The sequence below is a fragment of the Cognatundibacterium curvum genome, from assembly GCF_014284235.1.
Taxonomy (GTDB): Bacteria; Pseudomonadota; Gammaproteobacteria; order Burkholderiales; family Burkholderiaceae_D; genus Undibacterium; species Undibacterium curvum.
In genome coordinates this window covers 115,344-346,029 of the sequence record NZ_JACOGD010000003.1, presented here as the reverse complement: position 1 = coordinate 346,029, position 230,686 = coordinate 115,344, and the positions used below count along the sequence as shown (strand labels likewise).

The 230,686-nt window shown below is 51.7% G+C and carries 200 protein-coding genes, 10 tRNA genes and 3 riboswitches (2 of these 213 only partly in view); of the genes, 74 read left to right on the top strand and 136 right to left on the bottom strand.

The genetic code is table 11. From position 1 onward, the window contains the following. A protein-coding gene (locus H8K43_RS07700; RefSeq protein WP_186903281.1) for a PAS domain S-box protein crosses the window boundary here: on the bottom strand, window positions 1–133 show its 5' portion. Its footprint begins 2,129 nt before the window's first position; the window shows 133 of its 2,262 coding nt (coding positions 1–133); it begins with the start codon at window positions 131–133; its stop codon lies beyond the left edge, outside the window. A 507-nt stretch (window positions 134–640) separates the two neighbouring features. Between H8K43_RS07700 and H8K43_RS07695 the strand changes: the two genes are divergently transcribed. Beyond that, window positions 641–1,279 (top strand): response regulator, encoded by a 639-nt coding sequence (locus H8K43_RS07695; protein ID WP_186903280.1) that lies wholly within the window; start codon window positions 641–643, stop codon window positions 1,277–1,279. An 82-nt stretch (window positions 1,280–1,361) separates the two neighbouring features. Here H8K43_RS07695 and maiA read toward each other — a convergent pair whose 3' ends face one another. Then, window positions 1,362–2,021 (bottom strand): maleylacetoacetate isomerase, encoded by a 660-nt coding sequence (gene maiA / locus H8K43_RS07690; RefSeq protein ID WP_186903279.1) that lies wholly within the window; start codon window positions 2,019–2,021, stop codon window positions 1,362–1,364. Window positions 2,022–2,175: 154 nt separating this feature from the next. Between maiA and H8K43_RS07685 the strand changes: the two genes are divergently transcribed. Further along, window positions 2,176–3,513, top strand: coding sequence for a TRZ/ATZ family hydrolase (locus H8K43_RS07685; protein ID WP_222610984.1), 1,338 nt, complete (start codon window positions 2,176–2,178; stop codon window positions 3,511–3,513). 124 nt (window positions 3,514–3,637) lie between these two features. Next, window positions 3,638–5,401 (top strand): M14 family metallopeptidase, encoded by a 1,764-nt coding sequence (locus H8K43_RS07680; protein WP_186903278.1) that lies wholly within the window; start codon window positions 3,638–3,640, stop codon window positions 5,399–5,401. A gap of 47 nt (window positions 5,402–5,448) precedes the next feature. Here H8K43_RS07680 and H8K43_RS07675 read toward each other — a convergent pair whose 3' ends face one another. Together H8K43_RS07675 and H8K43_RS07670 are read right to left on the bottom strand one after the other, a co-directional pair. Next, window positions 5,449–6,687, bottom strand: a complete 1,239-nt coding sequence (locus H8K43_RS07675) for a nucleoside recognition domain-containing protein (protein WP_186903381.1) — start codon at window positions 6,685–6,687, stop codon at window positions 5,449–5,451. An 84-nt stretch (window positions 6,688–6,771) separates the two neighbouring features. Beyond that, complete coding sequence (locus H8K43_RS07670; RefSeq protein ID WP_230403740.1) at window positions 6,772–7,329, bottom strand: DUF1345 domain-containing protein; 558 nt, start codon at window positions 7,327–7,329, stop codon at window positions 6,772–6,774. Between the two features lie 293 nt (window positions 7,330–7,622). Here H8K43_RS07670 and H8K43_RS07665 point away from each other — a divergent pair, with 293 nt between their 5' ends. The 3 genes from H8K43_RS07665 to H8K43_RS07655 are packed head-to-tail and all read left to right on the top strand — an operon-like array spanning window position 7,623 to window position 9,798. Next, window positions 7,623–7,943, top strand: coding sequence for a hypothetical protein (locus H8K43_RS07665; RefSeq protein ID WP_186903276.1), 321 nt, complete (start codon window positions 7,623–7,625; stop codon window positions 7,941–7,943). Beyond that, window positions 7,940–8,788: an HDOD domain-containing protein gene (locus tag H8K43_RS07660; protein WP_186903275.1), complete on the top strand. Its 849-nt coding sequence runs from the start codon at window positions 7,940–7,942 to the stop codon at window positions 8,786–8,788. Before H8K43_RS07665 ends, H8K43_RS07660 begins: the two co-directional genes overlap by 4 nt. Window positions 8,789–8,811: 23 nt before the next feature. After that, entirely contained in the window at window positions 8,812–9,798 is a 987-nt protein-coding gene (locus H8K43_RS07655) for a GGDEF domain-containing protein (RefSeq protein ID WP_329604489.1), read from the top strand. A 120-nt stretch (window positions 9,799–9,918) separates the two neighbouring features. On the opposite strand, the gene H8K43_RS07650 is transcribed toward H8K43_RS07655, so the two are convergent. From H8K43_RS07650 to H8K43_RS07625, 6 genes are all read right to left on the bottom strand, one after another. Next, entirely contained in the window at window positions 9,919–10,593 is a 675-nt protein-coding gene (locus H8K43_RS07650) for an OmpW/AlkL family protein (RefSeq protein ID WP_186903274.1), read from the bottom strand. A gap of 17 nt (window positions 10,594–10,610) precedes the next feature. After that, a complete protein-coding gene (locus H8K43_RS07645; RefSeq protein WP_186903273.1) occupies window positions 10,611–12,134 on the bottom strand; it encodes an alpha/beta hydrolase family protein in 1,524 nt (507 codons plus the stop codon). Between the two features lie 256 nt (window positions 12,135–12,390). Beyond that, window positions 12,391–12,861, bottom strand: coding sequence for a DoxX family protein (locus H8K43_RS07640; protein WP_186903272.1), 471 nt, complete (start codon window positions 12,859–12,861; stop codon window positions 12,391–12,393). Between the two features lie 129 nt (window positions 12,862–12,990). Next, entirely contained in the window at window positions 12,991–13,794 is an 804-nt protein-coding gene (locus tag H8K43_RS07635; RefSeq protein WP_186903271.1) for an HvfC/BufC N-terminal domain-containing protein, read from the bottom strand. Beyond that, on the bottom strand, window positions 13,791–14,657 hold the full coding sequence (bufB, locus tag H8K43_RS07630) for an MNIO family bufferin maturase (protein WP_186903270.1): 867 nt from the start codon (window positions 14,655–14,657) through the stop codon (window positions 13,791–13,793). The genes H8K43_RS07635 and bufB overlap by 4 nt, the downstream gene beginning before the upstream one ends. Before the next feature lie 54 nt (window positions 14,658–14,711). Then, window positions 14,712–14,978, bottom strand: a complete 267-nt coding sequence (locus H8K43_RS07625) for a BufA1 family periplasmic bufferin-type metallophore (protein ID WP_186903269.1) — start codon at window positions 14,976–14,978, stop codon at window positions 14,712–14,714. Between the two features lie 257 nt (window positions 14,979–15,235). On the opposite strand from H8K43_RS07625, the gene H8K43_RS07620 reads away from it, so the two are divergent. After that, on the top strand, window positions 15,236–15,454 hold the full coding sequence (locus H8K43_RS07620) for an RNA-binding S4 domain-containing protein (protein ID WP_186880183.1): 219 nt from the start codon (window positions 15,236–15,238) through the stop codon (window positions 15,452–15,454). A 110-nt stretch (window positions 15,455–15,564) separates the two neighbouring features. On the opposite strand, the gene H8K43_RS07615 is transcribed toward H8K43_RS07620, so the two are convergent. Beyond that, complete coding sequence (locus tag H8K43_RS07615) at window positions 15,565–15,981, bottom strand: hemerythrin domain-containing protein (RefSeq protein ID WP_186903268.1); 417 nt, start codon at window positions 15,979–15,981, stop codon at window positions 15,565–15,567. 151 nt (window positions 15,982–16,132) lie between these two features. Continuing rightward, the gene (locus H8K43_RS07610) at window positions 16,133–16,333 is read right to left on the bottom strand and encodes a YjfB family protein (RefSeq protein ID WP_186903267.1); all 201 of its coding nucleotides are present in this window, start codon (window positions 16,331–16,333) and stop codon (window positions 16,133–16,135) included. A gap of 201 nt (window positions 16,334–16,534) precedes the next feature. On the opposite strand from H8K43_RS07610, the gene H8K43_RS07605 reads away from it, so the two are divergent. Together H8K43_RS07605 and H8K43_RS07600 are read left to right on the top strand one after the other, a co-directional pair. Continuing rightward, the gene (locus tag H8K43_RS07605) at window positions 16,535–17,659 is read left to right on the top strand and encodes an ABC transporter substrate-binding protein (protein ID WP_186903266.1); all 1,125 of its coding nucleotides are present in this window, start codon (window positions 16,535–16,537) and stop codon (window positions 17,657–17,659) included. A 254-nt stretch (window positions 17,660–17,913) separates the two neighbouring features. Further along, window positions 17,914–18,486 carry an outer membrane beta-barrel protein gene (locus tag H8K43_RS07600; RefSeq protein ID WP_186903265.1) on the top strand — a complete coding sequence of 191 codons (573 nt, stop codon included), beginning with the start codon at window positions 17,914–17,916 and terminating at the stop codon, window positions 18,484–18,486. A gap of 125 nt (window positions 18,487–18,611) precedes the next feature. Here the strand turns inward: H8K43_RS07600 and ppc are convergent, their stop codons facing one another. The 4 genes from ppc to edd all read right to left on the bottom strand — a co-directional run bounded on the left by ppc (window position 18,612) and on the right by edd (window position 25,978). Next, complete coding sequence (gene ppc / locus H8K43_RS07595; protein ID WP_222610983.1) at window positions 18,612–21,398, bottom strand: phosphoenolpyruvate carboxylase; 2,787 nt, start codon at window positions 21,396–21,398, stop codon at window positions 18,612–18,614. A gap of 206 nt (window positions 21,399–21,604) precedes the next feature. After that, window positions 21,605–23,236 (bottom strand): glucose-6-phosphate isomerase, encoded by a 1,632-nt coding sequence (gene pgi / locus H8K43_RS07590; RefSeq protein ID WP_162020202.1) that lies wholly within the window; start codon window positions 23,234–23,236, stop codon window positions 21,605–21,607. A gap of 165 nt (window positions 23,237–23,401) precedes the next feature. Next, on the bottom strand, window positions 23,402–24,064 hold the full coding sequence (gene eda / locus H8K43_RS07585) for a bifunctional 4-hydroxy-2-oxoglutarate aldolase/2-dehydro-3-deoxy-phosphogluconate aldolase (protein WP_186903264.1): 663 nt from the start codon (window positions 24,062–24,064) through the stop codon (window positions 23,402–23,404). Between the two features lie 75 nt (window positions 24,065–24,139). Continuing rightward, window positions 24,140–25,978: a phosphogluconate dehydratase gene (gene edd, locus H8K43_RS07580; protein WP_222610982.1), complete on the bottom strand. Its 1,839-nt coding sequence runs from the start codon at window positions 25,976–25,978 to the stop codon at window positions 24,140–24,142. A 568-nt stretch (window positions 25,979–26,546) separates the two neighbouring features. Between edd and zwf the strand changes: the two genes are divergently transcribed. The 5 genes from zwf to H8K43_RS07555 all read left to right on the top strand — a co-directional run bounded on the left by zwf (window position 26,547) and on the right by H8K43_RS07555 (window position 31,135). Continuing rightward, complete coding sequence (gene zwf / locus H8K43_RS07575; protein WP_186903263.1) at window positions 26,547–28,007, top strand: glucose-6-phosphate dehydrogenase; 1,461 nt, start codon at window positions 26,547–26,549, stop codon at window positions 28,005–28,007. Window positions 28,008–28,010: 3 nt separating this feature from the next. Next, window positions 28,011–28,694 carry a 6-phosphogluconolactonase gene (gene pgl, locus H8K43_RS07570; RefSeq protein ID WP_186903262.1) on the top strand — a complete coding sequence of 228 codons (684 nt, stop codon included), beginning with the start codon at window positions 28,011–28,013 and terminating at the stop codon, window positions 28,692–28,694. Window positions 28,695–28,748: 54 nt separating this feature from the next. Beyond that, window positions 28,749–29,642, top strand: a complete 894-nt coding sequence (locus tag H8K43_RS07565; protein ID WP_186903261.1) for an SIS domain-containing protein — start codon at window positions 28,749–28,751, stop codon at window positions 29,640–29,642. A gap of 155 nt (window positions 29,643–29,797) precedes the next feature. After that, window positions 29,798–30,640, top strand: a complete 843-nt coding sequence (locus tag H8K43_RS07560; protein WP_186903260.1) for an HDOD domain-containing protein — start codon at window positions 29,798–29,800, stop codon at window positions 30,638–30,640. Window positions 30,641–30,649: 9 nt separating this feature from the next. Next, window positions 30,650–31,135, top strand: a complete 486-nt coding sequence (locus H8K43_RS07555) for a YciI family protein (RefSeq protein WP_186903259.1) — start codon at window positions 30,650–30,652, stop codon at window positions 31,133–31,135. A 25-nt stretch (window positions 31,136–31,160) separates the two neighbouring features. Here the strand turns inward: H8K43_RS07555 and ribA are convergent, their stop codons facing one another. The 4 genes from ribA to H8K43_RS07535 form a co-directional block, all read right to left on the bottom strand. Then, on the bottom strand, window positions 31,161–31,799 hold the full coding sequence (gene ribA / locus H8K43_RS07550) for a GTP cyclohydrolase II (protein ID WP_186903258.1): 639 nt from the start codon (window positions 31,797–31,799) through the stop codon (window positions 31,161–31,163). Window positions 31,800–32,071: 272 nt separating this feature from the next. Further along, window positions 32,072–33,955, bottom strand: a complete 1,884-nt coding sequence (gene ilvD / locus H8K43_RS07545; protein ID WP_186903257.1) for a dihydroxy-acid dehydratase — start codon at window positions 33,953–33,955, stop codon at window positions 32,072–32,074. A 154-nt stretch (window positions 33,956–34,109) separates the two neighbouring features. After that, window positions 34,110–34,841 carry a sterol desaturase family protein gene (locus H8K43_RS07540; RefSeq protein ID WP_186903256.1) on the bottom strand — a complete coding sequence of 244 codons (732 nt, stop codon included), beginning with the start codon at window positions 34,839–34,841 and terminating at the stop codon, window positions 34,110–34,112. Between the two features lie 152 nt (window positions 34,842–34,993). Beyond that, window positions 34,994–36,331, bottom strand: a complete 1,338-nt coding sequence (locus H8K43_RS07535; protein WP_186903255.1) for a putative bifunctional diguanylate cyclase/phosphodiesterase — start codon at window positions 36,329–36,331, stop codon at window positions 34,994–34,996. 366 nt (window positions 36,332–36,697) lie between these two features. On the opposite strand from H8K43_RS07535, the gene H8K43_RS07530 reads away from it, so the two are divergent. Continuing rightward, entirely contained in the window at window positions 36,698–37,381 is a 684-nt protein-coding gene (locus H8K43_RS07530) for a DsbA family protein (RefSeq protein WP_222610981.1), read from the top strand. 141 nt (window positions 37,382–37,522) lie between these two features. Here H8K43_RS07530 and H8K43_RS07525 read toward each other — a convergent pair whose 3' ends face one another. The 7 genes from H8K43_RS07525 to H8K43_RS07495 form a co-directional block, all read right to left on the bottom strand. Continuing rightward, window positions 37,523–39,175 (bottom strand): methyl-accepting chemotaxis protein, encoded by a 1,653-nt coding sequence (locus tag H8K43_RS07525; RefSeq protein WP_186903254.1) that lies wholly within the window; start codon window positions 39,173–39,175, stop codon window positions 37,523–37,525. Window positions 39,176–39,504: 329 nt separating this feature from the next. After that, window positions 39,505–43,755, bottom strand: a complete 4,251-nt coding sequence (locus H8K43_RS07520) for a translocation/assembly module TamB domain-containing protein (protein ID WP_186903253.1) — start codon at window positions 43,753–43,755, stop codon at window positions 39,505–39,507. 1 nt (window position 43,756) lies between these two features. Beyond that, window positions 43,757–45,613 (bottom strand): autotransporter assembly complex protein TamA, encoded by a 1,857-nt coding sequence (locus tag H8K43_RS07515; RefSeq protein ID WP_186903252.1) that lies wholly within the window; start codon window positions 45,611–45,613, stop codon window positions 43,757–43,759. Between the two features lie 3 nt (window positions 45,614–45,616). After that, window positions 45,617–46,060, bottom strand: coding sequence for an ExbD/TolR family protein (locus tag H8K43_RS07510; RefSeq protein WP_186903251.1), 444 nt, complete (start codon window positions 46,058–46,060; stop codon window positions 45,617–45,619). Between the two features lie 13 nt (window positions 46,061–46,073). Further along, on the bottom strand, window positions 46,074–46,769 hold the full coding sequence (gene tolQ / locus H8K43_RS07505; RefSeq protein WP_186903250.1) for a protein TolQ: 696 nt from the start codon (window positions 46,767–46,769) through the stop codon (window positions 46,074–46,076). Between the two features lie 45 nt (window positions 46,770–46,814). Next, complete coding sequence (gene ybgC, locus H8K43_RS07500) at window positions 46,815–47,216, bottom strand: tol-pal system-associated acyl-CoA thioesterase (protein ID WP_230403739.1); 402 nt, start codon at window positions 47,214–47,216, stop codon at window positions 46,815–46,817. A 133-nt stretch (window positions 47,217–47,349) separates the two neighbouring features. Continuing rightward, window positions 47,350–48,102 (bottom strand): SDR family NAD(P)-dependent oxidoreductase, encoded by a 753-nt coding sequence (locus tag H8K43_RS07495; protein WP_186903248.1) that lies wholly within the window; start codon window positions 48,100–48,102, stop codon window positions 47,350–47,352. Between the two features lie 334 nt (window positions 48,103–48,436). After that, window positions 48,437–48,587: riboswitch (ZMP/ZTP riboswitch) on the top strand. Window positions 48,588–48,691: 104 nt separating this feature from the next. On the opposite strand from H8K43_RS07495, the gene glyA reads away from it, so the two are divergent. The 6 genes from glyA (at window position 48,692) to H8K43_RS07465 (ending at window position 57,584) form a co-directional block, all read left to right on the top strand. Next, on the top strand, window positions 48,692–49,942 hold the full coding sequence (gene glyA, locus H8K43_RS07490) for a serine hydroxymethyltransferase (protein ID WP_186903247.1): 1,251 nt from the start codon (window positions 48,692–48,694) through the stop codon (window positions 49,940–49,942). A gap of 258 nt (window positions 49,943–50,200) precedes the next feature. Next, window positions 50,201–50,677 (top strand): transcriptional regulator NrdR, encoded by a 477-nt coding sequence (gene nrdR, locus H8K43_RS07485; protein ID WP_186903246.1) that lies wholly within the window; start codon window positions 50,201–50,203, stop codon window positions 50,675–50,677. A gap of 347 nt (window positions 50,678–51,024) precedes the next feature. Then, complete coding sequence (locus H8K43_RS07480) at window positions 51,025–52,890, top strand: IucA/IucC family protein (RefSeq protein WP_222610980.1); 1,866 nt, start codon at window positions 51,025–51,027, stop codon at window positions 52,888–52,890. A gap of 3 nt (window positions 52,891–52,893) precedes the next feature. Beyond that, window positions 52,894–54,129, top strand: a complete 1,236-nt coding sequence (locus H8K43_RS07475; protein ID WP_186903244.1) for an MFS transporter — start codon at window positions 52,894–52,896, stop codon at window positions 54,127–54,129. A gap of 37 nt (window positions 54,130–54,166) precedes the next feature. Then, on the top strand, window positions 54,167–56,272 hold the full coding sequence (locus tag H8K43_RS07470; protein WP_186903243.1) for a TonB-dependent receptor: 2,106 nt from the start codon (window positions 54,167–54,169) through the stop codon (window positions 56,270–56,272). 157 nt (window positions 56,273–56,429) lie between these two features. Beyond that, window positions 56,430–57,584 carry a PepSY-associated TM helix domain-containing protein gene (locus H8K43_RS07465; protein WP_268970619.1) on the top strand — a complete coding sequence of 385 codons (1,155 nt, stop codon included), beginning with the start codon at window positions 56,430–56,432 and terminating at the stop codon, window positions 57,582–57,584. Between the two features lie 21 nt (window positions 57,585–57,605). Here the strand turns inward: H8K43_RS07465 and H8K43_RS07460 are convergent, their stop codons facing one another. The 29 genes from H8K43_RS07460 to H8K43_RS07320 form a co-directional block, all read right to left on the bottom strand. Further along, window positions 57,606–58,058: an RrF2 family transcriptional regulator gene (locus H8K43_RS07460; RefSeq protein WP_186903241.1), complete on the bottom strand. Its 453-nt coding sequence runs from the start codon at window positions 58,056–58,058 to the stop codon at window positions 57,606–57,608. A 227-nt stretch (window positions 58,059–58,285) separates the two neighbouring features. Next, window positions 58,286–59,056 carry a subclass B2 metallo-beta-lactamase gene (gene bla, locus H8K43_RS07455; RefSeq protein WP_186903240.1) on the bottom strand — a complete coding sequence of 257 codons (771 nt, stop codon included), beginning with the start codon at window positions 59,054–59,056 and terminating at the stop codon, window positions 58,286–58,288. Between the two features lie 469 nt (window positions 59,057–59,525). Continuing rightward, complete coding sequence (locus H8K43_RS07450; RefSeq protein ID WP_186903239.1) at window positions 59,526–60,233, bottom strand: hypothetical protein; 708 nt, start codon at window positions 60,231–60,233, stop codon at window positions 59,526–59,528. After that, the gene (locus H8K43_RS07445) at window positions 60,226–60,627 is read right to left on the bottom strand and encodes a hypothetical protein (RefSeq protein WP_186903238.1); all 402 of its coding nucleotides are present in this window, start codon (window positions 60,625–60,627) and stop codon (window positions 60,226–60,228) included. The genes H8K43_RS07450 and H8K43_RS07445 overlap by 8 nt, the downstream gene beginning before the upstream one ends. After that, the gene (locus H8K43_RS07440; protein ID WP_186903237.1) at window positions 60,628–61,746 is read right to left on the bottom strand and encodes a hypothetical protein; all 1,119 of its coding nucleotides are present in this window, start codon (window positions 61,744–61,746) and stop codon (window positions 60,628–60,630) included. A gap of 453 nt (window positions 61,747–62,199) precedes the next feature. Beyond that, window positions 62,200–62,275, bottom strand: a tRNA-His gene (locus H8K43_RS07435). A gap of 161 nt (window positions 62,276–62,436) precedes the next feature. Next, window positions 62,437–62,985: a hypothetical protein gene (locus H8K43_RS07430; RefSeq protein ID WP_186903236.1), complete on the bottom strand. Its 549-nt coding sequence runs from the start codon at window positions 62,983–62,985 to the stop codon at window positions 62,437–62,439. Window positions 62,986–63,182: 197 nt separating this feature from the next. After that, on the bottom strand, window positions 63,183–63,626 hold the full coding sequence (locus H8K43_RS07425; RefSeq protein ID WP_186903235.1) for a copper chaperone PCu(A)C: 444 nt from the start codon (window positions 63,624–63,626) through the stop codon (window positions 63,183–63,185). A gap of 21 nt (window positions 63,627–63,647) precedes the next feature. Next, window positions 63,648–64,646 carry a tRNA dihydrouridine(20/20a) synthase DusA gene (gene dusA, locus H8K43_RS07420; RefSeq protein ID WP_186903234.1) on the bottom strand — a complete coding sequence of 333 codons (999 nt, stop codon included), beginning with the start codon at window positions 64,644–64,646 and terminating at the stop codon, window positions 63,648–63,650. A gap of 321 nt (window positions 64,647–64,967) precedes the next feature. Next, on the bottom strand, window positions 64,968–65,651 hold the full coding sequence (locus tag H8K43_RS07415) for an amino acid ABC transporter permease (RefSeq protein WP_186903233.1): 684 nt from the start codon (window positions 65,649–65,651) through the stop codon (window positions 64,968–64,970). Between the two features lie 58 nt (window positions 65,652–65,709). Continuing rightward, a complete protein-coding gene (locus tag H8K43_RS07410) occupies window positions 65,710–66,453 on the bottom strand; it encodes an amino acid ABC transporter permease (protein ID WP_186903232.1) in 744 nt (247 codons plus the stop codon). Then, complete coding sequence (locus H8K43_RS07405) at window positions 66,450–67,223, bottom strand: amino acid ABC transporter ATP-binding protein (protein WP_186903231.1); 774 nt, start codon at window positions 67,221–67,223, stop codon at window positions 66,450–66,452. The genes H8K43_RS07410 and H8K43_RS07405 overlap by 4 nt, the downstream gene beginning before the upstream one ends. A gap of 27 nt (window positions 67,224–67,250) precedes the next feature. Next, complete coding sequence (locus H8K43_RS07400) at window positions 67,251–68,078, bottom strand: ABC transporter substrate-binding protein (RefSeq protein ID WP_186903230.1); 828 nt, start codon at window positions 68,076–68,078, stop codon at window positions 67,251–67,253. A gap of 205 nt (window positions 68,079–68,283) precedes the next feature. After that, complete coding sequence (locus H8K43_RS07395; protein WP_186903229.1) at window positions 68,284–72,375, bottom strand: DEAD/DEAH box helicase; 4,092 nt, start codon at window positions 72,373–72,375, stop codon at window positions 68,284–68,286. A gap of 45 nt (window positions 72,376–72,420) precedes the next feature. After that, window positions 72,421–72,750, bottom strand: a complete 330-nt coding sequence (locus H8K43_RS07390) for a DMT family transporter (protein WP_186903228.1) — start codon at window positions 72,748–72,750, stop codon at window positions 72,421–72,423. A 135-nt stretch (window positions 72,751–72,885) separates the two neighbouring features. Continuing rightward, a complete protein-coding gene (locus H8K43_RS07385) occupies window positions 72,886–73,158 on the bottom strand; it encodes a DUF1294 domain-containing protein (RefSeq protein ID WP_186903227.1) in 273 nt (90 codons plus the stop codon). 139 nt (window positions 73,159–73,297) lie between these two features. Next, the gene (locus H8K43_RS07380; protein ID WP_186903226.1) at window positions 73,298–75,751 is read right to left on the bottom strand and encodes a PKD domain-containing protein; all 2,454 of its coding nucleotides are present in this window, start codon (window positions 75,749–75,751) and stop codon (window positions 73,298–73,300) included. A 68-nt stretch (window positions 75,752–75,819) separates the two neighbouring features. Beyond that, window positions 75,820–77,184, bottom strand: coding sequence for a prephenate-dependent tRNA uridine(34) hydroxylase TrhP (gene trhP / locus H8K43_RS07375; RefSeq protein ID WP_186903225.1), 1,365 nt, complete (start codon window positions 77,182–77,184; stop codon window positions 75,820–75,822). A 66-nt stretch (window positions 77,185–77,250) separates the two neighbouring features. Continuing rightward, window positions 77,251–78,144 carry a DMT family transporter gene (locus tag H8K43_RS07370; RefSeq protein WP_222610979.1) on the bottom strand — a complete coding sequence of 298 codons (894 nt, stop codon included), beginning with the start codon at window positions 78,142–78,144 and terminating at the stop codon, window positions 77,251–77,253. Window positions 78,145–78,498: 354 nt separating this feature from the next. Continuing rightward, on the bottom strand, window positions 78,499–80,298 hold the full coding sequence (locus tag H8K43_RS07365) for a DUF4153 domain-containing protein (protein ID WP_186903224.1): 1,800 nt from the start codon (window positions 80,296–80,298) through the stop codon (window positions 78,499–78,501). A gap of 376 nt (window positions 80,299–80,674) precedes the next feature. Beyond that, entirely contained in the window at window positions 80,675–82,510 is a 1,836-nt protein-coding gene (gene typA, locus H8K43_RS07360) for a translational GTPase TypA (RefSeq protein WP_186903223.1), read from the bottom strand. A 167-nt stretch (window positions 82,511–82,677) separates the two neighbouring features. Then, entirely contained in the window at window positions 82,678–83,613 is a 936-nt protein-coding gene (gene truB, locus H8K43_RS07355) for a tRNA pseudouridine(55) synthase TruB (RefSeq protein ID WP_186903222.1), read from the bottom strand. Between the two features lie 27 nt (window positions 83,614–83,640). Continuing rightward, window positions 83,641–84,027, bottom strand: coding sequence for a 30S ribosome-binding factor RbfA (gene rbfA / locus H8K43_RS07350; RefSeq protein WP_186903221.1), 387 nt, complete (start codon window positions 84,025–84,027; stop codon window positions 83,641–83,643). Window positions 84,028–84,084: 57 nt separating this feature from the next. Continuing rightward, the gene (gene infB, locus H8K43_RS07345) at window positions 84,085–86,937 is read right to left on the bottom strand and encodes a translation initiation factor IF-2 (protein ID WP_186903220.1); all 2,853 of its coding nucleotides are present in this window, start codon (window positions 86,935–86,937) and stop codon (window positions 84,085–84,087) included. Window positions 86,938–86,984: 47 nt separating this feature from the next. Next, window positions 86,985–88,544 carry a transcription termination factor NusA gene (nusA, locus tag H8K43_RS07340; protein WP_162020156.1) on the bottom strand — a complete coding sequence of 520 codons (1,560 nt, stop codon included), beginning with the start codon at window positions 88,542–88,544 and terminating at the stop codon, window positions 86,985–86,987. Beyond that, a complete protein-coding gene (gene rimP / locus H8K43_RS07335; RefSeq protein WP_162020155.1) occupies window positions 88,541–89,026 on the bottom strand; it encodes a ribosome maturation factor RimP in 486 nt (161 codons plus the stop codon). Before rimP ends, nusA begins: the two co-directional genes overlap by 4 nt. A 218-nt stretch (window positions 89,027–89,244) precedes the next feature. After that, window positions 89,245–90,780 carry a pseudouridine synthase gene (locus tag H8K43_RS07330; protein ID WP_186903219.1) on the bottom strand — a complete coding sequence of 512 codons (1,536 nt, stop codon included), beginning with the start codon at window positions 90,778–90,780 and terminating at the stop codon, window positions 89,245–89,247. Beyond that, window positions 90,770–91,660 carry an SMC-Scp complex subunit ScpB gene (gene scpB, locus H8K43_RS07325; RefSeq protein WP_186903218.1) on the bottom strand — a complete coding sequence of 297 codons (891 nt, stop codon included), beginning with the start codon at window positions 91,658–91,660 and terminating at the stop codon, window positions 90,770–90,772. Before scpB ends, H8K43_RS07330 begins: the two co-directional genes overlap by 11 nt. A gap of 272 nt (window positions 91,661–91,932) precedes the next feature. Beyond that, window positions 91,933–92,009: transfer RNA gene (locus H8K43_RS07320), tRNA-Met, on the bottom strand. A gap of 204 nt (window positions 92,010–92,213) precedes the next feature. On the opposite strand from H8K43_RS07320, the gene H8K43_RS07315 reads away from it, so the two are divergent. The 7 genes from H8K43_RS07315 to H8K43_RS07285 all read left to right on the top strand — a co-directional run bounded on the left by H8K43_RS07315 (window position 92,214) and on the right by H8K43_RS07285 (window position 101,544). Further along, complete coding sequence (locus H8K43_RS07315) at window positions 92,214–92,786, top strand: NUDIX hydrolase (protein ID WP_186903217.1); 573 nt, start codon at window positions 92,214–92,216, stop codon at window positions 92,784–92,786. After that, window positions 92,783–93,499, top strand: a complete 717-nt coding sequence (gene aat / locus H8K43_RS07310; RefSeq protein ID WP_186903216.1) for a leucyl/phenylalanyl-tRNA--protein transferase — start codon at window positions 92,783–92,785, stop codon at window positions 93,497–93,499. Before H8K43_RS07315 ends, aat begins: the two co-directional genes overlap by 4 nt. Continuing rightward, on the top strand, window positions 93,496–94,224 hold the full coding sequence (locus H8K43_RS07305) for an arginyltransferase (RefSeq protein WP_186903215.1): 729 nt from the start codon (window positions 93,496–93,498) through the stop codon (window positions 94,222–94,224). Before aat ends, H8K43_RS07305 begins: the two co-directional genes overlap by 4 nt. A 98-nt stretch (window positions 94,225–94,322) precedes the next feature. Continuing rightward, on the top strand, window positions 94,323–95,366 hold the full coding sequence (locus H8K43_RS07300; protein WP_186903214.1) for a quinone-dependent dihydroorotate dehydrogenase: 1,044 nt from the start codon (window positions 94,323–94,325) through the stop codon (window positions 95,364–95,366). 893 nt (window positions 95,367–96,259) lie between these two features. Beyond that, complete coding sequence (locus tag H8K43_RS07295; RefSeq protein ID WP_186903213.1) at window positions 96,260–98,149, top strand: serine hydrolase domain-containing protein; 1,890 nt, start codon at window positions 96,260–96,262, stop codon at window positions 98,147–98,149. A gap of 265 nt (window positions 98,150–98,414) precedes the next feature. Further along, complete coding sequence (locus H8K43_RS07290) at window positions 98,415–100,685, top strand: catecholate siderophore receptor Fiu (protein ID WP_186903212.1); 2,271 nt, start codon at window positions 98,415–98,417, stop codon at window positions 100,683–100,685. A gap of 178 nt (window positions 100,686–100,863) precedes the next feature. Next, window positions 100,864–101,544, top strand: coding sequence for a Fe2+-dependent dioxygenase (locus H8K43_RS07285; protein WP_186903211.1), 681 nt, complete (start codon window positions 100,864–100,866; stop codon window positions 101,542–101,544). 54 nt (window positions 101,545–101,598) lie between these two features. Here H8K43_RS07285 and H8K43_RS07280 read toward each other — a convergent pair whose 3' ends face one another. Further along, a complete protein-coding gene (locus H8K43_RS07280; protein WP_186903210.1) occupies window positions 101,599–102,027 on the bottom strand; it encodes a GNAT family N-acetyltransferase in 429 nt (142 codons plus the stop codon). A gap of 56 nt (window positions 102,028–102,083) precedes the next feature. After that, on the bottom strand, window positions 102,084–102,500 hold the full coding sequence (locus H8K43_RS07275; RefSeq protein ID WP_186903209.1) for a hypothetical protein: 417 nt from the start codon (window positions 102,498–102,500) through the stop codon (window positions 102,084–102,086). A 516-nt stretch (window positions 102,501–103,016) separates the two neighbouring features. Between H8K43_RS07275 and H8K43_RS07270 the strand changes: the two genes are divergently transcribed. Then, window positions 103,017–103,805, top strand: a complete 789-nt coding sequence (locus tag H8K43_RS07270; protein WP_186903208.1) for a hypothetical protein — start codon at window positions 103,017–103,019, stop codon at window positions 103,803–103,805. A gap of 68 nt (window positions 103,806–103,873) precedes the next feature. Here the strand turns inward: H8K43_RS07270 and leuE are convergent, their stop codons facing one another. Both leuE and H8K43_RS07260 read right to left on the bottom strand, forming a co-directional pair. Further along, complete coding sequence (gene leuE, locus H8K43_RS07265; protein WP_186903207.1) at window positions 103,874–104,539, bottom strand: leucine efflux protein LeuE; 666 nt, start codon at window positions 104,537–104,539, stop codon at window positions 103,874–103,876. A 118-nt stretch (window positions 104,540–104,657) separates the two neighbouring features. Continuing rightward, a complete protein-coding gene (locus tag H8K43_RS07260) occupies window positions 104,658–105,569 on the bottom strand; it encodes a peptidylprolyl isomerase (RefSeq protein WP_186903206.1) in 912 nt (303 codons plus the stop codon). 234 nt (window positions 105,570–105,803) lie between these two features. Between H8K43_RS07260 and yiaA the strand changes: the two genes are divergently transcribed. Then, on the top strand, window positions 105,804–106,250 hold the full coding sequence (gene yiaA / locus H8K43_RS07255) for an inner membrane protein YiaA (RefSeq protein ID WP_162020141.1): 447 nt from the start codon (window positions 105,804–105,806) through the stop codon (window positions 106,248–106,250). 69 nt (window positions 106,251–106,319) lie between these two features. Here yiaA and H8K43_RS07250 read toward each other — a convergent pair whose 3' ends face one another. From H8K43_RS07250 to ribB, 3 genes are all read right to left on the bottom strand, one after another. After that, a complete protein-coding gene (locus H8K43_RS07250) occupies window positions 106,320–107,252 on the bottom strand; it encodes a methyltransferase domain-containing protein (RefSeq protein ID WP_186903375.1) in 933 nt (310 codons plus the stop codon). A 310-nt stretch (window positions 107,253–107,562) separates the two neighbouring features. Then, window positions 107,563–107,778 (bottom strand): hypothetical protein, encoded by a 216-nt coding sequence (locus H8K43_RS07245; protein WP_230403738.1) that lies wholly within the window; start codon window positions 107,776–107,778, stop codon window positions 107,563–107,565. 108 nt (window positions 107,779–107,886) lie between these two features. Next, a complete protein-coding gene (gene ribB, locus H8K43_RS07240; RefSeq protein ID WP_186903205.1) occupies window positions 107,887–108,603 on the bottom strand; it encodes a 3,4-dihydroxy-2-butanone-4-phosphate synthase in 717 nt (238 codons plus the stop codon). 122 nt (window positions 108,604–108,725) lie between these two features. Then, a riboswitch (FMN riboswitch) is annotated at window positions 108,726–108,883 on the bottom strand. A gap of 275 nt (window positions 108,884–109,158) precedes the next feature. Here ribB and H8K43_RS07235 point away from each other — a divergent pair. From H8K43_RS07235 to cobA, 7 genes are all read left to right on the top strand, one after another. Then, entirely contained in the window at window positions 109,159–109,932 is a 774-nt protein-coding gene (locus tag H8K43_RS07235) for a sulfite exporter TauE/SafE family protein (protein ID WP_186903204.1), read from the top strand. Between the two features lie 76 nt (window positions 109,933–110,008). Continuing rightward, complete coding sequence (locus H8K43_RS07230; protein ID WP_186903203.1) at window positions 110,009–111,715, top strand: nitrite/sulfite reductase; 1,707 nt, start codon at window positions 110,009–110,011, stop codon at window positions 111,713–111,715. Window positions 111,716–111,729: 14 nt separating this feature from the next. Next, entirely contained in the window at window positions 111,730–112,263 is a 534-nt protein-coding gene (locus tag H8K43_RS07225; RefSeq protein ID WP_186903202.1) for a DUF934 domain-containing protein, read from the top strand. Continuing rightward, complete coding sequence (locus H8K43_RS07220; protein ID WP_186903201.1) at window positions 112,260–112,985, top strand: phosphoadenylyl-sulfate reductase; 726 nt, start codon at window positions 112,260–112,262, stop codon at window positions 112,983–112,985. Before H8K43_RS07225 ends, H8K43_RS07220 begins: the two co-directional genes overlap by 4 nt. Window positions 112,986–113,016: 31 nt before the next feature. Next, complete coding sequence (gene cysD, locus H8K43_RS07215; protein ID WP_162020134.1) at window positions 113,017–113,952, top strand: sulfate adenylyltransferase subunit CysD; 936 nt, start codon at window positions 113,017–113,019, stop codon at window positions 113,950–113,952. After that, a complete protein-coding gene (locus H8K43_RS07210) occupies window positions 113,952–115,286 on the top strand; it encodes a sulfate adenylyltransferase subunit 1 (protein WP_186903200.1) in 1,335 nt (444 codons plus the stop codon). The genes cysD and H8K43_RS07210 overlap by 1 nt, the downstream gene beginning before the upstream one ends. Next, the gene (cobA, locus tag H8K43_RS07205; RefSeq protein WP_230403737.1) at window positions 115,283–116,002 is read left to right on the top strand and encodes a uroporphyrinogen-III C-methyltransferase; all 720 of its coding nucleotides are present in this window, start codon (window positions 115,283–115,285) and stop codon (window positions 116,000–116,002) included. Before H8K43_RS07210 ends, cobA begins: the two co-directional genes overlap by 4 nt. 4 nt (window positions 116,003–116,006) lie before the next feature. Here the strand turns inward: cobA and H8K43_RS07200 are convergent, their stop codons facing one another. From H8K43_RS07200 to lptF, 4 genes are all read right to left on the bottom strand, one after another. After that, window positions 116,007–116,747, bottom strand: a complete 741-nt coding sequence (locus tag H8K43_RS07200) for a substrate-binding periplasmic protein (protein WP_186903199.1) — start codon at window positions 116,745–116,747, stop codon at window positions 116,007–116,009. Window positions 116,748–116,997: 250 nt separating this feature from the next. Beyond that, on the bottom strand, window positions 116,998–117,360 hold the full coding sequence (locus H8K43_RS07195; protein ID WP_186903198.1) for a sirohydrochlorin chelatase: 363 nt from the start codon (window positions 117,358–117,360) through the stop codon (window positions 116,998–117,000). After that, on the bottom strand, window positions 117,360–118,490 hold the full coding sequence (gene lptG, locus H8K43_RS07190) for an LPS export ABC transporter permease LptG (protein ID WP_186903197.1): 1,131 nt from the start codon (window positions 118,488–118,490) through the stop codon (window positions 117,360–117,362). Before lptG ends, H8K43_RS07195 begins: the two co-directional genes overlap by 1 nt. Further along, entirely contained in the window at window positions 118,487–119,617 is a 1,131-nt protein-coding gene (gene lptF, locus H8K43_RS07185; protein WP_186903196.1) for an LPS export ABC transporter permease LptF, read from the bottom strand. The genes lptG and lptF overlap by 4 nt, the downstream gene beginning before the upstream one ends. 50 nt (window positions 119,618–119,667) lie before the next feature. On the opposite strand from lptF, the gene H8K43_RS07180 reads away from it, so the two are divergent. Both H8K43_RS07180 and xth read left to right on the top strand, forming a co-directional pair. Further along, window positions 119,668–121,176: a leucyl aminopeptidase gene (locus H8K43_RS07180; protein WP_186903195.1), complete on the top strand. Its 1,509-nt coding sequence runs from the start codon at window positions 119,668–119,670 to the stop codon at window positions 121,174–121,176. Between the two features lie 108 nt (window positions 121,177–121,284). Further along, window positions 121,285–122,049: an exodeoxyribonuclease III gene (xth, locus tag H8K43_RS07175; protein WP_186903194.1), complete on the top strand. Its 765-nt coding sequence runs from the start codon at window positions 121,285–121,287 to the stop codon at window positions 122,047–122,049. A gap of 17 nt (window positions 122,050–122,066) precedes the next feature. Here the strand turns inward: xth and H8K43_RS19160 are convergent, their stop codons facing one another. Continuing rightward, window positions 122,067–123,944: a methyl-accepting chemotaxis protein gene (locus tag H8K43_RS19160; RefSeq protein ID WP_186903193.1), complete on the bottom strand. Its 1,878-nt coding sequence runs from the start codon at window positions 123,942–123,944 to the stop codon at window positions 122,067–122,069. A gap of 173 nt (window positions 123,945–124,117) precedes the next feature. Here H8K43_RS19160 and H8K43_RS07165 point away from each other — a divergent pair, with 173 nt between their 5' ends. Beyond that, the gene (locus H8K43_RS07165) at window positions 124,118–124,729 is read left to right on the top strand and encodes a GNAT family N-acetyltransferase (protein WP_186903192.1); all 612 of its coding nucleotides are present in this window, start codon (window positions 124,118–124,120) and stop codon (window positions 124,727–124,729) included. 11 nt (window positions 124,730–124,740) lie between these two features. Here H8K43_RS07165 and H8K43_RS07160 read toward each other — a convergent pair whose 3' ends face one another. Continuing rightward, on the bottom strand, window positions 124,741–125,211 hold the full coding sequence (locus H8K43_RS07160; protein ID WP_186903191.1) for a cyanophycin metabolism-associated DUF1854 family protein: 471 nt from the start codon (window positions 125,209–125,211) through the stop codon (window positions 124,741–124,743). Between the two features lies 1 nt (window position 125,212). After that, window positions 125,213–127,471 carry a cyanophycin metabolism-associated ABC transporter gene (locus H8K43_RS07155; protein ID WP_186903190.1) on the bottom strand — a complete coding sequence of 753 codons (2,259 nt, stop codon included), beginning with the start codon at window positions 127,469–127,471 and terminating at the stop codon, window positions 125,213–125,215. Between the two features lie 385 nt (window positions 127,472–127,856). On the opposite strand from H8K43_RS07155, the gene H8K43_RS07150 reads away from it, so the two are divergent. Together H8K43_RS07150 and cphA are read left to right on the top strand one after the other, a co-directional pair. Then, window positions 127,857–130,034, top strand: coding sequence for a cyanophycin synthetase (locus H8K43_RS07150; RefSeq protein WP_186903372.1), 2,178 nt, complete (start codon window positions 127,857–127,859; stop codon window positions 130,032–130,034). A gap of 160 nt (window positions 130,035–130,194) precedes the next feature. Continuing rightward, window positions 130,195–132,765: a cyanophycin synthetase gene (gene cphA, locus H8K43_RS07145; protein ID WP_186903189.1), complete on the top strand. Its 2,571-nt coding sequence runs from the start codon at window positions 130,195–130,197 to the stop codon at window positions 132,763–132,765. 110 nt (window positions 132,766–132,875) lie between these two features. Here cphA and H8K43_RS07140 read toward each other — a convergent pair whose 3' ends face one another. From H8K43_RS07140 to H8K43_RS07130, 3 genes are all read right to left on the bottom strand, one after another. Continuing rightward, window positions 132,876–133,289 (bottom strand): hypothetical protein, encoded by a 414-nt coding sequence (locus H8K43_RS07140; RefSeq protein ID WP_186903188.1) that lies wholly within the window; start codon window positions 133,287–133,289, stop codon window positions 132,876–132,878. Between the two features lie 61 nt (window positions 133,290–133,350). After that, the gene (gene rnhA / locus H8K43_RS07135; protein ID WP_186903187.1) at window positions 133,351–133,794 is read right to left on the bottom strand and encodes a ribonuclease HI; all 444 of its coding nucleotides are present in this window, start codon (window positions 133,792–133,794) and stop codon (window positions 133,351–133,353) included. 3 nt (window positions 133,795–133,797) lie between these two features. Beyond that, entirely contained in the window at window positions 133,798–134,559 is a 762-nt protein-coding gene (locus tag H8K43_RS07130; protein ID WP_186903186.1) for a class I SAM-dependent methyltransferase, read from the bottom strand. 8 nt (window positions 134,560–134,567) lie between these two features. Here H8K43_RS07130 and gloB point away from each other — a divergent pair, with 8 nt between their 5' ends. The 3 genes from gloB (at window position 134,568) to H8K43_RS07115 (ending at window position 137,325) form a co-directional block, all read left to right on the top strand. After that, complete coding sequence (gene gloB / locus H8K43_RS07125; RefSeq protein ID WP_186903185.1) at window positions 134,568–135,353, top strand: hydroxyacylglutathione hydrolase; 786 nt, start codon at window positions 134,568–134,570, stop codon at window positions 135,351–135,353. Window positions 135,354–135,450: 97 nt separating this feature from the next. Continuing rightward, complete coding sequence (gene earP / locus H8K43_RS07120) at window positions 135,451–136,629, top strand: elongation factor P maturation arginine rhamnosyltransferase EarP (protein WP_186903184.1); 1,179 nt, start codon at window positions 135,451–135,453, stop codon at window positions 136,627–136,629. Between the two features lie 120 nt (window positions 136,630–136,749). After that, window positions 136,750–137,325, top strand: coding sequence for an elongation factor P (locus tag H8K43_RS07115; protein ID WP_186903183.1), 576 nt, complete (start codon window positions 136,750–136,752; stop codon window positions 137,323–137,325). 277 nt (window positions 137,326–137,602) lie between these two features. On the opposite strand, the gene H8K43_RS07110 is transcribed toward H8K43_RS07115, so the two are convergent. From H8K43_RS07110 to H8K43_RS07095, 4 genes are all read right to left on the bottom strand, one after another. Further along, window positions 137,603–138,331 (bottom strand): MetQ/NlpA family ABC transporter substrate-binding protein, encoded by a 729-nt coding sequence (locus tag H8K43_RS07110; RefSeq protein ID WP_408058499.1) that lies wholly within the window; start codon window positions 138,329–138,331, stop codon window positions 137,603–137,605. Between the two features lie 103 nt (window positions 138,332–138,434). Next, window positions 138,435–139,094, bottom strand: a complete 660-nt coding sequence (locus H8K43_RS07105) for a methionine ABC transporter permease (RefSeq protein WP_186903181.1) — start codon at window positions 139,092–139,094, stop codon at window positions 138,435–138,437. 2 nt (window positions 139,095–139,096) lie between these two features. Further along, the gene (locus tag H8K43_RS07100; protein WP_186903180.1) at window positions 139,097–140,137 is read right to left on the bottom strand and encodes a methionine ABC transporter ATP-binding protein; all 1,041 of its coding nucleotides are present in this window, start codon (window positions 140,135–140,137) and stop codon (window positions 139,097–139,099) included. A 185-nt stretch (window positions 140,138–140,322) separates the two neighbouring features. Continuing rightward, window positions 140,323–141,891: a thioredoxin family protein gene (locus H8K43_RS07095; RefSeq protein WP_186903179.1), complete on the bottom strand. Its 1,569-nt coding sequence runs from the start codon at window positions 141,889–141,891 to the stop codon at window positions 140,323–140,325. Window positions 141,892–142,154: 263 nt separating this feature from the next. Here H8K43_RS07095 and H8K43_RS07090 point away from each other — a divergent pair, with 263 nt between their 5' ends. Beyond that, the gene (locus tag H8K43_RS07090; protein WP_186903178.1) at window positions 142,155–143,189 is read left to right on the top strand and encodes a sulfate ABC transporter substrate-binding protein; all 1,035 of its coding nucleotides are present in this window, start codon (window positions 142,155–142,157) and stop codon (window positions 143,187–143,189) included. Window positions 143,190–143,198: 9 nt separating this feature from the next. On the opposite strand, the gene H8K43_RS07085 is transcribed toward H8K43_RS07090, so the two are convergent. Continuing rightward, window positions 143,199–143,738, bottom strand: a complete 540-nt coding sequence (locus H8K43_RS07085; RefSeq protein ID WP_186903177.1) for a cysteine hydrolase family protein — start codon at window positions 143,736–143,738, stop codon at window positions 143,199–143,201. Window positions 143,739–144,121: 383 nt separating this feature from the next. Here H8K43_RS07085 and H8K43_RS07080 point away from each other — a divergent pair, with 383 nt between their 5' ends. Together H8K43_RS07080 and H8K43_RS07075 are read left to right on the top strand one after the other, a co-directional pair. After that, window positions 144,122–145,393 (top strand): GGDEF domain-containing protein, encoded by a 1,272-nt coding sequence (locus tag H8K43_RS07080; RefSeq protein WP_230403736.1) that lies wholly within the window; start codon window positions 144,122–144,124, stop codon window positions 145,391–145,393. A 232-nt stretch (window positions 145,394–145,625) separates the two neighbouring features. Then, on the top strand, window positions 145,626–148,049 hold the full coding sequence (locus H8K43_RS07075) for an alpha/beta hydrolase family protein (RefSeq protein WP_186903175.1): 2,424 nt from the start codon (window positions 145,626–145,628) through the stop codon (window positions 148,047–148,049). Between the two features lie 146 nt (window positions 148,050–148,195). On the opposite strand, the gene uvrB is transcribed toward H8K43_RS07075, so the two are convergent. Further along, entirely contained in the window at window positions 148,196–150,301 is a 2,106-nt protein-coding gene (gene uvrB, locus H8K43_RS07070) for an excinuclease ABC subunit UvrB (RefSeq protein WP_186903174.1), read from the bottom strand. A 258-nt stretch (window positions 150,302–150,559) separates the two neighbouring features. Here uvrB and H8K43_RS07065 point away from each other — a divergent pair, with 258 nt between their 5' ends. The 5 genes from H8K43_RS07065 to H8K43_RS07045 all read left to right on the top strand — a co-directional run bounded on the left by H8K43_RS07065 (window position 150,560) and on the right by H8K43_RS07045 (window position 154,772). Next, window positions 150,560–151,774 carry an amino acid aminotransferase gene (locus H8K43_RS07065; protein WP_186903173.1) on the top strand — a complete coding sequence of 405 codons (1,215 nt, stop codon included), beginning with the start codon at window positions 150,560–150,562 and terminating at the stop codon, window positions 151,772–151,774. A 56-nt stretch (window positions 151,775–151,830) separates the two neighbouring features. Next, window positions 151,831–151,906: transfer RNA gene (locus H8K43_RS07060), tRNA-Asn, on the top strand. Window positions 151,907–151,980: 74 nt separating this feature from the next. Beyond that, a tRNA-Asn gene (locus tag H8K43_RS07055) sits at window positions 151,981–152,056 on the top strand. 150 nt (window positions 152,057–152,206) lie between these two features. Continuing rightward, window positions 152,207–152,282 (top strand) — tRNA-Asn (locus H8K43_RS07050). A 528-nt stretch (window positions 152,283–152,810) separates the two neighbouring features. Beyond that, window positions 152,811–154,772 carry a methyl-accepting chemotaxis protein gene (locus H8K43_RS07045; RefSeq protein ID WP_186903172.1) on the top strand — a complete coding sequence of 654 codons (1,962 nt, stop codon included), beginning with the start codon at window positions 152,811–152,813 and terminating at the stop codon, window positions 154,770–154,772. 80 nt (window positions 154,773–154,852) lie between these two features. Here H8K43_RS07045 and H8K43_RS07040 read toward each other — a convergent pair whose 3' ends face one another. From H8K43_RS07040 to H8K43_RS06985, 12 genes are all read right to left on the bottom strand, one after another. Further along, on the bottom strand, window positions 154,853–155,227 hold the full coding sequence (locus H8K43_RS07040) for a MerR family transcriptional regulator (protein WP_186903171.1): 375 nt from the start codon (window positions 155,225–155,227) through the stop codon (window positions 154,853–154,855). Window positions 155,228–155,236: 9 nt separating this feature from the next. After that, entirely contained in the window at window positions 155,237–155,650 is a 414-nt protein-coding gene (locus tag H8K43_RS07035; RefSeq protein WP_162020102.1) for an integration host factor subunit alpha, read from the bottom strand. A 41-nt stretch (window positions 155,651–155,691) separates the two neighbouring features. Then, entirely contained in the window at window positions 155,692–158,118 is a 2,427-nt protein-coding gene (gene pheT, locus H8K43_RS07030) for a phenylalanine--tRNA ligase subunit beta (RefSeq protein ID WP_186903170.1), read from the bottom strand. 165 nt (window positions 158,119–158,283) lie between these two features. Beyond that, complete coding sequence (gene pheS / locus H8K43_RS07025; RefSeq protein ID WP_186903169.1) at window positions 158,284–159,300, bottom strand: phenylalanine--tRNA ligase subunit alpha; 1,017 nt, start codon at window positions 159,298–159,300, stop codon at window positions 158,284–158,286. 126 nt (window positions 159,301–159,426) lie between these two features. After that, window positions 159,427–159,786, bottom strand: coding sequence for a 50S ribosomal protein L20 (rplT, locus tag H8K43_RS07020; protein ID WP_162020099.1), 360 nt, complete (start codon window positions 159,784–159,786; stop codon window positions 159,427–159,429). Window positions 159,787–159,814: 28 nt separating this feature from the next. After that, window positions 159,815–160,012: a 50S ribosomal protein L35 gene (gene rpmI, locus H8K43_RS07015; protein WP_162020098.1), complete on the bottom strand. Its 198-nt coding sequence runs from the start codon at window positions 160,010–160,012 to the stop codon at window positions 159,815–159,817. Window positions 160,013–160,190: 178 nt separating this feature from the next. Then, window positions 160,191–160,733 (bottom strand): translation initiation factor IF-3, encoded by a 543-nt coding sequence (infC, locus tag H8K43_RS07010; protein ID WP_329604493.1) that lies wholly within the window; start codon window positions 160,731–160,733, stop codon window positions 160,191–160,193. Between the two features lie 50 nt (window positions 160,734–160,783). Continuing rightward, window positions 160,784–162,694: a threonine--tRNA ligase gene (gene thrS / locus H8K43_RS07005; protein WP_186903168.1), complete on the bottom strand. Its 1,911-nt coding sequence runs from the start codon at window positions 162,692–162,694 to the stop codon at window positions 160,784–160,786. Between the two features lie 222 nt (window positions 162,695–162,916). Continuing rightward, window positions 162,917–162,993: transfer RNA gene (locus tag H8K43_RS07000), tRNA-Val, on the bottom strand. A 117-nt stretch (window positions 162,994–163,110) separates the two neighbouring features. Beyond that, window positions 163,111–165,351 (bottom strand): RelA/SpoT family protein, encoded by a 2,241-nt coding sequence (locus tag H8K43_RS06995; RefSeq protein ID WP_186903167.1) that lies wholly within the window; start codon window positions 165,349–165,351, stop codon window positions 163,111–163,113. Window positions 165,352–165,369: 18 nt separating this feature from the next. Continuing rightward, window positions 165,370–165,720 carry a RidA family protein gene (locus H8K43_RS06990; protein WP_186903166.1) on the bottom strand — a complete coding sequence of 117 codons (351 nt, stop codon included), beginning with the start codon at window positions 165,718–165,720 and terminating at the stop codon, window positions 165,370–165,372. A 3-nt stretch (window positions 165,721–165,723) separates the two neighbouring features. Continuing rightward, complete coding sequence (locus H8K43_RS06985) at window positions 165,724–166,596, bottom strand: alpha/beta fold hydrolase (RefSeq protein WP_230403734.1); 873 nt, start codon at window positions 166,594–166,596, stop codon at window positions 165,724–165,726. A gap of 183 nt (window positions 166,597–166,779) precedes the next feature. Between H8K43_RS06985 and H8K43_RS06980 the strand changes: the two genes are divergently transcribed. Further along, window positions 166,780–167,574: a 3-hydroxybutyrate dehydrogenase gene (locus H8K43_RS06980; RefSeq protein ID WP_186903165.1), complete on the top strand. Its 795-nt coding sequence runs from the start codon at window positions 166,780–166,782 to the stop codon at window positions 167,572–167,574. A gap of 73 nt (window positions 167,575–167,647) precedes the next feature. Here the strand turns inward: H8K43_RS06980 and H8K43_RS06975 are convergent, their stop codons facing one another. Together H8K43_RS06975 and H8K43_RS06970 are read right to left on the bottom strand one after the other, a co-directional pair. After that, a complete protein-coding gene (locus H8K43_RS06975; protein WP_186903164.1) occupies window positions 167,648–168,289 on the bottom strand; it encodes a CoA transferase subunit B in 642 nt (213 codons plus the stop codon). A 14-nt stretch (window positions 168,290–168,303) separates the two neighbouring features. Next, window positions 168,304–169,005, bottom strand: coding sequence for a CoA transferase subunit A (locus H8K43_RS06970; protein WP_186903163.1), 702 nt, complete (start codon window positions 169,003–169,005; stop codon window positions 168,304–168,306). 219 nt (window positions 169,006–169,224) lie between these two features. Here H8K43_RS06970 and H8K43_RS06965 point away from each other — a divergent pair, with 219 nt between their 5' ends. After that, the gene (locus H8K43_RS06965) at window positions 169,225–169,776 is read left to right on the top strand and encodes a LuxR C-terminal-related transcriptional regulator (protein WP_186903162.1); all 552 of its coding nucleotides are present in this window, start codon (window positions 169,225–169,227) and stop codon (window positions 169,774–169,776) included. 26 nt (window positions 169,777–169,802) lie between these two features. Here H8K43_RS06965 and H8K43_RS06960 read toward each other — a convergent pair whose 3' ends face one another. Together H8K43_RS06960 and H8K43_RS06955 are read right to left on the bottom strand one after the other, a co-directional pair. Beyond that, window positions 169,803–170,267, bottom strand: coding sequence for an acyl-CoA thioesterase (locus tag H8K43_RS06960; RefSeq protein ID WP_186880069.1), 465 nt, complete (start codon window positions 170,265–170,267; stop codon window positions 169,803–169,805). After that, window positions 170,264–171,040, bottom strand: coding sequence for an SDR family oxidoreductase (locus H8K43_RS06955; RefSeq protein ID WP_186903161.1), 777 nt, complete (start codon window positions 171,038–171,040; stop codon window positions 170,264–170,266). Before H8K43_RS06955 ends, H8K43_RS06960 begins: the two co-directional genes overlap by 4 nt. A 486-nt stretch (window positions 171,041–171,526) precedes the next feature. On the opposite strand from H8K43_RS06955, the gene H8K43_RS06950 reads away from it, so the two are divergent. Next, on the top strand, window positions 171,527–173,155 hold the full coding sequence (locus H8K43_RS06950) for an electron transfer flavoprotein-ubiquinone oxidoreductase (protein WP_162020318.1): 1,629 nt from the start codon (window positions 171,527–171,529) through the stop codon (window positions 173,153–173,155). Window positions 173,156–173,272: 117 nt separating this feature from the next. Here H8K43_RS06950 and H8K43_RS06945 read toward each other — a convergent pair whose 3' ends face one another. The 28 genes from H8K43_RS06945 to H8K43_RS06810 form a co-directional block, all read right to left on the bottom strand. Beyond that, a complete protein-coding gene (locus H8K43_RS06945; protein ID WP_186903160.1) occupies window positions 173,273–173,824 on the bottom strand; it encodes an NUDIX domain-containing protein in 552 nt (183 codons plus the stop codon). Next, on the bottom strand, window positions 173,817–174,140 hold the full coding sequence (locus tag H8K43_RS06940) for a DUF2818 family protein (protein ID WP_186903159.1): 324 nt from the start codon (window positions 174,138–174,140) through the stop codon (window positions 173,817–173,819). Before H8K43_RS06940 ends, H8K43_RS06945 begins: the two co-directional genes overlap by 8 nt. 9 nt (window positions 174,141–174,149) lie before the next feature. Then, window positions 174,150–175,625 carry an NADH-quinone oxidoreductase subunit NuoN gene (nuoN, locus tag H8K43_RS06935; protein ID WP_186903158.1) on the bottom strand — a complete coding sequence of 492 codons (1,476 nt, stop codon included), beginning with the start codon at window positions 175,623–175,625 and terminating at the stop codon, window positions 174,150–174,152. A gap of 77 nt (window positions 175,626–175,702) precedes the next feature. Further along, a complete protein-coding gene (locus H8K43_RS06930; RefSeq protein ID WP_162020085.1) occupies window positions 175,703–177,196 on the bottom strand; it encodes an NADH-quinone oxidoreductase subunit M in 1,494 nt (497 codons plus the stop codon). A gap of 26 nt (window positions 177,197–177,222) precedes the next feature. Continuing rightward, on the bottom strand, window positions 177,223–179,274 hold the full coding sequence (nuoL, locus tag H8K43_RS06925; protein WP_186903157.1) for an NADH-quinone oxidoreductase subunit L: 2,052 nt from the start codon (window positions 179,272–179,274) through the stop codon (window positions 177,223–177,225). A 78-nt stretch (window positions 179,275–179,352) separates the two neighbouring features. Beyond that, window positions 179,353–179,661, bottom strand: a complete 309-nt coding sequence (gene nuoK / locus H8K43_RS06920; RefSeq protein ID WP_162020083.1) for an NADH-quinone oxidoreductase subunit NuoK — start codon at window positions 179,659–179,661, stop codon at window positions 179,353–179,355. A 2-nt stretch (window positions 179,662–179,663) separates the two neighbouring features. Next, window positions 179,664–180,296 carry an NADH-quinone oxidoreductase subunit J gene (locus H8K43_RS06915; protein ID WP_186903156.1) on the bottom strand — a complete coding sequence of 211 codons (633 nt, stop codon included), beginning with the start codon at window positions 180,294–180,296 and terminating at the stop codon, window positions 179,664–179,666. A 16-nt stretch (window positions 180,297–180,312) separates the two neighbouring features. After that, complete coding sequence (gene nuoI, locus H8K43_RS06910) at window positions 180,313–180,801, bottom strand: NADH-quinone oxidoreductase subunit NuoI (RefSeq protein ID WP_162020081.1); 489 nt, start codon at window positions 180,799–180,801, stop codon at window positions 180,313–180,315. 12 nt (window positions 180,802–180,813) lie between these two features. Next, the gene (nuoH, locus tag H8K43_RS06905; RefSeq protein WP_186903155.1) at window positions 180,814–181,878 is read right to left on the bottom strand and encodes an NADH-quinone oxidoreductase subunit NuoH; all 1,065 of its coding nucleotides are present in this window, start codon (window positions 181,876–181,878) and stop codon (window positions 180,814–180,816) included. After that, on the bottom strand, window positions 181,878–184,193 hold the full coding sequence (gene nuoG, locus H8K43_RS06900) for an NADH-quinone oxidoreductase subunit NuoG (RefSeq protein ID WP_186903154.1): 2,316 nt from the start codon (window positions 184,191–184,193) through the stop codon (window positions 181,878–181,880). The genes nuoH and nuoG overlap by 1 nt, the downstream gene beginning before the upstream one ends. Window positions 184,194–184,225: 32 nt before the next feature. Further along, window positions 184,226–185,521, bottom strand: coding sequence for an NADH-quinone oxidoreductase subunit NuoF (nuoF, locus tag H8K43_RS06895; protein WP_162020078.1), 1,296 nt, complete (start codon window positions 185,519–185,521; stop codon window positions 184,226–184,228). After that, the gene (nuoE, locus tag H8K43_RS06890) at window positions 185,521–186,009 is read right to left on the bottom strand and encodes an NADH-quinone oxidoreductase subunit NuoE (RefSeq protein WP_162020077.1); all 489 of its coding nucleotides are present in this window, start codon (window positions 186,007–186,009) and stop codon (window positions 185,521–185,523) included. The genes nuoF and nuoE overlap by 1 nt, the downstream gene beginning before the upstream one ends. A 34-nt stretch (window positions 186,010–186,043) precedes the next feature. Continuing rightward, on the bottom strand, window positions 186,044–187,297 hold the full coding sequence (locus tag H8K43_RS06885; protein ID WP_186903153.1) for an NADH-quinone oxidoreductase subunit D: 1,254 nt from the start codon (window positions 187,295–187,297) through the stop codon (window positions 186,044–186,046). Continuing rightward, window positions 187,297–187,893, bottom strand: coding sequence for an NADH-quinone oxidoreductase subunit C (locus tag H8K43_RS06880; RefSeq protein ID WP_186903152.1), 597 nt, complete (start codon window positions 187,891–187,893; stop codon window positions 187,297–187,299). The genes H8K43_RS06885 and H8K43_RS06880 overlap by 1 nt, the downstream gene beginning before the upstream one ends. A gap of 29 nt (window positions 187,894–187,922) precedes the next feature. Next, on the bottom strand, window positions 187,923–188,399 hold the full coding sequence (locus H8K43_RS06875) for a NuoB/complex I 20 kDa subunit family protein (RefSeq protein ID WP_162020074.1): 477 nt from the start codon (window positions 188,397–188,399) through the stop codon (window positions 187,923–187,925). Between the two features lie 6 nt (window positions 188,400–188,405). Next, window positions 188,406–188,765 carry an NADH-quinone oxidoreductase subunit A gene (locus H8K43_RS06870; RefSeq protein ID WP_162020073.1) on the bottom strand — a complete coding sequence of 120 codons (360 nt, stop codon included), beginning with the start codon at window positions 188,763–188,765 and terminating at the stop codon, window positions 188,406–188,408. Window positions 188,766–188,877: 112 nt separating this feature from the next. Further along, window positions 188,878–188,962: transfer RNA gene (locus tag H8K43_RS06865), tRNA-Leu, on the bottom strand. A gap of 191 nt (window positions 188,963–189,153) precedes the next feature. After that, a complete protein-coding gene (gene secG / locus H8K43_RS06860) occupies window positions 189,154–189,513 on the bottom strand; it encodes a preprotein translocase subunit SecG (RefSeq protein ID WP_186903151.1) in 360 nt (119 codons plus the stop codon). A gap of 39 nt (window positions 189,514–189,552) precedes the next feature. Then, window positions 189,553–190,305 carry a triose-phosphate isomerase gene (gene tpiA / locus H8K43_RS06855; protein WP_186903150.1) on the bottom strand — a complete coding sequence of 251 codons (753 nt, stop codon included), beginning with the start codon at window positions 190,303–190,305 and terminating at the stop codon, window positions 189,553–189,555. Window positions 190,306–190,423: 118 nt separating this feature from the next. Further along, window positions 190,424–191,404, bottom strand: a complete 981-nt coding sequence (locus H8K43_RS06850; RefSeq protein ID WP_186903370.1) for an NAD(P)H-quinone oxidoreductase — start codon at window positions 191,402–191,404, stop codon at window positions 190,424–190,426. Between the two features lie 189 nt (window positions 191,405–191,593). Next, a complete protein-coding gene (gene pnp / locus H8K43_RS06845; RefSeq protein ID WP_186903149.1) occupies window positions 191,594–193,732 on the bottom strand; it encodes a polyribonucleotide nucleotidyltransferase in 2,139 nt (712 codons plus the stop codon). Between the two features lie 246 nt (window positions 193,733–193,978). Further along, window positions 193,979–194,248 carry a 30S ribosomal protein S15 gene (gene rpsO, locus H8K43_RS06840; protein WP_186880054.1) on the bottom strand — a complete coding sequence of 90 codons (270 nt, stop codon included), beginning with the start codon at window positions 194,246–194,248 and terminating at the stop codon, window positions 193,979–193,981. Between the two features lie 127 nt (window positions 194,249–194,375). Continuing rightward, the gene (locus tag H8K43_RS06835) at window positions 194,376–195,914 is read right to left on the bottom strand and encodes a 2-isopropylmalate synthase (RefSeq protein ID WP_186903148.1); all 1,539 of its coding nucleotides are present in this window, start codon (window positions 195,912–195,914) and stop codon (window positions 194,376–194,378) included. Between the two features lie 351 nt (window positions 195,915–196,265). Beyond that, a complete protein-coding gene (gene pssA / locus H8K43_RS06830; RefSeq protein WP_186903147.1) occupies window positions 196,266–197,123 on the bottom strand; it encodes a CDP-diacylglycerol--serine O-phosphatidyltransferase in 858 nt (285 codons plus the stop codon). 161 nt (window positions 197,124–197,284) lie between these two features. Beyond that, on the bottom strand, window positions 197,285–198,019 hold the full coding sequence (locus H8K43_RS06825; RefSeq protein ID WP_186903146.1) for an SIMPL domain-containing protein: 735 nt from the start codon (window positions 198,017–198,019) through the stop codon (window positions 197,285–197,287). Between the two features lie 201 nt (window positions 198,020–198,220). Continuing rightward, window positions 198,221–199,237, bottom strand: a complete 1,017-nt coding sequence (gene ilvC / locus H8K43_RS06820) for a ketol-acid reductoisomerase (protein WP_162020065.1) — start codon at window positions 199,235–199,237, stop codon at window positions 198,221–198,223. A 123-nt stretch (window positions 199,238–199,360) separates the two neighbouring features. Next, complete coding sequence (gene ilvN, locus H8K43_RS06815; protein ID WP_162020064.1) at window positions 199,361–199,852, bottom strand: acetolactate synthase small subunit; 492 nt, start codon at window positions 199,850–199,852, stop codon at window positions 199,361–199,363. Further along, a complete protein-coding gene (locus H8K43_RS06810; protein ID WP_186903145.1) occupies window positions 199,852–201,567 on the bottom strand; it encodes an acetolactate synthase 3 catalytic subunit in 1,716 nt (571 codons plus the stop codon). Before H8K43_RS06810 ends, ilvN begins: the two co-directional genes overlap by 1 nt. 538 nt (window positions 201,568–202,105) lie before the next feature. Here H8K43_RS06810 and H8K43_RS06805 point away from each other — a divergent pair. The 11 genes from H8K43_RS06805 to rarD all read left to right on the top strand — a co-directional run bounded on the left by H8K43_RS06805 (window position 202,106) and on the right by rarD (window position 209,679). Then, the gene (locus tag H8K43_RS06805; protein WP_186880047.1) at window positions 202,106–202,678 is read left to right on the top strand and encodes an RNA polymerase sigma factor; all 573 of its coding nucleotides are present in this window, start codon (window positions 202,106–202,108) and stop codon (window positions 202,676–202,678) included. After that, window positions 202,675–203,109, top strand: a complete 435-nt coding sequence (locus H8K43_RS06800) for a DUF3619 family protein (protein ID WP_186903144.1) — start codon at window positions 202,675–202,677, stop codon at window positions 203,107–203,109. Before H8K43_RS06805 ends, H8K43_RS06800 begins: the two co-directional genes overlap by 4 nt. 2 nt (window positions 203,110–203,111) lie before the next feature. Further along, window positions 203,112–203,792 carry a DUF3106 domain-containing protein gene (locus H8K43_RS06795; RefSeq protein ID WP_186903143.1) on the top strand — a complete coding sequence of 227 codons (681 nt, stop codon included), beginning with the start codon at window positions 203,112–203,114 and terminating at the stop codon, window positions 203,790–203,792. Between the two features lies 1 nt (window position 203,793). Further along, complete coding sequence (locus H8K43_RS06790; RefSeq protein ID WP_186903142.1) at window positions 203,794–204,312, top strand: RDD family protein; 519 nt, start codon at window positions 203,794–203,796, stop codon at window positions 204,310–204,312. Window positions 204,313–204,372: 60 nt separating this feature from the next. Further along, complete coding sequence (locus tag H8K43_RS06785) at window positions 204,373–205,044, top strand: TetR/AcrR family transcriptional regulator (RefSeq protein WP_162020058.1); 672 nt, start codon at window positions 204,373–204,375, stop codon at window positions 205,042–205,044. Next, window positions 205,041–205,622, top strand: a complete 582-nt coding sequence (locus H8K43_RS06780; protein ID WP_186903141.1) for an LOG family protein — start codon at window positions 205,041–205,043, stop codon at window positions 205,620–205,622. Before H8K43_RS06785 ends, H8K43_RS06780 begins: the two co-directional genes overlap by 4 nt. A gap of 139 nt (window positions 205,623–205,761) precedes the next feature. Further along, a complete protein-coding gene (locus H8K43_RS06775) occupies window positions 205,762–205,971 on the top strand; it encodes a DUF3460 family protein (RefSeq protein WP_186903140.1) in 210 nt (69 codons plus the stop codon). A gap of 63 nt (window positions 205,972–206,034) precedes the next feature. Then, a complete protein-coding gene (locus H8K43_RS06770) occupies window positions 206,035–206,889 on the top strand; it encodes a segregation and condensation protein A (RefSeq protein WP_329604487.1) in 855 nt (284 codons plus the stop codon). 39 nt (window positions 206,890–206,928) lie between these two features. After that, a complete protein-coding gene (gene panC / locus H8K43_RS06765) occupies window positions 206,929–207,768 on the top strand; it encodes a pantoate--beta-alanine ligase (protein ID WP_162020055.1) in 840 nt (279 codons plus the stop codon). After that, window positions 207,768–208,664, top strand: coding sequence for a cobalamin-binding protein (locus H8K43_RS06760; RefSeq protein ID WP_230403729.1), 897 nt, complete (start codon window positions 207,768–207,770; stop codon window positions 208,662–208,664). Before panC ends, H8K43_RS06760 begins: the two co-directional genes overlap by 1 nt. Before the next feature lie 124 nt (window positions 208,665–208,788). Next, complete coding sequence (gene rarD / locus H8K43_RS06755) at window positions 208,789–209,679, top strand: EamA family transporter RarD (protein WP_186903139.1); 891 nt, start codon at window positions 208,789–208,791, stop codon at window positions 209,677–209,679. 132 nt (window positions 209,680–209,811) lie between these two features. Here rarD and H8K43_RS06750 read toward each other — a convergent pair whose 3' ends face one another. After that, a complete protein-coding gene (locus H8K43_RS06750) occupies window positions 209,812–210,513 on the bottom strand; it encodes a DUF3471 domain-containing protein (RefSeq protein WP_186903138.1) in 702 nt (233 codons plus the stop codon). Between the two features lie 190 nt (window positions 210,514–210,703). After that, window positions 210,704–210,795: riboswitch (TPP riboswitch) on the top strand. A gap of 68 nt (window positions 210,796–210,863) precedes the next feature. Between H8K43_RS06750 and H8K43_RS06745 the strand changes: the two genes are divergently transcribed. Next, window positions 210,864–213,008 carry a TonB-dependent siderophore receptor gene (locus tag H8K43_RS06745; RefSeq protein WP_186903137.1) on the top strand — a complete coding sequence of 715 codons (2,145 nt, stop codon included), beginning with the start codon at window positions 210,864–210,866 and terminating at the stop codon, window positions 213,006–213,008. 156 nt (window positions 213,009–213,164) lie between these two features. Next, window positions 213,165–213,503 carry a hypothetical protein gene (locus H8K43_RS06740; RefSeq protein ID WP_186903136.1) on the top strand — a complete coding sequence of 113 codons (339 nt, stop codon included), beginning with the start codon at window positions 213,165–213,167 and terminating at the stop codon, window positions 213,501–213,503. A 174-nt stretch (window positions 213,504–213,677) separates the two neighbouring features. On the opposite strand, the gene H8K43_RS06735 is transcribed toward H8K43_RS06740, so the two are convergent. The 9 genes from H8K43_RS06735 to tolA all read right to left on the bottom strand — a co-directional run bounded on the left by H8K43_RS06735 (window position 213,678) and on the right by tolA (window position 220,595). After that, window positions 213,678–215,135, bottom strand: coding sequence for a Ppx/GppA phosphatase family protein (locus tag H8K43_RS06735; RefSeq protein ID WP_186903135.1), 1,458 nt, complete (start codon window positions 215,133–215,135; stop codon window positions 213,678–213,680). Window positions 215,136–215,304: 169 nt separating this feature from the next. Then, window positions 215,305–216,216, bottom strand: coding sequence for a class I SAM-dependent methyltransferase (locus H8K43_RS06730; RefSeq protein ID WP_186903134.1), 912 nt, complete (start codon window positions 216,214–216,216; stop codon window positions 215,305–215,307). A 154-nt stretch (window positions 216,217–216,370) separates the two neighbouring features. Then, a tRNA-Lys gene (locus tag H8K43_RS06725) sits at window positions 216,371–216,446 on the bottom strand. Window positions 216,447–216,499: 53 nt separating this feature from the next. Next, window positions 216,500–216,575, bottom strand: a tRNA-Lys gene (locus tag H8K43_RS06720). An 81-nt stretch (window positions 216,576–216,656) separates the two neighbouring features. Further along, window positions 216,657–216,732, bottom strand: a tRNA-Lys gene (locus tag H8K43_RS06715). Window positions 216,733–216,818: 86 nt separating this feature from the next. Further along, window positions 216,819–217,580: a tol-pal system protein YbgF gene (gene ybgF / locus H8K43_RS06710; protein ID WP_186903133.1), complete on the bottom strand. Its 762-nt coding sequence runs from the start codon at window positions 217,578–217,580 to the stop codon at window positions 216,819–216,821. Window positions 217,581–217,663: 83 nt separating this feature from the next. Then, on the bottom strand, window positions 217,664–218,203 hold the full coding sequence (pal, locus tag H8K43_RS06705) for a peptidoglycan-associated lipoprotein Pal (protein WP_186903132.1): 540 nt from the start codon (window positions 218,201–218,203) through the stop codon (window positions 217,664–217,666). A gap of 127 nt (window positions 218,204–218,330) precedes the next feature. Further along, the gene (gene tolB / locus H8K43_RS06700) at window positions 218,331–219,638 is read right to left on the bottom strand and encodes a Tol-Pal system beta propeller repeat protein TolB (protein ID WP_230403727.1); all 1,308 of its coding nucleotides are present in this window, start codon (window positions 219,636–219,638) and stop codon (window positions 218,331–218,333) included. Between the two features lie 3 nt (window positions 219,639–219,641). Next, window positions 219,642–220,595, bottom strand: a complete 954-nt coding sequence (tolA, locus tag H8K43_RS06695) for a cell envelope integrity protein TolA (RefSeq protein WP_186903131.1) — start codon at window positions 220,593–220,595, stop codon at window positions 219,642–219,644. A gap of 498 nt (window positions 220,596–221,093) precedes the next feature. On the opposite strand from tolA, the gene H8K43_RS06690 reads away from it, so the two are divergent. The 5 genes from H8K43_RS06690 to H8K43_RS06670 all read left to right on the top strand — a co-directional run bounded on the left by H8K43_RS06690 (window position 221,094) and on the right by H8K43_RS06670 (window position 228,121). Then, complete coding sequence (locus H8K43_RS06690) at window positions 221,094–222,167, top strand: coiled-coil domain-containing protein (RefSeq protein ID WP_186903130.1); 1,074 nt, start codon at window positions 221,094–221,096, stop codon at window positions 222,165–222,167. Beyond that, complete coding sequence (locus tag H8K43_RS06685; protein ID WP_186903129.1) at window positions 222,164–224,002, top strand: AAA family ATPase; 1,839 nt, start codon at window positions 222,164–222,166, stop codon at window positions 224,000–224,002. Before H8K43_RS06690 ends, H8K43_RS06685 begins: the two co-directional genes overlap by 4 nt. Continuing rightward, complete coding sequence (locus tag H8K43_RS06680) at window positions 223,999–224,655, top strand: 4Fe-4S single cluster domain-containing protein (protein ID WP_186903128.1); 657 nt, start codon at window positions 223,999–224,001, stop codon at window positions 224,653–224,655. The genes H8K43_RS06685 and H8K43_RS06680 overlap by 4 nt, the downstream gene beginning before the upstream one ends. Window positions 224,656–224,705: 50 nt before the next feature. After that, window positions 224,706–227,111, top strand: a complete 2,406-nt coding sequence (locus H8K43_RS06675; RefSeq protein ID WP_186903127.1) for a protein kinase domain-containing protein — start codon at window positions 224,706–224,708, stop codon at window positions 227,109–227,111. 248 nt (window positions 227,112–227,359) lie between these two features. Next, complete coding sequence (locus H8K43_RS06670) at window positions 227,360–228,121, top strand: MipA/OmpV family protein (RefSeq protein ID WP_186903126.1); 762 nt, start codon at window positions 227,360–227,362, stop codon at window positions 228,119–228,121. 170 nt (window positions 228,122–228,291) lie between these two features. Here H8K43_RS06670 and H8K43_RS06665 read toward each other — a convergent pair whose 3' ends face one another. From H8K43_RS06665 to pepN, 3 genes are all read right to left on the bottom strand, one after another. After that, window positions 228,292–228,981, bottom strand: coding sequence for a hypothetical protein (locus H8K43_RS06665; protein WP_186903125.1), 690 nt, complete (start codon window positions 228,979–228,981; stop codon window positions 228,292–228,294). Window positions 228,982–229,224: 243 nt separating this feature from the next. Beyond that, on the bottom strand, window positions 229,225–230,226 hold the full coding sequence (locus H8K43_RS06660) for a class 1 fructose-bisphosphatase (RefSeq protein WP_162020037.1): 1,002 nt from the start codon (window positions 230,224–230,226) through the stop codon (window positions 229,225–229,227). A gap of 67 nt (window positions 230,227–230,293) precedes the next feature. Next, window positions 230,294–230,686: the final stretch of an aminopeptidase N gene (gene pepN, locus H8K43_RS06655; RefSeq protein WP_186903124.1), read on the bottom strand. It continues 2,286 nt past the right edge of the window; 393 of the gene's 2,679 nt are visible here — the last part of the coding sequence; its start codon lies off the right edge, out of view; it ends in the stop codon at window positions 230,294–230,296.

The following is a 230,686-nucleotide window of genomic DNA, read 5'->3' as shown; positions in this document are numbered from 1 at the left end:
CACGCAATATCAGCGCAGGACATAACCAGGAGCCGGGGGCATGCGACAAAATAAGGGGTAAGCAAATCAGGTCGCCAGCGATACCTACCCACACATAGCGACGAATTGCATCAGTAAAATTTCTTTGAAGCAAAAAAAATGAAAATGCCAACGACATCCCACTAAAAAGCAGCGGCAAGTGATCAGGTAACTGGACTGATGCAAACAAGAGACAGGCGCTGACAATCACTGCAGAAGCGAGCAGTGAAAAACCACTCCAGCGTAGCGAAGCCGGCGTCAGACAATGATTTGGATTGAAGTGTTTCTTGGGAAAAATACTCAGCATGCATATAAGTATCATGCTATGAAGCAAAAGAATAAGGACTAGAAATTGCGCTGACACCAACACCCCTCCCACCTTTGAATGTTTACCCTAATTTTCAATCTGAAATAAGTCGTTCACTTCATTCCTGATTCAATTGGAACATACATATGAAAGTTCATAGTACACCAGAGCAAGTTGGAAATCGGAAAAATGAAAAGCAAGTTTTCATTTACATGTAAAATCTTTCAGGATTTTCCGTGTCTAGTCTTGATAAACAAGTTTGCTTCACATAAGATTAGACATGACTTAAAAATCCAAGCACCAGGGAGAACACTGATGAAGCAGTTGCACAGTAAATTGCCCGGCTTGATTAAACGCGATCAGTTGATCGCCATGGGCGTCAGTACACAGTTGAGTTCAATCTTTGCAGACTTTTATTCTGCATCCCCTGCCTATTATTTGGATGAGAATACGTCCAATTGTGAATCTGATGATGACGTGATTCATTTTCTGGATGAAGATCATCAAGACCTTGCTCAAAAAACCGAAGTTCATCCTTGGAAAATTTTGATTACGGACGATGATGTCAACGTCCACGAAACCACGCTGCTTGCACTGACTGGTGTCCGCATTCATGGACGTCCGCTACATTTTCTGCACGCCTACTCAGCAAAAGAAGCACGGCAGATTCTGGAAACAGAACATGATATTGCACTGTTGTTACTTGACGTTGTAATGGAAACTGTAGATGCAGGTTTGAAGCTGGTGGAAGCTATCCGCGGCGAACTAAACCGTACCAGCCTGAAAATTGTATTGCGTACCGGTCAGCCAGGAAATGCTCCTGAGCAAACTGTACATCATCAATTTGCAATCGACGGTTACACCACAAAGTCCAAACTCACACGCTCATTACTGATCTCTGTGCTCAATGAAGCGCTCAATACGGACAATGAACCTTCGGGACGACTGAATTAAAGGCGGAGTATCTGCTATACCCCGCCTTACTCAATCTTGAACCCGACCTTCTGCGTTATGCACTGATTGCGTTACAGATTCATCACGCATCTGCATCAGGCTGATTTCCCGGATGTGCCTTGATAAATGCTGGATGTTCCAGGCAGTTTTGATTGATACGCATCAATTCAGGTACCTGAGATAAATCACACTGAAAACGTTGCGCATTAAAAATTTGCGGCACCAGTAAGCAATCTGCGTAACCTGGCTTATCGCCGTAACAAAATGCGTGTCTGACGCCATCCCGCGACAATTTTTGCTCCAAGGCAATCAAACCCGTTTCACACCAATGCCGATACCAGGCATTTTTCTGCTCATCTGTCACGCCCAAAGTCTGACTCAGATATTTCAAAATACGCAGATTATTGACCGGGTGTATCTCACACGCAATAGACAGCGCGAATGATCTGACTTGAGCGCGTAAGCCCAAATCCGCAGGCAGCAATGGGTATTGGGGATATTTTTCATCCAGATACTCCAAAATGGCCAATGACTGGCTCAATTCCAGTTCAACACCGTCATGAGTATCTGTCAGCGCAGGCACTAATGCTTCCGGGTTGATCGCGCGGAATGCGTCGGATAAATGCTCACCACCATTTTTTACCAGATGCACGCCTACATGCTCGTAGTCCAGGCCTTTGAGGTTTAATGCAATACGTACCCGGTAAGAAGCCGAGCTTCTGAAGTAACCATACAGTCTCATCTTTCCCCCTGAAAAACAATAAACATAAATTTTCTGAATTCAGGCTGCATTTTACATGCGCAGATAGCAATCCCACTGTTTTACAAGCGAATCAAGTTCGGGAAACAGCTGCCCTCAAGAAACTTCTATTCCCGATATAATCAGGCAAACAAACGTGAAAGTATTCGCCATGACCATTACCTGCCTCCATCCACACTATCTGATCCCTGTCGAACCAGCAGGTGTCGTGCTGCAACAGCATGCGCTCGTTATCGAAGGAACGAAAATCCGTGAAATCGTACCCAGCAATGAAGTGCGACTGCGCTATCCGGATGCAGAACATGTAGAACTCAGCAAACACTGCATCATGCCTGGTATGGTAAATTTACATGCGCATTCAGCCATGAGTCTGCTGCGTGGACTGGCCGATGATCTGGCACTGATGGACTGGTTGAATCACCATATCTGGCCAGCAGAAAAAAAACATGTCTCTGACCAGTTCGTATTCGACGGCACTAGCTTTGCGATCGCAGAAATGCTCAGAGGCGGCACTACCACCGTCAATGATATGTATTTCCACCATGACGCCGTAGCACGTGCCGGGTTGGCCAGCGGCATGCGCACTGTGGTTGGTTGCAGCATCCTGGAATTCCCTACTGGCTATGGTAACAATGCCGATGACTATCTGGAAAAAGCGTTGGCGGCCCATCAGCAGTTTGCCGGACAAGACGGCGTGGATTTCCGGTTGGCTCCGCATGCCCCCTACACCGTGGCCGACAGCACCTTCAGCAAAATTATCGCACTGGCTGAACAACATGGCATGGGCATCCATTGCCACATCCATGAAACCCAGGACGAGATTCAGGGCAGTCTGGAACAACACGGCAAACGCCCACTGGCACGTCTGCATCAGCTTGGCCTGCTGTCAGGCAATCTGATCGCTGCGCACATGGTGCATACCACTGAAGATGAAATCGCATTATTAGCGCGTCAGGGTGTGCATATCGCCCATAACCCTGCCAGCAATCTGAAACTGGTCTCCGGCTTTGCCAGTATCCACGCCATGCAACAACAGGGCGTGAATGTGGGGATAGGCACGGATGGGGCTGCCAGCAATAACAAGCTGGATCTGCTCGGCGACCTGCGTCTTGCCGCGCTGCTGGCGAAAGCACAATCCGGTGACCCAACCGCACTGCATGCGCACAAAGCACTGGAAATGGCGACTTTAGCGGGTGCACGGGCACTGGGTCTGGACAGTCAGATCGGCAGTCTGCTGGCTGGCAAACGCGCAGATCTGATCGCGATAGATCTCGACACGATAGAAACTCAGCCTATGTTCGATCCTGCATCGCAAATTGTGTATGCGGCCGGACGTGAACAGGTGACCCACACCTGGGTCAATGGGCGCTGCCTGATGCGCGAACGCGTATTGACCAGCCTCGACACTCAGCAATTGCTGGACAAAGCAAAGTGGTGGCAACAAAAAATCGTAGAAAACATCGCATCCGTCTAAACCGGGAACCAAGCGGGGTGTGCAGGGTCTGAGCCTGCTGTAAGATTGCGGATCGTCAACAATTGACGCTTCAATGCGAGCGTCGGTTCGCCGATCTATGTTCTCATCATTACCAGGCTCAGCCATGAAATTACTGTCCTTCCTGATTGCCAGTCTCCTGACCGGCGGCACTGCAATCGCCGCCGAAAACATCACCACACTCGCGGAAAAGTCGCAATTTCAAAAAACCGGTCGCTACGATGAAGTAGAAAATCTGTGCCGGAATTTTCAAAAGAATTATCCTAAATTTGTACGCTGCCAGGAATTTGGCCGCAGCCCTGAAGGCCGCCCCTTGCTGGCGATGCTGGTGACCAAAACCGGCGCATTGACACCGCTGGCTGTCAAAGAAAAACAAATCCCGGTCACACTGATACAGGCAGGCATACACGCAGGTGAAATCGATGGCAAAGATGCGGGCTTCTTAGTTCTCAAAGAATTACTGGCGCAAAATCAGGGCAGCGATTTGCTCGACAAGCAGGTCTTGTTATTCGTACCGGTGTTCAATGTTGATGGACACGAGCGCTTCGGCAAATGGAATCGCCCAAATCAACGCGGACCAGAAGAAATGGGATGGCGCACCACTGCGCAAAACTTCAACCTGAACCGCGATTACATCAAAGCAGATGCGCCTGAAATGCAGGCCATGCTCAGGCTGATCAATCTGTGGGACCCGCTGGTGACCGCTGATTTGCATGTGACCGATGGTGCGAAATTCGAACACGATATTTCAATTCAGGTCGAACCTGTGAATGCGGGCGATACGGAATTACGGCGCACTGGTAAAGCCTTACGCGACAGTATCATCACTGAGCTGGAGAAAAGTGGCTCTTTACCACAACCGTTTTATATGTCGTTTGCGGAGGAAGATGATCCGCAATCCGGCTTCATCGATGGCGTCCCCGGCGCGCGCTTTTCAAATGGCTATTTCCTGCTCAGAAATCGCTTTGGCATTTTGGTGGAAACCCATTCCTGGAAAGAGTATGCAACCCGGGTAAAAATCACAAAAAACAGTATTTACGCCATCCTGAATCAGGTGGCGCGTCATGGCAACGAATGGAAAAAACTCGCTGAGCAGGCTGATATGCGTGCCGTCAATGCAGCAGGTAACAAGCTGCCAGTCACTTACAAAACGACTGAGAACTACAAACAAATCAATTTCCGTGGCTATGCTTATACACGTACCATGTCTGAGATATCAGGCGCGCTGATGACGCGCTATGACGAAAGCAAACCACAGCTATGGAAAGTAAAACTGCGCGACGAGATTCTACCTGATGCACAGATACAATTACCCTCAGGTGGCTATCTGGTACCTGCAGCCTATGCCAAACCGGTGCTGGAGAAACTCAGGCTGCATGGCATACAGTTTCAGTCTCTGAGCACGCCACTCAGTGATGTGGCGGTAGAACGCTTTCAAACCAGCCAGGCGAAATTTGCCAGCCACTCCTTTGAGTCACATCAGCAATTGAAGCTACAAGGCGAATGGAAAACAGCGACTGCTAATTTTGGCAAAGCCTCATTATTCATTCCGTCGGCACAGCCAAAGTCAGCTTTGGTTGCCACATTATTTGAACCTGCCTCGGCAGACGCATTGGTCAACTGGGGCATGTTCAATAACGCGTTTGAACAAAAAGAATACATGGAAGCCTATGTGGCGGAAGACGTCGCCAGAGAACAACTGGCGGCAGATCCGGAACTGAAAAAAGAGTTTGCGCAAAAATTGAAGTCTGATCCGGCCTTTGCCAAAAATCCGGCCGCGCGGCTGGAGTTTTTCGCAAAACGTCACAGTTCCTGGGATCAGAATTACCAGCAATATCCGGTCTACAAAACCAGCATCATTCCCAAATAAACCCTTAGCGAGCAGCCATCACTATGATGGCTGCTTCGTTGATCAGCTCAATGAAAAAACAGGTAAGCGACAAAAATCGCAGCGATCACGCCAGCAAAATCTGCGATCAAACCAACTGAAATCGCATAGCGGGTCTTACGTATCCCTACCGATCCAAAATACAATGCGACGATGTAAAAAGTCGTGTCGGCTGAACCCTGAAATATACAAGTCAGCCTGCCGACAAAGGAATCGACACCATAGGTTTTCATTGCATCCACCATCAATGCACGTGAACCACTGCTGCTGAACGGCTTCATTAAAGCGGTCGGCAAAGCAGAAGTGAAATCGGTATTCACACCCAACTGCGAAAACAGCCAGGTAACCCCGGATACCACCGTACCCAGCACGCCGGCATTGCGTAACACGCCGATAGCCACCAGCATGCCAACCAGATAGGGAATGATAGTCAGCGAGGTTTGTATACCGCCCTTTGCGCCCTCTATGAATGCTTCGTACACATTCACTTTTTTTCGCATAGCCCCAAGTATGAAGACAACGATGATGGAGAACAGCAGCAGATTGCTGCTGACTTTAGAGAATACTTCGATCTCAGTCCGGCTCATGAAATGACTCATATACCAGACCAAACTGATAATGGCAGCACTGATACCACCTAACCATCCCAGCACTACCCGGTTCAGCAGATTGATGCGCTGACAAATGGCGACGGCAATCAAACCGACTATCGTAGCGACATAGGTGGCGATCAGGCAAGGAATGAAAATATCCGATGGATTCTGCGCCCCCAGGATGGCACGTTGCGCCATAATTGAAAGTGGAATCAGGGTCAGGCCAGAAGTATGTAATACCAGGAACATAATCTGCGCATCGGTCGCCTCGTCCTTATTCGGATTCAAGGTCTGCAGACTCTCCATCGCTTTCAGCCCAAACGGCGTAGCGGCATTATCCAGCCCCAGCAAGTTTGCCGAAAAGTTCATTACCATATGTCCGTTGGCCGGATGATCGGCAGGCACGCCAGGAAAAATCCGCGAAAAAAACGGACCTATGATGCGCGCAAAAAACTGGATGGCACCGGCTTTTTCTCCGACATTCATTATGCCCAGCCACAGCGTCATCACCCCAGCCAGTGGCAATGCGATGTCCATCACACCCATACGGGCAGATTCAAACGTGCCATCCATAATGCGTTTAAAAACGTCGACATCGCCGAAAACAAGGAATTGCACCAGAGCGGCAAAAAAGCTGATCAGAAAAAAACTGATCCAGATATAGTTAAGTAGCATGCGTTCACTTGAGAAAAAATATCCATTGATGTCATTGAACATCAGGAAAGACACAGGCATAGCACCTGCGCAATAGCGGTTGCTTCAAGAGCTGACCAGACTGGCGGCGATATTAATCGAAAAACCAAGTATCGCGACATTGAAGAAGAAACTCAGCACAGATTGAAATAAAACTGTTTTACGCGCACTTCCACACATCACACTGACATCGGAAGTTTGCGCAGCGACTGCAATGGTAAAAGAAAAATATAAAAAATCCCAAAAATCAGGAATACATTCCTGATCCGGGAATTTCAATGCACGCTGCTGCTCCGGGGAGGCATAAAACAATAAAGCGTAATGAAAGCTAAAGACCACTGCGACCAAGGCCCACGCACCTATCACGGTTAGCCCGGTCAGCACGTAATGAAATATTTTCACTTCGGCTGGCGCGCCCTGAATACCAGCCAGTTCAATCACAATCGCGGCCAGACTGATGCTGGCACAAACCGAAATCAGGGTCAGGATTGCGACAGCGCTTTCATCCTCTTTCTCAGCCATCTCCATCACTTGTTCTGGCCTGGCACGTGACATCATCCACCCCATCAGCGCCAGATAAGTCCATGCGGTAATATCCCAGCTCAGCAAGACGCGCGTCGACATGCGCCAGCTCTCAGGCCATAAGATACTGCTTAACATACCCAAAAATATGGCAAGTACTAAGCGCGGCCGTCTGACCGACCGCAACGATGTCCAGATACGCATTATTTCCCCTGCTTTGAATTAGCAGCAGATCATAACAAATTGCACATAATTGGGGCTAGGCATTGCGAAGATTGTCATATATGCTGACATTAATGGTTTGCAATAATAAGTAGCCAAGCTAACCACTTCGCAATCTGAACCCTAACGGGTCGCCTGGCAGCAGCGCAGCCAGGAAAGACGGAGGCAAAACAATGAGCAAGCATAGTCGTTATCTCCCATTGAATAAGCTTGAGGCAGGCATGGTACTGGCGCACGACCTGCTCGATAAGATGGGGCACGTATTACTACCAGCTGGTGTCAACCTGACGGATGCCACGATCAAGGCCATTGCACACCATGATGTCCATTTACTTAGCATAGTCTCTGATGCAGGAGAACAAATCATCGATGCAGAGGAATTGCAACGCCAGCTGCAACGCATTGATTATCTGTTCCGGCATGCCAGTGATGAGGGTGCAATGCAAACACTCAGACAATTCGTCGTGCATTATCGAGAAGGACTCGCATCATGAGCGATACCGAATCAACAACCATGAGTGAAATCATTCGTCATATCCGGGATCTGCCAACTTTGCCCGAGGTCGCTCAGGAATTACTCGCGGATCTAAGCAACGATGAAACCAGCATGGATAGCATGAACGAAAAAATCGCTATGGATCAAGCCATCACAGCGAAAATTCTGCGTCTGGCTAACTCTTCTCATTTTGGCACCAATTCCAGAGTCGTCACTATACAACAAGCAACTGCCTTACTGGGGGTCAGAAATATCAAGAATGTGATCCGCACTTCTGTCATGTCACGTCAATTCCCGGCAGTGAACTGTCCAGGGTTTGATTTCCGTTCTTTCTGGCGCCATAGCACTGCCACAGCGGTGTGCGCCGAGCTGATTTCCCGCGCACTCCATATGAAGCATGATTTTGCATTCACAGCCGGCTTGCTGCATGACATAGGCCGACTGGTGCTGGTGACACATAATCCGTCTGCGTATGCCGAAGTCATTCAAACCAGGGTCACACTGGATTGCGCACTGATCGATGCGGAAAACAGCATTTTACAAACTAATCATGTCGAAGCCGGGCTGGCACTGGCACAACACTGGCACTTCGCTGAAGCGGTGCAAGATGCGATACGCGGTCATCACCAGCCAGACCTGGAAGACATACATCCCCTTGCTTCGGTCATCCATGTTGCTAACAGCATGGTGCATGCGCTGGATCTGAATGACCAGGAAAATGATGCTGTCCCCTTGCTGTCGCAGCAAGCTTGGGATACGCTAGCTCTGGACGAGAAAGAATGCCTGAGCATCTTCCGGGAAACTGAAATGCGATGCGAAGCACTGAATCAAATTTTTTTGTGAGCACTATGTATCTGGATAAATCAATGTTGGAACAGTTAATGGTTTTTGGTCAAACGCATTATCGGGTCGAAGATATACAGTTATTCCGTGATATTTCTGAACAAAACTTACCACTGATCCGCCACATTCTGAGTCACTGCGCGGTAGTCAGTGCCAGAACCGGACAGATCGTCCTCGACGCCAACAGCTCGGGGTCTCGACTGTATGTGGTATTGCAAGGCGCACTCGGCATCAGCAAGCTCAACGACGATAATAATCACATCGAAAATACGATTACTCAATACCTGCCCGGAGAATGCGTGGGTGAGTTATCGGTGCTGGATGAAGAAACCCACTCTGCCACCGTCACTGCGATACAGGATAGTGAACTGCTGGTGATAGAAGCAGAAACGATGTGGCGTCTGATTGAAGAATCTAATGGCGTCGCGAGAAATTTGCTGCAATTACTCTCATTCCGTATTCGGGCGGCCAATGCGCAAATACGCAGTCGCCAGAAAGTGGGAGAATTCTATCGCCAGTTATCCATGGTTGATGGGCTGACCGGATTACATAATCGCGCCTGGCTCAACAATCAATTGCCCGCACTGGTGCAACAGGCACAGGCGAATACCACTGCGCTCAGCATCATACTGGTCGACCTCGATCACTTTAAACGTTTCAATGACACATATGGACATGTATTGGGTGACGACGCGCTGCAAACTGCAGCCAAAGTATTGAATGCAGGGCTCAGGCCAACTGACTTTGCAGCCCGCTACGGTGGAGAGGAAATGATGGTAATCCTGCCAGGAACGGCGCAAAAACAAGCTTATACAGTCGCGCAACGCCTGTGTAACCGACTGGCTAAGGCCAGGGTTTTTCATGAGCACAATAAAGCGTTGCCGCACATCACAGGCTCATTTGGTGTTGCGACCCTTAGTGAAGAGCAAGACTTTAGCGCCTTAATTGAGGCTGCTGACCAGGCCCTGTACCGAGCAAAAGAAGCGGGACGCAATCAGGTAGCCTTGTAAGATTGCGACCAGCCAACTGTCAACGCATAAGGCCTGAGTAAGACGACGAACAATAACAAAAAGACCCGGATACGACTAATGCGTATCCGGGTCTTTTACTTTTACGTCTCAGGACTGGTATTACCAGAAGCTATAACCAACACCGACCGCAACCACAACAGGCTTGAAGTCAACTGTCGTTTTACGTTCGATACTGCCTGTAACCGCGGTCAGATCGGTTTTCACTTTGGCTGTTGCTAAGGAAGCCGTCACAGACCAGCGTTCATTCAACTGATAAGTCGCACCAACCTGAGCAGCCAAACCAAAGGAACTTTTCAGGTTCAGCTTAGTGGGGCCGCCCACAGCGATATCATTTAATGGCGTGGTATTAGCATCAAAGAATTGTGTGTAATTGACACCCAGGCCAACAAAAGGACGGAAGTCTGCATTTGGCGCGCGGAATTTGTAGTTCACAAATACCGTCGGTGCACGCTGCTTAACACGTGCAATCACACCGTAGGGTGCCAACACGCCACGACCATAGACCTCATGCTCTGGCGGCAAGCCAGCAACGAAATCCAGTTCAAAGTTATCGCTGAGTTTTTTAGTCAGACCAAACAACAGCGTTTTCGCGTTGCCGACTGTCAGACCCGCAGGCTGAGGGGTCAGAAATGCAGGTCCATTGCTGGTGAAGTCAGGCGATTCTGAGTGAATATTGATGCCAATCACACCACCGCGTACCGTATAGTCGTAGGCAAACGCAGAGCTGGAAGCGAGGGCAAACAAAGCGGCCGCAGCCAATTTAGTTTTCATCATTTGAGATATCTCCACGCTTATTTAGCCAAAACTTGTTGGAAGAAGCCACGTGCTGCAGCATTGCAGAATGGTGGAACTAAAGTACCGTGGTAAGCACTGGCAACGGCCTGAGTCGGATCTACCTTTGCAGCGATAGCAGCATCGATCGCCGCTTTTTTGGTTTGCGCAAAGCCAACTTTAGCAGCAGCAAAAGGATCAGTTGCGCCAGTTGGATTGGAGTCTACGTCCAATACAGTTAATGCAGCAGATGGCAAACCTTTTGCGAGGAAATAGCCAGCTGTCGCCTGTGTACTTGCAAAGAAGACTGTTGGATCCGCATTGCCACCGCACAGCATAGTTGGCACTTGTGGTACGTAGTTACGCAAGTCGTTCTTAACTCCAGCTTTACGCAATGCGTTAGCAGGAGCGCAATTCAATGGATCAGCAGGGTTTGCGCCGCAAGGATTTTGCACCAGGTCAGCAACATAGGCATTGCGATAGCTGGTTTTGACCAGATTACCCGCGCCAAAGAATGCACCGAATCCAGGCTTCGCGGCTGGCAGTGAGTCCGCCGCAAACATCGCCAGTTGTGGCAACTTACCTGTAGTGAACAACTCATTGAAGCTCAGGCTGCCCGGCAATAAGGACTCAATACCTGTTGCATACTTATCTTCGTAGATATCGCTTGGAGAGTTGTAAATACCGCCATAAGACTTCTGGAAACTTGTTGTCAACAGTGGAGTAAATACTGTACCGCCCGCATTAGGTGCGCCGCCAAACACTGCATCACCTAACATAGCCAGCGCATACGGGCCAGACATACCGGCCAAAGCACTCACTTTAAACTCTGACGCATAGGTAGTCTGCATTGCACGCTGAGTAGCCATCGCTACGTGACCGCCTTGCGAATAGCCAGTCAGTACCAGCTTACCGGAATCCTGTGCGCCGATCACTGGGAAAGCCTTACGTGCTGCACGCAGGGAATCGACCATATCATTGGCTTGCTGTTCTGCGTTCAGATAAGGATGGTAGCTTAGCGAAGAAACGTCGTAACCGGCAAAGTTAGACGCAACAACAATAAAGCCCTGGGCTGCATACATAGCAGCAACCATCGTAGCTTCCTGATTGTCACGCAGATTGGACATATTAAAGCCTTTGTCGACCGTAGTTCCATGTGCGTACAGCAGAACCGGACGTGGACCGGTACAGGCTGGATCACTGCCGGATGGAACCATAATCGCGCCAGTCGCGTTGGTAGGCTCATTCGCACCGCCAACTGTGATGTATTTCATGTAATAAGTCGTAATTTCACACTTAGGGACGCCAGTCACCTGTGTGAAGCCAGGCTTGGCTGCCTCCAGCATACCTTTAAAGACGACCGGATCCAATTTAGTCACAGCTGTACCATTCGCCTGAGGAATCGGTACCAAAATAGGGGGATTTGCAACCAGAGTACCACGTGCCATCGAATTGTCGACGGCTGGACCTGGGGTGCCACTGCCACCGCAAGCAGATAAAACTGCAGCGGATATCAGTGTCAGCATTGCGGAATGTTGACGCATTGTTGTCTCCTGTAAGAATTATGTTTGTAAGTCACAAGAAGCGCACGCCTGTTTATTGCCATGTAATGGCACGAGCGTTCTAAAAACTCACATGAAGTATCGCATCAGGTCAAATAGCTGAATAGATTTAAATACAAATCTAGAGTAAACACTCTTAAATTATTTTTTGCCCGCATTCGGCATTGACCTTTGGTAAGGGATGCGCATTATAGACCTGCGCACAAAAAAATCAATGCCAGTACAACTGTAGCCAAATCTAAACAGATTTAGAGGTTGCGGTTTTACCGACTCCATCCAGACTCAGCCGGCCTGCCCCCGTTACCATCAGCAGCATTAACATACCACCCCAATAAAAATGGTCGCGAATTGCGGCAGGACACTCCAAAGTCCACAGTAGCGGATAGGAGATCACCGCCATCAGATTTACCATCCACAATCCAAATGCTGCAGGACGGGAAAACAAGCCGGCAATCAAAAACAGAGGTAGTACTAACTCTCCTCCACTACCCAATAAAGCTGCCAGCTCTGGCGGCAGTAAAGGCACCTGATACTCTTCGCGAAATAAGGACAGGGTCAGCTCCCAGTCCTGCACCTTCAACAGTCCCGCCTTAAGGAATTGCCAGGCGACAAAGCAGCGTATTGCCAGCAAAGCCAGGGGCTGCAGCCATCGCTGCATGCGGTTTGCGATTTCATTTTCCAGTCCGGCGGCTAATTTAAATATGTTCATGATGTATTCCGATTTTAATTTTATGTAGTTAGGGCTGCTCTGCTTATTTTGACAACAAATAGCGCCCCTGCTGCATAGCAGCAAATCACAAAAAAACAGCGTCATCGAATGATGAAAAGTTGATTAGTTTTATTGAGGCATGACGTCAGCAAAACAGCCCCAGTCCAGCCATTGCCGCAAGCCTTGCGCCACATCGAAATCAGCCTTGGCCTGTAAAGCGACTTCAAATGCCTGCTCGAGGCTTGCCCCGGCATGGATCTGCTCCAATGCCAGCCAAGCCGGCTCTTCGATGCGATGCACCTGGACCTTCCAGTTGACGCGGCTCAGCACGCCTAAATTCCGCTCCAAATTTAATGGCAACAACAGTTCATGTTGATCTGGGTCACCTTTTCCGCTTATCTCTTGGTGCGCAAGCCAGACATCGACTGCGCCTGACTCCGAGCGGAACAACTGACATGCCGGATGAAGCACAGGTCTGACAGCAGTCAGCTCCTGCCCCATTTCACCAGCTTTGCCAATCAGATCAGTCAGTGACAAGGCAGGCGCATTTGTCGCGAAATAAGCCCTATGCACTTGCCACTCCAGGCGTGCCACATCCACAAAATACGCATATTTCGGATCCAGTTCAGCCTCAGCCAAAAAGTGCGCTAAAGCAACACCAAAGCGATGCATATCACCGGATTCAGACGGGTATTGCAGCGCAAACGCCTTGGCCATTTGCGCAAAAAACTCGTCGCCAACCAGGCATCTGAGCACTGGATACGCAGACTCTAATGCGCGCAGCATCAGCGCAGTATAATTGCCGCGATAGATGGCTAACCTGTCTCGCAACTCTGCATGAGGCCGCAATCCAGATAGCAGTGCAGGCACCTGCCCGACATCTTGAATTGCCTTGGCAAAGCTTTGTTGCAACTCAAACAGTTCTGGCTTCATGAACTCACCTCAGCCAGCTGCTTAGCAGACAGTTGCCTTGCCTTAGCCGCCTCTTCAAGCAATACATGCAAGTCAGGAATTTCCGTATCCCATTCAATCAGAACTGGAACCGGATAAGAAAGTTGCTGGCAAGCCAATTCATATAATTTCCATACCTCAGCATGGACCCGGCTACCATGATGATCAATCAGACAAGTCCCTGCATCCAAATGGCCAGCCAGATGGATTTCACCTACTGTCAAAGCAGGCAAGTCTGCGTAAATCCGTAACGCATCAATGGCACTCTCACCGTGATTGATCTGATTGACATATAAGTTATTTATATCCAACAAAACACCACAGCCTGTTTTGCGACTCAGTTCTGCCAGAAATGCTGCCTCACTCATCTGATCGGCAGCAAAACGTACGTAGGTGGACACATTTTCGATCAGCACCCGGCACTGCAGCACATCCTGCATGCGATCTACGCGCTCACACATTAATTGCAAGGCGGCATTATTTAAGGGCAAAGGAAGCAAGTCATTCAGAAAATGGCTTTGCACAGCATTCCAGCATAAATGCTCGGACACCAGGCCAGGCTCGACCCTGTCTATCAATCGTTTCAGACCTTGCAGGTGCTGCTCCTGCCCTGCATCGGTGGCAGATGCCGAGCCTAATCCCATGCCTACACCGTGCAGACTGATGGGGTAATCCTTGCGTAACACTTCTAACACATGCAAATCATATCCGCCGTCTCCCATATAGTTTTCAGTATGGACTTCCAGCCAGTCTGTCGTCTGTGGAGTGTTTAAAAAATCCCGGTAGTGACAGGTTCTGAGGCCTACACCGAAGCCTGCGATGGCAGTTGCGGATGATGATTGCATGTGAGCTTGTTTAAAAACGGACAAATGAAAAGTCAGCGTGTGATGGCTGAAGTATCAGCTTTTTGGCGCTTCTGTTTTACCGCCCATTTTTTCGCAAGAACCGGCAGGTACTTTTTTCCATTCGTTAGGATCATTGTCTTTCTTTGCCTGTCCAGCGCAGGAATGGCTACCGGTTTTGGTTGCACAGTCATTCTGACCAGCTTTTGCAACACCATAACATTTTTCAGTTTTTGCCGGTGCTTTCGCGTCATCCGCAGCCACTGCGACTGCCGAAGTGACCAAACCAGCCAATGCCATTGCGATCAAAGCTTTGTTACTCATCGTTATCTCCTAAGTTAAAAAAGGGAACCTGCAAGCCTTAGTCTCCAGGCTCACCGGATTACTTACACAGAAAATCAAAAAAATTTCTATGCTTAGAAAACATCCTACTATGAATGTACAAGTTTGCAAGTCAGATTCAGTGACCCGACCGGACCTTCTTCATATCAGCACCTAGCAAGCAGAACGGCAAAAGTTTGAGCAGTTCCGCCTGACTTTTGGTGTATCCTTGCGCACTTTCTGAATTAAATGAGATAGATATGAGTCAGCAAATTAGCTTCGCCCTGGAGGGGGAATATATAGAATTGAACCAGTTACTCAAAGTAGCTGGATTGTGTGACAGCGGTGGCGCAGGGAAAATGATCGTTGCCAGCGGCGATGTGCGCGTTGATGGGCAACAGGAATTACGGAAAACTGCAAAAATCCGCGCGGGTCAGCGCGTACAGTTAGGTGACATTGTGATCACAGTACATGCCTGAGACCAGAGCATGATGAAATAAAACTGTTCATGTCGTGCATTTTTTGCAAAGCCTGACATGAACAGATGAAGCTGGCTGTTGTGCATAACACGGTCAGCAAGCAGTGAATTTCAGGCTGTCACAGCGCTTGCTTCTTTTTGCAAGGCAGCCATGTGCCTGGCCAACATATTATCCATCGTATCCACATGATGCTCAAACCAGTGCGGCAACTCTTCTGCCAGTCTGGCACCCAGCTCGCTATCACCGGCTTCAAAGCGCTGACGTACTTCGCGCATAATCTCTAACACGGCATTGTGTTCCTGCTCGTGACATCCTTTAGGCGGGAAATCTGTCTCGGCCATCCAGGTATTTTCCTGCTCAAAGTGTGCGACTGAATGTGCAATCAAGGCATCCAGACGTTGCAGAAAAGTCGCCGGATTATCCTCCGATAAAGCCGCGCACAACTCGACAAACTCCTGGTGTGTTTCATCCATTGCCGGATACGGCAAACTCAGTCTGTCCGACCATCCCCACTGCACTTCAGCCATAGCATTCCTCTCATACATAAACAGACCATACCTGGTCACAAAGCGGAATTATGAAGGAAGCGCGAGGGTTTTGCTTGTGCAAAATCACAACCCAAAAAGAAAACAGCGCACTAGAGTGCGCTGTTTTGAGTCAATCCAGTCTATGCTGAGATCAGGCTGTCGTATTCACGTTCCGTCCAAGATGGGAAGGCAGATTCGCCGTCGCCTTGTTATCCGGAATTGCCTCTATCAAGGCAGTTGCGCTCTCGGCCTGAATGTCATTCGCTTTTTTCAACATAGCGATACTGACAGCCTGACTGGTGCCAACTTCCGCCAATGTTGTTGCAACATTAGAAACGCCTTTGATATCCATGACAATCCCCCTTATCCGTACACTCCTTTAACGGCAGCTCAACAGGCCGACTTAAGCCCGTTTTAAAAATATTTTCCATTGCAATCCAATATATCCAACCAACACAGCCGGCACCTTCCCTCAAAAATTCGGACAGTCACCTGCGCGTCACATTTGACAGGCAAAATTTCTGCATTGCATCAATTTACCTGTCCAGAGTTCATGAAAACCTTATTTAAAAAATGTGTCGCATTTTCACTGCTAGGTGCCAGTCTGATCAGCAATAGCTTGCAAGCACAAGATAATCCTATCGTTATCGGTCACGCTATAGATCTGTCCGGTCCCAATTCCAGCCTGGGTCGCGACTATGTTGCCGGTATCACCACTTATTTCGACAGCCTCAACCGTTCCGGCGGCATCAACGGACGCAGAGTCAAATATCTGGTCAGAGACGACCAGGGTAGCCCGCAACAATCAGTTAAAGCAGTGAATGAACTGCTGGAAAAAGACAAGGCCGAATATCTGCTAGGCGGTGTAGGCGCAGGCGTGACCGATGCTGTTGTCAGCTCACCTCGCTTCGCACAAAGCAATATGACTTTGTTTGCGCCGCTGGTCGGCTCAGCCAAAAATTATGGGAATCGCGTCCTGTTCTGGCGCCCGACACCTGAACAAGAGATGCAATACATTTTTTCCTATTTTGACAAACTGGGCATTAAACAGGTTGGCATTGCCCTGCAAAATAACAGTATCAATCACGAGATGTATCAATATGTGGTGTCTGAAGTCAAACGCCGCAACATGGTACTCAGCGGCGTTGCAAAGATTTCCGATACGCCGGCGGATATGACGCGCGAAGCCACTGCACTGGCCAAAGCTACACCGAATATCGTGATTACTGTTGCCGATACCGTCGCGACCGGCCTATTTCTCAAAGAATTCCGCAAACACGCGCCGCGCACTTTTGTGGCGGGCATGTCTACGATTAATCTGGACACACTGGCTGAAATCGCAGGGCCAACATCGTTGGAATGGACAGTTTTTTCTCAGGTTGTTCCCAATCCCCAAGGAAAAAAATCTGTGATTCAGATTGATCATAGCAATATGATGAGAAAATTCCGCGATGAAGATATTTCATCCCTGACATTCGAAGGTTTTATGGTTGCGAAAACACTCAGCAAGGCCATACAGATGTCCAAATCAGGCCGTGATGGGCTGCAAACCATCGCCAGCCAGCGCACGCCTATCGATCTGGGCGGCGTCATACTGACGCCATCAGAAAACAGCTTTCATTTGTCCAGCTATGTCGATGTGGCTTTATTCCGTAAAGGTGGCGGCTTGTTATTCTAAGACCAGAAAAACACAGCCTCACTCATCAATCTTCCTGCTCTTCTACGCGCAGCACCATGCATTTCCGGTGCTGCCGCATCTGAACTCGTTACAAATTCTCACAAGAAATATTTGCAGTAATGCCGCATAGACTTTGACAGTCAGACCGCGTGATTGCTAGTATCGCGCAATATTATTTCCACACAGAATTATTTACCTGCATCGCCCTGTAAGTTTAACGGGTATTGCTTCAACTTCTCACCAGTCTGCCCCGAATGCGTCCTATCCCCAGTTTTTCACTTCAATTATTGTTCACCTTGAGCCTGAGTTTATTGAGCACTGGCGTTGCGGCTCAAAGTTATGTCGGCATCGCAGCTGGCAAAATGTCTGCCAGTCTGAAATGCAAAAATAGTTGCCAGACTTCCGCTACCAACCTGAAGCTGACCGGCGGCGTCGACCTGGGAAGTAACTGGAGTCTGGAAAGCCAGCTGAACATAGCCAGCACCATGAAGGGCGCATTTGAGCGCATCAATGCGAATGCTGAAAGCAGCATCTCTCATAAAGGCATAGACCTTGCTGCACTTTACCGCTGGCGTCTGAATGATAAGTTCGCAGTATTCAGCCGCACCGGTCTCGCGTTCACCTCAAGTGAAGTAAAAAACTCCAATGCGGCCAGCGCCAGCACAACACGCTACTCAGCCCTGAAACCTGTGATCGGTGCCGGCCTGGTCTACGCCATCACACCACTCACTTATTTGCGCGGCGATCTGGATATCAGGCAGGCGCGCTCAGATGGCAGCAACACTAACATCACAGGATTGAGTGTGGGCATACAAAGCGCATTCTGATCTCAGCCTGTGCTCTGAGACAGCATAAAAAAATCCCGGTCTACACCAAGCTGACCGGGAATTTTTTTGCCTGACAATTACTTCAACAACGCGCTATCTGCTGATGTGCTGAACTGCTTAGCCACTTAGCCACTGTTACGCAAACCGGCAGCAATACCATTAATCGACAGATGGATACCGCGTCGCACGCGCTCATCCTGATCACCCTGACGGAAGCGTTCCAGCAATTCAACCTGCACGTGATTCAGTGGAGACAAATAAGGGAAGCGGTTACGGATAGAGCGCGCCAGCAAAGGATTGGCCGCCAACAATTCGTCCTGACCTGAGATTTGCTTGAGTACTGCAATCGTCAAGCTGTGCTCGGCTTCGATATGCGGGAATATCCGCTGCCGCAAGCTGTCGTCCTTCACCAGTTGCGCATAACGGCTGGCGATGCCGATATCACTTTTCGCCAGCACCATTTCCATGTTGGATAAGACGGTACTGAAGAAAGACCATTCGCGGAACATCGCCTGCAAGGTTGCCAGACCATCGTCGGGATGCGCCTGCAGATATGCCTGCACCGCCGCGCCAAAACCAAACCAGCCTGGCAACATCAGGCGGCATTGCGACCAGCTGAACACCCAGGGAATCGCACGCAAATCTTCAATCGCAGTCGATTTCTTACGCGATGCCGGACGGCTGCCAATATTCAAACCAGCGATTTCTGAGATCACCGTCGATTCCCAGAAATACTGTTCAAACCCCTCAGTCTCATACACCAGATGGCGATAAGCCTTGAACGCGTGATCGGACAATTCTTCCATCACCCGCAAAAATTCTGGTCTTGGTGGCTGCTCACCGGCAGACAACAAACTGGCTTCCATGGTGGCTGCAGCCAACACTTCCAGATTACGGCGGCCAACTTCAGGATTGCCATATTTCGCAGTAATCACTTCACCCTGCTCAGTCAGGCGTATCTGGCCCTGCACGGCGCCTGCCGGTTGCGCCAGTATCGCCTGATAGCTGGGGCCACCGCCACGACCAACCGATCCACCGCGACCATGGAACAGACGCAGACGCAGCTGATGGCGCGCAAACACCTGTATCAGATCCAGTTCCGCCTTATACAATTCCCAGCCCGAAGTCAGGAAACCGCCGTCCTTATTACTGTCGGAATAACCAAGCATCACTTCCTGCGCCTGCTGGCGGCTGTCAAGTAAGCGACGATAAGCAGGAATGCCAAACAAGCGATCCATAGCTGGCGCACTGTTTTGCAAATCGCCTATGGTTTCAAACAAAGGAATGATATTCACATCCAGCCTGCCCTCAGCCGGATGCAGCAAGCCCGCCTCTTTGAGTAGCAAAGCCAGCTCCAGCATATCGGATACGCCATCCGTTTTAGAGATGATGCAGTTTGGTACCGCTTGCTTGCCATAACGCTGTTGAGCAGTTGCGGCTGCGCGATAAATCGCAAGTTCAGATTGCGTCTCTTCTGAATACCTCAGATAAGGCGAGGCAAGCGGGCGGGCTGAACTGATTTCTTTCACCAGCACGGCAATCCGCGCATCTTCATCCAGACTCAGGTAATCGAGTTCAGGGTTAGCCGCCTGCAACAGCTCTGCCACCACACGCTCATGTACATCTGAATTCTGGCGCAAATCCAGCGGTGCCAGATAAAAACCAAACACCCGCACCGCACGGCGCAAATGGCGCAGACGACCACGCGTCAGCGCAGCGGAACCATTCTGCAGTAAGGACTGATGCACGATATCGAGCTCGGCCGCCAGCTCTTCGGCATTGGCATATGGTGCGGCTTCACCGCTAGGCGGAATATGCGGCAGTAAGCCCAGCAATCCGGTATAAGTGGCAGCGACCCGGGCGTAAATACCACTGATCGCGAGGCGATAAGGTTCGTCGGAACGATGTGGCGAATGATCAGGAGAAGCCTGAGCCAGCGCTAACAAAGGATCAGAAACCTTGACCAATAAAGTCGCCATGGACAATTGCGAGCCCAAGGTATGCAATTCATCCAGATAAAAACGGAAGGCGCGGGTCGCCTGCATCGCCATGGTTTTTTCCAGCACGCTGGCGGTTACAAACGGATTGCCATCGCGGTCACCACCGATCCAGCTGCCCATCTTCATAAAGCTAGGCAATTCCTGCTGGCGGAAAGCGGGATCTTTGTCGGCCAGCAAATCCTCCAGTCCCGCATACAATTGCGGCAGCTCGCGCAGGAAGGTGTAATCGTAAAAACTCAGGCCATTTTCGACCTCATCCAGCACCGACAATTTAGAAGTACGCAACATACGGGTCTGCCACAGGGTCAACACCGCGCGGCCCAAGGCTTCTTCGTTGGCAGCCGACTCTTCCGGCGTCAGTTGCATACGATCGCGCTCATCCAACAAGCGTGTGATCACCATCTGGCAATTCAGAATACTCTTGCGCTGCACCTCGGTAGGATGCGCAGTCAGTACCGGCGCGACTTGCGCAGTCTGGAAAAAATCCTGCAATTGCTGCGTGCCCTGACCGGTTGCATACAGCGCTGAAATGGTGTGCGCCAGGCTACCCTGGCGCGGCGCCGAGCCTGCGATCTGATGCGCGCGGGTGCGGCGTATGTGATGCTGATCTTCGGCCAGATTCACCAGATGTGAAAAATAACTGAAGGCGCGTATTACCTGCGTCGTCTGATCATTGGTCAGACTGTCGAGGGTCGATTCCAGTTCGGCACGGGCAGCCTGATCCGCATCCCGCCGAAAGCGTACCGAATTCTGTCTTACCTGTTCAATCAGATCAAACACCTCGTCACCGTGCTGATTTCTTACCGTATCGCCTAACAGTCTGCCCAGCCGGCGGATATCTTCACGCAGGCTCTGGTCTTTGTCGTCATTGATGTCGTTCATTTTGATGGGAAAGTGGAGGTGGGCGTTCATGAACAAAAAATTCTACGGTAGCAGGCAGATTCGAAAGATGAAAAAAATTGTGCGGCGCAAAATTACAACACTTTGCCGCAGAACGGGATCAAGACATAGCCTGACATGGCTGCTTGACAGGAGACTTACATGCCAGCGCCGAAATGCCATGCTGCAGTTGCTCAGGTCTGGCGAACATTGAGCAACTGGCGCTAAGCGCAGCTATCTCAGCTGGCTTTGTATTGCTGGCTGCGTCTGACCGCCTGCAACAAACCCTTGGTCGAGCTGTCATCGGCTTCACGTACCGCTTCAGGGTCCAGACTAATCAATTGCTGGGCCAGCGATTTACCGAGTTCTACCCCCCACTGATCAAAGGCATTGATATCCCAGATCACCGATTGTACGAACACCTTATGTTCGTAGAGGGCGATCAGGGCGCCGAGTGAGCGTGGTGTGAGGCTGTCCAGCAGCAGCGTCGAGGTCGGACGATTGCCTTCAAATACGCGTGGAGCCAATAATTTTTCCGGCAAATCGCCGAGTTCTGCACGCACTTCATCGATGCTCTTACCCCAGGCCATCGCCTTGGATTGTGCGAAGCAATTCGCGAGCAAGGCCTGATTATGTCCGGGCAAGCCGGCATCATCATCGGCCACTACAATGAAGTCAGTCGGGATTATGGTCGCACCCTGATGCAGTAACTGGAAATACGCATGCTGACCATTGGTACCGGCCTCACCAAACAAGATGGCCGAGGTCGAATAGTCGACGCGCTGACCTTCACGCGTCACCGACTTACCATTGCTTTCCATTTCCAGCTGCTGCAGGTAAGCCGGCAAGCGCGTCATGCGCTGGTGATACGGCGCAATAGACAAGGCTTGCAAGCCCAGGAAATTGATATTCCAGACGCCGATCAGTGCCATCAGCACCGGCAGATTCTGTTCCAGCGGGGCTTGCGCAAAATGCAGATCCATCTCATGCGCACCAGCCAGCATTTCTTCAAATCGATCAGCACCCACATACAGGGCGATCGATAAACCAATTGCACTCCACATCGAATAGCGGCCACCGGCCCAGTTCCAGAACGGGAATACGTTTTCTTCTGCGATCCCGAATTCCGACGCCGCTTTGACATTGGTGCTCAGCGCCACAAAATGCTGGCGGATCTGATCGACCGGACAACCATGTGCCAGCATCCACTCACGCGCAGTGCGTGCATTGGTCAGCGTTTCCATGGTGGTGAAGGTTTTGGAAGCAACCACGAACAAGGTGGTTTCCGGATCAGCATTTTTAAGCGCATCCGCCACATGGCGGCCATCCACATTGGACACAAAATGCAGCGACAGATTTTTTTGCGACCACGGTGCCAGTGCGATGCAAGCCATTTGCGGCCCCAGATCGGAACCACCGATACCGATATTGACGATGGTGCGTATCGCCTTACCGCTATAACCGAGCCAGCGTCCCTCACGCACAGCATCGCTGAAGCTGCGCATTTGTGCCAGCACACTGTGTACATCAGCGGCGATATTCTCGCCATTCAGCATGAACTTTTCATCTTTCGGCAAACGCAGCACGGTATGCAAGACAGCACGGTTTTCCGTGTGATTGATCGCCTCGCCACGCAACATCGCATCGCGCCGCGCCTCGACCTCCTGCTGCCTGGCCAGCGCCAGCAGATTCAGCTTGGCGGTGGTATCGATACGCTGCTTGGAATAATCGAGCAACATGCCGCAAGCGGAAGCGGAGAAATGCGTAAAGCGTTGCTTATCAGCGCGGAATAATTCTTTCAGGCTGGGCATATTGGTTGCACGTTGCTGCAACAAACACCAGAGCGGCGAGCGGGAGACAGAATTGGTCATGATCTTTTCAGATGGAATGAAGATTTTTTGAGCTGAACTTGATGCTGAATTTCGAGCAAACATCAGGGCGCTGGCCGCACTACGCCGGGTTAATCTGACAGATGCCCAATTAACCCGGAATCTTTACTGCGTGAGATGCGTGTTCAGCAACGACAGATTGCTTGCTTAGGCCTTGCCAGCAGCGGCCGCAGCGCTGGCCAGCTTGCCAATCGCATCCCAGTCGCCGGCTTGTATCAGATTCGCCGGACACATCCAGGAGCCACCCACGCACAGCACATTGGATTGCTGCAACAAAGCCGGTGTGGCTTCCACGGTCACACCACCGGTCAGGCAGAAACGCACATCAGGGAAAGGCCCGCCTAGTGCTTTCGCCATCTTGGTACTGCCAACGATATCGGACGGGAACAGCTTAACGACAGAAAAACCATGTTCCAGCGCCAGCATCAAATCACTGGCACCACCCACACCAGGGAAGTAAGGCAGGCCGGATTCTGCAGCGGCTTTGGCCAGTACTGGCGTAATGCCGGGACTGATACCGAAAGCAGCACCGGTTTCTTTGACCGCATCCAGCTGAGCTGGCGTCAATATGGTACCGGCACCAACCGTCACATCCGGGCAGGCGCGCACCACTTCGCGCAAAACCTGCATCGCATTCGGCGTACGCAGCGTGATCTCAACCGCGGGCAAACCATGCTGCGCCAACGTACTCACACAGCGTATCGCCTGATCGACATCATCCGTGACCAGAATCGGCAAGACCCGCAACTGAGCCAGTTGTTCTATGATGTTTTGCAGCTTAGCCTGGGAATTATTTGTATGACTCATCATGGTTTCCATTCAAAAATTTTGCAGAACTGGACCTGAGCAAGGCTTCAGGCCAGCCGGATTACTTCACTCTATCGCTTAGTCAATAAACAGGGTGGATGCACCATGTTCCGGCGCGGTCACTACGCGTCTTTGTGCAGCAAACAGTTCGCGGCCAAAACCAAAGGTTTCATGTTGTGGTAAAGCAGGCACCTGACGTTGCGCCCATACTTCCGCATCGACCAGCGCTGTCAGTTCACCGGTATGTACATTCAATTCCACCAGATCCCCATCGCGTACTTTGCCCAGCGCCCCACCCTGCGCCACTTCCGGGCTCACATGCAAGGCAGCCGGCACTTTGCCGGATGCGCCCGACATACGGCCATCCGTAACCAGCGCCACTTTAAAGCCGGCCGACATCAGACTGCCCAATACCGGCGTGAACTGATGCAGTTCAGGCATACCATTTGCCTGCGGTCCCTGGAAAATCACCACAGCCACAAAGTCCTGATTTAACTCTCCAGCTTTATAGGCTTGTACCAGTGCCTCCTGAGAAGTGAAGACTTTGGCTGGGGCACGTACCACCCACGCTTCCGCCGGTACCGCTGAAGCTTTGACGATGGCGCGCCCCAGATTGCCCTGCAACAGACGCAGGCCACCGGTAGCAGCAAATGGCTGATCGGCATTACGCACTACATCTTCATTGGTAGAACGCGCTGGCAATGCCTGCCAGCTAAATTGCTGATTCTCGTTCAGCACCGGACGCACAGTATGGCCATGCAAACCTTGGTTGCCGTACACGGTCATCACATCGCCATGCATCAGGCCAGCCGACAATAATTCGCGGATGACAAAAGTCGGACCACCTGCTTCTTCAAACGCATTCACATCGGCAGTGCCATTTGGATACACGCGGGTCAGCAAAGGAATCACGGCCGATAACTCATCAAAATCCTGCCAGTCAATCAGGATGCCAGCAGCGCGAGCCACGGCAATCCAGTGTATGGTGTGATTGGTAGAGCCACCGGTCGCCAGCAAGGCAATCACCGCATTGACGATGGTTTTTTCATTGACCAGCTGGCCTATCGGCGTATAGCGCTGGTGCTCAGTCAATTGCAGTACGTGCTCAACAGCCGCATCAGTCAATGCGCTGCGTAAAGGATCATTCGGATGCACAAAGGCGGCGCCTGGCAAATGCAGGCCCATTGCCTCCAGCAACATTTGATTACTGTTCGCCGTACCGTAGAAAGTGCAGGTACCCGCACTGTGATAGGCGGCGCTTTCTGCGGCCAACAATTCTTCTTTTGTGGCTTTGCCTTGCGCGTAACGTTCACGCACCGCTGCTTTTTCCTTGTTTGACAACCCAGAGCCCATAGGACCCGCAGGGATAAACACGGTAGGCAGATGACCGAAAGCCAGCGCACCAATCAACAGGCCAGGCACGATCTTGTCGCAGATACCCAGACACAGCGTCGCATCAAAGGCATCATGCGATAAGGCGACTGCGGTTGCCTGTGCAATCACATCACGCGAAAACAGCGACAATTCCATGCCTGGACGCCCCTGAGTCACACCATCACACATCGCAGGCACCGCACCAGCGACCTGAGCGGTCGCACCAAAGCGCAGCGCAGCCTGACGTAATTGTTCAGGGTAATGCTGATAGGGCTGATGCGCCGACAACATGTCGTTGTAGGCAGTCACGATACCGATATTCGGTTTCTGCGCCTGATTCAGCCAGATCTTGGTTTTGCTATCCATCGCCGCATTGGCATGCGCCTGATTGGCACAGGATAAGGAAGCGCGACGCGGGCCGCGTCCACGCATTTGCTCGATACGCGCCAGATAAGCGCTACGCAGCTTGTGACTGCGCTCTGTAATGCGCTGCGTTACCTGAGCGATCACAGGATGCAGCGTGACGGAAGTAGATGTTGTCATGGAACTCACCTATTGCCCGTTTGGGCGAAAATTAAAAATGAACAGACCTGAATACACTGCACAGCAACATCCTCAGGTCTATGCTTTTTCATTGCGACTGATACGGACAAATATCAAAGTACGGATATACACACCAAAACTACAAATACACAACACAAACAAGATTGACGATAAAGATAGCATAAATCCAGATTTTTCCGTAACAAACTTTCAGAAAATAGTGTTTTTGGGTTTTTATTCGACAAATAAATCACATTTCTCGTAATGAAACTACATTTCTGAAGTTTTTCTGGCATAATTCCATCACTCTTTACGCTTCAGTTTAGCCTCAGCACTACAGCCTGCAGCAAGCGAATGCTGCACTAAGTTCTGAACATTGCGCAGGCCGGAATGCAGACTCCCTCCCCGGAATTTGCATTCCGTGCCTCCGGTTCAGAGTGCCGTTGCAAGAACCACAGGAACAGCCAGAACCGAAGCGGTAATACGTTCAGATTTGAGCCTGCAACCACAGGACAGCACGAAAATCGCTGAGGTGATTTTTTAAAGTCCACAATAAAACGGAGTCAGCATGACCACTTTTGTACTTTTTGGCGGCACTGGCGATCTCGCCAAGCGCAAGATCATCCCGGCGCTCTACAGCGCATTTGTGAATGGCAGGCTGGATGCCGATTTCCGTTTTATCGGCGCGGCACGGGAGCGCCTGGAAGATCAGGAATACCGCCAACGGGTCGCTGACAGCATCGCCCAGTATGCCGCCAAGGTCAGTGGTGGCAGCCCGGAAAAGCTCGCCGCTTTTCTGGATCTGACGCATTACGCCAAAATCGATGCACGTATTCCGGAAGACTTTAATACCCTCAAAGCCAGCCTGCGCACCTCTGAGACACACGCCACGCTGTTTTATCTCGCGACTGGCCCGGATATTTTTATTCCTGTGGTTGAACAACTGTCGCTGCATGGACTAGTAGAAGGCAATGCACGCGTGGTGGTGGAAAAACCGCTGGGTCGCGACGCGCAATCCGCAAGGGAAATCAATCAGGCCTTACGCCGCTATCTGCAGGAAAACCAGATTTACCGTATCGACCATTATCTGGGTAAAGAAATGGTGCAGAATTTGCTGGCACTGCGCTTTGCGAATTCTTTCCTGGAACCGCTGTGGAATCGCAAATGGATACAAGACGTACAGATTTCGATTTCTGAACAAGTCGGCGTGGAATCACGCGGTGACTTTTATGATCACACCGGTGCTTTGCGCGACATGGTGCAGAATCACTTGCTGCAACTGGTCTCTATCGTGGCGATGGAACCACCGGTGAACGCCAATCCGGATGCGATTCGCGATGAAAAAGTGAAAGTGCTGCGCGCGCTGCATAAATTCACCGCCGATGAAGTCAGTAAAAAAACTGTGCGCGGCCAATATCGCGCCGGTGCGGTGGATGGCAAACCGGTCATCGGTTATCAGGCCGAGCCTGGCGTACCACAAGCTTCACGCACAGAAACCTTCGTCGCGATCCGCGCAGAAATCGACAACTGGCGCTGGGCCGGCGTGCCGTTCTACCTGCGCACAGGCAAACGCATGGCCAGCCGCAGCGCTGAAATCACGATTAATTTCAAGCCGATACCGTATTCAATTTTCGGCCAGTCCCAAGGCCCGATGCGCTCGAACCGCCTGGTGATTTCGCTGCAACCGGAAGAAAGCGTGCAGCTGTTCATGAAGGCAAAAGAGCCAGGTGAAGGCATACGCTTATCCGATGTGGCGCTGAATCTGGACTTTGCCGAAGTATCGAACTCACGCCGGGTGGAATCCTATGAACGCCTGTTGCTGGATGCCATGCATGGCGACCTGACCCTGTTTGTACGCGATGATGAGTTGAGCGCAGCCTGGGAATGGGTAGACCCGATTATGCTGGCCTGGCAAAACGATAGCGAAGGTCTGAAATCCTATATCGCTGGCAGTTGGGGACCGGCCGCTGCCAGTTACCTGCTGGCCCAGCACGGTGCCGCCTGGGGCGAAGAATACGTAGAAAGCTGATTCATGACACAAACTGCATTGCATTTCCACGAGTACAGCGACTTTGCTGCACTCAGCACCGCACTGAGCCAGCAATGGCTGAACCTGATCCAGGATACGCCACAAGCCAGCAGCTTTGCACTGGCAGGCGGCAGCACACCGGCGCCGGTGTATCAGGCGATGGACAAGTTATTGGCCGCCAGCACCCCTGCCCAACCGGTGAAGCTGGTCGCCACCGATGAACGCTGGGTGCCGGATGCGGACAGCCAGAGCAATGAAGGTCTGTTCCGGCGCAGTCTGGCGCTCAGTGCAGAAGCACGGCGCTGGCAACTGATCTCACTGAAAAATGCCTCCAGTTCAGCCGAAATCGCAACCGAAGCAATTCATACCCGGCTGCAGGCGGAACTACCTGACGCGTTTGATGCAGTCTTGCTAGGCATGGGCGCAGATGGCCACATTGCCTCCCTGTTCCCGGGTGCGCCAACTCAGCATGACGAGCTCGCTTGTCTGGCGGCGGTACATCCGCAAACCCGTCAATGCCGCATGTCTTTGTCGCTGCCACGCCTGCTCAACACGCGCCGTATCTGGCTGGTGATTACCGGCGCAGAAAAACGCGCGGTGCTGGATTCTGCACAACAACAAGGCTTACCGGTTGCCGCTTTGCTGCAACAGGCACAGTGCGATATCGATGTGTATTGGTGCCCCTGAGCGGTAAAATGATGAATTACGCAGGCTAAACGGCTATTCGCACCAGAAAGAACAATGACAACTCCGCACTCTGCCACCACGGCGACTATCCCCTCTGAAAAAGGCTTGCTGGCACGCATACGCACGGCCAGCACTGCGCTGAGCCGCGCTGAACGCCAGGTCGCCGAATTTTTACTGCAAAAACCGCACGACGCACTGGAAATGTCTATCCGTGTCCTGGCGCAAGCCTGTGATGTGAGCGAGCCTACCGTCGCGCGCTTTGCCCAGAGTCTGGGATTCGATGGTTTTAAATCGTTTAAACTGGCCTTCGCTAAAAGCCTGGCAACCGGCATCCCCTATTTGCATCTGGATGTGAATCAGGCCGATCAGGTCAAGGATGTATTACCCAAAGTATTTGACCGCACCATCGCAGCATTGATGGAAGCCAGGAATAATGCCAACACAGCCAACTTTGAAGCCGCAGTCAGCCTGCTGGCACGTGCACGCCGTATCGAATGCTACGGCCTTGGTTATTCAGGCGCACTGGCGATCGATGCGCAACTCAAGTTCTTCCGTTTCGGCATCCCGACCACGGTATTCTGCGACGCGCATTTACAGGCGCAATCGGCTTCGCTGCTCAACAGCGATTGCGTGGTGGTGGCTTTTTCACGTACCGGCCGTACCCGGGATCTGATCAACAGCGTACAACTGGCTAAGCAAGCCGGCGCCAAGGTACTGGTATTGTGTGCCAGCGGCGGCCCGCTGGCAGAACTGGCCGATGTGCATATCAGCGTCGACGTAGAGGAAGATCCCGACATCTACACACCCATGACGTCGCGTCTGGCCCATCTGACCTATATCGATGCACTGGCCGTTGCAGTGACCCTGATGCGCGGCCCTGCTGCCATTGATATGCTGGAACGCGCCAAAATCAGTATCAGCGAAAAACGCATAGACTCGAAAGTCTGATGCTTTACCCCACTCCTAAGCAGCTAAGCAAGCTGTTTGACATTTCTTCTTGATTTCACTCTTAGTGTGGCACACAGGCAGCAAATTCTGCCCGATCTGCTGAGCATCTCTTCTGTCTGCGCTGTTTTTGGGTGATACTCAGCACAGGAGGCCGCATGTACACAATCTCAACACAACAAATCATTGAAGATGTACAAGACTTGCCCACGCTGCCCGCGGTGGTGATGGAAATACTCAATAATATCGACAAAGAAGATGTTGATACCCATGAGCTGGCAGCCAAAGTGTCTCATGACAGCGCGCTGACCGCCAAAACACTCAAGCAAGCCAACTCAGCTTATTACTCAACCATGGTGAAGGTCACCACCATACAGCAGGCAATTTCGCTGCTGGGCCTGGTCACTGTGCGCCAGATCATCGTCGGCGCCGCACTCAGCGGCTGCTTCCCGGAAAACAACTGTAGCGGCTTCAGCCATAAAAATTTCTGGCGTCATTCCAATCTGGTCGCCATCGTCGCGCGCATCCTGGCGCGCCGGTTGAAATTCAATCAGGAAGTCGCGTACACCGCAGGCCTGTTGCACGACATCGGCACACTGGTCCTGGTCAGCAAACACAGCACAGAATATGCAGCCGCCTTACTTTGGCAGCAGGAAAACACTACCACCCAGCTGCATGCTGAACGCCATGTGCTGGGCACTGACCATGCGGCCGTGGGAGAGGCACTCGCACAGGAATGGAATTTTTCAGAGCAGATGATCCATGCGATCGCGGGACACCATCATCCTGAGCGGCCAGGCGCCGGATTTTTAGCCAGCATCGTCCATGTCGCCAATGGCATCACCCATGCACTGGACCCGAGTGGCACACAAAGCTATACGCCGCCAGAAATCAATGGCGTATCCTGGGAAAGCTCAGGACTGGATCAACAGGCGCTCGATGAAGTGCTGGAAGAAGCCAAAACCGAATTTCTGAAACTGGAACAGGATATCGCGATTTAAGGAGACATCATGCGCAGCTTTACCATCCCACTGACTGGCCTTGCACTTGCACTCGGATTAACACTGGCATCGACCCCAACTGCGCATGCGCAGCAAAGTGCGCCCAATCCGCAATTCGATGCTGAGCTGGCGAAGAAACTGGGCGCGGATCAGCGCGGTATGCGCCGCTATGTAATGGTGGTACTGAAAACCGGACCCAATAAAATGGCCGCTGGTGCTGAGCGTGATGCGATGTTCGCCGGGCACTTTGCCAACATAAAAAAGTTAGCCGCCGAGGGCTTGCTGGTCACCGCAGGCCCATTTGACGGCGTCGATGGCTGGCGCGGCATGTTTATTTTTGCCGTCAACAGCATCGCTGAAGCGCAGGCCCTGACCGCCACCGACCCGGTGATTCAGAACGGAGAAATGGTGGCCGAATATCATATCCACTATGGCACTGCCGCTCTGATGGAGATCCCTGCCTTGCATCAGAAGCTGACACCCACGCTGCAATGAGGCGCGCGGGCAAGTCTGGCATCGCTCAGATCACGCCATCGCTGTCTATCATATGGCCGAGCTTGGCGACCTTGGTATCGAGATAGCGGTCATTGTGCGGATTGCGCCCCGCGATCAAGGGCAGGTGTTCTGCAATCGTGACGCGCAAACCCTGCATAGCAGCGATCTTGCGCGGATTATTCGTCATCAGACGTAAAGCGCTGATACCCAGATGTTTGAGCATGGGTTCACACAAGCTGTAATTACGCAGGTCGGCGGCGAAGCCCAGACGCTGATTGGCTTCTACTGTATCGGCGCCCTGATCCTGCAAATGATAGGCACGTACTTTATTGAGCAAGCCTATACCACGGCCTTCCTGGCGCAGATACAGCAAGGCGCCACGGCCCTCTTCTGCAATTTTTTGTAAAGCCAGTTCCAGCTGCGGACCACAGTCACAACGGCGGCTGAACAAGGCATCACCCGTCAGACATTCAGAATGGATACGTGCCAGCACGGGCGCGCCATCGTTGACCGTCCCCAGGGTTAGCGCCACATGCTCTTTGCCGGTGGCCGGTTCGAAAAATGCGTGCATCTCAAACTCAGCCCACTGGGTAGGCAAACGGCAGGATTCCACAAATTCCAGTTCCTGAGCGGCAGAGCCTACAGGCGCATTGGTTTCAGACATAACAGACTCACAAGATCCGGGTCAGGCCACTGGCCCGCCCTCAAATTCGGAATTGACCACCCAGATTGCGGCGGCAAAAACCTCAAGTATAAACGAGGCAGGATTTTTCAACCCGATAGTGGCCGAATTTCGAATAATTCACCAAGATCGTCAAGCATTCTGTATAAAAACAGGACTTAGGCAAATTTGCGTGAGTCCTAAAAAAAGGGAGCCCTGAGGCTCCCGGATACAAGGAACAAACTAATCTGTCTACTTCATGAGCACCTGTGATCTCAACGACGCTTGAGCTGGCTGATATCGCGCACAGCGCCACGATCAGCTGAAGTGGCCAGTGCTGCATAGGCCTGCAAAGCCTGCGACACATAGCGCTCACGGTTTTCCGGCTGCCAGGCTTGCTCGCCACGCGCTTCCATCGCGGCGCGGCGCGCAGCCATTTCTTCCGGGCTGATACGCAATTGTATGCTGCGAGCCGGAATATCAATATCTATCATATCGCCTTCCTGTACCAGACCAATCGCGCCGCCCTCCGCCGCTTCCGGAGAAGCGTGACCGATCACCAGCCCGGATGAGCCGCCGGAAAAACGGCCATCGGTGAACAGTGCGCAGGCTTTGCCCAAGCCTTTGGATTTGATATACGAAGTCGGATACAGCATTTCCTGCATGCCCGGCCCGCCTTTCGGACCTTCATAACGGATGATGACGACGTCACCTGCATGCACGGTATCCTGCAGAATACCTTCCACCGCGGCATCCTGACTCTCGAACACGCGCGCCTTGCCGCTGAAGCGCAAGATGCTTTCATCGACACCGGCCGTTTTGACTATGCAGCCTTTTTCTGCCAGATTGCCATACAACACAGCCAGGCCACCATCCTGCGAATAGGCATGTGCATGGTCGCGGATACAGCCAGCTGCGCGGTCGCTATCCAGGCTGTCAAAGCGGCGCTCCTGAGAAAAGGCTTGCTGGGTAGGCACACCACCCGGCGCAGCCTTGAACAGGCTGTGTACCTCAGCGTTCTGCGTGACCGCGATATCGTAATTCGCAATTGCCTGCGCCAGCGTGCTGCTGTGTACGGTTGGTCGCGAGGTATCAAGCAAACCGGCACGCGCCAGCTCACCCAGGATAGCAATGATGCCGCCAGCACGATGCACGTCTTCGATATGGTATTTATCCGTCATCGGCGCCACCTTGCACAGACAAGGCACTTTACGCGAAATACGGTCTATGTCTGCCATGCTGAAGTCGACCCCGGCTTCGTGCGCGGCCGCCAGCATATGCAGTACGGTGTTAGTAGAACCACCCATGGACACATCCAGCGCCATCGCATTTTCAAAAGTCGCTTTGTTGGCTATCGTGCGCGGCAAGACGCTGTAGTCATCCTGCTCATAATGACGTTTGGCCAGCTCAACGATCAGACGCCCGGCGCGCAGGAACAAGGCTTTGCGGTCGGCGTGAGTTGCCAGTATGGTGCCATTGCCGGGCAGAGATAAACCCAGCGCCTCGGTCAGGCAATTCATGGAATTCGCGGTGAACATGCCGGAGCAGGAACCGCAAGTCGGACAGGCGGAGCGCTCAATACGGCCGACTTCTTCGTCTGAAATACTGCTGTCACCCGCTTTGATCATGGCATCCACCAGATCAATTTTCATGATCTTTTGTCCTGCAGCGGCGGGATTGGATGGATGCAGTACATCGAGCACCTTACCGGCTTCCATCGGTCCACCTGATACAAACACCACCGGGATGTTCAGGCGCATGGCAGCCATCAGCATACCTGGCGTGATTTTGTCGCAATTCGAAATGCAGACCATCGCATCGGCACAATGCGCATTGACCATGTACTCCACCGAGTCGGCGATCAGTTCGCGCGAAGGCAGCGAGTACAGCATGCCGCCATGACCCATCGCGATACCATCATCCACTGCGATGGTATTGAATTCTTTTGCGACACCGCCCGCCGCTTCGATTTCACGCGCTACCAACTGGCCCAGATCTTTCAGATGCACATGTCCCGGCACGAACTGGGTAAACGAATTCACCACTGCGATGATAGGTTTATTGAAATCGGCATCGGTCATACCGGTGGCACGCCATAAGGCGCGGGCACCGGCCATATTGCGGCCATGGGTAGTGGTACGGGAACGATATTGCGGCATAGCGGACTTTCATGGATAGACACAAGTCCTCAGCTTGCCTTGGGTACAAGCATATGTCAAATATCAAATTTAACGACAATTAAGACGTTAAACATATTAATAAGCCTAATATCAATGCGCTTAGCTGATTTCGGCAGATCCGCTTGATTCAGACTCAGGGCAAGCGGTGCACATCCACACCACGCAGCATCGCGCAGATATTGTCGGATTTTTCATCATCAAAGCCACAGCGCTCCACTTGCACTGTTGGGTTATGCCAGGTGCCGAACAGCATATCCCAGACTGGCAAACCATAGTTTTGCGCATGATGGCCGTAAGCGTGATGTACCCTGTGCATCTCCGGTCTTTGTATCAGATAGCCTAGCCAGGGCGGTGAACTACGGTCAGCATGCAGATACAGATCAAACACACCGGTGAACAGCAAAGCCCAGGCCGCGCCCATTTCAGTTGCGCCAAACAGCAGATAACTGCTCAGGCAGGAAATCAGGGTGGCGCATGCGGTATCGAGCGGATGAGCAAAGAATGCAGTAAGGGATTCGATTCTTCTTGCCGAATGATGTAACTGATGAACATGGCGCCACAAGAAATCACTGGCATGGGTGGCACGATGCCACCAGTAAAAGATAAAACTATTAGTGAGAAAACTCAGGAAACCGAGCACAGGTGCAGCCAGTTTATCCGCCAATGGCAGCAAAGCATATTGCCGTATCTCAGCACCAAACACATAGCCGGTTGCCAATGTCACGCACATAGTCAGCAAGCCCATGCTGAGTGCCATATATTGCCAACGCTTATCACAGGGATTGCCAGATGCAGGCGCAATGACTTCGCGCGTAAACAAGGCAACAAGGACCAGCGACAAGGCAGGATAAGCAAACCATTCCATGTGCAACTCCGTTCGATAAGAATAGCCAGCACTTTACCTCAGTACAGCATCATGCACCAATCAAGTGCCGAAAAGTGCCGACATGCACCAACATCTGGCAGCGATTATCGCGCGCTCCGTGTTGACTCACTCATTGCCGGTAAAACAGAAAACTAAGGTAATTCGGTGATAAATTGCGGCACGGCCGCGCAATGCTGCAACATGAATAAGCGACACTGATCGGCCGGTAAAGGATGGCTATACAAAAATCCCTGCACCTGATCGCAAGCCAGTGCGCGCAGCGCAGCTTCTTGCTCAGCATTTTCCACACCTTCAGCAATCACTTGCATTTCCAGCGCATGACCAAGCTGGATAATGGCATGCGATACCGAGCGCCCCTGTCTGGTTTGAATTTTTTGCACAAAGCTCTTATCCATTTTCAGATAATCGAGCTGATAGGTTTGCAGAGCGGCCAGCGAAGAATAGCCGGTACCGAAGTCATCGAGTGCTATCTGCACGCCCGCGCTACGCAATTCCGCAATGATGCTGTGAGCACGGCGCGGGTCTTCTATCAGCGAGCTTTCTGTGAGTTCCAGTTGCAGAAATTTACCGGCTATCCCGCTCAGATTCAGCAACGCTTTGATACGTGCGACAAAACCATCATCCTTAAGCTGCAGCGGCGACACATTCACTGCCACTGAGATATCCACCCCATCCTCACGCTGCCAGCTTTCCATTTGCGCAATCGCTGCCTTTAACACCCAGTCGCCTATCGCCGCGATCAATCCTGTCTGCTCTGCGACCGGAATAAAGACCAGCGGGCTGACGATGCCACGTAACGGATGACGCCAGCGCAGCAAGGCTTCCAGGCCCTGCAACTGCATAGAGGGGAAAGAAAATTTAGGTTGATAGACTAGGAAAAATTCATGGTTTTTGAGTGCCAGTTTCAACTCGTTATAGTCAGGCCGGTACTCAAGGGTTTGCGCCTGCATCTGGGGCTGATGCTGAACGACAGGCATGTCATCCGATTGTTGGGCGACCTGCAAGGCGGCAAATGCATTATTGAACATCGCATCCGGCGTGCTCGCATCCCCCGGATAGCTGGCGATGCCCACTTTGCATTTCAAGTCCAGCCAGACTCCGTCCACCACCAGACTGCTATCCAGATCCGACTTCAGTTGCGCCGCAAAATTGAGCAAACCATCGACCTGCGATAAGTCGGTCAGTATCAGCGCGAACTCATCGCCACCGAGGCGGCAGACACTGGCCCGCAGGCTGGCCAGCCGTTCGAGTTCACGCGCAATCTGACGCAATAGCTGATCGCCAAAGCCATAGCCACGACTCTCATTGATCCATTTAAAGTTATCGAAATCGATCAGCAATAAGGCCAGCGACTGACGCTGCTGTGCAGCCTGCTGCAATAACTGTTCTAGCAGTTGGTGAAAAGCCTGACGATTCGGCAAACCGGTCAGTGCATCTTTCCAAAGCGGATTTTCAAAACTCGGCAACAATCTCTAGCTCATTTCATCAATTAAACGGAACGCGCAGCGTAACACCTGTCAGACTGCATTTACACTCTGAGACCACAAATCTGGCTGCCAGCATCAGTGGAGTATGCGAACTCTGCAGCATCGGCAGCATCGGCGTGATTCGGACAAAGAGCGGCAGTATAACCAGACTCACCTCTGTTTTATGCAGAATTTATGCCAAGCCTAAGCTCACTCCCCGGCACACGCTGATTCATGCTTGCGGCCTGCCCGTTTTATGCAACAGTGATGCGCAAGCCAACCCATAGCTGCAGGTCAGGGGGCACTCTATAATCGCCAGCCTGTTCGTCGCCTGTTATCCCATTTACTCAATTGTTTTGGAAGAAAATCATGTCTGTCACCCTGCACTATATCTATGACCCTTACTGCGGCTGGTGCTATGCCGCTGCCCCCTTGCTCAGTGCAGCGCAAGCTGTAGCTGGTTTGCAGATCCGTCTGCATGGCGGAGGCATGATGACTGGCGCACGCCGCACGCAAGTCAGCCCTGCACTGCGTGACTATGTGATTCCGCATGATCTGCGCATCGCGCAGCTGACCGGGCAAGTGTTTGGTGAAAACTACTTTGAAGGCTTATTGCGCGATAGCAGCGCAGTATTCGATTCTGCTGTACCGATCACAGCCATCCTGGCTGCGCCAGCACTGGGTGTGGATGCCCTCAATATGCTGAAGGCAATCCAACATGCACATTATGCTGAGGGGCTGAAAGTCTCAGAACTGGACACGCTGAGCGCTATTGCCGCACAACTGGGCGCAGAACCTGCGAACTTCCGTAGCAGCTGGCACAGCTTGTCAGGCGCTACTACTGAACAGCATATCCAACAAAGCCGCAGTCTGCTGACCCAGCTTGGTGGCGGTGGTTTCCCTACGCTGGCACTGGAACAGGATGGACAATTGCAACGCCTGGATATCAGCCCATGGCTGGGAAAAGCGGAAGCATTTCAGCAATGGCTGCAGAACCGCTCCGCTGCGCCGTCAGCAGATTCCGGCGTATTTTGCAGTATGGATGGCTGCTGATCAGCCATCCGGCATCAATCCCCTGACGTCAGGCTTGTATTATGCAGAACGCTTCAGTGCAGGCCTGACAGTCTGATACGCTGCTTTGATCGTTGGTGTACAGCCAGCCTGTCTGAAGGCTGCTGTACTTTGACTTGTGTTTTATCTTGCCAACAATTTATGTTGAGTTGAGCTGGCAGCTTTAACCGGTGTCGCACGCGCGGCAGATGCACCTGAACCAACGGTGGCATTTCTGACCAGACGGAAGGAATTCACCAGCTCCGTCAAGGCCTTGGCCTGCTGACGCAAACTTTCTGCGGAAGCAGCCGCTTCTTCCACCTGCCCCGCATTTTGCTGGGTCACGTCATCCATTTGGGTGATGGCCTGATTGATCTGATCTATGCCTGAACTCTGTTCCTGGCTGGCGGTCGTGATTTCATGCATGATGTCGGCCGCACGTTTCACGCCAGTGACGATTTCACCCATGGTCTTACCAGCCTCATCCACCAGCTTGGCACCGGCCTCAACCTGCGCCACAGAATCATTGATCAGCACCTTAATTTCTTTTGCAGCATTGGCGCTGCGCTGTGCCAGATTTCTGACCTCACTGGCCACCACAGCAAAACCCCGGCCCTGCTCACCGGCACGCGCCGCTTCTACTGCGGCATTCAAAGCCAGGATATTGGTCTGGAAAGCGATGCCATCAATCACACCGATGATGTCGGCGATTTTCCCGGAGCTGGATTTGATTGCTCCCATGGTTGTGACGACATTCGCCACTGCCTCGCCGCCTTTTTCCGCGACTTTAGCAGTTGCTTCCACCAATTGGCTGGCTTCAATCGAGTTATCCGCATTTTGCTTGACGGTTGAAGTCAGTTCTTCCATCGAAGAAGCAGTTTCTTCCAGTGAGCTGGCCTGGGATTCTGTGCGCCCGGACAATTCCGCATTACCCTCAGCAATCACAGCTGCGCCGCTGGAGACATGGCCAGTACTCTGTTTGATCTGCCCGATGAGCAGCTTTACATTGGTTTGCAACACACGTAAGGCCTGGGTCACATTGGTAATCTCATCATGTCCGCTAGCAACGATGGCACGCGATAAATCGCCGCCACTCATCACGGCAATCTGCTGCTCCAGTTCATGCAGGCGACCAGTCAGCGCACCGCCCATGATGAAGCCGAAGGCAATTGCCAACACCACACCTGCACCAGCGATCGTCATTACGCTGGTATTGCTTATGCTTCCGCTACCGAACAAGGCCAGACCCAGCAATGCGACGAACAGAAGCACCATCGCCACTGAAAACGCCATGATCCTGGTCTGTAAAGAAAAATGCGCGAACTTACTGAGTGGTCCGGTTGCTGTTTTGCGTACTGCATTTCCTTCCACTATCCTGAGCGAACTGTCACCGCTTTTGATTGCACGGTAAGCTGCCTCTGCGGCGCTGACCTTAGCGCGGTCAGGTTTAACACGGATCGAGGTATAACCTACCACCTGTCCATTTTGCACCAGTGGCGCGGCTGTTGCCTCTACCCAGTAATGATCACCATTTTTACAGCGGTTTTTGACCAGTCCGGTCCAGGCCTTACCGGCTTTGATCGTATGCCAGAAATCAGCAAACGCCTCGACTGGCATATCCGGATGGCGCACGATGTTTTGTGGTGCGCCCAGTAATTCTTCTTCAGTAAAGCCGCTCACCCGCATGAAATCATCATTGATATAGGTGATATTGCCTTGTAAGTCAGTCTTGGAAACAATGGTTTCATCATCTCTTAAGATGTATTCGCGGTTCGTAACAGGTAAATTTGTGCGCATCTCGTGACTCCCTGATTTTCTATGTCAGATTTAATTATTTGATTTACAAAAAACCGCTTAAGTACAACACCCTTTCGTTCTGAAATATTGCTCTGAGAATAGTTCAAAAATGCAAAACTTTCCAAGTTTCGCCGTCCATTTTTTTATTGGAATTTGCAAAATTTATAAATTGTGTGCGTAAACGATACAAGCGTCATCGTTTTGACACAAATCAAAGGCAGCGTCATTCAGTTAGGAGAACAAGGTTGCCGTAAATCAATCAGAATGAAGTCGGTTCGCGGCAACCAGCGCAGGTGGAGTAAGCAGAGAAAAATTGAGCGCCGTAGCGCTCAATTAAAGGAGAAAGTGTAATTCACGTCGATCGCAGATTCACTACCGGTACGGCCGGTGACAGTAATCCTGCGGGTCAATTGCCAGCTGAGTTTGATGGCGCCACTGGCATCGCCCAGACCACGCTCTACCGACAACACCAGACCCGGCATCAGGCGCTTACCGACACTCACGACCTGATCTGCGCTATTGGTCGCATTGCCGCTATTCGTCGAACCGGCAATGGTTTGTCCGGGCAAATGGCTGCTCCCGGCATTGCCAGATGCGCCTATGGAAAATTCATCAAAGCCTAAGCCCTGCACGATATCACGTGGCACATTGCGGCTGCCGTCGCCGCCGAAAATCGCGGACGCCGCCGACATGAGCAGTGAAGCATCACCCGATGCCAGCTGATCTGAGCCGCGCCCTAATACCAGCCAGGACAATTTTTCGGCATCACTCATGGCGGTATCGGAGAATAATCTGACTTGCGGACTGACCACAGTACCGATCACTTCCACCCCGACCTGGTTTTGCAAACCCTGGCGCAGTGCGAGTACATTTAAACCCGGATTGGCAGGCGGCCCCTGGAAATTCAAAATACCGCGCTCTATCGCCAGTTGCTGACCATAGCCTTCATATAAACCATTGACTGCACGTATAGTCCCTATCGCCTGCAAGGGGCTGCCATCGGTTGAGCGCATGCGTAACTTCCCGGCCAGTCCGGTGTCCAGACCACGGCCGACAAACACAAATTTAGGCCCCATATCGAAGCTGACATCGACCCGCGTTTTCAGTGATTTACGCGCTGGCTCCGCCGCTTTCACTGCAGTTTTATCGGATTTGCGGCTCACGTTCACATCGGAAGACAGGCTGGGCGGCGGTAGTTTTGGCAGTTTGAAATAAGCACCATCTGCCATTAGCTGCCCCTGCAGCGTCCAGATGTTTTGCGCCTCTACGATGCTGGCTTCGCCGCTGACCACGAGCCAGCGGTCTTTTCTCTGCAACATAGGAAATTGCTGCCAGCGCGCTTGTATCGCGCCGGTTTCTTTCCCAATATCGATTTCGCCACTGGCGGAAAATTCACCACGCTTACCCATCAGGTCCATGCCTTTGAACTGCGCATGCTGTGGCAGCATCGTTACCGTATTCGAAAACCGTAACTGATTCAGGCGCAGATGAGTACCATCAATATTTGCATCGAGCACGCCATTTGGTAATAGCAAGCCCTCCGAAGCAAACGCGAGTTCCAGCCCTGAACCCGTGATGTGGGCCTGATAGTCAGGATGCGCAATAATGCCGCCCAGCACTGCATCCGCATTGAGCCTGCCCTTCATCACCAGACCTGGATTGATCCACGGGCCCAGCCATTCCAGATCGGGCACATTTGCTTTCGCTATGCCGCTGATGGCCGCAGTGCCCGGTAAACTCCATTGTCCATTCACGAAGGCCAGCGCAGTGCTGGCATCCACTTGCCATTGTCCTAGCCGGGTACCGTCAGCCTGCAAACGCAAATTCAGTGTTTCACTCAAGGCGCCCGCTGCGGCATTCTTAGCTCCGGCACTATTGCCTGTCCCTAAAGCAAGCTGGATATCACGGATACCTAAGGCTATCGGCACGCCTGTGCCATCCGGATCATTGAAGCGCAGATCACCAGATTGCCGGCGCAGCTTGAGCGTGGCACGCGCGCTCTGGTTCAATTGCACATCCCAGTCAGCCTGCGCACGCAAATTGCCCGTTAATGCATCCTGAGGCGCAAACAAGTTGATCAGCTCAACCACCCGAACATCCTGAATCTGGCCCTTAGTTTTAAGCGTGCCTGCAGCCCACTCTAACTGCTCGACCTGCAGATTCATCAAAGGGCTTTGTAACTGCATGCGTCCGGTCTTGAACGCATCAGCAGATAACTCCAGGCTGACCGGATTAAGCAGACGTAATGCTGGCGTGCCGCGTAGCTCGGTTTCCGTTACTTGCCCATTCCAGCGCAAGGCAGCAGAAGTTGAGTCAGTGAATCCACCTGACATTGCCGCAATCAGCTGGCGCTTATCCGGAAAGTCCAGTTCCAGCCGCAGCGTATGTGCATCGCGTTTCCCGTTTAAGCGCAATGTCAGTTGCTGAATTTTGTCGGCATCTTGCACTAAGGGCGTAACGCCACCGGGCAAGACAGGGAAATCGCCTTTAAATCCGCTGGCGCGAACATCTGCATTCAGCAAGCCTGAGAGTGCATCCGTCGCTTGCAAATTTGCCTGCAGCGTTTTCAAGGCATAGCGTTTATTGTCGCGCTTCAGCTCCAGTTGTGTGGCTTGCAGGTCCAGCTGCCCGGCTGCATGATTCAGGCCGCCGCGCAACTGCCCGTCAGCCTTCAGGCTACCGGACAGTTCAAGCGCGGCCATTTTCCATAGCGGATTCAAGGCCTGTAGTTCGGGCGCATCCAGGCTAAATTTCAGCAGATCTGTTTTCTCACCCCAGGCACCATCAGCATGCAGGCGGTTTTTACCCCACTGCAAATCAGCCTGAGGAATTTTCAGTTTATCCTTGCCCAGCCACTGTGCCTGTATGCTGCCATCCAGGGTTTGACCGGCGTAGTGTCCACCCAGCTTATCCAGTTTTACTTCAGCTGCCATTTGCTGTAACTGGCCACTCGCTTTCAGATGCGCACTGATTTTCCCGGCTGGCCCGGCGATCCAATAGGCGGGATCAAAATCCCGTATCTGTACCTCAGTCTGAAACAACTGCTTCCCGGCGAACGACAATTCGGCACGTGCATCGGCCTGCGACAGCCCAGCCTGCAACGTCAGCGTGGGCAGACTCAGCAATTGTTTAGCAATGTCGTAGCTGGCTTGCACTTGTAACTTCGCGCCCTGATCCTGCAAACTGGCTTCAGCGCGGATACGCTGTGCCTGATCGGTTTTCGCATGCACTTCACCACGAATCTGGCCAGCCCGCAGGGATTGATGTAGCTTCTGCAGATTAATATTCGACAGCACAAATTTGCCGTCCGCAAACCAGGGCTGATCCCAGCGCAACTGTCCGTCGCCTGTGATTTTCCCGTCGCCAGGCAAACGTGCAGTCAAGCCTTGTAACTGCAGGCTATTGCCAGACCAAATTGCCTCTGCCTGTAAAGACTGTACAGGCAGGCCATTCTGATCCAGGCTGGCAACGGCATTATTTTGCAAGCTCACTTGCAAGGAAAAACTGTCGGCCTTGGCTGGGCCTGACGTGCTGGCCTGAACAGCCTGAGAGGCAGGACGCTGCACGGCGCTTGCAGCGAGCGGACGTATATCCGCCAGAATGCGCAAATCTGCCTTAGGCGCTGCGGCATTCCAGACAGAAGGATCAAGATGCACCAGATCCACATGCGCCTTAGCCATGAGTTGCGGCGCAAATAAAGTAATCAGGGCGGTACCGCTACCCTGCAACTGTGCAGATGCAGGCTGAGTCTGCGCAGCGTTTGCGGCATTATTTTCAGCCGTCTGGACGCTGCCCGCCTGCCAGACTAAGTCCAATGCCGACAAATTACCCTTAACCGTGCTGCTGATTTGTAATGCGGGCAGTTTATCCTGTGCCAGCGTACTCACTGCCGCCTGCGCATTAACGACAAACGGTGCGCTTGCGAGCATGCTGCCCTTAGCCTTGATCTGACCCAATGCACTGCTGCCCTGCAGATCAGCCTCATAACGTTCATTCGCATAGGCGGCCTTTCCACGCAAGCCATTAAAGCTCTGCACAGGATGATGCTTGCCCTGCGCGTCGAGATCAGCGATTTCTAATTTTCCTATGGCGATATCGTGCAGACTCAGCCTGACAGGCAAGCTTAGAGAAGCTGGCAGCACCACAGGATCAGGCGTCGTTAGTGTAGCGACCGCTACGCTGGCGGCATGCAAGCGCGATAATTCAAAGCGGGCTGGCCACAGCGACCAGCTATCCCAGTCTGCCTCCAGCCCCTGTATGTCCAGCTGTAAGTCTTTACTCTGCCATTGCAGCCTTTGCATGCTGAATGCGCTTCCCAGGCTGCCATTGATTTCCAGTGCAGACAAGCGTCCCTGCGTCAGCGTGTGGGCCAGGCTGAACAAAGCGCGGGTACCGCTCTGGGTCCAGACTGCGGCAGCACAGAGTGTGAGTAGCAGTAGCAGGCTCAACAGCAGCATTAACAGGCCACGCTGCAGATAGCGGCGCGCGGCAGATTTGCTTTGCAGCGTTGCAGCAGTTGATGCAGATTCTGTTTGCTGACTTTCTGTGCGCTGATGTTCAGCCTTTTTTTTGTCTGTCATATCAGAATGCAATCGCGATAGAAAAATCCAGTCTGACTTTTTTAGACTGACGGCCATAGGCCAGATCCAGTGCGATAGGACCAGCCGGCGTGCGGTAGCGCGCACCAACACCAATAGCCTGACGCATGCTCAGATCGCGCCAGGTCTCGGCCGCATCACCTATGTCGAGAAAGGTCGCCACGCCCCAGGCCTCTTTCAGCCAATGCACATATTCGGCACTGGCCACGCCCATCACGCGGCCACCTGTTACCGCCCGCCCTTGCTCCACACCCAGGCTTTGATAGGCATAGCCGCGTACTGTGGTGCTGCCACCCGTACGGAACAGATATTCTTCCGGTATACCTGCACTGTCAGGCGCCACCACCTGCCCCACTTCTGCGCGCAGGATCACGCTATCGGATTTTTTGCCGACAGGTATCCAGCGCTGGTATTTGCCATAACTACGGATGAAGCGCTGATCGGATAACAGCGTTTTTTCAGAAACCGCCAGATCCAGCTGATAAATTTCGCCCTTGCGCGGTGCAAACGCATCGTCCACATCGCGCCAGGTCCAGCCTGCGCTGAGCACCAGCGCCTTGCTGGTTTCTGCAGGCTCACCTTCGATAGAATTACGTTCGCGGATCAGGTTCAGACCCAGCCTTTGCTCTATATGTCCGCGCTGGCTGGTACGCTTGATACCAACCGCGTTCCTGAGCGTGAGCACGCCCGACACATCCTGGCGGTCAATAATCGCACCAAAAGAATCCGTCACGCGATCACGCGGTGGCAGATAGACATCGGCATAACCAACCTGACGCTTTTGCTCGATACGGATGGCGCTGCGCAAGTCCCAGGCTTTTTCCAGTATATTGCGGTCGCGGTAAGCGATTTCACCGCGAAAGCCAGTGTTCGAACTATAACCGGTACCAAAACTCAGATCGCGCCGCTTACGCTCCACCACGCTGACTTCCACCGGCACGGCTTCCGCTTTATCCGGATCGGGTTCGATGCCAACCGCCACTGAAGCAAAATACGGCGAATTTTGCAGCGTACGCTGGAACTCCAGCAAACGTGCACGCGAATAATTTTCCCCTGCTTTGGGCGGCTGATAACGTTCGAGTAACCAGGAAGGATAATTTTGCAGGCCATTGACATGGAGTTCACCGAGTCTGAATGCAGGACCGCTGTCAACTTCCAGTCTGACGCTGGCCTGTGCCGCATCGGCATCTACATCGACAGCACTTTGTGTGATTTTGGCCGAGGCATAGGTGTCGGCGCGCAGGTTTTCCAGCAAAGCAGTTTTGGCATCGCTCCAGTCGCCCTCGCGGAATGCCTGACCGATAGGCAAACCCCAATCCTGTATCAGCCCGGAACGGCGCTGCCGCGCTTGCTCATCGCCGCTATTGGCACGATCTGCCAGGCTGCCACTTATGCGCATACCAACCTGGGTAATGAAAGTACGCTGTCCGGCCTCTACACTCACGTGTATCAGCTTATCGCGTTGAGATTCCGTCACACCGGACAGCGAAGCTGATTCCGGATTTTCAAACTCTATGTGCGGAGAAAAGTAGCCTTCGGTCGCCAGTATGCCTTCTATATCCTGGCGCAGACGACGTATCAGGGAGGGGGTAATATTTTGCGATTCGGCCGAACCGGAAAATTCCTGTATATGTTCACGCAACAAAGCAGCCCAAGGCGCAGCGGGCGCTTTTAATTGCAAACGACCACTCAGACTGCGCGGCACTGCTTCAGCATCGCTGCTGTCTACAACTGGCAATTGCGCGGCGGGCGCTGGCGTTTCCTGCGCCATGCCAGCCTGCGCCAGCAAACTCATTATGCAGACAGACAGGAGGTGCAAAGCGCGGGAATGAGACGCCATGTTTTACCTGGTCGCCAGACCAACCCGCTTGATGCCGATTTTCTTGGCTTCGCTGACGACTTGTACCACTTCGTCATAAATGATGCCCTTGTCGGCAGAAACCAGCAACGACAGCTCAGGCTTTTTCTGATGGTATTCACGCAGCAGGCTGTATAACTGCTGGCGGTTTTTGACTTCTTCCCGGCTTTCTTGCTGATTATTCCCATTCGCGCCGTTTTTACTGGTCACACTAATGGTCGCTGCCGCATCAGGTTTCAGGGTGATTTCTATGTAATCTGTCGGCGGCTGCGTTGATTGTCCCGCCGTGGGCAGATTGATCACACTGGGATTGGTCATCGGTGCCGCCACCATGAAGATGACCAGCAGCACCAGCATCACGTCAATGTAGGGAACCACATTGATTTCAGCTTTAAATTTGCGTTTACGTTCGCCACGCAGATAACTCATGCAGACTCAATAATCAGCGGGATTGACGTTGCAGGATATTCGAGAACTCTTCAATGAAAGTTTCAAAACGAATCGCTAACCGGTCTATATCGTGCGAATAACGGTTGTAAGCCAGCACCGCAGGAATCGCTGCAAACAAGCCGATCGCGGTCGCAATCAAGGCCTCAGCAATACCCGGCGCAACCGCTGCCAGCGTCGCTTGCTGCACATTCGCCAGACCACGGAAAGCATTCATAATCCCCCATACAGTACCGAACAGACCGATGTAAGGAGAGACCGAACCAACCGAGGCCAGAAACGATAAATGCGATTCCAGCATGTCCATTTCGCGTTGATAGGAGGCACGCATCGCACGACGTGCACCATCGAGCATAGCGCCGGCATCGAGTGCCGCTTTATTCGCGTTTTTGACCTTTTGGTATTCGCTCATGCCGGCTTCGAAAATACGTTCCAGCGCGCCGGTTTTGTCGCGTCCGTTACGACGGTTAGCGGCTGCAGTCTGATACAGCTCAACCAGGTTACCACCGGACCAGAAATGACGTTCAAACTCTTCAGTCTGTCCACGTGCCTTTTTGATGGCGAACATTTTATTGAAGATATAGGTCCAGCTGGTCAGGGATACGCCCAGCAATAACAGCATCACCAGCTGTACCAGGATCGAGGCATTACTGATCAGGCTGAAAAACGAAAGGTCTTGAGTAACAGTCATAACGAGTCTACTAATCTAAGTGAAGCAAAATAAAGCAAAAAAAATCTAGTTGCGGATAGCATCCAGCACATGAGCCGGGATCGCGGCCGGGCGCACAGACTCAGCGTCAACACAACCTACCTTAATCACACCGGTAGCCAGCAAGCGCTCACCGCAGCGCGCTTCCTGCACGAAATGCAAAGATGCGCGACCCAGCTTCTGTATCTCTACGCTGATTGTGAGTTCATCATCAAGTCGCGCAGGTGCATGATACTCGACTGTACCTGATTTGACGACAAACATAGTCCCGGTCTGCTCTTTCATCTGCTGTTGCTGCAAACCGTGAGCACGCAGCCATTCGGTTCTGGCGCGTTCAAAGAACTTGAGATAATTGGCATAAAAAACGATTCCACCGGCATCGGTATCTTCGTAATACACACGTACCGGCCAAAAAAACTGATCTGCCATCTTCATCCATCCATCATCAACACAAGAACATCCTCAGACCTGTAGTGTGCACTGAAGTTCAGTCTGAACAAGCACTGTTTCAGTGCCTTTCATTATACAGAAGGGTGTTTGCAAAAAACTCAGCGCACTAAGTTCAGACTGGCTGACGTTTGATATTGAGCGGGCCAAAACCCTGGCAGGTAGGCATCATTTCTATGTAATTGATATTCACGTGGGCTGGCAGAGTCGCAATCCAATACGCGGTTTCTGCAATATCGGTCGCGGTCAGTGGCGTCGTGCCCTCGTACACTTTGGCCGCCGCATCATCATTTCCACGGAAGCGCACATTCGAGAATTCAGTGCCACCACACAGGCCAGGCGCGATATTGGTGGTGCGTACATTGGTTCCCACCATGTCGGCGCGCAGGTTGCGGGTGAACTGATCCACAAATGCCTTGGTCGCACCATACACATTCCCACCCGGATAAGCGGTAGAGCCGGCAATCGAACCGATATTGATAATCATGCCGCTGTTACGCGCCACCATGTCCGGCAGGATGGCACGGGTCACTGTCACCAGGCCCTTGGTATTGGTGTCTATCATGGTTTCCCACTCATCCTGCGAAGCCAGATGCGCAGCTTCGGTACCCAAGGCCAGGCCCGCATTATTGATCAATACGTCTATCGTTTTCCATTCTGCTGGCAACCCGGCCAGGGCCGCCAGTATCGATGCCTTGTCCATCACATCCATAGTCACGGGCAGCAAGGCACTGCCGAGTTCCGCCTGCAAAGCTGCCAGTCGCTCCACGCGGCGCGCCGTGGCAATCACGCGATGTCCTTCACGCACGAACTTGCGTGCCATTTCTTCACCAAAACCTGAACTCGCACCAGTAATCAAAACGATCATTCTCTACTCCCTGTTAGCAATTATTTGCGACTTTCTGAAACGCGCAGCACCTGCAGCGTGCGACAGTATTACGGCGGTCTTACGATATGCAATTCAAAATCCGGCTTCAGCGACTAAAAAAACCAGACCATATTGCGGCCTATTTTAAGTGCTTTTAGCAAATTACACCCAAATGCCGCGCTTTAAAATTGACAATACCGTCTGGTGCGCCGGATTCCGCCAGCTCCCGCCACCCGGCCTGTGCGGCTCAGCGCGCCAAAAGCCGGGAAAGCGGCACAGGCTCAAGTGTTTGACTTGCCCATTCAGAACGCATCACGTAAAATCCGTGCACCATTTCGTCTCACGCAACTGGCGAAAATGCGGCGGACATCATTGTTTGTTCCTGCTGAAGATGGGCATCCATCGGGGAGCGTGAGATATAGAGGCGATCACTGGCACACTAGCGTGTCAGCCGGTCTCCTCAGCCGTACGCCTGGGCAGCCTGATGGTAAGCAGGAATGCGGCTGCCACTCACACTTACGTCATTGCCACCTCATTCTTAGTTCATTCATCTTTTAGTTTGTACACTTAACAGGAAATCAGGAACGCCATGTTTGCTAAAAATCATACCCTCGCCAATATCGATCCGGAATTGTTCGCAACCATCCAGCTGGAAAACCTGCGTCAGGAAGAACATATCGAGCTGATCGCCTCTGAAAACTATACTTCACCAGCGGTGATGGAAGCTCAGGGCTCGCAACTGACCAACAAATACGCAGAAGGCTATCCGGGCAAGCGCTACTACGGTGGCTGCGAACACGTAGACGTGGTCGAACAACTCGCAATCGACCGCCTGAAACAATTATTTGGCGCGAACTTCGCCAACGTACAGCCTAACTCCGGCTCGCAAGCCAATCAGGGCGTATTCTTTGCGCTGCTGAACCCAGGCGACACCATCATGGGCATGAGCCTGGCTGAAGGCGGCCACCTGACCCACGGCATGCCATTGAATATGTCCGGCAAATGGTTCAATGTCGTCTCTTATGGTCTGGATGCGAATGAAGATATCGACTACGATGCCATGGAAAAACTGGCGCGCGAAACCAAGCCTAAGCTGATCATCGCAGGCGCCTCTGCTTTTGCTTTGCGTATCGATTTCGAACGTTTCAGCAAAATCGCAAAAGAAGTCGGTGCTTATTTCATGGTCGACATGGCGCACTATGCAGGTCTGATCGCGGCTGGCGTGTACCCTAACCCGGTACCGTTTGCGGATGTCGTTACATCGACAACCCATAAGAGCCTGCGCGGCCCACGTGGCGGCATCATCCTGAGCAATGATGAAGCCATCGCCAAGAAAATCAATTCTGCGATTTTCCCTGGCCTGCAAGGCGGCCCGCTGATGCACGTGATTGCTGGTAAAGCAGTGGCATTCAAAGAAGCACTGTCACCAGAATTTAAGGCTTACCAGGAACAAGTCGTCAAAAACGCAGCGGCACTGGCTACCGCCCTGACCGAACGCGGCCTGCGCATCGTATCTGGCCGTACCGAATCGCACGTGATGCTGGTGGATCTGCGTCCTAAGGGTCTGACAGGCAAAGAAGCCGAAGCTATCCTCGGTTCCGCGCATATCACTTGCAATAAAAACGGCATCCCTAACGACCCGCAAAAACCGATGGTGACTTCCGGTATCCGCCTGGGCAGCCCAGCCATGACGACGCGCGGCTTCAAAGAAGCAGAAGCAGCCAAAGTCGGCCACCTGATTGCAGACGTGCTGGACAATCCTAACGATGCAGCGACGATAGAACGTGTCAAAGCAGAAGTGAAAAAGCTGACTCAGGCTTTCCCTGTCTACGCTGCTTAATTCTGCGTCCAGATGAAAATCCGGTGACAAGTCGTAGCCAATTGTGACTAGTCGTAATTAGTCACAAATGTGACATAAAACAACGCCACTCATTGAGTGGCGTTGTCTTTTCTGGCAATTTCCAGTACAAGCATGTCTTGGCATCAACAAATGCCTGTTTTTCAGCAGTGTTTTAGGTTTTTTTTAGTTTTTTAGCGTTTTTGCAGCCCCGTTTTTCAAGCCTTTTTTTCAGTCCTGATACGAACAGAACAGAATCACATGAAATGCCCTTATTGCCATCACGACGATACCCAGGTCATCGACACCCGCGTTTCTGAAGAGGGCAATGTCATGCGCCGGCGCCGCCGCTGCGCGCACTGTGATAAACGCTTCACCACCTATGAACGCATAGAACTCAGCATGCCTGTCATCGTCAAAAAGAATGGCAGCCGCACCGAGTATGAATCCCACAAGCTGCGCAGCAGCTTTATGCTGGCTCTGCGCAAACGTCCGGTCTCCGCCGAAGCGATTGATGGTGCGATACAACGTATAGAAGAAAAACTGCTGTCCAGTGGCGAACGCGAAGTGCTGTCCGGCTATCTGGGTGAACTGGTCATGCGCGAACTCAAAAAGTTAGACAAAATCGCCTATATCCGCTTTGCCTCAGTGTATAAAAGTTTTGAAGACATTTCAGAATTTGCCGAAGCCATTCAGGAAATCTCTACCGACAAACAGCGCGCTGATAAGACGCACTAAGCAGGCTGAGCGACTAAAGCCTAACTACCGCCATCAGACCGCTGCCACCGCCTGCCCCGGGCGCAGCATTGTTACGCAGTACACCACCCTGCTGTGCGCGCCTGCTGCCAGAACGGCGGCATCCGCTTAAGATCCCACACCTGATATAAGCCAACTCAGCAGCACTCGCTGCAATCAACTGCGCATACCCCGTTACCCTGACTGAACGCCAGGCCAGCGCTGACAAAACCTGAGCAGCCTACACCTCAGACCATAGTGCATCTTTCCTTGATAGTCACTTATTTAGTTAATGCGATTGATAATGATTCTCATTTGCGATAATATAAATAAGAATTCTTATGAAAGGCATGGATATGAACGCTCCGACACCACATCGCTACTTTTCCAACTCAGAACATGAACAGGCCGCCGCCTGGCTGGATTATGCCGATAGCGAACGCCGTGGCTTATTGAAAACGCTGCAAGCCTTATTCCGGGAAGAATTACTCAGCAAGCAGTTTCTGATTCAGGAAGGCAGCAACAGTTGGCTACCGCTATGGCAACAACAACGCATGATGCGCTTTGAGGGCTTGCATTTCGGACGTAGCGGTGCCTGCAGCCTGGCCGGAGCGATCAGCTATTACCATGCCGGACATCCGCCAAAACACATCAACAGTGGCAGCGAATTGCTAAGCTGCCTCGCCAGCAGCCTGCATACGGCAATCGAGGCCGATGATCTGCAGCGACTCAAAACCGAACTGGTCAACAGCGTACAGAACGATGCGCTATGCCACAGTTTCCGCCGGCTCTGGGCCGATCAGCTGCGCGCTGATTTTCAGGCTTTGACACCCCACTTCATCGCAGCGCTCAGGCAGTCTGACCATCCGCATCCGGTGCTGTTGCTGGAACAATGGGGCACCATAGGCCATCCGTGGCATCCTGCCTTCAAAAGCAAAATCGGACTCAGCACCAGCGAGGTGATGGAGTTGTCACCCGAGTTCCATCCCGAACTCGCGATTTCCGTGCTTGCGGTACGCAAGGAATGCATGCGTGTCACCAGCGGCAATCAGGCATTGGATTACATGGAGTGGTTTGCCACGCACTATCCGGACACAGCAAGCGCCTGGCAAGCAGCGCTGACACGGCGTCAGATGCAGGCCGAGGCCTGGGTGCCGGTACCGATGCATCCGTATCAGCTCAAGCGGGTGTTACCCCAGCGTTTTTCCGCTGAACTGGCAGCGGGCCAGATTCTGATCCTGGATGAAGTCACGCTCAACGGTTCACCCAGCATGTCTTTCCGCACAGTGGAAGCCATAGGCTATGCGCAGGCGCCGCATTTGAAACTGCCAGTCGGGCTGCAAATGACCAGTGCGCAAAGAACGGTCTCGCCGAAGTCCGCCGTCATGGGACCACGCATCAGTCAGCTGATCAGCCTCATCTTGCAACACGAAGCCGGTTTCCAAAACCAGCTTGATATCCTGCCTGAATTGCCTGGCCTGCATTGGATCGATGCCGACGATGATCGTGCGCGCCATCTGGCAGTGCTGTTTCGCGCCAACCCGCTCAGCAAGCGCAGCGCAGACTTATTTCCTATACCAGTAGGCAGCTTGTTCGCCGACTCACCTTTCCATGGTAAAGCCCTGGCGACTGAGTTGATCGCACTGGCTTATGGCGATCATGCAGAAGGCGCTTTGTCATTTTTCGATCAGTATTGCAAGGTGGTGTTAGGTGCCAGCTTGTCGGCCTATCTGCTGTATGGCATCGCTTTTGAAGCACATCAGCAAAACAGCCTGATACAAGTCGACCAGGATTACCGCCCCGCGCAGTTACTGGTCAGGGACTTTGGAGATTTACGCATATTTGCTCCTGTGCTGCAGGCGCGCGGACTGCAACTGGATGCATATCGCAGCGGCCACGTGATGTTTGACGATATTCTGCAGGTCAGGGATAAGCTGCTGCATGCGACTTTCCTGTGTCAGTTATCCGAACTGGCGGTGCTGCTGGCGGCCAGCTACCACATCCCGGAAGCTGCGCTGTGGAATATCCTGCGGCACCAGACTGAAGCCAGCTTCGATCGCTTACGCAGCCGTTGTGATGCGGCACATTGGGCCAGCGAACGCGACGCCATCCTGCATGCGCCCTGGCCAGCCAAATCGCTGCTCAAGATGCGCCTGTCAGACAGCGCAGACGATGTACACAGCACGATAGCCAATCCTTTGCGTACGGAGCGCTGACCGATGCTGTTCATCCACAGGCAAGCGGCTCCTGTGCATGCCCTGAAACTGCTGTGGCTGATTCAATGCGTGGCAATGGCCGCGATGGAAATGAGTGGCCCATTCTGGGCCTTGCACTTGCAATCCAGTGGTCAGCTCAGCGCCAGCGAACTCAGCTGGTATAGCGCACTGGCCTACGCTGGCCCTATGCTGACGGCGATGCTGTGCATACCCTGGTGGGGCAAGGCGGGTGACCGCATCGGTCATCACTGGATGCTGTTGCGCGCACTGGCGGCACTGGCGCTGACCCAGCTGGCGCTGGCGTATTGCACCCAGCCTTTAATGATCATCGCAATACGTCTGCTGCAAGGCGCTATCGCCGGTTTCATCGCAGCGGCCCAGGCCTATGGCAGCCAGCTCAGCAGCCGCGAACAACGTGGTCAGTTAATGGCCAGCTTACAAACCGCAACCGCCTTAGGCTCCGTACTGGGGCCTATGGCCGGTGGCTGGCTATATCAAAGCCAGGGCTTCACTGCAGTCAATCTGTCCGCAGCAGCCTTATGCGCAGGCTGTCTGCTGCTCGCTGCACTATGCCTGCCGCGCAGCAAGGTGGTGCCAGCCAGCGCCAGCACTGCGCTGCAAAGTAACTCCGGATCAGCGCAGCAAAACAGCTGGTGGCGTCAGGGCATGTTGCCGGGCTTTTTGCTTGGCATACTCTTGATCCAGTCAGCCAAGATGCTGCCGCAAGCTTATTTCAGTCTTTACGTGACCCAGGCCATGCAGGCGACCACTGGCTTTGCCGGGCTCAGCTATGGCCTGAGCGCAGCCGGTCTGTGTCTGTGCGCGCCGCTCTGGGCCATCTATTTCCGGCAACAGGAAGACAGCACCATCTTGCGCTGGATGATCGCTCTGTGCATCGCCAGCGCTGTGCTGATGGCAGTGCAAAGCCTGTATCTGTCCGCGACGATTTTTTTGCTTTGCCGTTTTCTGTGGGGCTGCTTCCTGGGCGCGCTACTGCCTGTATTTTACAGCCTGCTCTCCCTTCATACCCCAGCTAACAAACAAGGTCAGGCACTCGCATACGGTAACAGCGCAGCCAAAGCCGGTGCCTTGCTGGGCACGGCGGCGGGTGCCTTGTTGATGGCGATACTACCTTTGCAGCACTTGTTCTGGACTGTGGCAGTCGCCTATTTACTGACAGCCTTACTGCTTGCCCTGTTGCCCCGCACTTATCCGCTACCCGGTTCCGCTCCTGCCTAATTTTACTTTTCACTTTCAACTTAAACTCGTTTACACCATGAAGATTTTTCGTCAGCATCCCCTGAGCCTGCTCATCGCCAGCTTATTCTGTACCCAGTCTGCATACGCCGATCAAAAACTGGAAGACATCCGCGTCAACAGTCAACGCGACAACACTCAAAGCTATGAAGTAACGCAGTCCAAAACAGCGACTAAAATTCCGGCGGCGTTGCGCGATATCCCGCAAACCATCAACATCGTCAGCCTGCCGCTGCTGCGTGAGCAGAATGCGACTTCGCTGCAGGATGCTTTGCAAAATGTACCGGGCCTGAGTTTTTCTGTGGGTGATGGCCAGCGCGATCAGGTCAGTCTGCGCGGCTTCAGCGCGATTACCGATCAGTTCGTCGATGGAGTGCGTGATGATGCGATGTATTTCCGCGACCTGTCGAATATAGAGCGTGTCGAAGTACTCAAAGGCCCGGCCTCCGTGCTGTATGGTCGCGGCTCTGCCGGTGGCCTGATTAACCGCGTCACCAAAAAACCCTTACCGCAGCAGTTCAGAGAAATCGCCTTCAACCTGAGTTCAGGCGGACAGCGCCGCGCAGAGCTGGATCTGAATGCGAATACCGATTCCGGCGTGGCCGCGTTCCGCCTGACCGGGGCTTTTGAAGATACGACTAATTTCCGGAATCAGTATTTTCTGGAACGGCAGGCACTCGCTCCTTCTGCCCAGTTTCAGCTGACACCCGACACGCGGGTCCTGGTGCAGGCCGATTATCTGCATGATAAACGGCTGGCCGATCAGGGCTTGCCCGGTTATCGCGGACGTCCGGTCGCAGCCGATATCGCGACTTATTATGGCGCCCAAAATGGCAAGCAGCGTGCGTACATACAATCGGATGTGAAAAGCGCGACCATCACGCTGGACCACAGCTTCAGCCCTGAACTCAAACTGCACAGCGTGTTGCGCACTTATGATTTCGCACTGAACCGTAACTACACCACCAACACCAGTATCAAGGATGGCGCGGTGCCAACCGTGACGATTTCCCAGTCCCAGCGTTTTCGTGATGAGGATGGCAGCTACTGGCAAAATGAACTGAGTCAGAAACTCACGACCGGTAATCTGCGCCACCAGATACTGTATGGCCTGGAGCTTGGTTATCAGACTAAAGGCGAATACCTGCGTACCCGCAATAACGTTGCGACCTACAATTTATTCAATCCAGTCCTGGCGACACTCAGCCCTCTGCCTGACAATACGCCAGTCAGCACCAATACCCAGACCCGTTTGCGTATCGCAGCACTGTATCTGCAAGACCTGATCAGCATAGACCGCAACTGGAAGCTGCTGACCGGTGTACGCTATGACAGGCTGCAGCAGGAGCGCGATGACCTGACGCCGAAAAATCAGGATTTACAACGTACCGACAACACGCTGTCGCCGCGCATCGGTCTGGTCTACCAGCCCTCAGAAACGCTGGCCCTGTATGCATCCTGGAACCGTTCTTTCCAGCCTATCGCCGATACCTTTACCTTCAGGGCGAACAGCGATCAGCTCAAACCGACACAAACCGTGAACAAGGAAATCGGTGCGAAATATGACCTGAATGCCAGCGCCAGCCTGACCCTGAGTGTATTCGATATGTCGCAAACCAATATCCAGGTGGCCGACCCGGCCAATCCGAATTTCTCACTCCCGGTAGGACGCCAGAGCACACAGGGCCTGGAGCTCAGCTTCAGCGGCGCGCTGAACCGCGACTGGCAAGTGATGACGGCCTATGCCTGGATGAAAGGTCGCATCGATCAATCAACAGAACTGACTTCTGCCAAAACGCCATTTCAGGGCAATACCGCATCCCTGACTCCGACCCACACGTTTAATCTGTGGCTCAAGCATCAGCTGAATCAGCACTACTACCTTGCGATTGGTGGCCGTGCGGAATCTGCGCGTTTTGCCGCACCGGATAATTTACTGACCTTACCGGGTTACGGCGTGTTGCAACTCGGCGCCGGTTATCAATCCGCAAAAATGGATATTTATCTGACCCTGAAAAATGTGCTGAACCGTCAGTACTTTGTCGCGGCGCATAGCGGTGCGAATGACTACAACATGCCGGGCGAACCGCGTACGCTGACAGCCAGCGTGCGCTACCGTTTCTGAGTGCAGGCGCAGTCGTTTCGTCGCTACGCTTAAACGCTAAGACGCTAAGATACATTAATCAAGCCGCCGGGCTGGCAAACTGGCCCGGCGGCAAATTGTTTTCTTTCGCACCAAAAAACCCCCGATACCAGCTAATACCAGCCTATCCCAGCCAGCCATGATTAAAGGTTTACTACGCCGCTTTCTGCGACAGTTTCATCTCCTGTGCGCATTATGCTTCGGCTTGTTTTTATTTGCGTCCGCCCTCACCGGCAGCATACTGAGCTGGCGCCATGAACTCGATGCCAGCCTCAATCCTGATTTATTTCATGTCGCCGCCGCGCCAGCCAGTTGCAACAGTAAGCACTGTGAGCATGCGCAGCAAGCCGCGCTGATAGACTGGCTCAATAGCCAGCCCGGCTATCAGCGCCCATCCATGCTGAGCTTCCCGGAAAACCCTGAACGCGCGGTGATCGCCTGGTACAAACTGCCAGCCCCAGCCAATACTGGATGGCAGTTAGCACGCTCACGTCAAGTGATGATAGACCCGCTACGACGCCAGATTTTGGGGGAAAGGGTATGGGGTGACATCGGCTTTTCCCGCGCACTGATCATCCCTACGCTATTCCATGTACATCGCTATTTTTTAATGGGTGACATCGGTAAAACTCTGATGGCAGTGACCGGGCTGGTATTGCTGCTGAGCTGCCTGCAAGGTCTGCTGTTATGGCTGCCTGCCGCCAGCCGTCAGGCCTGGAAAAAATCCATCACGGTACATTGGCGTGGATCGCTGCCCGCCTTGCTGTACAGCCTGCACCGCAGCGCAGGTGCGCTGCTGGCGCTGTTGCTGATGATGCTGGGCTTGACCGGTATTTACTTCAATCAACCGGGCTGGCTGAGTCCGGTGTTTCCGGCACAGGTAAGAAAATTACCCGATGCAGCGCCAGCCGCTACAACGACTCAGGCTTTGCCACTCACCGCATTGCTCGCAATCGCGCAGCAAGCCTTTCCCGATGCGCGTATCAGCCGCATCAGTCTGCCAGCCTCGGCTGGAAAACCGCTGGAAATCCGCCTGCACCAAGCCGGCGAACTCAGAAAAGAAGATGGCGCAACCCGCATCAGTCTGGACCCTTATAGCGGCGCGATACGGCAAATGATTGACCCTTTAAAAATGCAGGGTAGCGAGCGCTGGGTCAGCTGGTTTTATCCGCTGCATAGCGGAGAAATCGGCGGCACCGCGGGCAGGATCTTGATTTCCCTGTGTGGGCTGGGCCTGCTGTTACTGATGTTCTCAGGCTATGTGATGTGGTGGAAAAAGCGCAGAATATCGTGATCCTGGGGCAGTCACCCGCGATCAGCTCCTGTGACTGTTAGGCGGATACAGATTGATGACGTGCAGTTCAGATGGTTTAGTGATCAGGTCCTCCAAAGTCACCTGATCCAGCACCTGCAGATAGGCCGCTGTAGCGGCTGCCAGCACGCCTTTCAGATTGCAGCCCTTGGCGTACGCGCAGCTATTGTTTTCAGCATCAAAACATTCGGCCATATCAAAATCCGTCTCGGTGCTGCGCACCACCGCGCCGATACCAATTTCACGCGGCTCCAGATTCAGCTTCAAACCACCATGACGGCCACGCACCGTCTCTACCATATTCGACATGCCCAGTTGATGCACCACCTTAGTCAAATGGCTTTTGGAAATCGTGTGCAGCTCCGCGATCTCTTGTATCGTCACCAGCCGGTCCCGATGCAGCGCCAGATAAATCAGGGTGCGTAGAGTGTAATCGGTATAGGCAGTTAATTTCATGTCCGGTGCAAGTCCACTAAGAGTTTCAGCAAGCGCCGCTTTGACCATTCATACAGCGCACATCAGCCAGCCATATTGTAGAACGGCTGGGCACAGTATGTCACATGCTACAGCTTCAGCCGCCTGAAATGTCACAGCAAGCACCAATACTGGCGGCTAAATAAAAAACGATGTAAGCAGACCTCTGCATTACATCGTTTCTACGAAGGCTATTTATCTAAAAAATTTCACTTAGGCTTATTCTGATTCGCCGCCAGCAAGCCCAAATAATGATCGATCAGGCTGACACCATGCACCGGCGTATCATGGCCCGCAATGATGGTGTCCACCTTGATTTGACCCGATAGAATTTTTTCCTTTAACTTCATGAGCGTCTTAGGATATTCCTGCAAATTGGCGAAACTCAGATTGCCCAATTTTTCTTTCAAAATGCAGTTACCGTACAAGACTTTCTCATCCGGGAAATACACAAATATCCCATCTTCCGTATGTGCCGGACCCAGATAAAAGGACTTCACTTTACCGTCTTGCAAATCGAAATCTCCGGCATACACCTGATCAGGCAGGCTTAAAGCCAGTTGCGGATAAGCAGAAAAACCAGCGCGTGTGAAATACACGATACCGTCCCAGTCTTTCTTTTCAAGATCATAGGTTTGCTGGGTAGAGACGATCTTTGCACCTATGCTTTTCCAGTAAATGTTCCCGCCTGCGCGGTCGGTATGGTAATTCGCATTGATCACTTCGCGCACCGGTTTATCACTGACTTTTTTTATCTCAGCATACAATTCTTTCGCAGTTTCAGGCGTCCAGGTTGCACCAATAACCGTGATGGACTTCTCGCCGATATACACCATCGAGTTCTCCTGCACATAGGCCTTATCCTCAACCACATAAATCGGCCCTTTGAGATGCGTCAGCTTAATCGCCCGCTCATGCGCACCCGCAGTCAGCGCGGCAAACAGCAAGCCCAGTGAGAACACAACTTTCACTAATTTCATATATCTTCCTTTCATTGTATTCATCGCCCTGCATCAGCAATCGCAATTACACGTACCTGTTGCGAGACGATGAACATTAAGCCAAGGGCTGCACCTTCGCCACGAGACTCACGGCGAAGCCCCCCTCTGAATACGGCAAGCCTGCGTTCAGTTTGGTTGGAAGGTGGGTGGCAGGTAAAGTTCCCTACGCTTCATAAGCTGAGTGGAGAGTGTTTTTTTGCTTGGGAGCTATTGGAAAAGTGGTCAAGAAAAGCTCAGAAATATTCAGCATCTTTAAGACTTCAGCAACGCAAACGAGTGTCATCAAAGCATCCACTAGTCAGCTTGCCTTAATGCAAAAGAGTTACGTAAGCAATCTTAAAAAAGAAAAAGTGCAGATTGCAAATGGGGGGTACGGAATATCAGCACACATCGTGCTGACATATCACTCTGACTTACAGTACAAGCTCTGCTAATACGACGCAATTTTCTAAACTACCGGCTTTTTTCTACTTGTCTTCGTCGTTTTTGAGGTTGCTTTCTTTACTTTAGATTTTCGAGCGGAAGCATCTGTTGGTCTAAATTGTAAGGCGACAGGCATATGACGAACTAAAAACTGCCTTCCAGTCACGTCATGAATATGTTTGGAGTAAAACATATTCATATTTTTAGGGCATGGCTTTGTGGTAATTTCTTCAAATTCAGGCGCCAACGTCTTTAGTTTATTTTCCCAATTTTCTTTTTGCTTCAATATATTCGACCCAGAACAACAGTATAAGAGCATACCTGCATGAACGTGGTCAAAATTACCTCCAGCTGGTCGATATCGTGTGCAAAGCTGTCTAAATCCTTCATCAAACTTTTGGTCTTTCTTTGCTTCGCCTATCCATGTTAGTCGACCAATTTTTACTATCAGGTCGACATGCCCGCCTGACGACTGGTCATGATTCGCATCATAGCCAGCCGTGCAAAGGTTGCACACAAATTCGGCAGTTATTTGATCTTCGCTTTTTTCATATCGATACTGTGGATTAGCTTGAAATTGATTAATTAATCCATCCAAATCATCATATAGAATTCGTATAAACTCTTCATAATCTTGAGAGATGTATATGTTTAATCTTTCTTGGTAGCGTGATGCAAGATCATTGCCTCCAATTAATGCAGCAAACTTGGCTGCTCCCATAAATTCAGTCATTTGCGTTCAACCCTGACTGACTAAAAAAATCACCTACCTCAAAAGCCACCAAAATCTGATTGAGATCACGAACGACGACCCCTTGTGAAGGGTGTACAAATGCACCATTACGGAAAATTTCCACCATTTCTGAAGAGGAAAATTCGGTAACATCATCATTGTCAAAAAACAAAAATATTTGCTTCAAAACAAAGCATCTAGGTGAGCTTAGGTACTGAAGTGCCGTCGCTAACTTTTCTTCATTATCGGAATTTGCAATGGCTTTCAGCCTAGCAAAACTAAAATGCTCCAATCGGTTCTTCGGTTCACACAAATGACAAAAAATAGCCTCACAGAAAGATGCCGTTAATGCATCTTTCTGCCAGTCTGTTTTAAATTTATCAATTGGGGTCATTTACGCAATATATTTATCGATTTTACTCAAGACAAATTTGAACTCATCTTCCGAATAACAATCCCTGATCAAAACCTCGGGGAAAATGATCGGTGATGCATACAACATTCTCACACTCCCAGGCACGATTAATTTAGGCCGACCATTGAAATTCACATGCTCCCATTCGACACCAATCGTATAAGGATCAATGCTATCCACGGCACCTTTACCGCCAGTATGAAATTTATCGCTTCGCAGATCCTGGCCTTTTTTCCTTAACAGCTTTGCGCCGTTATTTGACGAAGACTCCTTTGCATTTGCAGTAAAACCTAATTCAAAAACCTTACCTTCGCTTTTTTCATTATATAAATTAGTAATTATTTTGACGAAGTTTTTCGGTGCAGTTCCAAATGGACCGTAACCAAAATTTTCAATAGAAAGTGCATCAAAAATAAACCGAAGATTATCAGCTGCATGCTTTCTTTGATCAACCGGCAGTCCAAGCGGGGAGTCGACTCTTAGTTCTACCAGGTCGCGATCAAGATGAATAACAACTGCATCAAAAGCTTGTCGCCGAACAGGCCTGATCCCAATGATCTCCGAAAAATCCTCTAGTTTCTCTCTCTCAGCTTCTTCAAACAAACTTTTTTCAAGCTCGACTCTTTCGTGGAATGATCTTACGGAACAGAAAATAAAATAAACCGCCGATCCAACACGTTTAATCTCACATAACTGTGGAGCCTTTTGTTCGTTTAACTTCAGAACTTCCGAATCGCATACAGCCCAGGGAAGCTTATCCTTAAATGCATTTTGTGGCACATCTATCTCAAGCGCCCTTTCATTAATAGCCTTTTTAAACTCGGCTAAATGTGGCATTTTTTCAAAGCCATACAGCTTAACTAACTTATCTCCAGCCAAAGTATGATTAATAAAACTATTTAGCAATATTTTACCTGCATGTTTTACTGCTTTTGACTCATCAAAATTTCTTAAATTGATTAATGTGTTGCTCCAGCCAAGTTTTGTTGGAATGAAAAGATCTGACAACAATTTCTTACCAACAGCAAATGGAAATCTTTCAGCAATACTTTTGAAGGTGTTTTGAATTGAACTTTCACTTTCGTATTTCACATCCATAAATCCTCAGCTTTTCAATTATTTACAACTCACAAGAAATGTTGTGAGGAAAACATAAAATTATAAAAATACCATTTAGATTATATTCGTTACAAATACTTTTATGCAACATCTTAAGGCTTGCAAAAATACAGATAGCTGAGATCAAAACCAAATACTAAGAATTGACAAATGGACCTCTACGGGGCGCGTATTGAGAAAAGGCAGAACGTGGGAGTGGGAGCAATTTGCACCGAAAGACATGCCCCCCCCAATTATGTGGCAATAAGGGCGAAACGTGGCGAAATGAATGGTATCTATGCAATCAGCGCGACTAATGACCAATAAAACTTTGCTCGTCGGTCCGAAAAAAGACGAATAGCAAGATTTTAGAAAGTTTCTAAATCTTAGAAAATCCAAAGAAAAAAGGCTCACATGAAAATCACGTAAGCCTTTGATCTATAACGAATTCTTTGGGGTGGTCGATGGGACTCGAACCCACGACGACAGGAATCACAATCCTGGACTCTACCAACTGAGCTACGACCACCATTGCTACTGCATTATTTGCAAATACTGCAGCAAGTAAGCTGCGCATTATACGGGGTGTATCGATTTTTAGCAATCCCCCGCGCTGCGGAAATTATTTTTTTGCGAATATTGACTGGTTCGCTGTTTGAATCACTGACCTATACGCTGACCGATACCGCTTCAGGCGGCGCTCGCCAGCCTGGGCAGCAGTTGCGCCCACAGCCAGGCAAAGCCAGTGCTGCCTGCGTTTGCGTTGTTGCCCGCATTGGCACTGGCAGGTACTGGCAAACGGTGATCCTGTAGCAGCAGTTCGCGCATACGCTCTTTCTGGCCCATATCCAGTGCCGCATACAGCTGCAATGCCAGGTCGCGCATTTCTATGTTTTCAGTGGCTTGTATCTGCTCTTCCGCATCCAGTTGCGCCAACAGTGCAGGCAGACTCAGTTGCGAACCGGCTTTCTTGAGTTGACGACGACTGGCGCGTGCGGCACGCTGACGCATCAGGAAGGCGGCGCGCTCTGCCATACGTGCCCACAGCGCTTGCTGTGCAGACGTGAGTTGCAAATCCTGCTGCATCAGTTGCAAGCGGCAAGCTTTGGCTGATGGCGATGCACTTTGCTGTGCTTGCGGCGTGCGCTGCTCTTGCTGTTCTTGCTGTGCCGGCGTGGAAAACGCGAGTGCCAGCTCGACAGCCAGATCATGACGTTTGAGAAAAGAGATGCGCTTCATAATAGACCACCAAAAACTAAGCGATAAAAAAGCCTACGCAAATTTCTTTGCGTAGGCATAACTCACATTTCGTGAGATGAGGAGCGTGCAGTGAAACTCCGGACAATATAACTTTGATCAGAATTTCGCACCGCTGCTCTTACACTTTTTTACCTGAGCAGGTGGAATGACACATTTCGCACCAGGCACGTAACGAATTACATTTTGTGTTCAGTCGCCGTGATTTGTTTGACGGGCGCTTTCACTTCCAGCACTTCGCGCTTTTTGTCCTTGCCTTCAAAAGTCAGTTTCAGCGTGACGGTTTCGCCAGCCTTAGCCTGCGTTTTCAACTCCATCAGCATGATGTGATAGCCGCCCGGTTTCAGCTCAACTGCCTTACCCTGATTCAGCTCCAGCGCGTCAACTGCGCGCATTTTCATGACGTCTTTTTCCATCTTCATTTCATGGACTTCTGTGACGCCTGAAATCGAAGATTCTGCGGCAACCAGACGCACGTCCTGGTTACTAGTCAGAGTCATGAAGGCACCGGTCGCTTTTTGCTGAGGAACAGTCGCGCGTACCCATGCATCTTTAACGCTGACCTCTGCCTGCGCCATCAGACTGGCGGATGCCAGCAACAGAGCGATTACACTTTTTTTCATCTGAGTTCTCCTGAAAAGCAGTTAAACCGGAGCATCCGGCTTGTCTGCACTACGATCAAATGCACTAACGGTTTTCATCCGCGCCAGCGCATCCAGTAAAATTTCTGGCTTGCCTGCTGCCAGCAGTTTGCTATCCGATAAAGTCTGACGGAAAGCACGCGCGCCCACCAGACCCATCATTAAACCTAACATATGGCGTATCACACTGTTTAAGCGCAAACCTTTGCCATTATTCCCATACAGTTCCAGCTGCCGGTGTATATACGGAATCATCAATTCCAGAATTTCTTCACGCGTATTCACACGTGCGTGATCACCGTAAAAGCGCGCATCAAAATCGGCCATGAAATATGGATTGTGATAGGCCTCACGTCCTATCATCACACCATCCACGTGCTGCAGATGCAGCTCCATTTCATCGGCAGTCTTGATGCCGCCATTCAGGATAATTTCGAGTTCAGGAAATTCCTGCTTCAGGCGGTAGGCATACTCATACTTGAGCGGTGGGATTTCGCGGTTTTCACGTGGCGACAAACCCTTCAAAATCGCGGTGCGCGCATGAACGATAAAAGTGCTGCAACCCGCATCGGCTACAGTGCCAACAAAGTCGCGCATGAATTCATACGAATCCACATCATTAATACCGATACGATGTTTGACCGTCACATCGATAGAGACCGCATCGCGCATGGCTTTCACGCAATCCGCCACCAATTGCGGCTCCGCCATCAGACAGGCACCAAACGCGCCTTTTTGCACGCGCTCAGACGGACAACCACAATTCAGATTGATCTCATCATAGCCCCACTCCTGCCCCAGCTTCGCACATTGCGCCAGATCCGCCGGTTCGCTGCCACCGAGCTGCAATGCCACCGGATGCTCATCCGGATTGAATTCTAAATGCCGCTGCACATCTCCATGCAACAATGAACCAGTCGTCACCATTTCGGTGTACAACCAGGTATGACGGGTGATGTGGCGATGAAACTGACGGCAATGACGGTCAGACCATTCGAGCATGGGGGCCACAGAAACGCGGCGGGCAGGTAAAGCAGATTTAGTCACGGCAAGCACGGCAAAACGTTGAGCAAACCGACATTGTACCCTTAAGCTGCTGGCTGATAGAAATCCGTGGCAAACCTGGCTTCCATCCCAGACATACTAACTCTTGTCCCTGAATAAGCTGTCAATACTGCCCATGCAAAATAAACAATCAGAGGCTTACTGAGCTGTGAACATGCTTAGCTCAATTTTCGCTGCAAATCTGGAGCAGAGAACTGCTACTTCCAAATGCGCGCAAGCTGCTTAGCATCAGAAGAAACTTAAATTAGCGATGCCAAGTCACAGAGGCTTAGTTTTCAGTACGAGTCGCGGCAACTCACTGAGTGCGGTGCAAAGGATGAAGTAAATCGCACCGATGAACAGGAATATCTCGGCGGGGTAAATTTGGGTGCGGTTGTTAACCTGATTGGCGACTGTGGTCAGCTCGGGTACATTCACCACCAGCGCCAGAGACGTGTCCTTGATCAAGGCTACGAATAAGCCAGTGTAAGATGGCAGCAGATTGGGCATCGCTTGTGGCAGCAAAATATGGCGCAACACCTGCCAACGACTCATGCCACTGGCAATTCCGGCTTCGGTTTGGCCACTAGACAAAGCTTCCAGCCCAGCCAGGGTCGCGTGCATCACAGATGCAGCGCTGAACCATGCAATTGCAAGCACCACCGTGCTCACGCCTGAGATATCGCGGCCCAGCCAGCGTGGCAGTAAAAAGTATAGCCAAAAGATGACCAGTATCAGCGGTATGCTACGTATCAGTTCTGCTACAGAAAACAAAACACGGCGGCTCCAACCCTGAAAATACCAGGCAACAGCAGCAGTCGCAATACCAGCTACTAATGCGATTAGCCCGGCCGACAAAGACATCAGCAGAGTCAGCAGCAAGCCGCCGACTTCACCGTCTGCGGTACGGCCAATTAACAGGTATTGCCAGTTATTGGCGATCACATCAAAATCAAAATTCATGAAAAAAACTCCTGCAGCGCGCGAAGACTTTGCAAAGACTGTGCAACAAGCAAATCAATCAAGTAGAAAAACCTGAATGTCTGGCCGGACCAAAGCGCAGCAATAACTGCCCCATCAGCAGCCCCAGTATCAGGTAGAGCAAAGTCGCAATGGCATAGGCTTCAATCGCGTGTGCATTAAAGCTTTCGATCTGGCGTGTGCTGTAGATGATTTCTGCGAAGCCTATGCCTGACGCGAGCGAAGACAGCTTCATCAAATTCAGGTATTGACCTATCATGGGCTGCCACGCATTGCGCATCGCTTGTGGCAGCAAAATATAGCGCAATGTTTTCCAGCGACTAAAACCCTGACTGCGCGCAGCCTCAGCCTGACCGGGTGGCACAGCCTGCAATCCGGCGCGCAATTCCTCAGCTAAAAATGCTGCGGTAAACCAGCTCAATCCCAGCCATGCACAAAAGAACTCGGGAGACAAACAACGAAAGCCGTTTGCCAGCGGTGAAAACCAATGATCACTGACAATCCAGTCGCGTACCGCCTCAGGCAAGGCAGGATAGACAGCGAAATACCAAAAGAAAATCTGCACCAGCAAAGGCGTATTCCGGAACACCAAAACGATGCCCTGCGCAAGATTGCGCAAAGCCCTTAACTCACTGGTACGTAACAAAATCAATGCCAACGCAAGCACACTGGCGGCGATGCTGCCAAGCACGGTAATCAAACCTGTATTCAATAAACCCGCCAGCAACCATGAGGCGGGCGGACCACTCAGCACGCCATTCCAGTCTAAATGAAAGCCGCTCATGACTGACCTGATTGCGCAGGTAAAATCTGCTGCAAGAATCGTTGCGCGCGCGGATGCGCAGGCTGAGTAAAAAACTGTTCAGGTGTCGCAACCTCCAGTATCTGCCCCTGATCCATAAACACGATACGATCTGCCAACTCTCGCGCAAAGCCCATTTCGTGCGTCACGACCAGCATCGTAATACCGGTATGGGTAAGCTGACGCATCACTGCTAATACTTCGGCGATCATCTCTGGGTCCAGTGCCGAAGTCGGCTCATCAAACAAGAGGATAGATGGTTGCATCGCCAGCGTGCGTGCAATCGCCACCCTTTGCTGCTGGCCACCGGATAGCTGTGCCGGAAAATGATCTGCCTTATCGGGCAAACCCACTTTCGCAAGCAAGGCATCGGCACGCTGACGTGCATCATCCCGATTCACGCCCAACACCTGGCGCAAGGCCAGCGTGATATTGTCACGCGCACTCAGATGAGCATATAGATTGAATTGTTGAAACACAAAGCCTATGCCCGCGCGTAGAACCTGCAGCTGGCGTTGACGCAGTGTGCGCGTGGTTTGACCGGCGATCAGAATATCACCGTACTCGTAATTTTCCAGACGGTTGATGGTACGGATCAGGGTTGATTTACCTGATCCTGAGGGACCACAGATCACGACCACCTCACCGGCAGCGATCTGCAAATTCAGGTCCTGAAGAACAGAAAAATCGCCATAGCTCTTAGAGACATGGCGAAATTCTATCGCAGGCACAGCGTGTTCAGTCTGGCGCATTGATATCTTTAAACAAAACTGAAATACTTACTTAGGCGCGGAAATTTTGAAGTTTCTTGGCTCAGGTGCAGCCGAGCTTTTACCGAACCAGCGCTCATGAATTTTGGCGGCTTCACCGCTTTTTTCGAGCTCCAGCAAGGTGCTATTCACCACATTCAGCAATGCAGTTTCGCCTTTCGGTGCACCGACACCGATGTGCTCAGTGCTCAGGTATTCCGGCAGAATTTTGAAGTTTTTCTTATCCGCTGCGTTTGCCAGCAAACCGATCAAAATAGAGCTATCCTGGGTAATTGCTTTGACACTGCCATTACGCAAAGCAGTGAGCGCCAGCGGCACATCATCATAGGCCACCACTTGCGCCTTAGGGAAGCGCACATGCAATTCCTGTTCGCCGGTCGTGCCTTTTACTGCGCCGATGCGGGCGTCAGCAAATGCATCGAGCTTATTCGCGGCATTGGATGCCACCAGAAATTGCTGACCTGTGACAAAGTAAGGATAACTGAAATCGATGACCTTGGCACGCTCTGGCGTGATCGTGATATCGGCGACGATCAGATCGGCTTTACCGGATTGCAGCAGCGGGATGCGATTAGCAGGATTGGTAGGAACCAACTCCAGTTTGACGCCGATTTTTTTTGCCAGTGCTTCAGCAAAATCAATATCATAGCCCACCACTTTATGTGATTTTGCATCGACCGAACCAAACGGTGGATTACTATCAAATACCGCAGCACGCAGTACACCGGCTTTTTTAATATCGTCCAGTTTATCGGCCAGCGCCAGCTGAGAAAAAGAAAGTGCAGCGACGGCGACGCTGAACAAATATGAGATTTTTTTGATTTTGAAATTCATCATTTACTCCATCCATGAGTTAAGACTACGTGAGCTTGAATCACTGCTGATGGAATAAAGTATATGGAACTGTATGCTCAGTGCCAACGAAGCATTTCAACTTTTCAAATGATGATTTTGATGGCTGAATTGATGAGTGGCTTTAATTATTCAACAGCTGACAGTGATGCGGAGTATGTGCACAAACACTGCCAGCCATCCAAACGAATCAGACACTTTCCTTCAACAAGCGTAACAAAGATTCCGTATCCAGCCTTGCGGTGGCGTCACCACCTTCCAACAGGCTATCGGCCAGATCGCGCTTCTGTGCATGCAAGGCGATGATTTTTTCTTCTATCGTGTCTTGCGTGACTAAGCGGTATATCGTGACTGGCCGTTGCTGGCCCATGCGATGGGCGCGGTCGGAAGCCTGATCTTCAACTGCCGGATTCCACCATGGGTCGAGGTGAATCACGTAATCGGCAGCGGTCAGGTTCAAGCCTGTGCCACCGGCTTTCAGGCTGATCAGGAATACATCGCCCTCGCCCGACTGGAATGCATCCACCCGTTTTTTACGCTCGGCTGGCGGCGTGCTACCGTCCAGATATTGGTAAGCGATATCCTGTTTTTCTAACAGCTCGCGTACCAGCGCCAGATGATCTACGAACTGGCTGAACACCAGCACCTTATGCCGGTTGTCCAGTATCTCTTGCAAGGTACTGTCAAACACTGCGAGCTTACTGCCCGCCATATCCGAATTTTTCAGCACCAGTTGTGGATGGCAGCAGAAGCGGCGTAACTTGGTAATCTCCGCTAACACCTTTAATGAAGACGCTTCTTCAGCACCGCTGCTGGCAATTTTTTCCAAGGCTTCCTGGCGCAGCGCTTCATACACGTGACGCTCTTCATCGCTGAGCTCAACTTGCAGCGAAATCTCAGTGCGCGGTGGCAGCTCGGTCAATACCTGGGTTTTGGTACGACGTAAAATGAAGGGCTGTATCAGTTTTTTCAGCAGCTGTCTGGCGTCCTTGCCCCCCTGACTCCCGCGTTCTATCGGTGTGCTGAAGCGCTCGGCAAAGCTATCTTTGGAACCCAGCAAACCCGGATTAATGAAGCGGAATAAATTCCATAATTCACCCAAATGATTCTCGACTGGCGTGCCGCTGGCGATCATGCGGAAATCTGCCTGCAAAGCCATCGCTGCCTGGCTGCGCTTCGTCGCCGCGTTTTTAATCACTTGCGCCTCATCCAGCACCACGGTATGCCAATGCTGAGCGGCGAATAATTTGGCATCGGATTGCAGCACGCCATAGCTGACGATCACCAGATCAAACGCACCCAGCTCATCCAAAGAGCGCACCGCATGATAAGGGCGTACCCGCAGTGTAGGCGCAAAACGCACAGCCTCAGCCTGCCAGTTCATCGCAACAGAAATTGGTGCTACCACCAGCGCAGGACCGCCTTTCGCCCTGTGCAGCAATAAGGCCAGCGTTTGCATGGTTTTGCCCAGGCCCATGTCATCTGCCAGACAGGCACCCACACCCCATTGCGCGAGCCGGGCCAGCCAATTGAAACCAGCCAGCTGATAGTCGCGCAGCTCCGCTTGTAAAGTAGTGGGCAAGACTGGCTGGAATTCTGCCAGCGCATCGAGTTTCTGCACCTGCTCGCGCCAGGCCAGATCGGCCTCCAGCTGACCAGCCTGCTCTGCCAATTCCGCCAAGGCAGGCGCAGTCAGACGGTTAAAGCGCAACTCACCTTTGGCATTCAGTTCACCCAGAGCACGCATTTCTTCCAGGCGCTGGCGGAAGCTGGATGTCAGTGCCAGATAATCCTGATCACCGATTTTTAAGAAGCGGCCCTTACCGGATTCAGCCATCTGCAATAACTCACGCAAGGCCAGTACGCGACCATCATCGAGTACCACATCACCACCTGCGACAAACCATTCACCCTGACGCTTAATGGTCAGGCGCAGATTGTCCATGGAGCGGCTGCCTTTTAATCTGAAGCGCTCACCTTCCGGCCACACCAGCTCTACGCCTTCGCTTTCGAGCTGCTTCAATTCAGTCAGCAGTTCCAGGCATTGCTCGGGCTCCTGCAATTGCCATTCATTGTGTTCACTGCCAGCGACACCCAGTGCCGGACAGGCTTGCACACAGCGCTGCAGCAGGCGCTTTTCTTCATCCAGGCGACGACTGACCTGTACCGGCACGCCTTCTTTTTCGCCCAACAAATTCATCGCGCCTGCGCCCGGACTGAGCCAGGCACCATCCGGCAGCGGCTGCACCAATATTTGTACTCTTAAGCCTTCATGCAAAGGCAGCAGATGCGCATATAAGCGCATGTCCGGCTCCAGCGCCTGCACATTCGAAGCCAGCTCGGGCAAATCGGAATGAATGGCTAAATGCGGTGCAATCGCCGCCACCACATCGATCAATTGCTGTTTGGCCGACAGCGGCACATTGAGGCCGCGACCAAGGATGCCGCTGATTTGCCGTATCTCAGGCGTCGCCACATACACAGCGAGACGGGTCGGCGTTTCTCTGCGCCATACAGTGGCTTCATTCGGCGCAATATAGGGATCGAGCTGTAAGCTGATTTGCCCGTTTTTTTCTTTAAGCAGCAAAGCGACTTCGGCCTTGACCACATCAATACGTACTTCCGGCGCATCCATCCAATACACAGCGCTATGCCCAACCAGGCTGGGCAAGGCTTTTTCCATATTCAGATCGAATTCACTGGCGCCATAATAGCCTTCGCTTCCGCGCCGTATGCAGGCGGCGATTTGCTTATCCTGCTCAGTCAGATATGGCATGCTGTCCTGATCCTGCGCTAAGCGACGCAATGCCACCGGGCGTCCTTTGCTCCAGCTGTTTTTTGCACCACGCTTTTGTTCGCGCGGTTCGGCCCGCATTTCCTGAAACTGCATATCGAGCAACCAGGCCAGCCGTACACCCTCTTCTTTAACGGGGGCGATTTTTTCTACACCGGGTTTTAACTGCGTCAGCGCATTCAGCGCACGCTTCCAGGATTCTTCTTTTTGCAGGATATCGACCAGCGGGCAAATCTGATGTTTGGCATGCCAGCCGCTAAAACCGCCGGCATCCTGAAACTGCTTGACCAGCAAGCGATCAATTTCTGCTGCTACCCACACGTAACCACGCTGCTGCATTTGCAAACGCATTTCTGTCAGTTTGCCATGCAGGCGCGGATGCGGCGGCGCATCTTGCCAGTGGGCGGCACAGGCTTCAAACAAGGCGTCAATGTCATTGGTCGTCCGGACTGCAAACGGCACGCCGGGCAACACCACGCCCTGCGCCAGATGATTGATAAAGGGCTGCAGTATGTAATACGCATTCGCATCGCGGGCTTTAATGCCTTCGTCGATCTGGCTCTTGGCCAGCTTGAGACTGGCGATATCATTTTTCGCCATCAGCGCGACAGTGACGAACAAGCCGAGTAAATGCGGTATGAAAAATTTACGCTTACCGCTTTGTGCCTTCTGCATTTCTGCATAGGTTTGCGCCAAGCCCACCGCATTCACAATTTGATTATTCAGGATGTGACGAACGATCAGAAATTCGCCCTGATATTGTGGATTCAGCGTGGGATACAATTCTTCAAACTGCGCGAAATCGCCGCGCAATATCGCTTGCCAGGCCAGCATGGCGGGCAATTGCGGCCATTGTGGTCGCAGGCTGTCGAGCTGATCACAGGTATATTCGTAAGCGGACTGACACTCAGTCAGGCTCCAGTTCGCATGCTGAAACAGGTCGCATAACAACATGCCCTGATCTACGCTGCGCAGACTGCTGAACAGGGCCACACCTGGCTCGCTTGAGAAAAACTTCTCCACTGGTAAACGCGCCTGATTACTGGTCACTGAGAAAAATTTTTCGCGCCACATCAGCGCATCATCGGTACGACCGGACAACACCGAAAATTGTATTTCCCGCGCATAGAAATTGCCGTCGTAGGACTTCCAATACTGGTATTCACCAAGTTGTTTGAGCAAATCGCGGATACTGCTGATCCAGGATTTTAGTACGCCCTGCTGATGCATATGCAGCAGCACCTGCATGCGATGCTCATCGCGCAGCTGATATCCGAGGCCGATTTCCTGACGCAGTATCATGCGTCTGGCCAGCTCCTGCAACACGTCCTTGACCAGCTTGGCATCATACGGATTGCCGATCACATTGAATTGTCTGCGCATTTGCAGCAAATCCAGCGCCTTACTCTGACTTAGCGGCACCTCATATAAGGCAGTCGCATACACCAGGGGCAATTCATCTTCACTCAGACCGGACAAGTCTTCCATACACACTCAATCATTCACAAATAAACTCGAAAAACAGCCTGGCATTTAATGCGCAGCTGTCTTAGAAAACAGATTCAAGACCACCACACCCGCCACGATCAAGGCGATGCCCAACATCGCAGCCAGATCCAGCTTTTGCCCGTACAAAATCCAGGCTACCAGCGAAATCAATACCACACCCACGCCTGACCAGATGGCATAAGCAATACCCACCGGTATCGTGCGCAAAGTCATAGAAAGACAGTAAAACGAGGCGCTGTAACCCAGCACCAGAATCACAGAAGGCCATAAGCGGGTAAATCCATCGGATGCCTTTAATGCGGAAGTTGCGATTACCTCGCAGACGATAGCCAGCCCCAGAAACATCCAGTTCATACATCCTCCGAAACACTGCAGATTATTGAAGCTCACCTGATGCCGAGCAGCGCGCTCCAGCGCCAACCCGCGATTATCCCCTGAAACAGACACGACCGCATTTTTATCGGCGCAAATTGGCTGCAGCAGCCCACATCAGATCAAGCCGCGCTGCCGCAGTATGATGAGCAGCAATAGCTGTAATAGCGTTACGATCAATAAGCTGATTTGAAAACTGCGTTTGGCGGATTTATGCCGCCATACCAGCATACCTAACCAGATGCCTGCGCTACCCGCAAACAGGCCTGACAGCAGCAAGCTCAATTCAGAAATCCGCCGTTTGCCACGCACAGCCAAATACTTATCCATGCCCATCATGCCTAAACATAGCAGATTCCAAACCGCGCACGCGAGCAGTAAGTACAACATAGTTCGACACTCCTTTCCGGTCACATTGAAGACGAAAAAAAACCTCTGGCTGTACACCAGAGGTTTTTCTGTTTCAGCAGCTTATACAAACTAAGCAGCCTAAGCAGACTAAGCAGCTTCAACAAATTACGAAGCGATGTTAGTCACGAATAACGACATGCATCGTTGCGCCAGGTGGAACGACCATATTGGCTTTAGCAAATGTCGTTTTACCTGTTGCAATGGTTTCTTGCGTAAAGTAATGCGTGGTCGGTGCCATAGCCGCAAATGCTTTTGGTTTAATGGTCACAGACTTAGACATAGTCAGTACATCCACCGCATCAAAGTTACCATCCACGCTACGCTGTGGGAAACCGTAACCAACTGGCAGGCCTGTCGCTGGCAAATTACTCCAGATAGATGCACCAAACTTAGTCATCTCATCAGCAATACCCAGTCCACCGGCATTCAGTATCAAGGTATTGAGGCAAGAATAGCTCGTTACTTGTCCGGCGCCTGTACCGTCGTTACAAGAAGTGACCAGGTTTTTAAACAAGCTGGCACCGTACTTGCGATTCAGGAAGGCACCGAAAGCGCCGCCGAATGCATAGTTATCGCCGGACAATGCTGGCCAGTTGACATAGCTGACGCCACCACCTGTGTTCAGGTATTGCGGAATACGGACACTGGTCATTTTATTGTAACCAGCAGTAAAGATTGTTCTTGCCAGAATATCTTCACCCATCATCGCAGTCGTTTCTTCCAGCCAGGTGTCATGATCGGTATCACGTACAAAGGCACGCTGATAGAAATTGATCATATGTACGGCTTCATGCATCAGTGTCGATTTGTAGTAATTTAGACTCTGGGTTACGCCGGGGCCATTCACAAAGAACACCAATGCTTCATTGCTGTTTTTAGTCGATGTAAATGCTGTTTTCAGGAAGTTATTACCGCCCCAGAAATAGCCGCCCCAACCTGTGGATGCCGGTACGTTAGGAAGTACTACGTTAATATCCAGCAGACCATTGGCATCGGTAATGGTATTGGTATAGCTCTTAGAGCCATAAGCATCGCCCATCGTATCAGTCAGCACGTCAAAGCCACCAGTCCCCGCGCCACCGTTCAGACAGAAGGTATTAGCCAGCGCCTGAATATCTGCGTCAGTTGCACCGCCTGTAGGATCAGCCCAGAACACGGCATTACGGCCAGATTTCAGTTTGCAAATCTGACTGACTTTCAGGTTATAACTCACAGGTTTGGCTGAGTCATAGGTATCTACCCATGTACGTGTATCGCCGACTGCAACCGGTTTCACAGGCGGTACGTTGACTGCACGCACTGACGAGCTCAGTGCAACAGGATTCGCACGCTGCAATTTCAACAATTCCTGATTTTTATAATGCATCAGGGAATGCGCGCCATCCTGGCTGCTTTGTGCCTCCAAAGCCATCACATTCAAGGTTTTTTTAGCTTGCGCGAGGGCAGGTGCAACCGTAATTGCGCCAGCTGCCGGCAGCGACAAACTCAATTTGTCGCTAGGATTGGTGAAAACGATAGTCGCTACCTGGCCAGCTTTCACGCCATTGATCGTGAAATCAAACAAGGCCGGTGCCGATGCGGAATTTGTATACTGCCAGACACCAACACCAGATCCCGCATAAGTGGAAGTACCGGTAGTGGAACAACCGGCGCCCGAGCATCCCGCGACCAGCGCATTGCTGACCGGCTGCATCACGGTGTAAGCAGAAGTGCTGGTGGCACTCAGATTTTTGCTATTGGTCGCAACAACCTTCACATTGTAAATGCCGGCAGTTGCAAATGCGTGCGATACGGAAGCACCCGTCCCTGTCGTGCCATCACCGAAGTCCCATGCATAGGTCAGTGCCAATTGACCAGGATCAGTTGCAGCAGCTGTAAAGCTGACTGCTTTGCCCGGTGTAGAAGTCGCTATTGAGGAGGTAACAACCGGCAAGGTAGGTGCGCCACTTGAAGGCGTCACCTGGTAGGACAGGGTAGATTTGACCGTTGTGCCCAAATCGTTTTTGACGGTCAGACCAACGATAAATGTTCCGGAATTTTGATAGATATGTTTAACGCTGGCACCTGTGCCGGTGCTGGCATCACCGAAATCCCAGGTATAAGTCAGTGTACCGCCGCTAGGATCACTCGATGCACCTGTGAATGTGACCTCTAAGCCTGTCTGTGTATTCGCGCTGCTTGGCGTAATCACTGGTGTCGTGAGTACTGCATCAACAATCACGACGGTCGCTGTGGCCTGCGCCTTGGTACCGTTGGTGTCGGATGCTGTTACTTTGACTGTATATGTGCCGGACTTGGCAAACACATGCGCGGGTGCCGCGCCAGTGCCGGTAGTACCATCACCGAAATCCCAGCTATAAGTAGCTGCCAGATTCGCTGACGAAGTCGCTGTTGCTGACAGGCTCACATTGCGTCCTGTGTACAACACCACTTGTCCCGGTGCAGAGATAGAAACCGATAAGGTAGGCAACGGGGCAGGCGCTACTGAATCCGAACCGCCTCCTCCGCCGCATGCTGTCAGTACCGCCACCGACATGGCGGAGACCAACAGGGCTTGTGCTATTTTTGTCATGATTACTCCTGAAGAAAAGTTTGAGCCAAATCATGCTAGCACAAGAAAATATATTTTCAGTATTTTATTTACAACATTTTTGCAATTAATGCTTTTTCGTGTTTCCCATCCAACGGAATACGCACTTTATGACCTGCACCCGGGATAATGTTCAGGGATTGGTTTTCAGTGTTGCGCATTTCAGTCAGAGTCACAATTTCATTGCCTTGTGGGGAAATGATTTCAATCTGGTCGCCAACTGCGAAGCGGTTTTTGACTTCGATTTCAGCCCAGCCATCGTTGATTTGTAAGACCTGACCGACGTATTGGCTGCGATGGGCCTGGGATACCCCTTCCATGTAATTCTGGTGGTCCTGGGTATGATGGCGCTGATAGAAGCCATCGGTATAACCGCGATTCGCGAGGCCGTTCAGTTCACCCAGTAATTGCGGATTAAACGGACGTCCGGCAACCGCATCATCAATCGCGCGGCGATAGACTTGTGCAGTACGGGCGACGTAATACAGAGACTTGGTACGACCTTCGACTTTCAAAGAATCGACGCCGATTTTAGCGAGGCGCTCTACGTGCTCCACCGCGCGTAAATCCTTGGAGTTCATGATGTAAGTGCCATGCTCATCTTCGAGGATAGGCATGAACTGACCAGGCTTACCGCCTTCTTCGATCAAATAAGGACGGTCGGCCAGCGGATGACGCGGCATATCGCCCATGGCGGAGAAAGATTGATTCGCTTCTTCCAGCGCCTTGTTGAAATCGAACTTGATGGTTTCAACCGGGATGCGCTGCAAATCACCGGTTTCATTTTCAGTCGCGTTTTCGACCTTGTAATCCCAGCGGCAGGAATTGGTACAGGTCCCCTGGTTAGGATCACGATGGTTGAAGTAACCAGATAACAGGCAACGGCCGGAATACGCGATACATAGCGCGCCGTGTACAAACACTTCCAGCTCCATGTCCGGGCATTCCTGGCGGATTTCCTCGATTTCATCGAGCGACAATTCACGCGACAAAATCACGCGGGTCAGACCCATTTTTTTCCAGAATTTGACGTCAGCCCAGTTCACCGCATTCGCCTGAACCGATAAATGCACATTCACTTCCGGCCATTTTTCACGCACCATCATGATCAGACCGGGGTCAGCCATAATCAGCGCATCCGGCTTCATTTCTATCACCGGCTCCATGTCGCGCAGATAGGTTTTCAGTTTGGAGTTATGCGGGAAAATATTACTGGCAACGAAAAACAGCTTGCCGCGCGCATGTGCGCCGCTAATCCCTTCACGCAACACATCCAGCGTGGAAAATTCATTATTACGGGCACGCAGGCTGTAGCGAGGCTGGCCCGCATAAACAGCATCTGCACCAAAATCAAATGCAGCGTGCATTTTTTCCAGCGAACCGGCTGGCAACAAGAGTTCAGGCGCTTTCAACATAGCAAAATTCCGGGTAAAACTGCCAGCAGTTTAGGCCGACAGGAAAAAATAAATTAACCCATTATTTTACTGCGATTCACCCTGCTTCTGGTGCCAATTCCAGATTTCATTGATGATCAAGGCCAACAAAACGATAGTGCCTCCAGCCAGCGTAGCCGAATTTGGGTTTTCACCGGCCCATAGCCAGGCCCACAGGGGCGCCAGTAAAACTTCCAGCAAAGCCAGTAAGGCGACTTCATGCGCCTTCAGACTGGCGGAGGCCTTGACCATCAGGCTGCAAGGCAAACCCAGTTGAAAAAATCCCAGCGCGCCCAGTATCAACACATCGTGCAGACTGGCCTGAAACGGCAGCGACAAGGGCAACATCGCAAGCGCAGAAAAGCTGCCACCCAAAAACACCGCCGGTATCAGGTCCACAGTATGTGCGCGCCGTTTGAGCAAAATCATATTCACCGATGAGGCCAGCGGTATGCCAAGCGCGACCAGCATGCCGAGTACACCACGGCTGTCGGTCAACGTCAGATTACCGGCAAACATCCAGGCCATGCCACAAGCCGCCATTGCAATCGCGATCCAGGTGGCCGCCGGGATGCGCTCCTTCAGCACCAGCCAGGACAGCAAGGCGGTGAATAAGGGCGCCAGACTTTCCATTACCGAGGTATTCGCCACCGTGGTCAGGGTCAGCGCAATCATGAAACAGCTATACATGGTGGCCCACATCAGGCCAGATACCATGCCGGTCGTTCCCATCAGCTTTAAGCGACCGGGAAAGCCACGCCCATACTGATGCAGCATCAGCCCGGCGACAAAGATGGCAGCGAACAGGCTGCGCCAGAACACGATCTCAAATCCGGCTGCAGTTTGCAAATGACGACTGGCGACCCCGGCACTACTCCACAAGGTAGCAGCAATGATCATTAACAAAATGGCGTGACGGCGGGCGTGCTGGCTGGCAGGCATGGGATCTCCTGGGTAGATAGAGCGATTTCAGATACCTGACGCGCCGCTGTCCGCTGGACAGCTGAAATGAGGTATCTGCAGCGACAGGCCCGAAACGGCGATGTCAGACTGTAAATTCATAAAAACTGAATATAGCAGCCAGTTTATCCGCCTGACATCGTGGATGTCCGCAAAAACAGTGGGCGTGAGACTTGAAATTTTTTGAATGCAGATCGCATTTATCTGCGCTGAACAGGATTTTTTTCATCTGAAGGCAGGAACAGGCTAGCCGTTGAGCATGAGCAAATACATAAAAAACGCGGCAACATCGCAAGGATGTGCCGCGTGCTCAGCGTCATACACCGGGTTTGCCGCTTAAGACTTGCAGCGCTGACGCAGCTTCGTATCCGGTATGAGTAGCAAGCGCAATCCGTCTACATCCAGCATATCCCAGGCAGGTACCGGCTTCGCATGCCCTGCTCTGAGACCCTGGTTCAGTTTTTCGCAATCATCGGCGCGCACATCGATGCGCCCCTCACTTTGCCATACACCAGGCTGCACTTCGAAATACACATTCCCACCATAGTTACGATTACGATCCAGCACCAGCACTTCCGGCTTACCATCGCGATTCACATCCTGTATCAGCACATCACAGCCACGGGTTTTCGCGATGAGGCATTTGGCATCCCTGTCGCTCAGCCACCCCTTCTCCTTATTATCGGATTGTCGCAAAAATCCTTCCGGCAAACTCGCGCCCTGCGGCCAAACTTCAAAAGGGTGAATGATTTCAACCTCTGTTTTACCGTATTCCTGACGCGTCAAGGCAAGCACGATGGCTGCTTTTTCACGAATCTGTGCAGACTGCGGCAAGGCTTTTTCCTGCTTCATTTGTTCCAACGCTTCACGCCCATAACGTCCGCCCTGAAAACGCAGATAACGGTAATCAAATTTATCTGCCGTGACTTTACCATCGCGCAGACGGGACAACTGATCTGCCACCGCAATCCGCGCCGGGTCCAGCACGGGTGAAAATAGCGCGAGCACTGCCGTCAGATGCGCATAGGCCATCACCACATTTGCACCTGCGATCTTCCCCAGCAAGCCACCCTGAGCCAGCGCCGCGCGGGTATACGCCAGCCCGTAACCGAGCGCAAGCAAAGCACATACGACGGCAATCAGACGGTCACTGCTCCAGCCATACTGTGTAATCCGCAATTGCAGCGCACGCAGCGCGAGCAGAGCCAGCACCGGCAATAACACACAGGCCAGACGCACACTCCAGCGCAGGATTTTTGGCACTCCCGCAAAAGCGGCGCCATCCTGATACGCGGTATTGATCAGCACCACCAGCACCACACAGGCACCCAGCAATAAATTGGTCGCCTGACGGGTGTCCCACAACAATTCTGTCCCCTGCACTGCCAGCGTCAGCAGAAAGCCTGCCAGCACCAGCGTCGCCAGCGGCAACAACCAGGAAAGTAATACCAGCAACAAATTGCGGATACCGCGCACGATGGCCGGACGCATATCGGTCAGATGTAAGGCACAACCAAATGCCAGCACAATTACCGGTATCGTGAACCATTCGCGCTTGAGCAATTCGCTTAAAAATTCGAGTTTCAGCAGGCTGAATAAAGCAGCACCCAGATACAGCACAGCAAACAGCGCAGCGACAAACACGCCGGAAAACACCAGTTGCACCAGCAGTTTCCATGACATATCAAAATACAGCGGGTACTGGTTCGCACCCTGCCGCTTTTGTTCGTAAGCCAGCTTCAGCGATTGAGCGACATACAGACACAGGAAGCTGAACATGAACAACAAGGACGATGGATACGCAACCGGATTCACTTCATCCGACACATCCCATTCATTGTTCAAACCATTACGCCGCAACCAGTCGTGCAGTGTCAGCCCGGTCAGCACCAGCGCCAGAAACCCCAGCCAGCGCAACAATTTCCCCGTTGCCATTTGCCCCAGTGAAGAAATCGCTATCACCGGTAAACTCAGCCCACATAACAGCAAAGAAAAAAACACCATAGGCATCGTGGCCGGCCAGACTTGCTGCGTCCCGGCGCGATATAGGCAATACAGCAAAATCGCCTGTGCGGCAGCGATTCCCACGCGCACCCAGCCGGTACGCGGATTCAATTTTGATGATTCCTGATCCATCACATCTCACCTAAAGTTTGATAAAAAATGCCCGGCACCACCAAACGGCGCACACAACATTAACAAACTGGCATGCTACAACAGATTTACTTTTGCGCAATAACAATATTGGCGAGAAATTACCGATGAGTAATTTAGAAAAATCATGCAGAAATCGTCATCTGCAATTTTCAGAGAGCGGCACTTTTCGGAGGCGAGCGCCAGATTGCTATGCTGAAGACCGCTTTGAACATGGTCAGATTGCTCAATAATTCATCCAAAGAGCGCGGGGAGCAGCCGACAGCGGATCGTTTTCTTTGATTCTCTATTCTTCACCCCAATAAAAAACCGCAGACTACGCTGCGGTTTTTTATTGTCCGGATAAACCCTTTAAGGATTACGCTTCGCGGGAAGCTTTCTTACGCTCATGTTCCTTCAAGAAACGTTTGCGCAGACGGATACTCTTAGGTGTGACTTCAACCAGTTCGTCGTCTTCAATGAATTCAACCGCGTATTCCAGAGACATTTGAATTGGTGGTACCAGACGTACCGCTTCATCCGTACCGGAGGAACGCACGTTGGTCAATTGCTTGCCTTTGATCGGGTTAACCACGAGGTCATTGTCACGGGAATGGATACCGATGATCATGCCTTCGTACACTGGGTCATTGTGGCTCACGAACATACGGCCGCGGTCTTGCAGTTTCCAGATCGCGTAAGCAACAGCAGCGCCATCATCCTGAGAAATCAATACGCCATTGCGACGGCCAGCCAGTTCGCCTTTGGAGTTATCAACTGGTGCGTAGTCATCAAACACGTGGCTCATCAAACCTGTACCACGGGTCAGTGTCATGAATTCGCCCTGGAAGCCGATCAGGCCACGCGCAGGAATACGGTATTCCAGACGTACACGACCTTTGCCGTCCGGTTCCATGTTTTGCAGATCACCACGACGGCGACCCAGCTCTTCCATCACACCACCCTGGTTAGACTCTTCAACGTCAACGGTCAGGTTTTCATATGGCTCATGACGTACACCGTCTACCATTTTGAACACAACGCGTGGACGGGAAACAGCCAGTTCGAAACCTTCACGACGCATGTTTTCGATCAGAATAGTCAGATGCAACTCACCACGGCCAGAAACTTCGTACGTGGAATCATCACCTTCAGCCTGCACTACGCGCAATGCCATATTGGATTTCAGTTCGCGTTCCAGACGGTCACGGATCTGACGGGTAGTCACGAATTTACCTTCGCGGCCAGCCAGTGGCGAGCTGTTAACCATGAAGTTCATGGTCAGGGTAGGCTCGTCAATCTTCAACATAGGCAAGGCTTCCGGGGTGTCTGGTGCGCAGATCGTGGAGCCGATACCGATTTCTTCGATACCGTTGATCAGTACGATGTCGCCAGCTTGCGCTTCTTCCACTTGTACGCGATCCAGACCTTTGAAAGTCAATACCTGATTGATACGTGCCTTAGTTGGCTTATCTTCCGGACCATTCATCCAGATCACGTCTTGCAGCGCTCTCACTTTACCGCGCAGGATACGGCCGACACCGATCTTACCAACGTAAGAAGAGTATTCCAGCGATGTGATTTGCAATTGCAAAGGACCATTCGGATCATCTTCACGTGCAGGAACGTGTTTCAGGATCGCATCAAACAATGGTTCCATGTTACCGTCGCGCACTGTGTCTTCCAGACCGGCATAGCCTTTGAAACCGGATGCGTAGACGATAGGGAAGTCCAGCTGTTCATCCGTTGCGCCCAGCTTGTCGAACAATTCGAAAGTCGCGTTAACGGCTTTTTGTGGGTCCGCGTTTTCACGGTCAATCTTATTCACAACCACGATAGGCTTCAGACCCAGCGCGAGTGCTTTACGTGTCACGAAACGCGTCTGTGGCATTGGGCCTTCTTGCGCATCGACCAGCAGCAATACGCTGTCTACCATCGACAATACACGCTCTACTTCACCACCGAAGTCCGCATGGCCTGGTGTATCCACGATATTGATGTGGGTACCTTTGTATTCAACGGCACAGTTTTTGGAAAGAATGGTAATACCGCGCTCTTTCTCAATATCATTGGAGTCCATGACACGGGAATCAACCTGCTGGTTGTCACGGAAAGTACCGGATTGGCGCAGCAATTGATCAACCAGCGTGGTTTTGCCGTGATCAACGTGAGCGATAATAGCGATGTTGCGAATAGCGCGTTTTGTAGTAGACATGATAGCGTTCGTTTTGGGGTAAATCGGATAACCTGAGATTATAACATGCTGCAACGCAAAAGCAGGAAACTCCTATTATTTCAAGGAGTTGCTACCGTACGATGACAATTTGACTTCAATAAAACTAAGCACCGCCGAACAGCCGGTAAGCCCGGCGGCACAGTGGCTTAATGCGTACCGGTCTGTATCAGCCGCTCCGGTGCCAGAATGCCGAATTCCTGCAACTGTGCAGAGCCCAGCAATTGGCGGTCAGAGGCGCGGTACACGCGTACCCGGCCTGGCGTGACGGGCAAGTCCGGCATCAGTCTGGCGAGTGCCAGTCGTTGCCCGTGCAGGAAACGGACAGACAGCTCCTCATCCAGCGTAATAGATGGAAAACTGGACAGTAAGGCATCGACCGGGTCCAGCAACTCAAGGCGCGCCGCTTCCGGCATTGCCTCGATTGACTCTATCGTGATTGATTTTTCCAGCTGCAAATGACCAACCTGTATCCTGCGCAAAGCCTGCAAATGCGCACCACAACCGAGTGCCGCACCGATATCTTCACCCAACACCCGCACATAGGTACCTTTGCTGCACTTGACGCGCAAAGTCAGCATGGGTGCGCTGTAATCGAGCAGCTCCAGTTCGTGTATGACGACTGCACGGGCTTCACGCTCCAGCGTCACACCGGCACGTGCATATTCATACAAGGGTTTGCCGTCACGCTTAAGCGCGGAATACATGGGCGGCACTTGCTGTATAGGACCAGTAAATTGCGCCAGCACAGCCTGTATCTGTTCGATACTGACATCGACTGCGCGCTGCTCCAGCTGTTCGCCCTCGGTATCACCGGTGGTGGTGGTGATACCCAGATGAACTACGGTGGTATAAGTCTTATCCGCTTCCAGCAAATCCTGAGAAAACTTGGTCGCCTCACCAAAGCACAGCGGCAGCAAACCGGTTGCAAACGGATCGAGCGTGCCGGTATGCCCGGCCTTGATCGCATTCAGCAGGCGCTTGGTTTTGATCAGCGCATCATTACTGGAAAAGCCAACGGGTTTATCGAGCAAAAGCACGCCATGCACCGGCAAGCGCGTGCGTTTTTTGGGGGGATTCGTCATAAGTAATCTGGAAAAACCGGACTGGCTTTATTCTTCTTCGTCCTGAACACGGGTCGCGATCGCTTCATCGATCAGCTTAGACATCGCCATGCCACGGATAGTGGAGATGTCGTGCACGAAATGCAGTTGGGGCAAAGTGTGGATGCGCAGGCGCAGACCCAGCTGATTACGCAGGAAACCGGCAGCCTTGGATAAGCCTTGCTGGGTCGCCTTGATCGCTTCCGCATCATCCGCCAGCGTGGTGAAATACACTTTCGCATGCGCGTAGTCAGGCGTGAGCTGAACTTCGGTCAGGGTGATCATGCCAACGCGTGGATCTTTTAATTCTGACCAGATGATTTCTGCCAGATCTTTTTGGATCTGATCTGCGACACGCAAACCACGACCCGGAATATTTTTACTATGTTTTGCCATAAATTCTTTTCTACGCCATAAAACGAGAACCCCGGAACGAGTCCGGGGCCGAAGTGTTTAGAGCGTACGTGCTATCTCTTGAACTTCAAATATTTCGAGTGAGTCGCCAACCTGAATATCGTTATAACCTTTCAGGGACAAGCCGCACTCCATACCGGCTTTAACTTCTTTTGCGTCATCTTTATAACGCTTCAGAGAGTCGAGCTCGCCAGTCCAGGTGACGACGTTATTACGCAGCAGACGCACAGAAGAAGTACGTTTGACCATACCGTCGGTCACCAGACAGCCCGCAATCGCGCCGACTTTGCTGACCATGAATACCTGACGGATCTCTACCATACCGATCACTTGCTCACGCTTCTCTGGAGCCAGCATGCCGGACAAGGCTGCTTTAACTTCATCGACTGCATCGTAAATGATGTTGTAGTAACGGATATCGACACCATTCGACTCTGCCAGCTTACGCGCAGACGCATCAGCACGGGTGTTAAAGCCGATGATAACTGCTTTCGAAGCCACTGCCAGATTGACGTCGGACTCAGAAATACCACCGACCGCTGCATGCACAACCTGCACGCGCACTTCGCTGTTCGACAATTTAACCAGAGACTGAACCAACGCTTCCTGCGAACCCTGAACGTCTGTTTTGATAATAACAGGCAGGTTTTTAACTTCACCCTCGCCCATGTTTTCAAACATATTTTCCAGCTTGGCAGCTTGCTGTTTAGCCAGTTTCACATCACGGAATTTACCTTGACGGAACAGCGCGATTTCACGTGCTTTACGCTCATCGGCCATGACCATGACTTCTTCACCAGCGGACGGTACTTCCGTCAGACCCTGGATTTCTACCGGAATAGAAGGACCTGCTTCGCTGATGCTCTTACCGTTTTCGTCCAGCATAGCGCGTACACGGCCATACGAAGAACCAGCCAGTACCACATCACCACGCTTGAGCGTACCGGACTGTACCAGGATAGTTGCCACGGTACCGCGACCTTTATCCAGACGGGATTCAACCACCAGACCTTTGGCCGGCGCATCTTTCGGTGCACGCAATTCCATTACTTCAGCCTGCAACAATACATGCTCCAGCAGCGCATCGATGCCCTGACCGGTTTTAGCGGATACAGGAACGAAAGGAGACTCACCACCGTATTCTTCCGGCACGACGCTCTCAGCAACCAGTTCCTGAGTAACGCGATCCGCATTACCACCCGGTTTATCAATCTTATTAATCGCTACCACCAAAGGAACGCCCGCCGCCTTAGCATGGGAAATCGCTTCCTTCGTTTGCGGCATCACGCCGTCATCCGCTGCCACTACCAGAATAACGATGTCAGTTGCCTTCGCACCACGTGCACGCATTGCAGTAAACGCTTCGTGACCTGGTGTATCGAGGAAGGTAATCATGCCACGTGGTGTTTCAACGTGATAAGCACCGATATGCTGAGTAATGCCACCGGCTTCACCGGACGCGACTTTGGCGCGACGGATGTAATCCAGCAAGGAAGTTTTACCGTGATCAACGTGACCCATGACTGTCACCACCGGAGCGCGCGGGAATGCTTCGTACTGCGCATGTTCCGCCACGTCCGTCAGCATCGCTTCCGGATCATCGATCTTCGCAGCAAATGCTTTGTGACCCATTTCCTCGACCAGAATCATCGCTGTTTCCTGATCCAGTACCTGGTTAATGGTGCACATCTGACCCAGTTTCATCAATTGCTTGATAACCTCAGAAGCTTTCACCGCCATCTTATGCGCGAGTTCAGCCACGGTCAGTGTTTCTGGTACAAAAATCTCTTTTACAACGGCTTCAACCGGAACCTGGAAATTCGATTCGCGCTGATCATCATGATGATGATTACGACGACCTTTAGGACCGCCTTTCCAGCCATCGCGACCACCCGAAGTATCACCACGGGTTTTCAAGCCACCGCTGCGTTTTTTGGATGACTCATCCTGCCAGGTCGACGATACGTTGGCGGATTTAATTGCCTTCTTATCGGTCGTTGCCGGTTTTTTGTCATCTTTCTTTTCAGCCGCAGGCGCTGGCTTTTTGTCGGCCAGTTTTTTATCCGTTGGCTTATGCAGCGTGCCTTCTGCCACTTTCGGTGCAGGCGCAGGTGCCGGAGCAACTGGCTTAGGACGACGCGCGGCATTCATCATTTCTTTGATCTGCGCTACTTCGTCAGCCACCGCTTTGCGGGCACGCTCTGTGGCGGCAGCACGTTCGGCTGCTTCCTTGGCGTCATTTGCTGCTTTTTTCTTCGCTTCTTCTGCTTCCAGACGTTTCTTTTCGTCGTCATTGGCAGTTGGTTTCGCTTCTGCTGTTTTGACAGCAGCGACGGCTGCTGCAGCAGCAGCCTGCTCAGCCTTCAGGCGTTCAGCCTCAGCTTTTTTCGCTTCTGCTTCAGCTGCTTCACGCATAGCCTGAGCCTGAGCTTCTTTTTCAGCTTCCAGCTTAGCCAGACGCTCCTGCTTTTCGATCAGCTCAGCTTCCTGACGCGCGATCAGCTCAGCCTCACGGCGCGCCTCGTCTTCGCGACGCGCCATTTCTTCCGCATCAACAACCGGAGCCGGCGCTTCGTCTGCTGCAACCTCATCACGCTTTACAAAAGTACGCTTCTTACGAACTTCGACCTGAATGGTGCGAGATTTGCCCGTAGCATCCGCCTGTTTGATCTCAGTTGTCTCTTTACGAGTCAAGGTGATCTTTTTCTTTTCAGTGTCAACAGAAGATCCGTGGGAACGACGCAGGTGATCCAGCAGTCGGTCCTTATCTTCTTTGGTCAATGAATCCGACGTGGAGTTTTTATCCACGCCTGCCGCACGCAATTGCGTGAGCAGTAAATCCGCTGACATTTTCAGCTCGGTGGCAAATTGGGCAACGTTGTTACTCGCCATTCAGTCCTCTTTTTCTATGTGCGCGTTATGAATTTGAAACCCGTGAATTACTTAGCTTCTACGAGTTTCCAGGCGGTCGCTAATACAGCTTTGGCCTGATCATCATATTTAGCGTCGATGAGTTTCATCTCATCATCGGTCACATCTTCAAATGCTTCTTTAATCAAATGGCGGGAACGGTCGGCAGATAATGCCAGGATCGCGCCAAATTCGTCGTATGCCAGAGCAGCAAAAGCTGCCAGCGTTTTAATACCAGCCAAACCCAGTTTGCCAGCAGTCACGCGGGTCATACCTTCGAGGTTGATCAATTGATCTTCCATGCCTTCCAGACCTTCTTCCGAAGCAATCGCTTCAGTCAACAGGGCATCGCGCGCACGGTTGCGCAATTCATTCACAGTGTCTTCGTCAAACGCTTCGATTTCCAGCATTTCGCTGATTGGTACGTAAGCGATTTCTTCGAGACTGGAGAAGCCTTCATCCACCAGGATTTCAGCCACTTCCTGATCCACGTCCAGTTTTTCCATAAACAGGGCACGGATACCTGCAGTTTCCTGCTCAGCTTTGCTGGCGGATTCTTCTGCAGTCATAATATTGATTTGCCAGCCAGTCAGTTCAGCTGCCAGACGTACGTTCTGACCACTGCGGCCGATGGCGATCGCAAGGTTTTCTTCGTCAACAACCACGTCCATACCATGCTTCTCTTCATCCACCATGATGGAAGAAACATTGGCCGGCGCCAGCGCACCGATCACGAACTGCGCAGGATCTTCCGACCACAGCACGATGTCGACGCGCTCACCACCGAGCTCACCAGTCACTGCCTGAACGCGGGAACCGCGCATACCTACGCAGGTACCAATAGGATCGATGCGTTTATCGCTGGTATGTACCGCAATTTTTGCGCGCACACCAGGATCACGTGCTGCTGATTTAATCACCAGAGAGCCCTGCTCAATCTCAGGCACTTCCAGTTCAAACAGCTTCATGATGAATTCTGGCGCAGTACGGGACAGGATAACCTGAGGGCCACGTGCATTGCGATCAATACGCAGAATGTAAGCACGGACGCGGTCACCGACACGCAGATTTTCTTTCGGGATCATCTGGTCGCGTGGCAGACGGGCTTCCACTTTACCGGACTCAACCACGGCATCGCCACGCTCCATACGCTTGATGGTACCTGTTACCAGGGAGTCACCACGCGCCAGGAAGTCAGCCAGGATCTGTTCACGCTCCGCATCACGGATACGCTGCAGTACCACCTGCTTAGTATCCTGCGCAAAACGACGGCCAAAATCAACCGATTCAATTTCTTCTTCAATGTAATCACCAACCTGGATATCTGCATCATCTTCGACTGCTTCGAAATGCAGAATTTCCTGATCAGGCAATTGCAGACCGGCTTCATCCGGCACCACATGCCAGCGGCGGAAAGAACGGAATTCGCCTGTGTCGCGATCAATTTCAACGCGAATATCTACTTCGCCGGGAAAACGTTTTTTTGTCGCCTGAGCCAGTGCATGCTCCAACGCACCGAAGACCACTTCTTCATCGACGTTTTTTTCACGCGCCAGCACATCCACTAATAACAACAAATCACGACTCATGCTTTGCGACTCCTAAAATCCACTTGTGGCACCAGACGTGCCTTATCCACATCGGCGAGCGTAAACTCCAGCATGGCCGACCCATCTTTTACTTCAAATTCCAGCTTCAGATTATCGCCTTCAGGCTCATGCAAAACCCCTTCAAAGGTTTTACGATTCGGCGTTCCCGGCATAGGCATGCGCAACTTGATGGTCGCTTTGCAACCCGCAAAGCGCACGTAGTCGCTCAGCTTTTTCAATGGACGATCCATACCGGGAGACGAAGTTTCCAGTCGACTGTAATTAACATTCTCAACCATCAGTACATGCGACAACTGGTGACTGACCTTTTCACAGTCTTCTACTGTGATATTGCCCTTGTCCCAATCTGCCTGCAAAAAATCAATGTACACCCTGAACAAGCCACGCTCGGCCTGCTCAAAGTCCACCAGATCATATCCGGTACCATTGACGGTCTTCTCTATCAATTCCAATAAAACCAAACTATTCTCCGATTCACATAAGCCAACACAGCAGAAAATTCAGACAAACAAGCGGTAAAACCAAAAAAAAATGGGCAACTGCCCATCTTTTTTAGCGCCTGAACTTTACAACTTTAGGCATAATCTGCTAACTACCAGATTATAAACGATTATTTACCCTGTCGCAATGGAAAACAGGGGCAAACAAACACAATTCAGACACGCATTCAGGTGCAAACTCAGGCGCCGCGCGAACGGCGACGGGCCGCAATTCCCTGCCCTATCGCCTGCCCACTGCCACGCGTGGTCGGACCACGACGCTGCAGTGCAACATCCGGATAACCCAAGGCAGTTTGCAAAGGATCGGGCTGACGCTTTTTACCGCCAGACGCCTTGCCTCCGGAATTCATTTTATTGCCGTTAGCAGCACGACCCTGACCCATTTCAGGGCGACCCGAACTCATAGGCAGGCTAGGCTGACGTTGCGCAAAAGATGGCACGGCAGATTTATTGGAAATCGGCTTTTGCGCATACTGCGATTTTTGCGCAGGCTTATCTGAAGCAGTTTTTTCCAGACCACTGAGCTTGAGCAGGCTGCGTACCGCATCTTCTTCCAACTCTTCCCAACGGCCACGCTTCAGATTTGCCGGTAAAGTCATCGCACCATAACGGGTACGGATCAGGCGCGATACAGTCAGCCCGACCGCCTCAAACATACGGCGCACCTCACGGTTACGGCCTTCACCGATAATCACGCGATACCACTTATTCACACCCTCACCACCGCCATCAGCGATTTTGGAGAATTGCGCCATGCCGTCTTCGAGCTCAACACCCGCCAGCAAGCGCTGACGCATACCCTCTTCCAGCTCACCCAGAGTACGGACCGCATACTCACGCTCAATACCATAACGCGGATGCATCAGTCGATTCGCCAGATCACCGGAAGTCGTGAATAACAACAAACCTTCCGTATTAAAATCCAGACGACCAACCGCCAGCCACTTACCCACCTTCATGGTCGGCAAACTGCCAAATACCGAAGGACGCCCCTCAGGGTCATTGGTACTCACGATTTCACCGGCAGGTTTATGGTAAATCAGCACGCGCGGTGGTTTTTTCGTAATCTTGCGCATAATCGGCTTGCCATTGATACGCACCTGATCGGTCGGCAGAATACGCTGGCCGATATGCGCCGGCTCACCATTGACGGACACCCGGCCCGCAACAATCAATTCTTCCATATCACGACGCGAACCCAGACCCGCTTCCGCCAGCACCTTGTGCAATTTAGGCGCATCATCATCCGCCGTCAGATCGCGACGCACCGCCTTTTGTGGACGCCCACGCCCTTTAGCACCCACATCATCGATGGCATCATACGCGTCGGAAGTGACGAAGGAAAACACATCATCCGGTGCATTTGCATCACGCCGACCACCACGCGCCTGAGGCGCACGCCCCTGCCTGGAAGCTGGCTTATTGCGAGCAGAAGCATCGCGCGGAGTGCGCTCTTTTCTTGCCGCACCGGCACCAGCATCAACACCCGCTTCGTTGCGTGGCTGACGCTTACGCGGCGCCGCTGGCTTCGCAAACGACTCATTCGATTCAGCACCAGCTACCACCGCCTGCTGCTCACCCGCCTCAGCACGTGGGCGGCTATTCCTGCGCATATTGCGCGGACCACGCACACCGCGCTTGGCCGGTCTGCCACCTTCGGTAGCAGGCTGATCATTATCTTGTGCGCGATCTGCGCCCATATCTTCAGAATTCATTGGATTTATCTTCTAATTCTATTTCTAATTCTACTAAAGGCTGCTGATGCAATTCAGCGGCCTGCTCTGTCACCTGAGGCAACGCGACTGGCGCTGGCTCAACTACTAATTCTTCAGCTACTAACTCTTCAGCCTTTAATTCTTCAGCTTCTAATTCTTCAGCTTCTAATCTTTCAGCCGCCAATTCTTCGGCCGGTACAGCAAGCTCAGACCCACCTGCATCGTCCAGCCCAGCCTGCGCAATAACTACCTGTACCCCATCCAATTGAGCAGACTCAATATCAGCCACAGCATCGGTCGCCAACGTCAGCAAATCTTCCGCACCCGACTCCGGCGCCACCTGCTCTTTACTAATCTGCTGCAAAGGCGGCAACTGATCGAGAGAACCCAGACCCAGATCACTCAGAAAATGTTTAGTGGTCGCAAATAAGGCAGGGCGACCAGGCACATCCCTATGACCGATAGTCTCGATCCAACCACGATCCTCCAGCGTTTTAATCATTTGTGACGACACAGTCACGCCGCGGATTTCTTCGATATCACCACGCGTTACCGGCTGCCGATACGCGATAATCGCAAGCGTCTCCAGCGTCGCCCGGGAATACTTGGGAGGTTTTTCAGGATTGAGCCTGTCTATATATGCGCGCATCTCAGGACGACTCTGAAAGCGCCAGCCAGTCGACAAGGCCACCAGCTCTATTCCCTTATCAGTCCAGTCGCGACGCAAATCTTCCAGCATCGTCCTGATCGTATCAGCACCAATTACATCAGCCTGATCATCCGTCTCCTGAAACAGTTTTTTCATGGCGCTGACCGTCAAAGGCTCAGGCGCGCACAATAAAGCCGTTTCGAGGACTCGTTTTGCCTCAGCAGTATTCATGCAATCTATTACACGGGTTTATATTGATGTCACATGGCAGGACGGGATTCCATCACTCACCATTACGTATTACCAAGCACTTCGCTGGCTTCACCCATTCTCAGGGCAGATCGGGGCTAAAGATCGAGGCTAATTAAGACGCATATCTTGAATATGCTAGCCCTGCAAAATCAGTAGATAACAGATTGTAGTCCAGAATGCGGGTGACAATCAAAAAAATTCAATCACGCAGCTAATAAAAAAGCCACGTACAACGTGGCTTTTTTGAATCTTGGTTGCGGGGGCAGGATTTGAACCTACGACCTTCGGGTTATGAGCCCGACGAGCTGCCAGACTGCTCCACCCCGCGTCTGAAGAATGAAACTATACACGACTTTGCTGCTTCGCGCAATCCCAATCACAAATTCTGCTTAAGTCGACGACATTCTTACTCTGTAATGCACCGCACAATTCAGGTCTGCGCCTACCCCACCACAAGAAAGCGTGTTCATTGATTACCACAGGCAAAGCCAGTGGTACACTCAGGTCATTGCTTATCTATTCGAATTCAGCCATGAAATTCTGCTCCGAATGCGCGACACCGGTTGTCATACAAATTCCACCCGACGATAACCGCGAACGCTTTGTTTGCCCGGCCTGCCATACAGTGCATTATCAAAATCCAAAATTAGTCGTAGGCTCCATCCCTGTGTGGGAAGACAATGGCAAGCTGCAGGTTTTGTTATGTAAGCGCGCGATCGAACCCAGATATGGCTACTGGACTTTACCAGCGGGCTTTATGGAAAACGGCGAAACCAGCAGCGCTGCTGCCGAGCGCGAAACCCAGGAAGAAGCTGGCGCCAACATCCGTCTGCATGATTTGTTTTCTATCCTGAATGTGCCACATGTACATCAGGTCCACCTGTTCTACCGTGCCAGCCTGCTGGATCTGGATTTTCAGCCTGGCACTGAAAGCCTGGAAGTACAGTTGTTTTCTGAAGCCGATATACCCTGGCAAGACATTGCCTTCCCTACCGTCAGTGAGACGCTGAAATTTTTCTTTAACAATCAGCGCCAGGTCGCACAAGGCGGCAGTTATCAATTGCATGAGCATGATATTTTCAAACCCATGCGGAGCGATCTGTGATCCCGTGGCTGGAGCAAAACAGCCCTTTCCCGGATGTGAGCACCGCACTGACTGAAGCACAGGGCGCAGCCGGACTGCTTGCAGCCGGTGCTGACCTGTCTGCAGAGCGCCTGCTCCTCGCCTACCGCAGCGGCATTTTCCCCTGGTTTTCAGAAGGGCAACCGATTTTATGGTGGTCTACCGATCCGCGCATGGTATTGAAGACGGCCGACTTCAAACTCTCAGACAGCCTGCGCAAGAAGCTGAATAAAATCAGTGATGACCCAGCCTGGGAAATCCGTTTTGACAGCGCATTTGAAGCAGTCATGCGCGCCTGTGCCGCCCCCAGAAAAGACGGACATGGCACCTGGATTTCAGAAGACATTATTCAAGGCTATGGCGAACTGCACCGCAAAGGCTACGCGCACTCTTCAGAACTGTGGCTGGACAATACACTCGTCGGCGGGGCTTACGGCGTCTGCATAGGAAAAATGTTTTATGGCGAGTCCATGTTTGCACGCGTGACAGATGCGTCTAAAATTGCCTTGAGCCAGCTGGTGTTTTTTTTGCGTGAGCAAGGCGTGCAAATGATAGACTGCCAACAGGAAACAGCGCATCTCAGCTCGCTGGGCGCCCGGCCCATCAGCAGAACCGCTTTTCTGGAGTGGCTCAGCATCGCAACAGAACAGCCTGCCATCACGAACTGGCAAGCACCTGGAATCAGAAGCAAGTGACACAACTCCATGAACTTCCGCTGACGAGCATACAGTTTTATGCGACGGCACCCTATCCCTGCAGTTATCTGGAGGGGGCTCAGGCACGTTCGCAAGTTGCCACACCAGCCCACCTGATCCACAGCGATGCCTATGCAGAATTGGTCAGAAATGGCTTCCGGCGTAGCGGCATTTTCATTTACAGGCCACACTGTGACAACTGCCAGGCTTGCACACCGGTCCGCGTGCGGGCCCATGATTTCAAACTCAACCGCAGTCAACGCCGCGCCTGGCACAAACACAGCGGACTGAACGCCTATGTCGCCAACCTGGCGTATTCAGCCGAGCACTACGAACTGTATCAACGCTACCAGCAATCACGCCACGCCGGTGGCGGCATGGATCAGGATAGTCGCGACCAGTATGCACAATTTCTGCTGCAAAGCCGGGTCAACACCCGCCTGGTCGAATTCCGCGATGCCGAAAATGCACTCAAAATGGTCAGCATCATTGACATACTGAATGACGGCTTATCATCGGTTTATACTTTTTTTGATCCGGATGATGCGAATTGCTCCTACGGCACTTACAATATCCTCTGGCAAATCCGGCAGACTCAGGAATTGCAATTAGATTACGTCTATCTCGGCTATTGGATAGCCGCCAGCCCGAAAATGGCTTATAAAACCAATTTCAAACCTCTGGACGCTCTAATGCATGGCAGATGGCAGGAACTACACACCTGACTTCCGCCACCTGCGAAGGATAATGGCAAGCCTTTTCTCAGCCAGCCCAATACTCCATCGTTTTTCTCTATCAGCTATTAGCTATTTTTAAGCACACTATGTCCGAAAGCCTTTTATATTCCCTCATCCGGCCCGCCCTGTTTTCTATGGATCCGGAAAAAGCCCACCACTTCACTTTACCAAGCCTGCAAAAACTGCATCAGCTGGGACTCTCCAGCCTGATAGGCAAACCACAGGAAGATGCACGTACGGTGATGGGAATACGCTTTCCTAATCCTGTAGGTCTGGCGGCCGGGCTGGATAAGGATGGCGCTTATATAGACGGACTGGCTTCGCTCGGCTTTGGCTCGATAGAAATCGGTACGGTCACACCACGCGCCCAACCTGGCAATCCGTTGCCACGTATGTTTCGCCTGCCTAAGGCGGAAGCCATCATCAACCGCATGGGCTTCAATAACGGCGGTGTGGATGCGTTTGTGCGCAACGTACAAAATTCACGCTTTTTCCAGGAAAAACAAGGCGTACTTGGCCTCAATATCGGCAAGAATGCAGACACGCCGATAGAGCGCGCAGCCGACGATTACCTGCACTGCCTGAGCAAAGTCTATCCCTATGCCAGCTACGTAACAGTCAATATATCCTCCCCCAACACCAAAAACCTGCGCCAGCTACAAGGCGCAGGCGAATTAGACAGCCTGCTATCCCAGCTCAAAGAGGCGCAGCAACGTCTGGCTGACCAGCATAAACACTACGTGCCGGTCGCCCTGAAAATCGCTCCGGATATCGATGCAGAACAAATCAAAACCATTGCCGAAGCATTGTTGCGTCATCGTATCGACGGCGTGATTGCGACTAACACCACGATCACCCGCGATGCCGTACATGGCTTGCAGTATGCCGAAGAGGCAGGTGGCTTATCAGGCAAACCCGTATTTGAACCCTCCAATCGCGTGATTCGTGCTTTGAAAGCAGAACTGGGCGATGCATTGCCTATCATCGGTGTGGGCGGTATTTTCTCGGGTGAAGATGCAGTCACCAAGATGCAGGCCGGTGCCTCGCTGGTGCAACTGTATTCCGGCCTGATTTATCAAGGCCCGGGATTGATCAAAGACTGTGCAAGCGCATTGCGCCGCATGCGCTAAGCAGCGATTTCAGATCAGTCTGAACCGCATGATCAAATACTGATCTGACCAGATATTACGGGGTCTGCGTATCCACATATCATCCACCACCAGTGCAGGATGATGGGGAGCGCAGACCAGCGCGATCCGGTCCATCGCGCAAACCAGCCCTTCAGCCACAAACACAACGATACATCCAAGCCCGAATACACTGATCTCTCAGCGCGCCCATGCTGCTGGCACGATTATCAACATCCCTACGCTGCCAGGCTTCAGCCCCACTACACAGTTTTATTCCCGGCTGCAACCAACGCCCCTGCCAAGCGGACCCCAGAGTTGCGATCTGCCGTGCAGCGTTGTTAATTCGAATGCCGCCAACAGCGGCAGAATGCACTGATGGCCACAGACGTTTAAGTCTCGCAATGAGCGACACTGGCCACTCCATCACACACCGATCATTCAATGCGCAAGTAAGACATGCATTTAGTGTTAAAAACAACATAGGCAGTAAATAGAGATGTATTTTACTTGCACAATCAACATTGTTGTTTTTTACAAAACCATCGTTTGCTATGATCAATTGCCCTTCGGAAATAACACGATGCGCGCCACAATATGCCGGTATTTGAATGCCAATTCAATCAAGTATCCGGATTCGTGTTCGCCATTGGGCCAGATGAGAAAGCGTGCGCGATTGCGTCGTCGAAACCAGCACCAGTCAGCGCACAGATTAAAACCAGACAACATCCGGTAAGTACAAGCTGAAATCAGGCAAAAATACAGCGCACGTCTCATTACGTTCAGTCGCTGCCGCCACATCTGAAGCCATCCATCGAATGTGACGAACGATGTATCGCCTGCGTCACTGCTGTGCAGACCTGCGGTGTTGCTTCATTCTAAGGAGACAAAACAAGATGCGTGATTTTTTATGGCGCTGGAAAAGCAGCATAGGTTTAATTTTTGCATTGAGCTGCGTACTCAGCGGCGCCAGCCATGCACAAGCCCCCGCCCCAGCTGCTAAAGCACAAGCAGTGCGCACTCTGGAGCAGCTTAAGGCAGGTGTCGAAGCAATTCGCATCAAAAACGGCACACCGGCGCTTGGTATTGCGCTGGTAAGCAAAGATGGCCCTTACTGGGTGGCCGGTCTTGGTGAAGCACGACCTGAAAGCAAACTGAAGGCCGATGAAAACACACTGTTCCGCATGGCCTCTGCATCCAAGTTATTCGTCGGCCTGGCAGTCATGAAACTGGTGGAAGAAGGCAAGCTGAACCTGAACGACCCGGTGCGTAAGCTCGCACCGGAAATAAGGTATCAAAATCCATGGGAAGAACAGCATCCGGTCTTACTGGCACATTTACTGGAACATACCAGCGGCTGGGATGACATGCACCCGGCTGAATTTGCATGGAATAAGGCCGATGATATGCCGATCAAAGATGCACTCGCCTATCATCCCCATTCGCGTACTTCACGTTGGATTCCGGGTACCCGGATGGCGTATTGCAGCACCGGCACTGTGGTCGCCGCCTACATCGTAGAAAAAATCAGCGGGCAAAAGTTTGAAGATTATGTGAGCAGCCATTTTTTCCAGCCACTGCAAATGCGCAGCAGTACTTATTACCAGAATGCCGACGTCAAACAGCGCGGTGCAAGCTTGTATTCGGATGGCGTTCTGCAAAGCTATGAATATCATCTGTATCGTCCTGATGGCGCGCTGAACTCGTCGGCACATGACATGGCGAATTTACTGCAATTCTTTATCCAGAAGGGTCAATTCGGTCAGCAGCAAATTTTAAGTCCGGCTTCTTTGGAACGTATGCAGCATGCACAAACCACACTGGGTGCGGCCAAAGGTGTGCAAAGCGGGCATGGTTTAGCCAGCATGACGCGCAGCCTGGGCAATACACAAGTTGCCTTTTATGGACATGCCGGACGGGTGACCGGTGGCGTGGTGGATGTGTATTACTCCCCCGCCTTGCAACAGGGTTTTGCCATCATGCTGAGTAACGATGATTACGATACCTTGGATGGCATAGAAGAATTGCTGCAGCAATTCCTGCTACAAAATTCGCTTGAGAAACCAGCCGTAACCGCGATACCTGCGGCATTTAGCCATATCGATGGCTGGTATCGCCGCATCAATCCGCGTAATGAAATGACACGCTATGTAGATGACTTAAGCAGCCTGACACGTTTCAGCATCAACGGAAACGCTGTAGAGCAAGGCGGCTTACTCGGCGGATCAGAGATCAGCGGCTATTTCAGCGGCAATACGCTGACCGATGCACAAACCGGCCTGTCCAGTGCTGCCTTCGTGCAAGACCCACTGGCTGGCGAAGTGCTGCAAGTGCGTTCCAATCTGTATCAGCGTATCGCAACACCTGTGGTGTACGGCATACTGGCCATCATGGCGGCATGGATGTTTTCTGCCTTGCTCAATGCAATCATGGTACTGCTACTCGTGGCACGTCAAATACTTGGCAAAACACCGGCGGCCCCGCAACTGACGCTGCAAATCCTGCCTTTTCTGGCTACGATCTGCTGGTTACTGATGAAGTTTGCCGGTGATTTGCTCGGTGATAGCAGTCACGACTGGGGAACCGTGTCGGCCACCTCACTGACCGTGATGATCAGCACTGTTACCTACGCGGCCCTGACCATAGTCTGCGTTGGTCTCAGTATCCGCCAATGGCGTCAACATGGGATGCGCCACTGGCATGCAACTATATTGTCTGTGCTGCACACATGTATGCTGGCTTACCTGTGGAGTTATGGTGTAATCGGCATTCGCAGCTGGGCATAAAAAACACTACGGCCAGCTAGTGAACGCTGGCCGTTCATCGTGATGCTGAGCCAAAAGCCTGATATCCCGACGCTCAGACGCAGATGTTTTGATGTAGCGCAAAGCACAAAAATCAAAACCTTCACTCAATCGCAACTAGCAATCATTCTCATTTACATTTCCAATAAAGTTCGTTACAATCCGGCACTGAATTTGAAATACCAGCCATTCCCCCTTGGAAAAGCCAACAGGTATTTTGTGGTTAAACTTACTTTTGGAAATTCCGATGTCGCATATCAAGAGCCGCAAACACGCCAGTTCCCCGATTCAACACACCATGAGCGCTGCCATTGCAGCTGCGCTGTTGTTGCCCGTTGTTGCCCATGCAGCAGACAAACTGCCTGAAGTCACAGTGAAAGGCAAAGCTGAAAACGAATTCAAGGCGGAAAAAGCGGCTTCTGCCAAATACACGCAACCATTGGTTGATACGCCACAAACTATCTCTGTCATTAAACGTGAACTGATCGACCAGCAAGGCGCACTGACGCTGACCGATGCGCTGCGTAATACACCAGGTGTGGGCGCATTCTTCCTGGGCGAAAATGGCAGCACCAATACTGGCGACGCGATTTACATGCGCGGCTTTGATACATCCAGCAGCATCTATGTTGATGGCGTACGCGACCTCGGCTCCATTTCGCGCGATCTGTTTAATATCGAACAAATCGACGTTTTAAAAGGCAATGCAGGTACCGACAGTGGCCGCAGCGCACCGACTGGCTCTATCAATCTGAGCAGCAAGCAAGCCAGATTGGATAACATCACTTCGGTTAACGCCACTTTCGGCAGCGGCTCGCAGAAGCGCGTAGCAGCAGATACCAACGTGGTACTCGATGAGAAAAGCGGCTCTGCTTTCCGCCTGAATGCTATGGTGCAGGATAGTGGCGTTCCTGGCCGTAATGAAGTCAATAACAAGCGCTGGGCAGTGGCACCTTCGCTGGCCTGGGGTCTGGGTGGCAACACACGTTTCTATGCCAACTTCCTGCACGTAAAACAAGACAATATCCCGGATGGCGGCGTACCGACCATCGGTCTTCCAGGCTACACCAGCCCTGACACTAGCCGTCCTTACATCAGCAATGCACCAAAAGTTGATCCGAAAAACTTCTACGGCTCAAATAGCGACTTCGATAAAGTTCAGGCTGATATGCTGACTGGCCGCATCGAGCATGATTTCTCCCAGAACGTCAAACTGATCAATACTGCGCGTTACGGTAAGACCACGCAAAATTATCTGCTGACCGCATTCATGGGATCCAAAGCTAACTTGCTGACTCCAAGCGCGAGCGATTTATCCGGCTGGAATCTGGCGCGTAGCACCCGCACACTGAAAGATCAGGAAAACGAAATTCTGACTAACCAGACCAACATCCAGGCCGATCTGACTCTGGCTGGCTTGCAGCATGCTTTGCTGGCTGGTGTGGAACTGACTTCCGAGAAGCAAAATACCTGGGGCTACAACGGCACCGGTACGCTGCCAGCGGCCAATCTGTACAAGCCAAATCCTGCTGATGCAATCAGCGGTCTGAATCTGGTCAAAAACGGTGTATTCAGCCGTGGTGCAACCACCACCGTCAGCGCCTATGTCTTTGACACCATCAAGTTCACACCACAATGGCAAGTCAATGGCGGCGTGCGTGTTGATCGCTACAATACTGATTACACAGCAGCCTCCTTATCCACCGCGGCCTCTAACCCTACGCTGCCAGTCAACACTTTGGTTCCGACCAACCTGAATACCAGCGGCAATCTGTTGAACTGGAAACTGGGTGCCTTGTATAAGCCAACCGAAAGCAGCAGTGTTTACACTTCGTTCTCGACCTCCAAGCAACCACCAGGCGGCTCGAACTTCGCACTGAGCACTGCAGCGAGCAGCGCAGCGAATCCTAAGTTCGATCCTCAGGAAACCAAGAACGTAGAAATCGGCACTAAATGGGATCTGCTGAAAGAAAAGCTGTCCTTCACTGCAGCAATTTACCGCACCACGATTTCTAATGAAGTCGTACAAAATCTGTCTGATCTGATGTACTACCAGACAGGTGAAAAACGTGTAGAAGGTATAGAACTGGGTCTGACTGGCGCGATCAACCGCGACTGGCTGGTCAGTGCAGGCTATGCCCGCATGAATACCAAAGTTGCAGCAGGTCCGGTAGTCACTGCGAATGGCGAAAACAATCTGGCTTATGCACCTAAGCAGACATTCACTGCATGGACTTCTTACCAGATCAATAAAGACTGGAAAGTTGGCGGCGGCGCACGTTTTGTGGATGCCTTATTGCGTGGCACGGATGGAGCAATCGGCACACCGGCTTCGACCGAATCTTACTGGGTGTTTGATGCGATGAGCAGCTATGCGATCACAAAGAACATTGATCTGCAGCTCAACATCAGCAACCTGACTGACAAAGTCTATGTCGCTGCGATCAATAAGAGCGGCTACCGTTACACACCAGGTGCACCACGTGCGATCAGCCTGGGTGTGAATGTGAAGTTCTGATACCCCACTCTGTTGTAATTAACGCCCCTCTCTGGAGGGGCTTTTTTTCTGGATCAGAGAAAAAAAGTAAGCTGGCTTACGCAACATCATGACGGCAATGCGTATAAGCTGCATGATGAGAGGCTCGCGAATCTGCAGATCGACATGATCAGCCGCCATGACTATTTGGAGTTAGAAAATGATGCTACACATCCCCGGCGTACTCACACCGGAACAAGTTGCCAGTTTCCGCAGTCGTCTGGCTGCCACTGACTGGGTCGATGGAAAAGAAACCGTCGGTGCGCAAGGCGCCCAGGTAAAACAAAACCGTCAACTGCCTGAGCATTCAGCGGTATCACGCGAACTGAGCCAGGAATTGCTGGACATCGTCAAACGTCATCCTGTATTTTTTTCAGCAGCCCTGCCTTTGCACATCGTACCGCCACTATTCAATGCCTATTCAGGCGGCGAACACTATGGACTGCATGTAGACGGCGCGGTCAGACGGGTACCCGGTACTGGCCAAAGCCTGCGCACCGATGTCTCCACCACGCTGTTCCTGACCGATCCGGAAGATTATGAAGGCGGCGAACTGATGGTGGTCGACACCTATGGCACCCATGAAGTCAAACTGCCTGCCGGCGACATGATCGCCTATCCATCAACCAGCCTGCATCAGGTCACGCCAGTCACACGCGGCACCCGCATCTGCTCATTCTTCTGGAGTCAGAGCATGATACGTGACGATGCACGCCGCAGCATGTTGTTTGAGATGGACCAAAACATCACCCGCCTGCGTGCTCAGCTTGGCGACAGCATTGAAGTTGTGAGCCTGACTGCGCAATATCACAACCTGCTACGCATGTGGGCCGAAACCTGAAGCAATCAGCCCGTCTGGCATCATGCACAGGCGGCATAATCAGGACAGTGACAGTCAAAGCCGTTTTTGCAGAGTGTAAGAAGTATGCCCCTTAGGCATCCCCTCCAGGCTGGATAATAAGGTATAGCCTTGCTTTTCATAAAATGGCTTAGCTTGCCAGCTGGTCGTCATTACCAGCGCCAGCTCCATTCCATGCTGCTTCGCTTTTTCTTCCGCAGCGCGCAGCAATTGCGCCCCGAGCCCGGAACCCCGGCTTGCGGGCGACAACCAAAGCAGCTCGACATGTAGCGTGTTCCAAAAACAGCTGGCACGGATACCTCCAGCTACCGCATCCTGTTCATCCCGTGCCAAAACAAAGAAACGCACTTCTGCACTCTCAGGCTCCAGATCCGGCACGGCTTCATGATTGAAACGGACTATGCCCTCCCTGAGCACAGCCTGCTCGGCCTCAGTCGCATTTTCAGTGGTGATGATTTTCATCATTCTTCCTCATTATCTGTTTGCTTGATACAGGTACAGCCTCCCCTACCTTGCCAGCATCAACGCGACGCGATCAAGAGCGCTGCCATAGCGATAGCGACCCCGGCACAGGAGGCGAAAATATTGGTTTGCGCAGCAGGATTCAGCTTACGCAAAGCTATCGTGACATATATCGAAATGAAACCGTGAACACTGACTAAGGATAAAATCGCCCAAAAAGACCAACTCTCACCACGGCTGAAAGGTAGCACAAGCCAGGCTAAGGCCAAGCCAAATGCCAGTAAGTCAGCGCCGACCATTTTCAACATCCCCAAAATAATCGCCTGATAGTGATAAGGAATTTCGGTCCAGGCCAAGCCTGTCAGCTGAGCATGGTAAAACAAATACTCCCTTGCAAACAGATAGCGTAAACCGAAAGCAAGTGAGCTGGCAGCAATCACCAATAAGGCGGCAGAAGCGATGAATAAGTTGGACATACAGGATAACGCACACTTGGGGAGCTTAAATGGAAGGAAAAGCCAGTTTAACGCGGTCTTTCAATTCAAACAATTTTCCAGGCAAAACAACCCATGTTTAGTATGAAAAGCGTGACAAAAAAAACCCGCATGCGAAGAGCACCCCCGTCGATTCAGCATAAACAGTAATTTGCAAAGTAATGTAAGCAAACCCAGCCAGCCTTAAGCTTTTCCCTGTGGCGCGGTCTGAAAAACAAGATCGACAAAAGCGAATTCAAATTTTCCATTTGCCATAAGTGATGGCAAATGACTGCTTTCCCTTTCAACGTCAGCGGCATTTTCTATGACCTGTCACACACACATTAAATGCCTGAATCAGCGCAGCCACTACAGCTAAAAACACATGCTACCGCTGGCAATGATTGCTTACAAATACATAACGCCTGCTTGCCATATTACCGCTACATTTCTGCCTGCACGCTTGGCCATTGCCAGCGATACGCACATCCGATTGATCGTAAAGACGAGGTAAGCCTGATGAAGAAAAACGTTTTGTATTCAGCTGTTTTGTGTTGCGCTGTACTTAGCGCCTGCGGTGGCTCCAGCGATAGTGGCAACAACTCTTCCTCTGGTGCAGCCAGCTCACCAGTGCAGACAGCGCCAGGTGGTGTTTACCTGGGCTATTACGCAGAGGACCCGAAAACTAATCCTGAAGACCCGACTCTGGGTGCCTTTGTGCTGAATCTGCCTGCCAGCAACACCAGTTTTTCCGGCTCTATGTTTTTTACTTATGTAGGCTGCCAGAGTGAAAATGTAGGTACAGTCAGTGGCAATAAAACCGATAGCGGGATTTCGGGTAACTGGAGCGGCAGTCTGGATGGGGTCATGAATACGGGCAGCTATACCGGCAACTATCAGGCAGCTACGCAGTCTTATAGCGGCACGTATACCAATGCAGGTGGCAAGCAATTCCGTAATCTGCAGCCCTGCATACAGTATTACATCGCACCAAATGGCAGCTTTGAGATGTTTGCCGCAGAAAAGCTGATACCGGACACCTTTCAGATCAGCCTGAATGGACGCACCCTGTCCTGGAGCAGCATGACCGGCAGCGCAGTCACGCTGGTGTATGTGATGAATCCGCAAATCGCACAAAGCACGGGTAATCCTGTGATCTGGCAAACCATTGTGCCAGCCACGGGCAGCGTGACGATACCGCAGAGTGTCAATCTGAAAGCCGGAACCGAGTACCTGGTGGCGGTCGCCGTCGCATCTGGCAGCTATCAGCGTCTGGCTTTTGGCAGTAAGCGCTTTACCGCGCAATAAGGATGAGGTTTCGCGCTACGCCCGGCGTAATGTGATGGCCTACATTACACTGGGCGGCGTGGATAAGATCACAGCGTGGCGCTGGCCAGCTTGGCACCAAAGCCGATGAACATGGCACCAACCCCACCGGTCACACCGGCCGACAAACGGCGGCGTTGACGGAAGGTTTCCGCCAGGCGCACGCCGATAAAGATAATCACGGTCAGATAAGTAAAGCTGCAAATCTGGCAGATCAGCGCCAGCAAACCGTAAGACAGCAAGGGATGATCAAACGCCGGATCGACGAACTGGATGAAGAAGGAAATAAAAAACAGGATGGCCTTGGGATTCATCAGACTGATGACCAGTGCCTTAGTGAAGGGGTCACCCGGCTCGACTGCACGCTGCACTTCGGTCACCGCCTGATGACGGTTTTTCCAACCTAGCCAGCAGCCACGCAGCATCTGTAAGCCTATCCAGGCCAGATAAGCTGCGCCTATATATTTGACGATGTAGAACAGCGCCGGATTGGCTTTCAACAAGGATGCCATGCCACCAGCGGACAATACCATCAGGATCAGATCCCCCAGAAAAATCCCGCAAGCACCACGATAAGCCTGACGCACGCCGCGCTGTGCAGCCACACTCAGCACATACAGAGAATGCGGCCCTGGCAACAAGACGATAAAAATCGTCCCGATCACGAAAGTCCAGAAATCAGAAATGCCAAAAGTGGCGTGTATCAGTTCGTTCATAGAGAATTAAGTGGAGATGTCAGTAAAAGAGACGCAGCCTTAGCAGCCCGCAAAGAGCTGCCCCACATCATAACACTGGCAGCGGCGCCGCACAGGACAGCAACGCTGCATTGCTTACTCACTGTGCCTTGTTACTGACTGCACGCACCGGCAAAGGGACATTGCACAGATCGATATGTCCGGCCGGGACTTTATACCAGTCACCGCCACGATTACGTTGTGCAGCCACCAGTTTCTGAAAGGTCGGGGTATCGGTACGTATGATTTCCAGCTGACTGCGCTCTGCTGCAGGCAAATCCGCTGCCACTTTGATCGCGACTATACGAGTATGTTGCTCAGGCTTTTCATAGAAGCCCAGCGCACCGGTACCACGTGGCAAACTGGTCAGCAATTCCATGCCCTGCATGACGCGGCCGACTACCGTGATATTGCGATCCAGCTGACGCGGTGCGTGACCTGTCACAACATACAGCGAAGTACCGTCACCACTGTTATTTTCATTGCCGCGTGCCACGCCCAGCGCGCCATAGCAATGCGCGAGCCAGGTGGTACCGGCTTTAGGATCACGCCCGGCGGCAAAGCCATTGCTATGGCCGACTTGCGGCGCATAGCCATCAACGTCAGCTAAGCGAGTGAAAGGCAATGCAGCGTTGTACTTGACCGTGAATTCGCCATCGAGTTTGCGTTTAGCAGTATTGACTTCACGCTTTTCGTCAGGATCAGCCCACTGCACCACGTAATTGTCTTGCGCCCGTACGATGGCCAGCCCATCGAAATAGGATTCACGTACCAGCTTTTTAATATTCTCCACGTGGCGCGGTGCGAAGTCAGGGGCCAGCTCCATTACCACTCTGCCCTTTTCCAACTCCAGATACAAGGTGTTATCCGGATTCAGCGCGCGCCAGTCCGTCGCGGACGAGGCTTTTAACACATCACTCATACTGACAGCAGACTTGACTGGCGTCGCCGCCTGCACAGAGAAACTGGCGCATACAGCGGCCACCAGGCACATCATTCTGGACATACGCATTGCTCACTCCATTGTTAAAAAGTTTACAGGGCAGGTCGCAAAACTTACGCTGACTGCGCCCATTTGTCCAGTCTGATTGCGTATCACGCAGCGCGACCAAACCACATTAAAATCCGACAAACTGTAAATTCATTTATCAAGTCAGGTTCCGTTTGCTATATTGGCAAGCCATCAGTTAGCCACACTTTACTGACGGCCAAGGTCTGACGCAACGCTCACAGAAAGGAAAGTCAAATGAAGCCTCAATATCAGGCGCCTACCGGTGCATTTATCGCCGCCTCCTGGGTCGCTATGTTTGTCGGTGCACTGACCTATGTGGTCGGCCTCTGGAATGCAGCGATGCTGCTCAATGAAAAAGGCTATTACTTCACTATTTTGATGTATGGCTTGTTCTCTGCTGTTTCCCTGCAAAAGTCAGTGCGTGACAAGCTGGAAGGCATACCAGTGACCGGCATTTATTTCGGCCTGTGCTGGTTATCGGTAGGTATTTCGCTGTTATTGCTGGGTGTGGGATTGTGGAACGCGAGTTTAAGTAATAGTGAAAAAGGCTTTTATGCTATGGGCTTTTTACTGAGCCTGTTTGGTGCGGTCGCCGTACAAAAAAACATACGTGACCTGGCGGTGATACGACGCCTGCATCCGGATCAGGCAGAGTATGAGCTGCCGGACCAGCAGTCATAACTAAGAAACACCTGAACTGCACCCTTGTCACCGCAATGCGGTCACAAGGGTACGTGACTGAGAGACAGACTAGGCAGCGACGGCGGGCGCAGTCACGATGTCTGCGATCACTTCAGTCAATGTATTGCGCAGGCTGACCTGCAAGGCATTTTGCAAAGACTGAATCGAGCCACCGGTACGGTACTGGAAGCTGATGTCGATCACATCACCAGGCTTAACCGCCAAGGGTTCTGCTACTGGCAATGCCATATAGTGATTCAGCCAGTCTATGGTCGATGAAGTTTCCATCAGCACTGCTAAAATATTCTTAGTCACAAAGCGCAGTGCAGTCAGGGTACCGGCTTGCTCTATGGTGATACTGCCCTGCCAGCTGATATGCAAATCATTGGGCTGACAAAAGTCGATCACGCTGTACAAAGCAGGCTGCCCCAGCTCACGGGTATCGGCAGAAAACACGCCGGGCTGGGTAAATTGTATGATCGGTGCCTGATAACCAAGGAAGTCATAAGTTTGCTGCAGAGGCTGCACCGCCATCACCACCGCTTCCGGTATAAACACCGGCATCTTGTCACCGAATTTAGCGGCATAGCGTTTTTTGAAATTCTCTATGACCTCGACCTGTTTTTCACGCAGCATACCGACGTGTATCATTTCACAGATCACCACGTCGACCGGCTCAGGCGGCAGGTATTCAAACGCATCGGCATGGATCACCTCGACCCGTTCGCCGTAGCGGTTTTTCGCCAGCAGGCGGCGCGCTTCGGCGACCATGTCGGGATTGAATTCGACGCAATAGACTTTGGCCGCGCTCTGTGCCGCGAACCAGGACAGCACGCCAGTGCCGCCGCCTAACTCCAGCACCTTGGCACCTTCAAAGACCTGACGTTGAATCGCAGCTTTGAAATTGTCCATACGATTTGCATCCATCAGCATATTGTGATGGTACTGCAAAGGGATAAATTGCCCGAGATAGCAGCTCTCAGCTTCACGCTCATTCAGCATAGCGTTTCCTTCCAGGTTTGGTTTCATCATAGACCTGCCTATCACCAACAGGACAGGGTGCGCTTCGACATCCGGAGCAGAGGCAGCGCGGCAGCCAACTCAGGTTCGAGTGTCTGATTATCCTGTGGAAAGAAAAAAACAATACTGAGAGTTAAACGAAAAAAAGCACTCTGTTCGGGCTTTTGCGCATAGTTCGCCCTGTCTGCACTATAGGTCAAGGCGGGCGCTTTAACAATGCGCCGTAGCAGCCAAACCGGGTTGGCTGCTTGAGTGAATACGGAATGGCCGAGGGATATGGCACAAAAGCGGCTTAGCGTTTTTTCTTTTCGCAGCGCGCGTCGCTGTAGGCTTGTTTCTCCTGCGTCCAGCCCTCACCGGGCGAAGTCTGCGCGCACACTCTGGCATCGCTGGTTTTACTGCTCCACCAATACCAGTCAGCCGGTGCCGCCTGTGCCATCCGTAGCGGAGAAAACAAAGCGGCGAACAGCATGCCGCATAAACCTGCTTTACTCAGAACATGCTTCATAGTGGCTCCACTGAAAAAGCAGCCGGACCGAATTTGGTCAGGCTGCAGGCTGCATGCTTCACTTCAAATCATACTTCACTTCAAACGATAGTCTGCAGATCAGCGTGATCAAGCTTCAATGCTGGCACGGTGCTGCGCCAGCTCGGCGATGGTCAGTATCACCAGATCATGCGTCAGCGCATACTCCAGCACTTGCTGACCCCGGCTCATGCTGCCATCCGGATTCATCAGCTCACACAATACGGCGGCAGGCTTCAGTCCGGCCAGCAGCGCAAGATCGACCGAGCCCTCGGTATGTCCACGTCGTTCCAGCACCCCGCCAGGCACTGCACGTAAAGGGAAGACATGGCCGGGACGAGCCAGATCTTCGGGACGCGCATCGTCCGCGATCGCAGTCAGTATGGTAGTGACACGGTCAGCCGCAGAGACACCGGTCGTCACGCCCTGCCTGGCTTCTATCGAAACGGTGAACGCGGTGCCGTAACGGCTTTGATTATCACTGACCATAGGCGGCAGATCGAGTTGTCTAAGTTTTTCATCCGGCAGACACAGGCAGACGATGCCACTGCAATCGCGGATCAGGCGGGCCATGGCTTCGACGCTGATTTTTTCTGCAGCCAGAATCAGATCCGCTTCATTTTCGCGATCGAAATCATCCATCAGCAATACCGGACGGCCCAGCCGCAAATCCTGCAGTGCCCTTTGCAGACGTTCTGGCCAAGGCGTTTGGGTGTACAGGGCGTGCAAATCGTGACCGGACGCAGCAGCGCTCGCGCCAGTTGGGGTGACTTGAATAGTTTGATTAATTTGATTAGTTTGAGACATCGTTGAAACGCTCCACAAAAGATTTGTAAAAGACGTTTCAGGGAAAACGCATAGCAGCAGCCAGGGTCTGCTGAGTCGTCAACAGGCCCTGCCGGACCGGGTTCAGCGGTCCACAGTTTCATGCGCATCTTCTTTCATCCGGACTATGACCGTCGGCTCTGGTTTCGCACCAGATCTGCTGACCCTGAGCAGGAATAAGCTTCCCGATCAGGCGCTCGCGGGCTGCACTGCAAGCAGTGTTACCGCCGGTGGGGAATTGCACCCCGCCCTGAAGACGTTGCCAGCATAAGGGCTGGCGGCGGCCATTATACGCGGCTGCGGAAAATCCGGTTTTCTGCGCCAGATAACGCGCCCCCCAGACATGACAGCACATCTCAGCAGCGAACTGAAGTGACCTTGAATTGTGTAGCAAATTGCAAGCGATGAACTAAGATAGAAATTCATACCTTCTGCGCATGTTCATATACCAATTTCACATATAAGCAAATAAATACTAAGTAGTTTGCAATAGATAGCGACTTGATTACGATGCGATTTCGTTGATAGAGAGATGATATGACGCTGACTTATGTGTTATCCGGATTTGCTGTAGGTGTGTTGGTTGGGCTGACCGGCGTAGGTGGTGGCTCACTGATGACGCCTTTGCTGACCCTGCTGTTTGGCGTCAGTCCATCGGTCGCAGTCGGCACTGACCTGGCCTTCGCCTCTGTCACTAAAGTCGCAGGTACTCTGACCCATAAGATGCGCAGTACCGTGGAATGGCGGGTGGTCCGGCTTTTATGCATAGGTGCGCTGCCTGCAGCACTGGTGGCGACTTTATTTTTGAAGCAGTTCGGTACCCTGAACAAAGAAATTGGCCTGATTATTCGCTATTCAATTGCGGGCTCCGTCCTGCTGACGGTAGTCGCATTGCTGTTTAAAGCACGCATGGTGAACTGGCTGAATGCGCACCCGAAAAAACAGCTGCAAGGTTTCAAGCTGGATCTGGCAACTGTGATCGCGGGCGCCACACTGGGCACGCTGGTGACTATTTCCTCTATCGGCGCCGGTGCTATTGGTGCGACTATCCTGGTAATGCTGTATCCACGCATGCCTGCTGCTCACATTGCAGGTACCGATATTGCATATGCAGTGCCGCTGACCGCGATTGCGGCAGTTGGTCACTGGTGGCTGGGCTCGATCAACTGGGAATTGCTGGGTACCTTACTGATCGGTTCAGTCCCCGGAATTACCATCGGTTCGCTCGCTGCGCGGGCGGTACCGGAAAAATTATTACGCGGCATACTGGCCACTACGCTGACTGCGGTGGCAGCCAAACTGGTGTTATAAATTTCAGCCAATATTTTAGCCACAATTTACAGAATCACCACTTGCACCATTGGTGCGCAACTAAAAGGTAAAAGAGATGTATCGTTACGACCAACACGATCACCAGATCATCAAAGAGCGTATCGCACAATATCGTGATCAGGTGCGCCGCCGTCTGGCCAATGAACTGACTGAAGAAGAATTCCTGCCTTTGCGCCTGCAAAATGGCTTGTATCATCAGCGTCATGCCTACATGCTGCGTATCGCGGTCCCTTACGGCATGCTGTCTTCAGCGCAGTTGCGTCAATTCGCTTACATCGCGCGTCATTATGATCGTGGCTATGGTCACTTCACTACCCGTCAGAACATACAGTTCAACTGGATCAATCTGGAAGACACACCGGCCATCCTGGAAGATTTGGCCAAGGTGGAAATGCACGCGATTCAGACTTCCGGCAACTGCATGCGTAATATCACATCAGATGAGTTTGCCGGTGTCGCACATGATGAAGTGATCGATCCGCGTCCGTATGCAGAAATCCTGCGTCAATGGACCACCTTCCATCCTGAATTCGCTTACCTGCCACGTAAATTCAAGATCGCGATCAACGGTTCGCTGGAAGACCGTGCCGCGATTGCGGTACACGATATCGGCCTGACTGTGGTGCACAATGAAGCGGGCGAAGTCGGCTTTAAAGTCATGGTTGGTGGCGGCATGGGCCGCACCCCGATACTAGGCAGTGTGATCCGTGAATTCCTGCCTTGGCAGCATGTGATGACTTATCTGGAAGCGATACTGCGCATCTATAACCTGCACGGTCGCCGCGATAACAAGTACAAAGCGCGTATCAAGATCCTGGTCAAAGCAATCGGTGCCGATGTGTTTGCCCAACAGGTAGAAGACGAATGGGCTGCGATTAAAGATGGCCCGGCCACACTGACCGAGGCCGAATTTAAACGTGTGTCGTCCTACTTCACGGCGCCAGCTTATCTGAGCCTGCCAGCATCGGATGCGGGTTTTGAACAGCAACTGACAGACAATAAAGCCTTCGCTAACTGGGTGCGCAGAAACGTGAAGCCGCACAAGGTCGCAGGTTACCGCAGCGTCGTCTTGTCGCTCAAAAAACCTGGCGTGCCGCCTGGCGATGCAACTGCAGATCAGATGGACTTCGTGGCCGACCTCGCCGAGCGTTACAGCTTTGGCGAATTACGTGTCACCCATGAACAGAATCTGGTGCTGGCCGATGTACAGCAGGCTGCATTGTATGATTTGTGGCTGGAAGCCAAAGCACATGGTCTGGCCACACCTAATATCGGCCTGCTGACTGATATGATTTGCTGCCCTGGCGGTGATTTCTGCTCACTCGCAAATGCCAAATCGATTCCTATCGCACTGGACATCACCGACCGTTTTGCTGACCTCGATTACTTATACGATATCGGCGATCTGGAGCTGAATATGTCGGGCTGTATCAATGCTTGCGGCCATCACCATGTCGGCAATATCGGCATCTTAGGTGTGGATAAAGACGGCAGCGAGTTTTATCAGGTATCTATCGGTGGCGCGCAGGGTAACCAGGCGGCAATCGGAAAAATTATCGGACCTTCGTTCTCTGCCGGTCAAATGCCGGAAGTGATAGAGCGTATCGTCAAGGTCTATCTGGACAACCGGGTAGACAATGAGCGCTTCATCGATACCGCACAACGCCTGGGCATCACACCGTTCAAAGAATACGTGTATGCCACCCCGATTCAGACTTTGGTACATCACGGCGAAGATGCTGGTGCCGCCGTTGCTTACTAAAAAAGGAAGTCATCATGCGTGAAATTATTAAAGATAAAGCGATAGTTCAGGATGACTGGACAGTATTGCGCCTGACAGAAAATGAAACACCGGATGCGGTTGAGGTACCGGCTGGTAAAACCATCATTCCTTTAAAAGTCTGGCTGTTACAGCGTACAGCGCTGATCACCCGTTTGCAGCAGCAACAGGATCTGGCGGTCTGGTTCAGCAGTGATGAAGCCGCGCAGGATCTGGCAGAGGATGTCAGCCTGTTTTCACTGATCGCGGTCGATTTCCCTAAGTTCTCGGATGGTCGTGGCTATTCTATCGCCTACAACCTGCGCTCCCGTCTGGCTTACAGCGGTGAATTGCGCGCTATCGGTGATGTATTGCGCGATCAGCTGTTTTTCATGCAGCGCGTAGGCTTCAATGCTTTTGCCACGCGTGAAGACCGCAGCATTCAGGATGCGCTCAAGGGCCTGACCGATTTCAGCGATGCCTACCAGACTTCATGGGATCAGAAAAATCCGCTATTCCGTCGCGTTGATCGCAGTGTGGTGTCTGCATGAGTGAGTTTGCCGACAAGCTCAGCCTGACGCTGCAGACCTTGCGACGGATAGAAGCTGAATTCAGCCCGGCAGTATTCGCTTCCAGTCTGGCGGCGGAAGACATGGTGCTGACCGATCTCATACTGAAAAATCAGTTGAATATAGAGATTTTCTCTTTGCAAACTGGCCGCCTGCATGCAGAAACCTTGGGCATGATAGACCAGGTTAAAACGCACTACGGAAAAGACATCAGCTTATTTCTGCCTGAAGAAAATGCAGTGAACGACTATGTAAGGCAATATGGTCTGAATGCTTTTTATGACAGCGTGGACTTGCGTAAAGAATGCTGCCGCATCCGTAAAGTGGAACCGTTGAATCGTGCGCTGGCTGGCAAAGCAGCCTGGATCACAGGGCAGCGTAAGGCTCAGGCAGCAACCCGCACTGAGCTGGCGATACAGGAAGACGACGTCGCACATGGCATGCAAAAATTTAATCCACTGGCTGACTGGTCCGAAGACGATGTCTGGCACTATATCCGCAGTAATGAAGTGCCCTACAACCCCTTGCATGACAAGGGCTATCCGTCAATAGGCTGCGAGCCCTGCACCCGCGCCATACAAGCTGGTGAAGATGTACGCGCCGGGCGCTGGTGGTGGGAAAATCCGGAATCCAAGGAATGCGGCCTGCATGTGGTGGATGGTAAATTAATACGCATACGCGCTGTGTCGGCCGCCGCTGAATAAACCGGCGGCAGGCAGAACATTAAGGAAGACTATGAACACTGTGACAGAAAATCATTTCATTGATGCCGCGAGCAATCGCCATCTCGACTGGCTGGAATCGGAAGCCATCCACATCATGCGCGAAGTCGCGGCAGAGTGCAGTAATCCGGCCCTGTTATTCTCGGGCGGCAAAGACTCTATCGTACTGTTGCGTCTGGCTGAAAAAGCCTTCCGTCCGGGCAAATTCCCATTCCCGCTGGTTCATATCGATACCGGCCACAATTTTCCGGAAGTGATTGCTTTCCGCGACAAGCGCGTAGCTGAACTGGGTGAGCGCCTGATCGTCGGCTCCGTAGAAGCATCAATACAAAAGGGCACCGTGCGACTGCGTAATCCGGCGACGGATTCACGCAATGCTGCGCAAGCCGTAACACTGCTGGAAACCATCGCTGAACATCGCTTTGATGCCTGCATAGGTGGTGCCCGTCGTGACGAGGAAAAAGCACGTGCCAAAGAACGTATTTTTTCCTTCCGCGATGAATTCGGCCAGTGGAATCCCAAAGCCCAGCGCCCTGAGCTGTGGGACTTGTATAACACCCGCGTCCATCCGGGTGAAAACATGCGGGTATTCCCGATTTCAAACTGGACTGAGCTCGATGTCTGGCAGTATATTGCACGTGAAAAGCTGGAATTGCCTGAGATTTATTTTGCCCATGAACGCCAGGTTATCCCGCGCAATGGCCTGCTGGTTCCGCTGACGGATCTGACGCCGCCGCGTGAAGGTGAAACGGTAGAAACCCGCGTCGTGCGCTTCCGTACTGTTGGCGACATTTCCTGCACCTGCCCGGTCTCATCTGATGCAGCTACCGTGTCTGCCATCATTGCAGAAACCGCGATTACCCAGATTACAGAACGGGGTGCCACCCGCATGGATGACCAGACTTCCGAAGCCTCCATGGAAAAACGTAAAAAAGAAGGATATTTCTGATGACTGCAGCAAGCACCTCCACCGTCAGCAACGCCGCCGGCCTGAGCGAGCGCGGACTGTTACGCTTCATCACTGCGGGCTCCGTTGATGATGGAAAAAGCACTTTGATCGGCCGCCTGCTATTCGACAGCAAAGGCATTTTTGCTGATCAGCTCGATGCCATTTCACGTGCAAAACACAAGCGCACTGTGGGCGACACCATTGATTTATCACTGCTGACCGATGGTCTGGAAGCAGAGCGCGAACAAGGCATCACAATTGACGTGGCCTACCGTTACTTTGCCACCCCTAAGCGTAAATTCATCATCGCCGATACACCTGGCCATGAACAATACACACGCAATATGGTGACTGGCGCCTCGACTGCGGATGCGGTGATCATTCTGATCGACGTATCCAAAGTCAAACTGCATGAAGATGGCAGCGTGGACTTGCTGGTACAGACCAAGCGCCATTCCACCATCGCCCAGTTACTGCAGATTGAGCATGTCATTGTAGCCGTCAATAAAATGGATCTGGTCGATTATGATCAGTCTGTGTATGAACGCATCGTGGCGGAATACCAGAAATTTGCGGCGCAACTTGGTTTGCGTGACATCCATGCGGTGCCGCTGTCAGCGCTGGCTGGAGACAACGTGGTTGCGGCCTCGGACAAGATGCCCTGGTATCAGGGGCCGACGCTGATTGACCTGCTGGAGTCCTTAAGCGTCTATGATGCCTCGCAAGAGGAAGCCTTCCGCTTCCCGGTACAGTTAGTGGCGCGTCATAACGGCCATGAAGCGAATGATTTCCGTGGTTACATGGGACGTATCGAAGCGGGCAAAGTCAGTAAAGGGGATCAGTTGCTGGTACAACCTGGCAATCAGCAAGCAACGGTCAAAGACATCCTGACTCTGGATGGCTCGCTCGATACGGCAGTAGTCGGTCAGTCGGTCACCATCCTGCTCAATGAATATCTGGATATCTCACGCGGCGATATGCTGGTGGATGCGCAACGTCCGGCCACCCTGCAAAAAACAGTCAAGGCTGATTTATGCTGGTTGTCGGAAGATGCGCTGGATGTACGCCGCAAATACTGGCTCAAGCATACTACCCGTCAGGTTGCTGCGCGGGTGACGGCGATAGATACCATCCTTGATATCAATACCCAGCAACGCCGTCCGGCTGACAGCCTGAAACTGAACGATATCGCCAGTGTCTCCATCAACGTGCAGCAGCCGCTGGCCGCAGATAATTACACCGATCTGCGTTCGACCGGTTCGTTCATCCTGATCGACGAAGTGACGCATCAAACGGTCGCAGCGGGCATGATACGACTCGGGGAAGCCGCTTGAGTCAGGCAGCAACTGCCAGAGTGTTTCTGATCGGCGCCGGCCCCGGCGCTGCCGATCTGATCACAGTACGCGGCGCCCGTCTGCTGGCTCAGGCTGACGTGGTGCTGTATGACGCACTGGTTACCGCTGAAATGCTGGAATTATGTCCGCAGGCGCTGAAGATTTCGGTCGGCAAGCGCAGCGGACAACGTTCTGCGGCGCAGGATGAGATCAACCAGCAAATCATCAGCCAGGCGCAGACGCACCGTCTGGTAGTGCGGCTCAAAGGTGGTGATCCTATGTTATTCGGGCGTGCCGATGAAGAAATCCGTGCGCTGGAAGCGGCTGGTATCAGTTACGAAATCGTACCAGGCATCACCACCGCGCTGGCTGCTGCCGCCAGTGTGCGCCAGCCTCTGACCAAGCGCGGCGTGGCACGCAGCGTGGCCTTATTCACCTCCAGCACCGCGCCTGGTGAAGTGGCGGATACCCGCATCCCGGAATGCGACACCCTGGTGCAATACATGGGTGGCCGCGAAGCCATGCTGACCGCGAACCGTATGCTGGCGGCTGGTCATCCTGAGACGCATCCTGTCGTTGTGATAGAAAACTGCAGTCGTTCCGACGAAGTCATTACCCACATGACGCTACAGGATTTAGCGCAGGGTCTGCACACTTCATCCGGACCGGTACTGGTGATGATGGGTGAAGCCATGCGTCAGCGCCGGACGACTTAGCAGCTCAGGGCACCCTTACCGCATAACGCGCCGCCAACTGTTGCCATAAAGGGCTTTGCAGCAGTTGTTCAAATGCCGCATCATATTTCTGACGCAGCGCATCGCATTGCTGACAATAAGCAAAATAACCATCCTGGATACCAATAGGCGGCTCGACCGCGACCAATTTTGCCTCTGGATTCAAACGCTTCATCACACCATCGGCATTGCGCAAGTTAGCAGCCAGCCAGTCTATACGCTGGGCTTGCAACATATTGAGGCCATTCGCTAAGGTATTGGCGACCACCGGTTGTAAGCGGCTGCGCATTTGCTCAAACTGAGGGGTGTACACCCAGCCATTAATGACGCCGATTTTTTTGCCGATCAGATTCTGTAAGTTGCCATCCCAGCTCAGCCCATCGCCAGCCCTGACATAGAACAGCATATAGTCGCGATAAAAAGCCCGTCTGGAAAACAAAAACTTCGCTTCACGCTCAGGTGTTTTGTAGGGACCTATCAGGATATGAGCTTGGCCGGTTTCCACCATCCACTGCGCGCGACTCCAGGGGTAGAGTGCAAAGCTGAGCTGATCACCGTTTTTTCTGGCGAGTTCGTTCAGCGTGGCGACCGCCAAGCCATCGAATTTTCCCTCTTTATCCTGCTCAAAAACATGCGAAAACTCGGTGCCGACCACGATGATTTCGGCAGCCCGGGCTGGCGTCAATGCAAGCAAGCACCAACCCACCAGCAGTTTTTTTCCTGGCATCAGCGACTCTCCCCCAGTCTGGGTTGACGAAAGATAATGCGTAGATGACTGCTGTACAGCATGGTCATCTCTATCCTGCACATGCTACCTATGCTGCATTAAAGCAATGATTTAAGGAGAAGAAAAGGGGAAAAGAGAAATTAGGCTGTATGCGTGGCCTATGTATGTTTTATGTATGTTTTATGCGTAGCAAATCGTATGGATGCTTAGCATTGATACAGCGATACAGCCAGACCACGCATGGCATGGCTTAAATCTGGGTCACGCAATAATCACGTATCGCCATTAACACCGCAGCATCTTCACCGACTGCTGTCGAATGGCGGAACTGGATAGCCGGATAATCTATACGCAAACTGTCCAGCATCACCGGCAGATCACGCAACACATGGCCGCCTTGTCCCAGAAAAACCGGTACCACAGAAATCTGCTCACAACCCTGCTGCGCCAGATCTGCCACCAGTTCCGGCAAAGCCGGTGACATAAACTCCAGAAACGACAGTCTGACGGCAACCTCGGGCAAGGCGTCCTGAGTCAATTTCTGCAAACGCTCAAATGGTGCGGCCCATCTTGGATCCCGTGCGCCATGCGCAAATAATACGATTGCTTTCATTAATGTCTTTCTACGTAACGTAAACCCGCCAAGGCCAGGCCCATAAACAAGACACTGGGCACCAATGCTGTCACATACGGCGGCCAGGTATTGAGTAAACCGATGTGGGAAAACAGGCTGTTGATGAGATAAAACACCATGCCTATCATGATGCCGCTGAAAATTTTAAAGCTCACACCGCCACTGCGCACGTGCAGATAAGCGAAAGGCAAAGCCAGCGCCATCATGACCAGGATGGCCAGCGGATAAGTCACTTTTTTCCAGAATGCGATTTCATAGCGCTCGCTATCCTGTTTATTATCAACCAGATGGCGGGTATAAGCAGCCAGATCAACGGCAGACATACGATCCGGATCAGCGAACAATACCGTCAGTATTTCCGGCGTGACTTCTGAGACCACATCCCGGCTTGGATAGCGTGCCGTTTTCACCTTGTTAATGTCTTCACTCGATAAAGTGACCGGAAATGAAGTTTCAGCCACATCGGTCAGACGCCAGGTATTTTTTCCAATATAGTCCGCGGTCACTGCAGTGACCTCACGACTCAGGCGGAATTCTTTATCGAATTCATAGACCCGCACATCCTTAAGCTGGCGCGTGGGCGTGATCTCTTTCACATTCAGAAAACGTGATCCTGTAATCTCACCGCTGAGCCCGTTTTCACGTATCAGGTCTTTAGTCCAGAGACCGGTGCGGAACTCCTTCTTTTGCGATGCGCCCAGTGCTTTGAGTTTCATACTTTCAGCGAATTTGGTACTGGCTGGTGCGATGACTTCTCCAAACAAAAAGGTCAGCGCGACAAAGATCAGGCCTACCTTCATTAACATTGTCAGCGCCGTAACAGTCGACATACTGGCAGAGCGCATAATGGTAAATTCCGAATTAGACGCAAACTGCGCCAGTACGTAAATAGTGCCTATCAGTACCGCAATCGGCATGAACTCATAGACGTAGCCGGGCAAGCCCATCAATACATAAAACACGGCGTTCAACAGACGATAACTGCCGCTATTCACCGACTGCAATTCCTTCATCAAATCAAAGAAAGAGAACAGCGCCAGCAAAGCCAGCATGACAAACGCCACGGCACGGATAATCTCGGCTCCAAAATACTTTTGTAAAATCTTCATGCTGCACTCGCTTTGCGTGTTGCGCCAGACTTGCAGCGTGACCAGATACCGGCCGGATGCCAACGGCTGTTAATTTTTAATCGCCATACGAACAGCAGCCAGACCAGGACCGCGACCGAAGCATGTACCGGCCACCAGCCCAAGGCAAAGGCGGCACGCCCCTGCAATACCAGAGATTGAGAAATATTCACCATCGTCAGATAAAACACTGTGGCCAGCAAGGCGACAATCAGATTGGCTGAGCGCCCGACGCGTGGATTGACGAAACCCAAGGGAATCGCAAGCAGCATCAACACCGCCGCCATCACAGGCAGCGAGATACGCCACAGCAGCTCAGCCTGTTTATGAGGATCTGGCTGAATCAATAATTCGGATAAGGGCATGGACTTGGCGGAGTTATCGCTGTTCAGGGCATTCGACTGACTGGACACCAATACGCCATAACGTTCAAATTGCATCATTTGAAAATCCGGTGCGGTCGGCAGGCCATCGTAACGGCGCCCCCTGTCCATGACCAAAAACTTGTCCCCGTATTTATCAATCTCTATCTTGCCTTCTTTCGCCACCACCACACTGGAACGCCCATCCTTAACGGTGTTGATGAAGATATTCTGCACTTTACTCAGATCGCCTGCGACTTCCTCAACAAAGAAAATACGATCAGAAGCAGAAGATTCCTGAAACTTACCGGGTGAAACCTTAGCAATATCAGAACGCTTTTGAAAGCGTTCTTCAAATTCCACACTTTGACGGTTGGCCCAAGGGCTGGCAAAAAAACTCAGAAACGCAGTCAGAGCGACGATAGGAAAACCGAACTTAATGACAGGACTGATCCACTGTGTCAGACTCAGACCTGAAGCAAACCAGACCACCATTTCCGATTCCTGATAGCTGCGGGTGACCACCAGCAGCACAGCAATGAATCCGGTCAGGATGAGTAAAATCGGCAGGTACATCAAGGACATAAAGCCTATCAGTGCCAGCACATCAGCAGAAGCAACTCTGCCGCCGGCAGCCTGCTCCAGCACGCGGATCAGCATCCAGGTAACAGTAATAACAAAGAGGGTTGCAAGGACTGCGCCAGCTGCACTCAGCAATTCACGTCGAAGCGCGCGTTGAAAAATCATGAGAAGGATTATAATGTCTGTTTTACGAGACTTACCAAGAGGAGTAATACGTGGACTTTAGCATAAAATCAATCGACGCAAAAAGTGCCTCAACTGCCCACAAGGCGATCAAAACCGCTTGTATCGTTGTTGGTGTATTCGAAAATAAAAAATTGTCGGTCGCTGCTACTGCACTGGATGCGTCCGGCGCCATTGCTGCAGCGCTGAAATCCGGCGATATCACCGGCAAAGCCGGCTCCTCCCTGTTGTTACGTAATATCAGCGACATCGCCGCTGAGCGCGTGTTACTGGTAGGTCTGGGTGAAGCTTCCGAACTTGTGACTGAAAAAGCCTATCAGTCCGCCGTTGCCGCAGCAGCCCGCACTTTAGCAGGTTTAGGCGCAAATGACGCAGTTATTGCTCTGCCTGGCGTCAAAGAACGCACTGTCAACTGGTCCCTGAATGCAGGCGTGTTGGCCTTCCGCGACAGCATCTTCCGTGCTGATGGCCTGAAGAGCAAAAAAGACACGAGCACTGCAGGCGTAAAAAAAGTGGCATTTGCTGTTGCCGCTGCTGAAGCGACTGTAGCCAAATCCGCACTGGCGCAAAGCATCGCGCTGGCGAATGGCGTCGATCTGACCAAAGAACTGGGCAATCTGCCACCGAATGTTTGCACACCGACTTATCTGGCCAATACTGCAAAACAAATCGCGACTGACTACAAGATGGTCGCTGAAGTACTGGATCGCAAACAGATACAGGCACTCAAAATGGGCAGCTTCCTGTCCGTAACCAATGGCACTGTCGAACCTCCGAAGTTCATCGTCCTCAAGCATAGCGGCGGCAAAGCGAAAGATGCGCCGGTAGTACTGGTCGGTAAAGGCATCACTTTCGATTCCGGCGGTATTTCCCTGAAACCGGGTGCTGGTATGGATGAGATGAAGTACGATATGGGCGGCGCCGCTTCTGTGCTGGGTACCATGCGTGCCATCGGCGAAATGAAACTCAAGCTGAATGTCTATGCAGTCATCCCTACCTGCGAAAACATGCCATCCGGTACAGCAACCCGTCCGGGCGACATCGTGACTTCGATGTCTGGCCAGACGATAGAAATCCTGAATACCGATGCAGAAGGCCGTCTGATCCTGTGTGACGCACTGACCTATACTGAGCGCTTCAATCCGGCAGCAGTCATCGACGTTGCTACCCTGACCGGTGCCTGCGTGACTTCGCTGGGTCATCACAATACCGGTTTGTTCACACGTCACGATGCAGCCCATGATGCATTGGCCAATGAATTGCTGGCTGCCGGTAAGCAAAGCGGTGATACCGCATGGCGCATGCCGATAGAAGAAGCTTATAACGAGCAACTGAAATCGAATTTTGCTGACATGGCCAATATTGGCGGCCCGGCAGGCGGCAGCATTACTGCAGCCTGCTTCCTGGAGCGTTTCACTAAGAAATACACCTGGGCGCATCTGGATATCGCTGGCACAGCCTGGAAATCCGGTGCAGCAAAAGGTTCCACCGGCCGTCCGGTACCGATGCTGACAACTTTCCTGATCAACCGCGCAGGCTGATCAGGACGGAGTCAGCTGGCTGACTCTGCGCCTGCAGTCTTGGGCAGTTAAATCAGGCCGTGCTCCATTCCACCTGGAGCACGGCTTTTCTTTTTTTGAGGTAGCACTATGCAAATGAGCACCTGGAACGTCAATTCCCTGAAGGTACGTCTGCCGCAGGTATTGAGCTGGCTGGAAACCAATCCGGTCGACATTCTGTGCATACAGGAGACCAAGCTGACCGACGATAAATTTCCGCAAGCGGAGATTGAGGCGGCCGGCTATCACGTCGCCTACACAGGTCAGAAAACCTATAACGGAGTCGCGATCCTGTCGCGTCATCCCATGACTGACATCCAGAAAAACAATCCCTTGTTTGAGGATGAACAGCAAAGAATCATCGCCGCGACCATACAGGGTATGCGGATTATCTGTGCCTATATTCCAAACGGACAGGCGCCGGATTCCGATAAATTTCAGTACAAACTGAAGTGGCTGACAGCACTCCACAACTGGCTCGGCGCACAAATGCAGCAATATCCTGAACTGGCTTTACTCGGCGATTACAACATCGCACCGGACGACCGCGATGTGCATGATCCGGCCGCCTGGGTAGGCATGAATCTGGTCTCGCCGGAAGAGCGTGCTGCCTTCCAGCAGTTGCTACAGCTGGGTCTGAGCGACAGCTTCCGACAGTTTGAGCAGGCAGATAAATTATTCAGCTGGTGGGATTACCGCGCACTGGGCTTCCGCCTGAACAAGGGAGTCAGGATAGATCACATCCTGTTGAGTAAGCCCCTGGCAGAACGTTGTACAGCCTGCGTGATAGACCGGGTTCCCAGAAAATGGGAGCAACCATCGGATCATGCGCCGGTGATTGCCACCCTGTCCTAAGACTTGTTACTACTCACTCAGGCGTCATACCCCAGACTGGCATGACGTGTTGAGCGCGCACCGCCTGCCGCACTCACGCGCGTGGCTGGTGCGTTGTGTTCCATGCGGAAGGCAGACATCGCCGTTTTCAGTAAGTTGGCCTGCTCTTCCAGTGAACCGGCTGCAGCAGCGGCCTGTTCAACCAGCGCCGCATTCTGTTGAGTCGCCTCATCCATGTGCGCCAACGCCTGATTCACTTGCTGAATACCGTCGCTTTGCTCTGCCGACGCGGAAGTAATTTCATTAATGATTGCAGCCACCTGATCGACTGCAGATACGATACGCGTCATCGAAGCACCAGCTTTGTCGACCAGTTCTGAACCCTCGTTAACTTTAGACACAGAGTCTTCAATCAGGCTCTTGATTTCCTGTGCCGCTGCCGCACTGCGCTGCGCCAGCGTACGGACTTCGCTTGCCACCACCGCAAAGCCGCGTCCCTGCTCACCCGCACGCGCTGCTTCAACGGCTGCATTCAAGGCCAGAATATTGGTCTGAAATGCAATACCCTCGATGACACTGATGATGTCAACAATCTTGCGCGAGCTGTCCGATATACCCTGCATGGTCGTCACCACTTTGTTGACTACCTCACCACCTTGGGTCGCGACATCCGATGCATTGACCGCCATACGATTGGCTTCGCGTGCATTTTCCGCATTGTTACGCACCGCCTCCGTCAGCTCTTCCATACTGGCAGCGGTTTGCTCCAGTGAAGAAGCCTGCTGCTCGGTGCGCCCTGACAAATCCATATTACCGGTTGCGATTTCAGTTGCGCCTACCGTAATCGAATCGGTCGCTTTGCGCACATCGACCACCATTACGCGCAACTGATCCATAAAATTATTGAATGCATCTGCGGTCTGCGCCACTTCGTCTTCACCTTCCACATCAATCTTGCGGGTCAGGTCGCCGCCACCGGCTGCAATCGCGAGCATCGCATCGCGCACACGCTGCAAGCCTGATAGCATGTGACCGACCAGCCAGGTAGTGACAGGTAAAACAATAGCCAGCAAAACCAGCAGCACGACCACAGAAATCATCACCAGCTGATCCAGCGAAGCGAGCGCTTTTTGTTTATCTACTACCAGTGCCAGATACATATCCGAGCCATTGATCTGCTGCAGATAAATAAAACTGCTCTTACCGGCCACGGTGCTTTGCACCAGTTCTTTTTTTCCAGACAAACTGGACAAATTTTCCAGCGCCAGTTCAGCGGCAATTTCCTTTGCGGGCTTCAACACCTTAGCCTGGTCTGCATGAGCCAGTACTTGCCCCGATTTGTCGAGCAGGAAGGCATAGCCATCGCCAGCCAGCTTAATATTCAAAATCTGCTCAACAATTTTAGTCAGAAACACATCCGCTGCCACCACTCCCGCTTCGCCGCCTTTAACCGGCGCTGCAAACGAAATCATCAAGCCTGGTGGGTTCACGCCCATATAGGCCGAAGTCACGATGGGCTTTTTGGCCTCCATCGCTGCTTTATACCAAGGTCGTACAGTCGGGTCATAGCCTGCAGGCGGTGGATTAGGTGGATTATTGGTAAAGGTTTTGTCTGGTGTCCCCAGATACACACTCAGAAAGCTGCCACCGGTGCGCGTCATTGTCAGGCTGGTGGTCAGATCTGCACCATTGCCCACCGCGTTTGCCAGACTTGCCACCATGGAGGTATTGACCTGTATCCAGTTACCCAGAATGGCGTCATATCCGGCAGCCACACCACGGACTTCATTCGCCAGTCCTGCTTCTATCTGCGATTTCATGCGGATGTAACTGCCTATCGTCAGTATCACGGTACAGATCGTGATCAGACTGGCAATCGCAAAAATCAACCTGCTTTTTAACGACTTGACATTCATTGTGCTCTCCCGGGTTGGCTGATATGAAGGCTGACCGCAACAAACGCTTCTTCTGCATAAAATTCATTTCATGTTTTCATCTTACGCCGCATCAAGGCATGTGCCCAAAGGAAATTTAATTTAAAAAAATAATTTGTTATTCGATTATCATTTCATTCGAGAGCATAATCGGCATGGAAACTTTTGTTACCAGCCTGAAAACGAATCTGGATAAGGACTTAGGGAAGAGCATGCTACCCATACAAACTCAACGATTAGTGTTGCGAGTCTTCAACATCGACGATGCAGATTTCGTGCTGGAATTACTCAATGATCCCTCATGGTTGCGCTTTATCGGTGACCGTGGTGTCAAAACGTCTGAGCAGGCGATGGATTGGATACAAACCCGGCCGATTGCCAGTCAGCAACAATTTGGTTACAGCTTTTATGTGGTCTGTGACCGCGGGCAAGGTATTGCGATGGGAATTTGTGGTTTGATCAAACGGGATAGCCTGCCTTGCATAGACCTCGGCTATGCTTTCCTGCCGCGCTACACCGGCCAGGGCTATGCACTGGAAGCGGCGCAGGCAGTTGTGCAGCATGCTGAACAGGATTTGCATCTGGTGCGGCTGGCGGCTATTACAGATCCGGACAATGAACGCTCGAACCGTTTGCTGAATTTACTGGGTTTCAGCCTGCAGGAAGTACTGACTTTGCCCGGCGAAACCAGAATCAGTAATTTGTATTTCCGCGAAAGTAAAAAAAACGCCCCGAATGATCAGGGCGCATCAGACATACACAGCTGAGAAGACAGCGCTTACAGGAAACGGTCCAGAATTTTCCGGCTGTGCTTATCTATAGTAAACATGTCGCGGATCAGAAACTGAATACCGTGATTATCCGTAATCAGCAAGGAAGCCTGACCGATGCGACGGATATCTTCGTCACCTTTGAGGACAAAGGCAGTCATGCCGCGATCTGTGCTGACGGTCCAGGTACAAGGCACAGCAAAACTGCTGACACCGGTAATCGCCTGAATTTCCGGCATAAACTCGCGCCCGCTCAGTTCTTCCAACACCAGTTGACGTACGCCGTCAGCCAAGTCTTCCAGACTGTCTATCCAGGCCACTTCACGTCCATCTGTCGTAACCAGAGAAATACATCCGGCTGGAGACTGAATAGGAAAGGCACGCACCGGGCTGACACCTTCAAACACTTCGCCAGCCTGATTGGTCAGAATTAACTGCGCAAACGGATTTCTGTGTAAATTGAATTGCGTAGTCGCCATCTTATTCATCTCCTGCTAATTGCGCGTTTCTGGCCTGGGCGGTGTACAAATCAAAATACGCACCCTGCTTCGCCATCAATTCATCATGTCCGCCGACTTCAACTACCTGGCCACGATCCAGTACCACCAGACGGTCGGCCTTATGCAAGGTAGACAAACGATGGGCGATCGCGATGGTGGTTCGGCCCTGCACCAGGTTGTCCAGTGCCTTCTGAATTTCTTTTTCCGTCTGTGAATCGACGGAAGAAGTCGCTTCATCCATGATCAAAATCTTAGGGTCGATCAGCAAGGCACGCGCGATCGAAATACGCTGACGCTCACCGCCGGACAAGCCCTGACCACGCTCACCCACCATAGAATCATAGCCTTGCGGCAGACGCAAAATGAATTCATGCGCATGGGCAGCTCTCGCTGCTGCGATGATTTCTTCACGGGTCGCATGTGGTTTGCCATAAGCGATATTGTCAGCAATGGTGCCGAAAAACAGGAAAGGCTCTTGCAATACCAGACCGATCTGGCTGCGGTAATCCGACACCGCATACGAGCGTATATCTTTACCATCGAGCAGAATCGCGCCTTCTGACACATCGTAAAAACGGCAGATCAGATTGACCAAAGTACTTTTGCCGGAACCACTATGCCCCACCAGGCCTATCATTTCACCTGGTTTTATGGTCAGGTTAATGCCGCGATTCACAGCGCGGTTACCATAGCGGAAGCCGACTTCACGTAATTCGATTTTGCCCTGAACTTCTTGTACTTTCACCGGATGCTGAGGATCAGGTACGCTGGACACATGATCCAGGATGTCAAAAATACGCTTGGCCGCCGATGCCGATTTCTGGGTCACCGATACGATACGGCTCATGGAATCGATACGGCCATAGAAGTTACTGATGAAAGCCACTGCTGCGACCAGCGCACCGACTGTGATTTCTTCATGCGCGACCTGCCAGATACCAAAGGCCCACACCACCAGAATACCGAGATCAGTCAGGAAAGAAACGGTAGGCGAAAACAGCGACCAGACCTTGTTCAGACGGTCATTCACCGCCAGATTATGCTTATTCGCCTCGCGGAAACGACCCGCTTCACGCGTTTCCTGTGCAAAGGCCTTCACCACGCGGATGCCTGGTATGGTATCGGCCAGCACATTAGTGACTTCACCCCAGACCCGGTCTATCTTCTCGAAACCAGTACGCAGTTTGTCACGCACCAGATGAATCATCCAGGCGATAAATGGCAGTGGCAGCAAAGTCACCAGCGCCAGCTTAGTATTCATCTGCAACAGCGCGACCGCGGTCATCACGAACATCAGAACGTCAGTAATAAAATCAAGTAAGTGCAGCGACAGATAGACGCAGATACGGTCACTCTCACTACCGATACGCGACATCAAATCGCCGGTACGTTTACCACCAAAATATTCCAGCGATAATTTCAACAAATGTTCATAGGTCGTGGTACGCAAATCAGCGCCGATACGCTCAGAGACCAGAGCCAGTATGTAAGTCTTGCCCCAACTCAGAAGCCAGGCAATCACAGCCGATCCCAACAGTCCGCCGATATATAAAAATACCAGCTTAGGATCGACAAATTCCTTATGCTGAAACGGAATCAACACTTCATCCGTGAGTGGCTTGGTCAGATAGCGCGGAATCATATGCGCTGCCGTACCCATCAACATCAGTGCGAAACCGATAAACAGCTGCAAACGGTAAGGACGGGCAAAGCGCCACAGGCGCAGCAAGGTCCAGGTAGACGGCGGCGTGTAAATCACCTTGGTACAGACAGGACATTCTTCCTGATCCGCTTCCAACACGGCCTTGCAGCTGGGGCAGGTATTTTGCTCGGCACGCTGCACCGGCTGGCCAGTCACAAAGCTATCGAGCTGCTCTTTAAAATGATCCAGCAAACGGATTGCATGCAGATTCTGTCCCAGCGTAAAACGCCAGCTGGCCAACAGACCTTGTTGATTCGTTAATTGCAAATGGCCGACACCGGCATGGTCGTGGTGTTTTAATTGCAAGCCAGGTTCAAATGCCCAGCGCTTCCACTCTGTCTCTCCGGCCGGTTGGCTCAGAATAGCCTGATCGGTCACGACGATGAGGCCTTTGACAAAATGAAGTTTGTTATCGAGGTCAACCTCAAACGCACTCTGTACGTTTTCGCCTTTGGCGATCTGTTGTGCGAGCGCAGATTGCCATTCGGCGCTCAGCGATAAAATGGATTGCTCGGAACTAGGTAATAAAGTGGTCATCGTGAAGCAAACTCCGGCAGATGCGCTATTCCCGGGGAAATCGGGACTGAAAATTTTGAAAAAACAGATTTCTTGCTTCCGTAATGGCAATAAGCCATATCACGGAGGCGGCAATTTACGGTATTCTATCGAAAGAAGAATAATCAGACGAAACTGATCAAGAGGATTCAAGCTGTTGCGCTGGCGCGCAAGTATATCAGCAAGCGCGTCTCACATTCCCGCTTTGTGATGAATATATCCATGCCGGTGGCCTGATAACGACAGGAAAGCGAATCGGTTGACATTCCATGTCTATCGTTTAGCCTGAATCCGCTTGAGAAGCGAAGAATGATTCTACCTATGACAGGATCTGGATATCTATCCGGATCGGCTAGAAATGACTTACATGACAACTAAGAAGAAAGACATCAGCATTCTCCGCGTCAACCACTTACGCGGGCCGAATATCTGGACCTACCGCCCAGTCATAGAAACCTGGCTGGACATCGGTGCTCTTGAAGACACCCCCTCCAACCTGCTGCCCGGACTCTATGAGCGCTTGACCAGCTGGTTGCCTGGCCTGATGGAACATCGCTGCGGCGTTGGTGAACGCGGTGGCTTCCTTGAGCGTCTGCGCGAAGGCACCTGGTCCGGACATATCCTGGAACACGTCGTACTCGAACTGCAAAATCTGGCTGGCATGCGCACTGGCTTTGGCCAGACCCGCTCCACCAATGTCATCGGCGTCTACAAAATGGCTTTCCGTACCCGTGAAGAACAGGTCGGACGCCGTGCACTCGCAATCGGCCGCGACTTGCTGATGGCCGCCATTAATGACCAAGCTTTCGATCTGGAAACGCAACTCACAGAATTGCGCGATCTGGTCGATGCACGTTGCCTGGGACCAAGCACCGCCAACATCGTCGATGCAGCGACCGCGCGCCGCATTCCGTCTATCCGCCTGACCGATGGCAATCTGGTGCAGTTAGGCCATGGCGCTGCGCAGCGCCGTATCTGGACTGCAGAAACCGACCGCACCAGCGCGATCGCAGAAAGCATCGCCAGCGACAAAGATCTGACCAAAACCCTGCTCAAATCCTGTGGTGTACCGGTTCCGGAAGGCTGCATTGTACGCAGCGCTGAAGAGGCATGGGAAGAGGCGCAGGATATCGGCCTGCCCGTTGTGATTAAACCTTACGACGGCAATCATGGCCGTGGCGTCTCACTGAATCTGATGACACTGGCTGACGTCACCGCCGCTTATGAACTGGCGGTACGCAAAGGTGGCAGTAAATCAGTGATAGTCGAAAAATTCATCACCGGCGATGAACACCGGGTGCTAATTGTCGGCAATAAGGTGGTTGCGGTCGGTAAAGGCGAGACGTTGTGGATTAGTGGCGATGGTCAGTCTACGGTCGCGCAATTAGTCGATAGCCAGATCAATACCGACCCAAGACGCGGCACCACTGAAGATTTCCCGCTGAATATCATAGACCCTGCAGTATCTGCTGAAGTAATTCTTGAGTTGAAACGCCAGGGCATGACGAGCACCTCGGTACCAGCCTTGCAGCAGAAGGTATTAATTCAAATTAACGGCAATGTCGCCCTCGATGTGACAGATGACATCCATCCCGACATCGCAGAAACCGCCTGCCTCGCAGCGCGCATCGTCGGTCTCGATATCGCCGGTGTGGATCTGGTGGTCGAAGACATTTCCAAACCACTGTCTGCACAAACCGGCGCGATTATCGAAGTCAATGCCAGCCCTGGCTTACTGGCTCACATCAAGCCCGCCAATGGCCCAGGCCGTGAAGTCGGCAAAGCGATTATCGATCATTTGTTCGCTGAAGAAGAATCTGGTCGCATCGACATCATCGGTGTCGCAGGCAGCCGTCACACCAGCCTGATCTCGCGCCTGATCGCGGGCTTGCTGCATATGCACGGTGAGCAAACTGGCGTAGCCTGTCAGGATGGCCTGTTCCTGAATAAGCGCCTGGTCACCGAAGGTAATTGCGCGACCTGGAATGCGGGCGAACGCCTGCTGATCAACCGCTCGGTTGAAGCCGCTGTATTTGAGACCAATGCGCGCGCTATCCTGAACGATGGCCTGGCCTATGACCGTTGCAGCGTCGCTGTAGTGACGGATTTCGATGGCGCAGAACAGCTCGGAGAGTTCTACATTCATGAGCAGGACCAGATGTATAAGATCATGCGCACTCAGGTCGATGTGGTGTTACCGGATGGCGTCGCGGTCTTAAATGCCGATGAAGCCGCTGTGGTGGAACTGGCAGAATTGTGTGATGGCGATGTGATTTTCTATGGCAGTTCAGCAGAGCTTCCGGCCATCGTTGCGCATCGCGAACAAGGTAAACGTGTGGCCTTCATTCGTGACGGACAAATCATCCTCGCGACCGGTGCGGAAGAAATCCAGCTGATGCCTGTATCTGCCCTGAAGCCAGCAAAAGCAGAAAAAGCACTGAGCGTACTGGCTGCCGTCGCTGCCGCCTGGGCGCTGCAAGTGTCACCGGAACTGATCGCGGCAGGTTTGCGCACTTTTGACACCAGCACCAAAGCAGCATTTTGATTTTTGCCTAATCCACCTGCCGCCGTCAGTGGCTATAAATACCAGACTGCGGCAGACTAATTTTTGTTACAGGCTCAGGACGATCCGGATCAAGCAATCCTTGTTGAACGGATGATGAATGAGACCTGAATTCTGCCCTTTTCGACAGGACTAAGTTTTTATGGAAGTATCACGCATTCGTGCCTTGCGCGGCCCCAATCTCTGGAGCCACCATACGGCCGTTGAAGCCATCGTTAAATGTAGCGAAGCGGAATGCGCTATCGCAGAACTGGCCGGATTTGAAGACCGCCTGCGTGCTTTATTCCCGGAACTGAGCATACTTCAGCCCACCGGTCACAACGACGCCATTTCGATTGCGCATGTGTTTGAACTCGCTGCATTAGGCTTGCAGGCGCAAGCCGGTTGCCCGGTCACTTTCAGCCGCACCACCCAAACACTGGAACAAGGTGTATTTCAGGTCGTGGTTGAGTATTCTGAAGAGGCAGTCGGTCGTCTGGCACTGGAACTGGCAGAAAAACTGATACAGGCCGCGGTCGACAATAGCGCTTTTGATCTGGCTGCAGCACTTGAGCAATTACGTGAGCTGGATGAAGACGTACGTCTGGGCCCGTCCACCGGCTCCATCGTGAATGCCGCGATTGCACGTAATATTCCTTACCGCCGCCTGACCGATGGCAGCCTGGTCGCATTCGGCTGGGGTTCACGCCAGCGCAAAATTCAGGCTGCTGAAATGGACGGCACCAGCGCTATCGCCGAAGCCATCGCTCAGGATAAAGAACTCACCAAAAAATTATTACACGCAGCCGGTGTCCCGGTACCGATGGGACGTGCAGTCTCCAGCCCGGATGATGCCTGGGCTGCGGCACTGGAAGTCGGTCTGCCGGTCGTGATTAAACCTAAGGACGGCAATCAGGGCAAAGGCGTGACCGTCAATGTTACGACGCGCGAACAACTGGATGCCGGCTATCTGGCGGCCAGCGAATTCCGCGATGACATCCTGGTCGAACGCTTCTTGCCGGGCAATGACTTCCGCTTACTGGTGATCGGTAACAAACTGGTGGCAGCGGCCAGACGCGATCCGCCGCAAGTCGTCGGCGATGGTAAACAAACCGTGCGCGAGCTGGTCGAACAGGTTAATAAAGATCCGCGTCGTGGCAGCGGTCATTCGACTTCACTGACCAAGATACGTTTCGACGATATCGCACTCGCCAGCCTGGCAAAACAAGGCTACAGCGCCGAATCGGTACCGCCTAAAGGACAACGCGTTATTTTGCGTAACAACGCTAATCTGTCTACCGGTGGCGCCGCAACCGATGTGACCGATGACGTGCATCCGGAAGTCGCAGCACGTGCGATCGCAGCGGCACAGATGGTTGGCCTCGATATCTGTGGCGTCGACCTGGTCTGCGACAGCGTATTAAAACCGATAGAAGCACTCAATGGCGGCATCGTAGAAGTCAATGCAGCCCCAGGTTTGCGCATGCACTTATCCCCTTCATTCGGTAAAGGACGCGCAGTCGGCGAAGCCATCGTCGACTCTATGTTTGAACCGGGTAATGATGGCCGCATCCCTATCATCGCAGTGACTGGCACCAATGGCAAAACCACGACAGTGCGACTGATCGCCCATCTGATGACGACCAATGGTCTGCGCACCGGCATGACTAATACGGATGGCGTGTATGTCAATGGCCGTCAGATTGACAGCGGCGATTGCAGCGGCCCGCGCAGTGCGCGCAATGTCTTGTCGCATCCGGATGTCGATGCTGCAGTCTTTGAAACCGCCAGGGGTGGCATACTGCGCGAAGGTCTGGCGTATGACTACTGTCAGGTCGCAGTCGTCACCAACATCGGTTCCGGCGACCATCTGGGTCTGAATTACATCACGACAGTAGAAGATCTGGCGGTACTCAAACGTGTGATCGTACAAAATGTGGCAGATGATGGCTATGCGGTATTAAATGCAGCGGATCCTATCGTGGCGTCCATGGCAGCAAATAGTCCGGCTCCAGTCATTTTCTTTGCAGCTGACCCGCAAATCCCGCTGATGGCAGCGCAGCGCGCCCAGGGCAAACGCGCAGTCTATGTCGAGAACGGTCATCTGATCGCGGCGGAAGGCAAAATGAAGCATAGTATTCCTTTGTCCGAAGTCCCGATCACACGCAATGGCAGCATAGGCTTCCAGGTCGAAAACGTCATGGCGTCGGTGGCCGCAGCCTGGGCAGTCAACATGGATTTTGACGTGATCCGCGCAGGCCTGAAGAGCTTTGCCAATGAAAACGACAATGCGCCCGGACGTTTCAATATGTTTGATTTCCGTGGCGCTACGGTGATTGCAGATTATGGCCACAATCCGGATGCAATGCTGGCCCTGGTCAAGGCGGTGGAAACCATGCCTGCACAACGTCGCTCAGTCGTGATCAGCGGTGCCGGTGACCGTCGCGATCAGGATATCCGTCAACAGACAGAAATCCTGGGCGATGCGTTCGAAGATGTGATTCTGTACCAGGATCAGTGCCAGCGTGGCCGCGCCGATGGTGAAGTTGTTGCCTTGCTGCGTGACGGCCTCAAAACGGCCAAGAAAACCACGCGCGTGGATGAAATCACGGGTGAATTCGTTGCGATCGACCTCGCATTGGAACGTCTGCAAGCTGGCGATCTGTGTCTGATCCTGATCGATCAGGTCGAAGAGGCACTGGCTCATATCAGCAAACGCTGTTCAGAAGGATGAACTGCCGATTGCGGTAGCGATGAAAAAAATGCCGGAGCAGTCCGGCATTTTTTTTGCGTATTTCCTGGTGCTGCATCCTGATACTGCAATGATCAGTGCGCAGCAAGCTATCAGCCCTTGGTTTTTGTCGTAAATGAGGTCGTCAGATTCGCACCATCATCACCCGGACCGCTGTGGCAGGCACTCAGCGCCTTGCTAAACTGAGTCAACTCTAAGCTGTCACCCCTGACCTCCCATACACCGCTCGCTACATATTGCGTCGGTATCCGCGGTGCCGGTGTGCCGGGCGTCGTTTGCATCGCTTCCGTTTCAGTCTTTTTGAGTGTGACCAAGATTTTGTGACTGCCCGCCAGCTGGATCACACAATCAATTTTTCCCTTATCTATGGTGTCCAGACTAAAGCTCAGCTTACCCGGCATCGGGGGATAAATGAGTCCATCTCCGTGGTGAAATTTTGTATCATGCTTGCCGCAGGCAGTAAGCGCAGCAATCAAGATCAGCAAGAGGACATTTTTCAGATTCATGATTGGGCCCACCGAACATGCAAATTAATAAATACAATTTTAACACGATCCCGGCATGCGTCTATTCAGGACGCAACACGCTTTCCACACCACGATTAGCCAGCGCATCAGCCCGCTCGTTACCGGCATGACCGGCATGCCCCTTAACCCAGATCCACTCAATCTGATGCGTGCCCTGGGCGGCATCCAGACTCTGCCACAGGTCCACGTTTTTGACCGGCGCTTTAGAGGCGGTACGCCAGCCCTTGGCTTTCCAGCCCGTGATCCATTCGGTAATGCCTTTTAATACATACTGGCTATCGGTATGCAGGCGGATATGGCAGGGGCGTTTTAAAGCGCCCAGCGCCTGTATCACCGCCATCAGTTCCATGCGGTTATTAGTCGTTTCCTGCTCACCGCCAAATAATTCTTTTTCATGCTTGCCTGCGACCAGCAGCGCACCCCAACCGCCCACACCGGGGTTACCCTTGCACGCACCATCCGTATAAATTTCAATTGTGTCCATGATTCATTTTTTGCTATTGGCAACCGGTACTGCCTGTACCCTTGCCCGTTTTTTGTTTTTCCAGGCCGGGCCAATCAAATGCATGCCACGCACCCGCTTGACGGCCTGCATCATATACACGGCGCCGACAAAAGGACACCAGCGTTTGCCAATTTTTTCCAGCATGGCATTCCTTTGCAGCCATTTCTCTGAGCGCAGCGGCAGCGCATAACAGCCATATTCCAGGCTGCCGACTTCCATGCTGAGTAATTTCAACCAGTCTTTTAAACGCGCAGGGCTGATGAATTCGCCTTCTTTCGGCAGGAAATAGCTGTCGCGCAAACGCCCCAGCGCCTGCCGCACACCCCAGCTGCTGGCTCGATTGAAACCCGTGATCAGTAGCCGGCCTTCCGGAATCAGGATACGTTCAACTTCGCGCAGGATCTGATGCGGCTCTTCGGCAAATTCCAGTACATGCGGCAGGATCACCAAGTCCATACATTGCGAATCAAATGGCAATTCAGTGAAATCATGTACCACCGCAATCGCGCGCGTGGCTGGACTGGCAATACGTGGCGCATGTGGCCCCACGCTTTGCCAGCGATGGGGCATGCGGCTGGCCGATAAAGCATCGATTTGCGGCATACCGATCTGTAAAGCATGAAAACCAAAGATATCAACGACCAGGCGTGACAAGGCAGCCTGTTCCCAATCCTTGATGTATTGACCTGCCGGCAACGACAACCAGGCATCGAGGTCTATAATGTGCGTTTCCAATGCATCCATGCGCGTTTATGAAGAATTCCCTGAGTATATTGACTGTCCCCGCGTTTGACGACAATTATCTGTGGATCATTCACGATGGCGTTTCAGCCGTCGCAGTCGACCCGGGCGATGCAAATGCTATCCTACATGCTCTGGAAGCACATCAACTGAGGCTGACTGCGATTTTACTGACTCATCATCATGCCGATCATACCGGCGGCGTCGACGCACTGCTCGCACATCAGCGCGTTCCGGTCTACGGCCCAGCACGTGATGGCATACGGCAGGTTGACCATGCGCTGCATGGTGGCGATGTAGTGCGCTTAGACGCGCCGCAATGGCAATTGCAAGTCATCGATGTGCCAGGACATACCGCTGGTCACATCGCCTACTATGCCGAGGCACAGCACTGGCTGTTCAGTGGCGACACCTTGTTTGCGGGTGGCTGCGGTCGCCTGTTTGAAGGAACGGCGGCACAAATGCTGGCTTCACTGGAACTTTTAGCAAGCTTACCGGATCATACCGAGGTCTACTGCGCACACGAATACACCTTATCCAATTTGCGCTTTGCCTTGGCGGCAGAACCGGACAACGCTGCACTGCAAGACCGCATGAAATCAGATACTGAAAAGCGAACACTAGGCCAGCCAACGGTTCCGAGCCAAATTGGGCTGGAGAAGCGCACCAATCCTTTCTTACGTAGTCGCGAACCTGCCGTGATTGCGACTTTGATTGCGACTGGCAGAATGGAGAACCGTGATGATCCGGTAGCCAGTTTTGCCGCGTTACGCAACTGGAAAAATCATTTTGCCTGAAAATGAAGCAGGTGAACCAATTCTGATTTTCAGATCGGGGCACATGCCAGCTCATCACCTCTGATGTTCCACTAATTACAGCTAATAAACACCACGTATGCATCAAACAAATCCTCCTGCCACGCGCCTGAGCATCTTTTGCAAAGTCGTCGATAACTACGGCGACATCGGTATTTGCTGGCGCCTCGCGCGCCAGCTCGCACACGAACATATGCTGCAAGTTGAATTATGGGTCGATGATCTGTCCAGCTTCCGCCGCATTTGCCCTGAAGTGGATATGCATGCCGCGCACCAGACGGTACAAGGCATACAGATACAACACTGGCAAAACCAGGATGGACAATTTTCCACTGAACAGATCGCCGACATCGTAATTGAATTCTTTGCCTGTGATATCCCGCCAGGCTATATACAGGCGATGGCACAGTGTGAGCCGCGTCCGGTATGGCTGAATCTGGAAGGCCTGACAGCAGAAGAATGGGTGGAAGGCTGCCACACCCTGCCCTCGCCCCATCCCTCGCTGCCGATTACCAAGCACTTCTTTTTCCCTGGCTTTACCATCAAAACCGGCGGCCTGCTATGCGAGGCTGAGATCGCGCCTCAGCGCAGCCACTTCCAGTCCGATACGGCGTACAGCGCTGCCTTCCTGCGCGAACTGGGCCTGACGCCAGAAGAAATCGCTGCGCAGAAAATTTCCCTGTTCTGCTATCCGCATGCGCCGGTAGCGGCCTTACTGGAAGTCTGGCAACAGCAGGAACAAGCGATCACGCTGCTGGTTCCGGAAGGCGTGGCACACACTGAGATCAGTGCTTTTCTGGGGCAGCCTGCGCGGGCCGGAGCATATCTGAGCCGGGGAGCATTGACGGTAAGGGTCTTACCCTTCATTCCCCAGCCTGACTATGACCGTCTGTTATGGGCTTGCGATATCAATTTTGTTCGTGGTGAGGATTCCTTCGTGCGCGCGCAATGGGCTTGCCGGCCGTTTATCTGGCATATCTATCCGCAGGACGAGAATCTGCATCACAAAAAGCTGCGCGCCTTCCTGAATGCCCATCAGCCCAGCCTGCCAGCCGCTCAGCAGCTCACGCTAGCCTGGAATGGCGTCACGCAGGGCGCTATTAACTGGGCTCAATTATGGCGTGAATTCAGCGCCAGCAAGGCAGATATCAGCAAGCTTTCGCAGCACTGGCAAAGGAAAATGGCTGAAATTGGTGATCTGGCGACGAATTTACTGCAATTTGCACATGCACAAGCGCAAGACAGAAGGCAAAAATGAGGTAAAATGTGCGGTTAAATTTTCAGGTATCACCAAATTGAATCAAACGTGGGCTTGCCGGGCTTCAACCTGTAGGCAACTGATGATTTTTACGCAACCTACTTTTTACGTATATTCGCTATGAAATTTGCAAAAGAAATTCGCGTTGGCAACATTATTATGGTTGATGGCAAGCCGATGATCGTATTGCGTTCCGACGTGAACGGTTCCAGCCGCACAGGTTTCACTTACAAGTGGAAAATGAAAAACCTGTTGACTAACAGCCCACAGGAAAACGTTTTCCGCGGCGACGACAAGTTTGACGTTGTTGTTCTGGACAAAAAACCAGTGACTTACTCTTACTTCGCTGACCCACTGTTCGTATTCATGGATGAAGAATACAACCAGTACGAAATCGAAGCAGAAAACCTGGGTGAAGCAGTTAACTACCTGAAAGACGGTATGGAATGCGAAGCGGTTTTCTACGACGGCAAAGCAATCTCTGTTGAATTGCCAACGACTATCGTACGTCAGGTGATCTACTCTGAACCAGCGGTGAAGGGCAACACTTCCGGTAACGTTCTGAAAGAAGCAAAAATCGAAAACGCGATCGAAGCTTACGCTTTCACTATCCAGGTTCCTCTGTTCGTGAGCCAGGACGACATGATCGAAATCGATACACGTACTAATGAATACAAAAAAACAGTACGCAACTAATCTTGCGAGCTGCGCTGATTTCAGCGGATTTGTATCTGAAGTATCTGAAGTATCTGAAGTATCTTAAGCACCTGAAAGCGCTGCCCTTACCGGCAGCGTTTTTTATTGCGATTTCAAGTCTGCGAAAGTCACACAGAGCAGATCAAAACAAAAAACGCAGCACACCGATAGGCATGCTGCGTTTTTTTATAAAACTTCAATCTGCTACGCTGAATAGTACAAAGCTACATGCACTTCAGCTTAGCTTAGTTTAGTTTAGTTTAACTGAACTGAATAATCAGAATGCAGGAACAACTGCACCCTTGTATTTCTCTTCAATGAACTTCTTCACTTCCGGTGAATTCAATGCAGCGATCAGCTTTTTAAATGCCGGGCTGTTTTTATTGTCTTCACGTGCCACCAGCAAGTTTGCATACGGTGAATTCGCATCTTCGATGAACAGGGAATCTTTAACAGGATTGAGTTTCGCTTCGATCGCATAATTCGTGTTGATCAGCGCCAGATCAACCTGATTCAGTACGCGTGGCAAAGTTGCTGCTTCCAATTCCTTGAATTTCAGATTCTTAGGATTGTCGATGATGTCTTTCTTAGTTGCCGAAATATTGCTTGGATCTTTCAGCTTCAACAGACCTTGTTTTGCCAGCAGCAGCAAAGCACGGCCAGAGTTAGAAGGATCATTAGGGATCGCTACCGTCGCACCGGCTGGGATATCCGCAACTTTTTTGTACTTGCTGGAGTAAGCCGCAAACGGTTCTACGTGTACCTTGGCAACCGGTACTTCGATATCGTTTTTATGGCTCTTTTTGAACTCATTCAGATAAGGCTGATGCAGGAAAAAATTGCCATCCAAATGCTTTTCATTGACTTGCACCGCAGGCTGCACGTAATCGGTGAACACTTTGATTTTCAGATCCACGCCTTCTTTGGCCAGCTGTGGCTTAATGAATTCGAGAATCTCTGCATGCGGTACCGGTGTCGCAGCAATGCTCAGGGTATCTGCCGCCATGGCAGAACCTGCGAACAACACGGCATAAGCGCTGGCAACGGCAACGCGACGTAATTGATGGGAAATACGTGAAATCATAAATACTCCAATAAGTTAAACAACATTAATGACGTGTAAAGCGCAATACCAGCTTGTCTCCTGCCCATTGCAACACCTGAACCAGCAAAATCAGTATCAGTACGGTGACGACCATCACATCCGTCTGAAACCGTTGATATCCGTAGCGCAGCGCCAGATCACCGAGGCCGCCGCCACCAATCACACCCGACATCGCGGCATACGACACCAGCGCAATGGTAGTGACAGTACCGGCTGCAATCAGACCCGGCAAAGCTTCCGGCAATAAGGCATGCCAGATAATTTGCCAGTTGCGCGCACCCATAGCCTGACAGGCTTCGATAATGCCGCGATCCACTTCGCGCAATACGTTCTCGACCAGACGCGCGAAAAACGGTGTGGTACCGATCACCAGCGGCGGGATGGTGCCCGCTACGCCCAATGAAGTCCCGACCAGCAGCAAGGTGAAAGGAATCAGCACGATCAGCAAAATGATGAAAGGCACAGAGCGCAGGATATTCACCACTATCGACAACAAGGCATACACACCGCGCTGTTCCAGCAATTGATTTTTACCCGTCACGAATAACAGGATTCCAAGCGGTAAACCGAGCAAGACCGTGAAGAACAGCGAGAAGCCGGTCATGGTCAGTGTATCCAGCGTAGCCTGGGCGATATCAGCCCAATCAATATTTGAAAAATCCATATTTACTCTCCTTCCGCCAGTGTCTGGCCAGAAGGCAGCACATCCACCGTGACATCCATTTCACGTAATAATTGCAGCACTTTCGTGCTCTCAGCCGCACTCGCATTAAGCGCGACGATCAGTTGTCCATACGGGGTCTGCTTCACGCGCGAGATCGTACCTTGCAAAATCGTGATTTCGGCCTGCGTCTGGGCCGCGATACGGCTCAGTATCGGCTCATGCGCGGCATTACCGACATAGGTCAGACGTAACAGCTGACTACCGGTCGCGGTATTCCATTGCGGCAGCTGATCAAGATCGAAAGCCTGATGCTCTGCGACCAGTTTTTGCGTCACGCTGTGTTTGGGATGCAGGAAAACATCGGCCACTGCGCCCTGCTCAACGATCTCGCCGCCCTCGATGACAGCGACCTGATCGCAGATAGAGCGTATCACTTGCATTTCGTGGGTAATCAGGACGATGGTCAGGCCCAGCTTTTGATTGATATCGGACAGTAAGCGCAGTATCGATTGCGTGGTTTCCGGATCGAGTGCTGAGGTTGCTTCATCACATAGCAGCAAGTGCGGATAATTGGCCAAGGCGCGCGCTATGCCGACACGCTGCTTCTGCCCGCCTGACAACTGCGATGGGTATTTGTGTCCATGCTCTTGCAAGCCAACCAGCTCCAGCAATTCATTCACGCGTTCACGGCGTTGCTGCGCGTTGGTATTGCCACTCAGGGTCAGTGGAAAGGCGATATTTTCAGCGATGGTTTTTGCATTCAGCAAATTAAAGTGCTGAAACACCATGCCTACCCGTTGCCGTAATTTGAGCAACTGTGCCTGGTCGTAGCGGGTGATATCCTCGCCTTCAAACAGGATCTGACCGGCACTCGGACGTTCGAGTAAATTCAGGGTACGCAGCAGTGTGCTTTTACCCGCACCGGAGCGACCAATAATGCCAAAAATACTGGCTTGTTCTATCGTCAGGCTGACATTGCGCAGAGCCTGCACGGCCTGACCTTTAACGATGTAGTTTTTTTCTAACTGAGAAATCTGTATCACACTTACTGCCCATCTTGCTTTCGAACTGGTATTTTACTGGGCTCTCAACATCACTACTAATCATATAAATTCACTTGCTTATATTCAATAAAATATAAAGGAATTCTAAGGTCTATATTGAATCTGCGTACCGATATAAAAAAAGCGACTCGCAGAGTCGCTTTTTTTGGGTGGTCAAAATTGGATCAGGATTTATTCAACAAATTCTGGCAAGTGGCTTTCTGAGGGTCATTGGCTGGCAACTTAGCACAGATGCCACCGAGCTGAGCCTGCACTTTTTGAAAGGTTTGCTGATGCTTACCATCTTTATTCCAGTCCTGCAGTTTCTTACCCAGTTTTTCCAGATAGGCGCGATTACGTTCGTAAAACGCATTTTCCGTTTTCGCGACTTCATCAAACACACCACTCACTGCTTTTTGTATTCTCGCTTCATCACCTGGCGCCAGGTCGACCAGACTCGCCACATAATTGGAACCCCATTGTAAACGGGTAGCCGGTCCTTTCGAGGCATTGTAGGCTTGCTCATACCAATTAATGGCAGCGGCATTATCGCCGCGTTTCTTCGCGTTAGAACCCAGCGTCGACATGAAGTAATACGGTGAATGCGAGCGTTTGAGTTCCGCTTTCAGCAAAGTATCCGAATCATCCAGCAGACCGGCATTCCCCAAGGCATAGGCGGCAGAGCTGACTACCGACTGACGCTCATAAGAGTCTGTGGTGGCCTGCTCTATCTGCGCCACGCGTTTTTGCACTTCTTTTTGGAATGAAGCCGATGGTTTGCCGCCATCCAGCTTCGCCAGATCGACCTGCGCAATCACCGCACCCAAACGGTCAGTTTTGGAAATACTTGCATCATCGGCCAGTTTGACCAGCGCGCCATTCCAGGCCTGCACCAAGGTCGTACGCTGCGTCGACTTCGCTGCCGTCAGATACTCGGTCAGTGCAGCCGCAGAGCCTGCAACCAGATCGAGGTTATCGCGCGCCACCTTGCTGTCACTAAGCGCCTTAATCAAACGCTCGGCCGCCTGCGCCTTATCCAGAGCCGGCACGCTGCTGCCAGGCTTGCTATTGGCGATAACAAACAGAGACTTCAGATAGATCCGGGTTGCCGCCAATCCGGCAGGGGCAACTTCTGCGAGTTTGACCAAAGTCGTCGCCAGCTCTTTAGGTGCCACCAGTTTTTGTTCCGGATCATCCCAGGAATAATCCGCCAGCAGGCTCCAGTCATCTTCTTTCAAACCCTTACCACCAGCCAGCGCCAGCTTGAGCGTATCAGCCACCGATGCTGAGGTATTCAGCGCCAGCGTCAGCACTTGCAAATAGCGTTCAGAATCAACCTCGCCCGGCAGACGGGTGATTTCCGTGCCATCCGGTTTAAATAAAATCATGGTTGGATAACCGCGCACTTTGAACTGGGCGGCGAATTTTTGTGCACCAGGGCTATCACCATCCAGATACACAGGGATGAAGTGACGTGACTTATCGATGAATTCCTGACGATTAAAAATCGTTGCCTTGACCTGATTGCAAGGCGGGCACCAGACTGCACCCCAGTACAGGAATAAGGGCTTTTTGCTGGCCTTGGCCTGCGCAAAAGCGGCTTCCACATTATTGTCTTTGCGCCAGTCTATACCACCAGCTGCCGCATGGGCAGAGGCACTCGCACCAGGGTTGGCCGCATGCGCAAGCGGTACCGCAGCCGCAACCATCAGGCCCAGCAGGCATTTCAGGGAAAAAGCAGAGAGTGTTTTCATACCAGCCATATCTGAAATGAACGACCGCAAACAAAACCATGTGCAACTGGCCGGGCAGCCCGCCACTGCGCTGTTGCTTGCGTCATTCGGATGAAAGAAAAACTGCAGTTTAACAAACATTGCGGGCAGACGATGCAGACTTTTTTCGCATGTGTTTATGCGCAATCCGCGCTTCATAGCCAAATCATCTATGCATAGAAAAAGTCTGTATTTCCTTTGCACTCGGAAACTGTGCAAGATGGTGGCTTCAATCAGGAGATTCCATGAAGACATCTGTTTCCACCGCATCCGCAGCACGCCGACGCACGCTGGCGCTATTAACTTTACTTGGTTTGCAAGCCGTGAGTGGCCTGCCATCTGCCTACGCCAACAGCAGCATATTGAACGCGTCTTACGACGTAACGCGTGAATTGTTCAAGGACATCAATCCCGCTTTCGTGGCCGATTGGAAGAAGAAAACCGGTGAGACTGCGTCGATCAACCAATCTCATGGCGGCTCCAGTAAGCAGGCGCGCTCGGTCATCGATGGACTGGAAGCCTCAGTTGTCACCATGAATCAAGCCAATGATATTGATATCCTGGCAGAAAAAGGCCTGATCCCAGCCACCTGGTCTAAAGCTTTTCCAAACAATGCGGCACCGTTTTATTCCACTATGGTATTCCTGACCCGTAAAGGAAATCCTTTGCAGATCAAAAGCTGGGAAGACCTGGGCAAGCCGGGCGTGAAAGTAATCATTCCGAATCCTAAAACCTCAGGCAATGGCCGTTACAGCTATCTGGCGGCCTGGGGATCTGTGATTAAGGCGGGCGGCAATGAGGCGCAGGCGCGTGCCCTGGTCGATAAGATTTTCAAAAACGTACCGGTACTCGATGCGGGTGGACGCGGTGCGACCACCACCTTTACCCAGCGAGAAATCGGCGATGTGCTGGTCACGTTTGAAAATGAAGTTCAGCTCGCCAAACAGGAATTCGGTAATCAGTATGAAGTGGTTTATCCGAAAATTTCTATCCTGGCAGAATCGCCGGTAGCCGTGGTGGATAAGGTAGTCGACAAATTAGGCACCCGCAAAACCGCGACTGCATATCTGCAATACCTGTACTCTGAACCGGCGCAGGAAATCATCGCCAAGCATTTCTTCCGCCCGCGCTCTGAAGCCGCTTTTCAAAAATATGCGACCAACTTCAAGCCTGTGACCCTGTTCACCATCGACGAAGTGTTTGGTGGCTGGAAGCAAGCGCAGAAAAAGCATTTCGATGATGGCGCGGAGTTTGACAAACTGTATCAAGGCAAACGCTAAGCATCACACTCACAGTGCAAACACCACCTGGGCAGATGGCAGCGCCTGTATCGTTACGCCAAAACTGCTGATGTCCGGCAAAGTCATATTATGATGACGCCGGATTTCCGCAGCACTGGCATGGGCCTTGTCATGTGTGGTGTGTGCATCTGACACCAGCGTGACCGGGAAACCCAATGCAGCGGCGCGGCGTGTGGTGGTATCGACACAAAACTCGGATGCGTAGCCACAGATGACCAATTGCTCAACTTCCCATAAGGCCAGCAGGCTGCTGAGTTCGGTATGCAAAAATGAATCAGGCGTGGTTTTGCGCAAGACCGTATCACCATCTTCCAGCAATAAGCCCTGCTCCAGTTGCCAGCCATCGCTGCCAAAACGCAAATTACCTGCTTTGGTTTCGTGCTGTACAAACACCACCGGGATGCCGGCATGACGGGCTCTGGTTGCCAGCGCATTAATACGCTGCACCACCAGATCGGCCTCAAAAGGGCGCGGCGCCTCATCGAACAAAGCACGTTGTACATCAATGATCAGCAAAGCAGCACGCATAGAGCACCTGTTCAGACCAGAATTGGAGTGAGAAAATTAGCATAGAAACCCGTCACTCGCCGCGCTTCTGGCCGGAATACAGTCATTCTGCAGTCAACATGTTGTATCAAAACCAATTCTAGCGTATTGCGTAGACAGGGCGTAACCAGAAAATTTCCCTGTCTCAAGGGTTTTCCTAAGCAATATGCAAACAAATACACAACATTCAACATAAACTGACGGCTTTTCTATTCCCAGCAAGTAAGATTAAACATTAGAATCGCATTTACCTTCAGCAACATTCAATTTCTTCTATGAAGAAGAAAGCGCAGCTTAGCAGCCGCATCAGCAGATAAAACGGAGTTGTAATGGCAGAAGCAGGATTGTTATATAAAAACAGAGTGATGCTTTTGACGCAAACATTCTTCATCAAAGACAATAAAGATGAATTACTGCTCAGCGCTCACAAGTATGACTTCGACATACTGTTTTTCGACCAGATGCGGGAATTTGTCAGTGCGGTCGAAAATGCAGAGGGTCACACGCTGTTTGTGATTGATCTTGACGTGCTGTACAACATGCAGGACGACATGCAGCAGCAGCGTCGCCAGACCATGTTCCTGAGCGATCTGCTGCAAAGGCTGCCCGCGCATCAGCAATACATTTATCTGCAAACCGTGCGTCAGGGTGAGCGTTTCCTGCTGCAGCAAAAGCTGGTCGACAGCAATTGCCTTGCCTACGCTGAAAAACCGATCAGCAATGAAGTGCTGGTCGATAAACTATTCAATATTTTTGCGCGTCAGCAGCGCGGTGAATCCAATACCATCGTCTATCTGGGTGACGACGCGCAGTTCGATACCCAGATGCTGAGTCAGCATGACATCGAGCTCCTTCATTATCAGGATGCACGCTCTTTACATACCAAGGTCAAAGAAGCGCAGCCAGATATCGTGCTGATCGATGAAAAATACTATTTGCAAACTGAAGCTCTGGTGCGCGTACTTAAGAAAAACATAGAGTTCGATATTGGTCGCGAAATTGTGATGCTGCAGCACCAGAATACATCCGCGTTATCGCGTCAGGCGCTGGACAGCGGCTTTGACGAAATTCTGAAGAGTAGTGACGCCGATGTACTGACCCGCTTACTGATCAACCGTATTAATAAAATCCGCGCCAGCAAAGATTTAATCAGTCGTGACCGTGCTACAGGCTTACTCAATAAGATTGGTCTGCAAAAGAAAGCACAGGAATGGATACGACGTGCCGGACGCGAAGATAAATCGCTGGCTTACGGCATTATCGACATCGACAAATTCAAGACCATCAATGACACCTGGGGTCACTACTTCGGCGATATCGTGATCAAACGCCTGTCTCTGGTCCTGTCCGCTCAGCTCGGTGAACGTGATCTGCTGAGCCGTTTCGGCGGTGAAGAATTTGTAATGGTGTTCTGGGATTGCTCACGCGAAGAAGGCAAACGCAAGCTCGATGCCATGCGTGAGAGCTTTGGTAAAGTGGTATTTGAAGTCACGCCCGGCGAATTCCGCCAATTCAGCTTCAGCGGCGGCATCGCCGACTACCCCGAGTGCAAAACAGAAAATGAACTGTTCCTGAAGGCGGATGCGATGCTGTATCAGGCTAAGCAAGGCGGCCGCAATCAGGTATGTGCCACCTGAGCATGCGCCCAGGCTGAGCACGAACCGCCACACATTTCCCGTAAGAAATTTCCTCAGCCGGCCGTGCCGCCGGCAAGCTGAATCATTCCAGTTTGAACTCATTCAGGTTGAACTAATTCCGCTGACCTCATTCTAATTCTGCGCCTTACAAGCTCATTCCTTGCGGCATAAGGACTGGTTGCTCGCAACCGCTATGCTAAGCAAGCACTATTTTAAAATAACAGGGACTGCCATGAAACGTTCGTTAAGCCTGATTTTACTGGCCGGCCTGTGCGCCAACTCCAGCGCACAGGAAAATCTGAGTTATCAGTTACCGCCCAAACCCATCCTCGATCTGGCCGACTTCCAGCGCCCGCCAACCGTCAGCATGGATCATCACAATCAGAATCTGTTGCTGAGTTTTCGCAATACCTATAAAACGCTGAGCGATCTGAGTCAGACAGAAATGCGACTGGCCGGTTTGCGCATCAACCCGGTCACCAATATCAGCAGCACCCTGACCTATGTGAATAACCTGAAATTACGCAAAGTCGCAGGTGGTGAAGAAGTTCAGGTCAAGGGCTTGCCTGCCAATCCACTGATCGCGAATGTCAGCTGGTCGCCCAATGAAAAGAAAATTGCCTTCACCCATACCGCCGCTAATGGCGTAGAACTGTGGATGATCGACGTAGAAAGCGCGACTGCAAAAAAAATCAGCGAAGCCAAGCTGAACGCCAATCTGGGTGCGCCTTACAGCTGGTTTAAAGACAGCGACAATTTGCTGGTCAAGGTATTGCCGAAAAACCGTACGGCTTTGCTCGATAACAGCAAAGACTTGCCAACTGGCGCCATCATTTCGAATGCGACCGGCAGCGTTTCGCAAAACCGCACCTATGCAGATTTGCTGAAGAATAAAAATGATGAAGCCAATTTTGAAAATCTGGTCACCTCTGAGTTAGTCAAAGTCTCACTCAATGGTAAGAGCAGTTTGTTCAAAAAAGCAGATATGTATGAAGACATCAGCTTCTCGCCGGATGGTAAATTCCTGTTGCTCGATACGCTGCAAAAACCATTTTCCTACATCGTTCAACTAGACCGTTTCCCGACCCGTGCCACAGTCACCGATCTGAACGGTAAAGTGATCAAAGTCGTCAATGAAACGCCTTTGAATGAAATTATGCCTAAAGGATTTTCCGCAGTAGCCAAGGGCAAGCGCAGCATGGGCTGGCGCGGTGACAAGCCTGCCACGCTGTACTATGTGGTGGCACTGGACGGTGGAGATCCTGCCAACAAAACCGAATTCCGTGACGAGCTGTTCCAGTGGAATGCACCATTTGATCAGGAGCCAGTATCCCTACTCAAAACCCAGCAACGTTTCAGTGGTGTGGTCTGGGGAAATGATAAAGTCGCGATTGCCTACGACAACTGGTATGACACCCGCAATCTGAAAACCTATCTGTTTAATCCATCCGCACCGTCCGAAGCGCCACGCGTCATCGGCGACAGAAACATGCAGGATATTTATGCTGATCCGGGTCGCTTTGAAACTAAACGCAATGAGTTTGATCGTCGCGTTCTGGCCATAGAAGATGGAAAAGCCTATCTGATCGGTGCCGGTCACAGCAAGAAAGGTCAGTTCCCGTTTATCGATGAACTTGATCTGGCGAGCTTGAAAAAGAACCGCCTGTATCAGTCCGCCTACACTGACAAAATCGAAAATATTTTGTCGATAGAAGATCTGAAAAAAGGTAAGGTGCTGGTACAACTGCAATCGAAAACCGATTACCCTAACTTTTATTTCCGCGACCTGAAAGCAGGTGATCAGGCAGATAAACAACTGACCGCGATCACCCGCTTTGCCAATCCTTTTGTTGGCTTAAAAGATGTGAGCAAAGAAGTCATCAAATACAAGCGTAAAGATGGCGTCGAATTATCCGGCACCCTGTATCTGCCGGCTGGCTACGACAAAATCAGGAAAGAAAAACTGCCCCTGCTGATCTGGGCTTATCCGGCTGAATACAAGGATAAAAATTCTGCAGGACAAAGCACACACAATCCGAATCAGTTCACCTTCCCTAACTATGGTTCCTTTGTGTACTGGGTTGCGAAAGGATATGCGGTACTGGATGACGCTGCCTTCCCGATTATCGGCGAAGGCAAAACCGAGCCGAATGATAACTTCATTCCTCAGTTAGTCGATAACGCCGAAGCTGCGATCGATGCGGTGGATCAGTTAGGTTATATAGACCGTCAGCGTGTTGCGGTGGGTGGCCACTCCTATGGCGCCTTCATGACGGCCAATCTGCTCACGCATTCCAAGCTGTTTGCCTGCGGTATCGCACGCAGCGGTGCCTATAACCGCACCCTGACGCCATTTGGCTTCCAGACTGAGCAACGCAATTACTGGGAAACGCCAGAGGTGTACACCAAGATGTCGCCGTTCATGAATGCCGACAAAATGAAAACACCTTTGCTGCTGGTACATGGAGAAGCGGATAACAATCCAGGCACTTTCACATTGCAGACCGAGCGTTATTTCCAGGCTTTAAAAGGTCTGGGTGCACCGGCCCGCATGGTGATCCTGCCTAAGGAAAGTCATGGCTATGCCGCCCGTGAAAACATCATGCATCTGTTGTGGGAACAGGATCAGTTCCTTGATAAATGCCTGAAAAAATAAGCCTACGCTTGTTCACATGCCTGTCCTTGCGTAAGGCAGACAGGTGATGGTTTTATGAAAAAAATCCCGGGAGCTCAGCCCCGGGATTTTTCTTATCACAGCATACGAAGCGCAATCAGGCGCTTTAGTCGAAGACTGCCAGCTACCTATTTCCCGGCGATCACAGACAAGGCGTCGTGCCCGCCTGCGCCGAACAATAACTCCTTCAGATGGGCGAGCTGATCACGTACCTGGGCTGCTTTTTCAAATTCCAGATTTTTCGCATGCTCCAGCATTTGTTTTTCCAGCTTCTTGATTTCGCGGCTGATCTGCTTCTCACTCATGACTTCGTACTTGGCCTGCTCTTGCGCCACCGCCATATCTGCGCGTGCTTCCTGAGGATTATAAACACCGTCTATGATGTCTTTGATCTGCTTGCGTATGCCAGTCGGCGTAATATTATTAGCCGCGTTAAATGCCAGTTGCTTGTGCCTGCGTCGTTCGGTCTCGTCGATAGCGCGACGCATTGAGTCAGTCACACGATCAGCATACAGTATCGCTTTACCATGCAGATTACGCGCGGCGCGGCCTATGGTTTGAATCAGACTGCGCTCTGAACGCAAAAAGCCTTCTTTATCTGCATCCAGAATCGCGACCAGCGACACTTCAGGAATATCCAGCCCCTCACGCAGCAAGTTAATCCCGACCAGCACATCGAAGGTGCCGAGACGCAGATCGCGGATAATCTCTACCCGCTCGACAGTATCAATGTCACTGTGCAAATAACGCACTTTGATACCGTTTTCACCCAGAAAATCGGTCAGTTGTTCTGACATGCGCTTAGTCAGCGTGGTCACCAGCACGCGCTCATTCTTGCGGATACGCTCAGTGATTTCACCCATCAGATCATCCACCTGCGTCAGCGCCGGACGGACTTCAATCTCAGGATCAACCAGCCCGGTCGGCCGCACCACCTGCTCGACCGTCTGATCGGCATGCTCATGCTCATAATCGCCCGGTGTGGCCGATACAAACACAGTCTGGCGCATCTTGCTCTCAAATTCGGCAAACTTGAGCGGCCGGTTATCGAGCGCAGAAGGCAGTCGGAAACCATAATCGACCAGATTGGTTTTACGCGCACGGTCACCGTTATACATGCCGTTCAACTGTCCGGTCAGCACATGGGATTCATCGAGAAACATCAGCGCATCAGGTGGCAGATAATCGACCAGCGTTGGTGGCGGCTCACCGGGCTTAGCACCACTCAGATGACGGGAGTAGTTTTCTATACCTTTGGTGAAGCCGATTTCAGCCATCATTTCGAGATCGAAACGGGTACGCTGTTCGATACGCTGTTCTTCGATCAGCTTATTCTCGCGGCGGAAGAAGTCCAGCCGTTCGCGCAATTCGTCCTTAATCGACTCTATGGCGCGCAGCACGGTTTCACGCGGTGTCACGTAGTGAGAACCGGGATACACAGTAAAACGTGGTATTTTTTGCTTAACTCTGCCGGTTAAAGGATCAAATAACTGCAGATTTTCGATTTCGTCGTCGAACATTTCCACCCTGACGGCGAGTTCTGCATGTTCAGCCGGGAAGATGTCTATAGTATCGCCACGCACCCGGAAAGTACCACGGCCAAAGTCGACTTCGTTACGGCTGTACTGCATCTGGATCAGCCGGGCAATCAGGTCACGCTGACTGACCTTATCGCGCGCTCTGAGGGTCAGTATCATTTTGTGATATTCGTTGGGATTACCGATACCGTAAATCGCCGACACGGTCGCTACGATAATCACATCGCGCCGCTCCATCAGAGACTTGGTGCAGGACAGGCGCATCTGCTCGATATGCTCATTGATCGCTGAATCTTTTTCTATGAACAGATCGCGCTGAGGCACATAGGCTTCAGGTTGATAGTAATCGTAGTAAGACACGAAGTATTCCACCGCATTGCGCGGGAAAAACTCCCTGAATTCGCTGTACAACTGGGCCGCCAGGGTTTTATTAGGTGCAAAAATAATGGCAGGCCTGCCACAACGTGCAATCACATTCGCCATGGTGTAGGTTTTACCAGAGCCGGTCACACCCAGCAGCGTCTGGAAAAACAAGCCATCATGCACGCCCTCAGTTAATTGCGCGATCGCGGCGGGCTGATCACCCGCCGGCGGGAAGATCTGATACAGCTGAAATGGGGAATCCGGAAAAGAAATGAACTTCTCCTCATCGAATTCATCGGTTAAAGCAACTGAATTCACTGGTGCGACTGCCATGGTACCCATACCTTTGTTAAAATAAGCCGTTTATCAGCATTGCCAGCCACCAGGCTGACTCTGCTCTCAGAGGATTTACGCAAAACCGACACGCGCGCCCTACCCTGCGCCACCCCACGTACTACCCGTACTGTTTTTCTGTGTTTTGCTCTGCATACCTTGCCGGAATCATTGTTTGCGTAAGCCCTGGCCGTAACGCATTTTTATTTCATTCCAACCTGTTTGCCGGCAACGGCAGAAACATTTCATATTATCACGATGACTGCTCCAGCTTCTTCCGCTCTGTTTTCCGCCATAGAAATGGCACCACGCGACCCTATCCTCGGCATCACCGAGGCGTTTAATGCCGATCAGAACCCGGCCAAAGTCAATCTTGGCGTGGGTGTCTATTATGACGACAATGGCAAAGTACCTTTACTCGAATGCGTCAAAAAAGCAGAAGCCCTGCTGATAGAAAAATACGCGCCGCGTACCTACTTGCCTATCGAAGGCCTGGCTGCCTATGATCGCGCGGTGCAGGATCTGGTGTTTGGCGCCGACAGTGCGGTAGTAACTGAAAAACGTGCTATTACAGCACAAGCGATAGGCGGCACCGGCGCGCTCAAGCTGGGCGCAGATTTTCTGCAACGTTTCAGCCCGCAATCCCAGGTGTATATCAGTGATCCAAGCTGGGAAAATCATCGCGCCTTGTTTGAATCAGCCGGTTTCACCGTCAATAACTACCCTTACTACGACGCGAATACGCGCGGCGTGAACTTCGAAGCGATGCTGGCCGCGCTGAAGGATATGCCGTCAGCCTCGATCGTGTTGCTGCATGCATGCTGCCATAACCCAACCGGTGCCGACCTCAGCACTGAGCAATGGACCCAGATTATTGAAGTCATCACCAGCCGCGGCCTGATTCCTTTCCTGGATATGGCCTATCAGGGCTTTGGCGATGGTATCGAGGCAGATGGTCAGGTAGTGCGTCGTTTTGCAGCGGCTGGCGGCCCATTGTTTGTCTCCAACTCGTTCTCCAAGTCTTTCTCCCTGTACGGCGAACGGGTAGGCGCACTCAGCATCGTGGCTGCCAGTGCCGAAGAAGCAGGTCGTATCATGTCGCAACTGAAGCGCGTGATCCGCACCAATTACTCTAACCCGCCATCCCATGGTGGCCAGGTCGTGGCAACTGTGCTGTCCACACCGGAACTGCGCCAGTTATGGGAAGAAGAGCTGGCTGGCATGCGCGTTCGTATCCGTGAAATGCGGGCAGCTTTCGTCAGCAAACTCAAAGAACAGGCTCCGGCTCATCAGTTTGACTTCGTGATGCAGCAACGCGGCATGTTCTCTTATTCCGGACTGAACAAGGAGCAGGTTGGCAAGCTGCGTGAGTTACACTCGATTTACGCGGTCGATACCGGCCGTATTTGTGTCGCCGCCCTGAACAGCAAAAACATCGATAAGGTGATTACAGCGATCGCAAGCGTGCTGTAATTATTGGCGCTGCTGTTGACAAGAAAGGCTGCGAAGCATATAATTTTTGTCTCTGTTCCCTGATAGCTCAGTCGGTAGAGCGACGGACTGTTAATCCGCAGGTCCCTGGTTCGAGTCCAGGTCGGGGAGCCACAGAATTCAAAGTAGGTAGTGAACTTAAAACCAATCACTACATAAAGTTTACCGAAGATCATCAAATCTTCTATTCCCTGATAGCTCAGTCGGTAGAGCGACGGACTGTTAATCCGCAGGTCCCTGGTTCGAGTCCAGGTCGGGGAGCCAAATTCAAGGGCTTAACTTCATTGTTAAGCCCTTTTTCTTCGGAAGTGGTATACGCCGGAGAGAAGCAAAGTGACCAAGTAAGCAGTGAACTTAAGAAAAAAATCACTCGCAGCACAGATTGAAGAGTTTTGAAGATATTGTATCTTCTGTTCCCTGATAGCTCAGTCGGTAGAGCGACGGACTGTTAATCCGCAGGTCCCTGGTTCGAGTCCAGGTCGGGGAGCCAAATTTGAGGGCTTAACATCAATGATGTTAAGCCCTTTTTTCCGGCATGTATATCTGATCAATATTCCATGCCAAGTCACATCAGCCGCTCAAGCGGCATTATCAGACACCGCAGCCAGTCTGTTTCAGTATGGCGGCATCTCCCCAGTAACATCCCTGCTTTACCTAACCTGATTGCATCTGTGTTTGCGTAATCTGAGTGAGCCATTGTTGTGGCAAAAGTTGTGGCCAGCTTTTCCCCAATGCTCACTTACCTGGCCACAATTACGCAAACATCGCATACCGCACTTCCACGACACCCTCCCGTCGACGCAACTCGACTGCAGCACTTGCCTCCGACTACGATTGCTGTGTGGAAATTTCCCTTCAAATTCGAAATCGATTTCCTATAATAAGTATAGAAGTTGAGCCTCAGTCATAGCACTGTAACATTTAGTAACTAATATTGCCGAAAATCAAGTTTTATCTCTCACCGATATCTGCAATGACAACCGCCCTACTCACGCTACTCTCCCCCGCTATGCGTCTTATGCAAGGCTTTCGCATTACGCATAAGGTCGCCTTTGTCGCGATCAGTTTTGCTATCCCATTATTGATAGTGGTTGGCTTGCTATTTACAGAGATGCGCACCGAGGGCGCGATTGCACGTAAAAAACTCAGCGCACTAACTGAAATTCAGGCAAATAACCAGATTCAATCCGGCATACGGCAACACCGCGCACTGAGTCACATGCAAGCCCAGGGCAATAAGCAAGTCGCAGACAAGCTCAATAGCCTGGAAAAACAAATTCATGAGCAATTGCAGTCTTCATCGCTACCGGACAAACTCAAAAAGGACTGGCAAAGTCTGATCGCAGCCCAAAGCAGCAGCAAGCCAGCACAAAACTTTCAGAACCATAACCAGTTTCTGGAGAAAATCGATCAGTTGTCACGCCAACTGGCGAATGATAGCAAGCTGAATCTGGATGCGGATATCACGACCAATCAATTATTAAATATACAGTTACGCTCACTTCCATCGACAGAGGAAAAGCTGATGGTGATGACCGCGCGCGGTGCCGCGTATATCGATAGTGGTCTGTTTGAAGCGGGTGAAGATGTGATGCTGAATTCCCTGCTCATGAACGTCAAGTCTGAACAAAAACAATTACTGGAACAGATAAGCACACTGGAGCAAGAACAAAGCGAACTCAAGCCAGCATTGCAGACGATACGGACCGTGCTGCTCGAGAGCGACAAATTTTTCGCGCGCGCTCAGGACGAAGTGCTGGCCTCAGTGAATCAAAGCTCAGGTTCAGAGTTTTACACTGCAGGAACCGGCGCAGCAAAACAGATTGCTGATCAAAACCAAAAGCTTGCAACTTTAATACAAAACAGGCTGACACAAGTAGTGACTGCGCTGGACTGGAAAATTTATCGCATGTTTGCCGGAATTTTTGTACTGATCGCGGTAGCGACTTATCTGCTGGCTGGGATCTATTTCGCGCTGTCACGTGACATCCATCAGCTAACCGCAAGCATACAAAAAACCGCCTCCGGTGATCTGGTACCGGAACAGGTACAAGCTGGTAAAGACGAGATTTCTCAGCTGCTGAGCGCCGTTAATCAAATGAAGAGCGGCTTAGGCAGCCTGGTTGCAGATATACGTCTGAACGCGGACAGCATCGATACTATCGCCAAGGAAATTCATCAGGACAACAGCGATCTGTCTGGCCGCACAGAAAGTCAGGCAGGATCGCTAGAAGAAACCGCCAGTGCGATGGAAGAACTGACCACTACCACCAAGGATAACGCAGCGAATCTGGCACAGGCCAGTCAGTTAGTCAGTGGCTCAGCACAAAGTGTACAGGAAGGCTTGCAAGTGATGAGCGATGCGATTGAGTCTATGCAAAGTATCACCAACAGCTCTAAAAAGATTTCTGAAATTATAGGTGTGATGGATGGCATTGCATTCCAGACCAATATTCTGGCTCTGAACGCAGCAGTGGAAGCGGCACGCGCCGGACAGGAAGGACGTGGCTTCGCGGTGGTGGCGAGCGAAGTCAGGAATCTGGCGCAGCGCAGTGCAAACGCCGCCAAAGAAATCAAACATCTGATCGACTCTTCGAGCGCAGAAGTCAAAAAAGGCAGTACCCTGATCAATAGTGCTGGCAAAACCATGCAGGTTATTGCCGAGAATGTGGAACAGGTATCGAGCCTGATTCATCATGTTGCCAACGCCAGCCAGGAACAAAGTGCAGGCATCTCCAGCGTGAATAACGCGATCAGCAGCATAGACCAGCTGACGCAGGAAAATGCCAGCCTGGTCGAGCAGGCGAAACTCTCTACTGAGCAGTTAGAGCAAAATGCAGCCACACTCAGCAAGGCCGTCAGCGCCTTCCGCATTCAGGAACATGCTGCCGCAACAGTCATACACGCAAGTGTTCCCCGAAAACACAGCGGCCGCCAGGCAGCTTTACGACATCAAAAACTGAGTATCGCCAGATCATGAGGTCCTGAGACTCAGATAATGAGGAGCATAAAAAAACGGTACTGTAAACACAGTACCGTTTTTTGTTTAACTGGTCAGTTTTAGCTAGCGAGCAAAGCCAGAACCGCTTTTAACTCATCCCGGATCTGATGCAGACTGACTTGTGGTTCCACTGGCCCCTCTGCTTGCGCGTTGCTACGCCCGCCGTGAGAACCCAGTTTATTTCTTGCGCCACTGATGGTGAAACCCTGATCGTACAGCAATTCACGGATGCGCCGCACCAACAGAACTTCGTGGTGCTGATAGTAACGGCGGTTACCGCGTCGCTTGACCGGTTTGAGCTGGGAAAATTCCTGCTCCCAGTAGCGCAGCACATGCGGCTTGACGCCACAAAGTTCACTGACTTCGCCAATCGTGAAATAACGCTTTGCCGGGATAGCGGGCAAAGCCTGAGTTTCTATCCTGATTTCCGTCATACATTCACATTAAGCAGCGTGAGCAAGGTTTTGCCCACTGGTTTCATCAACCATACCTTTCAGCTTTTGGCTGGCATGGAAAGTCACGACACGGCGTGCCGTGATCGGAATTTCCTCGCCAGTTTTGGGATTGCGCCCCGGACGCTGTGGTTTGTCACGTAACTGAAAATTACCGAAACCCGATAATTTGACTGCTTCGCCGCGCTCCAGCGCATCACGGATTTCAACGAAAAAAGTCTCTACCATGTCCTTGGCTTCACGCTTGTTCAGGCCAACCTGCTCGAACAACAATTCAGCCAGTTCAGCCTTGGTCAGGGTAGGTAATTCTTTTTCCGCCTGCGAGCGCGCTCTGGCCGCCTGCATGGCACGATTCAGATCCGCATCCAGTACTGACTGAAATTCAGCGGAATGTACATCATTCATTATCAAACTTCTCTCATTTACGTAACAGCACAAGCAAGAACTTAACGCAATTTCGCAGCATACTGCGCTGCAGCCGCCGCTGTCAAAGCTGTCATAGCAGCTTCAACACGATCATCCTGCAGGGTAGATTGAGTATCTTGCAAGCTAAACCGGAAAGCAAGACTTTTCTCATCTTCAGCCAGACCTTTACCGCGATATTCGTCAAACAAAGTGACGGACTGCACGATATGACAAGCTGCATTTTTTTGTATCTCTGCCGCGAAAGCATCTGCCAGATTCTGCGCTGGAATATCCTGTTTCACCACCAGCGCCAGATCACGTGAAACGGCCTGGAATTTCGAAATTTCCTGATATACCGGCACTTGCACAGTTTGCAAGGCAGCGATCTCTACCTCGAACACGACCGGCGCCAGCGGCAAGTCATACTTCTGCTGCAGGCGCGGATGCAGTTCACCGATAAATCCGATAGCTTTACCAGCCAGCTCGATGCGTGCACTGCGGCCAGGATGCAGGGCCACATGCTCATCTTTCACGAACTTCAGGCTCAGCGGCGCAAACAAGGCTTCCAGATCCGCTTTCACGTCAAAGAAATCCGCATTACGTGCTGCCATGCCCCATTGCTCTTCGGCTACCGGCCCATACGCCAATGCAGCTAAGTGCTTAGGCTGATGATAGCCAGCGACGCTTAACGGACCATCCTGCACAGCTTCATCACGCAAATAGACAGCACCCATTTCAAAAATACGGACACGGCTGACTTTACGGTTCAGATTGTATCTGGCATTTGCAATCAGGCTGCCCAGCAAATTCGTGCGCATCACACTCATCTGACTGGCGATAGGATTGACGACGCGTATCGGCGCAGCATTACCGGCAAAATCTTTTTCCCAGGCTTCTTCTACAAAACTGTAGTTGATCACTTCCTGGTAATCCTGATCAGCGATCAGACGGCGGATAGCAAATAAGGAGCGCTGATTTTCAGGCGCAACCAACATCGCATTCGCTGCGACTGGTGGCAGTGCCGGGATGTTTTCAAAGCCATACACGCGCGCAACTTCTTCAATCAAATCTTCTTCGATTTCGATGTCAAAACGATAGGAAGGCGGCGTCACCAGGAACTCGCCGTCCTGATGGGTGAATTGCAGGTTCAGACGGGTAAAGATGTCAGCGATCTGCGCATCTGTGAGCGCAACACCTATCACTTTCTGAGCACGTGCAGTACGCAGTTGTACCGGGCTACGCTGTGGCAACTGTATGATCTGATCATCCACCGGACCCAGTTTGACCTGCTCAATACCACCGCAGATTTCCACGATCAGTGCACTGATACGTTCGATATGCTCAACGATGTTTTCAAAATCGACACCGCGCTCAAAGCGGTGCGCTGCATCGGTAGAGAAGTTATAGCGACGGGCACGACCCTGTATTGCAGATGGCCACCAGAAAGCAGCTTCCAGATAGATGTTTTGTGTATCGAGCGTGACGGCTGTAGAGTCACCACCCATGATACCCGCCAGCGATTCGATTTCTTTTTCATCCGCAATCACACCGACCCACTCATCCACATCCACGGTATTGCCGTTCAAGAGTTTGAGCGATTCACCGGCTTTACCCCAACGCACTTCCAGGCCACCCTGGATTTTGTCCAGATCGAACACATGGGTAGGACGACCTAATTCCAGCATCACATAATTCGAAATATCTACCAAGGCAGAGATTGGACGCTGGCCACTGCGTTCCAGGCGTTGCTTCATCCAATCCGGGGTTTCTGCTTTCGCATTCACACCACGGATCACACGGCCACAGAAACGGCCACACAGATCAGGTGCGCTGACCTTGACGGCTAATTTTTCAGTCAGCGTGACTGGCAATTCTTTAGTGGTCGGCAAATGCATAGGCGTGCCGGTCAATGCAGACACTTCACGCGCCACACCCAGCACAGACAGGCAGTCTGCCTTGTTTGGTGTCAGCTTGATGGTGAATTTCAAATCATTAAGCTGGTAGTAATCGCGGAAATTCTGACCGACTGGTGCGTCCGATGGCAGATCCATCAAACCACCGTGGTCTTCCGACAATTTCAACTCACGCGCAGAACACAGCATACCTTGCGACTCAACGCCACGAAGCTTGCCAACCTTGATCAGGAAAGGCTTACCGTCCGGACCTGGCGGCAATACAGCGCCAGCCATAGCACAAGGAACACGCATACCGACACGCACATTCGGTGCACCGCATACGATGTTAAGCAAGGTGCCGGTACCGACATCGACCTGGCATACATTCAGGCGATCGGCATCCGGATGTTTATTGATTTCGCGGATCTCAGCGACCACGACATTGGTGAAAGGAGGAGCGACCGGCTCCACCTCTTCCACCTCTAAACCAGACATGGTCAACAAATGGGACAACTCATCCGAAGTCATCTTCGGGTCGACCATAGTACGGAGCCAGTTTTCAGAAAATTGCATAATTCAGCCGTCTAATGTTGGATGTTTGAACGCCTGGCGTTCAGATTGATTCAGATTTCATCATAAGATTCAGGCAACCCAGTTCCAGTAAAGCGTGGCGACCAAGGCATGACTGAAATCGCCAGGAGCCTGAAGTCGCCGGAACCATGTGGTCTGTATCTTGCGTCAGTTAAATTGCTTCAGGAAGCGCAAGTCACCTTCATAAAACAGTCGCAGATCATTGACACCGTAACGCAACATCGTCAGACGCTCCAGACCCGAACCAAACGCGAAACCTATATATTTTTCAGGGTCCAGACCCATGTTACGGATCACCGCAGGATGAACCTGTCCAGAACCTGACACTTCCAGCCAGCAACCTTTCAATGGACCACTGCCAAAGGCAATATCGATCTCAGCGGAAGGTTCAGTGAACGGAAAATAAGACGGACGGAAACGCACCTGCAAATCATCGGTCTCAAAAAAGGCCTTCACAAAATTCAGATACACGCCTTTCAGATCGGCGAAGCTGATGTCTTCTGCGATCCACAAACCTTCGACCTGATGGAACATAGGCGAGTGAGTCGCATCGCTGTCAACGCGATAGGTACGACCGGGTGCAATCACCTTGATCGGCGGTTTATTCATGCGTGCATAACGCACTTGCATAGGACTGGTATGGGTACGCAGAAGTAACTGCTTACCCTGAGTATCATTACCATCCACATAGAAGGTATCCTGCATAGAACGCGCAGGATGGTTTTCCGGGCTGTTCAGTGCAGTAAAATTGGTCCAGTCGGTTTCAATTTCCGGGCCATCTGCCACGTCGAAACCGATAGAACGGAAAATCTCTTCCACCCTTTGCCAGGTACGCATGACGGGATGGATACCACCAACGCCACGGCCACGGCCGGGTAAGCTCACATCAATTGCTTCCGCGCTCAGGCGCGCCTGCAATTGTGCATTGGCCAGCGCTTCACGGCGCTCGGTCAAGGCATTTTCTATCTGCACTTTAGCGGCATTAATGATGGCGCCCTGTGTCTTACGCTCATCCGGGGATAATTTCCCCAGGCTCTTCATCTGTTCGGTAATCTGGCCACTTTTGCCCAGGTATAAGGCTTTAGCATTTTCCAGTGCAGCGGCATCCACAGCCGCCAGAAAATCAGCACATGCCTGGCTGACGATTTGATCTAATGGGTTCATGCGTTGTTCCCGCTTACATAGAAGCTGAAATAATGAGCTGAAAACAAAACGGGGCATAGGAATCAACCTCTGCCCCGCTTGATAGATGCAGTCTGCGTACAGACTGCATCAACTACTGATACTGTATTACGCTGCCAGGTTGGCTTTGACTTGATTAACAATCGCAGCAAATGCTGGTTTGTCGGTCACTGCCATGTCAGCCAATACCTTACGGTCGAGTTCAATCGCGGCTTTTTTCAGGCCGTTCATGAATACGCTGTAAGTCATACCGTGTTGACGTGTCGCTGCATTGATACGTGTGATCCACAGAGCGCGGAATACACGTTTCTTGTTGCGGCGATCGCGGTATGCGTATTGACCAGCGCGCATAACTGCTTGCTTAGCAATACGGAATACTTTACTACGGCGACCACGGTAACCTTTTGCAAGGTTCAGTACTTTTTTATGACGGGCACGAGCTGTAACCCCACGTTTTACTCTAGGCATAATTACTCCTTAAATAATGAGTATGAGGTTAAGCAGTTGGCATCATGCGCATAACGGAAACCATGTTGGTGTCATGAACACCTACAGCACCGCGCAATTGACGTTTGTTTTTGGTGGTTTTCTTAGTCAGAATGTGACGTTTGAAAGCCTGACCGCGTTTAACGGTACCACCTGGACGGACGCGGAAGCGCTTTTTCGCGCTGCTTTTCGTCTTCATTTTTGGCATAGCACTATCTGTCTTTTACGACAGCTCCAATTTTATATGATGGTAGGTGGCAGCAACGATCGCTACTCTTGGATGCCTACTTCTCACTTATTGTGACCCGGTCTGTAGACCGGATCTTGTAGTGCCCGCCAAAGCGAGCCCCACAAAACCTGAATTCAACTACAAGCTTTAAAAAAGCTTATTTTTTCTTTTTCGGTGCCAGTATCATGACCATCTGGCGACCTTCCATCTTAGGAAACTGCTCTACCTGACCGTAAGGCTCGAGATCTGCTTTCAGACGCTCCAGCATACGCATACCAATTTCCTGATGCGCCATTTCACGACCACGGAAGCGCAATGTGATCTTGGTTTTATCGCCATCATCAAGGAACTTCACCAGATTACGCAGTTTGATGTTGTAATCACCATCATCAGTACCCGGGCGGAATTTCACTTCTTTCACCAAAATGACTTTTTGTTTCAGTTTGGCTTCATGAGCTTTTTTCTGCTCCTGGTACTTAAACTTGCCGTAATCCATCAAGCGGCAAACTGGTGGCTGCGCGTTTGGCGCAATTTCCACCAAATCCACATTGGCCTCTTCGGCTAAGCGAAAAGCCTCACTCAGTTTGACGATCCCCAGAGGTTCATTATCAACGCCAGACAAGCGCACTTCAGGCGCGGTAACTTCACCGTTGATACGATGTGTTCTTTCGGTAGCTATTGCAGTTTCCTTTAAAAAAATAAAATCTTTACCGTGCGATCTTGCCAAAAGGGAAGATTGCCGCGCATCTGTTAAACCTTAGTTGCTATCTCGTCATGCAGACGGGAAATGAAGGTATCAATAGGCATTACGCCCAGATCCAGATTGCCACGCGTACGCACAGCTACGGTGTTTGCATCCCGCTCTTTATCACCGACAACAATGATATAAGGCATTTTTTGTATAGAATGCTCGCGTATTTTATAGGTTATTTTCTCATTGCGCAAATCAGTATTTACCCTAAATCCTTGTTTCTTCAGGATTTCTGCAACATGCTGGGCGTACTCAGCTTGCGATTCGGAAATATTCAGCACGGAAACTTGCAATGGAGATAACCATAATGGCATCGCACCAGCATGATTTTCAATCAACATGCCAATGAAGCGCTCCAGTGAGCCCACGATGGCACGATGCAACATCACCGGCACTTTGCGGCTATTATCATCCGCCACATACTCCGCACCCAGGCGACCTGGCATGAAGAAATCCACTTGCATCGTACCAACTTGCCATGGACGACCCAGACTGTCTTTGAGGTGATACTCAATCTTAGGACCATAGAAAGCACCCTCGCCCGGCAACTCTTCCCACGACTCTACACCACAGGCGCGCAGACCGGCACGCAAGGTTTCTTCGGCGCGATCCCAGACTTCATCACTACCAATACGGTTTTCAGGGCGCAACGCCAGCTTGATAGAAATCTGTTCAAAGCCAAAATCCGCATATACTTTCATTGCCTGCGGATGGAAGGCCATTACTTCAGACTGAATCTGCTCTTCAGTACAGAAAATATGACCATCATCCTGGGTAAAGCCGCGCACGCGCATAATGCCATGCAAGGCACCGGACGGCTCATTACGATGGCACTGGCCAAACTCACCGAAACGCAGCGGCAAATCACGGTAGCTCTTCATACCGGAATTAAAAATCTGCACATGCCCAGGGCAATTCATCGGCTTCAACGCATAAGTACGGTTTTCCGACTCAGTGACAAACATATTGTCTTTGTAGTTATCCCAGTGACCGGTTTTCCCCCACAGACTACTGTCCAGAATTTGTGGACCTTTCACTTCCTGATAACCACATTCCTGATAGACCTTGCGCATGTACTGCTCAACTTGTTGCCAGATAGTCCAACCCTTGGCATGCCAGAACACGAGACCTGGCGCCTCATCCTGAAAATGGAATAAATCCAGCGCTTTTGCCAATTTACGATGGTCGCGTTTTTCCGCCTCTTCCAGCATATGCAGATAGGCTTCCTGGTCTTCTTTTTTAGCGAAAGCTGTACCATAAACACGCTGCAGCATTTCGTTTTTAGAATCACCACGCCAGTAAGCACCCGCCAGCTTCATCAGCTTGAACACCTTCAACTTGCCGGTCGATGGCACGTGAGGACCACGGCACAGATCCGTGAAATTACCTTCAGTGTAGAGCGACACATCCTGATCAGCCGGGATGGAAGCGATAATTTCCGCTTTATAGGCTTCACCAATAGATTTGAAGTAAGCCACCGCTTCATCACGCGGCACCACCTTGCGTACCACTTGCTCATCTTTCTTAGCAAGCTCTTGCATTTTCTTTTCAATCAGCACCAGATCGTCAGGCGTGAATGGACGCTTGTAAGAAAAGTCGTAGTAAAAGCCATTTTCAATGACCGGGCCTATGGTTACCTGCGCATCAGGAAACAGTTCTTTTACCGCATAAGCCAGCAAATGCGCAGTCGAGTGACGAATCACATCCAGACCATCCGCATCTTTATCAGTCACAATCGCCAGCTCTGCATCTTTTTCAATCAGAAACGAGGTGTCTACCAATTGACCATCCACACGCCCGGCCAACGCTGCCTTGGCCAGACCAGCACCAATGCTGGCAGCCACTTGCGCAACCGTCACTGGCGCATCGAATTGACGTTGCGAACCATCAGGAAGTTTTACTGAGACCATGTCACTCTCCAAAGTGGCAGAAGTTTGCCGAAAATGTGTAATTGAAAATTTGAAAAAATCTGGACGAAAAAAAAGCACGGCTAGCCGTGCTTTTTCCAATTTGATTCAGACGAAAAAGATCCCCGACTAGAGTCGCTCCCAAACCATTTTAGTGGTAGTTCGCGGTGTCATAACCAGGATGCCTTTCTCGCTCTTATCTAAGAAGTTAAACTTCTAAATCTGTGGTAGACACGATTGGACTCGAACCAACGACCCCTACCATGTCAAGGTAGTGCTCTAACCAGCTGAGCTACGCGTCTAAAGAAACCAAAGTATAGCAGAGCATGTATGAATATTGCTAGTCCCCCCAAGCACTTTTTTGCTTTTCCAGCCAGTTCAGGCTAGCGCAGAGAGCAGAAAGCCCGCATAAAAACCGCTTATTGCCTACGTACTTCCTGCACCCCACCCACCTCACGTATCACGCTCAGCGCCTTTTGCAATTGGGTCGTACCTGAGATTTCCACCGTAAACGACATGCGTGCCTGCGATTTCGCGCTCTGGGTATTGACGCCAATCACATTGATTTTTTCACGCGAAAAAATTTCAGAAATATCGCGCAACAAGCCCTGCCTGTCCTGCGCCATGACATAGATATCAACTGGGTAAACCGTATCTTTACCCCCATCGCCCCAGGTGGTCTGGATCACCCGTTCAGGCGCTCTGTTGCGCATTTCCCCAAAGTTTTTGCAATTGAGGCGATGGATAGACACACCCTTACCGCGCGTGACGAAGCCAACGATATCATCTGGCGGAGCCGGCTTACAGCAGCGTGCCAGCTGTGTCATTAAGCCATCCGTACCCACCACCAACACACCTGACTTAGCACCCTGTGTCACACTGGATGCACGACTCTTATTGGTGATGGCCTGCTCATTAATCTCATCTGGAACCACAACATTGTCACGCAAAACAGTCTCTACCTGGCGCAGACTGAATTCATCCTTACCGACCGATAAGAAAAATTCATCCACCGCCGCAAAGCCCAATTTACGCGCGAGCTCTTCCAGATTAACCGCCGTTTTCCCTTCGCGCTGCAAGGTTTTTTCGATCAGTGCACGTCCATTCGCCAGCGTTTCCTGCTGATCTATCGCATTAAACCAGGCGCGGATTTTGGTGCGCGTACGGGTGCCGGACGAGTACTCAGGACTCAGCCAGTCACGTGAAGGCCCAGCCTGAGCAGATCCCAGCTTGAGGGTAATAATTTCTACCGTCTGGCCATTTTTTAGCCGGGTATTCAGCGGCACCATCACATTATCGACGCGCGCACCACGACAGCGATGCCCTACATCTGTATGCAACTGGTAAGCGAAATCCACCGGCGTTGCGCCATTTGGCAACTCAATCACTCTGGCCTGCGGGGTCAACACGTAGATGCGATCATCCAGAGTGGCGGACTTCAGCCTTTCTACCCATTCACGCTGTACATCTTCCTGCTCCACCACCACATCCGTGACATCGGTTTTCCAGGCGAGTAATTGCCTTAACCAGGCAATCTTTTCATCATATTCCTGAGCCGTGAAATTGGACCCACCGGCTTCTTTATAACGCCAGTGTGCTGCCACACCATATTCAGCAAACTGATGCATCTCTCTGGTGCGTATCTGCACCTCCAGCGGGCGTCCATCCTCAACGACCACCACCGTATGCAAAGATTTGTACCCGTTAGACTTGGGGCGAGAAATATAGTCATCAAACTCTTTAGGAATCGGCGCCCAGGCATTGTGTACGATGCCCAAAACGGTATAACAATCCTTGATATCATCGACGATCACACGGAAGGCGCGCACATCGTACAACTCATCAAAATTGACCGATTTTCCCTTCATCTTTTTCCAGATACTAAAGATGTGTTTGGGACGACCGGACACTTCTGCCGTAACGCCTGCAAGCTTTAACTCAGCATTGAGGCGCGCAATCGCATTCACTACAAAACTTTCGCGCTCAACCCGTTTTTCTTCCAGCATTTTGGCGATACGCTTGTACTGAGCCGGCTCCAGAAAGCGGAACGACAAATCTTCCAGCTCCCACTTCAATTGCCAGATACCGAGGCGATTAGCCAATGGCGCATACAAGTCCATGGTTTCACTTGCATATTGCTGAGCAGCGCCGTCTTCGCGCTTACATTCAGCAAAGTAACGTAAGGTAGTCACTCTGGACGCCAGACGTATCAACACCACACGCATATCGTTCGCCATTGCGAGCACCATCTTACGCAAGGTCTCCATCTGCGCCGCAGTCTTTTCTACAGCATCCTTACCATTGCCAAATTCATGTTGCGTCAACGCCGCTTCACGCAACTTCATCAGGCGACGTATGCCTGTCACCAGCTCATCCACTTCTTTGCCGAACAGGGCTTCAATTTTCTTAGCCGCTTCAGGATGCAGATCAGGCAATTCAAACAACAATGCAGCGATCCGGGAATCCACATCGGCGCGCAACATGGCAAGCGTGGATACCACACCACGCACAAACAGCAAGGCATTTTGTTCAGTAATGATAGAGCGGGCCTGATAATACGGCGTGACAAACTCCAGTGCTGCAATCAGCCTGTCCTTATCAGCCTCTGATAAGCCTTCCAGCAATTGCGACTCGGACATTGCGACAGATATGGAAACCATGTTCTTCTAAATTCTTCTTTATTTTTGCGCTGCTGTAACAACGATTTCGATTAACCAGTCTGGATCAGCGAGGCGTGCCTCAACTGTGGCGCGCGGTGGCGAACTACCCTGCGCCACCCATTGATCCCACACTTCATTCATCGCACCTATCATGCTGATATTGCGCAAAAATATCTGACAAGACAAAATGCGCGACTTGTCGCTGCCAGCCTCTGCCAGCAAGCGATCAACATGCCCAAGCACTTCAGCAGTTTGACCGTAGATATCTTGCTGCGTGTTTTCAGGAATTTGTCCAGCCAGATACACTACGCCGTTATAGATGGCGGTTTCTGACAAGCGTGGACCTACATGCAATCGTTGAACTTCCATATTTCACTTTCCATATGCTGATAAAAAATCCTGTATGAGCTGAATTTGCGCTGCATCCTGCAGCGTCGGTGCGTGTCCGACACCGGCAATTTCAGCCAACTGCGCCTGCGGCCCGCGCCGCCCCATTTCCTGGGCTGTTTCCCGTGACAATAAGTCTGACAATTCACCACGTATCAGCAAGGTGCGGGCGCGGATGGCATCGTAAGCAGCCCACAAAGCCGCCTGACCCGCGACAGCCATCTCCGGCGTGGTCGCTTTAAATGGTTCAGCCAAGCCCAGGTCATAATGCTTGCGCCAGCTACCGTCTTCATTTTGACGCAGCACATCCCGTGCCAGCTTGCGCCATTGCGCATCGGTATGCGGTCCAAATGAAGCAGATACCGCCTTGATATACGCCAGTCCCGCGTCAAAATCAGCAAATTGGGTATCCTGACCGATGTAAGAACCAATACGTGCAATGGCTTCCGGATTCAGTGTAGGCCCGACATCGTTCAACACCAGTTGACGGATGGGATTCCCCTCTAAGGCAGCCAGGCCCATGCCGATTAAGCCGCCCATCGAAGTACCTATCCAGTCTACCGATTGCGCACCGCTACGTGCCAGCAGAGTCACCATATCACTCACATACTGTGGCAAGACGTAAAAAGCAGGATTACGCAAACGATCAGAATAACCACGCCCCACAACATCCGGGCAGATCACGCGGTATTCGCCGGCAAAATGCCGGGCAAGCTCATCGAAGTCGTCCCCTACCCGTGTCACACCATGCACACAGATCAGCACATTAGGGTTTGATGGATCACCCCATTCCCGATATGCCATTTTATGAAGTCCGGCAGGAGACAGGCATTGCACATATTTACGATCTGCTGACATAAGGCGACCTTATCAAATGAAACTGAGTGAAAGTTGAGTTAAAGATGCGTTGCAGCGCTACAGGACGGTAATACAGCGCTTAAGCTGTTACAGTAAACTCCCATTTTACCCATCGTTGCGCTTAAAATCATTGTTAATCCGCATTCAATCTCATTTCTTTAATATCAATTTTCAGGAGAGCTCATGTCTGCCTCAACTTTACGTGGAAAAACTGCGCTGATCACCGGCTCTACCTCAGGCATAGGATTGGGCATCGCCCGTTCACTGGCTGCAGAAGGTGCCAATCTCATTCTCAACGGTTTTGGCGATGCGAACGAGATCGCAAAAATTCAGGCTGATCTGCACACTGAATTCGGTGTCGATGTCGGCTATCACGGTGCGGACATCAGTAAAGCAAGTGAAATTGTAGCGATGATGAGCTATGCCACGGCACGCGCTGGTGGCGTCGATATCCTGGTCAATAACGCAGGCATACAGCATGTCGCCGCGATCGAGGATTTTCCGGTCGAAAAATGGGATGCGATTATCGCGATTAATCTGAGCTCCTGCTTTCATACCACGCGCCTGGCTTTACCCTATATGAAGGAGAAAAACTGGGGCCGCATAATTAATCTGGCTTCCGTGCATGGCTTAGTCGCTTCGGCACAAAAATCTGCGTATGTCGCTGCCAAACATGGATTGATAGGACTGACTAAAACGACCGCATTGGAGACCGCGCAAACTGGCGTGACCTGCAATGCGATCTGCCCTGGCTGGGTATTGACGCCACTGGTGCAAAAACAAGTGGATGCGCGTGCTGCCAAAGACAACCTGAGCAATGAAGAAGCCAAGAAAGCCTTGCTCGCTGAAAAACAGCCGTCCGGCGAATTTGTCACGCCTGAACAATTAGGCGCCCTGGCCGTATTCTTTTGCAGCGATGCAGCGACTCAGATTCGTGGCGTGGCCTGGAATATGGATGGTGGCTGGGTCGCGCAATAAGGTCGGTAGCGCCGCTAACAAAAAAGCCAGTACGGGTCTATCCGGACTGGCTTTTTTTTACTGACAACGCAGTTTATTGTACTGCGCTGAGGTCCAGTTTTGCTTCGGTCTTAGCCTGAATTTCTTCTGCACTCACACCGCTGGCGAGCTCAACGACTTTCAAGCCAGCCGGGGTCACGTCGATCACACCCAGATCGGTAATGATGCGGTTAACCACAGCGACCCCAGTCAGTGGCAGATTGCATTGATGCAGAATTTTATGCGCATCGCCTTTGGCGACATGCTCCATCAGCACCACGACACGGCCCACACCGGCGACCAGATCCATCGCACCGCCCATGCCCTTAACCATTTTGCCAGGGATCATCCAGTTCGCCAGATCGCCCTTTTCACTGACCTGCATCGCACCCAGAATCGCCAGATTAATTTTACCGCCGCGTATCATCGCAAACGAATCGGCAGAACTGAAAATAGAAGATCCCGCCAAGGTAGTTACGGTCTGTTTACCTGCATTGATCAAATCTGCATCCACTTCCTCTTCGGTAGGAAAAGGACCTATGCCTAACAGACCATTTTCAGATTGCAGCCAGACCTCCATCCCTTGCGGTACATGATTCGCCACCAGGGTAGGCAAACCTATACCCAGATTCACATAAAATCCATCTTGCAATTCTGCAGCTGCACGCGCAGCCATTTCATCTCGGTTCCACGCCATGTTGATCTCCCGGCTTAATTAGTTGGACGCGTTGTACGTTGTTCGATGCGCTTCTCAGGCTGCGCATTCACAACGATACGATGTACGAAAATACCTGGTGTGTGCACTTCATCCGGGTCCAGCTCGCCGGTTTCCACCAGCACTTCAACCTCCACCACAGTGACCTTACCTGCCATCGCCACATTGGGATTGAAGTTGCGCGCTGTTTTACGGTACACCAGATTCCCCGCTTTATCTGCCTTCCAGGCCTTCACCAGAGATACGTCCGCCACCAGGGAGCGCTCCATCACATATTGATGGCCATCGAATTCACGAATTTCCTTACCCTCAGCCACGATAGTACCGACGCCAGTCTTGGTAAAAAATGCAGGAATGCCGGCACCGCCTGCGCGCAGTTTTTCTGCCAGGGTGCCTTGCGGCGTAAATTCCAGTTCCAGTTCACCGGCCAGATATTGACGCTCAAATTCTTTATTTTCCCCAACATAGGAGGAAATCATTTTCTTAATCTGACGTGTGGTCAATAGCTGACCCAGACCAAATCCATCCACGCCTGCATTATTCGAAATGGCGGTCAGACCGGTCACACCGGAATCGCGCAATGCGCCTATCAGTGCCTCAGGAATACCACACAGGCCGAAGCCGCCAACAGCGACAGTCTGCCCATCTTGAACCAGTCCGGCCAGCGCACTGGCCGCATCAGGATACACTTTATTCATGTTTGTCCCCTCTCTTCAGGAAAATTCGTCAAAACGGCAAGCATATGGAGCAGCTATTCAATCGCAACGATACACACACCGGATCAGAAAAGATACGTCTTATAATCTTAGCCATGCAGCATAGATTGCTGCGTTATACTCCGCAATACCGTAAAACTACCTAGCGTTCGAGCACGCCCGGCCACTGAAGCAGCACATCAGGATTTATCTGTCAGAGCTATGCAAACCATCGATTTTGAAACGATTTTCCAACTGGCGCCCATAGGCATGTGCGTCTCGCAAAACAGGGTGATTCACGCCTGTAATGATGCGCTGGCTGAGATGTTTGGGTACACGAAACAAGAGCTCATTGGTGCGTCATTCCAGATACTGTATCCGAGCAGCGATGAGTTTGAGCGCACAGGTGCGAGAATCACGCCCATCATCAATGCCAAGGGCTGCTATTCAGACGAGAGAATTATGAAACGCGCCAATCAGGATTTATTCTGGTGTCATGTTTCGGGGCGAGGTTTACAAAAGGATCACCCACATGCGGCGGGCATCTGGACCTTTGAGGATTTGAGCGCGAAACGCAGTGTGTCAGCAGAATTAACTCCCAGAGAAAGAGAGATTGCTGCTTTGCTGGTCGAGGGTAAAACCAGCAAACTGATTGCACGGCAAATTGAGCTGAGTCCGCGTACGGTCGAAATGCACAGAGCCAAACTAATGAAAAAGTTCAGCGCTGCGACTTCAAGTGAACTGGTACATAAGCTGCTGGGTATTATGCGTTGAAACGCAGGCCTAAGCCAGTGTTGGAATCAAGTCCTGCGGCGCCGTCCGGCCTGCTTTAACTCATTGAATTTTTGCCGTATCGCTTCCGGAACTGCGGTGGCTTTTTCAGTCTGCCGGTCTACCCATACCACCTTGGCACCGCCCTCTGCATACAGGGTGTAGCCGCCATTGACCGAGCGCATCTCTTGTATGGTTTCAAAGCTGGTTCTGCCCAGTGCAGCAATATAGGTACAAACTTCCACCTGATCAGGATACTTCAGCGGCTTTTTGAAGGTGCAATGCGCATTGACGATCACAGCGCCATTACCATTCTCATCTGGCAAACACCCCATCATCGCCAGCCACTCTATCCTGGCCTGCTCCATAAAACGAAAATACACGGTGTTGTTCACATGGCCGAGCGCATCCATATCGCCCCAGCGTATGGGTATAGTAACGGTATAGACCAGCTTCTTATCCGCCGCCTTACGCTCAGTAATCACTTCTGTCATTGCACACTCAATCCATCATCCGCAGTCACGATAGCGCCGTTCAGGAAGCGGGACTCTTCCGCTGCGAGCAACAACAACAAGCCATCGAGGTCTTCCGGGCTGCCGACTCGGCGCCGTGGCAACAAATCGATCAGTTTTTGTCCCTGCTCAGTATCGAAATAATCGGAATTAATTTCAGTTGAGATATAGCCGGGGCAAATCGCATTCACATTAATGCCGTACTTACCCCATTCGACCGCCATGGCCTTGGTCATATGCACGACAGCCGCCTTACTCATGCAGTAGATGCCGATTTGTGGCAAAACCCGCAAACCAGCAACTGAGGCGATATTGACGATACGGTGCTGCTTGCGCGGATCGCCTTTATGGCGCGCAATCATGCGCTTCGCCGCTTCCTGCGCCACAAAGAAAGCACCACGCTGATTGGTGTCCATCACATAGGCATAATCGTCGGGCGTCACATCGACCAGCCGCTGCGTGGTCGAGACACCGGAATTATTGATCAGAATATCGATAGGACCTGCTTCTGTTTCAGCATGCGCGATGGCTGACTTAATGCTGGCATAATCAGTCACATCCAATGCCACCACATGCGCGGCGCCACCTTCAGCTTCAATTTCAGCACGCAGCTCTTTCAAGCGATCTATTCTGCGTGAAGCGAGTACGACCTGCGCCCCTGCCTGTGCCAGCACCTTGGCAAACCGTGCACCTAAGCCGCTGGAGGCGCCAGTCACCAACGCAATTTTGCCTTCGAAATTGACTTCAATACCCATTCGTCTCTCCGTTTTGTTAGGTATGCGGACCTTCTCTTAATTCGCTATGATGACATACAGATCACAAGTATGTTGCATGGAATTGGTACACATCGCTTTTTTTCACAAAATATGCAGGTTTCCGCCAGCAGATGATGCGATCCTTGCATGGCTCTGCCATAATTCAGCCACCCTGCAAAACAGCAAAACAGGATGGCTCGCTAACCCCGATTAGCTCAACAAACACCCAAAACCGCAGTTTGTCACACTCTCAGGCTAATCGCACTGATCTGTCACAGGCTCAGTTCACAGAAAATAATAATCTGCCGGAGATGCGGCAATTGAGGGTGGGATTCTAGGGGCGCGCGCCTAATCCAGAACTTGCAGAATGCGTTTTCAGCATATACCATGCTGTGACTAATTTAGCACGTTCGTTCGAAAAATTTTCTGAAAGCGATTACAGCCATGACACAAAACATTCTTGAACAGTACGGCCCCCGCGATGCGATGGAATATGACGTCGTGATCGTCGGTGGCGGTCCTGCAGGTTTGTCTGCCGCAATCAAATTAAAACAGCTGGCCGCAGAAAAAGGCAATGAAGTGTCAGTTTGCGTGCTGGAAAAAGGCGGCGAACTGGGCGCACATATCTTGTCCGGCGCAGTAATGGATCCAAAAGCATTAACCGAACTGATCCCGAACTGGAAAGAACTGGGCGCACCTCTGAATACAGAAGTAACGGAAGACCGCTTCCTGTTTTTATCAGAAACCAAAGCTTATAAAACACCGAACTTTTTACTGCCATCCTGCTTCCAGAATCACGGCAATTATGTGATCTCGCTGGCGAATGTAGTGCGTTGGCTGGGACAGCAGGCAGAAAATCTGGGCGTAGAAATTTTCCCTGGTTTTAGCGCGGCTGAAGTGCTGTATAACGATGACGGTTCGGTCAAAGGCGTCGCCACTGGCAATATGGGTGTCAATCGCGAAGGCGAGCCGGGTCCGGCCTTTCAGCTGGGTATGGAACTGCATGCAAAATACACCCTGTTTGCAGAGGGCGCGCGTGGTCACCTGGGCAAACAGCTGATCAGTAAATTTGATCTGAACAAAGGCAAAGATCCGCAAACCTACGGTATCGGTATTAAGGAACTGTGGGAAATCGATCCAGCCAAACATCAGCCTGGTCTGGTGATTCACTCCGCTGGCTGGCCATTGGATAGCAGCACCTATGGCGGTTCCTTCCTGTATCACCTGGAAAACAATCAGGTCGCAGTCGGTTATGTGGTGGGTCTGGGTTATGAAAATCCGTATCTGTCACCGTATGAAGAGTTCCAGCGCTATAAAACGCATCCGGAAATTCGCAAATTCTTTGAAGGCGGTAAGCGCATTGCCTACGGCGCACGCGCCATTACGGCTGGTGGTTTGCAATCCTTACCAAAATTGACTTTCCCGGGTGGCGCTTTGATCGGTTGTGATGCGGGCTTCCTCAATGCGAGCCGTATCAAAGGCAGCCATGCTGCGATTAAGACCGGCATGCTGGCGGCGAATGCAGTATTCGATGCCTTGCAAGAAAACCGTCAGTATGACGAAGTGACGGCTTACGCCAGTGCATTTGAAGCGTCCTGGCTGCATGAGGAATTGCATGTGGCACGTAACTTCAAGCCTTGGATGAGCAAAGGTCTGTACCTGGGCACCTTGATGGTGGGGATAGATCAGGTACTGTTAGGTGGTAAAGCACCATGGACTTTGCGTCATACCCATGCTGACCATGAGTGCCTGCGCCCGGCGTCCGAATTCCAGCCTATCAATTATCCTAAGCCAGATGGCAAGCTGACTTTTGACCGGCTGTCCTCAGTATTTATTTCGAATACCAATCATGCTGAAGATCAGCCTATCCATCTGACCTTGAAAAATCCGGACGTGCCCGTCTCTGTCAATCTGGCCAAATATGCAGGCCCGGAAAGCAGATACTGTCCGGCTGGTGTGTATGAGTTCACCAAAACGGATGATGGTCAGGATAAGCTGCAAATCAATGCACAAAACTGTGTGCACTGTAAGACCTGTGACATTAAAGACCCGACACAAAATATCGTGTGGGTGACGCCTGAAGGCGGTGGTGGCCCTAACTACCCGAATATGTAAGCAAAAAGCCGTCGCAAGCGACGGCTTTTTTATGGTGCTGTGTTTATGGCGCTATGATCGCACTGTGTATAGCACTGTGCTGCAGACTGGCGCCAGGCGCCGCTCTGCAGTCGGCACTCACCAGGTTTTACTGAGAATTTTTTCCAGCCAAAAAATACCAATAACAGTTTTCACGTCGGTGATACTGCCATCCTTCACCCAAGCCAGCAGCTGCTCCGGCGTTGCAAAAAAAGTTTCTAAAAATTCTTCTTCATCGAGGCTGGCTTCACCTGCCTGCAAGCCCTTGGCCAGATAAATTTCTAAGTGTTCATCTGAATAAGCGATAGCATTATGGATGGTACACACATGCTGCCAATCGCTTGCTGTGTAGCCGGTTTCTTCCTGCAATTCGCGCTTGGCACAGGCCAGAATATCCTCACCTGCATCAATTTTCCCCGCAGGGAATTCGATGAACACACGGTCCAAAGGGTAACGGAACTGACGTTCCATCAATACTCGCCCATCATCGAGCAAGGGAATGACGACCACCGCACCCGGATGCAAGATGTACTCGCGAGTCGCGGTCTTGCCGTCTGGTAGTGCAATCGTATCCTTATTCACCCGTAAGAAATCACCGTCATAGGCGAGTCGGCTGTCTATACGTTGCTCTCTGAGCTGATCATCACTCATGACGGAGGCTCCTGCGTTTTACCAGATAGCGCAGCACAAATCCGGGGAAACTCAATACCAGGAATAAGCACAAAGTCGTCGCATAAAATTCCCATCCTTGTGGGAAACGATTGCCGAGCTGCGCCTCAAGGAAAAAACCTAGTCCCAACACGACGAAGTAAAGCGCCAGCAATTCGAGCAACCGCACAAAGACAGGCTTAGAAAAAGAAAAACGCTGTAGCGCGACAATCGCGAAACAGCGTTCATTCAGAAAAGGCAGGTTTGCAGCAAACACTGCAAACCCTACCAATAACCAGACAGAGACTGAACTATGCAAAACTCACCTTTAGGAAGCCAGTGTTTTGACGATGGCGTTCAGGCAAGCGGACATCAGGCCACTAGGCAACAAGCCCATCACCAGAACCGCCAGACCATTCAGACTCAAAACAATACGTACGTCTGCGGTCGGGTTAATCAGGTTACTGTCCTGAGCTTCATCAAAGTACATCAGTTTAACGACGCGCAGATAGTAGAAAGTACCGATCAGTGAGAACAAAACCGCGACCACAGCGAGCCAGATCTGGCCAGTCGCAACAACCGACTGCAGTACCGACAATTTCGCATAGAAGCCCATCAGTGGTGGAATACCTGCCAGCGAGAACATCAACAGCAACATGACAAACGCGAACCAAGGTGAACGCTTATTCAGACCTTTCAGATCTTCCAGGTTCTCAGCTTCGAAACCTGAACGTGACAACAGCATGATCACACCGAAAGTACCCAATGTAGTCAGCACATAAGTGATGCTATAGAACATGGATGCGCTGTAAGCATCAGCAGCCAGAGCGGAACTGCCATTCGATACGCCGGACAGCAGACCCAGCAGCATGAAGCCCATCTGGGAAATGGTGGAATAGGCCAGCATACGCTTCAGATTCGTCTGTGCAATCGCGGTAATATTACCGATTGCCATGGACATCACCGCCAACACAACCAGCATCTGTTGCCAGTCAACTGCTTGAGGGAACAAACCTTCTACTAACAGACGGAAAGTAATCGCAAATGCAGCCAGCTTAGGTGCGCCACCCAGCAGCAAAGTCACAGCAGTCGGAGAACCCTGATACACGTCAGGTACCCACATGTGGAAAGGTACAACGCCCAGTTTAAAGGCCAGACCAGCCACCAGGAACACGATACCAAACACCAGGATGGTTTTGTTTGCGGTCGCAGAAGCAGCTACTTTAGATACTTCAGCCAATTCCAGAGAACCGGTTGCGCCATACAACATGGAAATACCGTACAACATAAAGCCGGATGCGAGTGCGCCAAGGATGAAGTACTTCATCGCTGCTTCAGTCGACACCGTATGTTCGCGACGCAGCGCGACCAGTGCGTACAGTGACAAAGACATCAATTCCAGGCCCAGGTAAATGACCAGGAAATTATTGCCAGAGATCATGACCATCTGACCCAGCAAGGAGAACAGTGCCAGCACATAGAACTCGCCGCCCAGTTTGCCATTACTCATACCGCGGTCTGTCACGTACTGACGGGAATAGACCAGTGTCATCGCAACTGCTGCATAAGACGCCAGTTTCAGCATGACTGACATAGGGTCAGACACAAACATGTTATTGCTGACGTACACCGATGTGCCGGAATCAGCTGTACCCACGGTCAATGCGGCAGTCACAGCGAGTGCCAGCAAACTGAGCACATAGGTCAGATTGCGTTTGCCATCTGACAGGAACATGTCGATCAGCAAAATGGCGCAAATGGCCACCAGCAAAAACATTTCAGGATAAAGTGGTATGAAGTTCATATTATTTCGTTCTACTAGCATTGATCGCTGCCGCAGCAATACGCCGCTGCGGCCCGCTTACCTGGCTACATCCTCTGTTAAGGTAATACCTTCGATGTTGCAACGTGCTTCAACAAATCGGATACCGAGACCTGCATTGCATCGGTAAATACTGCCGGATACAAGCCCATCGCCAATACCGCGATAGCCAACACACCCAGCATGAAGAATTCACGCATGTTCAGATCTGTGAGTTTTGCAACATGATCATGAACAATCTGACCGAATACCACGCGTTTAACCATCCACAGGGAGTAAGCCGCACCAAAGATCAGAGCAGTTGCTGCCAGCATGCCGATCCAGAAGTTAAACTTCACTGCACCCAGAATCACCATGAACTCGCCAACAAAGCCGGAGGTCGCAGGCAAGCCGCAGTTAGCCATGGAGAACAACACGAAGAAAGCTGCAAAACGCGGCATCGTGTTCACCACACCACCGTAGTCAACGATCTGACGGGAGTGTACGCGGTCATACAATACACCGATACACAGGAACATCGCGCCGGAAATAAAACCGTGAGAAATCATCTGCACGATAGCGCCTTGTACCGACATGTCGTTAAACATGAAGAAGCCTAAAGTCACGAAACCCATGTGAGCGATAGAAGAATAAGCTACCAGTTTCTTCATATCGGCCTGTACCAATGCAACCAGACCAATGTAAATAACAGCGATCAGCGACAAGGTAATCATGAAACCGGCCATATAGTGGCTGGCATCCGGTGCGATAGGCAGAGAGAAACGCAGGAAACCATACGCACCCAGTTTCAGCATGATCGCAGCCAGTACTACAGAACCACCGGTAGGTGCTTCAACGTGAGCATCCGGCAACCAGGTATGCACGGGCCACATAGGTACCTTGACCGCGAATGCCATCAGGAAGGCACAGAAAATCATAATCTGTGTATGCAGTGGCAAAGGCAGTTTGTGCCATACCAGAATATCAAACGAGTGACCTGCTTTGATATACAGATAAATCACAGCAACCAGAGTCAGCAAAGAACCGAGCAAGGTGTACAGGAAAAACTTGAACGCTGCATACACGCGGTTCGGGCCACCCCAGATACCGACGATGATATACATAGGAATCAGCGTCGCTTCGAAGAACACATAGAACAGCAAACCATCTGTCGCGCAGAACACACCGATCATCAATCCGGACAAGATCAGGAATGCGCCCATATATTGTGCGACCTGCTTCTCAACAACTTCCCAGGCTGCGATCACCACGATCACCGTGATAAACGCGGTCAGCGGTACCAGCCACAGAGAGATACCATCGATACCGAGTGCATAGAAAACATTAAACTTTTCTATCCACGAAAACTTCTCGACAAACTGCATGCCATGCGCAGCATTATCAAAGTTTTTGATCAAAGGCAAAGTCACAAGGAAACTGGCTAAGGAACCTATCAGAGATAAGCCACGCACCAGCCCTGGATTGCTGTCCCGGCCGAACGCCAGGACAAATATGCCGAACGCGATAGGGCACCAAATCGCAAGGCTGAGTAAAGAAGAGGTCGACTGCATCATGATTATATTGTTATCGCTGAGGTCACTTATTTAGCAAAAGGGAAAGGCATGAAATAGACGAGGAATGCCAGTACGCCCAAAATCATTACAAAAGCATAGTGATAGATATAACCACTCTGGAACAAACGGATGACGCGGGAAGACCAGCCAACAATTTTGGCACTTCCATTGACCACCAGACCGTCGATCAAACCTTTGTCACCGATGTTCCACAGGCCGCCACCCAATAAGCGTGCACCACCTGCAAATACGATCTCATTGAAGCGATCCATGTAGTATTTATTGTCCAGCAGCGTGTAGATTGCGCTTGCATTTTTCTTGATCGCCGTTGGAATCGCTGGTTTTACCATGTAGAAGAAATACGACAAGGCTACACCTGCAATCGCCAGCCACAGTGGCAAGGAGGTCAGTGCATGCACGGCCATTGCTACCGGGCCATGGAACTCGTGCTTCAGTTCAGCCATTGCGTGATGTGCTTCATTGACGAAAATCACGTTATTGAAGAAGCTGCCGAACAACATAGGTTCGATTGCGATGAAACCGATAGCGACCGAAGGAATAGCCAGCGCAACCAATGGGAACCAGACCACGAACGGGGATTCATGCGGTTTCTGACCCGGAGCCAGTCCATGGTGATGATCGCCGTGATCATCATGCGCATCGTGGGCATCATGGCCATGGTGATCATGCGCATGTCCAAAGTTTTCTTTACCGTGGAAGACCAGGAAATACATACGGAAAGAATAGAAGGCAGTCACGAATACACCAGCCAGTGTCGCAAACTGGGCAAAGCCAGCGCCTGCAAGATGCGAAGCCTGCACTGCTTCAATAATACTGTCTTTAGAGTAGAAACCGGAGAAGAACGGGGTACCGATCAGCGCCAGGGAACCCAGTAAGGAGGTGATCCAGGTGATAGGCATGTATTTACGCAGACCACCCATGTTACGGATGTCCTGATCATGATGCATACCGATAATCACAGAACCTGCACCTAAGAACAGCAAGGCTTTAAAGAATGCATGCGTCATCAGATGGAAAACCGCAACCGAGTAAGCAGAAGCACCCAGGGCGACTGTCATATAACCCAGCTGGGACAGCGTAGAGTAAGCGACAACGCGTTTGATATCGTTCTGGATAATCCCCAGGAAACCCATAAACAAGGCGGTAATCGAACCGATAACCAGAATAAAGGATAAGGCGGTATCGGACAATTCAAACAGCGGAGACATACGGGATACCATGAAGATACCTGCGGTCACCATGGTTGCCGCGTGAATCAGCGCGGAAATCGGGGTCGGGCCTTCCATGGAGTCAGGCAACCAGACGTGCAGCGGGAACTGAGCAGATTTACCCATCGCACCGATAAACAGGCAGATACAGGCAACGGTAATCAGCATCCAGTCTGTGCCTGGCAACAATACTGTCGCGAGTTCTTCTTTCTTAGCGAAGACTTCTGCGTAATTCATCGAACCTGAGTAAGCAAGCAGCAAGCCTATACCGAGTATGAAGCCAAAGTCACCGACACGGTTAACCAGGAAAGCCTTCATGTTCGCGTAGATCGCTGTTGGCTTGGTATACCAGAAGCCGATCAGCAGGTAAGACACCAGACCCACAGCTTCCCAGCCAAAGAACAATTGCAGGAAGTTGTTACTCATCACCAGCATCAGCATGGAGAAAGTGAACAGGGAAATATACGAGAAGAAGCGGTTATAGCCTTCATCTTCCTGCATATAACCGATGGTATAGATATGCACCATGAGCGACACGAAGGTCACCACGCACATCATCATGGCCGTCAGATTATCGACCAGGAAACCGACTTCCAGCTTCAGACCAGCGACTTCCATCCACTGATATAAAGTCGCGTTGTAGACCGGTGCACCATCCAGCAGTGAACTAAGCGTCATACACGATAGGATGAACGCGACCAGAACGCCAAGGATAGTCGCCGTGTGTGAGACTTTACGCCCAACGACGTTACCGAAAAACTTGGTGCCCAGCAAACCTGCAATGGCAGATCCTGCCAATGGAGCCAGAGGTACAGCCAATAATAGTTGTGGGTTAAGTTGCCCCGCCATGATGACCCTTTGTTAGCTTATTACTTTTTTAAATCGCCAGCGAATGATGGGTCGTTATCCAGTAACGACCCGCCATCATTATCCCTTTAATGCGTCCAGATCTTCGACATTGATCGTATCCAGATTACGGAACAGTACGACCAAGATAGCCAGACCTATCGCCGATTCTGCCGCTGCTACCGTCAGAATGAAGAAGACGAAAATCTGACCCGCTGCATCACCCAGGTAATGGGAGAATGCAATAAAGTTGATATTCACTGCCAACAGCATCAGCTCAATCGCCATCAGCAAGACGATGATATTTTTACGATTCAGAAAAATACCGACGATAGAAATTGCGAACAGTATCGCGCCCAGGATTAGGTAGTGTGTCAGAGACAAACCCATGATCAGTTCTCCTTAGTCGCGGTGGATGCGTCAGCCACACGCTCAGATTCAGCTTTCATCTTAACGATGCGTACACGGTCAGATGCTTTCACTTTGACGGCTTGTGCAGGATCGACATATTTGCTGTCTTTGCGCTTGCGCAGTGTCAGTGCGACCGCAGCAACGATAGCCAGCAACAGAATCGCAGCAGCAACTTCAAAGGCAAACGGATACTGGGTGAAAATAATAACACCCAAATTCTTAGTGTTACCGATGGTCTCTGCAGCAGCCGGTACGTGGTTAACCGGACGCAGGAAACCCTTCCACAATACTGCAGACATCTCCAGCACGATCACGATACCAACGGTCGCCGCCAGCGGGAAATGGCTCCAGAATCCGGCGCGCAGTTTGTCGATATTAATATCGAGCATCATCACGACGAACAGAAACAGCACCATGACCGCACCGACATACACCAGCACCAGTACGATAGCCAGGAACTCAGCTTTCAACAGCATCCAGATACCAGCTGCTGTGAAAAAAGACAGCACCAGGAACAGCGCTGCGTGAACCGGATTTCTGGCAGTGATCACCTGCGTGGCTGCCAGCACCAGAATCGCTGAAAAAACATAAAATAAAGCAGTGGTAAATTCCATATCGAATTCTATCCAATTAGCGGTAAGCAGCGTCAGCAGCACGGGCTGCGGCGATTTCGTTTTCGTAACGATCACCTACAGCAAGCAGCATTTCTTTGGTGAAGTACAGGTCGCCACGTTTTTCACCGTGATATTCCAGCACATGCGTTTCAACAATCGAATCCACCGGGCAGGACTCTTCGCAGAATCCGCAGAAAATACATTTGGTCAGATCGATATCGTAACGTGTGGTACGACGGCTACCGTCTTCACGCTGGTCGGATTCAATGGTGATCGCCATTGCAGGACAAACTGCTTCACACAATTTACAGGCGATACAACGCTCTTCACCATTTGGATAACGACGCAGCGCATGCAGGCCACGGAAACGTGGCGACTGTGGCGTTTTTTCCTCAGGAAATTGGACAGTAATTTTGCGAGCGAACATATAGCGACCGGTCAGTGCCAGCCCCTTAATCAGTTCGCGCAGCATCAGGCTGCCAAAAAAATCTTTAATTGCTTCCATTTTTCTAGCCTCTTACTTCCAAATATTCCAGGAGGTTTGCATCCAAGCTGCAACGATTACCAAGTACACCAGGGTCAGCGGAATGAATACTTTCCAACCCAGACGCATAATCTGGTCATAGCGATAGCGTGGGAAAGATGCACGTGCCCAGATAAACAGGGAAACCACAAAGAAAGTTTTAATTCCAAGCCAGATCCAGCCAGGGATGAAGTCCAGGAAAGCCAATGGTGCCGACCAGCCGCCGAGGAACATCAGGGATGCCATCGCGGAGATCAGGATCATGTTAGCGTATTCAGCCAGGAAGAACATCGCAAACGACATACCGGAGTATTCAACCATGTGACCGGCAACGATTTCAGACTCACCCTCAACCACGTCAAACGGATGACGGTTAGTTTCAGCAATACCGGAAATCACATACACGACAAACATAGGCAGCAATGGCAACCAGTTCCAGGAGAACAGATTGAAACCATGGCTCGCAGCAAAACCCTTAGTCTGCGCATTAACGATATCGGTCAGATTCAGACTGCCGGATACCATCAGTACGATCACCAGCACGAAACCCATTGCGATTTCATAGGACACCATCTGTGCCGAAGCACGCATGGCACCAAGGAAGGCATACTTGGAGTTAGAAGCCCAGCCTGCGATGATGATGCCGTACACTTCCATAGAAGTGATCGCCATGATCAGCAACAGACCTGCATTCACATTCGCCAGCACAGTTTCCGGACCAAATGGAACCACTGACCAGGCTGCCAGCGCAGGCATGATGGTCATGACTGGCGCCAGGATAAACAAGACTTTATTTGCTTTAGCCGGAACAACGATTTCCTTCAGCAAGAGCTTCAGTGCGTCAGCAATCGGCTGCAACAAACCGGCAGGACCAACACGATTCGGGCCAAGGCGGATATGCATCCAGCCTATCATCTTACGTTCCCACAAAGTCAGGTAGGCAACGCAACCCATGACAGGCAAAGTAATGCAAACGATCTTGATTAAGGTCCAGACGAAAGTCCAGTAATAGCCAAATACACTCTGACCCATATTTTGCAAAGTGAGCAGCAAATCCATTACGCACGCTCCACGTTAATTTCGCCAAACATACCATCCAGATTTGCGGTCAACACATTGGCTGCTGCAACACGAACGACATTCGCCGGCAGCGCAGCATCGATACGTGTATTCAACAATACCGAACCACCCTTAGTGAATTTCAACAAATCACCATCCTGCGCACCCAGCTGTGCAGCCAGCGCAGCGCTGATCGACGCCAGCGGTGCACGTGCATCTGCAGTCTGTTGCAGCGCTTCAGCACGGCGCACGATACCGTCAGTGTTATAAATACCCACGTCAGCGATACGTTCCAGCGCGACGTTTGCAGTTTGCGCTACAACTGGTGCAACTGCGGCGACATCAGCACGGTTATTGAGGATAGTAGCAAGGTCTTTACCTGCCAGCACGCTGTCACGTACTGCTTCAGAAGTCTCGAAATCAAAATCAGGCAGGCTCAGCAAATTGCCAAGTACGCGCAAGACTTTCCATGCCGGACGGGTATCACCCAAAGGACGAACCACACCGTGGAAGCTTTGTGCACGACCTTCGCAACTGACGAAAGTACCGGCTGTTTCTGTGTATGGCGATACTGGCAGCAAGACGTCGGCGTATTCAGCACCGTGTTTAAACGGCGACATGACCACTACCATATCAGCCTGAGCCAGTGCAGCCTGTGCCTGTACCGGATTAGCACTGTCCAGGAGTGGCTCAGCGTGCAATACGATGTAGGCTTTCTTAGGCGCCGCGAAAACTGCTTGTGCAGACTTTTGCGGATAGGCGTTTGCGAGGTAGCCACCGACTGTGTTTGCTGCTTCAGTCAGATAACCAAAATCAGCCTGAGTCTGTTCAGCGATCCACTGTGCCAGCGCGTGCAACTGTGCGGACTGTGGATGTGCAACTGCTGCGTTACCGAGGAAAACACCAGCCTTGCCCGCGATCAGGCTGGCGGCGATATTTTCTGCAGTGCTGTCAGCTACAAACTGTTCGAAACCAGCTGGTGCAGCCACTTCTTTTTTAGCGGCGACAGCTACTGCTACTTTGGCCAGTTCTGCCAGCCATGCGGAAGGTGCAGCAACGACTTTATTTGCCAGCCTGATCAGCAGGTCATCGTCCGTTGCATTCAACACGCTCAGCTTCGCACCCAACTTGACGGACTGACGCAGACGCGCAGCCAGCAAAGGATGGTCTTTACGCAGGAAAGAGCCGATGACGAATACATTTTTCAGCTGCGCGAATTGCGCAATGCTTGTACCCAGCCAAGGTTTAACTGTGCTGTTCAATGCAAAATCAGTCTGACGCAGACGGAAATCGATATTGTCAGAACCCAGACCACGCACGATGCGTTGTGCCAGACTCATTTCTTCCAGCGTCGCGTAAGGTGCAACGACAGCTGCTATCGAATCAGCACCATGTTCATGCTTGACATTACGCAGGCCATGCGCGACGTATTCCAGCGCGGTTTGCCAGTCTGTTTCCTGCCATTGACCGCCTTGCTTGATCATAGGCTTGGTCAGACGCTCAGCGCTGTTCACGCCTTCATAAGAGTAGCGGTCTTTATCGGAAATCCAGCACTCGTTGATCTCTTCGTTTTCGAGAGGAACAACGCGCATTACCTTGTGATTCTTCACCTGAACGATCAGGTTGGAGCCCAGGCCATCATGTGCACTCACCGATTTACGACGGGACAATTCCCAGGTACGTGCGGAGTAGCGGAATGGCTTAGAAGTCAGTGCACCAACCGGGCACAGATCAATCATATTGCCGGACAATTCAGAGTCAACTGTCTTACCGACGAAGGAAGTGATCTCGGAGTGTTCGCCGCGATTGAGCATACCCAGCTCCATCACACCGGCTATTTCCTGACCGAAACGGACGCAACGCGTGCAATGTATGCAGCGGCTCATTTCTTCCATCGATACCAGCGGACCTACATCCTTGTGGAATACCACACGCTTTTCTTCTTCATAGCGTGAAGTCGTGCCACCGTAACCAACTGCCAGATCCTGCAACTGACATTCACCGCCCTGATCGCAGATAGGGCAATCCAGCGGATGGTTAATCAACAGGAATTCCATCACCGCTTTTTGAGCTTTCACCGCTTTATCGCTGTGGGAACGCACAATCATGCCCGGCGTGACCGGGGTCGCGCAGGCAGGCAAAGGCTTAGGTGCTTTTTCAACCTCAACCAGACACATGCGGCAGTTTGCCGCAATAGATAATTTTTTGTGATAGCAAAAATGAGGAATGTAAGTGCCAAGCTTATTGGCAGCATCCATCACCATACTACCTTCTTGGACTTCGACTTTTTTGCCGTCTATTTCGATTTCAACCATGGTCTACTCTAAGTGTGCTAACCGAAGCTGGCTTACAGGTAAGTGGGAACCAAGCAATGCTTATGCTCGATGTGATATTCAAATTCTTCGCGGAAGTTCTTCACGAATGCACGTACCGGCATTGCTGCAGCGTCGCCCAGTGCGCAAATCGTTTTACCTTGAATATTGTCGGCGATGGAATTGAGCATATCCAGATCTTCCGGACGGCCCTGACCATGTTCGATGCGATGTACCATGCGATACAACCAGCCTGTGCCTTCACGGCAAGGAGTACATTGACCGCAAGACTCTTCAAAGTAGAAGTAAGACAGACGCAGCAGGGATTTGACCATGCAACGTGTTTCATCCATCACGATGACCGCGCCGGAACCCAGCATGGAGCCCGCTTTAGCGATGGAGTCATAATCCATGTCAGTCGCCATCATCACATCACCGGTCAATACTGGCATCGAGGAACCACCAGGGATAACCGCTTTAATCTTCTTACCATCGCGCATGCCACCAGCTAATTCCAGCAGCGTCGCAAACGGGGTACCGAGCGGCACTTCATAGTTGCCTGGCTTCGCCACGTCACCCGACATGGAGAAAATCTTAGTACCGCCATTGTTAGGCTTACCTAATGCCGCATAGGCTTCACCACCCATGGCCAGCACGAAAGGCACGGCTGCAAAGGTTTCGGTGTTATTGATCGTAGTCGGCTTGCCGTACAGACCAAAACTGGCCGGGAATGGCGGTTTAAAGCGAGGCTGACCTTTTTTACCTTCCAGCGATTCCAGCAAAGCCGTTTCTTCGCCGCAGATGTAAGCGCCATAACCATGGAAAGCATGCAGCTGGAAAGAAAACTCGGAACCGGCGATGTTATTACCTAACATGCCAGCTGCACGGGCTTCTTCAATCGCTTCTTCGAAACGATCGTAATCTGCGAAAATTTCACCGTGGATGTAGTTGTAGCCGACGGTGATACCCATCGCGTACGCACCGATGGCCATACCCTCGATCAGGGCATGCGGATTATAGCGAATGATATCGCGGTCTTTAAATGTACCAGGCTCACCCTCATCTGTATTACAGACCAGGTATTTCTGACCAGGGAACTGGCGTGGCATGAAACTCCACTTCAGGCCAGTCGGGAAACCTGCACCACCACGACCACGCAGCGATGACGCTTTAAGCTCAGCGATAACCTGTTCAGGCGGGATTTTTTCGGAAAGGATGCGCTTCAGGGATTGATAACCACCCCGTGCGACATAGTCTTCGAGATGCCAGTTTTTTCCATCCAAACCAGCCAGAATCAAAGGCTTAATATGGCGACTATGCAGACTCGTCATTATTTACCTGCCTCTTTCAATTCATTAACCAGATGGTCGATTTTGTCGTTCGACATGAAGCTGCACATACGCTTGTTATTCACAAGCATAACCGGTGCATCGCCGCAAGCGCCCATGCACTCACCTTCAACCAGCGTAAACTGTCCGTCAGCACTGGTCTCTTTGTAATCGAGACCCAGTTTTTGCTTCAGGTGATGCGCTGCGCGCTCACCGCCAGACAAGGCGCAAGGAAGATTGGTACACACAGAAATCTTGAACTTGCCAACCGGTTTCGTGTTGTACATGTTGTAGAAGGTGGCCACTTCCTGAACGGCGACAGCTGGCATACCAATGTAGTCTGCCAGGGTCTGCATCACTTCAGGGGAAACCCATCCCGTTTCGTCTTGAGCAATAGCCAATGCCGCCATCACAGCGGATTGACGCTGGTCAGCCGGGAACTTTGCCAGTTCACGATCAATTTTTTTAAATGCCTGCTCTGATAACACCATAGCCCATGCCTCGAATCAACGTCAACCAACGTCTTTATCTATCAATCTCACCAAACACAATATCCTGAGTACCAATAATGGTCACCGCATCAGCAATCATGTGTCCCTTCGCCATTTCATCCAGACCTTGCAAATGCGCATAGCCAGGAGCACGGATCTTCAACCGGTAAGGCTTATTCGCACCATCAGACATCAGATAAATACCGAACTCACCTTTTGGATGCTCAACTGCTGCATACGCTTCGCCAGCAGGAACATGGAAGCCTTCAGTGAACAATTTGAAGTGATGGATCAGTTCTTCCATATTCGACTTCATGTTCACACGTGCAGGCGGAGCCACTTTATGATTATTGGTGATCACAGGACCTGGATTATTACGCAGCCATTCCACGCATTGCTTGATGATGCGGTTAGACTGACGCATTTCTTCGACGCGCACCAGATAGCGGTCATAGCAGTCACCATTGACGCCGACAGCAATATCAAAATCAAGCAGGTCGTAAACTTCGTACGGTTGCTTCTTACGCAGATCCCATTCAATACCGGAACCGCGCAACATCGCACCTGTGAAACCCATAGCCAGTGCACGCTCAGGCGACACCACACCGACGCCAACCAGACGCTGCTTCCAGATGCGGTTATCAGTCAGCAGAGTTTCGTATTCGTCGACGTAACCAGGGAAACGGTTAGTGAAGTCTTCAATAAAGTCCAGTAACGAGCCTTGACGGTTCTCGTTCATCTGACGCATTGCTTTTTCGTTTTTCAACGCAGAGGTCGTGAACTGAGGCATCTGATCCGGCAGATCACGATACACACCACCAGGGCGGTAGTAAGCCGCATGCAAACGTGCACCGGATACCGCTTCGTAGCAATCCATCAAATCTTCACGTTCACGGAAAGCGTACAGGAACACCGCCATCGCACCCACGTCCAGCGCATGCGCGCCTATCCACAACAGATGATTCAGCAAACGCGTAATTTCATCGAACATGACGCGGATGTACTGCGCACGCAAAGGCACTTCCAGGCCCAGCATTTTTTCTATCGCCATCACATAGGCATGCTCGTTACACATCATGGATACGTAATCGAGGCGATCCATGTAAGGTACGGACTGCAGGAAGGTTTTTTGTTCAGCTAACTTTTCTGTCGCGCGATGCAGCAAACCGATGTGCGGATCAGCACGCTGGATTACTTCACCATCCAACTCCAGCACCAGACGCAACACACCGTGCGCAGCAGGATGCTGAGGACCAAAGTTCAGGGTGTAATTCTTAATTTCAGCCATTATTTCATCCCGTAATTTTCTTCACGAATAATACGTGGTGTATTTTCGCGGGGTTCAATGGTGACAGGCTGATAGACCACGCGCTTTTGTTCAGCGTCATAGCGCATCTCAACATATCCGGAAACAGGGAAATCTTTACGGAACGGATGACCGATAAATCCATAATCAGTCAGAATGCGGCGCAAATCATTGTGGCCATCAAACAAAATACCGTACAAATCGAAAGCTTCACGCTCATACCAGTTAGCCGCGTTCCACACATCAATCAGTGAAGCAACTACTGGCATCTCGTCATCCGTAGCGAACACACGCACACGCAAGCGCCAGTTATGCTTCACAGACAGCAAATGGGATACGACTGCATAACGCAGCCCATCCCAAGCACCGTCACCGTAGGTGGAATAATCAACACCACACAGGTCAATCAACTCTTCAAAATGCGTATCTGCGTGATCACGCAGATCACGCATTACCTGCAGATAGTCTGCAGCCGCAACAACGATAGTCAACTCACCCAGCGCATTTTTCGACTGAACGATGCGCTCACCCAAGACAGCCTGTACAGCAGCCTCAAGTTTCTCTAATTTGGTTGTCATAATTTACGAATGCCTCAGCAACCTATCGCTCAACGCGCGATAGTATTGGTACGTTTGATCTTATTCTGCAACTGGATGATGCCGTACATCAGCGCCTCAGCAGTCGGTGGGCAGCCCGGAACATAAATATCAACAGGCACGATACGATCACAACCACGCACAACTGAGTACGAATAGTGATAATAACCACCACCGTTAGCGCAGGAACCCATAGAGATTACCCAGCGCGGCTCAGCCATCTGATCATAAACTTTGCGCAGCGCAGGCGCCATTTTATTGCACAGCGTACCAGCAACAATCATGACGTCAGACTGACGTGGCGACGGACGAAACACCACACCAAAGCGATCCAGGTCATACCTGGAAGCGCCAGCATGCATCATCTCAACCGCGCAGCAAGCCAGACCAAAAGTCATCGGCCACATAGACCCGGTACGAGTCCAGTTAATCAGCTTATCGGCAGTCGTCGTAACGAAGCCTTCATTCAACACACCATCAATTGCCATAATCCATCACTCCCAATCCAGAGCGCCTTTTTTCCAGATGTACCAGAATCCAACTGCAAATTCCAAGACAAAACCCAGCATGATCAGGAAACCTGGCCAGCCCAGATCACGCATTGCCACTCCCCACGGGAAGAAGAACGCAGTCTCAAGATCAAACAGAATAAAAAGAATAGCAATCAGGTAGTAGCGCACATCAAACTTCATGCGCGCATCTTCGAATGCCTCGAAGCCGCACTCATAGGCGGATGTTTTTTGGGAATCTGGCTTATAAGGAGCAAGAATGCGACCCAATAATTGCGGCAACACACCAACACCGATGCCAACCAGAATAAATAGAAGAACTGGGAAATAATTTTCGAGGTTCACGTTAGGCTACCTGTAATTGAACGCCATATGAAGCGAATTGCATTTTGAAAGAGACTTCAAACCCACAACCACTTCCTCGACAAAGCCAGGAAAGAAAATCTGACTTTTTGCTTGGTGCCGACGACGAGACTCGAACTCGTACAGCTTGCGCCACTACCCCCTCAAGATAGCGTGTCTACCAATTTCACCACGTCGGCCTAAGCCCAGCATTCTACTACTTCCACACCCATTGTTCAACGCACAAAGGGCATAAAATCAAAGTTTTTTTGCTGAGCAACAAATTAAATACACAGCAGAGTCAACTCAAACTATGGAGGCCAAACATTCAGGTATCTTCAACACCCAAAACTAAGTCCCACTACAGCCAGGCCACTCTGCCCTGCACAACTTATTTTGGGATTTGATTCGATTGCGTATCAGCAGGCGCAGAGGCTGGCACAGCGGATACTGCCGCACTGGCCGGCGCAGCCGACGCAGGCAAATTATCCATCACACCACCACTAACTTTAGCTTTGCCACCCACTACCGCCAATGCCAGCGTCGCAGAAAAGAAAATTGCAGCAGCGATACCCGTCGAACGGGACAGGAAATTGGAAGAACCAGTCGCGCCAAACAAACTACCCGAAGCACCGGAACCGAAAGAAGCACCCATATCAGCACCTTTACCGTGCTGCAGCAGCACCAGACCGATAATAGCCAACGCCGAAACCACTTGCACCACAACGATCAACGTAAAAAAAGTTTGCATTCAAAACACCCAAGAAAGATTAAATATCCAAATTCGCAATTACTTCACTGCACCGACAATAGCGAGGAAATCCGCCGATTTCAGCGCTGCACCACCAATCAAGCCGCCATCAATATCTGCCATTGAAAGCAACTCAGCCGCATTATCCGGCTTCATACTGCCACCATACAAAATTTGCACAGACACACCCAACTCCTGGTCTTTTGCAGCAATCTGCTGACGCAGGAAAGCATGCACATCCTGCGCCATTTGGGGTGTCGCGGTTTTGCCAGTACCAATTGCCCACACTGGCTCATACGCAACCACAATATTGCGCAACTGCTCAACCGTCAGCAAAGCCAGCACCGCATCAAGCTGCGCCCCCACCACCTGATTCGTCTGGCCACCCTCACGCTGCTCCAGCGTTTCGCCCACGCAAACCACGGGCTTCAAGCCCGCCTCAACGGCGCGCAACGCCTTCTGCGCGACCAGTTGATCCGATTCCGCATGATATGCACGGCGCTCTGAGTGTCCGACGATCACGTAACGACAACCACAATCCAGCAACATCGCAGCAGACACTTCACCTGTGTACGCACCCTGTGCATGCACAGACAGATCCTGCGCACCCCAGGCGACTGGCGAAGCAGCCAGCACATCAGCGCATTGCGCCAGATAAGGAGCAGGCGCACAAACCAGCACATCTGCCGACGAGGAAGCTGGCAAACCAGCTACGATTTCAGTAAGTAAGGAGCGGTTAGCAGCAAAGCTGCCATTCATTTTCCAGTTACCAGCTATAAGAGTGCGTCGCATAGTCAGTTTCAATGTAAATAACCGTCTATTGTATCCCGCGGAACAAGTGTGGTCAAACCACAAGCCCTGCACTATCCAACAAGTTTCAAGCTTAAATAAAACACCAACACAGGCAAATTCAATCAAGCTGCAAAACTATCTTACCAATATGCTGCCCGGACTCCATCAATGCATGTGCCTGGGCTGCCGCCTGCAAAGGGAGTACCGTATGAATCACGGGCTGAATTTGCCTTTTTTCCAGCAACGGCCAGACCTTTTCTTTGAGTTGTGCAGTGATGTCACGCTTAAACTGCACGGAACGCGGCCTCAGCGTGGACCCAGTGATTGTCAACCTTCTGCGCAATACCTGCCCCAGATCGATTTGCGCCTTAGCTCCACCCAGCAATGCAATGATCGCTATCCGCCCGTCATCCGCCAGACATTGCATTTCACGCGGCAGATAATCACCGGCCACCATATCTAACACCACGTCCACACCCCGGTTAGCGGTCAGCTCACGCACTACCTGCACAAAGTCCTCGGTTTTGTAGTTAATGCAGCGCTCCGCACCCAGCACCTCAACTGCACGGCATTTTTCATCCGAACCGGCAGTCGCAAAGACCCGGTTACCCATTGCGCGCGCCAGTTGTACCGCCGCCACACCTATACCGGATGCCCCACCCTGCACCAGCAAACTCTCTCCAGGCAGCAGACGCGCACGGTCAAAGACATTACTCCAGACAGTAAAGTAAGTTTCCGGCAGCGATGCCGCTTCCAGCATAGACAATCCTTGTGGCACAGGCAGACACTGCGCCAGCGGCGCGACGCAATATTCAGCATAGCCCCCACCCTGCACCAGAGCGCACACCGCATCACCAATACGCAATTCACTGCCAGTCATATCACCAGCCACAATCTCGCCAGCCACTTCCAGGCCTGGCAAATCAGAAGCACCAGGCGGCACCGGATAAAGCCCCATACGCTGCAGCACATCAGGGCGGTTCACACCTGCCGCGCTAACCCGTATCAATATCTCACCCGGGCCCGGCACAGGCATGTCGCGCTCACAAAGTTGCAACACCTCCGGACCACCAAAACCACGCATCTCTATCGCACGCATCATGTACCTCCAACTATTTCACATACCAATTCAACACACAGGTGGCTGAGCAGCGCTATGACTGCATGTCACGCATCCTGCATCAGCTTATCATTCCACCTTGCCCAAAAATTTTTGTAAGCCCCAATAAAAAACGCCCGCAATGATACGGGCGTTTTCCACAATCTCAGCTAACGCCGATGATTACTATTACTGTTGTTGCTGTTGTTGCTGCTGAACATCAGCACCTTCAGCCACCGCTGCTTTCATCGACAGCTTAAAGCGGCCGCGGTCATCTGTTTCCAGCACTTTTACGCGCACTTGCTGACCTTCTTTCAGGTAGTCAGCGACTGCATTCACGCGCTCATTTGCGATCTGGCTGATGTGCAGCAAGCCATCTTTACCTGGCATGATCTGAACGATGGCACCGAAGTCCAGCAATTTCAACACTGTACCTTCATAGACCTTGCCTACTTCAACTTCAGCAGTCAGCTCTTCAATGCGGCGTTTAGCTTCCTGGCCTGCAGCAGCATCTACAGAAGCGATAGTGACCACACCTTCATCACTGATGTCGATCTGCGTACCAGTTTCTTCAGTCAAGGCGCGGATCACTGCACCACCCTTACCGATGACGTCACGGATTTTTTCAGGATTGATCTTGATAGTGATCAGACGCGGCGCAAAGTCAGACAATTCTGTCTTACCGGTTGGCACAGCTTCCTGCATCTTACCCAGGATATGGATACGGCCTTCCTTAGCCTGAGCCAAAGCGACCTGCATGATTTCCTTGGTGATGCCCTGGATTTTGATATCCATCTGCAAGGCAGTGATACCGGCAGCAGTACCTGCCACTTTAAAGTCCATATCACCCAGATGATCTTCATCGCCCAGAATGTCTGTCAAGACCGCAAATTTATTGCCTTCTTTGATCAGGCCCATCGCGATACCGGCGACGTGGGCTTTCATAGGCACACCCGCATCCATCAGTGCCAGACAGCCACCGCATACCGACGCCATGGAGGAAGAACCATTGGACTCTGTAATTTCAGACACCAGACGTACGGAGTAGCTGAAATCTTCAGGATCAGGCAATGCAGCCTGCAATGCGCGCTTAGCCAGACGGCCATGGCCGATTTCACGGCGCTTAGGCGTACCAACACGGCCAGTTTCGCCAGTTGCGAATGGAGGCATGTTGTAATGCAGCATGAAGCGGTCAGAGTATTCGCCCATCAAAGCATCAATCTTTTGTTCGTCACGTGCAGTACCCAGCGTCGCAATCACCAGCGCCTGTGTTTCACCACGTGTGAACAAAGCAGTACCATGGGTACGTGGCAATACGCCAGTACTGATGCTGATAGGACGCACAGTGCGGGTATCACGGCCATCGATACGTGGCTCACCTTCCAGGATCTGGGAACGTACAATTTTTGCTTCCAGATCAAACAAGATATTGCCAACTTCAGCGGAATCCGGCGCATCCACACTGGCAGCAGCAGTCTGCTCTGCCAACGCAGCAGCAACAGCAGCACTTGCAGATTTCAGCTGCTCAGTACGTGCTTGCTTTTCTTTAGTCTGATACGCAGCGCGCAACAGTGGCTCAGCAACTGCAGTCACCGCAGCGATCAGCGCCTCATTTTTAGCTGCCGGCGCCCACTGCACTTCAGGCTTACCAGCATCACGTACCAGCTCATGTATCGCATCGATCACGACTTTCATTTGTTCGTGGCCATACACAACCGCGCCCAGCATGACTTCTTCCGACAATTGCTGCGCTTCGGATTCCACCATCAGCACAGCTGCTTCGGTACCGGCAACAACCAGATCCATCTCGGAAGTCTTCAACTGAGTCGCAGTTGGATTCAAAACGTATTGACCATTTGTATAGCCTACACGCGCTGCGCCCAGAGGACCGTTAAAAGGAATACCGGACAGGCTGATCGCAGCAGAAGCGCCGATCATCGCAGCGATATCAGGGTCGATTTCAGGATTCACGGACAGTACATGCACGATCACCTGAACTTCATTCAGGTAACCCTCAGGGAACAACGGACGAATCGGACGATCGATCAAACGGGATGTCAGTGTTTCTTTTTCAGAAGGGCGGCCTTCACGTTTGAAGAAACCACCTGGAATACGGCCAGCTGCGTAGCTTTTTTCCATGTAATCAACGGTCAATGGGAAGAAATCCTGACCTGGCTTTGCATCTTTTTTAGCAACGACGGTTGCCAGCACAACGGTATCTTCGATAGAAACCATCACAGCGCCGGATGCCTGGCGCGCAATTTCACCGGTTTCCAGGGTGACTTGATGTTGGCCGTATTGGAAGGTTTTAGTAACTTTATTAAACACAATGTGTCCTTTCTATTTTGCCGACAGATTTTCAGGCGCTGTCGTTCACCTCACCACAAGCAGCCTTGAGGGCCACCTTTTTTGCATCAGCACACACAAATCCCGTGTGCAGCAGAGCAAATCTGTATAGCTTTGACCTGCGCAGACCTACAGGTACCACAGAATCAAAACCACAAAAACAAAAAGCCTGCGACATCATCTGACGCAGGCTTTTTGCTACAATTTTTTTGCCAGAAACAGCAACAATTACTTACGCAGACCGAGTTTTTCGATCAGAGCGCGGTAACGGTTCAGGTCTTTACCTTTCAGGTAAGACAGCAGGCTTTTACGACGGTTAACCATCATGATCAGACCGCGACGGGAATGGTGATCTTTACCGTGTGCTTTGAAGTGGGAGTTCAGATCGTTGATACGAGCTGTCAACAAAGCAACTTGAACTTCTGGAGAGCCAGTGTCGTTCTGACCACGTGCGTTATCCGCAACGATGGCGGCTTTCTGGGATTTAACGATAGACATAATTTTCCTTTACATGCGATAGCAAAAGTGAGTCAGAGACAACCTCCGCTATCGTGAATAAATACCCGCCGGAATGACGGGACCCGCAACTATAACATAAATGCGAATAATTGAACAAGCACAAGCATCAGACCTGAGGGTTCAGCTTTTCTGTTTTCGATTGCAGCTTATTCAGTGCTGACAAATAAGCTTTTGCCGAAGCCACCACGATATCCGGATCAGCACCGACACCATTAACGATACGTCCCGACTTGGACAGGCGCATCGTCACCTCGCCCTGCGACTGCGTACCAGTCGTGATCGCATTCACCGAGAACAGCAGCAATTCAGCTCCGCTTGCGACTTTAGACTCAATCGCATTGACTATCGCATCCACCGGGCCATTACCGTTCGCCTCGCAACTGATTTCACTGCCTTCACGCGAAAAGACTACCTTGGCAAGCGGTAGTTCACCGGTTTCTGAACGCTGAGCCAGTGAGACAAAATGGAAGGCCTCATTATCATTCGCATGCTCTTCGTCCGAGACCAGCGCCAGAATATCTTCATCGAAAATCTCTGATTTACGGTCCGCCAATTCCTTGAAGCGCGCAAACGCTGCATTGACTTCCGCTTCAGATTCCAGCTCTATACCCAATTCTTCCAGCCGTTGTTTGAACGCATTGCGACCAGACAGCTTGCCCAATACAATTTTATTAGCGCTCCAGCCCACGTCTTCGGCACGCATAATTTCATAAGTATCGCGCGCTTTCAAAATACCGTCCTGATGGATACCCGATGCATGTGCAAATGCATTGGCACCCACCACGGCCTTATTCGGCTGCACGGCAAAACCTGTAATCTGCGACACCAGCTTAGAAGCCGATACGATCTGGCTTGCATCGATACCCAAATCGAGATTGAAATAATCTTTACGGGTGCGTACCGCCATCACAATTTCTTCGAGAGCGGTATTGCCAGCGCGCTCACCCAGACCATTGATCGTACACTCCACCTGGCGCGCTCCGCCTATCATCACACCTGCCAGGGAATTGGCGACCGCCATGCCAAGATCGTTATGACAGTGCACAGACCAGATGGCTTTATCGGAATTTGGTATGCGTTCACGCAAAGACTTCAGCATATTGCCGTACAACTCAGGCACGCCGTAACCAACCGTGTCAGCAAAGTTAATCGTGGTCGCACCTTCTTTAATGACCGCTTCAATCACACGGCACAGAAAATCCATTTCGGAACGACTGCCGTCTTCAGGACTGAACTCCACATCATCGGTAAATTGACGTGCATAGCGCACCGCCTGTATCGCCTGCTCCAGCACCTGATCGGGAGACATACGCAGCTTCTTTTCCATGTGCAGCGGAGAGGTTGCGATGAAAGTATGGATACGCTTGCGCTGGGCCGCCTGCAAAGCCTCGGCTGCACGTGCAATATCGCGATCATTCGCGCGCGACAGTGAGCAGATCGTGGAATCTTTAATCGTTGCGGAAATCGCTTTGATCGCTTCGAAGTCACCAGGAGAAGCTGCTGCAAAACCAGCTTCGATCACATCTACCTTCAGTCGCTCCAGCTGTTTCGCGATGCGGATTTTTTCATCCTTAGTCATCGAAGCTCCCGGTGATTGCTCACCGTCGCGCAAAGTTGTATCGAATATGATCAGTTTGTCAGCCATGTTACTCTCCAGTAGCGAATAATTTGAATAAGAAAAATGCAGATTTTGCCTATTGTCCGGCCTGCCCTTGCAGGATATGCACGAGCGGGGCAATACACGGATTGTGGGTAGGGGGGATTTAGCGCGTTACCGCACTAGTAGAAATGCCAATAGCGATAGCAGACGGGTCGCGCCTGCTAAAGTGAAAACTGCAAAGGATGAAGAAGAAAAGTTCATGCCTCAGACTATAAGCGCGAATGCGGAAAAGTGCAAGAATTTATAGCAGCAAAAAACCAAATTAAATCCAGACAAAAAAGAAAAAAGCCACAGTGTATTTCGCTCACTGTGGCTCTATTCGAAAAACCCGGAATTTTATTTTTCGTCCGCGTGTTCTGCTTTGGTTTGAATCAGACTAACAGGACGACCGCGGCGCCAGCGCCACAACAATACGATGTAGCCGGACAAGCCATAAAACACAAATAGTCCGAACAACACTTTAGGCGGATCACTGACGACAATCACGTACACCAGCAATATCAGCAGCGGCGCCATAAAGGGTACCGTTTTGCGCAGATTCACTTCTTTAAAACTGTAAAACGGCACATTCGTCACCATCGTCAATCCGGCAAACAAAGCAATCGCCCATGCGTACCAGCGTAAGTCAGCACCAGTAAATTGCAGATCATTCATCAGCAATACAAAACCCGCCACCAATGCTGCCGCAGCCGGACTCGGCAAACCCTGGAAATAACGCTTATCAACCACGGCGATATTGGTATTAAAACGTGCCAGTCTGAGCGCAGCGCCAGCACAGTAGACAAAGGCTGCCAGCCAGCCGAGCTTACCCATGCCACGCAAGGCCCATTCATACACCACCAGTGCGGGCGCCGCCCCGAAAGACAGCATGTCTGACAAGCTGTCATATTGCGCACCAAACTCACTCTGGGTATTGGTCAGCCGCGCCACGCGGCCATCCAGACCATCCAATACCATGGCGATAAAAATCGCGACGGCAGCCTGATGGAATTGCTGATCCATCGCCATCACGATGGCATAAAATCCGCAAAACAAAGCGGCGGTAGTAAATGCATTGGGCAGCAGATAAATACCACGCGAACGCTCACGCACGGCTGGTGGTGGCAGTCCATCGTTTCTCTGCTGTGATTTGCGCGCACCTTTAGGGAAAAGTTTAAAACTGCCTTTTGGTTTGCGTCGCGGTGAAGATGACATGCGTTTTTGCCTGAAAAAATATGCCCGAACCAGAGCTGACTGCCTGAGCAATCCACTCTGACCGGGCGATAGATGAAAGTTCGGGCAAGTATAACCCTGATTCCTACACAGGAAAACCCATGCTGTTGCCGGCACTGGATCTTTGTACCGGCAGGCCCCGCTTACTTCAGGCGAACCTTGCCATTGACGCGTATTGACAGCGAGCTTGAACCAGGCTCGAAACTAGGCTCCGCCACCGCATCTGCCATACGGGCACCCTTCAACATCATAGGCGCTGCTGCCATTTGTACCTGGGGCATTTCCAATGCTGCGCCATCGAAATCCACAGCTTCAATTTGCACATCCTGCAATTTGCGACCCATCGCATTGACCACCATGGCTAATTTGTCAGAAAAATTTTTGTATCCAGCCTGGATGCGCTCTTCTTCCAGTTTAGCTGCCGCCTGTGGCGACAAACCAAAATGGATGCCATTCAGACTCATAACTTTTTGCGCTGATGCCACGGTAGATGGCAACTGCTTCAAATTGATCGTTTTGACTTCCAGATACTGACCTACGCGCCAGCCTGTGATCTGGCGTTTTTTAGGCTGAGCACCGGCGACTTGCACTTCATCAGAATAGACTGGATACGTATAATAATTACGCGTCATCAGCTCTGCCTGAGGATCTTCTTTTTTGATCAGATCGGTGCCGGATTTCATTTTCTGATTCAGGCGCGACGCGGCCTGCGCTTTATCTTTATCCTGTTCTTCCAGGTAAAAACTCAGATTCGCCTGATCGTTGTCGACTTTAATTTCAGCACTGCCACCTACTGTTAATACCGTACCGGCCAGACTTTGTGCATAGACAGGAATTGCAAAGCTCATTGCAGCAGCAAGCAAGATCATTTTTTTCATCGTATTCTCCGAAAATGTAGTTAATACCAGGATCTGTTAAGCTCAGACATGATTCAGAAATCAAAGTTGCATCATCTGTTCATGATTCACGCTTTTTAACAAGTTTGCAGCAGCCTCAGCTTAGCGCATGAGCTTCGATAAAATAAAAAAAGTCGCCTGCAAGGGCGACTTTTTTATGCTTCAGTGCGAAGCGGGCAGCGATCAGTTTTTAGATTGATCAACCAGTTTATTTTTCGCAATCCAAGGCATCATCGCGCGCAGCTTGGCACCGACTTCTTCAATCTGGTGCTCTGCAGTCAGACGACGGCGCGAGATCAGAGTTGGCGCTCCTGCTTTGTTTTCAAGGATGAAGCTCTTCGCGTATTCACCAGTCTGAATATCTTTCAGACATTGGCGCATTGCGTCTTTGGTCGCAGCTGTCACAACGCGTGGGCCTGTCACATATTCACCATATTCGGCATTATTCGAAATCGAATAATTCATGTTGGCGATACCGCCTTCGTAGATCAGGTCTACAATCAGCTTCAACTCATGCAAGCATTCGAAGTAAGCCATTTCAGGCGCATAACCAGCTTCAACCAGTGTTTCGAAACCTGCTTTGATCAGCTCAACCGCACCACCACACAATACCGCCTGCTCGCCGAACAAATCGGTCTCAGTTTCTTCGCGGAAGTTGGTTTCGATGATACCGGCACGACCACCACCATTCGCCATTGCATAGGACAAGGCGATATCACGTGCAGCACCGGACTTATCCTGATACACAGCGATCAGGTGTGGCACACCGCCGCCCTGGGCATAAGTGCCGCGTACGGTATGGCCAGGCGCTTTAGGCGCAACCATAATCACATCCAGATCTGCGCGTGGTACAACCTGGCCGTAATGCACGTTAAAGCCATGTGCGAATGCCAGCACTGCACCTTGTTTTGCATGTGGTGCGACGTTTTCAGCATAGACCTGAGCGATGTTTTCATCTGGCAGCAAAATCATGATGACATCAGCTGCTTTTACGGCGTCATTGACTTCAGCCACTTTCAGGCCGGCACCTTCGGCTTTCGCCCAGGATGCACCGCCCTTACGCAAAGCAACCGTCACATTGCAACCCGAATCATTCAGATTCTGCGCATGTGCGTGGCCCTGGGAACCGTAACCGATGATGGCCACGTTTTTACCTTTGATCAAAGAGAGATCACAATCTTTATCGTAGAAAACTTTCATTTTTTATCCTGTTTAAATGTCTGAATTTTTAAATGCTTCAATGGGTGGTGGTCAGCACACTGCACTGCGACGATTACTCATCTGTTTCATCCTTATCCGTTCGCAGCCAGTCTGCCTGAAGAATTACACTTTGAGTATGCGCTCGCCACGGCCTATGCCGGAGCCGCCGGTACGTACTGTTTCCAGAATCGCTGCACGGTCTATCGCATCGATGAACGCGTCCAGTTTGCCTTTGTTGCCGGTCAGTTCTATGGTGTAGGTTTTTTCTGTGACATCGATAATGCGGCCGCGGAAAATATCAGCTGTACGCTTCATCTCTTCACGCTCCTTACCGACTGCGCGTACTTTGATCAGCATCAGTTCGCGTTCTATATGCGCGCCTTCGGTCAGATCCACCACTTTGACCACCTCAATCAGGCGATTCAAATGCTTGGTAATCTGTTCAATGATGTCGTCCGAACCCGAAGTCACTATAGTCATACGCGACAATGTCGCATCTTCAGTCGGCGCAACGGTCAGGGTTTCGATGTTGTAGCCACGCGCAGAAAACAAACCAACCACACGCGACAAAGCACCGGCTTCGTTTTCCAGAAGAATAGAAATTATGTGTCTCATTACAGATCCTCCGAACCCAGCAACATTTCAGTCAGCCCTTTGCCGGCTTTCACCATAGGCCAGACATTCTCGGTCTGATCGGTAATGAAGTTCATGAATACCAGTCTGTCCTTCATCGCAAATGCTTCACGTACCGCACCATCGACATCGGCAGGATTTTCTATCTTCATGCCCACATGTCCATAGGCTTCCACCAGCTTAGTAAAGTCAGGTAAAGAGTCCATATAGGATTCGGAATAACGCGAGCCATAATCGATCTGCTGCCATTGACGTACCATGCCCAGGAAACGGTTATTGAGCAGAATAATCTTTGGTGTCAGGTGATATTGTTTGCAGGTAGCCAGTTCCTGAATACACATTTGTATCGACGCTTCACCGGTAATGCAGGCAACTGTTGCACCAGGGTTCGCCATTTGCACACCCATGGCATACGGCAAACCGACACCCATGGTGCCCAGACCACCGGAATTGATCCAGCGGCGTGGCTTATTGAAACGGTAGTACTGCGCGGCCCACATCTGATGCTGGCCTACGTCAGACGTCACAAAGGCGTCGCCCTGCGTGACTTCCCAGACTTTCTCGACCACAGATTGCGGCTTGATCACCTCATTAGAAGTCGGATATTTCAGACAATCGCGGCTACGCCATTCCTCAACCTGCTTCCACCAGGCTGACAGTGCTTTCTGGTCAGGGCGGGTCTCAACAGCACGCAATTGCGACAGCATTTCTATCAGCACGTCCTTGACGTTACCAACGATAGGAATATCAACCTTGACGCGCTTGGAAATCGAAGAAGGATCAATGTCAATATGTATGATCTTACGTGGATGCGAGGCAAAATGCTTAGGATTACCAATCACGCGGTCGTCAAAGCGTGCACCGATCGCAATCAGCACGTCGCAATGCTGCATCGCCATGTTGGCTTCATAGGTGCCATGCATGCCCGGCATACCGACGAATTTGGAATCGCTGGCGCGGTAAGCACCGAGACCCATCAGCGTATTGGTGCAGGGAAAACCCAGCATATCCACCAGTTGATTCAACTCATCGGAAGCATGCGCGAGTATCACGCCGCCGCCGGTATAAATCATAGGACGCTCAGCCTGCAACAACAATTGCACGGCTTTACGGATCTGCCCCGCATGACCTTTATCAACCGGTTTGTAAGAGCGCATTTCGACTTCTTTCGGATAATGGAAAGAAGTTTTATGCATACTGATGTCTTTAGGGATATCCACCAGCACCGGACCTGGTCGCCCGGTAGTTGCAATATAAAATGCTTTTTTGACTGTTTCAGCCAGGTCCCTGACGTCTTTCACCAGGAAATTATGTTTGACGCAAGGACGGGTAATACCAACGGTATCGCATTCCTGGAAGGCATCCTGACCAATCACGGCGCTGGGCACCTGACCGGAAATCACCACCATAGGAATGGAATCCATATAAGCCGTAGCCAGACCGGTAACCGCATTGGTAACACCGGGTCCGGAAGTCACAATTGCGACACCGACTTTATTGGAGGAGCGGGAATAAGCATCTGCAGCATGAATGGCAGCCTGTTCATGACGAACCAGCACATGCTGAAACTTATCCTGATTGAAAATTGCATCGTAGATGTAGAGTACTGCGCCGCCCGGATATCCGAAAACGTGCTCAACACCCTCTTCGGCCAGACACTTAACCAGTATCTCTGCGCCTGTAAACTCTGAACTCATTATGTTGTCCTTTCAAGGTCCATAGGAAATTGATCGGATGCTCTTTCCTGGCGAAATCGCGATGCAGGTCCGGTAAGCTGAAATTCCTTTACGTGCGGGCATATTCCCCTTCGCATATCCGTTGGACATGGTTCCAGGCAATACTTGAGGCACTCGTTCAATCAGTGGTAAGGCTTTGCAAAGACAGACTTCTCACGCTTGTGGCATGGGTCAGAACAAACAGCTTCATTTAAAGCGCATCTGCTGGCGGCAACATTGTGGGTCGAGCCACGCAGATATTTGGTGCTCCGAGATTTTGGAGCGGACTCATACGGTACTGCGTCGCAGCATTTTGGTCAAGCGGAATTATGTGAATTTCTTATATTCTTCTACAATTTCTTTGAGACAAAAAGGTGCAAATTACAGAACTTTGACAAAGTTAAGGACATGTAGAGTCATTTTTGCTAGCATGTGCGCACTTTTACAGAACAAAAACCACCTGTTCCGGTCGCCCGACCGGGATCAGACTATCTGAATCACCAAGCGAATATTGCCAACAATGGCCACCGACAGAGAATTATCCAGTTTCCTTGAGGGCGTGGAACGACGTGCTTTTAAGCATGCGATGTATGCCGTCAGGAATGAAGAGTCCGCACTCGACATCGTGCAGGAAGCGATGATCAAGTTATCCGAAAAATACGGCGACAAGCCTGCGGCCGAATTACCCATGCTGTTTCAGCGCATATTGCAGACCACAACACTGGACTACTTCCGGAGAGAAAAAGTCAGAAATACCTGGGTCAGCCTGTTTTCCAGTATCACTCCGGACAATAACCGCGAAGATGACAACTTCGATTTGCTGGAAAGCTATGCTGCCGAAGAGGGAACTGAAGCAGCGGAATCCAGTGCTGATAAAATAGAGCGTGAGCAAGTTCTCAACATTATTGATGAAGAAATAAAAAAACTTCCGGCACGTCAACGGGAAGCCTTCCTCATGCGTTACTGGGAGGACATGGATGTAGCAGAGACGGCTGCCGCAATGGGCTGCTCTGAAGGTAGTGTCAAAACGCATTGCTCGCGTGCCACTCACGCATTGGCTGCATCGCTTAAGGCTAAAGGAATACAGCTATGAACTACTCAAAAGAATCGCAGGATCTTGATTTTGCCTACAAGGTAAAACGTGCACTCAATGAGTCGGCAGAACAACTCCCTGCCCCGACTCTGGACCGGCTCGCCCAGGCGCGCAAGCTGGCAATGGCACGCAAGAAAAAAGAAGCGCCGGTTGCAGTACGTGTATTTAAAGGCGCTTTCGCCGGTAACAACGGCTTTTCATTCAATGGCCCGGACTCCTGGCTGGGCAAACTCGGACTGGCTTTACCGGCGCTGGTATTGGTGGTTGGTATGTTCGGTATCTACGAATATGAACAACAGCAAAATATCAACGAGCTGGCAGATATAGACGCCACCATGCTGGTCGATGAATTACCACCGGCCGCCTATGTGGATACAGGCTTCACGGCTTATCTGAATAGTAAAGACAATAAAGATAAACCGGAGGATTGAGCGTGTTGTTGAAAGCTTTGCCGCGTATCACAGTCATACTTATCGCTACAGCAACTGCGCTGCCTTTGGCCTATGCCATAGGCGGCGCTTTACCTGCCAGCAGCAACACCTCTGCGGTCAAGATAACTCTGCCCCAGGCTGCGACCAAACCACTCTGGACAGAATTAAGCGCTGCGCAGAAGCAAGTACTCAGTCCGCTGGCTGTCGAATGGGACAAGCTGCCTGAACTCAGTAAGAAAAAATGGCTGGAAATCGCCGCCCGCTACAATGGCATGAAGCCGGACGAACAGGCTCGCCTGCAAGAGCGCATGCGTGACTGGGTCAAGCTGACACCGGAACAACGCATGGCAGCCAGAGAAAACTACGCCAAATCGACACAATTGCCAGCTGAAAAAAAATCAGCGCAATGGCAACAGTATCAGCAACTGAGCGATGAAGAAAAAAAACGCCTGGCTGCTGAGCATGAGAAGAAAAAGAGCCTGACTAATCTGTCTCCGGAAGCGATTAAAAATCCGAATCCGCTGGCACCGATTAAACTGGGGCCTAAACCGGCAGTTGCCCCCAAGCCAGCCGTCCAGGCTGCGCCTGCGAGTCTGAGCAGCGCAGCACCGGCATCAGCGGCAGCGGAAGCAATTCCTGTCAACACCAGCTCCAGCCCTGCCTCTCAGCCTCAGACCAAGTAAGATGTCGATTCCGATTTTGTCTGCCCCGCCACTCAGGCGCAGGGCAATTTGCATGGTGTACGAAGCAATGCTGTTATTTGGCATAGCCTTCGTCGCCGATTTCCTGTTTGATGTGCTGACCCAAAGCCGCCATGCGCTCAGTTTACGCGCTGGCCGGCAAGCCTGGCTGTTTGTGGTATTCGGCTTTTATTTTGTGTATTGCTGGACCCGCAGCGGCCAGACGCTGGCGATGCAAACCTGGCGCATCAAAGTGACCGATGACAATGGCGGGCGCATACCAGTCATTAAAGCGATCGTACGCTACTGTCTGGCCTGGATGTGGTTCCTGCCAGCAATGGCGCTGGTGTATCAATTTAATCTCAAGCAATGGCCTATGGTGATTGCAGTGACCGCAGGTGCCGCTGCCTGGGGCGCGACGGCCTTACTACGCCCTGACCGCCAGTTCCTGCACGATCATCTGGCGAAAACACGGTTACTGCATATTCCTGCGGTGAAGCTGGACAGCACTGCAGACCAGTGAAGTTTTGATGTTGGCGAGAAGGATGATATTCTTACGGAATCATCCATCGAGAAGAATGACATGCAACACAAAGCTCCTCGCCGTACCAGAGAACGCATCCTCGAGCTCTCGCTGCGCTTATTTAATGAATTTGGTGAACCGAATATCACTACGACCGTGATAGCGGAGGAAATGAACATTTCCCCCGGCAATCTTTATTATCATTTCAGAAATAAAGACGATATCGTCAATTCTATTTTTGCTCAGTTTGAAGCAGAAATTAATAAGAAACTGGCCTTCCCTCAGGGAAGAAAAGCAAACATTCAGGATGTCTGGACCTACCTGCATCTGACCTTTGAGCTGGTCTGGCGCTATCGCTTTTTCTATCGCGACCTGAATGACCTGTTGTCACGCAACCGCAAGCTGGAACTGAATTTCAAAGAAATTCTGACCCATAAAATCAAGGTCGCGACTGGCTTATGCACCGGCTTACGGGCAGATGGTGAGTTCGAAGCGACCGATATGGATATTGATGCGCTCGCCACTAACATGGTCGTTGTTGCAACCTATTGGTTATCCTACGAATACGTGCGTAATCCGCGCAAATATACCGAGCTGCAAACCATGTCAGATTCTCTGGCGCGTGGCTGCTATCAGGTCATCGTGCTGATCAGCCCCTATCTGCGCGGCGAAGCAAAACAGGTATTTGAAAAATTATCTGCCGACTACTTACGGAAGATGAATCAGGAATGAGTGCCATCTGCGTCTATTGCGGCTCATCGCCCGGCACTTCCCCAGTCTATGCAGATTCAGCGCGCCAGTTAGCGGCTGAGCTGGTCGCACGCGGCCACGAGCTGGTGTACGGCGGCGGCAATGTCGGCCTGATGGGCGTGATTGCCGATGAAGTCATGCGCCTGGGCGGCCGTGTTACCGGCGTGATTCCGCAAGCCCTGATGGACAAGGAAGTCGGTCACCGTGGGCTCACGCAATTACACGTCGTTGCCAATATGCATGAACGCAAAGCCCTGATGGCTGAACTGGCGCAAGGCTTTATCGCCATGCCCGGTGGCATAGGCACCCTGGAAGAATTGTTTGAAGTCATGACCTGGTCGCAGTTAGGCTTCCACCACAAACCGGTGGGCTTACTGAATACCCAGGGATTTTATGATGGATTAATACAATTCCTGCAACACACAACTGAACAAGGGTTTTTACGCCCGGCGCATCAGGCCATTCTGCAAGCGAGCGCAAACCCGGCGCAATTACTCGATCTGCTCGCTGCTTATCGCCCTGTCGATACGCGTAAATGGTTGCAGCAAAGCGATCTCTAAAAGCAATTTTTAGCGCTTGTAACTGGTGCTACGGTCACAATCCGGGATCTGAGGCGGCATTCGAAGGGGATTTCCTTTATTTCCTTTAAAACCAGAGTAAAATGCCGCTTCACCCGTTCTTTTAAGTGTTTATTTCAAAATGAAATTCTCCAAGCAATTTTCCCTGTACGAATCCGAAGCGACCAACTTTCTGCAAAATCTGAAGAAGGCCAATCCACATCTGGAACAAAGCCAGCGCGATGGCCGTGCCTTGCTGTGGGATAAAGCACCTATCGATCTGGATGTAGCGAGTCGCAATAAAGAGTCGCGCGTGGCCCAGCAGCCTTATGTCTATCAAAACAAAGGCTGATTTTTCTGCCTTAATTGATTGATTATCGACCGATTATTGACTGTTTACTGACTGTTAACGCGAGTGACTGACAGCGAAACCAGCAACGCCGACCTGCCCCTGGTCGGCGCTACAGACACCACACCGGACGTCGTTGACGGCCTGGCGTTTGCCAAGCTGTATGGCGAGCCTTTATTCAAGCTGCCTAACGATCTGTACATCCCGCCCGATGCGCTGGAAGTATTTCTGGAAGCCTTCGAAGGCCCGCTCGATCTGCTGCTGTATCTGATCCGCAAGCAAAACTTCAATATCCTCGACATTCCTATGGCGGATGTCACCCTGCAGTATCTGAAATACGTAGACCAGATCCGCAAACATAATCTCGAGCTGGCAGCAGAATACCTGCTGATGGCAGCGATGCTGATCGAGATTAAGTCGCGCATGCTGCTGCCCTCCACCAAGAGCACTGAGGGCGAAGAAGCCGATGATCCGCGCGCGGAACTGGTGCGCCGTTTGCTGGAATATGAACAAATCAAGCTGGCCGCCTATGATCTGAATACGGTGCCGCAACTGGGACGTGATTTTTTACATGCCCAGGTCTTTATCGAAACCCAGACCGTACTGCACTGGCCTCAAGTCGAGATTGCTGACATCCAGGCCGCCTGGGCCGATGTACTCAAGCGCGCGACGCTGGTACAGCATCACAAAATCAGCCGCGAGGAATTGTCGGTGCGCGCCCACATGACCGGCATCCTGCGTAAGCTGCAATCGACACGTTTTGTCGAGTTTTCTGAACTGTTTGATCCCAGCCGCGGTGCGCCGGTGCTGGTGGTGAACTTTGTCGCTTTGCTGGAACTGGCCAAGGAAACCCTGATTGAAATCACTCAGGCTGAAGCATTTGCCCCTATCTACGTCCGTCTGGCTTATACACCAGCCTGATGCTGACCTCTTTTTGAACTTACTCTCTCTTTATTCACCATGAAAATCATTTCATCCATAGAAGAATTGCGCGACCACCTGAGTGGTCAGTTGCGTACGGCTTTCGTACCGACCATGGGCAATCTGCATGAAGGCCACTTGTCGCTGATGCGTCTGGCCAAAAAACATGGTGACCCGGTAGTAGCATCGATTTTCGTGAATCGCCTGCAATTTGGCCCTAACGAAGATTTCGATAAATATCCGCGCACCTTCCAGGCTGACGTAGAAAAACTGGAAAAAGAAGGCGTCTACATCCTGTTCGCACCAACCGAAAAAGATTTGTATCCTGAGCCTCAGGAATTCCGTGTTCGTCCACCCGATGATCTGGGCAATATTCTGGAAGGCGAATTCCGCCCCGGCTTTTTCACTGGCGTGACCACAGTGGTGCTGAAACTGTTCTCCTGCGTACAGCCTAAGGTCGCGGTGTTCGGCAAAAAAGACTACCAGCAATTGATGATCATCCGGAATATGAGTAAGCAATTCGCATTGCCTACCGAAATCATCGCGGCCGACACCTATCGTGCCGATGACGGACTGGCACTGTCTTCACGCAATATGTATCTGTCTGCGGCAGAGCGCGCAGAAGCACCGGCGCTGTATCAAACCCTGCATGAAGTAGCACAGGAAGTCCGTAGCGGCCATCTGGATATGTTTGCGCTGGAACGCCAGGCCATGGAAAAACTGCATGCGCGTCAGTGGAATCCGGATTATGTCTCTATCCGCAAACGCGATAATCTGCAACCGCCTTCAGCCGGTGACCTGGCACAGGGCGCGCAACTGGTGGTATTGGCTGCCGCCAAACTCGGTGGCACCCGCCTGATCGACAATCTGGAAATCTGATGCCACTGCCTCAGCTCTGCCTGCGTGGCATGGCCGGCCATAGCCTGGCGCTTGCCCTGAGCCTGACTGCCGCCTCTGCGCTGGCAGCGGTCAGCGTGAAAGATGATGCGCAACGCACAGTCACGCTGGATAAACCGGCGCAGCGCATCATCAGTCTGGCACCGCATGCGACTGAATTACTGTTTCAGGCCGGGGCTGGCAAAAGCATGGTCGCGGTCAGCGATTACAGCGACTATCCGGATGCGGCGCGTCAGTTGCCCTCGGTCGGCAATGTATTCGCACTCGATCTGGAACGTATCGTCGCTTACAAGCCGGATCTGATCGTGATCTGGGGCACAGGCAATGCAAAAAATCTGGCGAATCAACTGCGCAGCAGCAAACTCAATGTGTTTGAAAGTGAACCACGCGATTATGAAATGGTGGCCAGCTCGATAGAGAGACTGGCCCATCTGGCTGGCACTGATGCGCAAGGCAAGGCAGCAGCAGCGCAATTCCGCGAGCGTCTGGCCCAATTGCGTAAGACCTATCAGTCTGATGCGAAACCGGTCAGCGTGTTTTATCAAGTCTGGCAAAAACCGCTGATGACACTCAACGATACGCACATGGTGTCCGCTGCGATACGCCTGTGCGGTGGCCGCAATGTATTTGCAGAGCTGAAGGAAATCAGCCCCAGCATTTCCCTGGAAGCGGTACTGGCTGCCAATCCCGACGCCATCATCAGCGCCGGTGACAGCCCGGATAAGCTGCGCGAACAGTGGAAGCAATATGCAATACTGAATGCGGTAAAGAAAAATCATATCTACACCGTCAAAGGCGACTGGCTCAACCGCGCCGGCCCGCGCATCCTCGAAGGTACAGAGGCTCTCTGCAAGGCGATTGCTTCCGCCCGACAATAAGTATCAGGTAATCCGCTCTAAGCACGATGTACCAGACAAAGTACCGGTACACCTGACTCAGACTTTGCTGCGATAATAGCGAACTGGCCAGTGTTATCTGGCCTTTTCACTTTTGGATAGATTTATGCGCAAAGGCACTTTACTGGCAGGCTCCGCTTACGTCATATGGGGTTTGTTTCCGCTCTACTTTCATGCTTTACAGGCGGTACCTGCCTTAGAAATTCTGCTCAACCGCATGCTGTGGTCGCTGTTATTTCTGGTTGGGGTTCTGGCCTGGCGCAAGCAATGGGGCTGGGTGCGGGAAGCGCTCGCACAACCTAAGCTGATCGCCAGTTTTACACTCAGTGCTTTGCTGTTATCGACCAATTGGTTTGTGTATATCTGGGCCGTCAATGATGGTCATGTGATCGATGCCAGCCTCGGTTATTTCATCACACCGCTGGTCAATATTCTGCTTGGTTCCATCATGCTGCGTGAACGACTGCGCGCAGTGCAATGGCTGGCGGTGGGCTTCGCAGCGGCCGGTGTGGCCTGGCTGACCTGGCAAACCGGTCATCTGCCGTGGGTAGGTTTATTCCTGGCGCTGACCTTCGGCACTTACGGCCTGTTGCGTAAAACCTCTAAGCTGGGTGCGCTCGAAGGTTTGTCGCTGGAGACTGCTATCCTGTTTCCGTTCGCAATCAGCTATCTGGGCTGGCTGACCTGGCATGGGCAGAATGCGCTGATTACCCAAAGCACGGATCTGAAACTGATCCTGATGCTCAGTGGTCCGGTGACCGCGATTCCCTTACTGATGTTTGCCGCCGGTGCACGCCGCATTCCTATGACCACACTGGGCCTGTTGCAGTACATCGCACCGATGGTACAACTGATGCTGGGCGTCTGGTTATTTCATGAGCCTTTCGATCAGCATAAATTGCTGGGCTTCGTGCTGATCTGGGCTGCGCTGCTGGTCTATTCGGCTGAGGGACTGTGGATGAATTTCCGTACCCAGTCTGACAGCCGTTCTCAATAAAACGCTTGCTGACGAACTGCTTACAACAAAGTCCGCATGAACACTTGCTCACAGCCCGATTTTGGCTGAAAACACAGTATTCATGCGGACTTTGCTTTTTGACGCAAGTTCTGCGCCTTCAACATCCTGGTATCAGCGCAGCCTGAGCGCCGGTAAGTGCTGACCATGCTGATGCAGTATCAGCTGCTTCACACTGCCATCTGCCTGCTTCTCGAATTGTATGCGGGCAGCTACACCAACCGCATCGAACTCAGTTTCTGAGACTGCGATTAAACCAAACTGCGGCTGGCCGCTGGCCTGCGCCAGATAACGCTCACCCTCACGACTGATGGTAATCACAAAATTGGGTGCCAGCTGATATTGGCCGACATAGGCATCAAATACGGCTGCAGGCAGCACCAGCGCTTTGCCTGCCTTGTCAGCTGAGGACTGCAGCGCCACACGTTGCGCTGGCAGCTCGCGCCCCCCCTGCCTGAGCACCAGTTTATTGAACTTGCCTTCGCTGTCTTTTTCAAAGCGGATTTCAGCGCCGAACTTATCGGATACAAAAACCTCCTGCGCCTTGGCCCTGACCTCGACTGCTGACTGTCCGGTGGCCTGAATCAAAAACCGACTGCCTTCACGCCTGACATTCAGCACAAAATTCGGTGCCAGCCGGTAGTCGCCCACATAGCTGTCAAACACGGCGTCGGGCACAGTCAGCGGCGCAGGTGCGGCTTGCTCAGTACTCGCGCTGGCAGCCGTCGTCGCCGTCTGCCTGGCCAGACTCAAGGGACTTTGCAGTAGCAGCAAAGCCAGTACACAAGTAGAGGAAATAGGAAAGCGGAACATCATAACTCCTGAGTGAATGACGCAATGTGCTGCGCCGTGTCGGTGTGCAGCAGCGGGAAACAGAGATATTATATTGCCAATTTAATAGCAAATACAGCAATAATTTTGACTGAGAATCCGGCACGCATACCACTCCAGCCTGCGGCAGACACAATCTGGCACGGACAGCGGAGCGCGATTCAGGGTAAAATCGCGGCTTCGCTAGGGGTCCCGCTTTGCCGGGTGAGAAAAACCCTTATACCTGATCTGGATCATGCCAGCGTAGGAAAGCGCAAAGTTCACAGCCAGTTCTGGTTTGCTTTAGCGACTACTATGCAGCGAGTCGCAGGTCTCACTGACAACCAAGAACAATCATGACATCTACTTCCCGCCCTGCTGCGCATGCACTTTTCCAGCCTGCGTTCCGTCTATCCCTGCTTGCGCTGGCTATCGCGCAATGCCATACCGCCGCCTATGCACAAAGCAGCGACAGTAACTTGCCAGAAGTTGTGGTCAGTGCCAGCAAAAATAAAGACGGTAAAGCAGAACGCAGCAAGGCAGCAGGCTTCATCGATGCGCCTTTACTCGATACCCCGTTCTCAGTCAGCAGCTGGACCCAGCAACAAATGCAGGACTTACGCATACGCCAAACTACCGATGCGATGAAATTCGATGCCAGCGTCAACGATGCGTATAACGCAGTCGGCTATGCCGAACAGTTTTCCATTCGTGGTTTTGCACTCGACAATGCGAGCAGCTATCGCAAAGATGGTTTCGCCATTCCGGGCGATGCCTCGATTCCGCTGGAAAATAAAGAACGCGTAGAAATCCTGAAAGGTATCGCTGGTTTCCAGTCTGGCTTCGCCACACCGGGCGGCGTAATCAACTACGTGACCAAGCGTCCGCTCAACAGCGCCTTACGTACGGTGACCACAGAAATATCGGAACGCGGCACACTGTATGGCGCGGCAGACCTCAGCAATCTGAGCGCCGACAAGCAGTTTGGCTACCGCATCAATGCGGCTGGAGAGCGACTGCGTTCGTATGTGAAGGGTGCCAATGGCGAACGCCAGTTTGTGTCAGCCGCGTTTGACTGGCATCTGAACAATAACTCGCTGCTGCAACTGGATCTGGATTATCAGCATAAATCCCAGCTCTCCGTACCCGGCTTTCAGCTGTTTAACGGCACCTCCCTGCCACGCGGTGTGAATGCAGAGATGATGCTCAATGATCAGCCCTGGGCCAAACCTGTCGATACCCGCAGCAGCAATCTGGGCCTGCGTTTTGAGACCCGCCTGAATGCGGACTGGCGCGCCAGCCTGGCGGCCAATCTGCATGACTTCCATCGTGATGATTACACAGCCTTTCCTTATGGCTGCGGTGCTGCCAATCTGTATCCGGGCTACTGCGCCAACGGCGATTATGATGTGTACGATTACCGCAGCCTCAATGAATCCAAGAAACTGACCGGCACCCAGGCTTTATTGCAAGGCAAACTGGTAGCAGGTGGCTTCAGCCATCAGATTGCAGCCGGACTGTCGACTTCGCGTCGCCGTGATTATTTCGGTGATTATGTGTATGAATACGCAGGGTCCAGCAATCTGTTCCGTCCGGTGGCAGTTGCCATCACTAACAAAGTGCCGGGTGCCGCGTATCTGCGCCGCACCGACAAAGAATGGTCAGCCTTCCTGCAGGATGTCATGACTATATCTGACGCATGGACTCTGCACATAGGCCTGCGCCATCTGAATATGCAGCGCAGCCAGTCAGATAACGCGGGCTATAGCAATACGCACTGGGTATCGAATGCCGCGCTGGTATTTAAACCACAAGCTGCAGTCTCGCTCTACACGTCGTTTGCGCAAGGACTGGAACATGGCGGTATCGCGCCTTTCGGTACGGCCAATGCCAATACCATGCTCAATCCGGCCCGCTCGCGCCAGCTAGAACTCGGCGTCAAAGCCGATCTGCTGCGTGACCTGAGCCTGAGCGCAGCGCTGTTCCAGATCAAAAAACCGCTGGAATACACGAATGCCGCCAATGTGTATGTACAAAATGGCGAAGCACAGCACACCGGTCTGGAATTGTCGGCACAAGGCAAACTGAGCAGCAGCCTGAGCCTGGGTGCCAGCCTGAGCAGCCTGCGCGCAGAACAGCAGGATACTGGCCTGGCCAGCATGGATGGCAAACGGGTGTTGAATGTACCGGAGCTGAAAGCCAGTATCTATGCTGACTACGCAGTAGCTGCGGTGAAGGGTCTGAATCTGCAGGCAGCCTGGCAGTATTCGGGCAATAAAGCCTTTTCCCCGGATAACAGTGTGATCGTGCCTGGCTATCAGGTCTGGAATCTGGGTGCGCGCTACAGCACGCAGATCGCTGGCACAGCGACTACACTGCGCTTCAATATCGATAATGTGAGCGATAAATTTTACTGGCGCGATGTGACCCAGTCGCTGGGCGGCTATCTGCTGCCAGGTGCACCACGTACTTATAAAGTATCGGCGCAATTCGATTTCTGAAGCGCGCAGCGCTAAGCGCAATGCACGCAAAAACGCATAAAAAAACGACGGCTACATGCCGTCGTTTTTTGTTAGCGATGCAGCGTATGCAGCTACGCACAGGCGCTGGCTAAATTTTGTACAATAGTCCTCTTTTTACTTACAAGCGACGCCGATATGGAATCCCACCGCAAACTCTCTTCCGCCCTGCATGCCGCTTTAGGTGTGATCCATGTCGTTATGCTGCTGGGCATCTATGTGTTCGCCAGTCAGTTGTTTGGGCTATTCAGTAACGGCGAAATTCCAGCGCTGTTCACGCAGTTTGTTGGCGCATTTTTCATACTCGCCAGCGTGTTTTGTCTGGCACAAATCATCATCGGTTTTGCCGGACTCGCAGGCCAGCCCTGGGTCAGAATCCCTTTGCTGGTGATCGCGGCTTTTGAACTATTTCAATTCCCGTTTGGCACTGCCCTGGGTGCCTATACCTTGTGGGCTTATCTGAGCGAAGATAAATAGCAAGTCCAGTAAAGACGCGGCTTTCCAGCCTTTTTTGGCCTGCAGCCCAGATTACATCAGGACTTTGGTTTTTTTAACGCTCCACAAACCATGTAATTCACTGCCTGCATACCCATAAAAAAAGGCTGTCGCCCGCTAACGGAGACAGCCTTTTTTCGATCTGAAGATCACAGCTTACACATTGGTTCTGACCAGGAAGTCGACCCCGATTTCGCGCCAGCATTCGATTTCTTTTTGCAACCAGTACGCCACTGTAGGATGCACGCTGACCCAGTCGCGCCGCATTTCCAGTTCTATCGCTTTTTTCATCTTCAGCCGAATATCTTCGTATTCGATTTCTGCGCGTGAATGCATGAGCATGATCGCAAGCCGCAAGGCCAGTACCGCCTTGGCGAAATCCGCATCAGCCAGCCCTTCAGCAACTTTGCGCAAATTACCCTTCTGGCTCAGGATCAGCTTACTCATGATGCGCTGCTCCAGCGTGGTAAAGCCAGCCATATCGGCATTCTCTACCATGTACGCACCATGCTTATGAAAACCGGTATGCGACACCACCATGCCGACTTCATGCAGGCGCGCACTCCAGACCAGCAGGCGATTGTAATTGTCGCTGGCAGGTTTGAGCTGCTGATAAATTGACTTCGTCATCTCGGCCACGCGGTGTGCACGTGATACGTCGACATGAAATTGCTGGGCCATTTTTTGTACCGATACTTCACGCCGGTCACGCTTGGTCGCACGCAAATGCAAGTCCCACATGACGCCCATGCGCAAACCGGCCTCTACCGGATACAACACGTCTATCTTAAATTCGGTCATCAGACCGATCAGGATCGCCAGCCCGCCGACCACCATCGCCACGCGCTCAGGCTTAATGCCACTGAGTTCCAGCGTCTGCAGATGTCCGCTTTGTATGCAGTATTGTTTGAGCGTAGTCAGGCTTTGCAGCGTGAGTTTGCCGTCACCCAGGCCACCTTTGGCAATCGCATCAGAAATCGCGCGCATGGTGCCTGATGAACCATAGGCCTTACGCCAGTGCTGTGGCTGATAGAAAGGCGCGTCGTCTTCAAACACAGAGCGCGCAGACAGGATGGCGGCTTCAAACGCCGCCTCAGTCAAACGTCCATCCGGAAAAAACGTGGCACTGTGCCCTACTGTGCCTACGCTAAACGATTCCACCTTGACGATTTCATGACCGCGTCCGAGTATCACTTCAGTCGACCCGCCACCGATATCCATCACCAGACGGCGCTCGCCCGGCACACTGATGGCATTGGCCACACCGAGGTAAATCAGTCGTCCTTCTTCCTCGCCCGAGATCACATCGATAGCGCAGCCAATCGCGGCTTCAGCGCGTGGCAGTAATTCGGCAGCATTGTTCGCAATGCGTATGGTATTCGTTGCCACCACCCGCACCGCACTGACCGGATATGCGTTGAGCACTTCTTTAAAACGACTGAGGCAATCTATCGCACGCTGCATGGACTCCGGCGTCAGATTGCCATCGGCATCCAGCCCGGCAGCCAGGCGTATAGGCTCACGCGCGCTTTTGACGACTTTGATCACATCGCCTTCATGGCGGCCTATGTGCATACGAAAACTGTTGGAACCCAGATCAACGGCAGCCAGCATGTTTCCTATCCTTTATCAGTATCTATCGATGAATTTATCGGTGCATTTATCATTGCACTTATCGTTGCATTTACCGGCACATCATTTGCCACGGCTCAAACAGTGCGCTGCTGTTCAGTGGTGTACCTGAATGCGCAGCGTCTGAAATGATATTAATCATTATTTGTGACTAAGCGGTGACGTTTTCACTGTTCGCTGTGCCATCTGCAACAAAGAAGCGTCTTTGCATATGATCCAGGCCTGTGGTTTTAAGCACTTCCGCCAGCCGTTCAGCAGCACGGCGTACTGGCTTACCCTTATATTCGGCGATGATGAGTTCATTCTTCATCGAATGCTCCCAGCCGACCAGCTCAGTCACACGCACCTGATAGCCATGCGCTTCTAATTGCAAACAACGCAGCACATTCGTGATCTGACTGCCAAATTCGCGCGTATGGATGGGATGGCGCCACATTTCTGACAGCGGGTTATTGCGTACCGCATCGCCTTTATGCTTGCGTAATTCCGCCGCCACTTCAGCCTGGCAGCAAGGCACCAGCACCATGAAGCGGGCTTTCTTTTTTAACGCAAATTCTATCGCGTCATCGGTCGCAGTATCGCAGGCATGTAAGGCCGTCACGATATCGATCTGCGCCGGCAACTGCGTCGAACGGGTAGCCTCCGCAACCGATAAATTCAGAAATGACATGCCCGGAAAGTCCAGCCGCTGCGCGAGTTCGGTCGAGCGCTTCACCAGTTCATCGCGGGTTTCTATGCCATAGATATGCGCCTTGCTCTGCGCCTGACCGGCTTTAAAAAACAGGTCGTACAGGATGAAGCCCAGATAGGATTTACCCGCGCCATGATCGACCAGACTGATATCACTGCGCTCGGTCTGCAATTGCTGCAGCAGCGGCTCGATGAATTGATACAGGTGATAGACCTGTTTTAATTTACGACGGCTGTCCTGATTCAGCTTGCCGTCACGCGTCAAAATATGTAATTCCTTGAGCAGCTCCAGCGATTGTCCGGGACGGATTTCATGCTTTTCCTGGCTTGCAGGTGCAGCAGCAGTTGGATGGGGTTGGGCTGACTTTTTCATGGCGTAATCCGGTGTACTGATCTGGCATCATAAATCCAATCCGGCGCCGGTGGGGAAAGTTTGCCTGTCCTCTGGATGCAGGCAAATGCTGTCACTGTCGACGGTAACTGGAAAAGAAAAAGGACTCAGGCTTACACCTGAGTCCTTCTTATTTTGGTAGGCCGTGCGGGATTCGAACCTGCGACCAACGGATTAAAAGTCCGCTGCTCTACCAGCTGAGCTAACGACCCAAAACTTGCTGAACTGCCTGAAAGTTTATTCGCAAGATAAACTTCGATGATTTTGGTAGGCCGTGCGGGATTCGAACCTGCGACCAACGGATTAAAAGTCCGCTGCTCTACCAGCTGAGCTAACGACCCAAAACCTGGATGTGTCTTCGTAGGAGCTGCGTGAGCGCGATCATGACATGACGATCTGCGAAACTCAGCTCTCTGTATTCGTGGTAGGCCGTGCGGGATTCGAACCTGCGACCAACGGATTAAAAGTCCGCTGCTCTACCAGCTGAGCTAACGACCCGAAGAAGAACGAGATTGTATGAGGCTTCAGCCCTGATGTCAATGGGCTGAGCCGGATTAAATCCCGTTTCTTGTTTATTTCAATGCTTACTTCAAGCCCGACAGACGGCTCTTCGCTGCCTGCGCCGCTTCCGTACCCGGATACTGTGCGATCAGACCTTCCAGGGTTTTCTTGGCTGCTGGCTTTTCTTTCAACTCGATCTGACAAGTCGCGATATTCAGCATCGCTTCCGGCGATTTAGGATGGTCCGGAAAGGATTTCAGCAACTGCTGCATCACCGGGATCATGCCTTTGCAGTCACGTTGCGCGTAGTAGGAATTACCCATCCAGTATTGTGCAGAACCGGCATAAGCAGATTGCGGATAACTATTCAGGAAACCGGAAAATGCAGTCGCGGCATTTTTGAAATCGCCGGACTTATAAGTCGTCATCGCAGCTTCATAGGCGCGTTCTTCACTTTGCTCTATCACGACTTCACGGCCATCAATCACGGCACGCTTAGGTTCGAGTTTGCGTACCCGGTTATCCAGGTCGACATAAAAATCCTGCTGACGGCGTTGCGCATTGGCGAGATCATTCGCCAACACTTCTAACTGGCCACGCAGCTTCGCCATCTCACTTCTGAGTTTTTCATTTTCATTCGCCAGATCCAGTGCGGTACTTTTATCTGCCTTGGTGTCGAGCCGGTTATCCAGCCGCGCATTAACGGCATCCAGTCTGGCACGCAGATCCAGAATCGCTTTGCGTGCTTCATCATCATCGAACAAACCGGCAGTGGCAGCCGATGGCAGGCAGGCAGCCAGGAACGCTGCTGTAATCAGGGATTTACGGGTAGAAGTGAGTTTCATAGCGTTCTAAAAATAAAATGCGCCGCCTGTCAGATAACAAGCGGCGCCAGTCAACTTATTTCACCGTGAGGGTGAAGCGCAGATTACTGATAAACGATATCAGCACGGCGGTTTTCTGCCCAGGATGCCTCATCATGGCCAGTTGCTTTTGGCTTTTCCTTGCCCAGGGAAACGGCTTCCAGTTGGGACTCAGGCACGCCCAGCAGGCTCATCGCTTTACGCACTGCTTCTGCACGTTTCTGACCCAATGCCAGATTGTATTCAGAACCACCGCGTTCATCGGTATTACCCTGGATCAGGATCTTACGTGCTTTGTTGGTGTTCAGGTATTTGGAGTGATTTTCAACCACAGATTTGTAATCGTCTTTGACGATATAGCTATCGAAATCGAAGTACACGCTACGCTTCGCCAGAACACCGTTAGGATCGTTCAGCGGATCAACCGACACGGTTTTCACTTCTTTCACTGCATTTGGATCTGCAGCTGGTGTTACTGCCTGTACGACTGGTTTTTCAACGATAGGGGCTTTTTCTTCCAGCGGTACTTTGGATGCGCAGGCAGACAACAATACAACGCTGGATACCAGCATTGCCAGAGTTTTAGTTTGGGAAGTGAATTGCATTTTCTCTCCTGATCAAAAATAGACAACAAGTTATTTGGGTTGAGACTGCTACCGGGAGCAAATTCCGCATCAGCTAGTGTAACGCTTACAGCGGGTATTGCGCCAGAAAAACAATCACAGTACTGCTTTACTTCAAATACGGTCCCCAGGTGGGTTCACGAATATCGCCTGCCTGGACCGAAATAGTCTGCTTCACTTTGCCATCCACTGACACTACCGCCAAGGTCGCGCGGCGGCCAGTTTCAGTTGCATACATAATGTAGCGGCCGTTAGGGGAAAAGCTCGGTGACTCGTCTTTGGTCGTGTCAGACAGTTTAAGTTCCTGCCCACTGCCTAAATCCAGCGCATATAACTGGAATTTGCCTTCGCGGCGCGAGATATAGGCCAATGTGCGGCCATCCGGTGAAATGCGCGGCGTGATGTTATAACTGCCATTAAAGGTCACACGTTTGGCCTCGCCGCCATTCGCATTCATGCGATAAATCTGTGGCCCGCCACTGCGGTCACTAAGGAAATACACCGATTGCCCATCGGCAGAAAACTGCGGCTCGGTATCGATAGAGCTGCTGCTGGTCAGGCGCTGCAAACCTGTGCCATCGGCATTGATGGTGTAAATCTGCGTCAGACCATCGCGCGACAAAGCAATCGCCAGCTTGCTACCATCCGGCGACCATGCCGGAGCCGAGTTACTGCCTTTGAAATTCGCGACTTTACGTCGCTCACCAGTCAACAGATTCTGGGTCCAGACCACAGGTTTTTTCTCTTCAAACGAGACATAGGCGACCTTACTGCCATCCTGCGACCAGGCGGGTGAAATAATGGGCTCATTGGAACGCAGCGCAACCCGGATACCTTCCCCATCGGCATCCGCCACTTCCAGCCGGTATTCGCTGCCAGCTTTGGTCACATAGGCGATACGAGTGGAAAACGCACCACGTACGCCGGTCAGTTTTTCATAAATATCATCTGCGATTTTATGCGCAGTAACGCGGGTATTGGTCGGTAATGCGGCGACAGAAAAGCCAGACAACGTGCTGCCACGCACGGTATCAAGCAATTTGTAACGCACATCAAAACGACCATCGGCCAGGCGCTGCACACTGCCGACTACCAGCGCTTCGGCACCACGTTTTTTCCACTCTTCAAAATTAACTGCGCTGCTTTCACTGATCGTCACACCGGCATCGATCAAACGGAAATAACCACTGCGTGCGAGGTCATCACGGATGATCGCGGTCACCTGTTGTGGCGTCAGCGCCTCATCGGTAAATCCGGCAATCGCAATCGGAATCTGGCTCGAACCTATGCCTGATACCTCAACCCGCAATTGCGCCTGCGCAGGTGCAAACGGCAACGCGCTGCCCAGACCCAGCACCAGTGCGGACAAGGCGACTTTCTTTAACAGACGGGAATATCCATAATTAGGGCGCATCATTAATCACTCTTCTTTCATTTTATAGACCAGATCCAGGCTGGACGGTGCGTTACCCGACTTATCTTTTGGCAGCGGCGAGGAATTTTTTATCGCAGTGGCCACCGCATCATCAAATGTTGGTATCCCTGAAGATTTCAGTTTGCGGATACCGCCGCGTAAAGAACCATCCGGGAATAGCTCAATACGATATTCCACCGTGGGGTTACTGCCTGCCGTGACAGGCGCTCCATAATTCATATTCGAACGGACTTTAGCCGCGATTTTCGCCAGATAACTCGGGTCGCCACGGTTATTACCGGTCGACTTTTCTGCTGTGCCACTACCACCGCTGCCGGTGACACCCGCCTGGGCATTCAGACGCTGCATCTGTTCTTTAAACAATTTATCGGAGGCGGCTTTATCTTTCGCTTCGCGCGCCTTCTGATCGGCCAGCTTTTGTTTATCGGCTTTTTCGCGCTCTTTCAGCTTATCGCGCTCTTTTTCACGCTCACGTTCTTTTTCGCGTTCACGTTCTTTTTCGCGTTCACGTTCTTTTTCACGCTCGCGTTCTTTTTTCAGCTGGGCTTCTTTTTCAGCCTGGCGTTTTTCTTCGGCCAGCTCACGCTGACGCTCCAGCTCCTGTTTTTTCAGTTCTGCCTGACGTTTTTTTTCCTGCTGCAAGGCGATGTCGGGATCTTCACGGGGCGCTTCCACTGGTGGCGCAGGGGCTTTTGCTACAGGCTGAGGTTCCGGTTCCGGCTCGGGTGCTGGCGGCGTTGGCAGCGGCGCTGCCTCGCGATTAGTCAGATCCCAGACTTCCGCCTCGACCGCAGTCGAAGCCTGATTTTGCCAACTGACGCCCACCCAAAGAAAGCCAAGCAAGGCCATGTGTACGGCAATGGCAAGCGCCAGACCACGCACCGGCAAAGGTTTTTGCTGCTGAAACGACAAGTGAGCAGGTTGAGAAACGGAATTCATAGGTCACTTAGATTTTTTTCAGGTGAATTAGTTCCCTGAACACGCTAAATTGGCAGAGCAAATACTTAGCTACTCTGACTCGAGCCTGAAATTATAAACGGAGTATCAGCCTTCTCCCTGAGAGACTTACACAAAATTATCCCGTCTGTGCTGGCTGGCCAAGCCTCACGATCAGTAAACATCAGAAAAACCGGGAGTCATCCTGCCACCCGGGGAGAATTGGGGTAAGTCCTGCATCTATAAAATACGGGGTTTCCACAAGCACAAATAAAATTTCCACTTGCCGCCCGGCAGTGACCTGAAACCAAAGCGCGAACCAAACCCGCACTCGCTATTGTGTGTCTTTTTTGTTGCTCGTGTTATATTGGTCACCCTCTATAGTACAGTCGCTTTATGACGACGGTACTAGGGCCTGTTAACATTTAAATTGATTTAAATTGCGAGATGCGTAATTTAATTATTAACAGGCCCTAACCAATTAACGAGCTTTGTTCAGCCATGAGCGGACCTACAACAGCGATCTTTACTACCTCTGATCCATTCACCGTTTTACTGTCGGCTGCCATCCTGCGCGCAGCCATCTCTGTGGCCGGTGCGCGCGCAGCGGCTGCGGAACTGGCTGGCGAACATCAGCGTCAGCGCGATGCGCAAACCCTGCTCATGGATCAGGCCGTTACTGCCAGCCAGAATGCGGTACAACAGCAGCTTAACGAGGCTGAACAACTGTTTAACCACCTGCTTGCGCTGGCCGACAAGATAGGACTTGCGACCCAAATCAGCGCCAGCAAGCCACAACGGCCACAGCAAGAAGATGAGCAAACGCTGGCGGCCTACGCGTTTCAATTACAGATGCTGAATCTGGAATTACAACCCTTAATCGAAGCCGAAGCCTTGCGCCGCGAACGCAGCCTGGAGGCGCAGGCCGATGTGGATTTCGAGCACGCAACCGCCGCCGCAGTACCGCAGTCACTGGCTGCGCGCCTGCTGCGCCGCGTTGCACATTTGCCGCAAATCCAAGCCAACATCAGCGATCTGGCCGCGCGACTGGCGCAAGCTCTGCCCGGCGCACAAGCCGATTTACTCGCGACCGAACTGCGCTTACAGGTACAAGCGGCGTTAGAAGCCGACCTGCAGCGCCAGCTACAGGAAGCCAATGCGCTGATCATAGGACAAACCCTGCAAGACCTCGGTTATCAGGTCGAGGATATCGCCGAGACCCTGTTTGTCGATGGCGGCACCGTGCATTTCCGTCAGTCCAGCTGGGGCAATTACATGGTACGCATGCGTATCGACCCGAAAACCAGCAGCGCTAACTTTAATGTGATACGCGCAGTCAGCGAAGCGGACAACGAACGCAGTGTGCTTGATCATCTGGCCGAGGACCGCTGGTGCAGTGAGTTCCCGGCGCTGCTAAAAGCGCTGGAAGCACGCGGCTTACATTTGCAAGTCACGCGCCGGCTGGAAGCAGGCGAGCTGCCTGTGCAACTGGTCGCTGCGCATAAACTGCCGGTATTCACAGATGCTTCGCCTGTGCTGCATCACCGTCAACTGAAAACCCGACAATTACCATGAGTCTTAGCCAAGCCCGCTGGTTACAGGATCTGCAGCGCCTGTTAGCAATACGCTCGCAATTTGTGATTTCAGGCAGCATACGCGACAGCTTTTTGACGCCGGTCGGTGAGAGCCAGGCACTGGTGCCGCTGGCGCGTGCCTTATGGGAAGCACTCAGGCAGCGCGACTTCCGTTTCTTACTGATTTTTGATCCGGCAGATGGCTTGCGCGTCTACCCGGATGAACCGGTTGCGAAAGAACTGGCTTGCCGTTTGTTTGATCTGAAGTTATGCGATGGCTACCAGATGATGAGTCTGGAAAGCCTGGCAAAACTGATGAAACGCGTGAGTGCAGAACGCGACGCACGCTGCGCACTGGTTTTGGACTTCGCTTCGCGTCTGACGCGCCATAGCGAGCAATTGAGCGAAGCTGAACATCGCTTCTTTATCGCGGCTGAAAAACTGTCTCTGTATGCAGCACCAGTGGTGCCACGGGAAACCGGCGGCCCGCCTTTGTTTAATCCGGTCTGCTGGCTGGTGAACCGGGCCCAGGATTTGCCCTCCTGGCTCACGCTGGACAGTGAACGTATCGCGAGTCTGGTGATAGCCAAACCGGATTATGAAACACGCCACGCGGCAGCGAATCAGCTGGCAGCGCTGTTTGCCGGTTTTAACGAAGCCAGCCCGGCAGCACGTGAGCAATTCCTGAAATCCTTCACTGAAGGGACTGAGGGTATGTCGCTGACCGCGCTATCAGACATTACGGAGCTGGCCGACCGTCAGCAACTGGGCATACGCATGATTGATGATGCGGTGCGTTGCTACAAAGTCGGTGCGCTCGATAATCCCTGGCGCAAAGACTATCTGCGTGAAAAAATCCGCAATGCGCATCAGTTCATCGAGGACCGCGTCAAAGGCCAGCATCCGGCCGTCGTCAAAACCCTGGATATTCTGAAGCGTTCGGTGATGGGACTGACCGGTGCGCAAGCCAGATCCGGCGGCAGCCGCCCGCGCGGCGTATTGTTTTTTGCCGGACCTACCGGGGTCGGCAAAACCGAATTAGCCAAGACCCTGACGCAGTTAGTATTTGGTGATGAACGTGCTTATCTGCGTTTTGATATGAGTGAATTTGCGGAAGAGCACAGCAGCGCACGCCTGCTGGGTGCACCGCCCGGTTATGTCGGTTTCGATGCCGGTGGCGAACTCACCAATGCGGTCAGGCAAAAACCATTTTCTGTCGTGTTATTCGATGAAATTGAAAAAGCCCACCCGCGCATTCTGGATAAATTTTTACAGATACTGGAAGACGGCCGCCTGACCGACGGGCGCGGTGATACGGCGTATTTTTCTGAGACCATCCTGGTCTTCACCTCGAATCTCGGCATTTTTGTCGAAGACCAGCATGGGCAGCGCAGGCAAAATGTGCAGCCGGGTGAAACCTATGATGCGGTCGAGAGCAAGGTACGCGATGCGATCGGCAATTACTTCAAGTTCAAATTATCCCGCCCTGAATTACTCAATCGCATAGGCGATAACATCGTGGTCTTCGACTTTATTAATCCTGAAGTCGCGGCCAGTATTTTTGATGGCATGCTGCGTAATGTGGCGCGCCGTTTATTTGAAGAATGCAAAATTCAATTGTCTATGCCTGCAACGGTAAGACAGGAATTGCTGTCACGCTGCACCAAAGACCTGAGTCATGGCGGCCGTGGCATAGGCAATCAGCTTGAATCCTGTTTCATCAATCCCTTGTCACGCGCCTTGTTTGAGCTGGACCTGGAAGGCAAACAAAAACTGATCGTGACGGGTCTGCAGGAAAGCGACAAAGTCATCAGCCTGCAAATACAAAGTGCATGAAAATCGCGATCAATAAAGCCCATTATCCGGTCACCGTACTCGGACCTGGCAAGCGCATCGGCATCTGGCTACAGGGGTGCAACATAGGCTGTAAAGGCTGTGTGTCACAGGATACCTGGGCAAGTGATCCGGGTAAGCAAATGACGGTGGCGAGTTTACTCAGCTGGTGCCGCCGGGTAGCTACTGCTGGCCTGGATGGCGTGACGATATCGGGCGGTGAACCCTTCGATCAGCCCGCTGCGCTGTCGGCCTTACTGGACGCACTGCATTTCTGGCGCGCACAGGAGCAACGCGAGTTTGATATCCTGTGCTACAGCGGTTATCCACTGACTACCCTGCAAAAAAAACACAGCAAAATCCTGGCTAAACTGGATGCGCTGATACCGGAACCCTATATAGACAGCCAGCCGCCGGACCGGGTCTGGCGCGGCTCGGCGAATCAGGCACTGATCACTTGTTCGGAACGTGGTAAAGCAATTTACGACCCCTATGCCGAACTGCCACTGGACAGCCAGCCCAAACGAATACAGACCATGCTCGATGGCAAGCGCATCTGGTACATAGGCATACCGGCGCGTGGCGACATGGAAGCACTGGCCAGCCAGTGCGAAGAACGCGGTCTGCATTTCGACCAGGTCAGCTGGAGACAATAAGTGAGTGTTGAATGAGTGGCGAATATGAGTAGCGATTATGAGTAGCGAATATGAGTAGTGAATACATACGGCTGTGTCCGGGCTGCCAGACTGAAAATCCGGCCACCAGCCTGCGCTGTGGATGCGGTGCGCTGCTGACTGGCGTTGATCTGAGTCTTCCCAAAACTTTGCACTCCAGTTTGCCTGCAACAGAAAATCCGGTTGCGCCAGCAAGCACAGCTCAGACTTCCAGCCAAAAACCAGTTACCAATCTGCGTTGCAGCTATGAGGATTGTGAGCAGGATAATCCGCCTGGCAGTACAGCTTGCCTGTACTGTAATCGTCCGCTTACAACAGCGCCTGCGGATGTGGGCATCAGCCAGATCCAGAGCCTGCTGCGGCTGCCTGCCGAACTGGCTGCACGCTATCAGATACTGGCACCACTGGCGCAGCAAGGTGCGGAAGCTGAGTTACTACTGATACAAAGACTGCAGGATCAACAGCACTTTGTGCTCAAGCTGTACCGGCATGGCATGCAGATCAGCGCTGCCGTTCAGGAGCGCATGGCGCAGATTCCGGCTGCTCACAAAGTGGTCGAGCTGGAATCCGGCCGTTCAGAAGGCCACCATTTCGAAGTGCTCGAATACTGCACCTCCGGCTCCTTGCGTCAGATGATGTCTGAGGGACGGGCCGCCAGCCAGCTCGAAGCCATCATCCGTGAACTCGCCACCGCGATCGCCAGCGTGCATCAGGCCGGCTTGTTACACCGCGATCTGAAGCCGGAAAACATCCTGCTACGCGCCACGCATCCACTGGATCTGGTGTTGACCGATTTCGGCATTTCTTCCGTCATGGATGCTACCCAAAAGCTGACCGGCGCTGCGCGCACTTTGTATTACGCCGCACCGGAAAGCTTATCTGGCGTACTCAGCGCGAAAACGGACTTCTGGGCGCTGGGCATGATAGTGCTGGAAATCGCGGCCGGCCGTCATCCATTCGCAGGACTGTCGGAAGCCGTGATCCTGCATCAGCTGACCACTCGCGAGCTGGATCTGAGCGTCATCAAGGATGGCTATCTGCGCAAGCTGCTGCAAGGCTTACTGCTACGTGACCCGCAACAACGCTGGGGTGAAGCTGAAGTGCTGCGCTGGCTGGCGCGTGATCCCAGCCTGCCCGCTCCGGTTGAAACACAGACGATGGCGGGCTTTCATACGCCATATCACATCGGTGCCGATATCTGTCACACCAAACCGCAGTTAGCGGTGGCTCTGTCGCGTAACTGGACAGAAGCAGCGGGCGATATCGCGAATGGTCAGTTACTGGCCTGGTTCCGCGATGTGCAAAAAGATCAGAATGCCGTCAGGGTACTCATTGATTTACGCAGCGATCAGCAATTATCCATTGATGTGCAATTGCTGATCCTGGTTCTGTTCCTGGCGCCTGGCATTCCCCCAGTCTGGCGCGGCGAATCAATTGAACTGCCGGATATACTGCGCAAAGCGAATGCGGCGCTGAAAGGAGATGAAGCCGCCGCCTCCTGGCTGCATCAACTGTACATCCATGATGTATTGGAGATCTATGCCAATGCAGGAAATGCGGCAAGTCAGGATATCGTACAAAAGTGGCAGCTGGCAGCCAAAGCCTATGTGCAAAGCTGGCGCGATGCACAGACCCTGATCAAAGAAAATAGCCCTAAGTATATTCCGGGTGAATATGTGAACATCGATCAGCTGATGTATGGCAGCACGCGCCAAGCCAGCCCCTCACTGCTCAAAGTACATCCGCAATTGCTGGCGATTTCCTATGACCCGAAATGGGCTGAACGCTTAAGACTGCGGCTGGAGCAAGCCTATACCGGTTTGCAAGCCTATTGCCCCTGGCTGTCTGCACTGGGCGACATCGCGGGTGCGCCAGCATCCATGTTATTGGTGATGGATGCATTACTGCCTGATGCACGTGCTGCAGTCGAAAAACAAAAAACAGCGCAGCTGCGGCAAGTGGAAGCAGCGGATGAGGAATTAAAAACCGCCAGGCGCAATCTGGACTCCATCATCAGCGATATCCGTGCTGCCTGTCGCCGCAATCTGATGCTGGGTGATGCTGCGGCCGAGCTGCAACAGGCTTTGGATCGCCTGTTCACGCAAACGATACAGCTGCGCGCTGCGGAGCATATTTCGCCGGACTGGATGGAGTTTAAAAAGCGTATCACACGCACCGAACGTCAGTGCCAGCGCATCGCCAGCCTGCTCGATCAGTTGTCTGAACGGCGCACCGAAAATCAGGGCTGGCTGGGGCGCGACGTACTGGTCGCGTTCACACTTGCTGCTGTTATTCTGCCGGAGATATTGGAGCGCAGTGTATTTTTCCTGCTCTTGTTTGGCTTCCTAGGTTTGCTGTTCTGGCGTTTTTATCCGGTCTATCAACATGCACAAAAAATCCAGGAACTAGGCAGCAGCTTAAGCAGCATAAGCAACTAACAGGCGCTGGTGGCCTATGACTGCATAGCGCCAGCTGCCGAACCTGAGTGCTAAGTCCCGTCTTCTGCCCCCTCTCGCATCAGAGGATTACGCTTTTCATTCCCGCCTTGCCTGTAACAGCTGAATTCACCAGACTGCGAAGCTCCACAGCGCGCACCCGGCTGAACCGGGTTGCAAACTGTACGAACCAGAACGGGTGAGAAATGGTGAAAAGCTTAAGGATGACAGGATGTGTATGCAGCTCTGCGATGCTGCTCTGCCTACTCTCATCCGCCAGTGCGCAGGAAGTCAGCGCGCCAGTTGGCAATCACCGTGCGCTGCTGGGATTGGGTGCCGCCTATTTGCCTGACTATGCCGGTGCAGAAAACAGCCGAACTGTACCTGCACTGTTTGCCGAATATCAGAATGAAGAAGGTTTTTTTGCCAGCACTACACGCGGTCTGGGCAAACTGACACGTCATACAAACTGGACCAGCAGCATCGCACTGTCGTATCGTGCCGGCCGCTCGGAAAATCCTGCACTGCTGTATTTGACACATACCGAAGCCTTACACGGCATGGATAATATCGCGGGCACGATAACGGCAAATCTGGGATTAAGTACCCACCTGACAGATCGCGTGACACTCAGCAGTATGGCCGCCATCGCTTTGAATCAGCACGAGAATGGCAACAGTCTGCAATTGGGTATCAGCGCTGCAATCTGGCGCAGCATGAGTGATCAGATTGAATTGAAGACGACTGTGCATTACGGTGATGCCAGCTACAACCAGCGCTATTTCGGCGTCAGTACGTACCAAAGTCTGCGCAGCGGTTTACCGGTGACGACGGGTTCCGCTGGCTGGAATCGCAGCCTGTCCAGCATAGCATGGACCCATGTGATCGATCAGAACTGGTCGGTACGCACGTTGGCTGGCATTCAGCATATGCTGAACGACGCCGCGGATAGTCCACTCAGCAAGATGAGTGACAATTTGCTGTTGATCAGCACAGTCAACTACTCGTTTTGATTTTTTTGAAGTATTTTGAAATTTAGCGCCATGAACAAGAAAACGACATAATCGCATAAGCGCTCACTCAGGTTTCTCCCCTTTCAGGCTTGTCTGCATCTCCTTGCAGCAAGCCTGTTTTTCTTTACTTTGCTAATCTAATGCCAACTGTCAGCTGCGCTTTGACAGGCTTAAGGTCGCTGCACAGACAGCAGTATTCGCTTAAATTCTTCGCGGTTGGCCGCATAGTCATTGGCGCTGATCCACATCGTCAGATAGACATTCTGCCTGGCGATACGGTAATGTGCCGCCATAAAGCGTAAAGGCTGTTGTGCGAGCCTATCTTTACCTAGATATTCGAACATGGATACCTTATTTCCATGAATAACAAGCTCTTCAAACCGCTCCGCCGCGAATTCACTGAGTTCTGCCTGAACCCGCTGATACAGTGCATCACGGTTATCCGACCAGGCCAGTAAAGGATTTTGTTCATAGATCGCAACAGACAAGGCCGCATTGGCCTGCCGGTTTTTCATGAAGTAAGTGTACAAAGGTGTCGGTAAAGCCGCGGCCTCCCAGCGATTAGTCACATCGATTTGTATATCATGGCTCAGTTTAATCTTACGAGCACTCACCTTATCATCACTCGCTATCACCGTTTTATTGACGGGCTCTGAACCAGCTGAGGCGAGCTGCCTGCATTGCAGACGCAAGCTACGCGAACGCTGTTCCGCCTCTTTGTCGTAAAAACTCAGGTCAGTACTGGATGGCTGAGGAATGGCATACGACCAGACCCCGCAATCTGGCTGCGTCGAGGGTGGCGGCAGGCTGGAGCAGGCTGTCAGAACGATACACATCAAGGATAGTCTCAATATTTTCATGCTTTCCACTCCAGGATAAAGAAAGAATATAAATTAATTTAATTTAATTTCAATATATTAACTTAACATCTATATCTTCTTGACGAAAAAAAAACGTAAGCCCTAAGCGCCAAAACCCGTGCAGGCAAAGCTATGTTGCAGCGTATGCGCTTATTCCCGACAATAAAAAAGGCGAAGCTGATTGCTTCGCCTTTAGATGTACTGACAGACGCGCGCTGTGCTGCTGCGTCTGTAGTTCAGGTTTTACTCCTGGTGGTAGCTGGTCACGCGCTCCACTTCATTTTTCGAACCCAGGAAAACCGCAACGCGCTGATGCAGGCCGGTAGGCTGAATGTCCAGCATACGTTGCTTACCATTGGTGGCAGCACCACCCGCCTGTTCAACCAGGAAGGACATAGGGTTGGCTTCATACATCAGGCGCAGCTTGCCCGCTTTATCCGGTTCACGCTGATCAGCCGGGTACATAAAGATACCGCCACGATTCAGAATACGATGTACATCAGCGACCATGGAAGCGATCCAGCGCATATTGAAATTCTTCGCGCGCGGACCAGTTTCGCCTGCCAGCATCTCATCCACATAACGTGTGACTGGCGGATACCAGTGACGGCTGTTAGACGCGTTAATCGCAAATTCCTTGGTATCTGCAGGGATTTGCATGCCACGCTGAGTCAGTACCCAGGAACCCATTTCACGATCCAGCGTGAAACAGTTCACGCCATTACCGGTGGTCAGCACCAATACGGTTTGCGGGCCATAGACTGCATAACCTGCGGCGACCTGTTTGCTACCAGGCTGCAGGAAGTCCTGTTCAGTCGGTGTACCCATGCCATCCGGTGCTTTCAGTACCGAGAAAATGGTGCCGATAGAAACGTTGACGTCGATATTGCTGGAGCCATCGAGCGGATCAAACAACAGCATGTATTCGCCCATAGGATAGCGGTTAGGAATAGGATGGATGCTTTCCATTTCTTCCGACGCCATCGCGGCCAGATGACCACCCCACTCATTGGCTTCGAGCAGAATTTCATTCGACAGGATATCGAGTTTTTTCTGCACTTCACCCTGTACGTTTTCACTGCCGGCAGTACCCAGCACTTCGCCCAGTGCGCCTTTACCAACCGCATGGCTGATGGTCTTACAAGCGCGTGCAACCACTTCAATCAGCAAACGCAATTCAGCTGGAATAGAGTTATTCAGCCTTTGTTCTTCGACCAGATATTGGGTCAGACTTACACGTTTCATGATGCTCCTTTATTAAAAATCGGCTCGCGGTGCGCAGCTTGCGGCACCGCATAATGCAGCGCCAGGTTTATGCGGCCAGCGCCTTAGTCACAACCTCGGCAACGTCCTTAGACAGCTTTTTCGTGGCTGCCACTTTTTCCAGTGCAGCGCGCATTTTTTCCTGCAAATGCAAAGGATATTTTTTCCAGCGATCCAGGCTGCGAGCCAGACGCGCCGCAACCTGAGGATTAATCTTGTTCAAGGCAATCACCAGCTCGGCCCATAAGGCATAGCCGCTGCCATCCGTCGCATGGAATTGCGCCGGATTCGCATTGCAGAAATTAAATGTGAGGCTGCGCGCACGGTTAGGGTTACCCAGTGTGAAGGCCTTATGTGTCATCAGTTCTCTGACCTTCGCCACATCAGTGGTATGCGCAGTCGCCTGCAGCATAAACCACTTGTCGATCACCAGTGCTTCTTT

Coding starts and splice junctions, on each gene's coding strand:
- nuoL (WP_186903157.1), bottom strand. CDS start 179,274: ATGGCGGGGCAACTTAACCCACAACTATTATTGGCTGTACCTCTGGCT.
- H8K43_RS07680 (WP_186903278.1), top strand. CDS start 3,638: ATGAAATTACTGTCCTTCCTGATTGCCAGTCTCCTGACCGGCGGCACT.
- H8K43_RS07650 (WP_186903274.1), bottom strand. CDS start 10,593: ATGATGAAAACTAAATTGGCTGCGGCCGCTTTGTTTGCCCTCGCTTCC.
- H8K43_RS07280 (WP_186903210.1), bottom strand. CDS start 102,027: ATGATGAAAATCATCACCACTGAAAATGCGACTGAGGCCGAGCAGGCT.
- H8K43_RS07140 (WP_186903188.1), bottom strand. CDS start 133,289: ATGAATCTGAAAAATGTCCTCTTGCTGATCTTGATTGCTGCGCTTACT.
- H8K43_RS07155 (WP_186903190.1), bottom strand. CDS start 127,471: ATGACCACTTTATTACCTAGTTCCGAGCAATCCATTTTATCGCTGAGC.
- H8K43_RS07385 (WP_186903227.1), bottom strand. CDS start 73,158: ATGTTGTACTTACTGCTCGCGTGCGCGGTTTGGAATCTGCTATGTTTA.
- H8K43_RS06775 (WP_186903140.1), top strand. CDS start 205,762: ATGAAATTCTCCAAGCAATTTTCCCTGTACGAATCCGAAGCGACCAAC.
- H8K43_RS07210 (WP_186903200.1), top strand. CDS start 113,952: ATGACTGCAGCAAGCACCTCCACCGTCAGCAACGCCGCCGGCCTGAGC.
- nuoG (WP_186903154.1), bottom strand. CDS start 184,193: ATGGTTGAAATCGAAATAGACGGCAAAAAAGTCGAAGTCCAAGAAGGT.
- H8K43_RS06800 (WP_186903144.1), top strand. CDS start 202,675: ATGAACTACTCAAAAGAATCGCAGGATCTTGATTTTGCCTACAAGGTA.
- H8K43_RS07695 (WP_186903280.1), top strand. CDS start 641: ATGAAGCAGTTGCACAGTAAATTGCCCGGCTTGATTAAACGCGATCAG.
- pssA (WP_186903147.1), bottom strand. CDS start 197,123: ATGTCATCTTCACCGCGACGCAAACCAAAAGGCAGTTTTAAACTTTTC.
- ybgF (WP_186903133.1), bottom strand. CDS start 217,580: ATGAAACTCACTTCTACCCGTAAATCCCTGATTACAGCAGCGTTCCTG.
- H8K43_RS07495 (WP_186903248.1), bottom strand. CDS start 48,102: ATGATCGTTTTGATTACTGGTGCGAGTTCAGGTTTTGGTGAAGAAATG.
- scpB (WP_186903218.1), bottom strand. CDS start 91,660: ATGAATACTGCTGAGGCAAAACGAGTCCTCGAAACGGCTTTATTGTGC.
- thrS (WP_186903168.1), bottom strand. CDS start 162,694: ATGGTCTCAGTAAAACTTCCTGATGGTTCGCAACGTCAATTCGATGCG.
- H8K43_RS07095 (WP_186903179.1), bottom strand. CDS start 141,891: ATGAAAACACTCTCTGCTTTTTCCCTGAAATGCCTGCTGGGCCTGATG.
- H8K43_RS07395 (WP_186903229.1), bottom strand. CDS start 72,375: ATGGAAGACTTGTCCGGTCTGAGTGAAGATGAATTGCCCCTGGTGTAT.
- trhP (WP_186903225.1), bottom strand. CDS start 77,184: ATGTTGAAAGCGCCTGAACTCTTGTTGCCAGCCGGTTCGCTGGAAAAA.
- glyA (WP_186903247.1), top strand. CDS start 48,692: ATGTTTGCTAAAAATCATACCCTCGCCAATATCGATCCGGAATTGTTC.
- tpiA (WP_186903150.1), bottom strand. CDS start 190,305: ATGCGACGCACTCTTATAGCTGGTAACTGGAAAATGAATGGCAGCTTT.
- H8K43_RS07450 (WP_186903239.1), bottom strand. CDS start 60,233: ATGACTGAATTTATGGGAGCAGCCAAGTTTGCTGCATTAATTGGAGGC.
- H8K43_RS07465 (WP_268970619.1), top strand. CDS start 56,430: ATGATTAAAGGTTTACTACGCCGCTTTCTGCGACAGTTTCATCTCCTG.
- H8K43_RS07475 (WP_186903244.1), top strand. CDS start 52,894: ATGCTGTTCATCCACAGGCAAGCGGCTCCTGTGCATGCCCTGAAACTG.
- H8K43_RS06740 (WP_186903136.1), top strand. CDS start 213,165: ATGGAATCCCACCGCAAACTCTCTTCCGCCCTGCATGCCGCTTTAGGT.
- H8K43_RS06760 (WP_230403729.1), top strand. CDS start 207,768: ATGCCACTGCCTCAGCTCTGCCTGCGTGGCATGGCCGGCCATAGCCTG.
- H8K43_RS07425 (WP_186903235.1), bottom strand. CDS start 63,626: ATGAAAAAAAGTGTAATCGCTCTGTTGCTGGCATCCGCCAGTCTGATG.
- H8K43_RS06990 (WP_186903166.1), bottom strand. CDS start 165,720: ATGGAAGTTCAACGATTGCATGTAGGTCCACGCTTGTCAGAAACCGCC.
- H8K43_RS07085 (WP_186903177.1), bottom strand. CDS start 143,738: ATGCGTGCTGCTTTGCTGATCATTGATGTACAACGTGCTTTGTTCGAT.
- H8K43_RS06975 (WP_186903164.1), bottom strand. CDS start 168,289: ATGGCGTGGAACCGAGATGAAATGGCTGCGCGTGCAGCTGCAGAATTG.
- H8K43_RS07605 (WP_186903266.1), top strand. CDS start 16,535: ATGAAAACCTTATTTAAAAAATGTGTCGCATTTTCACTGCTAGGTGCC.
- H8K43_RS07625 (WP_186903269.1), bottom strand. CDS start 14,978: ATGAGTAACAAAGCTTTGATCGCAATGGCATTGGCTGGTTTGGTCACT.
- H8K43_RS06955 (WP_186903161.1), bottom strand. CDS start 171,040: ATGGGTATTGAAGTCAATTTCGAAGGCAAAATTGCGTTGGTGACTGGC.
- typA (WP_186903223.1), bottom strand. CDS start 82,510: ATGTCTACTACAAAACGCGCTATTCGCAACATCGCTATTATCGCTCAC.
- pheS (WP_186903169.1), bottom strand. CDS start 159,300: ATGAACCCATTAGATCAAATCGTCAGCCAGGCATGTGCTGATTTTCTG.
- H8K43_RS07370 (WP_222610979.1), bottom strand. CDS start 78,144: ATGCCTGCCAGCCAGCACGCCCGCCGTCACGCCATTTTGTTAATGATC.
- H8K43_RS07365 (WP_186903224.1), bottom strand. CDS start 80,298: ATGGATCAGGAATCATCAAAATTGAATCCGCGTACCGGCTGGGTGCGC.
- nuoH (WP_186903155.1), bottom strand. CDS start 181,878: ATGGATTTGCTGCTCACTTTGCAAAATATGGGTCAGAGTGTATTTGGC.
- ilvD (WP_186903257.1), bottom strand. CDS start 33,955: ATGCCGCAATATCGTTCCCGTACCACTACCCATGGCCGCAATATGGCC.
- ilvN (WP_162020064.1), bottom strand. CDS start 199,852: ATGAGACACATAATTTCTATTCTTCTGGAAAACGAAGCCGGTGCTTTG.
- H8K43_RS07415 (WP_186903233.1), bottom strand. CDS start 65,651: ATGAATTTTGATTTTGATGTGATCGCCAATAACTGGCAATACCTGTTA.
- H8K43_RS06995 (WP_186903167.1), bottom strand. CDS start 165,351: ATGGTTTCCATATCTGTCGCAATGTCCGAGTCGCAATTGCTGGAAGGC.
- eda (WP_186903264.1), bottom strand. CDS start 24,064: ATGATGAGTCATACAAATAATTCCCAGGCTAAGCTGCAAAACATCATA.
- uvrB (WP_186903174.1), bottom strand. CDS start 150,301: ATGGCAGTCGCACCAGTGAATTCAGTTGCTTTAACCGATGAATTCGAT.
- pheT (WP_186903170.1), bottom strand. CDS start 158,118: ATGCAATTTTCTGAAAACTGGCTCCGTACTATGGTCGACCCGAAGATG.
- H8K43_RS07110 (WP_408058499.1), bottom strand. CDS start 138,331: ATGGCGGCAGATACCCTGAGCATTGCTGCGACACCGGTACCGCATGCA.
- H8K43_RS07260 (WP_186903206.1), bottom strand. CDS start 105,569: ATGCGTATGTCCAGAATGATGTGCCTGGTGGCCGCTGTATGCGCCAGT.
- H8K43_RS19160 (WP_186903193.1), bottom strand. CDS start 123,944: ATGAATGTCAAGTCGTTAAAAAGCAGGTTGATTTTTGCGATTGCCAGT.
- H8K43_RS07230 (WP_186903203.1), top strand. CDS start 110,009: ATGTATCGTTACGACCAACACGATCACCAGATCATCAAAGAGCGTATC.
- H8K43_RS06985 (WP_230403734.1), bottom strand. CDS start 166,596: ATGTCAGCAGATCGTAAATATGTGCAATGCCTGTCTCCTGCCGGACTT.
- xth (WP_186903194.1), top strand. CDS start 121,285: ATGCAAATGAGCACCTGGAACGTCAATTCCCTGAAGGTACGTCTGCCG.
- H8K43_RS07160 (WP_186903191.1), bottom strand. CDS start 125,211: ATGGCGACTACGCAATTCAATTTACACAGAAATCCGTTTGCGCAGTTA.
- H8K43_RS06670 (WP_186903126.1), top strand. CDS start 227,360: ATGCTGCTCTGCCTACTCTCATCCGCCAGTGCGCAGGAAGTCAGCGCG.
- H8K43_RS06780 (WP_186903141.1), top strand. CDS start 205,041: ATGAGTGCCATCTGCGTCTATTGCGGCTCATCGCCCGGCACTTCCCCA.
- H8K43_RS07555 (WP_186903259.1), top strand. CDS start 30,650: ATGCGCAGCTTTACCATCCCACTGACTGGCCTTGCACTTGCACTCGGA.
- H8K43_RS06880 (WP_186903152.1), bottom strand. CDS start 187,893: ATGACAACCAAATTAGAGAAACTTGAGGCTGCTGTACAGGCTGTCTTG.
- H8K43_RS07410 (WP_186903232.1), bottom strand. CDS start 66,453: ATGAGCGGCTTTCATTTAGACTGGAATGGCGTGCTGAGTGGTCCGCCC.
- H8K43_RS06745 (WP_186903137.1), top strand. CDS start 210,864: ATGACATCTACTTCCCGCCCTGCTGCGCATGCACTTTTCCAGCCTGCG.
- H8K43_RS06960 (WP_186880069.1), bottom strand. CDS start 170,267: ATGACAGAAGTGATTACTGAGCGTAAGGCGGCGGATAAGAAGCTGGTC.
- H8K43_RS07400 (WP_186903230.1), bottom strand. CDS start 68,078: ATGATGAATTTCAAAATCAAAAAAATCTCATATTTGTTCAGCGTCGCC.
- H8K43_RS07150 (WP_186903372.1), top strand. CDS start 127,857: ATGACAACTAAGAAGAAAGACATCAGCATTCTCCGCGTCAACCACTTA.
- maiA (WP_186903279.1), bottom strand. CDS start 2,021: ATGAGACTGTATGGTTACTTCAGAAGCTCGGCTTCTTACCGGGTACGT.
- H8K43_RS07075 (WP_186903175.1), top strand. CDS start 145,626: ATGAAACGTTCGTTAAGCCTGATTTTACTGGCCGGCCTGTGCGCCAAC.
- H8K43_RS06785 (WP_162020058.1), top strand. CDS start 204,373: ATGCAACACAAAGCTCCTCGCCGTACCAGAGAACGCATCCTCGAGCTC.
- H8K43_RS06970 (WP_186903163.1), bottom strand. CDS start 169,005: ATGAATAAAGTGTATCCTGATGCGGCCAGTGCGCTGGCCGGACTGGTT.
- ribB (WP_186903205.1), bottom strand. CDS start 108,603: ATGTCTCAAACTAATCAAATTAATCAAACTATTCAAGTCACCCCAACT.
- H8K43_RS07245 (WP_230403738.1), bottom strand. CDS start 107,778: ATGAAGCATGTTCTGAGTAAAGCAGGTTTATGCGGCATGCTGTTCGCC.
- H8K43_RS07600 (WP_186903265.1), top strand. CDS start 17,914: ATGCGTCCTATCCCCAGTTTTTCACTTCAATTATTGTTCACCTTGAGC.
- H8K43_RS07195 (WP_186903198.1), bottom strand. CDS start 117,360: ATGAAAGCAATCGTATTATTTGCGCATGGCGCACGGGATCCAAGATGG.
- nuoE (WP_162020077.1), bottom strand. CDS start 186,009: ATGGTGTTATCAGAGCAGGCATTTAAAAAAATTGATCGTGAACTGGCA.
- H8K43_RS06825 (WP_186903146.1), bottom strand. CDS start 198,019: ATGAAAAAAATGATCTTGCTTGCTGCTGCAATGAGCTTTGCAATTCCT.
- H8K43_RS07315 (WP_186903217.1), top strand. CDS start 92,214: ATGAAATTCTGCTCCGAATGCGCGACACCGGTTGTCATACAAATTCCA.
- H8K43_RS07390 (WP_186903228.1), bottom strand. CDS start 72,750: ATGAACTGGATGTTTCTGGGGCTGGCTATCGTCTGCGAGGTAATCGCA.
- lptF (WP_186903196.1), bottom strand. CDS start 119,617: ATGATTTTTCAACGCGCGCTTCGACGTGAATTGCTGAGTGCAGCTGGC.
- H8K43_RS06875 (WP_162020074.1), bottom strand. CDS start 188,399: ATGGCAATTGATGGTGTGTTGAATGAAGGCTTCGTTACGACGACTGCC.
- H8K43_RS07065 (WP_186903173.1), top strand. CDS start 150,560: ATGACTGCTCCAGCTTCTTCCGCTCTGTTTTCCGCCATAGAAATGGCA.
- H8K43_RS06730 (WP_186903134.1), bottom strand. CDS start 216,216: ATGAAAAAGTCAGCCCAACCCCATCCAACTGCTGCTGCACCTGCAAGC.
- H8K43_RS06850 (WP_186903370.1), bottom strand. CDS start 191,404: ATGCGTGCGATAGAGATGCGTGGTTTTGGTGGTCCGGAGGTGTTGCAA.
- H8K43_RS07165 (WP_186903192.1), top strand. CDS start 124,118: ATGGAAACTTTTGTTACCAGCCTGAAAACGAATCTGGATAAGGACTTA.
- nusA (WP_162020156.1), bottom strand. CDS start 88,544: ATGAGTCGTGATTTGTTGTTATTAGTGGATGTGCTGGCGCGTGAAAAA.
- panC (WP_162020055.1), top strand. CDS start 206,929: ATGAAAATCATTTCATCCATAGAAGAATTGCGCGACCACCTGAGTGGT.
- H8K43_RS07520 (WP_186903253.1), bottom strand. CDS start 43,755: ATGACAGACAAAAAAAAGGCTGAACATCAGCGCACAGAAAGTCAGCAA.
- H8K43_RS07645 (WP_186903273.1), bottom strand. CDS start 12,134: ATGCGTCAACATTCCGCAATGCTGACACTGATATCCGCTGCAGTTTTA.
- tolQ (WP_186903250.1), bottom strand. CDS start 46,769: ATGACTGTTACTCAAGACCTTTCGTTTTTCAGCCTGATCAGTAATGCC.
- H8K43_RS07460 (WP_186903241.1), bottom strand. CDS start 58,058: ATGAAATTAACTGCCTATACCGATTACACTCTACGCACCCTGATTTAT.
- H8K43_RS07440 (WP_186903237.1), bottom strand. CDS start 61,746: ATGGATGTGAAATACGAAAGTGAAAGTTCAATTCAAAACACCTTCAAA.
- ppc (WP_222610983.1), bottom strand. CDS start 21,398: ATGAACGCCCACCTCCACTTTCCCATCAAAATGAACGACATCAATGAC.
- H8K43_RS07225 (WP_186903202.1), top strand. CDS start 111,730: ATGCGTGAAATTATTAAAGATAAAGCGATAGTTCAGGATGACTGGACA.
- nuoI (WP_162020081.1), bottom strand. CDS start 180,801: ATGGAAGCAATTAAAGATTTTTTTGGCAGCCTGATGCTGCGCGAACTG.
- H8K43_RS06680 (WP_186903128.1), top strand. CDS start 223,999: ATGAAAATCGCGATCAATAAAGCCCATTATCCGGTCACCGTACTCGGA.
- H8K43_RS07115 (WP_186903183.1), top strand. CDS start 136,750: ATGAAATTTGCAAAAGAAATTCGCGTTGGCAACATTATTATGGTTGAT.
- H8K43_RS07675 (WP_186903381.1), bottom strand. CDS start 6,687: ATGCTACTTAACTATATCTGGATCAGTTTTTTTCTGATCAGCTTTTTT.
- nuoF (WP_162020078.1), bottom strand. CDS start 185,521: ATGACGAGTCTGCATAGTCGCCATATTAAGCCTTTGATTCTGGCTGGT.
- H8K43_RS07565 (WP_186903261.1), top strand. CDS start 28,749: ATGACAACTCCGCACTCTGCCACCACGGCGACTATCCCCTCTGAAAAA.
- H8K43_RS07620 (WP_186880183.1), top strand. CDS start 15,236: ATGAGTCAGCAAATTAGCTTCGCCCTGGAGGGGGAATATATAGAATTG.
- H8K43_RS07540 (WP_186903256.1), bottom strand. CDS start 34,841: ATGGAATGGTTTGCTTATCCTGCCTTGTCGCTGGTCCTTGTTGCCTTG.
- H8K43_RS07515 (WP_186903252.1), bottom strand. CDS start 45,613: ATGGCGTCTCATTCCCGCGCTTTGCACCTCCTGTCTGTCTGCATAATG.
- H8K43_RS06790 (WP_186903142.1), top strand. CDS start 203,794: ATGTCGATTCCGATTTTGTCTGCCCCGCCACTCAGGCGCAGGGCAATT.
- infB (WP_186903220.1), bottom strand. CDS start 86,937: ATGGCGAGTAACAACGTTGCCCAATTTGCCACCGAGCTGAAAATGTCA.
- H8K43_RS06690 (WP_186903130.1), top strand. CDS start 221,094: ATGAGCGGACCTACAACAGCGATCTTTACTACCTCTGATCCATTCACC.
- secG (WP_186903151.1), bottom strand. CDS start 189,513: ATGCAAACTTTTTTTACGTTGATCGTTGTGGTGCAAGTGGTTTCGGCG.
- H8K43_RS07035 (WP_162020102.1), bottom strand. CDS start 155,650: ATGAATGATGTACATTCCGCTGAATTTCAGTCAGTACTGGATGCGGAT.
- ribA (WP_186903258.1), bottom strand. CDS start 31,799: ATGTCTGAAACCAATGCGCCTGTAGGCTCTGCCGCTCAGGAACTGGAA.
- tolB (WP_230403727.1), bottom strand. CDS start 219,638: ATGATGCGCCCTAATTATGGATATTCCCGTCTGTTAAAGAAAGTCGCC.
- tolA (WP_186903131.1), bottom strand. CDS start 220,595: ATGAATTCCGTTTCTCAACCTGCTCACTTGTCGTTTCAGCAGCAAAAA.
- H8K43_RS07285 (WP_186903211.1), top strand. CDS start 100,864: ATGATGCTACACATCCCCGGCGTACTCACACCGGAACAAGTTGCCAGT.
- dusA (WP_186903234.1), bottom strand. CDS start 64,646: ATGCTCGAATGGTCTGACCGTCATTGCCGTCAGTTTCATCGCCACATC.
- earP (WP_186903184.1), top strand. CDS start 135,451: ATGCATCAAACAAATCCTCCTGCCACGCGCCTGAGCATCTTTTGCAAA.
- H8K43_RS06930 (WP_162020085.1), bottom strand. CDS start 177,196: ATGATGCAGTCGACCTCTTCTTTACTCAGCCTTGCGATTTGGTGCCCT.
- cphA (WP_186903189.1), top strand. CDS start 130,195: ATGGAAGTATCACGCATTCGTGCCTTGCGCGGCCCCAATCTCTGGAGC.
- nrdR (WP_186903246.1), top strand. CDS start 50,201: ATGAAATGCCCTTATTGCCATCACGACGATACCCAGGTCATCGACACC.
- H8K43_RS07670 (WP_230403740.1), bottom strand. CDS start 7,329: ATGTCGACGCGCGTCTTGCTGAGCTGGGATATTACCGCATGGACTTAT.
- nuoK (WP_162020083.1), bottom strand. CDS start 179,661: ATGGGTTTGTCTCTGACACACTACCTAATCCTGGGCGCGATACTGTTC.
- nuoN (WP_186903158.1), bottom strand. CDS start 175,625: ATGAACTTCATACCACTTTATCCTGAAATGTTTTTGCTGGTGGCCATT.
- rplT (WP_162020099.1), bottom strand. CDS start 159,786: ATGCCTAGAGTAAAACGTGGGGTTACAGCTCGTGCCCGTCATAAAAAA.
- H8K43_RS07560 (WP_186903260.1), top strand. CDS start 29,798: ATGTACACAATCTCAACACAACAAATCATTGAAGATGTACAAGACTTG.
- H8K43_RS07640 (WP_186903272.1), bottom strand. CDS start 12,861: ATGAACATATTTAAATTAGCCGCCGGACTGGAAAATGAAATCGCAAAC.
- H8K43_RS07655 (WP_329604489.1), top strand. CDS start 8,812: ATGTTGGAACAGTTAATGGTTTTTGGTCAAACGCATTATCGGGTCGAA.
- H8K43_RS07220 (WP_186903201.1), top strand. CDS start 112,260: ATGAGTGAGTTTGCCGACAAGCTCAGCCTGACGCTGCAGACCTTGCGA.
- edd (WP_222610982.1), bottom strand. CDS start 25,978: ATGACAACATCTACTTCCGTCACGCTGCATCCTGTGATCGCTCAGGTA.
- zwf (WP_186903263.1), top strand. CDS start 26,547: ATGACCACTTTTGTACTTTTTGGCGGCACTGGCGATCTCGCCAAGCGC.
- H8K43_RS07470 (WP_186903243.1), top strand. CDS start 54,167: ATGAAGATTTTTCGTCAGCATCCCCTGAGCCTGCTCATCGCCAGCTTA.
- H8K43_RS07045 (WP_186903172.1), top strand. CDS start 152,811: ATGCAAGGCTTTCGCATTACGCATAAGGTCGCCTTTGTCGCGATCAGT.
- H8K43_RS07130 (WP_186903186.1), bottom strand. CDS start 134,559: ATGGATGCATTGGAAACGCACATTATAGACCTCGATGCCTGGTTGTCG.
- pgl (WP_186903262.1), top strand. CDS start 28,011: ATGACACAAACTGCATTGCATTTCCACGAGTACAGCGACTTTGCTGCA.
- H8K43_RS07290 (WP_186903212.1), top strand. CDS start 98,415: ATGTCGCATATCAAGAGCCGCAAACACGCCAGTTCCCCGATTCAACAC.
- H8K43_RS07510 (WP_186903251.1), bottom strand. CDS start 46,060: ATGAGTTATCTGCGTGGCGAACGTAAACGCAAATTTAAAGCTGAAATC.
- bufB (WP_186903270.1), bottom strand. CDS start 14,657: ATGCAATCATCATCCGCAACTGCCATCGCAGGCTTCGGTGTAGGCCTC.
- H8K43_RS07615 (WP_186903268.1), bottom strand. CDS start 15,981: ATGGCTGAAGTGCAGTGGGGATGGTCGGACAGACTGAGTTTGCCGTAT.
- H8K43_RS06965 (WP_186903162.1), top strand. CDS start 169,225: ATGCAAACCATCGATTTTGAAACGATTTTCCAACTGGCGCCCATAGGC.
- H8K43_RS07080 (WP_230403736.1), top strand. CDS start 144,122: ATGCTTTTGACGCAAACATTCTTCATCAAAGACAATAAAGATGAATTA.
- rpsO (WP_186880054.1), bottom strand. CDS start 194,248: ATGTCTATCGTTAAATCCCAGAAAGCCGCCATCGTTGCGGATAACGCA.
- H8K43_RS07405 (WP_186903231.1), bottom strand. CDS start 67,223: ATGCGCCAGACTGAACACGCTGTGCCTGCGATAGAATTTCGCCATGTC.
- pal (WP_186903132.1), bottom strand. CDS start 218,203: ATGCAATTCACTTCCCAAACTAAAACTCTGGCAATGCTGGTATCCAGC.
- H8K43_RS07530 (WP_222610981.1), top strand. CDS start 36,698: ATGTCTGTCACCCTGCACTATATCTATGACCCTTACTGCGGCTGGTGC.
- ybgC (WP_230403739.1), bottom strand. CDS start 47,216: ATGGCAGATCAGTTTTTTTGGCCGGTACGTGTGTATTACGAAGATACC.
- H8K43_RS07430 (WP_186903236.1), bottom strand. CDS start 62,985: ATGAAGCGCATCTCTTTTCTCAAACGTCATGATCTGGCTGTCGAGCTG.
- H8K43_RS07250 (WP_186903375.1), bottom strand. CDS start 107,252: ATGCTGAATGAGCGTGAAGCTGAGAGCTGCTATCTCGGGCAATTTATC.
- H8K43_RS07330 (WP_186903219.1), bottom strand. CDS start 90,780: ATGAATTCTGAAGATATGGGCGCAGATCGCGCACAAGATAATGATCAG.
- H8K43_RS06885 (WP_186903153.1), bottom strand. CDS start 187,297: ATGGCTGAAATTAAGAATTACACCCTGAACTTTGGTCCTCAGCATCCT.
- H8K43_RS07635 (WP_186903271.1), bottom strand. CDS start 13,794: ATGAAGCCAGAACTGTTTGAGTTGCAACAAAGCTTTGCCAAGGCAATT.
- H8K43_RS06950 (WP_162020318.1), top strand. CDS start 171,527: ATGGAATATGACGTCGTGATCGTCGGTGGCGGTCCTGCAGGTTTGTCT.
- rbfA (WP_186903221.1), bottom strand. CDS start 84,027: ATGGCAAAACATAGTAAAAATATTCCGGGTCGTGGTTTGCGTGTCGCA.
- H8K43_RS07665 (WP_186903276.1), top strand. CDS start 7,623: ATGAGCAAGCATAGTCGTTATCTCCCATTGAATAAGCTTGAGGCAGGC.
- H8K43_RS06685 (WP_186903129.1), top strand. CDS start 222,164: ATGAGTCTTAGCCAAGCCCGCTGGTTACAGGATCTGCAGCGCCTGTTA.
- bla (WP_186903240.1), bottom strand. CDS start 59,056: ATGAAATTAGTGAAAGTTGTGTTCTCACTGGGCTTGCTGTTTGCCGCG.
- lptG (WP_186903197.1), bottom strand. CDS start 118,490: ATGAAGATTTTACAAAAGTATTTTGGAGCCGAGATTATCCGTGCCGTG.
- H8K43_RS07660 (WP_186903275.1), top strand. CDS start 7,940: ATGAGCGATACCGAATCAACAACCATGAGTGAAATCATTCGTCATATC.
- H8K43_RS07040 (WP_186903171.1), bottom strand. CDS start 155,227: ATGACGGAAATCAGGATAGAAACTCAGGCTTTGCCCGCTATCCCGGCA.
- H8K43_RS06915 (WP_186903156.1), bottom strand. CDS start 180,296: ATGGAATTTACCACTGCTTTATTTTATGTTTTTTCAGCGATTCTGGTG.
- gloB (WP_186903185.1), top strand. CDS start 134,568: ATGAAGAATTCCCTGAGTATATTGACTGTCCCCGCGTTTGACGACAAT.
- H8K43_RS06665 (WP_186903125.1), bottom strand. CDS start 228,981: ATGAAAATATTGAGACTATCCTTGATGTGTATCGTTCTGACAGCCTGC.
- H8K43_RS07200 (WP_186903199.1), bottom strand. CDS start 116,747: ATGCCAGGAAAAAAACTGCTGGTGGGTTGGTGCTTGCTTGCATTGACG.
- H8K43_RS07275 (WP_186903209.1), bottom strand. CDS start 102,500: ATGTCCAACTTATTCATCGCTTCTGCCGCCTTATTGGTGATTGCTGCC.
- H8K43_RS06805 (WP_186880047.1), top strand. CDS start 202,106: ATGGCCACCGACAGAGAATTATCCAGTTTCCTTGAGGGCGTGGAACGA.
- rarD (WP_186903139.1), top strand. CDS start 208,789: ATGCGCAAAGGCACTTTACTGGCAGGCTCCGCTTACGTCATATGGGGT.
- H8K43_RS06810 (WP_186903145.1), bottom strand. CDS start 201,567: ATGAGTTCAGAGTTTACAGGCGCAGAGATACTGGTTAAGTGTCTGGCC.
- H8K43_RS06660 (WP_162020037.1), bottom strand. CDS start 230,226: ATGAAACGTGTAAGTCTGACCCAATATCTGGTCGAAGAACAAAGGCTG.
- yiaA (WP_162020141.1), top strand. CDS start 105,804: ATGAAGCCTCAATATCAGGCGCCTACCGGTGCATTTATCGCCGCCTCC.
- rpmI (WP_162020098.1), bottom strand. CDS start 160,012: ATGCCAAAAATGAAGACGAAAAGCAGCGCGAAAAAGCGCTTCCGCGTC.
- H8K43_RS07525 (WP_186903254.1), bottom strand. CDS start 39,175: ATGCGCACAAATTTACCTGTTACGAACCGCGAATACATCTTAAGAGAT.
- H8K43_RS06980 (WP_186903165.1), top strand. CDS start 166,780: ATGTCTGCCTCAACTTTACGTGGAAAAACTGCGCTGATCACCGGCTCT.
- pgi (WP_162020202.1), bottom strand. CDS start 23,236: ATGACCAATTCTGTCTCCCGCTCGCCGCTCTGGTGTTTGTTGCAGCAA.
- H8K43_RS07090 (WP_186903178.1), top strand. CDS start 142,155: ATGAAGACATCTGTTTCCACCGCATCCGCAGCACGCCGACGCACGCTG.
- H8K43_RS07445 (WP_186903238.1), bottom strand. CDS start 60,627: ATGACCCCAATTGATAAATTTAAAACAGACTGGCAGAAAGATGCATTA.
- H8K43_RS07105 (WP_186903181.1), bottom strand. CDS start 139,094: ATGGATTTTTCAAATATTGATTGGGCTGATATCGCCCAGGCTACGCTG.
- H8K43_RS07295 (WP_186903213.1), top strand. CDS start 96,260: ATGCGTGATTTTTTATGGCGCTGGAAAAGCAGCATAGGTTTAATTTTT.
- H8K43_RS07380 (WP_186903226.1), bottom strand. CDS start 75,751: ATGACAAAAATAGCACAAGCCCTGTTGGTCTCCGCCATGTCGGTGGCG.
- rnhA (WP_186903187.1), bottom strand. CDS start 133,794: ATGGACACAATTGAAATTTATACGGATGGTGCGTGCAAGGGTAACCCC.
- H8K43_RS06675 (WP_186903127.1), top strand. CDS start 224,706: ATGAGTAGTGAATACATACGGCTGTGTCCGGGCTGCCAGACTGAAAAT.
- H8K43_RS07610 (WP_186903267.1), bottom strand. CDS start 16,333: ATGGATATCAAAGGCGTTTCTAATGTTGCAACAACATTGGCGGAAGTT.
- ilvC (WP_162020065.1), bottom strand. CDS start 199,237: ATGAAAGTTTTCTACGATAAAGATTGTGATCTCTCTTTGATCAAAGGT.
- truB (WP_186903222.1), bottom strand. CDS start 83,613: ATGACGAATCCCCCCAAAAAACGCACGCGCTTGCCGGTGCATGGCGTG.
- H8K43_RS06945 (WP_186903160.1), bottom strand. CDS start 173,824: ATGAGTGATGATCAGCTCAGAGAGCAACGTATAGACAGCCGACTCGCC.
- H8K43_RS07235 (WP_186903204.1), top strand. CDS start 109,159: ATGACGCTGACTTATGTGTTATCCGGATTTGCTGTAGGTGTGTTGGTT.
- leuE (WP_186903207.1), bottom strand. CDS start 104,539: ATGAACGAACTGATACACGCCACTTTTGGCATTTCTGATTTCTGGACT.
- H8K43_RS07480 (WP_222610980.1), top strand. CDS start 51,025: ATGGATATGAACGCTCCGACACCACATCGCTACTTTTCCAACTCAGAA.
- H8K43_RS06835 (WP_186903148.1), bottom strand. CDS start 195,914: ATGGCTGACAAACTGATCATATTCGATACAACTTTGCGCGACGGTGAG.
- H8K43_RS06750 (WP_186903138.1), bottom strand. CDS start 210,513: ATGATGTTCCGCTTTCCTATTTCCTCTACTTGTGTACTGGCTTTGCTG.
- H8K43_RS07270 (WP_186903208.1), top strand. CDS start 103,017: ATGAAGAAAAACGTTTTGTATTCAGCTGTTTTGTGTTGCGCTGTACTT.
- H8K43_RS06735 (WP_186903135.1), bottom strand. CDS start 215,135: ATGCTGGCTGCCGTTGATCTGGGTTCCAACAGTTTTCGTATGCACATA.
- H8K43_RS07300 (WP_186903214.1), top strand. CDS start 94,323: ATGTCCGAAAGCCTTTTATATTCCCTCATCCGGCCCGCCCTGTTTTCT.
- cysD (WP_162020134.1), top strand. CDS start 113,017: ATGAACACTGTGACAGAAAATCATTTCATTGATGCCGCGAGCAATCGC.